The 230,686-nt window shown below is 63.3% G+C and carries 190 protein-coding genes and 1 tRNA gene (1 of these 191 running past the window's edge); 108 read left to right on the forward strand and 83 right to left on the reverse strand.

All coding sequences use genetic code 11. The features are described 5' to 3' along the window. Positions 1 to 252 precede the first annotated feature (252 nt). On the reverse strand, positions 253 to 933 hold the full coding sequence (locus tag GA615_RS09040) for an FHA domain-containing protein (protein ID WP_152050968.1): 681 nt from the start codon (positions 931 to 933) through the stop codon (positions 253 to 255). Positions 934 to 1,221: 288 nt separating this feature from the next. Here GA615_RS09040 and GA615_RS09045 point away from each other — a divergent pair. From GA615_RS09045 to GA615_RS09060, 4 genes are all read left to right on the forward strand, one after another. Further along, positions 1,222 to 1,293: transfer RNA gene (locus tag GA615_RS09045), tRNA-Gly, on the forward strand. A gap of 131 nt (positions 1,294 to 1,424) precedes the next feature. After that, a complete protein-coding gene (tig, locus tag GA615_RS09050) occupies positions 1,425 to 2,942 on the forward strand; it encodes a trigger factor (RefSeq protein ID WP_152050969.1) in 1,518 nt (505 codons plus the stop codon). Positions 2,943 to 3,160: 218 nt separating this feature from the next. After that, entirely contained in the window at positions 3,161 to 3,811 is a 651-nt protein-coding gene (locus GA615_RS09055) for a ClpP family protease (protein ID WP_235905260.1), read from the forward strand. A gap of 139 nt (positions 3,812 to 3,950) precedes the next feature. Beyond that, a complete protein-coding gene (locus GA615_RS09060) occupies positions 3,951 to 4,565 on the forward strand; it encodes an ATP-dependent Clp protease proteolytic subunit (protein WP_152050970.1) in 615 nt (204 codons plus the stop codon). Positions 4,566 to 4,656: 91 nt separating this feature from the next. Here GA615_RS09060 and GA615_RS09065 read toward each other — a convergent pair whose 3' ends face one another. From GA615_RS09065 to GA615_RS09080, 4 genes are all read right to left on the reverse strand, one after another. Then, on the reverse strand, positions 4,657 to 5,076 hold the full coding sequence (locus tag GA615_RS09065; protein ID WP_152050971.1) for a (deoxy)nucleoside triphosphate pyrophosphohydrolase: 420 nt from the start codon (positions 5,074 to 5,076) through the stop codon (positions 4,657 to 4,659). A gap of 17 nt (positions 5,077 to 5,093) precedes the next feature. Continuing rightward, positions 5,094 to 5,909 carry an enoyl-ACP reductase FabI gene (locus GA615_RS09070; RefSeq protein WP_152050972.1) on the reverse strand — a complete coding sequence of 272 codons (816 nt, stop codon included), beginning with the start codon at positions 5,907 to 5,909 and terminating at the stop codon, positions 5,094 to 5,096. Positions 5,910 to 6,098: 189 nt separating this feature from the next. Further along, complete coding sequence (locus GA615_RS09075; RefSeq protein ID WP_152050973.1) at positions 6,099 to 7,301, reverse strand: hypothetical protein; 1,203 nt, start codon at positions 7,299 to 7,301, stop codon at positions 6,099 to 6,101. Between the two features lie 41 nt (positions 7,302 to 7,342). Beyond that, positions 7,343 to 8,302 (reverse strand): nucleoside hydrolase, encoded by a 960-nt coding sequence (locus tag GA615_RS09080; protein WP_161602246.1) that lies wholly within the window; start codon positions 8,300 to 8,302, stop codon positions 7,343 to 7,345. Positions 8,303 to 8,537: 235 nt separating this feature from the next. Here GA615_RS09080 and GA615_RS09085 point away from each other — a divergent pair, with 235 nt between their 5' ends. The 6 genes from GA615_RS09085 to GA615_RS09110 all read left to right on the forward strand — a co-directional run bounded on the left by GA615_RS09085 (position 8,538) and on the right by GA615_RS09110 (position 13,104). Further along, positions 8,538 to 8,792: a carboxymuconolactone decarboxylase family protein gene (locus GA615_RS09085; RefSeq protein WP_161602247.1), complete on the forward strand. Its 255-nt coding sequence runs from the start codon at positions 8,538 to 8,540 to the stop codon at positions 8,790 to 8,792. Positions 8,793 to 8,819: 27 nt separating this feature from the next. Beyond that, entirely contained in the window at positions 8,820 to 9,149 is a 330-nt protein-coding gene (locus GA615_RS09090; protein WP_152050976.1) for a carboxymuconolactone decarboxylase family protein, read from the forward strand. A 1-nt stretch (position 9,150) separates the two neighbouring features. Beyond that, positions 9,151 to 9,822, forward strand: a complete 672-nt coding sequence (locus GA615_RS09095; protein ID WP_235905263.1) for a 5-oxoprolinase subunit B family protein — start codon at positions 9,151 to 9,153, stop codon at positions 9,820 to 9,822. Between the two features lie 106 nt (positions 9,823 to 9,928). Next, entirely contained in the window at positions 9,929 to 10,657 is a 729-nt protein-coding gene (locus GA615_RS09100) for a 5-oxoprolinase subunit PxpA (protein WP_152051157.1), read from the forward strand. Next, the gene (locus GA615_RS09105) at positions 10,654 to 11,610 is read left to right on the forward strand and encodes a 5-oxoprolinase subunit C family protein (RefSeq protein WP_152050977.1); all 957 of its coding nucleotides are present in this window, start codon (positions 10,654 to 10,656) and stop codon (positions 11,608 to 11,610) included. Before GA615_RS09100 ends, GA615_RS09105 begins: the two co-directional genes overlap by 4 nt. 204 nt (positions 11,611 to 11,814) lie before the next feature. Beyond that, entirely contained in the window at positions 11,815 to 13,104 is a 1,290-nt protein-coding gene (locus GA615_RS09110) for a hypothetical protein (RefSeq protein ID WP_152050978.1), read from the forward strand. A 13-nt stretch (positions 13,105 to 13,117) separates the two neighbouring features. Here GA615_RS09110 and GA615_RS09115 read toward each other — a convergent pair whose 3' ends face one another. The 6 genes from GA615_RS09115 to GA615_RS09140 all read right to left on the reverse strand — a co-directional run bounded on the left by GA615_RS09115 (position 13,118) and on the right by GA615_RS09140 (position 26,280). Continuing rightward, entirely contained in the window at positions 13,118 to 13,882 is a 765-nt protein-coding gene (locus GA615_RS09115; protein ID WP_152050979.1) for an amidohydrolase family protein, read from the reverse strand. After that, complete coding sequence (locus GA615_RS09120; RefSeq protein ID WP_152050980.1) at positions 13,879 to 14,718, reverse strand: amidohydrolase family protein; 840 nt, start codon at positions 14,716 to 14,718, stop codon at positions 13,879 to 13,881. The genes GA615_RS09115 and GA615_RS09120 overlap by 4 nt, the downstream gene beginning before the upstream one ends. Positions 14,719 to 14,742: 24 nt before the next feature. Then, positions 14,743 to 17,790, reverse strand: coding sequence for a PVC-type heme-binding CxxCH protein (locus GA615_RS09125; protein ID WP_152050981.1), 3,048 nt, complete (start codon positions 17,788 to 17,790; stop codon positions 14,743 to 14,745). 95 nt (positions 17,791 to 17,885) lie between these two features. Further along, entirely contained in the window at positions 17,886 to 21,461 is a 3,576-nt protein-coding gene (locus tag GA615_RS09130) for a PVC-type heme-binding CxxCH protein (protein WP_152050982.1), read from the reverse strand. Between the two features lie 262 nt (positions 21,462 to 21,723). After that, on the reverse strand, positions 21,724 to 22,437 hold the full coding sequence (locus tag GA615_RS09135) for a hypothetical protein (protein ID WP_152050983.1): 714 nt from the start codon (positions 22,435 to 22,437) through the stop codon (positions 21,724 to 21,726). Between the two features lie 273 nt (positions 22,438 to 22,710). Beyond that, positions 22,711 to 26,280, reverse strand: a complete 3,570-nt coding sequence (locus GA615_RS09140) for an FG-GAP repeat domain-containing protein (RefSeq protein ID WP_152050984.1) — start codon at positions 26,278 to 26,280, stop codon at positions 22,711 to 22,713. 148 nt (positions 26,281 to 26,428) lie between these two features. On the opposite strand from GA615_RS09140, the gene GA615_RS09145 reads away from it, so the two are divergent. The 3 genes from GA615_RS09145 (at position 26,429) to GA615_RS09155 (ending at position 31,424) form a co-directional block, all read left to right on the forward strand. Continuing rightward, a complete protein-coding gene (locus tag GA615_RS09145) occupies positions 26,429 to 27,010 on the forward strand; it encodes an ECF-type sigma factor (protein WP_152050985.1) in 582 nt (193 codons plus the stop codon). Continuing rightward, complete coding sequence (locus tag GA615_RS09150) at positions 27,007 to 29,784, forward strand: serine/threonine-protein kinase (protein WP_152050986.1); 2,778 nt, start codon at positions 27,007 to 27,009, stop codon at positions 29,782 to 29,784. The genes GA615_RS09145 and GA615_RS09150 overlap by 4 nt, the downstream gene beginning before the upstream one ends. Positions 29,785 to 29,951: 167 nt before the next feature. Beyond that, complete coding sequence (locus GA615_RS09155) at positions 29,952 to 31,424, forward strand: NAD-dependent succinate-semialdehyde dehydrogenase (protein ID WP_235905265.1); 1,473 nt, start codon at positions 29,952 to 29,954, stop codon at positions 31,422 to 31,424. A gap of 131 nt (positions 31,425 to 31,555) precedes the next feature. On the opposite strand, the gene GA615_RS09160 is transcribed toward GA615_RS09155, so the two are convergent. Genes GA615_RS09160 through GA615_RS09170 form a run of 3 tightly spaced genes read right to left on the reverse strand, consistent with a single transcriptional unit; the run spans position 31,556 to position 35,575 of the window. Then, positions 31,556 to 32,356 carry a TrmH family RNA methyltransferase gene (locus GA615_RS09160; RefSeq protein WP_152050987.1) on the reverse strand — a complete coding sequence of 267 codons (801 nt, stop codon included), beginning with the start codon at positions 32,354 to 32,356 and terminating at the stop codon, positions 31,556 to 31,558. Positions 32,357 to 32,396: 40 nt separating this feature from the next. Further along, complete coding sequence (locus GA615_RS09165; protein WP_152050988.1) at positions 32,397 to 33,788, reverse strand: sulfatase; 1,392 nt, start codon at positions 33,786 to 33,788, stop codon at positions 32,397 to 32,399. Positions 33,789 to 33,796: 8 nt separating this feature from the next. After that, entirely contained in the window at positions 33,797 to 35,575 is a 1,779-nt protein-coding gene (locus tag GA615_RS09170) for an arylsulfatase (protein ID WP_201750147.1), read from the reverse strand. Positions 35,576 to 35,761: 186 nt separating this feature from the next. Here GA615_RS09170 and GA615_RS09175 point away from each other — a divergent pair, with 186 nt between their 5' ends. The 5 genes from GA615_RS09175 to GA615_RS09195 all read left to right on the forward strand — a co-directional run bounded on the left by GA615_RS09175 (position 35,762) and on the right by GA615_RS09195 (position 42,376). Then, entirely contained in the window at positions 35,762 to 38,413 is a 2,652-nt protein-coding gene (locus GA615_RS09175) for a PVC-type heme-binding CxxCH protein (RefSeq protein WP_152050989.1), read from the forward strand. A gap of 257 nt (positions 38,414 to 38,670) precedes the next feature. Beyond that, positions 38,671 to 40,497, forward strand: a complete 1,827-nt coding sequence (locus GA615_RS09180; protein WP_152050990.1) for a c-type cytochrome — start codon at positions 38,671 to 38,673, stop codon at positions 40,495 to 40,497. 183 nt (positions 40,498 to 40,680) lie between these two features. Further along, entirely contained in the window at positions 40,681 to 41,358 is a 678-nt protein-coding gene (locus tag GA615_RS09185; RefSeq protein ID WP_152050991.1) for a fused DSP-PTPase phosphatase/NAD kinase-like protein, read from the forward strand. Further along, entirely contained in the window at positions 41,246 to 41,944 is a 699-nt protein-coding gene (locus GA615_RS09190) for a fused DSP-PTPase phosphatase/NAD kinase-like protein (RefSeq protein ID WP_152050992.1), read from the forward strand. The genes GA615_RS09185 and GA615_RS09190 overlap by 113 nt, the downstream gene beginning before the upstream one ends. 27 nt (positions 41,945 to 41,971) lie before the next feature. Continuing rightward, complete coding sequence (locus GA615_RS09195) at positions 41,972 to 42,376, forward strand: acyl-CoA thioesterase (RefSeq protein ID WP_152050993.1); 405 nt, start codon at positions 41,972 to 41,974, stop codon at positions 42,374 to 42,376. Between the two features lie 39 nt (positions 42,377 to 42,415). On the opposite strand, the gene GA615_RS09200 is transcribed toward GA615_RS09195, so the two are convergent. Next, complete coding sequence (locus tag GA615_RS09200) at positions 42,416 to 42,892, reverse strand: hypothetical protein (protein WP_152050994.1); 477 nt, start codon at positions 42,890 to 42,892, stop codon at positions 42,416 to 42,418. A gap of 439 nt (positions 42,893 to 43,331) precedes the next feature. Between GA615_RS09200 and GA615_RS09205 the strand changes: the two genes are divergently transcribed. Both GA615_RS09205 and GA615_RS09210 read left to right on the forward strand, forming a co-directional pair. Next, positions 43,332 to 46,073 (forward strand): DUF1592 domain-containing protein, encoded by a 2,742-nt coding sequence (locus GA615_RS09205; protein ID WP_152050995.1) that lies wholly within the window; start codon positions 43,332 to 43,334, stop codon positions 46,071 to 46,073. Between the two features lie 5 nt (positions 46,074 to 46,078). Continuing rightward, a complete protein-coding gene (locus GA615_RS09210) occupies positions 46,079 to 47,422 on the forward strand; it encodes a DUF1552 domain-containing protein (RefSeq protein ID WP_152050996.1) in 1,344 nt (447 codons plus the stop codon). A gap of 130 nt (positions 47,423 to 47,552) precedes the next feature. Here GA615_RS09210 and GA615_RS09215 read toward each other — a convergent pair whose 3' ends face one another. The 3 genes from GA615_RS09215 to larB form a co-directional block, all read right to left on the reverse strand. After that, entirely contained in the window at positions 47,553 to 48,008 is a 456-nt protein-coding gene (locus tag GA615_RS09215; RefSeq protein ID WP_152050997.1) for a hypothetical protein, read from the reverse strand. A gap of 247 nt (positions 48,009 to 48,255) precedes the next feature. Then, the gene (locus tag GA615_RS09220; protein ID WP_152050998.1) at positions 48,256 to 49,140 is read right to left on the reverse strand and encodes an NAD(P)H-hydrate dehydratase; all 885 of its coding nucleotides are present in this window, start codon (positions 49,138 to 49,140) and stop codon (positions 48,256 to 48,258) included. Beyond that, a complete protein-coding gene (gene larB / locus GA615_RS09225) occupies positions 49,137 to 49,994 on the reverse strand; it encodes a nickel pincer cofactor biosynthesis protein LarB (protein WP_152050999.1) in 858 nt (285 codons plus the stop codon). The genes GA615_RS09220 and larB overlap by 4 nt, the downstream gene beginning before the upstream one ends. 264 nt (positions 49,995 to 50,258) lie before the next feature. On the opposite strand from larB, the gene GA615_RS09230 reads away from it, so the two are divergent. The 5 genes from GA615_RS09230 to GA615_RS09250 all read left to right on the forward strand — a co-directional run bounded on the left by GA615_RS09230 (position 50,259) and on the right by GA615_RS09250 (position 57,295). Continuing rightward, positions 50,259 to 51,293: a YfaP family protein gene (locus GA615_RS09230; RefSeq protein ID WP_152051000.1), complete on the forward strand. Its 1,035-nt coding sequence runs from the start codon at positions 50,259 to 50,261 to the stop codon at positions 51,291 to 51,293. Between the two features lie 44 nt (positions 51,294 to 51,337). Then, positions 51,338 to 52,723 (forward strand): twin-arginine translocation signal domain-containing protein, encoded by a 1,386-nt coding sequence (locus tag GA615_RS09235; RefSeq protein WP_201750148.1) that lies wholly within the window; start codon positions 51,338 to 51,340, stop codon positions 52,721 to 52,723. Between the two features lie 153 nt (positions 52,724 to 52,876). Continuing rightward, on the forward strand, positions 52,877 to 53,470 hold the full coding sequence (locus GA615_RS09240; RefSeq protein WP_152051001.1) for a sigma-70 family RNA polymerase sigma factor: 594 nt from the start codon (positions 52,877 to 52,879) through the stop codon (positions 53,468 to 53,470). 3 nt (positions 53,471 to 53,473) lie between these two features. Continuing rightward, positions 53,474 to 55,630 (forward strand): serine/threonine protein kinase, encoded by a 2,157-nt coding sequence (locus GA615_RS09245; protein WP_152051002.1) that lies wholly within the window; start codon positions 53,474 to 53,476, stop codon positions 55,628 to 55,630. Positions 55,631 to 55,726: 96 nt separating this feature from the next. Further along, complete coding sequence (locus tag GA615_RS09250; protein WP_152051003.1) at positions 55,727 to 57,295, forward strand: TIGR04222 domain-containing membrane protein; 1,569 nt, start codon at positions 55,727 to 55,729, stop codon at positions 57,293 to 57,295. A 218-nt stretch (positions 57,296 to 57,513) separates the two neighbouring features. On the opposite strand, the gene GA615_RS09255 is transcribed toward GA615_RS09250, so the two are convergent. Continuing rightward, positions 57,514 to 59,817, reverse strand: coding sequence for a hypothetical protein (locus GA615_RS09255; protein ID WP_152051004.1), 2,304 nt, complete (start codon positions 59,815 to 59,817; stop codon positions 57,514 to 57,516). A gap of 289 nt (positions 59,818 to 60,106) precedes the next feature. On the opposite strand from GA615_RS09255, the gene GA615_RS09260 reads away from it, so the two are divergent. The 5 genes from GA615_RS09260 (at position 60,107) to GA615_RS09280 (ending at position 66,192) form a co-directional block, all read left to right on the forward strand. Continuing rightward, entirely contained in the window at positions 60,107 to 62,020 is a 1,914-nt protein-coding gene (locus tag GA615_RS09260; RefSeq protein WP_152051005.1) for a CRTAC1 family protein, read from the forward strand. A gap of 271 nt (positions 62,021 to 62,291) precedes the next feature. Beyond that, entirely contained in the window at positions 62,292 to 63,269 is a 978-nt protein-coding gene (locus GA615_RS09265) for a nitrilase family protein (protein WP_152051006.1), read from the forward strand. A gap of 59 nt (positions 63,270 to 63,328) precedes the next feature. Continuing rightward, positions 63,329 to 64,093 (forward strand): SDR family NAD(P)-dependent oxidoreductase, encoded by a 765-nt coding sequence (locus GA615_RS09270; protein ID WP_152051007.1) that lies wholly within the window; start codon positions 63,329 to 63,331, stop codon positions 64,091 to 64,093. A gap of 22 nt (positions 64,094 to 64,115) precedes the next feature. Further along, entirely contained in the window at positions 64,116 to 64,718 is a 603-nt protein-coding gene (locus tag GA615_RS09275) for a hypothetical protein (protein WP_152051008.1), read from the forward strand. Between the two features lie 46 nt (positions 64,719 to 64,764). Next, the gene (locus GA615_RS09280; protein WP_152051009.1) at positions 64,765 to 66,192 is read left to right on the forward strand and encodes a pectate lyase; all 1,428 of its coding nucleotides are present in this window, start codon (positions 64,765 to 64,767) and stop codon (positions 66,190 to 66,192) included. A 244-nt stretch (positions 66,193 to 66,436) separates the two neighbouring features. Here GA615_RS09280 and GA615_RS09285 read toward each other — a convergent pair whose 3' ends face one another. The 3 genes from GA615_RS09285 to GA615_RS09295 form a co-directional block, all read right to left on the reverse strand. Next, positions 66,437 to 66,802 carry a SpoIIAA family protein gene (locus GA615_RS09285; RefSeq protein ID WP_152051010.1) on the reverse strand — a complete coding sequence of 122 codons (366 nt, stop codon included), beginning with the start codon at positions 66,800 to 66,802 and terminating at the stop codon, positions 66,437 to 66,439. A gap of 264 nt (positions 66,803 to 67,066) precedes the next feature. After that, on the reverse strand, positions 67,067 to 67,570 hold the full coding sequence (locus GA615_RS09290; RefSeq protein ID WP_152051011.1) for a hypothetical protein: 504 nt from the start codon (positions 67,568 to 67,570) through the stop codon (positions 67,067 to 67,069). Further along, positions 67,530 to 68,084 (reverse strand): hypothetical protein, encoded by a 555-nt coding sequence (locus GA615_RS09295; protein ID WP_152051012.1) that lies wholly within the window; start codon positions 68,082 to 68,084, stop codon positions 67,530 to 67,532. Before GA615_RS09295 ends, GA615_RS09290 begins: the two co-directional genes overlap by 41 nt. A 292-nt stretch (positions 68,085 to 68,376) precedes the next feature. Here GA615_RS09295 and GA615_RS09300 point away from each other — a divergent pair, with 292 nt between their 5' ends. From GA615_RS09300 to GA615_RS09335, 8 genes are all read left to right on the forward strand, one after another. Further along, positions 68,377 to 69,807, forward strand: a complete 1,431-nt coding sequence (locus GA615_RS09300) for a DUF6513 domain-containing protein (RefSeq protein ID WP_152051013.1) — start codon at positions 68,377 to 68,379, stop codon at positions 69,805 to 69,807. Further along, the gene (locus tag GA615_RS27415; protein ID WP_161602249.1) at positions 69,804 to 71,423 is read left to right on the forward strand and encodes a beta-ribofuranosylaminobenzene 5'-phosphate synthase family protein; all 1,620 of its coding nucleotides are present in this window, start codon (positions 69,804 to 69,806) and stop codon (positions 71,421 to 71,423) included. Before GA615_RS09300 ends, GA615_RS27415 begins: the two co-directional genes overlap by 4 nt. 66 nt (positions 71,424 to 71,489) lie before the next feature. Further along, positions 71,490 to 71,825 carry a hypothetical protein gene (locus GA615_RS09310; protein WP_152051014.1) on the forward strand — a complete coding sequence of 112 codons (336 nt, stop codon included), beginning with the start codon at positions 71,490 to 71,492 and terminating at the stop codon, positions 71,823 to 71,825. A 125-nt stretch (positions 71,826 to 71,950) separates the two neighbouring features. Then, positions 71,951 to 72,775 (forward strand): formylmethanofuran dehydrogenase subunit C, encoded by an 825-nt coding sequence (locus tag GA615_RS09315; RefSeq protein WP_152051015.1) that lies wholly within the window; start codon positions 71,951 to 71,953, stop codon positions 72,773 to 72,775. A gap of 8 nt (positions 72,776 to 72,783) precedes the next feature. Further along, positions 72,784 to 73,770: a methenyltetrahydromethanopterin cyclohydrolase gene (gene mch / locus GA615_RS09320; RefSeq protein ID WP_235905267.1), complete on the forward strand. Its 987-nt coding sequence runs from the start codon at positions 72,784 to 72,786 to the stop codon at positions 73,768 to 73,770. Between the two features lie 7 nt (positions 73,771 to 73,777). Beyond that, on the forward strand, positions 73,778 to 74,668 hold the full coding sequence (locus GA615_RS09325; RefSeq protein WP_152051016.1) for an ATP-grasp domain-containing protein: 891 nt from the start codon (positions 73,778 to 73,780) through the stop codon (positions 74,666 to 74,668). Next, on the forward strand, positions 74,665 to 75,567 hold the full coding sequence (locus GA615_RS09330) for a triphosphoribosyl-dephospho-CoA synthase (protein WP_152051162.1): 903 nt from the start codon (positions 74,665 to 74,667) through the stop codon (positions 75,565 to 75,567). Before GA615_RS09325 ends, GA615_RS09330 begins: the two co-directional genes overlap by 4 nt. Before the next feature lie 32 nt (positions 75,568 to 75,599). Continuing rightward, positions 75,600 to 76,112 (forward strand): 6-pyruvoyl trahydropterin synthase family protein, encoded by a 513-nt coding sequence (locus GA615_RS09335; protein ID WP_152051017.1) that lies wholly within the window; start codon positions 75,600 to 75,602, stop codon positions 76,110 to 76,112. Positions 76,113 to 76,156: 44 nt separating this feature from the next. Here GA615_RS09335 and GA615_RS09340 read toward each other — a convergent pair whose 3' ends face one another. The 3 genes from GA615_RS09340 to GA615_RS09350 all read right to left on the reverse strand — a co-directional run bounded on the left by GA615_RS09340 (position 76,157) and on the right by GA615_RS09350 (position 80,758). Continuing rightward, on the reverse strand, positions 76,157 to 78,055 hold the full coding sequence (locus GA615_RS09340) for an ABC transporter permease (RefSeq protein WP_161602250.1): 1,899 nt from the start codon (positions 78,053 to 78,055) through the stop codon (positions 76,157 to 76,159). A gap of 250 nt (positions 78,056 to 78,305) precedes the next feature. Further along, a complete protein-coding gene (locus GA615_RS28420) occupies positions 78,306 to 79,937 on the reverse strand; it encodes an ABC transporter permease (protein WP_152051019.1) in 1,632 nt (543 codons plus the stop codon). Continuing rightward, positions 79,934 to 80,758, reverse strand: coding sequence for a sugar phosphate isomerase/epimerase family protein (locus GA615_RS09350; RefSeq protein WP_152051020.1), 825 nt, complete (start codon positions 80,756 to 80,758; stop codon positions 79,934 to 79,936). Before GA615_RS09350 ends, GA615_RS28420 begins: the two co-directional genes overlap by 4 nt. A 371-nt stretch (positions 80,759 to 81,129) precedes the next feature. Here GA615_RS09350 and GA615_RS09355 point away from each other — a divergent pair, with 371 nt between their 5' ends. Continuing rightward, positions 81,130 to 81,795, forward strand: coding sequence for a tetratricopeptide repeat protein (locus GA615_RS09355; RefSeq protein WP_152051021.1), 666 nt, complete (start codon positions 81,130 to 81,132; stop codon positions 81,793 to 81,795). A gap of 48 nt (positions 81,796 to 81,843) precedes the next feature. Here GA615_RS09355 and GA615_RS09360 read toward each other — a convergent pair whose 3' ends face one another. Continuing rightward, positions 81,844 to 82,665 (reverse strand): hypothetical protein, encoded by an 822-nt coding sequence (locus tag GA615_RS09360; RefSeq protein WP_152051022.1) that lies wholly within the window; start codon positions 82,663 to 82,665, stop codon positions 81,844 to 81,846. 210 nt (positions 82,666 to 82,875) lie between these two features. On the opposite strand from GA615_RS09360, the gene GA615_RS09365 reads away from it, so the two are divergent. Next, on the forward strand, positions 82,876 to 83,643 hold the full coding sequence (locus tag GA615_RS09365; RefSeq protein WP_152051023.1) for an SDR family NAD(P)-dependent oxidoreductase: 768 nt from the start codon (positions 82,876 to 82,878) through the stop codon (positions 83,641 to 83,643). Positions 83,644 to 83,740: 97 nt separating this feature from the next. Here GA615_RS09365 and GA615_RS09370 read toward each other — a convergent pair whose 3' ends face one another. After that, positions 83,741 to 84,073, reverse strand: coding sequence for a hypothetical protein (locus GA615_RS09370; protein ID WP_152051024.1), 333 nt, complete (start codon positions 84,071 to 84,073; stop codon positions 83,741 to 83,743). Positions 84,074 to 84,256: 183 nt separating this feature from the next. Then, the gene (locus GA615_RS09375; RefSeq protein ID WP_152051025.1) at positions 84,257 to 85,207 is read right to left on the reverse strand and encodes a CAP domain-containing protein; all 951 of its coding nucleotides are present in this window, start codon (positions 85,205 to 85,207) and stop codon (positions 84,257 to 84,259) included. Positions 85,208 to 85,444: 237 nt separating this feature from the next. On the opposite strand from GA615_RS09375, the gene GA615_RS09380 reads away from it, so the two are divergent. From GA615_RS09380 to GA615_RS28110, 3 genes are all read left to right on the forward strand, one after another. Continuing rightward, on the forward strand, positions 85,445 to 86,260 hold the full coding sequence (locus GA615_RS09380; protein WP_152051026.1) for an exonuclease domain-containing protein: 816 nt from the start codon (positions 85,445 to 85,447) through the stop codon (positions 86,258 to 86,260). Positions 86,261 to 86,462: 202 nt separating this feature from the next. Further along, positions 86,463 to 87,011, forward strand: a complete 549-nt coding sequence (locus GA615_RS28105) for a DUF6580 family putative transport protein (protein ID WP_235905269.1) — start codon at positions 86,463 to 86,465, stop codon at positions 87,009 to 87,011. Next, a complete protein-coding gene (locus GA615_RS28110) occupies positions 87,008 to 87,754 on the forward strand; it encodes a (5-formylfuran-3-yl)methyl phosphate synthase (RefSeq protein WP_235905271.1) in 747 nt (248 codons plus the stop codon). The genes GA615_RS28105 and GA615_RS28110 overlap by 4 nt, the downstream gene beginning before the upstream one ends. Before the next feature lie 92 nt (positions 87,755 to 87,846). Here the strand turns inward: GA615_RS28110 and GA615_RS09390 are convergent, their stop codons facing one another. Further along, on the reverse strand, positions 87,847 to 88,647 hold the full coding sequence (locus GA615_RS09390) for a DUF433 domain-containing protein (RefSeq protein ID WP_152051028.1): 801 nt from the start codon (positions 88,645 to 88,647) through the stop codon (positions 87,847 to 87,849). 479 nt (positions 88,648 to 89,126) lie between these two features. On the opposite strand from GA615_RS09390, the gene GA615_RS09395 reads away from it, so the two are divergent. The 4 genes from GA615_RS09395 to GA615_RS09410 all read left to right on the forward strand — a co-directional run bounded on the left by GA615_RS09395 (position 89,127) and on the right by GA615_RS09410 (position 93,370). Continuing rightward, a complete protein-coding gene (locus tag GA615_RS09395; RefSeq protein ID WP_161602251.1) occupies positions 89,127 to 89,915 on the forward strand; it encodes a metalloprotease in 789 nt (262 codons plus the stop codon). Then, entirely contained in the window at positions 89,912 to 90,247 is a 336-nt protein-coding gene (locus tag GA615_RS09400; RefSeq protein WP_152051030.1) for a hypothetical protein, read from the forward strand. Before GA615_RS09395 ends, GA615_RS09400 begins: the two co-directional genes overlap by 4 nt. Positions 90,248 to 90,435: 188 nt before the next feature. Then, positions 90,436 to 92,862 (forward strand): endopeptidase La, encoded by a 2,427-nt coding sequence (lon, locus tag GA615_RS09405; RefSeq protein ID WP_390622224.1) that lies wholly within the window; start codon positions 90,436 to 90,438, stop codon positions 92,860 to 92,862. Positions 92,863 to 92,899: 37 nt separating this feature from the next. Continuing rightward, positions 92,900 to 93,370 (forward strand): hypothetical protein, encoded by a 471-nt coding sequence (locus tag GA615_RS09410; RefSeq protein WP_152051032.1) that lies wholly within the window; start codon positions 92,900 to 92,902, stop codon positions 93,368 to 93,370. A gap of 121 nt (positions 93,371 to 93,491) precedes the next feature. Here GA615_RS09410 and GA615_RS09415 read toward each other — a convergent pair whose 3' ends face one another. Beyond that, entirely contained in the window at positions 93,492 to 93,827 is a 336-nt protein-coding gene (locus tag GA615_RS09415; protein WP_152051033.1) for a hypothetical protein, read from the reverse strand. A gap of 1,706 nt (positions 93,828 to 95,533) precedes the next feature. Here GA615_RS09415 and GA615_RS09420 point away from each other — a divergent pair. The 8 genes from GA615_RS09420 (at position 95,534) to GA615_RS09455 (ending at position 107,867) form a co-directional block, all read left to right on the forward strand. Then, entirely contained in the window at positions 95,534 to 96,529 is a 996-nt protein-coding gene (locus GA615_RS09420) for a DUF1559 domain-containing protein (RefSeq protein ID WP_152051163.1), read from the forward strand. 40 nt (positions 96,530 to 96,569) lie between these two features. Then, a complete protein-coding gene (locus GA615_RS09425) occupies positions 96,570 to 96,977 on the forward strand; it encodes a hypothetical protein (protein ID WP_152051034.1) in 408 nt (135 codons plus the stop codon). A gap of 83 nt (positions 96,978 to 97,060) precedes the next feature. After that, the gene (locus GA615_RS09430; RefSeq protein WP_152051035.1) at positions 97,061 to 98,128 is read left to right on the forward strand and encodes a carboxymuconolactone decarboxylase family protein; all 1,068 of its coding nucleotides are present in this window, start codon (positions 97,061 to 97,063) and stop codon (positions 98,126 to 98,128) included. 15 nt (positions 98,129 to 98,143) lie between these two features. Further along, the gene (locus GA615_RS09435) at positions 98,144 to 98,467 is read left to right on the forward strand and encodes a hypothetical protein (protein WP_152051036.1); all 324 of its coding nucleotides are present in this window, start codon (positions 98,144 to 98,146) and stop codon (positions 98,465 to 98,467) included. Between the two features lie 552 nt (positions 98,468 to 99,019). Then, entirely contained in the window at positions 99,020 to 104,158 is a 5,139-nt protein-coding gene (locus GA615_RS09440) for a DUF1549 domain-containing protein (protein WP_152051037.1), read from the forward strand. Positions 104,159 to 104,292: 134 nt separating this feature from the next. Continuing rightward, on the forward strand, positions 104,293 to 105,768 hold the full coding sequence (locus GA615_RS09445) for a DUF1501 domain-containing protein (protein ID WP_152051038.1): 1,476 nt from the start codon (positions 104,293 to 104,295) through the stop codon (positions 105,766 to 105,768). A gap of 185 nt (positions 105,769 to 105,953) precedes the next feature. Further along, on the forward strand, positions 105,954 to 107,144 hold the full coding sequence (gene truD / locus GA615_RS09450) for a tRNA pseudouridine(13) synthase TruD (RefSeq protein ID WP_152051039.1): 1,191 nt from the start codon (positions 105,954 to 105,956) through the stop codon (positions 107,142 to 107,144). Positions 107,145 to 107,198: 54 nt separating this feature from the next. Continuing rightward, positions 107,199 to 107,867, forward strand: coding sequence for an RluA family pseudouridine synthase (locus GA615_RS09455; RefSeq protein ID WP_152051040.1), 669 nt, complete (start codon positions 107,199 to 107,201; stop codon positions 107,865 to 107,867). Here GA615_RS09455 and GA615_RS09460 read toward each other — a convergent pair. After that, complete coding sequence (locus GA615_RS09460) at positions 107,791 to 109,815, reverse strand: hypothetical protein (RefSeq protein WP_152051041.1); 2,025 nt, start codon at positions 109,813 to 109,815, stop codon at positions 107,791 to 107,793. The two genes, GA615_RS09455 and GA615_RS09460, sit on opposite strands and share 77 nt — an antisense overlap. A 485-nt stretch (positions 109,816 to 110,300) precedes the next feature. Here GA615_RS09460 and GA615_RS09465 point away from each other — a divergent pair, with 485 nt between their 5' ends. From GA615_RS09465 to GA615_RS09475, 3 genes are all read left to right on the forward strand, one after another. Next, positions 110,301 to 111,677, forward strand: coding sequence for an ArnT family glycosyltransferase (locus GA615_RS09465; protein WP_152051042.1), 1,377 nt, complete (start codon positions 110,301 to 110,303; stop codon positions 111,675 to 111,677). Continuing rightward, positions 111,670 to 113,163, forward strand: a complete 1,494-nt coding sequence (locus GA615_RS09470) for a hypothetical protein (protein ID WP_152051043.1) — start codon at positions 111,670 to 111,672, stop codon at positions 113,161 to 113,163. Before GA615_RS09465 ends, GA615_RS09470 begins: the two co-directional genes overlap by 8 nt. Positions 113,164 to 113,227: 64 nt before the next feature. Next, positions 113,228 to 114,946, forward strand: a complete 1,719-nt coding sequence (locus tag GA615_RS09475) for an HAD family hydrolase (RefSeq protein ID WP_152051044.1) — start codon at positions 113,228 to 113,230, stop codon at positions 114,944 to 114,946. On the opposite strand, the gene GA615_RS09480 is transcribed toward GA615_RS09475, so the two are convergent. After that, on the reverse strand, positions 114,928 to 115,374 hold the full coding sequence (locus tag GA615_RS09480; protein WP_152051045.1) for a hypothetical protein: 447 nt from the start codon (positions 115,372 to 115,374) through the stop codon (positions 114,928 to 114,930). The genes GA615_RS09475 and GA615_RS09480 overlap by 19 nt on opposite strands. Positions 115,375 to 115,592: 218 nt before the next feature. Then, positions 115,593 to 116,567: a WD40 repeat domain-containing protein gene (locus tag GA615_RS09485; RefSeq protein WP_152051046.1), complete on the reverse strand. Its 975-nt coding sequence runs from the start codon at positions 116,565 to 116,567 to the stop codon at positions 115,593 to 115,595. Between the two features lie 380 nt (positions 116,568 to 116,947). Here GA615_RS09485 and GA615_RS09490 point away from each other — a divergent pair, with 380 nt between their 5' ends. Continuing rightward, the gene (locus GA615_RS09490) at positions 116,948 to 117,520 is read left to right on the forward strand and encodes a hypothetical protein (protein WP_152051047.1); all 573 of its coding nucleotides are present in this window, start codon (positions 116,948 to 116,950) and stop codon (positions 117,518 to 117,520) included. Between the two features lie 50 nt (positions 117,521 to 117,570). Here GA615_RS09490 and GA615_RS09495 read toward each other — a convergent pair whose 3' ends face one another. Continuing rightward, a complete protein-coding gene (locus tag GA615_RS09495; RefSeq protein ID WP_152051048.1) occupies positions 117,571 to 117,960 on the reverse strand; it encodes an ATP-dependent Clp protease adaptor ClpS in 390 nt (129 codons plus the stop codon). Positions 117,961 to 118,105: 145 nt separating this feature from the next. Between GA615_RS09495 and GA615_RS09500 the strand changes: the two genes are divergently transcribed. From GA615_RS09500 to GA615_RS09515, 4 genes are all read left to right on the forward strand, one after another. After that, positions 118,106 to 118,438, forward strand: coding sequence for a hypothetical protein (locus tag GA615_RS09500; protein ID WP_152051049.1), 333 nt, complete (start codon positions 118,106 to 118,108; stop codon positions 118,436 to 118,438). 90 nt (positions 118,439 to 118,528) lie between these two features. Next, positions 118,529 to 119,806, forward strand: a complete 1,278-nt coding sequence (locus GA615_RS09505; protein WP_152051050.1) for a class I SAM-dependent rRNA methyltransferase — start codon at positions 118,529 to 118,531, stop codon at positions 119,804 to 119,806. Positions 119,807 to 119,963: 157 nt separating this feature from the next. Then, positions 119,964 to 120,629, forward strand: a complete 666-nt coding sequence (locus GA615_RS09510) for a metal-dependent transcriptional regulator (RefSeq protein ID WP_152051051.1) — start codon at positions 119,964 to 119,966, stop codon at positions 120,627 to 120,629. Positions 120,630 to 120,708: 79 nt separating this feature from the next. Next, positions 120,709 to 121,191 (forward strand): RDD family protein, encoded by a 483-nt coding sequence (locus GA615_RS09515; RefSeq protein ID WP_152051052.1) that lies wholly within the window; start codon positions 120,709 to 120,711, stop codon positions 121,189 to 121,191. A 24-nt stretch (positions 121,192 to 121,215) separates the two neighbouring features. On the opposite strand, the gene GA615_RS09520 is transcribed toward GA615_RS09515, so the two are convergent. Beyond that, entirely contained in the window at positions 121,216 to 121,440 is a 225-nt protein-coding gene (locus tag GA615_RS09520) for a hypothetical protein (protein ID WP_152051053.1), read from the reverse strand. 205 nt (positions 121,441 to 121,645) lie between these two features. On the opposite strand from GA615_RS09520, the gene pdxH reads away from it, so the two are divergent. Both pdxH and GA615_RS09530 read left to right on the forward strand, forming a co-directional pair. After that, positions 121,646 to 122,278, forward strand: coding sequence for a pyridoxamine 5'-phosphate oxidase (gene pdxH, locus GA615_RS09525; protein ID WP_152051054.1), 633 nt, complete (start codon positions 121,646 to 121,648; stop codon positions 122,276 to 122,278). Between the two features lie 114 nt (positions 122,279 to 122,392). After that, on the forward strand, positions 122,393 to 122,584 hold the full coding sequence (locus GA615_RS09530; protein WP_152051055.1) for a hypothetical protein: 192 nt from the start codon (positions 122,393 to 122,395) through the stop codon (positions 122,582 to 122,584). Positions 122,585 to 122,685: 101 nt separating this feature from the next. Here the strand turns inward: GA615_RS09530 and GA615_RS09535 are convergent, their stop codons facing one another. Then, positions 122,686 to 124,380, reverse strand: coding sequence for a DUF11 domain-containing protein (locus GA615_RS09535; protein ID WP_161602252.1), 1,695 nt, complete (start codon positions 124,378 to 124,380; stop codon positions 122,686 to 122,688). Between the two features lie 274 nt (positions 124,381 to 124,654). Beyond that, a complete protein-coding gene (locus GA615_RS09540; RefSeq protein ID WP_152051057.1) occupies positions 124,655 to 125,632 on the reverse strand; it encodes a hypothetical protein in 978 nt (325 codons plus the stop codon). Positions 125,633 to 126,055: 423 nt separating this feature from the next. Between GA615_RS09540 and GA615_RS09545 the strand changes: the two genes are divergently transcribed. After that, the gene (locus tag GA615_RS09545) at positions 126,056 to 127,144 is read left to right on the forward strand and encodes a hypothetical protein (protein ID WP_152051058.1); all 1,089 of its coding nucleotides are present in this window, start codon (positions 126,056 to 126,058) and stop codon (positions 127,142 to 127,144) included. Between the two features lie 54 nt (positions 127,145 to 127,198). On the opposite strand, the gene GA615_RS09550 is transcribed toward GA615_RS09545, so the two are convergent. From GA615_RS09550 to GA615_RS09560, 3 genes are all read right to left on the reverse strand, one after another. Continuing rightward, positions 127,199 to 127,879 (reverse strand): hypothetical protein, encoded by a 681-nt coding sequence (locus tag GA615_RS09550; RefSeq protein ID WP_152051059.1) that lies wholly within the window; start codon positions 127,877 to 127,879, stop codon positions 127,199 to 127,201. Positions 127,880 to 127,989: 110 nt separating this feature from the next. Then, on the reverse strand, positions 127,990 to 128,268 hold the full coding sequence (gene rpsT, locus GA615_RS09555) for a 30S ribosomal protein S20 (protein ID WP_152051060.1): 279 nt from the start codon (positions 128,266 to 128,268) through the stop codon (positions 127,990 to 127,992). Positions 128,269 to 128,375: 107 nt separating this feature from the next. Further along, positions 128,376 to 129,782 carry a tetratricopeptide repeat protein gene (locus GA615_RS09560; protein WP_152051061.1) on the reverse strand — a complete coding sequence of 469 codons (1,407 nt, stop codon included), beginning with the start codon at positions 129,780 to 129,782 and terminating at the stop codon, positions 128,376 to 128,378. Between the two features lie 265 nt (positions 129,783 to 130,047). On the opposite strand from GA615_RS09560, the gene GA615_RS09565 reads away from it, so the two are divergent. Together GA615_RS09565 and infA are read left to right on the forward strand one after the other, a co-directional pair. Next, positions 130,048 to 130,944 (forward strand): SMP-30/gluconolactonase/LRE family protein, encoded by an 897-nt coding sequence (locus tag GA615_RS09565; protein WP_152051062.1) that lies wholly within the window; start codon positions 130,048 to 130,050, stop codon positions 130,942 to 130,944. Positions 130,945 to 131,191: 247 nt separating this feature from the next. Then, positions 131,192 to 131,410, forward strand: coding sequence for a translation initiation factor IF-1 (infA, locus tag GA615_RS09570; RefSeq protein WP_126723684.1), 219 nt, complete (start codon positions 131,192 to 131,194; stop codon positions 131,408 to 131,410). A gap of 258 nt (positions 131,411 to 131,668) precedes the next feature. On the opposite strand, the gene GA615_RS09575 is transcribed toward infA, so the two are convergent. The 7 genes from GA615_RS09575 to GA615_RS09605 form a co-directional block, all read right to left on the reverse strand. Next, positions 131,669 to 132,160 (reverse strand): DinB family protein, encoded by a 492-nt coding sequence (locus tag GA615_RS09575; RefSeq protein WP_201750150.1) that lies wholly within the window; start codon positions 132,158 to 132,160, stop codon positions 131,669 to 131,671. Positions 132,161 to 132,191: 31 nt separating this feature from the next. Next, positions 132,192 to 132,770 (reverse strand): NADPH-dependent FMN reductase, encoded by a 579-nt coding sequence (locus GA615_RS09580; RefSeq protein WP_152051064.1) that lies wholly within the window; start codon positions 132,768 to 132,770, stop codon positions 132,192 to 132,194. A 22-nt stretch (positions 132,771 to 132,792) separates the two neighbouring features. After that, positions 132,793 to 134,445, reverse strand: a complete 1,653-nt coding sequence (gene pgi / locus GA615_RS09585) for a glucose-6-phosphate isomerase (RefSeq protein ID WP_152051065.1) — start codon at positions 134,443 to 134,445, stop codon at positions 132,793 to 132,795. A 135-nt stretch (positions 134,446 to 134,580) separates the two neighbouring features. Beyond that, a complete protein-coding gene (locus GA615_RS09590) occupies positions 134,581 to 135,384 on the reverse strand; it encodes a DUF4058 family protein (RefSeq protein WP_152051066.1) in 804 nt (267 codons plus the stop codon). A gap of 48 nt (positions 135,385 to 135,432) precedes the next feature. Beyond that, a complete protein-coding gene (locus GA615_RS09595; RefSeq protein ID WP_161602253.1) occupies positions 135,433 to 136,512 on the reverse strand; it encodes a PH domain-containing protein in 1,080 nt (359 codons plus the stop codon). Between the two features lie 159 nt (positions 136,513 to 136,671). Continuing rightward, positions 136,672 to 137,466: a hypothetical protein gene (locus GA615_RS09600; protein WP_152051068.1), complete on the reverse strand. Its 795-nt coding sequence runs from the start codon at positions 137,464 to 137,466 to the stop codon at positions 136,672 to 136,674. Between the two features lie 267 nt (positions 137,467 to 137,733). Further along, the gene (locus GA615_RS09605) at positions 137,734 to 140,220 is read right to left on the reverse strand and encodes a DUF1549 domain-containing protein (RefSeq protein WP_152051069.1); all 2,487 of its coding nucleotides are present in this window, start codon (positions 140,218 to 140,220) and stop codon (positions 137,734 to 137,736) included. 536 nt (positions 140,221 to 140,756) lie between these two features. On the opposite strand from GA615_RS09605, the gene GA615_RS09610 reads away from it, so the two are divergent. The 8 genes from GA615_RS09610 (at position 140,757) to GA615_RS09645 (ending at position 150,685) form a co-directional block, all read left to right on the forward strand. Then, entirely contained in the window at positions 140,757 to 141,164 is a 408-nt protein-coding gene (locus GA615_RS09610) for a hypothetical protein (RefSeq protein WP_152051070.1), read from the forward strand. Positions 141,165 to 141,291: 127 nt separating this feature from the next. Further along, entirely contained in the window at positions 141,292 to 142,956 is a 1,665-nt protein-coding gene (locus GA615_RS09615; protein ID WP_152051071.1) for a DNA-binding protein, read from the forward strand. A 146-nt stretch (positions 142,957 to 143,102) separates the two neighbouring features. Beyond that, the gene (locus GA615_RS09620) at positions 143,103 to 143,858 is read left to right on the forward strand and encodes a DUF1326 domain-containing protein (RefSeq protein WP_235905274.1); all 756 of its coding nucleotides are present in this window, start codon (positions 143,103 to 143,105) and stop codon (positions 143,856 to 143,858) included. A 245-nt stretch (positions 143,859 to 144,103) separates the two neighbouring features. Beyond that, positions 144,104 to 144,793 carry a hypothetical protein gene (locus GA615_RS09625; RefSeq protein ID WP_152051073.1) on the forward strand — a complete coding sequence of 230 codons (690 nt, stop codon included), beginning with the start codon at positions 144,104 to 144,106 and terminating at the stop codon, positions 144,791 to 144,793. 257 nt (positions 144,794 to 145,050) lie between these two features. Further along, the gene (locus GA615_RS09630; RefSeq protein WP_152051074.1) at positions 145,051 to 146,541 is read left to right on the forward strand and encodes a M48 family metallopeptidase; all 1,491 of its coding nucleotides are present in this window, start codon (positions 145,051 to 145,053) and stop codon (positions 146,539 to 146,541) included. A 174-nt stretch (positions 146,542 to 146,715) separates the two neighbouring features. Beyond that, positions 146,716 to 148,629, forward strand: coding sequence for a sensor histidine kinase (locus GA615_RS09635; protein ID WP_235905276.1), 1,914 nt, complete (start codon positions 146,716 to 146,718; stop codon positions 148,627 to 148,629). Positions 148,630 to 148,635: 6 nt separating this feature from the next. Then, positions 148,636 to 149,166, forward strand: a complete 531-nt coding sequence (locus tag GA615_RS09640) for a hypothetical protein (RefSeq protein ID WP_152051075.1) — start codon at positions 148,636 to 148,638, stop codon at positions 149,164 to 149,166. Positions 149,167 to 149,275: 109 nt separating this feature from the next. Then, positions 149,276 to 150,685: a sigma-54-dependent transcriptional regulator gene (locus tag GA615_RS09645; protein WP_152051076.1), complete on the forward strand. Its 1,410-nt coding sequence runs from the start codon at positions 149,276 to 149,278 to the stop codon at positions 150,683 to 150,685. A gap of 81 nt (positions 150,686 to 150,766) precedes the next feature. Here the strand turns inward: GA615_RS09645 and GA615_RS09650 are convergent, their stop codons facing one another. Beyond that, positions 150,767 to 151,033, reverse strand: coding sequence for a putative signal transducing protein (locus GA615_RS09650; RefSeq protein WP_152051077.1), 267 nt, complete (start codon positions 151,031 to 151,033; stop codon positions 150,767 to 150,769). Positions 151,034 to 151,281: 248 nt separating this feature from the next. Continuing rightward, complete coding sequence (gene hemQ / locus GA615_RS09655) at positions 151,282 to 152,181, reverse strand: hydrogen peroxide-dependent heme synthase (protein ID WP_152051078.1); 900 nt, start codon at positions 152,179 to 152,181, stop codon at positions 151,282 to 151,284. 291 nt (positions 152,182 to 152,472) lie between these two features. On the opposite strand from hemQ, the gene GA615_RS09660 reads away from it, so the two are divergent. From GA615_RS09660 to GA615_RS09710, 11 genes are all read left to right on the forward strand, one after another. Then, positions 152,473 to 153,705, forward strand: coding sequence for a hypothetical protein (locus GA615_RS09660; protein ID WP_152051079.1), 1,233 nt, complete (start codon positions 152,473 to 152,475; stop codon positions 153,703 to 153,705). Then, on the forward strand, positions 153,702 to 155,093 hold the full coding sequence (locus GA615_RS09665; RefSeq protein ID WP_152051080.1) for a hypothetical protein: 1,392 nt from the start codon (positions 153,702 to 153,704) through the stop codon (positions 155,091 to 155,093). The genes GA615_RS09660 and GA615_RS09665 overlap by 4 nt, the downstream gene beginning before the upstream one ends. Positions 155,094 to 155,410: 317 nt before the next feature. After that, on the forward strand, positions 155,411 to 156,466 hold the full coding sequence (locus GA615_RS09670; RefSeq protein ID WP_161602254.1) for a hypothetical protein: 1,056 nt from the start codon (positions 155,411 to 155,413) through the stop codon (positions 156,464 to 156,466). 274 nt (positions 156,467 to 156,740) lie between these two features. Beyond that, complete coding sequence (locus tag GA615_RS27785) at positions 156,741 to 158,123, forward strand: hypothetical protein (RefSeq protein WP_201750151.1); 1,383 nt, start codon at positions 156,741 to 156,743, stop codon at positions 158,121 to 158,123. 112 nt (positions 158,124 to 158,235) lie between these two features. Further along, positions 158,236 to 158,784, forward strand: a complete 549-nt coding sequence (locus GA615_RS09680; RefSeq protein ID WP_152051082.1) for a hypothetical protein — start codon at positions 158,236 to 158,238, stop codon at positions 158,782 to 158,784. 279 nt (positions 158,785 to 159,063) lie between these two features. Further along, positions 159,064 to 160,071, forward strand: coding sequence for a type I glyceraldehyde-3-phosphate dehydrogenase (gap, locus tag GA615_RS09685; RefSeq protein WP_152051083.1), 1,008 nt, complete (start codon positions 159,064 to 159,066; stop codon positions 160,069 to 160,071). Between the two features lie 200 nt (positions 160,072 to 160,271). Continuing rightward, positions 160,272 to 161,468 (forward strand): phosphoglycerate kinase, encoded by a 1,197-nt coding sequence (locus GA615_RS09690; protein ID WP_152051084.1) that lies wholly within the window; start codon positions 160,272 to 160,274, stop codon positions 161,466 to 161,468. A 580-nt stretch (positions 161,469 to 162,048) separates the two neighbouring features. Beyond that, on the forward strand, positions 162,049 to 162,798 hold the full coding sequence (gene rpe / locus GA615_RS09695) for a ribulose-phosphate 3-epimerase (protein ID WP_152051085.1): 750 nt from the start codon (positions 162,049 to 162,051) through the stop codon (positions 162,796 to 162,798). Continuing rightward, positions 162,795 to 163,385, forward strand: coding sequence for a histidine phosphatase family protein (locus GA615_RS09700; RefSeq protein ID WP_152051086.1), 591 nt, complete (start codon positions 162,795 to 162,797; stop codon positions 163,383 to 163,385). Before rpe ends, GA615_RS09700 begins: the two co-directional genes overlap by 4 nt. Positions 163,386 to 163,457: 72 nt before the next feature. Beyond that, the gene (gene accD, locus GA615_RS09705; RefSeq protein WP_315851657.1) at positions 163,458 to 164,384 is read left to right on the forward strand and encodes an acetyl-CoA carboxylase, carboxyltransferase subunit beta; all 927 of its coding nucleotides are present in this window, start codon (positions 163,458 to 163,460) and stop codon (positions 164,382 to 164,384) included. A gap of 121 nt (positions 164,385 to 164,505) precedes the next feature. After that, positions 164,506 to 165,168 carry an HAD family hydrolase gene (locus GA615_RS09710; RefSeq protein ID WP_152051087.1) on the forward strand — a complete coding sequence of 221 codons (663 nt, stop codon included), beginning with the start codon at positions 164,506 to 164,508 and terminating at the stop codon, positions 165,166 to 165,168. 20 nt (positions 165,169 to 165,188) lie between these two features. Here the strand turns inward: GA615_RS09710 and GA615_RS09715 are convergent, their stop codons facing one another. From GA615_RS09715 to GA615_RS09730, 4 genes are all read right to left on the reverse strand, one after another. Next, positions 165,189 to 166,139, reverse strand: a complete 951-nt coding sequence (locus tag GA615_RS09715) for a GDP-mannose 4,6-dehydratase (protein ID WP_152051088.1) — start codon at positions 166,137 to 166,139, stop codon at positions 165,189 to 165,191. A 51-nt stretch (positions 166,140 to 166,190) separates the two neighbouring features. Then, entirely contained in the window at positions 166,191 to 169,067 is a 2,877-nt protein-coding gene (locus GA615_RS09720; RefSeq protein ID WP_152051089.1) for a hypothetical protein, read from the reverse strand. 8 nt (positions 169,068 to 169,075) lie between these two features. Further along, a complete protein-coding gene (locus GA615_RS09725) occupies positions 169,076 to 169,873 on the reverse strand; it encodes a protein-L-isoaspartate(D-aspartate) O-methyltransferase (protein ID WP_152051090.1) in 798 nt (265 codons plus the stop codon). Between the two features lie 86 nt (positions 169,874 to 169,959). Continuing rightward, on the reverse strand, positions 169,960 to 171,444 hold the full coding sequence (locus GA615_RS09730; RefSeq protein WP_152051091.1) for a DUF1501 domain-containing protein: 1,485 nt from the start codon (positions 171,442 to 171,444) through the stop codon (positions 169,960 to 169,962). Between the two features lie 264 nt (positions 171,445 to 171,708). On the opposite strand from GA615_RS09730, the gene GA615_RS09735 reads away from it, so the two are divergent. After that, positions 171,709 to 172,503, forward strand: coding sequence for a DUF2231 domain-containing protein (locus tag GA615_RS09735; protein WP_161602255.1), 795 nt, complete (start codon positions 171,709 to 171,711; stop codon positions 172,501 to 172,503). A gap of 35 nt (positions 172,504 to 172,538) precedes the next feature. Here GA615_RS09735 and GA615_RS09740 read toward each other — a convergent pair whose 3' ends face one another. From GA615_RS09740 to lexA, 6 genes are all read right to left on the reverse strand, one after another. After that, positions 172,539 to 173,321: an amidohydrolase family protein gene (locus GA615_RS09740; protein ID WP_152051093.1), complete on the reverse strand. Its 783-nt coding sequence runs from the start codon at positions 173,319 to 173,321 to the stop codon at positions 172,539 to 172,541. Next, a complete protein-coding gene (locus GA615_RS09745; protein WP_235905278.1) occupies positions 173,318 to 174,079 on the reverse strand; it encodes an amidohydrolase family protein in 762 nt (253 codons plus the stop codon). The genes GA615_RS09740 and GA615_RS09745 overlap by 4 nt, the downstream gene beginning before the upstream one ends. 205 nt (positions 174,080 to 174,284) lie before the next feature. Further along, positions 174,285 to 177,161, reverse strand: coding sequence for a DUF1553 domain-containing protein (locus GA615_RS09750; RefSeq protein WP_152051095.1), 2,877 nt, complete (start codon positions 177,159 to 177,161; stop codon positions 174,285 to 174,287). A gap of 43 nt (positions 177,162 to 177,204) precedes the next feature. Beyond that, a complete protein-coding gene (locus tag GA615_RS09755; RefSeq protein WP_161602256.1) occupies positions 177,205 to 178,035 on the reverse strand; it encodes an endonuclease/exonuclease/phosphatase family protein in 831 nt (276 codons plus the stop codon). A gap of 108 nt (positions 178,036 to 178,143) precedes the next feature. Next, positions 178,144 to 178,689 carry a ribonuclease HI gene (gene rnhA, locus GA615_RS09760; RefSeq protein ID WP_152051097.1) on the reverse strand — a complete coding sequence of 182 codons (546 nt, stop codon included), beginning with the start codon at positions 178,687 to 178,689 and terminating at the stop codon, positions 178,144 to 178,146. A gap of 160 nt (positions 178,690 to 178,849) precedes the next feature. After that, the gene (gene lexA, locus GA615_RS09765) at positions 178,850 to 179,467 is read right to left on the reverse strand and encodes a transcriptional repressor LexA (protein WP_152051098.1); all 618 of its coding nucleotides are present in this window, start codon (positions 179,465 to 179,467) and stop codon (positions 178,850 to 178,852) included. A 314-nt stretch (positions 179,468 to 179,781) separates the two neighbouring features. On the opposite strand from lexA, the gene GA615_RS09770 reads away from it, so the two are divergent. Beyond that, a complete protein-coding gene (locus GA615_RS09770) occupies positions 179,782 to 180,582 on the forward strand; it encodes a PIG-L deacetylase family protein (RefSeq protein WP_152051099.1) in 801 nt (266 codons plus the stop codon). A gap of 97 nt (positions 180,583 to 180,679) precedes the next feature. Then, positions 180,680 to 181,630 (forward strand): hypothetical protein, encoded by a 951-nt coding sequence (locus tag GA615_RS09775; protein WP_152051100.1) that lies wholly within the window; start codon positions 180,680 to 180,682, stop codon positions 181,628 to 181,630. Between the two features lie 7 nt (positions 181,631 to 181,637). Here the strand turns inward: GA615_RS09775 and hrpB are convergent, their stop codons facing one another. From hrpB to GA615_RS09805, 6 genes are all read right to left on the reverse strand, one after another. After that, the gene (gene hrpB / locus GA615_RS09780) at positions 181,638 to 184,214 is read right to left on the reverse strand and encodes an ATP-dependent helicase HrpB (RefSeq protein WP_152051101.1); all 2,577 of its coding nucleotides are present in this window, start codon (positions 184,212 to 184,214) and stop codon (positions 181,638 to 181,640) included. A 43-nt stretch (positions 184,215 to 184,257) separates the two neighbouring features. Next, complete coding sequence (locus GA615_RS09785) at positions 184,258 to 185,049, reverse strand: HEAT repeat domain-containing protein (RefSeq protein WP_235905280.1); 792 nt, start codon at positions 185,047 to 185,049, stop codon at positions 184,258 to 184,260. Between the two features lie 292 nt (positions 185,050 to 185,341). After that, on the reverse strand, positions 185,342 to 186,259 hold the full coding sequence (nadC, locus tag GA615_RS09790) for a carboxylating nicotinate-nucleotide diphosphorylase (protein WP_152051102.1): 918 nt from the start codon (positions 186,257 to 186,259) through the stop codon (positions 185,342 to 185,344). A 56-nt stretch (positions 186,260 to 186,315) separates the two neighbouring features. Beyond that, on the reverse strand, positions 186,316 to 186,816 hold the full coding sequence (locus GA615_RS09795; protein WP_152051103.1) for a DUF4174 domain-containing protein: 501 nt from the start codon (positions 186,814 to 186,816) through the stop codon (positions 186,316 to 186,318). 141 nt (positions 186,817 to 186,957) lie between these two features. After that, on the reverse strand, positions 186,958 to 189,021 hold the full coding sequence (gene uvrB, locus GA615_RS09800; RefSeq protein ID WP_152051104.1) for an excinuclease ABC subunit UvrB: 2,064 nt from the start codon (positions 189,019 to 189,021) through the stop codon (positions 186,958 to 186,960). A 69-nt stretch (positions 189,022 to 189,090) separates the two neighbouring features. Continuing rightward, positions 189,091 to 189,465, reverse strand: a complete 375-nt coding sequence (locus GA615_RS09805) for a ComEA family DNA-binding protein (RefSeq protein WP_152051105.1) — start codon at positions 189,463 to 189,465, stop codon at positions 189,091 to 189,093. A 533-nt stretch (positions 189,466 to 189,998) separates the two neighbouring features. Here GA615_RS09805 and GA615_RS09810 point away from each other — a divergent pair. Then, the gene (locus tag GA615_RS09810) at positions 189,999 to 190,496 is read left to right on the forward strand and encodes a hypothetical protein (protein ID WP_235905282.1); all 498 of its coding nucleotides are present in this window, start codon (positions 189,999 to 190,001) and stop codon (positions 190,494 to 190,496) included. 153 nt (positions 190,497 to 190,649) lie between these two features. On the opposite strand, the gene GA615_RS09815 is transcribed toward GA615_RS09810, so the two are convergent. Continuing rightward, positions 190,650 to 191,573: a PIG-L deacetylase family protein gene (locus GA615_RS09815; RefSeq protein WP_235905284.1), complete on the reverse strand. Its 924-nt coding sequence runs from the start codon at positions 191,571 to 191,573 to the stop codon at positions 190,650 to 190,652. Positions 191,574 to 191,918: 345 nt separating this feature from the next. Between GA615_RS09815 and GA615_RS09820 the strand changes: the two genes are divergently transcribed. Beyond that, positions 191,919 to 193,727, forward strand: a complete 1,809-nt coding sequence (locus GA615_RS09820) for a hypothetical protein (protein ID WP_152051107.1) — start codon at positions 191,919 to 191,921, stop codon at positions 193,725 to 193,727. Positions 193,728 to 193,757: 30 nt separating this feature from the next. Here GA615_RS09820 and GA615_RS09825 read toward each other — a convergent pair whose 3' ends face one another. From GA615_RS09825 to GA615_RS09860, 8 genes are all read right to left on the reverse strand, one after another. Continuing rightward, the gene (locus GA615_RS09825) at positions 193,758 to 195,398 is read right to left on the reverse strand and encodes a hypothetical protein (protein ID WP_152051108.1); all 1,641 of its coding nucleotides are present in this window, start codon (positions 195,396 to 195,398) and stop codon (positions 193,758 to 193,760) included. 537 nt (positions 195,399 to 195,935) lie between these two features. Next, positions 195,936 to 196,292, reverse strand: coding sequence for a metal-sulfur cluster assembly factor (locus tag GA615_RS09830; protein ID WP_152051109.1), 357 nt, complete (start codon positions 196,290 to 196,292; stop codon positions 195,936 to 195,938). A 53-nt stretch (positions 196,293 to 196,345) separates the two neighbouring features. After that, a complete protein-coding gene (locus GA615_RS09835) occupies positions 196,346 to 196,792 on the reverse strand; it encodes a SufE family protein (RefSeq protein WP_152051110.1) in 447 nt (148 codons plus the stop codon). Between the two features lie 61 nt (positions 196,793 to 196,853). Next, a complete protein-coding gene (locus GA615_RS09840) occupies positions 196,854 to 197,708 on the reverse strand; it encodes a sulfurtransferase (protein WP_152051111.1) in 855 nt (284 codons plus the stop codon). 117 nt (positions 197,709 to 197,825) lie between these two features. Beyond that, complete coding sequence (gene sufD / locus GA615_RS09845; RefSeq protein WP_152051112.1) at positions 197,826 to 199,196, reverse strand: Fe-S cluster assembly protein SufD; 1,371 nt, start codon at positions 199,194 to 199,196, stop codon at positions 197,826 to 197,828. 212 nt (positions 199,197 to 199,408) lie between these two features. Continuing rightward, the gene (gene sufB / locus GA615_RS09850; RefSeq protein WP_152051113.1) at positions 199,409 to 200,824 is read right to left on the reverse strand and encodes a Fe-S cluster assembly protein SufB; all 1,416 of its coding nucleotides are present in this window, start codon (positions 200,822 to 200,824) and stop codon (positions 199,409 to 199,411) included. Between the two features lie 99 nt (positions 200,825 to 200,923). Further along, positions 200,924 to 201,757, reverse strand: a complete 834-nt coding sequence (gene sufC, locus GA615_RS09855) for a Fe-S cluster assembly ATPase SufC (RefSeq protein WP_152051114.1) — start codon at positions 201,755 to 201,757, stop codon at positions 200,924 to 200,926. Positions 201,758 to 201,875: 118 nt separating this feature from the next. Then, entirely contained in the window at positions 201,876 to 202,559 is a 684-nt protein-coding gene (locus GA615_RS09860; RefSeq protein WP_152051115.1) for a helix-turn-helix transcriptional regulator, read from the reverse strand. A gap of 526 nt (positions 202,560 to 203,085) precedes the next feature. Here GA615_RS09860 and GA615_RS09865 point away from each other — a divergent pair. The 3 genes from GA615_RS09865 to lpxB all read left to right on the forward strand — a co-directional run bounded on the left by GA615_RS09865 (position 203,086) and on the right by lpxB (position 206,806). Beyond that, entirely contained in the window at positions 203,086 to 203,880 is a 795-nt protein-coding gene (locus GA615_RS09865) for a helix-turn-helix domain-containing protein (RefSeq protein ID WP_152051116.1), read from the forward strand. 164 nt (positions 203,881 to 204,044) lie between these two features. Next, positions 204,045 to 205,463: a sigma 54-interacting transcriptional regulator gene (locus tag GA615_RS09870; protein ID WP_261343932.1), complete on the forward strand. Its 1,419-nt coding sequence runs from the start codon at positions 204,045 to 204,047 to the stop codon at positions 205,461 to 205,463. A 122-nt stretch (positions 205,464 to 205,585) separates the two neighbouring features. Continuing rightward, positions 205,586 to 206,806 carry a lipid-A-disaccharide synthase gene (gene lpxB, locus GA615_RS09875; protein WP_152051118.1) on the forward strand — a complete coding sequence of 407 codons (1,221 nt, stop codon included), beginning with the start codon at positions 205,586 to 205,588 and terminating at the stop codon, positions 206,804 to 206,806. 23 nt (positions 206,807 to 206,829) lie between these two features. On the opposite strand, the gene GA615_RS09880 is transcribed toward lpxB, so the two are convergent. Next, a complete protein-coding gene (locus tag GA615_RS09880; protein WP_152051119.1) occupies positions 206,830 to 208,638 on the reverse strand; it encodes a sigma-54-dependent transcriptional regulator in 1,809 nt (602 codons plus the stop codon). 211 nt (positions 208,639 to 208,849) lie between these two features. Between GA615_RS09880 and GA615_RS09885 the strand changes: the two genes are divergently transcribed. Further along, entirely contained in the window at positions 208,850 to 210,382 is a 1,533-nt protein-coding gene (locus GA615_RS09885; RefSeq protein WP_152051120.1) for a YifB family Mg chelatase-like AAA ATPase, read from the forward strand. A gap of 47 nt (positions 210,383 to 210,429) precedes the next feature. Further along, a complete protein-coding gene (locus tag GA615_RS09890; protein WP_152051121.1) occupies positions 210,430 to 211,323 on the forward strand; it encodes an alpha/beta hydrolase in 894 nt (297 codons plus the stop codon). 65 nt (positions 211,324 to 211,388) lie between these two features. Here GA615_RS09890 and GA615_RS09895 read toward each other — a convergent pair whose 3' ends face one another. After that, positions 211,389 to 212,552, reverse strand: coding sequence for an aldose 1-epimerase family protein (locus GA615_RS09895; protein WP_161602258.1), 1,164 nt, complete (start codon positions 212,550 to 212,552; stop codon positions 211,389 to 211,391). A gap of 669 nt (positions 212,553 to 213,221) precedes the next feature. On the opposite strand from GA615_RS09895, the gene GA615_RS09900 reads away from it, so the two are divergent. The 4 genes from GA615_RS09900 (at position 213,222) to trpD (ending at position 218,214) form a co-directional block, all read left to right on the forward strand. Then, complete coding sequence (locus tag GA615_RS09900) at positions 213,222 to 214,583, forward strand: hypothetical protein (protein ID WP_152051123.1); 1,362 nt, start codon at positions 213,222 to 213,224, stop codon at positions 214,581 to 214,583. Positions 214,584 to 215,057: 474 nt separating this feature from the next. Further along, on the forward strand, positions 215,058 to 215,537 hold the full coding sequence (locus tag GA615_RS09905; RefSeq protein ID WP_152051124.1) for a TraR/DksA family transcriptional regulator: 480 nt from the start codon (positions 215,058 to 215,060) through the stop codon (positions 215,535 to 215,537). Positions 215,538 to 215,810: 273 nt separating this feature from the next. Continuing rightward, positions 215,811 to 217,058 (forward strand): S1C family serine protease, encoded by a 1,248-nt coding sequence (locus GA615_RS09910; RefSeq protein ID WP_152051125.1) that lies wholly within the window; start codon positions 215,811 to 215,813, stop codon positions 217,056 to 217,058. Positions 217,059 to 217,170: 112 nt separating this feature from the next. Continuing rightward, entirely contained in the window at positions 217,171 to 218,214 is a 1,044-nt protein-coding gene (gene trpD / locus GA615_RS09915) for an anthranilate phosphoribosyltransferase (RefSeq protein WP_235905288.1), read from the forward strand. Positions 218,215 to 218,277: 63 nt separating this feature from the next. Here trpD and GA615_RS09920 read toward each other — a convergent pair whose 3' ends face one another. From GA615_RS09920 to GA615_RS09935, 4 genes are all read right to left on the reverse strand, one after another. Then, on the reverse strand, positions 218,278 to 218,763 hold the full coding sequence (locus GA615_RS09920; RefSeq protein ID WP_152051126.1) for a GNAT family N-acetyltransferase: 486 nt from the start codon (positions 218,761 to 218,763) through the stop codon (positions 218,278 to 218,280). Then, positions 218,760 to 219,779 carry a rhomboid family intramembrane serine protease gene (locus GA615_RS09925; RefSeq protein WP_152051127.1) on the reverse strand — a complete coding sequence of 340 codons (1,020 nt, stop codon included), beginning with the start codon at positions 219,777 to 219,779 and terminating at the stop codon, positions 218,760 to 218,762. Before GA615_RS09925 ends, GA615_RS09920 begins: the two co-directional genes overlap by 4 nt. Positions 219,780 to 219,831: 52 nt before the next feature. Next, complete coding sequence (locus tag GA615_RS09930) at positions 219,832 to 220,206, reverse strand: STAS domain-containing protein (RefSeq protein WP_152051128.1); 375 nt, start codon at positions 220,204 to 220,206, stop codon at positions 219,832 to 219,834. A 174-nt stretch (positions 220,207 to 220,380) separates the two neighbouring features. Further along, positions 220,381 to 220,608, reverse strand: a complete 228-nt coding sequence (locus tag GA615_RS09935) for a hypothetical protein (protein WP_152051129.1) — start codon at positions 220,606 to 220,608, stop codon at positions 220,381 to 220,383. Between the two features lie 500 nt (positions 220,609 to 221,108). On the opposite strand from GA615_RS09935, the gene GA615_RS09940 reads away from it, so the two are divergent. The 4 genes from GA615_RS09940 (at position 221,109) to GA615_RS09955 (ending at position 224,546) form a co-directional block, all read left to right on the forward strand. Beyond that, entirely contained in the window at positions 221,109 to 222,032 is a 924-nt protein-coding gene (locus GA615_RS09940; RefSeq protein ID WP_152051130.1) for a dihydrodipicolinate synthase family protein, read from the forward strand. A 261-nt stretch (positions 222,033 to 222,293) separates the two neighbouring features. Further along, the gene (locus GA615_RS09945) at positions 222,294 to 223,121 is read left to right on the forward strand and encodes a hypothetical protein (RefSeq protein WP_152051131.1); all 828 of its coding nucleotides are present in this window, start codon (positions 222,294 to 222,296) and stop codon (positions 223,119 to 223,121) included. A 76-nt stretch (positions 223,122 to 223,197) separates the two neighbouring features. Next, a complete protein-coding gene (locus GA615_RS09950; protein ID WP_152051169.1) occupies positions 223,198 to 224,175 on the forward strand; it encodes a PLP-dependent cysteine synthase family protein in 978 nt (325 codons plus the stop codon). Next, entirely contained in the window at positions 224,175 to 224,546 is a 372-nt protein-coding gene (locus GA615_RS09955) for a hypothetical protein (RefSeq protein WP_152051132.1), read from the forward strand. The genes GA615_RS09950 and GA615_RS09955 overlap by 1 nt, the downstream gene beginning before the upstream one ends. Here GA615_RS09955 and mobA read toward each other — a convergent pair. Beyond that, complete coding sequence (gene mobA, locus GA615_RS09960; protein ID WP_152051133.1) at positions 224,527 to 225,192, reverse strand: molybdenum cofactor guanylyltransferase; 666 nt, start codon at positions 225,190 to 225,192, stop codon at positions 224,527 to 224,529. The genes GA615_RS09955 and mobA overlap by 20 nt on opposite strands. Positions 225,193 to 225,651: 459 nt before the next feature. Between mobA and GA615_RS09965 the strand changes: the two genes are divergently transcribed. From GA615_RS09965 to GA615_RS09975, 3 genes are all read left to right on the forward strand, one after another. Next, entirely contained in the window at positions 225,652 to 226,137 is a 486-nt protein-coding gene (locus GA615_RS09965) for a hypothetical protein (RefSeq protein WP_152051134.1), read from the forward strand. A gap of 217 nt (positions 226,138 to 226,354) precedes the next feature. Further along, the gene (locus GA615_RS09970) at positions 226,355 to 227,716 is read left to right on the forward strand and encodes a DUF1501 domain-containing protein (RefSeq protein ID WP_152051135.1); all 1,362 of its coding nucleotides are present in this window, start codon (positions 226,355 to 226,357) and stop codon (positions 227,714 to 227,716) included. Positions 227,717 to 227,844: 128 nt separating this feature from the next. Then, positions 227,845 to 229,041, forward strand: a complete 1,197-nt coding sequence (locus GA615_RS09975; RefSeq protein ID WP_235905292.1) for an acyltransferase family protein — start codon at positions 227,845 to 227,847, stop codon at positions 229,039 to 229,041. Between the two features lie 124 nt (positions 229,042 to 229,165). Here GA615_RS09975 and GA615_RS09980 read toward each other — a convergent pair whose 3' ends face one another. Together GA615_RS09980 and GA615_RS09985 are read right to left on the reverse strand one after the other, a co-directional pair. Further along, complete coding sequence (locus tag GA615_RS09980; protein ID WP_161602260.1) at positions 229,166 to 230,233, reverse strand: peptidyl-alpha-hydroxyglycine alpha-amidating lyase family protein; 1,068 nt, start codon at positions 230,231 to 230,233, stop codon at positions 229,166 to 229,168. Positions 230,234 to 230,281: 48 nt separating this feature from the next. Further along, positions 230,282 to 230,686: the 3' portion of a DUF1501 domain-containing protein gene (locus GA615_RS09985; protein WP_152051137.1), read on the reverse strand. The gene runs 1,059 nt beyond the window's last position; 405 of the gene's 1,464 nt are visible here — the last part of the coding sequence; its start codon lies beyond the right edge, outside the window — the gene reads right to left on this strand; its stop codon occupies positions 230,282 to 230,284.

Raw genomic sequence — 230,686 nt, forward strand, 5'->3', positions numbered from 1 at the left:
TTTCGAAGGAGGATTCGACCCCGACGAGGCTGGAGAGTCGACTCGGTCTCTCTCGTGCATTGAAGACGCGGCCCACGTCTCCAAACGCATCATCCGATCTGCGAGAGAAGAGTTCTTGCCGATGATGTTTCGAGTTGTTGATTGGTGTCAGGGCAAGTCAGTTCGAATCCCAATGGCTGCAACGCGTACTGATCGGGGCAGCAACCTCGCCGAGCGGAGCGGGGAAGGTCGCGCCCTTCACATTCGGCCGTGTCACCGGCGATCGTCGTCATCGACCTCGATTCCCATCAGAAATTCCGCAATCGCCTCATTGGCTCCTTCGTCTTCGGCCGCCGGCTCTTGTTTGGGTTCCTCTTTTGGCTTGGCTTGTTTGGGAGCCGGGGCCTTCGCGGCCGGACTTGCCTGAGGTTTCGGGGCTGGTTTGGATGCCGGCGAAGCGGGTTCAGGTTGGACAGGGGCGGGCTTGGCCGCTGGCTGAGGTTGGTCCTCGTCGCCACCAATGACAAATTCGAGAACGTCATCGTCATCGAGGGCGATCGGTGCTCCCACGGGTTCGGGGATTGCCGTGTCGGACGCCTTGGTTCCCGCTCCAGATCCTGAGGCAACCTCTTGAGCGGCCGCACCGGAGCCGGCGGCAGCCGTGAGGGATTCGACCCGGAATTCGATGGGGCCGACCATCAGCAGATCGCCCGGTTCCAGCACCCGCTGCTCCTCGATGCGCTTGCCGTTGACGAACGTGCCGTTGGCGCTCCCGAGATCCTTGACCAGGAGAAGACCCTTCTTCTCGAACAGCTGACAATGCTTGCGGCTCACCTGGGAGGACCGCAGGGTCAACTCGCATCCCTCCTGACGACCGATCGTCGTGACGCCATCGGCCAGACGGAGAGTCTTCGCGGCGCTTCGACCTTTGAGGACGACGAGCTGGTAATCCATGTGACAAAACCTCAGCGTCGAGAGCACAGGGGTCTGGAGCCCCCGAGCCAACAGGATGCGAGCCCCGAAGAATTGGAATTTTTCGGTAAGGGTTTCCCCTATCAAAGGATAACACCCGATTGGATCAGGGGGCAATCCCGCCTGGGAAACCGGGGCGTTACGCCGATCGAAAGTTTCGGGGGCTGCCCTCTTGCTTTCCCCTCGGGCAGTTGGATATAGTGCTGGTGTCTTGCTCATGCAGGACACACAATTCGAGTCCAATCGGCCTCACCTGCCGATTGGCGACGGGCGGGAGTAGCTCAGGGGTAGAGCACCACGTTGCCAACGTGGTTGTCGTGGGTTCAAATCCCATCTCCCGCTCCTTTTTTTATTGGTAGCACCATCACCGACCCCCGGGCTGGCGGCCGACGCTCGAGCAGATCGGGTTGGACGGGGTATCCCGAAAGTTGCCCCCAGCCCACTCGAATGCCTCAGCGGAAGGACCGTCCTCGATGAGCACCGGGGAGAATGAGCGCGACGAACTCCAGGCCGATACCCTTGCCACCGATGAGGGTGAGGGTGTTCAAGAGCTTGACGCACCCAAGCGACGGCTCAATCTGGATGTTCACATTACCGACGCCGGGCCGTGCAAGAAGCACCTCAAAATTGCGGTCCCGCGGTCGGATATCGATCAGCAGTTCGAGGAGTCGCTGGGGACCTTTCGCCGCGAGGCGCTCGTTCCCGGCTTCCGTCCGGGGAAGGCCCCGACGCAACTCGTTCAGCGTCGCTATCGCAAGGAAGTTGCCGGTCAGGTCAAATCGGCCCTGCTGATGGCCTGCATGGAGCAACTTGACGAGGAACACAAGCTCAATCCCATCACGCAGCCGGACTTCGATTTCGAGGCGCTCGAAATTCCCGAAGACGGTCCGATGGAGTTCGAGCTTGAGGTTGAGGTTCAACCCGAGTTTGAAGTGCCGGAATACAAGAACCTGGTCGTCAAGCGGCCGGTTCGGAAGATTGCCGAGGCGGATGTTGACCGCCAGTATCAGGCCTTCCTCGAACGATATGCTCAGGTTGTGCCCAAGCTGGAAGGTGGGGCCGACCCTGGCGATTTCGTCGTGGCGGACCTGACCTTCCTCAATGACGGGCAGACCCTGAACGAGGTCAAGGAGGTCCAGTTCCGCCTCCAGCCTCAACTTCGATTTCAGGATGGCGTCATTCCCGAACTTGCCAAGGCCTTGACGGGTGTCAAGCCGGGTGAGTCGCGCTCTGCTAAGGCCGAGATCGGTACGTCATCTCCCGATGAGGCGCTGCGTGGCAAGTCGGTCGATGTGACGATTCAGGTCCACGACCTGAAGACCATCCGATTGCCCGAGACGGACCAGGCGTTCTTTCAGGGGATCGGCTTCGAGAACGAGGCGGATCTGAAAGATGCCTTGAGGTCGGTTCTGGAACGTCGCGTCGAATTCCAGGCGCGGCAGGCGGTTCGTCGGCAGATTGTCGAGCAGTTGATCGAGCGCTGCCCGTTTGATCTGCCGGCCGATCTGGTCAAGCGTCAGGAAATCTCCACGCTGCGTCGGCTCGTCAATGAGATGCGTGAGGCCGGTTACAGCGACTCCGAACTGCGGGCTCGCGAGGCCGAGATTCGGGCCAATGCTCACGACGTCACCTTGCGGAATCTGAAAGAGTTCTTCTTGCTCTCCAAGATCGCCGACGCTGAGGAAATCAAGGTTGAGGATGACGACCTGGCTGAGGAAATCGAGCTGATCGCCATGCGATCGGACGAAACACCTCGCCGTGTCCGGTCCCGACTTGAGAAGGAAGGCCAACTGGAGAATCTGGCCACGCAGATCCTCGAACGCAAGGCGATCGATCGGATTCTGGAATACATTACGGTGGAGCTGGAGGAAGTTTCGACTCCTGAGGAGGAGCCGGACGCCGACACCCTCGATGAAACGGCCCTGCCCGCGTCGTCTGAGGAGGCCGAAGCGGCCTCGGAGGCGGCGGAAGGATCGTCCGAGCAACAATGAGGGGATGCTTCTCGGGCGGCGCGTTGTCATGACTCGCCGCCCGAGGATCAGACCGTTTCTCAGCGGATCACCTTCGCTTGTTCGGAGGGTCTGCGGTCCGTCTGGTTGCTGCCCCTGGTTGAACCGTCGTCGGGCAGAGGCCCCGGTGGCCGGCTTCGCCCTCGGCCCCGATCGGACCTCCCTACGATCCGTCCGAACCGACCCGAGGACCACGTCCCATGAGCTTCAATCGCGTGCCCTTCGACGCCGACCCCATGTCGCCCGTCTTGCAACGCAACCGGAATTACGCCAGTCAGCGCCAGATGACGCTGAGCGATCTGCTGCTGGAAAATCGGATCGTCTTCCTCGAAGGACCGATTAACGACGGGATCGCCAACATCACGGTCATGAAGTTCTTGTACCTTCAGTACGAGAACCGATCGCAGGGGATCAGCTTCTACATCAACAGCCCCGGCGGCTCCGTAACGGCGACGATGGCCATCTATGACACCATGCAGTTCATCGACTGCCCGGTGGCGACCTACTGCATCGGCATGGCCGCCTCCGGCGCCGCGGTCCTGCTGGCTGGTGGGACCAAGGGGAAGCGCTACGCCCTGCCGCACTCGAAAGTGATGATCCACCAGCCTTACGGCCAGGTCGGCGGCCAGATTTCGGACATTGAGATTCAGGCCCGCGAGATCATCGACACGAAGCGAGAGATCAACGAGATTCTCGCCAAGCATACCGGCCAGCCGTTCGAGGTCGTTGCGCGAGATACCGAACGAGACCGTTACCTCAAGGCCCTGGAGGCCCGGGAGTACGGCATCGTCGATCATGTTGTGGGACACATTCCCAAAGATGAGTCGAAGAAGGGCGAGCCCTCGAAGTGACAGGGGAGAGGCAGTCGGCGGTCGGCAGGAGGCAGCTTCAAGGTCAAACCGTCGTCCTGTCCGTCCCGATTCGCGTGTTCAATCCGTCTCTAACTGCCTCTCGCCTCCTGCCGATCGAATCGCCCAAGGAGCCCGACCGATGCCCCTGATCCCGATCGTGATCGAGCGTTCCGGCCGCGAAGAGCGGGCGATGGACATTTACTCCCGCCTGCTCCAGGACCGGATCATCATCCTCGGCACGGCGATCGACGACACCGTGGCTAACCTCGTTGTCGCTCAGATGCTTGTGCTCGCCCATCAGGATGACAAGGCCGACATCCACCTGTACATCAACAGCCCTGGTGGTAGTGTCACGGCCGGCATGGCCATTTACGATACGATGCAGTATGTCCCTTGCGACGTGGCGACCTATTGCATGGGTCAGGCCGCGAGCATGGGGTCGCTGCTCCTCGCCTCCGGTGCCGCCGGCAAGCGAAATGCCCTGCCTCACGGGCGGATCATGATTCACCAGCCGTTGGCCGGTATGGAAGGCACGGCCACCGACATCGAGATCCACGCCCAGGAATTTTTCCGCATGAAGCGGCAACTCAACGAGATTTACCAGAAGCACACCGGTCAGACGCTCGAAAAACTCGAAGCGGACACGGACCGCGACCGTTTCATGTCTCCTCAGGAAGCCAAGGATTACGGTCTGGTCGACAATGTCCTCGACCGAGAGATGCCTATTCCTCCTCGGAATCCCGAATCGATCTGACCGGCAACTTCGATGTGCCGTATCGGTTCGATCTTCAGGTTCAATGCAGATCCATGCCCCGGGCGATCATAGCGTCCGGGGCATTTTCGTGTCATTCGAACACCTGCCTGGCCAACTCTTCGAGGATCGGCCCATTGGCCTCGGGAAAGGTCAACCCGGGCAATTCCGCGAGCGGCACCCAGCGAAAGCCGGATTCCGCCGCAGGTTCGGCGAGGGGATCGGCTGGGGATGCGTCGAAGTAATGCAACTCGACGAAGGCATGCGGATACCGGTGCGCCACGACTCGACGGCATGCGCCGAGGATGACGGGCAGGCCGGTTTCCTCCTCGCATTCGCGAGCCGCGGCCTGCTCGGGAGATTCTCCCGGCTCACACTTTCCGCCGGGGAACTCCCAGACGCCGGGCATCGGAGAACCGGGCAGGGGGGGGCGACGTCGGATCAAGTAGTCGCCGCCCCGTCGAATCAGGCCGATCCCCACCCGAATGGGCTCGGCATCGTGGGAGGATGTCATCAGTGGGTCTCGCGGGATCAGTCCGCAGCCTGTTGTTCCAGCGCCTTCTCGAAGGCATGGCCGGGCGATCCCATCGCATGATAACCGCAGTCCACGTGCAGGATTTCTCCCGAGATGCCTCGGGCCAGATCCGACAGCAGGAACATGCCCGAGGAACCGACCTCCTCTCGCGTCACGTTCCGCTGCATCGGAGCAATCGCCTCGTAGAGGCCGGAGAGCTTGTCGAAGTCGCCGACCGCCGAGGCTGCCAGCGTTTTCACCGGTCCCGCTGAGACGGCGTTGACCCGGATCTTCTTCGGGCCGAGATCGTACGCAAGGTATTTCACCGAGGCATCGAGGGCTGCCTTGCACACACCCATCAGGTTGTAGCCAGGGACAACCTTCTCGCCTCCGTAGTAGGTCATCGTGACGATCGAGCCGCCATCGGGCATCAGCTCGGCGGCATGGCGAGCGACGCTGACCAGTGAGTACACGCTAATGTCCATGGCCAGCTTGAACCCGTCTCGACTGGCCTGGACAAAGGGAGATTTCAGGTCCTCGATCGGTGCAAACGCGATCGAGTGCAACACGAAGTCAAGGGTTCCGAATGTCTCCTTCGCCTTGGCGAAAGCGGCGGCGATGTCCTCATCCTTCTGCACGTCGCAAGGGACCAGCAGCTTCGGGCCGATCGGGTCGATTGCCCGGCGGACCCGTCGCTCCATCTTCTCGCCAGGGAGGTGGGTGAAGCCCAGTTCCGCCCCCTCGGCAGCAAGCTTCTCCGTAATCGACCAGGCGATACTGTAGTCGTTGGCGACACCCAGGATCATGCCCTTTTTGCCCGAGAACAACCCCATCGCCAGATCCCCTGCTTCGGTGTTCGATTCTTGTTCCGAACTTCGACAAGACATCGGTTCGACCGGCCGCCGGACGAACTCCGATTCCTGACGAACGGTCGGTTCGTGAAGGTTGCGGCCGCATTCGCCGCGAACGGAGTGATGCCCGCAAAGCATAACGCCTGAAGGCGATTCGCTCAACGCGCAGCGTCATTGGACGGGACCGATCGGGCCTCGATCCATCCTCAGGGCAACCGAGCGCAGGTCCGCCTCCAGGGCCGAACGCGCCTGTTCCAGGGCTCGTTGGGTGGCCGCTCCCACTGCCAGACTGAGTTGTTGCGCCTGAGGATCGACTCGACCTAGCCCAAGCCCTTGCAACATCTGAACGGCGGCCCGAACCTGGGGATCGTTGGCAAGCTGCTGACCGGCGTGGGCCGGCAAGTCGGCGGGGCGATTTTCGACCCGCCTCCGGGTGCCTGTCTCCCACCGACCGGGAGCGGTCCTGATCAAGAGGATCGCCTCGACGGCCACCCGGTCGAAGTCGGGTGACGTTTCCAGCACGGTGACGACGACTCCGATCCGCCCTGATTCCGCAATCCGATCGAGGTGTGGCTTCATCGGATCGATGCGGGGGCCGTTGCCGAGAAGATTTCCGAGCAGGCTCCCGACAGTGCCCGCCATCTGGGTCGGATCGAGGGCCCCGTCCGAGCTGGGATCGGGCAAGACGAGGTCGCCGAACCGGATGAAGCGCAGGTCGGGATCGGTCAGGGCCTCGGTCGAGGCGCGACGGGCGAGCCAGCGACGTTCCCCTTCGACCGGGACGGGCAAGAGATCGTCGATCGGTGCCGTGTCGATCGGCCCCAGGGCGAAGCCACGGTCCTGCAAACCGGCCCGGAGCTGTCCCTCTGGCATGGTCTCGACCTGATCAAATCCGGCTCGCCATCCTTGCCGGAGCATTCGACGGCGGTGCTCGGGTTGCAGGTCGATCCGCAAGACCTCACTCCGAGGGATTGAGACGACCATAAGGGGAAGCCGATCCTGAGCCTCAGGGTGATTCAAGCGTGACAGTTCGGCGTCGATCCAAGCGGCGATCGGGTCTGCCGGTGCCGCAGGTTGTTGACGCTCCTGACGCCACTCTCGGAGTCTGCGAACTCGATCCGCCTGTGCCCGTTGGCGGGTTGCGCGATCCTGATCGTCCCACGACGAGGCACGATCGGGGAGGTGTTCCTCGACCCAGGCCCGGCGGACGATCAGAGAGACACGCGCTGCGCGGTCGGGTAAAACCTGGCCGAGGACCCGCGAGCCGTCTCGAAAGACGACCTGATCGGCAACTCGGTCCTCGTGGAGTTCTTGAGCTGTTATGGTCCCGGCGAAATTTGAGGCAACAAGGATGAGCACAAGTGTTCGCATCATGGGGCCTCGGTTGGAATCGATGTCAGAGGCACATCGTTCGATCAGCGTGAAGGGATGCCTGCTTCGGCCATTGCGGCGTCAATCGCCTTCCAGAAGTCGCGCCGCATGCCCTCAGCGTCAATCGCCTGGAACACCGTGACGCGACGAGGATTGTTGGGAAGCTGCTCAACCGTCTCGGCATCGTGGATGATTGGCGCGCCAACCACGACCGGAGTGGCAAGCTCCGGGCGCAAGACCGCCTCGATCAGGGCGAGATCCCACATCGTCTTGGTGGCTCGGTTCGCGGTTCGGGGAAAGGTTTCCCATCGCTCGACGAGGAGATCCCAGACACCTCCTCGTCCCTTGAGGTGTTCATCGACCTCGCGTTTGGCCAGTTCCATCTCCACGCTGACCGATCGGGCAGGCATGTGAATGTATTCGACGTTCGACTCAAAAATTGCTTTGACCGCATGAATATCATTCTTCCAGTTGAAGATTCCCGGCCCCCACTGGCCATCCTTGTAGTCACCGTCAATGAAGGCGAAGATCACCTTGGATTCGATCGACGGGTCGAGCAAGAGCGCCGAGGCCAGATTGGTACAGGCACCGAGCGCGAAGACGATCAGCGTGTCGTCAGGACCTCCGGCATGGGCTCGTTCGATGATATGTCTCGCAGCCGGAGAATCGACCGGAGTGGACGGATCGGGCATTGAGCGATCGGCCCCGATGGGATGGGGAATCCGCTCTCGAAGACCCATGCGATCGAGGAGTTGCTCATTGAGCATCTGACTCTGATGCACGGTGGTGTTGGGTTTCGTGGATCGGGTCCAGTGAGCCGAGGTCACACCCTCGACCCGAAATTCGGGGGCGACCAGGGCTCGGACAATGGCATAGAGGTCGTCAATCTCATTCGCCGTATCGGCGTCAACAATGACCCGCACGACCTCATTGGAACGGACGGTCGAGACAGGGATGCCAATCACGATAACCAGGAAAGCGAAATGGAAACGAATGAGAGACACGCGATCATCTCCTGAGTCGATTGTCCCGACCGGGCCTGCCCAGGCGTCCGGATTGCGACCGATCGGCCACTGGGTCAACACCTGGAACCGACGGTGCTCTGGCTCGTGAAACGGTCCGAACCGCGGTGGTGTCGCCGTGGAGTTCGGATAAGCTATGATACAACGTGCCGTGGGAAAAATGGGTTTCGGTGCGGTTGCGATTCACGAAACCTCATCTTCAGGATCGGAGACGCCGATGGCTCGTATTCGATGGATTGCCGAGGACTCGGCCACCGGCCCCATTGCCGATGCCTACCGTGAATGGCAAGACGCAAACCCCGGACGGCCTGTCATCCCGGCGATCCTGAAGTGTTTCAGTCTTCGCCCCGACTTCTTTCGAGACGTAGTGGCGTTCTCCGACCGTCTGCACTTCTCCGAGGGGCATTTGACGCGTCGGATCAAAGAAATGATCGCCACGTATGTTTCGGCGTTGAATCAGTGCCCTTACTGAACGGGATCGCACGCCTTTTTCCTGCAGTTGCAGGAATCCGACCCCAATGTTTACGAGTCTCTGGCGAGGGGAGACCTTGACGGAGCGCCGCTTCCCCGTGTCGAGCATGCACTTCTCCAGTTCGTCGAAACCATTACCAAACACGCCTACCGCGTGACTGACGAGCAGGTCGAACGGCTCCGAGAGATGGGATGGACCGACGAGCAACTGGCGGAATGCGTGTACATTGCTGCGCTTTTTGCGTTTTTCAATCGGGTGGCCGACGCGTTCGGGATTGAATTTCCGACCAACTTTGGAACACTCGCTTCCCGAGACGGAGACCCGCAACAGTCTGATCCCACTGAGGGGACCCCTTAACGTGATCGACCATGGCCTCGACCTGACACCACTCGGCGATCGGGCCTGGCTGGCTCGATTCCCATCGAATGGGCACGCGGCGTCGTGGGCCGAAGCGGTACGCGGTCGCTCCTGGTCAGGAGTGGTGGATGTGGTTGCTGCCTATCATTCCGTTGCGATCTACGTTGATCCGACAGTGATCGATCCCGAAGACGTCGAACCGTTGCTCCGGAGTCTTTCCACGGACGAGATGTCCCAGAGGATCGGCCGGATGTTCCGTGTGCCGGTGCATTACAAGGGTGACGATCTGGTCGAGATCTCAAACCGGATCGGTCTTTCCATCGATGAAATTATCGATGTTCATGCCGGCAACGAGTATTCGGTTCAGGCCATTGGTTTTCTGCCCGGATTTCCGTACCTGGGAGAGCTTGCGGAACCACTGGCCGGATTGCCGAGGCGAGAAACTCCGCGCACGAGCGTTCCGGCCGGGTCGGTGGCGATCGCCGGTCGACAGACGTGCATTTATCCCGAGGCATCACCGGGAGGCTGGCATCTGATCGGACAAACTCCCTTGATCCTGGCCGACCTGGCAGGCGGTTATCTCCCGATGGCAACGGGTGATCGCGTCCGATTCGAACCGATTGATTGTCGTCGGTTTGAGGAGTTACGGGGATGTCGGATCGGCGAGTTCTGATTCATGAACGATCATTGTTCCGCAAGCTTGCTTGTGTTCGTTGAAGTGGCTTTTTGTGCGGTGCAATCTTCCCCACCATTCTCTCGGAGCCCCGCCGGTGAGTGTGATGGTTTCTGAATCGCGTCGACTCATTGATCTGAACGCGGACCTCGGCGAAGGATTTCCAGACGATGAGGCGCTCCTCGATCGCATCAGTTCGGCCGGAATCGCCTGTGGAGGTCATGCCGGTGACCGGGCGGTTTGCCTTCAAACGATCGAGATTGCCAGGCGCAAGGGGGTGATCATCGGAGCCCATCCGGGTTACCCCGATCGAGAAGAATTTGGACGTCGTGAACGGGTTGCGACAGCTGATGAGGTGGCCCGAATCATTGATGAGCAACTCTCTCAGTTTGCCTCATGGGCCGCGGAAGTCGGGGCGATCGTGCGGTTCGTCAAACCGCATGGAGCGCTTTACAATCAAGCCCAGCGCGATCTGGAAATCGCGGTCGGGGTCGTGACGGCGGTCCTCGATTGGGGGTTGCCGGTCCTGGGGCTGCCTGGCAGCGTGCTCGAACGCGAGGTCCTTCGGGCCGGCCTTTCCTTTGTTCCTGAAGGCTTCGCCGATCGACGATACCGCCCCGATGGCACACTTGTGCCCCGTTCCGAACCAGAAGCGTTGATTGACGATCCAGGCGAATCCGAGCGGCAGGCGCTCATCCTCATTGATCGGGGGCTTCGAACGCTCTGTCTGCACGGTGATGACCCGACCGCGCTCGCCAAGGCCGATCGTTTGCGCGCGGCCTTCGGTCGTGCTGGAGTCGTTGTGCAGAGCTTTGTCGGGGACGGTGATGCGTGAGTGAAGTTGAACGCGTTGACCCGTGCGCATTGACGGTTCTCCGAGCCGGAGCAAGTTCGACCATCCAGGATCTCGGGCGATCCGCCTACCGATCGCAGGGAGTTCCTCAGGGAGGAGCGTTCGATCGTTCGTCGCACGAGCTAGCTAACGCACTTCTGGGAAACAAATCGGATGCGGCGACGGTCGAACTGACCCTCCTGGGCGGCGTCTTTCGTGCGGAAGTCCCGCTGGCAGTGGCCCTCGCTGGTGCGCCGATGGCCGTTCTCAAGCAACGGCCCGATGGCACCCAGGATCGGTTCGAGGTTCCCATCGCTCTTGGGCTTCAGCCGGGAGACCTCCTCGAACTCGGTGGAACGGCGATCGGGGTTCGTACCTACCTGGCCGTCCGGGGCGGCTGGCAGACCCCTCAGATTCTCGGTTCCCGATCGACCGAGCAGGCCCTCCGGGCCGGTGATTGCTTGCCGGCGATCCCAAGCTGGTCACCCGTGCGTCGGATCGATCCTGCCTTGTCCGATCGGATCGACTCCACACGACCAATTCGGATCATGGCTGGTCCTGATACCGCAATCATTCGCGACTCCTGCTGGCATCATCACGCCTTTACGGTGGCGGAAGCGAGCAATCGAATGGGCCTCCGACTCGACGGCCCGGGGCTGGAGGTCCTGGTGCCGGCTGATCGCCTCTCGGTGCCGGTGGCTCCCGGCGCGGTGCAGGTTTCGGGCGGGAAGTTGATTCTCCTGGGAGTGGCGTGCGGCACGATGGGAGGGTATCCGATGGTGGCCCATGCTGCCTCCTGCGACCTCGATCGCCTGGCTCAGGTCAGGCCCGGTGAGGATCTTCGTTTCGAGTGGATTGACGTGAACGAGGCCAGACGGCTCGATCGAGCCGAACGGCTGCGGCGAGAACAGCGACGCCTCCGGATCGTCACCCTTGTCCGTGGCGGAAAGGTCTGATGGCGTTGCGGATGCGGCTCGATCGGGGGTGTGACCTTCCGCGTGGTGGGCCACGACACGAAGGAGAAACCGATCTTGCCCAAACCGCCGGAATCGGTAAGCTCTCGGGTCGATCCAGTCTCCGGATGTCGGTCCACGGAGGCCCCGGTCAGAGGCTCCCGGACCGATCCTTCGGTCGTCTTGTTGCTCGGCAAGGACGCCACGATGCATACGGTGGCCCCGATCTGGCGCGTCGCGGCGCTCATGATTCCGCTGGCCTCGCTGGCCGGTTGCGACTGGCTCCCGGTTCGTCGCCGGATTGATCCAGCACTTTATCCAGTGCCCGCTCGGCCTGACCCGGCCTTGATTCGAGGTCATCGGAAGCTGTCGCCTGCCAGCACCGAAACGACCCCGCATCCGACCTCACTGGCCGGAGGACCCATCGATCGGCCATTGCCCCTCTTGCCGGATCTGGTCCCCGTGTCACCGGACGAGTTGTTCGGTCCTCCAGCGGCAACTCCCATGCTCGATGCCGCGCTTGTTCGGGCTCAGGCCATCGAGACCGCTGTCTTTGACGACGGAACGAGCAGTTCGACCGGGGTTGAACCGACCTCGTCTGCGCGAGACGAGACTCTCCCAGAGGAGTTCCTCCAGGAATCAACGGAGATCGATCCCTCCCAGAGTATCGAACCCGGAGACACCCTCCCGAGTGCGATGCCCGCGTCCGTCGAAGTTCCACCGATCCCCAACGAGGTTCCTGACCCCCTCGATGCGACTGAGACGACCGATCCTGGTTTGGATCGTGATTCCTTGCATGACTCGATCGGCATCGAGCCGACCTCGGCCGTGGAGACTCCCGAAATCCGATCTGAGGAGCAGGAGGGATCTTCTCTGGAGCGTTTGTTGGAAGAAACACAAGCGCAACTGACCCGAGAGGAGCAAAACGCCGAGTCACCCACCTCTGATGAACAACTCCTCAAACAGATTGCAATGGGAGAGTTTCAGGGGAAAATCAACGACTCGAACCTCTGGCAGACAGTGATGCAATTGCTGGCCGATTCGGAGCCCGAGACCGACACGATGACCGGTACGTTTCCCGAAGCGTCTGTCTCATTGCTCAGAGTTGGTCGGATTGCCTTTTGTCGAGAGGTTCTCGGATTCGACCGAATCAAACCGTTTGATTCCGAAACACTCCAAGCAGGTCAAAAGATTCTCGTTTATGCGGAAGTGGAAGGTGTTCATTATCTTCCCGAAGACGGCGGCCAGGTTTCTCGCCTTTCGACAACACTCGAAATTCTTGACGATGGAGAATCCCCGCTCCGCTGGAGTAATGTCGTGCCGGTCGAGGATCGCTGCAGCCGGCCTCGCCACGATTATTTCGTGGCTTATCGCCTGGCCCTCCCTGAATCCCTCGCTCCTGGTCGGTATCGACTCCGCGTTTCTCAGCACGATTTGCTGTCGGGACAGGAAGACGCTGCGGAGACATCATTCGTGATCGTCTCGGACGGTGGCTAAGGAGTCAGGTGCCTTACCCCTGGATGAGTCGAAGGGCATTGCCTTGAGTCAGTGCCTGACGTGAATCGGCATCGAGGACCGACTCACGGAGCTTCAAAACAGCCGATTCGGGCACGAACAACGGAGCATGCGTTCCGAAGTGGATGCGATCGGAGCCAAGGTTCTCAATCAGGCGATCGATCGCGCCCACCCCTTCCATGGATGCGATCTCGATCGAGATGCTTCCGGAACCAAGTACCCGCTTCGGATTCAGGCCGAGTATCCGACCCGCATTGAGCAACATGAGTCGAAGCTGGGGCAGCTTCGCCGCGAGGTCGATTACAGGGTCGAGGTCGACCAGGGTCAACTCCAGGCGGGGATGTTTGGTCCGCGGGTCCTCCATTTGAACGGCGATCTGGACAACCAACGATCGTGTCGCCGCCGCCGCGAGCAATTCGGCGACGACGGGATCGGAGAGCGCATATCCGTGAAGGTCGGGGTGGAGTCGGATTCCCGGCATCCGGTGGACCTCTTGGCAACGCCGGAGGTCCTCGGACCAGTCGGGAAGCGTGGGATTGATTGCGCCGAACGGAAGATAGAGGCCGTCGCCGAATCGCTCGCACATCTCCGAGAGCCGCACGTTGACCGCGGCGATGTCTCGGTGGAGCAGGGCATCGAGATGACCGACCCAGGCCCTTTCGATGCCGAGCGATCGGAGCCGTCGGGCCAGGGACCGCGGGTCATCGAGCGGAAGGCGTCGGAACGGCCAGTGGCCGAGGGAAGCGTTGGTGTCGATCACGGGTTCAGCCCCTTGGCCGAAAGGATCGGCGTTAGCAAACGCCGGAGATTTCCGCCGAAGATGGCGCGGCGGTCTTCCTCGGTCAACTCAGCACCGAGCACCTTGGCCAATTGCGAGGCAAAACTCCGCCCCCCGGCATCGCTTCCATACAGGACGCGAGCGGCGCCCAGCTCCCGCACGGCCATCTCGACGAAACCTGCGGTGGGATCGGACCCGGCAAGATCGATCGAGATGTCTGGATAAGGACGAACGATCCGAATGCCTCGCTCCCAGTCTCCTCCCGTGTGCCCACAGATCAAGGGTGTCCCGGGGAACCGCTTCGAAAGCATGACCAGATCCTCGGGCGATGATTCCCCCGGCAGGTTCCCCTCGGCCTTGAGCCAGGTGTGCTGGAAGATCAAGCCGTTCAAGTCATGAGTAAGCTGGATGATGGGGTCGATCGCCGGATCGGAACAACGGCGAGCCACCCAGAGCTTGATCCCGACCATTGGACCGTCGCGCACACACCGTTTGATCTCGTCGAGGCTTGTCTCAACGTGCGCCGGGCTGACATAGGCGAGTCCCAGAGCGCGATCATTCCAATGAGTGAGTGCCTCAAGCACCTGATCATTTTGGCGTCGGAGGTCGTCGACGGTTGGATCGGTGGCCCAGGGGAAGCCCATGAAGACAAGAAGACGCTCAATTCCCATCCGGTCGGCGAAGGCGATCAACTGGGCCATTCGCTCGCTCGGCGTCCGACCATCAACACCAGAGAGGTGGCAATGCAGATCCCAGACGCGGTACGAGGACGGATCCAGTACGGTCGTTGCCTGATCCGTCGCAAGGCGAGGTCGCATGAGCGCGGCTCCGTTCGTCTGGGGTCAGAGGGTCTGAAGCCGGAGCAAGAAGGCAATCAGGTCGGCCATTTCGTTCGGACTGATTTCTTTCTCCAGACCTTCGGGCATGAGTGATCGTCCGGTCGAGGAAAGTTCCTCGATGTCGACTCGCAGCAGGGTTTCCTGCTCGCCCTCGGCTCGAAGAAGTGTCAGCGACGCGGCGGATTCCGACGCGATCATTCCGGAGGTGACGCGGCCATCTCGCAACGCGACAAGGTAATCGACCGCATCGGGGGCCACTTCCCGGTTCGGATCGAGAATATGCGTGAGCAGCTCGTCCGGAGTTCTGCGTGAGACCGAGACGAGGTTTGGCCCGACCGCATGCCCGGCGTCTCCCAGACGATGACAGGAGACACATGTTCGATCAAAAACAGCTTGGCCCCGTTCCGCATCACCGGGGGTCTCCAGCGCGGCAAGGTAGCGGGCCAGAACCTCGGGAGCCGGACCTCCTTGCGAACGGTCGAAAAACTGAGAGGCCCGGTCCCGGACCGATGCGTTTCGGCTCCTGAGCAGGGCAGAGCGGCTCGACTGAGGGATCTGCCCGGCGGGAATCTGCTCCGACTCGATCGCATCCACGAGCGCTTCGGCCCAGATCGGACGCGCGGTCAGTGCAGAGAGAATCGCGGCTCTGACGCTCGGAGTCGCAGTGCTCCAGCCGGAGAGGAGCAGGGGGGCCACCTCGGGTTCATTTCCGAATCGGGACAGAGTGGTAATGGCGGCGAGGCGAACTTCGACCGGCTCGTCTGGGCCGACCAGGCGAGGGAGTTGCTCGGCCGCCTCCTCGAATGGTCGATGCGCAAGCAGCTCAACGGCCAGGGCCCGATCGGCGGGAGCCATCTCACGATCGGTCAGCGCTCGACGGGACCTGGCAAGCCATTGATCACGCATGTTGGAGGCTTCGCCAGCCACATCCACCGCGAACAAACTCGATCCGCGTCGGAGCAGCCCATCACCGAGCCTCATGGCGATCTGGGATTGTGCCTGAGACTGAAGACCATGCGATTGAGCCAGCGTGTCCAGCGCGATCGCGGCCTCCTGATCCGTCAGACCTGCTCCGATGGCAAAGGCGAGGGGATCAAGGATCGCTCGGAGCGTTGAGGTGTCTCCCGGCCAGGGTTCACGCAGCAAGGCCTGGAAGACTTCAGTGGGTTGAGCACCGGCGGACGCGAGGACGGCGGATCGCATCCACGGGTCATCATGGTCGTGTCGCGCAATGCGAGCCAGGATGTTCGGAACGCTTGGGTCATCAATGCCACCCAGCGCCAGCGCGATTCGGAATCGGACACGAGCGTCGGGTTGATCGTCAAGGTGAAGCAGGAAGGATCGGAGTGGTTCCGAATCGTCCAGGCGGGTTGTGGCAATGGCCACGAGATGTTCACGGACCCGGTCTGCGTCCTTGTGCTCGCGATCGAATCCGTCAATCAATGCGTCATCGTCGAGAGCTCCCAGCCCTTCGAGCGACCAGAGGGCGTGAACCCGGCCAATCGCGGAATTGCTGTGCAGCAAGATTTGCTTCAGAGGTTCAATTGCAGCCGTGTCTTGACGTTCGAAAATCAGGCGGTGGGCCGTTTCTCGATGCCAGGCGTTCGGGTGTTCGAGAAGTTGAACGAGTTCAGTCGTGGGCGCTGTGCTCAGGTTCGGGGTCGGGCGGGGCTGGAAGTCGGCAGGAACGAGCCGGTAGATTCGGCCTCGGTCATCGCCGCTGCGCAGGTTGAGCCGACTTCGGATGTCGTCGGGAATCGACCAGGGATGTTCAATGGTTTCCCGATACATGTCGAGCACGACCAACGATCCGTCGGGAGCATTCACGAAGTTGACGGGGCGGAACCAGGTATCGGTCGAGGCAACCGACTCGACCCCTTTCTCGGCACGGCTCGCGGTGAAGGTCACGCCCTGTGGTTGAACCGTCATGCGATGGATGAGGTTATTGGCAACCTCACCCAGGATGAGGTTCCCCCGATACGATTCTGGAAACGCGTCTCCGCGGAGCGAGGTAATCCCGCTGGAGGAGGTCAGGTAACCTGCGCCGACCAGTTCGCTCTGAGGCAGCACTTTCCCCACCTCGACCCATCGCCTCGCCCGTAATTCCCGCCACGGCTCGGCTGGGCTGATTCGGTGCATGATGATCGTATCGCCGGCCTCAGCCACGTCGTGTAGGGGGGTGGGTAAGGGAAGCAACGGGTTGCGGGACAGATCGCGGTCGGGCAAGACGACATGTTGCGCCGGGTTTCGAATGTTGCAAAGGAAGCGATTGCCCCAGTCGTCGAACGTGTTTCCGAACCGTGCCCCGCCACTGATGGGTTCGAAGGTGAGCGAGCGTGGATCGAATCGAAAATCGCTTCGGAGCAAGGGGATCGTCTCGGCTTCGCCCTCGGGACGTTCCGCGCGGCGAATTTGACCACCGTTGCTGGAACCGGCGCCGTAGATCCGGTGGTCGAGCCCCCAGATCAGGTTATTCATCACTGCTTGAATATTGTATTTTCGGAATCCCGTGAAAATGCGTTCACGAACATCGGCCCGGTGATCGCCGTCGGTGTCCTTCAAGTACCAGAGGTCGGGCGTGGCCGCGACGAAGATTCCACCACGCCACGGCGCAATGCCTGTGGGCCACGAGAGCCCCTCGGCGAACAGGTGTGACTCGTCAAAGATGCCGTCGCCGTTTTGATCGATCAGAAGTCGTACCCGACCGATCGGCGGATCGCCGGTGTTCTCCTGAAACGGTTGATCGTTCGCTTGTTCCACGTGGGGATAATCGGCCATCTCGGCGACGAAGAGTCGTCCCTGGGCATCGAATGCACCGGCCACGGGATCGAGAACCAAGGGCTCGGCAGCAAGCAACTCCATGCGGAGCCCGTTGCTCGTCTGAAAGGACGTCATGGTCTCCTCGGGTTCCAGGGGTTCGAATCGAGGGAGGGCACTCTCCTCTTGGGGAGATTCAATCGCCCTCCCCTGAACGATCGGAACCACGAGACCGACGAGGATCAGGCAAAGCCAGGTACGAATCACCGCGAAGCCTCTGTCGAAACGATTCATGGTGAAATGCAAATTCAATCACGAACAAGGGGCCATGCTTCGAAGGCGTTGTCCCTTGCGTCTTCGAAGCAAGCTCGCCAAAGGAGTCCCTGTGACTAATTGGCGAGTGGCTGAGTGCTGCGCAGGTAGGCGAACAGGTCGCGAACTTGCTGATCGGAGAGGGGATCGAGCAGACCTGTCGGCATCACCGATTGCGGGACACCCTTGAACTCCTCGATTTCGTCTCGAAGCAGGATTTCGTTTCGCCCGTCGGCCCCTCGAAGGACGACGACGCGATCATCTTCGGCCACCAGGAAACCGGTCGCGATTCGGCCGTCGAGCAAGAGCGCGAGATACGTTTCGTAACCCTCTCGGATTTCTGAGCTCGGGTCGGCCACGGCTACCAGCATCGATCGGAGATCGTCGCGTTGATAACTCGTGAGGTTCGGGCCGACATCGCCCCCTTCGTCGAACAGCGTGTGACACTTGCCGCAATGCTCGAGGTACAGTTCCTTGCCCGTGTAAGGGTTTCCGGTCCCCGAGGCAAGCAGCCCCTCAAGCCGTTCGAATTCGCCTCGGAATTGCTCGGCCGAGGCGGTTTCGATGTCTCCCCAGACCTCTCGGACGGACGCGGCCAGCTCGGGGTCGTCCAGCAGGAGGATGGATCGGACCGTCGATTCAGGGACGAGGTTTCGATCCATCGTGCCCGACGCAAGCGCGTCAAGAAATGCGGATGCGAAGCTGCGTCGGGCAGCAAGCACGGCCTGAGCGGCCTCGCGGGCCTCTGGTGGGAACTGGTCGTGCAATCGAATCAGGGTCTGAGCGATTTCTGGGGAGTCGAACGGTCTCAACGCCGAGATCGCGGCGGCTCGAATCGCATCGGGGCCTTCGGTCGAGGCGATGTCCAGAAGGGTTGGCAGTCCTCGGCGCTCACGGATCTCTCCGATTGTTCGGATCAACTCCAGGCGAATCGCCTGGTCGGTGTCGGGATTCGCGATGAGCCGAAGAGCCTCGGCCACTGCTTGATCGTCTCCCTGGCGAACGCGGAGGGGGAGTGAGCCTCCTCCCGAGGCCGCAATTGCCTGGACGAGTCGATCCGGCAATACGGACAGAGATCGCCCCTCGAACGCCGCCTCGAATCCGTTCATCAGCAGTTTGGCATGGCCCTTCGTTGGGGCTTGTTCCAGCAAGCTGGCGCAGGCGACGAGATCAGCCCGCGATCCTGCCTGGGCAAAGCGTCGCATCAGACGTTCCGTGATCGTTTGAGCAACGATCGTCTCGTCCCAGAGTCCGGGTTCCTTGAACAGGGCAAGAATCGCGTCAGGGTCCTCGCCGATCTTCGTTTCGATGGCCCACCAGAGCAAGAGTGGGAGGTGGGGGTCCGTGGCGTCCTCGGCCCGTGTCAGGAGGGCTCGAACGATCGGCAGCGCCTGATTCGCCGGAAGGCGTCGGGCAGAACAGGCAAGTTGGCTGCGGACCTCAACATAAGGCTCCCGGCTGGCCAGATCCGCCAGGGCATTGGCCAGGTCATCCCCGACCTCGAAATCGTCGCACATCAGGCGAACGGTCCAGGCCCGAACGTAGGGGTCCGGGTGGTCGATCAAGGCGATCCCCGTGGACTCGTCGAGGCCCCCGCACAGATTCAAAGCCCAAAGCAATTCCAGCGAACGGTCCTCCGCCCCACCCTCACGCAACTGAGATCGAAGACCGGGGATCAAGGATTCATCCCTTCGATCGCCGAGGAGGCGTAACGCCTCGCGACGGAACCAACGGTTGGGGTGGTCGAGCACACCGATCAGTTCCTCCCCTGACAGTTCTGCGAGGTTGAACGGAACGCGCGGCTCGATCTCGCCGGGAAACCGGCCGGGAGGTGCGTCGGCGGCCCGAAGGCGGTAGACCCGTCCGTTCGTCTTGTCGACCCGGCCGGCGTAGTGGCTGCTGTGGTCGATCCGCTGTTCATACATGTCGGAGATGTAGAGCGCGCCATCCGGACCAAGCGTGATTGCGACGGGGCGGAACCAGGGGTCTTCGGTCGTCAGGGGACGGTCAAGGTCCTTCGATTGGAAGGTCGAGCCGTTGGGCGTGACGTCGCTCATCACGATTTGCCCCTGGAGCGGCTCGACACCGAACAGCTTGCCCCGATAGGGCTCCGGCAAGGCCCCCCCTTCGGCGAACACGAAGTTGTGGGTGAAGCGCGGGACGCTGTGGTGCGCCATCGGCAGGAAGTAACCGAACGTGTAAGGGTTCGAGAGGGCCCCGTGCTTGGTGAACCCTTTCTGGTAGTACCCCCCCTGGACGTAATGGAAGCCTCTCGTGTCGCCGCCGTTGTGACCGGAGTAAACCCGACCGTGGGCGTCGAGCTCGACCCCGTGGGTGTTGCCGCCGCCCTCGGCGAAGATCTCATAGCGTCTGGTTTCGGGATGATAGCGCCAGATGAGCTGGCCCATCGAGTGAACGATCGCCTCGTCCGGATCTCCGGGTCGTCGAATGCGACCGGTGACGGTGCTCCCCTGCGCTCCGTAGAGCCAGCCGTCGGGACCCCAGCAAAGGTTACTGGCGATGGAGTGGCTATCTTCCAGACCGAAGCCCTCCAGGTGGACTTCTGGGTCGCCGTCGGGCACGTCGTCGCCGTCTCGGTCAGGGTAGAACAGCAAGTAAGGGGGATTGAGCACCCAGACCCCTCCGCGTCCCCGGGCGATCGACGTGGCAAGGTTCAGGTTGTCGAGGAAGACGGAGTGCTGGTCGTACTGGCCGTCGCCGTCCGTGTCTTCGTGGATCGAGATGCGGTCGATGCCCGGCGTGCCGTGCGGAGGAGGCAACGGGGTCCGGTCGTAAACCGTTCGCAGGAACTTATCGCGGCTCACCATCGTCAGGCCGGCCGGCTCGGGATACTGGCGATACTCGACCACCCACATCCGGCCTCGCTCGTCGAACGACACCTGAAGCGGCTGCGCGATGATCGGATCAGCCACCGCCAGATCGACCGCAAGCCCCTCGGCCACCTCGAAGGCCTCTCGCGCGACCTCGGGAGCAAGCGGCGCCGTATCCCCTTTGCGAAGGCGGAGATAGGAGTCAAGATCGTCGAATTGATCGACGCGGTTGTACGAGGCGTCACTGCTCAGGACGGGCCCAAGCGCCCAGGAGGGATCATCACCGGCCCGGTACTCCCAGGGGCCTTCCATCTTGATCGCCTCGCCCCCTTCGGCGTCAAAAAGCGTGGGGGCGGCCACCGCGAAGTTACTTCGGCCATCGGAGTAGTAGACTCGGACGGCGATCACGTTCACCTGGCCGGGCTGAACCACTCCTTCGGGAATCCGGTAACGGCCCGATTCCCCAAGGCCGCTCCGATAATTCGGCGGAAAGGTTCCCGCCGCCCCGACCTGCACGCCATTGATGAAGGCCGCGCGGGCGTCGTCGACCGGCTCGACGTGCAGTTCGAGCGATCGCCCCTTCCAGTCGTTCGGAACCAGGACCGAGGCACGATACCAGGCGAAGCCGTCCCGGCCCGAGCTGGTTCCCTCGGCAGGGCGCACGCGAGGCGGTTCCTTCCAGGTGTCGGGGATGGGAACGTTTCGCCAGGCGTCGGGCGCATCGGCTTGAGGAATCGGTCCTGCCTGGACCAGGGCGATTGCGGCCAGGACCGCCATCGCAGGGCCCGCAACCCACCCGAGCACTCCAGATCGTCTCTGCATCGCTGATCCATCCCCGCTCGTTGACGTCTCGGGACGCTGCCCAACGGGCAGGGCGTGTCCTGGACACGCCCTCCTGTTGAACAATTGAGGGTAGGGGATGGATCGCTCGTTGAAAAGAGGCAGGCAGTCAGGAGGTCGCCCCCGCAGCCGATCGACGGCCTCTCCTCAACCCGATTCGAGCATCACAAACGCCGGCCGTGCCCGATCGCCACAACGGGCAATCGAACACGGCCGGAATGTTGAAGAACGCTTTGCTCACGGTTTAGCGAGACGTTTGCCGTCGACGCTTCCAGGCGAACGAGCAGCCTCCCAGTCCCAGCACGGCCCAGAGGGCGATCGAGGCCGGCTCGGGAATTGGTACCTGAGGACTCGGGCGGCCTCCCCCGAGGATCGGCCCTGGAACTTCAGGAGTTGTGGGAGGGATAATCGGAACCTCGGGATTGGTGGGAACCGTGACCGGCGGCATCGGCAGCGGGCTCTGATTCCGGACCAGGCGGTCCCGTTCGAGCGCAGGGCCGATGAACGGGTGATTCCGATCGAACCGGGTTGGATTCAGGTTCCGCCGCCATCTCAGGTAATCGAGGGTACTCGACTCCGCCAGCAATCCCGAGACATCGGGCACCAGCAGCACGTCGAGGAATTGAGGACGGGGAACGCGGGCCAATCCCTGTTCCAGGGCTCGGGCAAAAAAGGCCTCCTGCCTCTGGAAGGCCTGGGAGTTCAGGATCGAGGCACTCCGAAGCTGCACGGATTGAGCTCGAGCAGCAAGCGCGTCTGCCCGCAGCGTTCCCGCGTTCGGCGAGAGAAGAGCCTGTTGGGCTGCGGTCTGAGCCGCGACGACCTGGGCTCGATCCGAGATCGGACCGGCCTGGGAGAGCGTCGGGGCCAGGGCCAGGGTCAGCGCGGCGAGGATCGCCAGCCGACCGAGGCAAGGCGGCCGTTTCAACCGCCCAAGATTTCTGCGAGTCGTATCCATGACGAACCCACCAGTCTGGCTCCGGTCCAGTACGAATGCCGGTCGAGCACTATGCCAGATTTCCTTCCTGGCACAATGGGAATATCGGAGGGCGGGACGCCGGGCTTGAAATGATCAGCCGGGTTGGTGCGATTCATCGGGAGTTTTTCCTTATTCCGTCAACCCCATTTTTGCGCGTCTGAGAACCGAGGTGGAAACAGGCCCGCGCCGTCCTGAATTCAGGGACGACACGGGCCTCGGTTCCGCAAGGGGGACCTCATCTGAGAACCCGACTCAGCCCTCAAGGTCCATCCGTTCGTTCCACCATCCGAAGCGACCGAGCAATCGAGAGCCCAGGCGGTCTCGATCTTGCTCGTTCGGTTCCTCCTCGCTCCAAAGGGAGAGCAACCCGGAATCGACGTGCTGAGCAATCCTCGCCCTGCCCGAAAGGGGGACGGAGTGGCTGGATGCCGCCGTTGTCGCGGAATTCACCGGCGAGGCCATGCCGCGAGCCGCCGGAATGATCGGCTCGACCGCAATCACGGGAGTCGCCAGCCTCCGCGACCGGCCGGATGTGGAGAAGACCGGAGCAGGATCGCTCGCAGCCGTTGATCGTGCGCTCGCCTGGCCGAAGGTTCCGTGTGACCGGGCTGAGAGAAAGGCCGATGAGGAGGGCGGCAACGGGACCATTCCCGGCGCGCCGAAGGGTTGCTTGATACTCGACGATCGGTCGGAGGGCAACACGGCGAACCGGCTGTAGCCATCGGCCGGACTGAAGCCGTGAACGGCGAAGTCGGTTTTTCCATCTCCGGAGAAGTCCGCCGCGATCGGCAGATCATTAAACCCGCCAAACCCCTGAGTGATGGCTGGTGCACCGCTTGAGGGCAAGACTGCGAATCGACTGAAGCCGTTGTTGGGGCTGAAGCCATAGACTGCCAGGTCCGTCTTGCCGTCGCCATCGAAGTCCCCGGCGACCGGCACATCGAGCCGGCCCCCGAACCCTCGGTTGATCACGCCACCGTCGGAGAGGAGGACGGCGAACCGGCTGAACCCCTCGTTGGGGCTGAAGCCGTAGACGCCAATGTCGGTGGTGCCGTCGCCGTCGAAGTCACCGATGACGGGCAAATCCTCGCGCCCGCCGAACGGCTGGTTGATCACGCCGCCTCCCGACAGCAGGATAGCCACACGGCTATATCCGTCGTTGGGACTGAAGCCGTAGACGCCGAAGTCGAGAACGCCATCGCCGTCGAAGTCGCCGATGATGGGCAAATCGTCCGGCCCTCCGAAGGGGAGCGTGAACGAGCCACTGCCTGACAGTGCGACGCTGAATTGCGGCACCCCCTGGGGGTTCAATCCGTAGACGCCGAAATCGGCCAGGCCATCGCCGTCGAAATCGCCCGGCTTCGCGTTCCTGACAGGCAATGGGAGAGGAGCAGGCAGAGGAGGGGGGATGTTGGGGATTCCGGCGGGGCTCCGCTGGCCTCTGGGGAAGGCAATCCGGATCGTCTTCGGGATCTCAGGATTCGGGAACCCGAAGAATTCGACGATCCCGCCGACAAGGTCGCTGATCACGTCCTGGCCCGGCAGGGCGATCTCGATCCCGAATTCATTGCCGTTGTCATAGATGCGAAGTCCTGCGGAGATGGTGAACGGGCCAAGCAAAAGATCGGCTTGCACCGAGCCGTCGAAGGTGAGCTGGCCCCCCCGGAGTCCGATCGAGAGCAGGGTCGTGAGTCGCCCGCCAAACGGCTGCCCGGCGATGGTCGTCGACGCCTCCGCGCGGAGATACGCCAGGAATGTGGTCTTCCCCGCGATGTTTGAGAATTCGACCGCCGCATTGCCGGTGAGAATCCCGGCGAGGTTGACGTCGACCCTTCCCGTGAACTTGAAGTCCCCGCTCGACGCAACCTGCCCAGTGAGGCTGGCCGTGCCCCCGAGGATGCTCGCCCGGGCCGTCGCCCGGACCCCCGAGGATGATGACGTGTTATAGATTGTGACCCGGGCGTTCGAGAGGTTGTAGCCCAGGACCCGGAGATTCGTGTCGAACGCCAGGCGGAACGTCCCGTCCCGCAAGATGTAGCCGTCGGCGACGACCCGGGAGATCGGCAGGAAGGGCTCGATGAAGGTTCCCTTGAACGGGTTGGACGATCCCGCCCGGATGAAGAGGCCGTTCTCGCTCGGGTCATAAATCAACGAGCCTTCACCAATCGGCATGCTCAGATCGACCAGATCGGATCCCGACCCGGACCCGCCTCCTCCCTGGTTTCCCGACGACGAGTTGCCGAACTTCAGGCCGACCCGGATCTCGGCGTTCGCCCCAATCGCCAGGTCGCCCAGCGCCGAGGTGGCCGAGGATCCGAACGCGGCGGGATCGAACCCGGCGGAAACGAACGACGAGGGCTGGTCGAAGGCCCCGCCGAGGAGTTGGCCGTCGTCGTCAGCATCGAAGTCGATCACCAACTCGCCGTTAACGCTGACCGGCTGGCCGACGAGCTTGGTGAGGTCGACGTCCGCCTGGATATAGATGTGGCCAAAGATCCTGCCGTTGTACGCCGTCGGCCTCGCAAACGGCGAGTACGGGATGTTCCCGTTGACCGAGCCGGCCAGCGCCAGTTCGCCGAGAGGCGTCGGAATTCCGCGGACTCCGGCGTAGATGAAGACGTCGGAAGGATCGGTGACAATCGACCAACTGTAGCCGAGGCTCCCCTTCGCCTCGAACCCGCCGAAATTCATCGACAGCCCCCGGTTCTCATGGAAGAAGATGTAGGGGATGTTCGCATTGACCGGAGCCCTGGTTTCCTTGACCAGGGGATCCCGTCCAAGCTTCAGTCCATAGCTATTGCGGTTGCCGGTGACCGATCCGAAGGCCGAGTCGAGCCGGAAGCCGAGCGCCTCAGTCAAGGGTTTCGCCAGCGCGATCGGGCCAAGTTGTGCGGTCCAGTCGATCTCGTCGATCTCGCCGAAATGGTCGCCCCAGGGGTGTGGGACTGTGGTCACCGAGAACCCGAGGCCCGGAGGAATCGGGATCGGAATTTCCCCGGCGGCCGACTGAAGGTACACGAGCCCTTCAGACTCATAGCGGGATGACACACCCTCGTCGCTGGTCTCGATCGTCTGCGTCCAGTCGCCCCGGAGGCCGAACCCAATACCGATCGGCCCTGCGAACTGCAAGACGTCATCTTGCAGGAACGCGAAGACATGATTCGTGGCCGGTGTGTTCAGATACCCCTTCTCAGAGGCCCCGCCATTCAGGCCGATTGCCCGGAGGCCAAGCGAATACTCGTGCCCGTTGCGGCCAAGGCCCGAGACATCGGCCAGTTCGACGTAATAGGCTCCCGACTGCTCGACCGCATGCACGATCGACATGCCCGAGTTCTGAAACGCAACATTGGCGCTCCCCGGACCTGATGTCTTCACCACCGTAGTGCGATATGGGTTATGCTTGACCCGGAACGACTCGCTCGCAAGCTCCGAGCCCGACGCATTCAGCAATCGAAGGCGATAGGTGCCGATATCTCTGTCATTCGTATTAAAATCGTTGAGCGAGGCAATCAAGATCTCCCCGGCCTTCAACTCGACACGAACGACGTCCACATCGTTGACCCGACTGAGCGAGCCGTCCACGTCGGTCACCATCATCCGAGACAGGGGGATGGTTGGCGCCCCCTGACGCATTTTTGGCCAGTCGACATTCGCCGGTTCTTCAATGATGTCGAATCGGACAAGCCCCGAATTGGCGTCGAGCAGGACCCGCGGTTCCAGGCCCTCGACGTGGAAGTCGCCCCGTCGCTTGAGCGATGACTTTGGAGACCTTGCCGAAGCCTGCGTTCGGCGGCGTGGGAGGATTCGATGGAGAAGACTCATGCGCCTGGTCCCTCGGTTCGAGAGGAAGATTCGAGATTGCGTTCGATCTCCCTGGCGAGGAATCCCGAAAATTCCCTTACACCTTTCTTGAAATTTCCCCTAAGGTTGAACACTCGCCCCCCATTCACCACGTCAGGTTCACGACAGCATGGAAATCACGTCGGAGACCATCACCACGTTGCTTGCCCGCATCGAATCGGGTGACAACGAGGCGCGCGATGCCCTCCTGACGGTCGCCTATGACGAGTTGAAGCTTCTCGCCGCCGATCTGATGCGGGGCGAACGGGCCGGGCACACGCTCCAGCCGACCGCCTTGCTGCACGAAGCAATGCTCCGGGTGCAGCACCATCGCCAGATCGGCCAGGGCAGGGGGCGGTCGTACTTCTTCGCCGTGATGGTCGGGGCGATGCGCCGGGTGCTCGTCGATCACGCCCGAGCCCGGCAGGCCGCTCGACGAGGTGGGACCAATGCTCAGCGGGTCCCCCTCGATGCCATCGTCGATGCCGTCGAGCAGGATCAGCACCTCGACCTCATCGACCTGGACGATGCCCTCCAGCGGCTCGCTTCCTGGAACCCTCGACAGGCCGAGGTCGTCACCCTTCGCTACTTCGGTGGCTGGACCATCGCGGAAATTGCGAATCACTTGCTCTGTTCGGTTTCCCTGATCGAGAAAGACTGGCGGCTCGCTCGCGCCTGGCTTGCTCGACAACTGGGCGATGGTGAGTCATGAATCCCTCAGCGTGGAAGCGGGTCGATGAGCTCTTCGCGGCGGCCCTCGAACGGCCCGCCTCGGAACGATCGTCGTTCCTTCAAGAAGCTTGCGGAGCCGATACCGCCCTGCTTCGCGAGGTCGAAGCACTGCTTGAGGCCGATGCCTGTGCCAACGATCGAGCGTTCCTCGGGAAACCGCTCGGCGCGGAGTTTCAGGCATCGCGACTCGACCCCGAGCCGGACGATTCCCTCATCGGGCACCAGATCGGACCTTATGAGATCGAGGCGTTGATCGGCCGCGGAGGGATGGGGAGCGTTTACCGGGCGGTTCGCCGCGAGGAGTTCACGCAGGTCGTCGCCATCAAGCTCATCAAGCGCGGGATGGATACCGACGAAATCCTCCGCCGCTTTCGCAATGAGATGCACGTGCAGGCCGCGCTCGGTCAGCACCCGAATATCGCCGCCATCCTCGATGCCGGAACCACCGCCGACCACCGTCCGTACCTCGTCATGGAATGGATCGATGGGCTTCCGGTCGAGACCTATTGCGAGCGTCAGGGTCTCGGGATTCCTGAACGATTGCGTCTCTTTCGATCGATTTGCGAGGCGGTGCAATTCGCGCACTCGGTGGCCGTGATTCACCGCGATCTGAAACCGAGCAATATCCTGGTCACTCCCGCCGGCGTTCCCAAACTGATCGACTTTGGAATTGCCAAGTGGTTGAACACGGAGGAATCGGGGCGTGCCGATGATCCCTCAACCATGCCCGAACATCGGATCCTGACGCCACAGTACGCCAGCCCCGAGCAGATCGAAGGCCGACCCCTCTCGACAGCGACCGATGTCTATTCCCTCGGTGTCGTCCTGTTCGAACTCCTGACCGGAGAGCGTCCGTATCGGCTCACGACGGGACGAATGGACGAGTTGATCCAGGCCGTCTGCGAGCAGCCTCCTCCCCGTCCCAGTACCGTCGTGACTCAACTGGAGCATCGACAGACGCCCGCGGCCCCGGCAGACGGATTGCCGAGGACCGACCCGGTTCCGTTTGAGTCATTCGGTTCGAAGCGAAAGCTCGCTCGGCAACTCTCGGGCGATCTCGACAATATCGTCTTGATGGCGCTCCGCAAGGAACCGGAACGACGGTATGCCTCCGTCGAGCGGTTTTCGAGAGACATCGAACGACATCTCAAGGGAATCCCGGTCGAGGCAAGGCCCTCGACCCTGGGCTATCGACTGAGTCGATTTGTCCGGAGGAATCGAGTTGCGGTCGGACTGGCGGTGGTGATGCTCGTCCTGCTCATCGGGGGCATCGTGGGCACGACGGTGGGGATGCTCCGCGCCCGAGCCTCCGAAGCGATGGCGCTCCGCAACGAGGACCGGGCCCGCCGAGCCGTCGAGGAATTGCTGGTCCGGGTGACCGAAAACCAACTCCTGAATGCTCCCGGCCTTCAGGACCTCCGCCGCGAATTGCTCGAATCAGCGCTGGAGTATTATGAAGAATTCCTGGAAGACTCCAGCGACCAGCCCGCACTCCGGGTCAACCTGGCATCCACCTACAATCGGATCGCGAAGATCAACGAAATGATCGGCCGCAATGAGGAGGCCCTCAACGCCGATCGCCAGGCGCTCACGATTCTCGAAGAACTGATCCGATCCGAAACCGCGGATACCCCGGAATCGGTCGATCGCCGACTCGATTACCTTCATGACCACGCAACCGTCCTGAACAGCCTCGGCCTGATCGAACGGCGGATCGGGAGGACCGAGGACGCCCTCTCCTCCTTCGAACGATCTCGCGACAGCGCCCAAACCGTGGTGACAGCTCGACCAGACAGCGCCTTCTATCTGGAGGCCCTGGCCAATGTCGTGAATAACCTTGCCCTGGTGCTTGTCGAGGTTGGTCGGCTTGATGAGGCGATCGATTGTCACGATGAAGCGATTCGCTTGCAGCGATCACTCGTCGAGGGGCAATCTGACAATCTGGATTATCAGGCACAGCTTGCCGATATGCTTATGATTTCGAGCCGTCCTGCATTCATGATCGGAAACGATGACGGTGCCTTGGATGTGTTAGAGCAAAGTCTCTCCCTCTACGAATCCATTCGCGAGCAAGATTCGCGCAACATGCTGGATGCGAACCGCTATTCCCAGGCCCTTTCCCAGTACGCGGTCATTCAGATGTATCAGGGCAAGATCCTTGAGGCGAGGAACGCAACCGGCCGGGCGATTGACTTGCTGGAACCACTCGTGGAATCGAATCCGATGGTGCCCGACTATCAGTCAGACCTGCTCTATCTTTCCAATCTGGCCTGCGAGCTTGACCGGCGCGAAGGGCGCATTGATGAGGCGTTCGATTCGGCCTACGTCGCTGAGAACATTGGAGAGACGCTGATAAAATCACATCCTGACGTGACCGAGTACGTTTCTTATGCGTCAAAGAGTATGAATAATCTGGGTCGGCTGTTCGAAGCGCAAGGTGATCGCGGTAAGGCGCTGGAATATTATGATCGGGCGACAACGCTGCTCGAACAGATTGCCCAGGCCGATCCGATTCATAACTATAACCTTGCCTGCAATGCCGCCCTTGCCGCCCAGGTGGTTGGCGACGACCCCGAACAGCCCACCGAGGAAGACACTCAGGCACGACGGAACCGGAACGATCGAGCCATGAACGCGCTTCGCCGGGCCGTCGATGCAGGGTATGTCCGGATGGAGAACTTGGAGCACGATTCCGACCTGGATGGCCTTCGGAATCGACCCGACTTTCAGGAACTGATCGAGAGCCTCGATTGACGCAAGGACATCCCGTTCCAGGCCCCCCCGATGGGCCGGTTCGATTGCAAGGGGCCGAGGCCGGCGGGTATCGTGAGGATCGAAAGAGGGAACGGGCGACCTGTCCACGGCAGAACGACCCGCTCCCTGGTCCTTTTGAATCGCTCTGAGCCTTCCGAGGGAACATGATGTCCACGGCCACCGCTCCCGAGTTGACCTGTCCGACCCGCACCCAGATGTACGTTGACGGCAAATGGTGCGATGCCGTCGAGGGCGGCCGCCTGGCCGTGATCAACCCGGCCGACGAATCGACGATCGCCGAGGTCGCCTTCGGAGGTCGGGCCGACGCCGAGCGTGCCATCGACGCCGCCGCCAAGGCCCTGCCCGCCTGGCGTGCGAAGACCGCTTACGAGCGTGCCGAGTTCCTCAACAAGACGGCTGACCTCCTCCGTCAGCGGGCTGACGCCATCGCCCGAGCCCTAACCCTCGAACAGGGGAAGCCCGTTCCCGAGGCCCGCGCCGAGGTTCTCCATACCGCGGCCACCTTCGACTGGTTCGCCGAGGAAGGCAAGCGGGCCTACGGACGGATTATCCCCCCGACGATGGGCAACAAGCGGCACTTCGCCATCTCTCACCCGGTTGGCGTCGTCGGCACGATTACCCCCTGGAACTTTCCGCTGACTCTGCCGAGCCGAAAGCTTGCCCCGGCACTCGCCGCAGGCTGCACGGTTGTGACCCGACCGGCGGATCAGACCCCGCTCTGCGTAATTGCCCTGTTCGAGATCCTGGAAGAAGTCGGCTTGCCCCCCGGCGTAGCCAACCTGGTGATGGGCGATGCGCCGACGATTGCCGATGCCTACTTCGCCCGCCCCGAGATCGGCAAGGTCAGCTTCACCGGATCGACCCGAGTCGGGAAGGAGCTGATCCGTAAGTCGGCCGATGGGGTCAAGCGGCTCAGCCTCGAACTGGGCGGGCATGCACCGCTCATCGTCTTCGAGGACGCCGACGTCGAGCAGGTCGCCAAGGCCGCCGTACTCGGTAAGTTCCGCAACAATGGTCAGGTCTGCATCGCCCCTTCACGGTTCTATATCCACGAGAAACTGGCGAAGCAGTTTACCGAGGTGGCCGTTGAAGAAACGAAGCGGCTGAAGCTCGGCCCCGGCTGGGAAGAAGGGGTCACCGTCGGCCCAATGTTCGCCGAACAGGGGCTCGCGAAGGCGGTTGAACTCATCGACGACGCCAAGGCTCGGGGCGCCTCCGTCCTGGCTGGGGGCGGCAAGTCGAGCCGCTTCGACAAGGGATACTTTTGCGAGCCGACGATTCTCCACAACGTCGACGGCTCGATGCGTCTCATGACCGAGGAGCCCTTCTCCCCTGTCATGCCTTTGGTCGACTTCTCGAAGGTTGACGAGGTGATCAAGGCCGCCAACGACACGCCCTATGGTTTGGCCGCCTACGTCTTCACCAACGACCTGACCATTGCCACCCGGATGGCTGAAGGTCTCGAAGCCGGGATCATCGGCATCAACGACCCCGTTCCCGCCACTCCTCAGGCTCCTTTCGGTGGCATGAAGCAATCCGGTCTCGGCCGAGAATTGGGAATCGAAGGGCTCGAATCGTACCTCGAAACCAAGTCCGTCTCGATCGGCCTGCGGGGCTGATCCGAACCAATCGGGGCCGGTCACGCGCCGGTCCCGATTCGACGGCTCTCCTTCGAACTTTGGGGGCTCCCGATGCAGAATTGCCGGGCGTTCGCGTGGCCGTGGCGAGCGTCTTCGAGTGAATCGACTCGTTACCCGCCGGGCCTGCTCAACTGATAGAGCACGATCCCGGCGGCGACGGCGACATTGAGCGATTCGGCCCCCGCTCGCATGGGAATGGTGACCCGCCGATCGCATCGGGCAATCCATTCAGGAGCAAGCCCGTGGGCCTCGGAACCCATCACCATCGCCAGACGATCGGGGCGAGCGAACGAGGAAAGCGGTTCCGCGTCGGGGTCGGTTACGGTCGCGGCGAGTTGAAGTCCGAACGTGCGTTGCCAGTCGACAAGCCGATCGGCCAGGTCGTCGAGGACGATCACCGGCAGGGCGAGCGCCGTCCCCATCGACACCCGAAGCACGCGTCGGGAAAGGGGATCAGGACAGGTCGGACCCACCAGGACGGCATCCACCCCGAACACATCGGCCGTTCGGACGATCGTTCCCAGGTTCTCCGGATTCTGGACGACCGGGCAAACGACGAGGTTCAACGACGTCGCCGACGGGTTGACGATGGATGCGGGATCGATCTGCGGAAGACGGACCCCGACGGCCATCGCTCCTTGATGAAAGTTGAACCCGACAAGGGTGCTGATTTTCTGATGATCGACCACGAAGGCCGGCACCTTCTCCGGGATCTTTGGCCCGATCCGATCTGCGTGGCGATCGGACAGCAGGGCCGACTCCATCGGATACCGGCTCTCGCGGAGCTGGTCCACGAGCTTTTCCCCCTCGACCACGAACCGAGGGAGATACCTCGTTTCGTTCGTTGCCTTCAGGTGGCGATAGGAAATCAGGCGCGGATCGTCCAGGTCATCGAGGGGGATCAGGGGCATCGGTCGTGGGCCGCTCGTCGGTGGAGAGAATTATCCATGATTAGAAACTTTTTTCAGACTTCCACCAGTCCGGCCCGTCTCCCAGGATCGAAGCGTTCAACTCCAGCAACTGCTCGGTCATTTGCTTGAACCGCTCCGGTTCCTGAGCGGAGAGGTCGGTCGTTTCCCGTGGATCTTCCTCGACGTTGAACAGGAGGAACCTGGTGAGATCAACGTTCCCCACAATCTTCCAGTCACCGACCCGCATGGCGATCCGGCTGTCGGGGCTGGAGATGTGTGTCCTCCAGTAGAGCGGAACCGGGCGCTCGACCGGCTTGCCTGCAAAGGCTGGGATCATGCTCACGCCGTCGATCACCCGATCATCGGGTAAGGGGATGCCGACAATCTCGCAGATGGTGCTGAAGATGTCGGAGCCGATGACCGGCACATTGCTCACCGATCCCGGCTCGATCTGACCGGGCCAGCGAACAATGCCGGGAACTCGAATGCCCCCTTCGAAGTCGTCGCGCTTGCGACCGCGCAAGCCGCCGGTCGACCCCTGGTTTCGGTTGCGTTGCGAGTTCGGATTGGCCGGATCACCAAGTCCGTCACCCTCGGGGCCGTTGTCGGAGGTGAAAAAGACGATTGTTGAGTCGGTCAAACCCTGGCGGTCCAGTTCCGCCATCAGCATCCCAAACGCATGATCAAGCTGGGTGACGTTGCCGTGATGTTGGAGAACGCCGGGGTTGTCGGTCTGATCTTCGTAACGCGCCATGAACCTCGGGTCCGACTCGATCGGTAGGTGCGGCTCATGCGTCCAGACCTGGAGATAGAAGGGCGCATCGGGATTCCGATGCTCTCGGAGCCACTCGATTCCTTCCTCCGCCACCAGAACGGCCGAGAACCCCTCCATCGGCCCGACCGGTTCGCCGTTGCGGACAAAGTTTTCGGGATTCTTGTGCGTTGGCGCGGCGTTGTTCTGGGTGGCGAACCAGTAGTCGAAGCCGTGATCGCTCGGCTGTGGCTGTTCCGGTGAGTTGAACATCCCGTTCAGGTGCCACTTCCCCACATGGGCGGTCTCATACCCCTGATCCTTGAGCAATCGAGCAATCGTGATTTCCGAAGGACGCAGATGCACTGGATGCCCCTCCGGAATCCATCGAAATACGCCGTTGCGATACGGCGTCCGTCCCGTCAGGATCGCCGACCGAGAGGGAGAGCAGACCCCGCAGGCCGAGTAGCACTGCGTGAACCGGACTCCTTGTTCGGCGAACTGGTCGAGGTTCGGCGTCTCGATCATCGGGTGCCCGTAGCAGCCAAGGTCCCCCCAGCCGAGGTCGTCGGCCAGAAAGACCACGATGTTCGGTGGGCGTTCGGCCTCATCCGCGGCCTGAGCCGCCGAAACCAAGACGCCGAGCAGGAGGGCCATCGAGAGGGATCTGGATGTCATCATAACTCTCCTCACGGGGTGTCGCGACGGACGCTGACGAAGTAGGCCCCTCGCGATCCTTCGGGGCCTTCAAACCACGTTTGCAACGATGTCGGGCCGGCCTCCAGTTCCACGCGGAAGGTGATGGCGACATCTTCCGGCCCGACCGGCTTCGAGGCCTCAAGCTCCCCGATCACCACTCGCGCATCATGAGCGATCGGGCCGGGGCCGTCGTTGATTGGCCTCGGCTCCTGCGTCGGCCATCGTCGCAGTTCGATCGTATAAACGCCGTCCCGATCGACCTCGATGTTCCAGATGCCGTTCCGGACAAGTCCTTCGCGGATCATCGTCTGGTTCCACGGCGGATTTTCCTCCGCCCCGGTCCAGTCGTGGCAGGTCAGCCGAGTCGGGTTTTCCGCGTCGGAGCCGACAACGATCCGCGCCACTCGATCGTGAGTCCGGGAAACATCGTCCCACCAACGATCGTAAATGGCGCGTAGGGCTGTGACCGTTTCGGGAAGATCGGCCGCTCGATCCTTGCTCTGGCCGGGATCCTCTCCGATCTCATACAGTTCCGTCCCGTTGACGAGCCGCCATTCTTCGGTCATGACCGCGCATTGGCGATACTTTTGCGGCTCGTCGATCCGTTGCGATTCCACCACGATCGCCCGCTCGGGCCAGTCGATGGCGTTTCCGCGGAGCAGGGGGGCGAGGCTCCGGCCATCGAACGCGACCCCCTCCGGCCGGTCGAGGTCGCACAGTTCGATCAAGGTCGGGAACAGGTCGAGATGAGCCGATAGGTGCTCGACATCTCGACCTCCGCCGATTCCACCCTGGGGCCACCGAACGAAACACGGGACACGATGGCCTCCATCGTACGGGCTGCCTTTCTGTCCTCGCATCCCCGCGTTGTAACCGAGCTCCCCCCGCACTCCGGAGGCGGTACCGTTGTCGGTCATGAAGATGACAATCGTGTTGTCGGCCAGTCCCCGATCCTCCAGCGCCGCGAGCAATCGACCGACATTCTCATCAATGTTCGTGATCATCCCGTAAAACGCGGCGTTCGGCACGTTCGGGTTCTCAGCGTACATCGCTTCGTACGCCTCAGGAACCAGGTACGGGGAATGGGGGGCATTGGTGGCGAGGTAGCAAAAGAAGGGCTTCTGCGCTTCACTCTGCTCGGTGAGAAACTGGAGCGCCGCATCGAACCAGACATCGGTGCAATATCCGAAGGTCGGACGCGGCGTGCCATTCTCCATGAACAGATCATCAAAGTAATCATTTCCCCAGGAATCCGGGGTCTGGCCAACCCCTCCTCCGCCATGAATCAAGGAGTGTTCGAATCCGAAGTCCTGAGGCCGAGAGGGAAAGTTGTCTCCCAGATGCCACTTGCCAAAGATCCCCGTCGCGTAGCCGGAGCGGGCGAACACCTCGGCCATCGTGGTTTCGTCTCGATGGAGGATCGAACGCCCCCGAATCGTGTGCCAGACCCCGACCCGGCCTGAGTACCGGCCGGTCATCAAGGCCGATCGCGTGGGCGAACAGGTCGGATCGACATGAAAATCGGTCAGGCGAACGCTCTCGGCATGCAAGGCGTCGAGATTCGGCGTTCGGATAATCGGATTGCCGTGACAGGCCAGGTCGCCGTAGCCCTGATCATCGGTCATGATAAGCAAGACATTCGGCCGTCGAGCGACCTCTGCGTCCTGCCCCTGGCTTGTCGACTCGAACGCAAGCAAGGTCGTCAGCACGACCCCGAGCGCCCTCCACCCAATCCCTCGCCAACGATTGCGTCCGATTCGATCCATCATGCTTGCTCCGGTTCGATTGCGTCCGGACCCTTTGACGTGAAGATGGACGACCTCGTGGAGTCCCGCTCCGGCCGGAGTATAATAGGCGATCACTAAGGCCGTCCACCGGCCAACGTTCAGACGTGAGTCAATCCGACCAAACGTCTCTTCTCCTCTCCGAGTTCAACACCCCGCGAGACGAGCACCATGAGAGCGACCGCCGTGATCTGGTCCGTGATGGCCCTGGCGACGCTGGCGTCGCCGCAGGTTTCCATCCCTCAGGCTATCGCCCAAGCCGAAGCCCCAGAACGGCTCATCCTCGAAAAGGGGGACCGGATTGTTCTGATCGGGAACACCCTGGCCGAGCGCATGCAATATTTTGGCCACTGGGAAACCCTGCTCCATAGCCGCTTCCCCGAGCTGGAACTGGTGGTTCGGAATCTTGGCTGGTCCGCCGACGAGTTGACTCTGCGGCCCCGGTCGCAGGACTTCCAGGACCACGGCCATACTCTGCAGGACCACAAGCCCGACGTCGTGATCGCCGCCTTCGGCTACAACGAGTCGTTCGCCGGTCCTGAAGGTCTGGACAGCTTTCGACGCGACCTGGATGCGTTTATCGATGAAACCACCTCCACCGCCTACAACGGCGAATCGCCGCCAACCCTCGTGCTGCTCTCTCCCATCGCCCACGAGGACCTCGGCAAGCGGACCCTCCCGGACGGAGCCACCAACAACGAGAACCTTGCCCTCTACACCGAGGCGATGGCCGAGATCGCCCAGGACAAAGGGGTCCTGTTCATTGACCTCTTTCACCCGACCCGAGAGCAATTCGAAGCGGATGACGAGCCCTGGACCTTCAACGGCGTCCACCTGACTGACGACGGCTACCGCAAGCTCGCCCCGATCCTCGACGAGAGTCTGTTCGGTCCCAGGCCCGGCCCCGATTCCATTGCCGCCGATCTTGACGCACTCCGCGCAGAGGTCCAGGAAAAGAACAAACAGTTCTTTTATGACCATCGCGCCGTTAACGGCTTCTATATTTACGGTGGCCGCAAAGAGCCCTTTGGCGTGGTCAATTTTCCGGCCGAATTCGCCAAGCTTCGCAAGATGATCGAGGTCCGCGACGGCCGCATCTGGGAAGTCGCCCGGGGCAACGAGGTGCCCGACGAGATTGACGACTCCGGGACCGGCGAGTTTGTCACCATCGAAAGTAATGTTCAAGGACCGATCAAAATCACCTCTCCCGAAGAAGCCCTTGAGAGCTTCACCCTGCCCGAAGGCTTCGAGATCAACCTCTTCGCCTCCGAGCAGGACTTCCCCGACCTGAAAAACCCCTGTCAGTTCGCCTTCGACACCAAGGGACGCCTCTGGGTCACGACCATGGCGTCGTACCCGATGTACCTGCCCGGTACCCCCGTCGATGACAAGGTCCTCATCCTCGAAGACACCGACGGCGACGGCAAGGCCGACAAGCAGACCATCTTCGCCAGAGGCTTGCATATTCCGACCGGGATCGAGATCGGCGACGGCGGCGCTTATGTGGCTCAGCAGCCGAACCTGGCGTTCATCAAGGATACCGACGGCGACGACATTGCCGACGAGTACTCCTACCGCCTCCACGGCTTCGACTCGGCCGACTCGCACCACTCGATCAGCGCCTTCACCTGGGGCCCTGACGGCGCGCTTTACTTCCAGGAAGGCACGTTCCACCACTCGCAGATCGAGACCCCTCACGGCCCGACCCGCGTCAAGAACGCCGGGGTCTTCCGCTACGAGCCGTTGACCGAGAAGCTCGACATCTTCGTCTCCTATCCCTTCGCCAACCCCTGGGGGCACTACTTCGACCGCTGGGGCCAGAACTTCGTGGCCGACGCCTCCGGCGGCGCGAACTATTACGGCACCGCCTTCTCGGGCGATGTCGATTACCCGCGCAAGCATCCGAGGCTCAACGAGTTCCTCGTCAAGCAGTGGCGGCCGACCTCCGGTTGCGAACTCGTCTCCAGCCGCAACTTCCCCGACGATTGGCAGGGGAACTATCTGATCAACAACTGCATCGGCTTCCACGGCGTCCTCAACTACTCGATGCGTGAGGAAGACTCCGGCTTTGCCGCCGACCCGGCCGAACCGCTCGTGCGGTCGAGTGACACCAACTTCCGGCCGGTCGATCTCGAATTCGGTCCCGATGGCGCGCTTTACCTTGTCGATTGGTTCAACCCCCTGATCGGCCACATGCAGCACTCGATTCGCGACCCGAACCGAGACGCCGTCCACGGCCGGATCTGGCGGATTCACTACACCGGCAAGCCTCTCGTCGAACCGGCCAAGATCGCCGGCGAGCCCATTCCCGCCCTGCTCGATCTGCTCAAGGAATACGAGGACCGGACTCGCTACCGTGCCCGGATCGAGCTGCGGACCCGAGACACGGACGAGGTCATGTCTGCCCTCGACGACTGGGTCGCCAACCTCGACCAGGACGATCCCGAGTACTGGCGGCACATGCTCGAAGCCCTCTGGGTGCACCAGCAGCACGACGTTGTCGATCAGGACTTCCTGCAAACCCTCCTGACCTGCCCCGAGCCCAAGGCCCGCGCTGCCGCCTCCCGCGTGCTCGGCTACTGGCGAGACCGGCTCGACAACCCGCTTGGGTTGCTCCAGCAGCAGGTCAACGACGATCACCCCCGCGTCCGGCTCGAAGCCGTTCGAGCCCTGAGCTTCTTCGAAGGGGACGACGCCCTCCTCGCTCAAGAAATCGCGCTCGAATCGCTCCTGCATCCCCAGGATTACTACCTGGAGTACACCCTGAACGAGACGAATGCGACGCTCAGCGAACGCATCCTGAACCTCTCCGCCGGGGAGTGATCCTTCGTCACTGGAACGTTCCTCTCTTAACCCTCTTCCCCGCTCCGCTCGCGGGGGAGAGGGTGGCCGAAGGCCGGGTGAGGGGGGCTGTAACTCGAACGTTACGGCTCGTGATCCGGCCAGAAACCCCTCACTCGGCCTGTTCCCCGCGATCGGGGGGCGGGTGACACGCGACGAGGATTGTCCCCAGTCTCCGACCAACAGCCCGCCCGGCTGCCCCACCTGAACCGCTCTCGAAGCCCGACCGAGGTTTCCCGATGATCCCGACCGTTTCGGCGCTCCCAAGGGGAGCAAACTGCCAGCGTCTCTTGATGCTCATGGCCCTGATGCTTCTGGCCGGTCTTCCCGGAGCCGTCCGAGCCCAGGACCAGGAAAGCGCGATGGTCCGGATGCTCCGGAGCGGCCGAGTTCCCGACGATCGCCAGGGGACGCTGATCACCCTGATCGGCCGCCAGGGGTCCCCCAACGACCTCGGGTTCCTGCTCGAACTGGCCACCGATCCGGAACTTGCGTCCGACGCCAACCGTCGCCTCGCCCTCGATGCGCTCACTCAGGCCGCCCGCAACCGCAGCGTGTTCCCCGAGGGTGACCGCTCCCGGATCGCCGCCCTGTTCCAGGGTGACACCACTCCGGATGATGACGAGGCCCGCCTCTCGGCCATCCGTCTTGCTGGGGCGTGGAAGGTCGAGGAAGCCAGTAATCCCCTTGCCGTCATCGCTGCCAAGCCCGACGAACCGCGAGCCTTGCGCGAGGCCTCGCTCATTGCCCTCGCTGACATCGGGGGCCCTGCCAGCCGGAAGGCAATCGAATCACTGGCCAGCCCCGAACAGCCGAAGTCCGTTCGCGTCCCGGCGATCGCAGCACTGGTCAGTCTCGATGTCGATGCCGCCGCCGATCGGGCCGTCGCGGCCCTGGCCGAAGGCATTGGCGATCTTGACGACATCGCTCCCTTGATGACCGCCTTCCTCGACCGTCAGGTCGGCCCGGAACGGCTTGCCGCCGAGATCCGCGAGCAAGGGCTTGCCGCCGACCCGGCCAAGCTCGCCCTGCGCTATCTCTACTCCGTGGGCAGGACCGACGCCCCGCTCGTCTCCGCCCTGAGCGATGCCGCCGGCATCCTCACCGACCCCGAGCCGATGTCCGACGCCGAGATGCAGCAATTCATCGCCGACGTTCGTGACCACGGCAACCCCGAGCGCGGTGAACGCATCTTCCGTCGCGAGGACGTCAACTGCACCAAGTGCCACGCCATCAGTGGGGCCGGTGGCAACGTCGGTCCCGACCTCAGCGCCATCGGCGCGAGTTCCCCCCCCGACTATCTCACCCGTTCGATCATCACTCCCGAGGAAGCCGTCAAGGAGGAGTACGGAGTCAAGACGGTCCTGACGATCGATGGTCAGATTTTTCAGGGGGTCGTCAAGGAGTCGAGCGCCGAACGCCTCGTGCTTCGCGAAGCCACCGGGGTCGACCGCGTCATCCCCGTCGATGACATCGAGGACGAGAAATCGGGCGGCTCACTGATGCCCGCCGGTCTGGTCAACTTCCTGACCCGCGATGAGTTCGTCGATCTCGTTGCGTTCCTCGACCAGCTCGGGAAACCTGGCCCGTACGCCATCCGAGCCACCCCGTCAATCCAGCGCTGGGGAGTGCTTCCCTGGCCCGACTCGGGCTCCGAACTCGATCCCGACACCACCGCCTCGACCGGGGTGGCCAAGCTTCCCCCGTCGATCGCCGAGGCGAATCCCAGCGACTGGCGACCTGTTTACGGCATGACCGGTGGCACCTTGCCGCTTGACGAGGTGACCCAAATGACCGAGACCCCGGTCGTCGCCCTTCGCGGCGAGGTCGGTGTCATCCGGCCGGGGTTCGTGACCTTTTCGATCGACTCGGCCGAGGGACTCTCTCTCTGGCTCGACGGTCAGCCAATCGCCGCCGCGGAATCCGTCTCGGCGGAACTCGCTCCCGGTCGCCATGACCTCGTCATCCGTGTCGACACCGAGGAACGCGCTGCCGAGGGCATCATGGTTGAGGTCACTCGTTCCCCGGGTTCGCGCGCCGATTTCACCGTCGTCGGTGGCCCCTGAGCAACCTCGCTCCCTTCCGATTGAGTGGTCTCAGTCCGGCAAACGGGCGGGTGGAAGTTTGTGGAGTCAGGTCGGTGCTGACCGGCCCCGCAAGACAGACTTCCGCTTGCCCGATGCCTCGACTCGGCTACAATCCGGGCCGTCAAGGAGATCAGACGGCGCGAACTCAGGGAGGATTCGCCGATGAGCAGGCGCAAACGCCGGATCCTGGCCCTGCTCGTGGCCTCGCTCGTGTGCGGGGTGGCGATCGACCGTCGGCACGAGGTTCTTGAGAAGCGCGTCGCGGTCATCGCTCCCGGCCACCTGGTTCGCGGAGCCTGGCAGCGCTCCTGGCCCTTGCGGCGGTTGATCGACCGCGAAGGGGTGCGCACGATCGTCACCCTCACGGCGATCAACACCCACGACCCGAAGTACGTCATGCAGCGCAAGGTCGTCGACCAGGCCGGCATCGATTGGGTCATCGTCCCCATGCGAGGTTCAACCGCCACGATCGAGCAGTTGGCCGAGACTGCAGACCTGCTGGCCGACCCCGCGAGGCAGCCAGTCTTCTTTCACTGCGTTGCCGGTCATCATCGAACGAACCTCGCCCTGGCGGCCTACCGAATTCGTCACGAGGGCTGGTCGGCGGATCAGGCCTGGGCCGAGCTCTTGCAGTTTCCCTGGACGAGAGCCGAGGCCGACGCCGACGATCTCCGCCTGATCGAAGCCTTTGCCGCGATCCACCGCGGCCGCGGCAAGGAGTTGCAGAATGACCCGGAAGCAGATCTTACGGACGATCGCCCGAAGCCTGGCGGTCCTGGCGGTGTTGCTCGTGATCTTCATCGGCTGGCGATGGACGACGGGCAACGTCGGCACCGTTGAACCCGGCTCGATCTACCGATCGGCCCAGCTCGACGGCGACTCCCTCTCCCGGCTCATCCAATCCAGGGGGATCCGGACGGTGCTCAACCTCCGGGGGCCGAATCCCCAGTCGTCCTGGTACCCCCCCGAGCGCGAGGCGACTCTGAAGGCCGGCGCCACCCTGATCGACGTGCCGATGTCGTCCGATTACTGGCTCACCCCCGAGCAGGCCGACGAACTGATCGCGCTGCTCGACTCGGCCGAGCGTCCCCTTCTGATCCACTGCCAGTTCGGTTCCGAGCGAACGGGCCTCGTCTCGTCCATGGCGACGTTGCTCCGGCCCGGCAGCTCGCTCGCCGAGGCCAGGGCCCAGTTCTCCCTCTACTATCTGTTTCTCCCTCTGGAGGATGGCTTGGTCATGCAGGGGCACCTGCGGCAATATGAGCAATGGCTCGAAGCCGAAGGCCGCTCGCACGATTCCGAAACCTTCCGCGAATGGATCGCCCGGTCTTACCGACCGGGAACACCGAACCGCTCGCTCTGGCCTTACAACCCGTACCCGCTCCGCGTCGTCACCCGGCCCGAAGACGCGGCGGTTCGCCACTGACGCGATCGATTCTGGGAGCGCCGAACGATGCCGGAAAGTCACGAGATTGAGATCCGGGTCCGCTATGCCGAGACCGACCGGATGGGCCTGCTCCACCACGCCAACTATCTCGTCTACTTCGAGATGGGCCGGACCGAACTGCTCCGAAGCCGAGGGGTTTCCTACCGAGACGTGGAAGACTCCGGTTTTCTGCTGGTGCTCGTTGATCTTGGCTGCAAGTACAAGCGCCCGGCCCGCTACGACGACGTCTTGACCCTTCGCACCTCCGTCGAGCGGGTCACGCACGTCAAGATTGTCCACCGCTACGAATTACGGCGCGACGACGAACTTCTGGCCGAGGGACACTCGACCCTCGCCTGTATCGATCGAACCGGGCGTCCGCAGCCCCTGCCGGCCTTGCTTCGGGGGGGAGAGCAGGGCGATCCAGCCTGATCGCTCTGCCCCGCACGACCTCGGCCAGAAAGCCAAGGCTCAGGCCCCCTCAACCTCCTCGCCGAAGAAGGTTTCGGCTTCCTTGACCACCGAGGCATAAATAGCCTCGGCCTCCGCCTCGTTCAACCCGACCAGAGTGCGGGCCAGGTCAAGCTTGCGCCGTTCCCGCTCGGAGAAGACCCGATCGGCCACCGCGCGGCGGACGAGCAACGCAAACTCCTCCCGAATCAGATGCCGCATCCAGGTTTCGTCAAATTCCTTCGCCTTCCCCTCCCGAACAAGCTGTTCCCAGCGTGACTCGGAATCAGGGAGTTCGTCCAGAATGTGCTTGAGCTTGCGAAGCCACTGGGCCCGGTCGTAATCCAGCGCGGTTCCTTCCGCAGAGTATCGAGGTGCCCGATCGGCCGCCACGTCGTCCTCGGCCAGTCCCCAGGCTTCGAGCAATTTCGCCCGGGAGCGATCATCGAGGGTCGAGGCCCGGTCTCGGGCACCGTGGAGAAGGTCAAAAAGTCCCATGAATCCAGCCCCCAGGTCTGGTCAGGTCGCTCTGCGTGCCGCGCGGGGCCCCGACCGTGGACTCCTACCGATCATCTCAGTCCGCAATCTCCGACGATCAGCGATCAGGTCAACAGGAATGCCTCAAGGATTGACCGGAATGAGTTGCAACGACAAATTGGCATTGTGTTTGCGTCTTTAGGTCCGTCGAGCGGCCACGAGCGTGACTGGCCCGCCTCGAAGCTCCTGCCCGAGCGCCACGGTTCAACCTTGCCTCAACCTGCGATTCGCACACCCATTCTGGAAAATTCTGGGGAAAACGCGTTGAATAAGCGTTCAACATCACCGATAATGCCATGCACGAGAAAGTCTGACCATCCCTCCCCCTCCCCCGCTCCTGGAAAATTCTTCTTCCCCGCCCGTTTGGCCCTCCCCCAGGTTCTTGAGGTCTGCCAGTCTCATGAGTTATCGGCATCGACCGCCTTTTCTCGTCACCACCTTGCTGTTCACCCTGCTGATCGCCTTGCCAACGGTCCGAGCCGACGACGAACTGGCTGCCGTTTCCGACACTTACAAAGACCGCATTGTCCCTCTGCTCAAGACCTATTGCTATTCCTGCCATAGCAACGACAAGCAGGAAGCCGGGCTGAACCTCGAAGCCTATCCCGACGTGGACTCGATCGTGAAAGATCGCGCCCAGTGGGAGAATATCCAGTATTTCATCGAAGACGGCGATATGCCGCCGGTCGATGTCGAGCCCAGGCCCCTGGAGGAAGAGGCTCGCGAACTGACCGAGTGGATCGAGGCCACGCTGTCTCAGATCGATTGCAATCTCGTTGAGCCCGGCAGCGTCACCCTCCGTCGCCTCAACCGCGCCGAATACAACTTCACGATCCAGGACTTGCTGGGCCTCGATTTTCAGCCCGCCGACGACTTTCCGGCCGATGACGTCGGTTACGGCTTCGACAATATCGGCGATGTGCTGACCCTCGACCCGCTCTTGCTGGAGAAATACCTGGCCGCCGCCGAGGAGATCAGTCGACGAGCCATCGACGTTGCCGGCCCTGGCCCCGGCAAGACCATCATGTATTACAACCGATTGCTCCGCGACAAGGGGGGCAATCCGCTCGGCGACGATCAAATCCTCACCTCCAACGGTGAGCTGACAATCGAACACACCTTCCCCAGTGACGGGCGCTACTTTCTGAAGGTTCGCGCCTACGGTCATCAGGCCGGACCCGAGCCGGTGAAAATGGCCATCCGGCTCGATGGCGAAACCGTCAAGGAGTTCGACGTCGAGGCGAAGGACAAGCACCGAACCTACGACGTCCCCGTGCCCGTTCAGGCCGGGACGAGACGCTTTTCCGTTGCCTTTCTCAACGACTACTACAAGCCCGACGCGGAAGACCCGAACGAGCGAGGCGATCGGAATCTGATCATCAATCGCCTCGAAGTCCAGGGGCCGACCGATCCGGTCGCCTCGGTCGACCTCGCCAAGCTCAAGGACGAGGCCGGTGGCAAGGACTATCGCGGGCTCGGTCGCATCCTCGCCACGCACGGCGAAGTTGCCTTCGACCATTCCTTCGATCACGACGGCGAATACCGCATCCGCGTCCGAGCCTTTGGCCAGCAGGCCGGACCCGACCCCGCCCGCATGGGCATCAAGATCGACGGCGCAACCGTCGATGTGGCCGATGTGACCGCAACCGAGGATGACCCTGGCACGTACGAGGCTCGCCTTCTCGTCTCCAAGGGAAATCGCTCGGTGGCCCTGGCGTTTCTCAACGACTATTACAACACCGATCACTCCGACGAGAGCCTTCGAGGCGACCGCAACCTGATCCTCGACCACGTCCAGATCGTCGGGCCGGTCGAGTCGTACTATGCCGCGCTTCCGGACGCTCACCGGCGGATCATCGCCGAACCGGCCCTGAGCGGCTCGTATGAACAGGTCGCCCGCAAAAGCATCCACCGTTTCGCCAATCGCGCCTTTCGCCGCCCAGCCTCCCAGCATGAGGTCGAGCGCCTGATGGACCTGTTCCGCCTGGTGCGTCGGGATGGCGGCTCCTTCGAGGAAGCCATGCAACTGGCCGTACAGGCGGTTCTTGTCTCGCCTCACTTCCTCTTTCGCGTCGAGTATGGATCGGCTCCCGACCCCAACGCCCCCGAAGGTGTCGCGCCGCTGAGCGATTGGGAACTGGCTTCCCGACTCTCCTACTTCCTTTGGTCGAGCATGCCCGACGAGCCCCTGTTTCGGGCCGCCTTCGAGGGGAAGCTCCGCGACCCGAGCGAGCTGGAACGACAGACCCTCCGCATGCTTGCCGACCCGAAGGCCTCTCGCTTCATCGAACGCTTCGCCGGCCAGTGGCTCCAGATTCAAAACCTGGCAACGGTCAATCCTGACCCTGCCCGGTTCCCCGACTTCGACAACTCGCTCCGCGAGGCCATGCGGCGCGAAACGGAACTGTTCTTCGAGGCGGTCGTCCGCGAAGACCGCAGTATTCTCGACCTGCTCGACGCGAACGAGACCTTCCTCAACGAACGCCTCGCCCGGCACTACGGCATTCCGGACGTGACCGGCGACGAGTTCCGCCGCGTCTCCCTGCCCGCCGACTCACCGAGGGGTGGCGTTCTGACCCACGCGAGCATCCTGACGATCACCTCGAACCCGACCCGGACCTCCCCCGTCAAGCGCGGGAAGTACATCCTCGATCAGATCCTCGGCACGCCTCCTCCTCCGCCTCCTCCCGACGTTCCCGAGCTGGAGGAAGGCCCCGAGCTGACCGGAACGCTCCGCGAACGGATGCAGCAGCACAGCGAGAACCCCTCCTGTGCCTCGTGCCACAAGCGCATGGACCCGCTCGGCTTCGGCTTCGAGAACTTCGACGCCATCGGCCGCTGGCGCGGTCAGGACGGCGGGGCCACGATCGACGCCTCCGGAACCTTGCCGGGTGGCGAGTCCTTCCAGGGGCCGGCCGACCTGAAGTCTCTGCTCAAGGCCCGAAGCGACGAGTTCGCCCGGACCCTGACCGAAAATCTCATGACTTACGCACTCGGGCGCGGGCTCGAGTACTTCGATCGATGCGCCGTTGACCGCATCCTGGCCGATCTCGACCGGCACGATTCCCGGTTTGGTCGCCTGGTCGTGGACATCGTCACGAGCGACGCCTTCCGCATGCGGAAGACCGAAGGAGGCGAATAAAAGCCATGTTCTCCCTCTCTCGACGAACCGCCCTGAAGGGCCTGGGAACCGCGATGGCCTTGCCCTGGCTCGAAGCCATGGCCCCGGCCGCCGGTCTTGCCTCACGACCCGGCGGCAAGGTCGCCCCGACCCGGATGGCGTTCCTCTACGTCCCCAACGGCGCGCACATGCAAGAGTGGACCCCCGAGCAACTCGGGGCCGACTTCACCTTGCCTCGCATCCTCGAACCGTTAAACCCGTACAAGCAGGATCTGCTCGTTCTGAGCGGTCTGGCCCAGGATATGGCTCGCGCCCACGGCAACGGCGGCGGCGACCATGCCCGGTCGATGGCCTGCTTCCTCACCGGCGTCCATCCGGTCAAGACCAACGGAGCCGACATCCGCGCCGGGGTCTCGGTCGATCAGGTGGCCGCTGCGGCAATGGGCTACCACACTCGTTTGCCGTCCCTCGAACTCGGCATCGACCCCAGCGCCCAGTCCGGCAACTGCGACTCGGGCTATAGCTGCGCCTACTCCTCGAACATCTCGTGGCGGACCCCCACCCAGCCGGTCCCGAAGGAAATCAACCCTCGCCTGGTCTTCGAGCGCCTCTTCGGCAACGACGACGCCGAGCAGCTCAGCGAACGTCGCCGCCGCTACAACAAGAGCGTCCTCGACCTCGTCGCCGACGATGCGAAGCAGCTCCACAACCGCCTCGGCGTCAATGACCGCCGCAAGGTCGACGAGTACCTCGGCTCCGTCCGGGAAATCGAGCGCCGGCTCGTCGCCGCCGAGCAGAAGCGGATCGAGGAGGTCGAGCGCCCCGACGACATCGTCAAGCCCGAAGGGGTGCCGAAGGACAATCAGGATCACATCCGATTGATCCTCGATATGCTTGTCCTCGCCTTCCAGACCGACTCGACCCGCATCGCCACGATGGTCTTCGCCAACGAGGGCAGCAACAAGTCGTACAACTGGATCAACGTCCCCGACGGCCACCACTACCTCTCGCACCACCAGGGTGACGCCGAGAAACAGGACAAGATCGCCCGGATCAACCTCTTCCACGTCGAGCAACTGGCCTACTTCCTCGGTCGGCTCAAGGAGATTCCGGAAGGGGATGGCACCCTGCTCGATCACTCGATGATCCTCTACGGCTCCGGCATCGGCGACGGCAACCGCCACAATCACAACGAGCTTCCCCTCGTGTTGGCCGGCGGCGGCTGCGGCACCATCACCACCGGTCGTCACGTCCGCTACGAAGAGAACACCCCGCTCAACAACCTCTATCTCTCGATGCTCGACCGCATGGACACCCCCATCGACGAGTTGGGCGACAGCACCGGACGCCTCGATCAGCTTGACGGCTGATCGATTGCTCCGCTCGCGGAACCTGAAACCAGAAACAGCCGGCCCCGGAGCAATTCCGGAGCCGGCTGTTCGTGTGTCTGCGTTCCAATCAAGGACGAAGCCGCAGCTGCCGCCCCCCGACGAATCGTGCTCAGGTGGTCGGCTTCTTCTGCGCGGCGGCCAGGGGGCGAAGAACCGCGAGCATCGTGTTCAGATGGGCCAACCGCGGGCCGAAGCGATCGACAAAGTCCGAGAGGGCGAAGTCGCCGTCCACGAGGTTTTCGTGATACTCGGCGACGTAGTCGGTCAGGTCGCGGATCAAGGTCGAATGGACCTGTTCGAGCATCCCGAGCGAGGTTTTGCAGGTATCGAGCACATCGCCGTGGCTCGACTGCCAGCGCTCCAGGTCGGCCATCTGGCGAGCCCGCTGTTCCCGGGCAACCTGGGTCGTTTCGCGGATCATTTCAAGCTGCTGACGCTGGTTTTCGAGCATCTGCCGCTGAAGCTCGATGGTCTGTGATTGCAGATTGACCATCAGGTTCAGCAAGGCCACCGGGTCGTTACTGGCCGAAAGGCCAGGGGCCTGGCCGGTCGGGGTGATATCCATCCGATACGTCCAAGGTGGCGAATTCTGGTTATTGCTCGAAGACACCCCAACCTCCTTCATCAGTGCTTGAATCGCGATTGATTTCGTCCACGAGATGATCTGTCATCGGCGTTCCGGCCGTCGGTCGTTCATCTGGAGTCGTTGCTCCGAGAAGTATACGAGTGGGGGCCAACTCGGGACAGGTCAACCCTCAGAATCAACACAACGGTCACGACCGGGCCGAACCACGTACCGCCCCTGGCTTTGCTCAGCCAAGGGCCCCGAGCGCTTCGAACGAATCCGCCAGCGCATCGACGATGTCTCCGGCGATCAGGCCGACCTCTCCGCTGTGCGACCGTGCGATGTCGCCCGCCAGGCCGTGAGCGTGAACCCCAAGCACCGCGGCCTCGAACGGAGCAAGTCCCTGGCCGATCAACGCGGCGATCACGCCGGTCAAGACGTCCCCCGCGCCTCCCGTGGCCATGCCGGGGTTGCCCGTCTGGTTGACGAAGACCCGGCGGCCATCGGTCACGATCGTCGCGTGCCCTTTCAATACCACCACCAGGTGTTCGACTCCCGCGGCAAAGGCCACGGCCTTCCGCTCGCGATCGGCCTGGACCTCGGCGACGGTCGAGCCGATCATCCGGGCAAACTCGCCGGGATGGGGCGTCACGACGATCGGTCGAGACACGGATCGGAGCAGTTCCGGCGTCTCAACCAGAGCGTTCAGGGCGTCGGCGTCGATGACCGCCGGAGTCGTTCCTTCCTCGGCGATCCAGCGGACCATCGAGTCCAGCCCTCGCGATCGTCCCAGGCCGGGGCCGATCGCCAGCACATCGGCTGGGTCGATCAGGCGGCCCAGAGTCGGGGCGGCGGCGGGGAAGTCGATCAACCCCTCGCTGTCCTGCGGCAAGGGATAGGTCATGTAGCTCGGCTCGAAGGTGGCGACGACCGGCTGCACCTCCGACGGCGAGGCCACCCGCACCAGGCCCGCTCCCGACCGCAGGGCCGCAGCCCCCACCAATCCGGCCGCACCGGCCATGCCTCGCCCGCCCGCAACCACCAGCACATGACCGAATTGCCCCTTGTGGGCGTCGCTCGATCGCTTGGGAAGGCTGGGGATGGCGGTGATTCGTTCCACGTCAACGCTCATGCGTGAGCTCTCCGATCCTCGTTCGGCAAGTCCGCGGCCGGTGTTCCGCCGTTCGGGTCGATCCCTTCGTTCGGGGATCGGCCGAGCCGGGCCAGGGCCGCTCGCCGGGCGATCAAGGCGGCCACGTGGCCTCCGTTGAAGCCGGCGTCAATGTTCACGGTCACCACGTTCGACGAGCAACTGTTGAGCATCCCCAGCAACGACGCCAGGCCGCCGAAGTGGGCGCCGTAGCCGACGCTCGTCGGGACGCCGATAATGGGACAGTCGGTCAACCCCCCCAGCACGCTCGGCAAGGCCGCTTCCATGCCGGCGACGGCCACCAGCACATCGGCCCCTTGCAACTCGTCGAGCCGGCCGAGCAGGCGGTGGATGCCGGCCACGCCGACATCGGAAATCAGGGCCACGTCGCAGTTCCAGGCTTCGGCCGTTACCTTCGCTTCCTCGGCCACGGGCAGATCGCTCGTTCCCCCGGTCACGATCCGGACGACCCCCAGCCGTTCCGGTTCGGAACCCTTCTGGCGGACGCGGAAGGTGCGACCGATGGCGTTGTGTTCCCCCTCGGGGAAGGCCTGTTTCAGATGCTCGGCTGCGTCGGGAGCCACCCGGGTGACCAGGCAGCCTTCCCCCTGTCGAATCATGACCCGGAGAATCCCTTCGATGTGCTCGGCCGTCTTGTTCTGGCCGAAGACCACTTCGGGAAACCCGCATCGCAGGCGGCGGTGGTGGTCAATGGTGGCGTATTCGCCCACCTTCTCAAACGGAGAAGGCCAACGAATCTTGCGCTCGGCCTCTTCGGGAGAGACGGTCCCCGATCGGACCGCGTCGAGCAGGGTTTTCAGGTCGTGCGCGTCCATCAGTCTCGTCGCCTTTGGCCCGGGACGGTCATCCGGCCCGCGCTGCAAGGAGCCGGGGGGCGGGACCGCTCGTGTCTTCGGTTCCGTTGTATCCGGACGGTCGGTCGGCTGGCAACCGGCCGTCGGCCGGTGGGGGGTGGTCGCGTCGGCGGTTGTCCGGACATGATAAGATACACAATCACGGACAAGGTTCGACGATCTTTCTCGTCTTCATTGCAAGCATTGTTCGCCAATCCGTCGTCCCGGCCCGAACGGAGGCACCGGATGACCCCGGAGCACCGCGAAGACGCCCAGCGAGTCGATCCCCTCGGCTCGTCCCCGGCAACCGACTCGATCGCCGCAACCGGCCCCGGAAACGCTCCGTCCTCGGCGCGATCCGGAACGGCCACCGCGGTGGCCTCGCGCGCCGCCCGATTGCGGCGATCGATCACCCCCCTGGTGCGCCTCAAGGGGCGTCGGACGATCCTCGACACCCCCGAGGAGGAGGCCGAACGCAAGCCCTTGCTGGAAACCTTGCTCGTCGGCTGGACCGGGTCGGTGATCGTCCATGCAGCGCTGGTCGCCTTGCTTGTCTTGCTGGTTATTCTGTTGCCCCAGGAAAAACCAAGAGTCGCCTTTGAAACCGAGGTCGGCTCTTCGTTCGGTGACGAGGACGGCCTCGACCGGATCGGCGGCTTCGACGACGAGCTGACCCTCGAACTCGACCCGACCGAGATCACCCCCGAGCCCCTCATGCCCGAACTCATCACCGGGCTCGACGTGAACCGCGAACTCGTTCAGACCGATCCCAGCCGATCGGAGGTGGGCGGATCGACCGGCATCGGCGGCGGAGAGTTCGGCACCGCCCGGTTCGGTGAAGGACTGGAGACGATCCAGGGGGTCGAGGTCAAGGTTGGCGACCCGCAGTTTACCTTGATCTGGGAATCGGCCGCCGACCTCGACCTGCACGTCATCGAGCCCGGCGGCTCGCACATCTACTGGGCCCAACGTCAGGGGAAGAACGCCGGCGAGCTCGACGTGGACGACACCGACGGTTTCGGCCCGGAAAATATCTACTGGCTTGACCCAGACGCCGACGGCGGCGAGAAAATCAAAGGGCAGGGGCCTTCCGGTGTCTATCACTGGTACGTCCACTATTACGGTCCCCCCGGCGGCTTCGGCGGCAAGGTCGTCCCGACCCGATGGAAGGTCCGCGTCAAGCACGCGGGCGAGGTCTCGGTCTTCGAGGGAACCCTTCGCCGGATCAACCAGCGCAGCGATGTTCGCAGCCTTCGCGTGGGATCGACCGACGATTCTTGAGGTTCTCGATCAACGACCGCTCCAACCTCAATAAAGGGACGACCATGGTGACGACCTCTCGCCGCCAGTTTCTCCAGGCCGGTCTCGGCCTGGCCGCAACCTCGGGCCTTGCCTTGCCAACGCTCGCTGCCCAGGAAGCGGGCGATCGACCGAAGCAGGCCGACTCGGTGCGCGTCCTGAACCCGAAGACGCGAGTTCCCCTGAGCTTCATCATCGACGACTCGACCTGCCTGGTGAACCTCGCCCACTTCTGCATCCCTCAGTTCGCCGAGGTCTTCCCCGATCAGTACAAGCAGCCCTGGCAAGAGCTTCCCCGAGAGATTCCCGACTCCTTCGTCCGATCGTTCGGCGAGTGGTGCCACGAGCACGGCGTGAAAGGCAAGTACAGCATCGTTCCCTATCCGGCCTGTGTCGGCTGGATCGACCGCGAGATGCCCGGCTGGTCGCGCAAGCAACTCGAAGACAGCCTGGAACTCGTTCGCACCCTGATGATGCCCGACTGGGACATCCACCCCGAGATGATCACCCACACCTGGGCCATCAACACCAGAACCGGCCGCCCGTACGAGGAGCGTTCCGAACGCTTCATGGAGAACTGGGGGTTCAGCGTTGGAAAATCGGTCGATGAACTGACCGATTATTTCTCCTACGCTCTCCGATTGCTCAAGAACGCTGGTCTGCCGTGCGAAGGGGTCACGACCCCGGGGGGATTCGGTACGCGAGTCCTCCCCGAGATCTCGCAGGCCACCTTCGAATCGGTCCGAGACGTCTTCGGGGCCGAGATCCCGCACTACTTCCGCCACCTCTACACCGACGACCGCAGCGTCGCCCCTCGGATTGAGTACGCCTCGGGCCTCGATGGCGACGACCCGCGTTGCGTTGTCTCGATCATCGGCTGCACCGGCGACTGGTTCGGCGGTTGGGATGGCCTGACCCCCGGCTCGGTCGATCAGTTCATCACCGAGGATTTGAAGGGCGGACGCCTTCCCGAAGTCATCGACCGCGGCGAACCGGCCATCCTCGTCTGTCACTGGCCGGGTATCTACTACAACGGCGATGAGCTTGGTTTCACCATCTTCAAGGAAATCGTCGCCCGCCTGAACGCTGCCTACGACAACCTGATCTGGATGAAGAACAGCGAGATCGCCCGCTACTGGGCCGCCCGAGAGTTGACCACCCTCGTTGCCGACGCCGATCACGTCTCCTTCCGCGCTCCGTATGCCTGCCCAGGGTTCACCGTCGAAGTCGATGGCCCCCGCTCGGGACGTCCGACGCTCCAGTACGCCGACGGCACTTCCATTCCCCTTCGAGAAGTCCGCGGGCCGCTCCAACTCGACTCCGGAACCTGGTGCCGCTCCGACTCGGGTGTGATTCTCTGTTTCGACCTGACGAAAGGTGCATCCTCCCTTTCCTGGAAGGCCGACGCCTGATCCCCGGCCGGTCCCCTTCGCTCTCGGGCTGATCCGGAGCGAAGGGACTGGCCCCTCGGCGGGCGGATCACCTCCTCTGCCACCCTCCGGCATCGGTCGGTTCATGACGAGCAGAATCCGGAGGGCCGGGGGCGCGTCTTGAGGGACACCGTCATGACCGAGATCCAGGACCCGGAGGAGTTCCGCGCGGGCCGCGCCGATCCGAACGTCCGAGATTCAAGGGCGTTCGGCGAATACCGCGACTACCTGCTGACGCTGGCCCGCGTGCAGGTTTCGGTCGATCTCCGGGCCCGAATTGACCTCTCTGACCTGGTCCAGGAGACCCTCTGCGAGGCCCTCCGTGACCTTCCTCGGCATCGGGGCCGAAGCCGAGCCGAGATGATGGGCTGGCTCCGCAGCCTGCTCCGGTTCAACCTGATCGATCGTCTTCGCAGGCTCCGACTGGAACGGCGGGTTGTGTCCTTCGATGGTGATCTGGACCGGACCTCCCACGGGATGATGGGCGTGATGCGGGCCAGCCGGTCGACGCCGGAGGCACGGGCCGCCCGAGAGGAGGACGCCCTCGTCCTGGCCGGATTCCTCGCCCAGCTTTCCCCACCGCAGGCCGAGGCGATTGTCTTGAAGCATTGCCAGGGAATGTCGGTCGCGGAGATCAGTCGGCACATGAACCGGACCCCCGACGCGGTTGGAGGGTTGCTCCGGCATGGGATGCGGCGGCTCCGTGAGCTGATGCCCCAGGAGGGTTGAGCGATGGGCCATCCTGCGACCCGAGAGGCAGACAACCACGAGGCTGTCGTCAACCTCGCCATCTACGACTTCCACGAGGCGATTGACCAGGGCGAGTCACCCGACCCCGCCGAGTGGGCGGCCCGCTACCCCGAGATCACTGCCGAACTCCGGGCTTACTTCGATGACCTCGCGCGACTTGGGCTGCTTGGCCTGCCGAGGCTCGAATCCTCCCCGGACGAGACGATCGTCCTGGGCGGGTCGGTCTCTGCGGAGCCCGACTCCCGCCCGAGGGCCATCGACCTCCGGACCGGCGATGTGCTGGGCGATTACGTCCTGCTTGAAATCCTCGGTGAAGGGGGGCAAGGGGTTGTCTGGAAGGCCAGGGCCCAGAACGCTCATGAGATCGTCGTGGCCTTGAAGACCCTCCGGGGGCCAACCTCGGGCGAGTTGGCCTCGGCCGACCGCCTCCGGGCCGATGCCCGCGCGATCGCCCGGATGAGGCACGAGAATATCATCCGAACGTTCTATTTCGGCGAGGACCGCGGGCGTTGGTTCTTCGTCATGGAACTGATGGAAGGTGGAACGGTCGCCGATCGACTCGCCTCCTTCGCATCCGATCCGCGATCGGCGGCAGTGCTCGTCGAGAAGGTGGCGCGGGCAATCCACCATGCCCACACCCGCAACCCTGGCGTGCTGCATCTCGACCTGAAACCCGGCAATCTCCTGCTGACCGCTGAGGGCGAACCCAAGGTCACCGATTTCGGGCTCTCGATGCGGCTCGAAGCGATGGAACCCCCGATCCAGGAACCAGGAACCGAGGAGGCGGGCGAGCCGGACGGCCCGGATGATCGCTCGGCTACCTTCGAGCGTGCCGGGATCGTGGGAACACTCCCGTACCTGTCTCCCGAGATGGCGGGTGGCCGCTGGTCGGACGTTTCGACGGCCTCCGATATCTACGGCCTCGGCGCGATCCTCTACGCCATGCTCACTGGCCGGGAGCCCTTCCACGGGCAAGACGCGAGGCAGACGCTGGCCCTCGTCCTCCGGGGCGATCTCACACCCCCTTCCGAGCTCAACCCGGCCGTCGATCGCGAGCTGGAGAGCGTCTGCCTGAAGTGTCTCGACCGCGACCCCGGTCGACGCTACGGGTCGGCCGATGCCCTGGCGAACGAACTGTCCCGATGGCTCGACCGCCGTCCGACCCTGGCCGGCGGCAGGCCCTCAGCCATCCGGGAGGCACGCTTCTGGGTCCGTCGGCATCCGCTTGGGCTAGCGTCGGCCGGCCTGATCATCCTGTTGCTCTGGGGCGCCGGCCTGGCGATCCGCACCGCTGAGTTGCGGGCCGAAAACGCTCGGGAAGCGATCCAGCTCGCCCGAATCGTTGACCGGGAACTCCGCCTGATCCGCCGCGCAACGCTGCTCCTGGCGAGTGATCCGAGGCTCCGGGAGGCCTTTGAGGCGTTTCCATCGCTGGACCAGAACGCGCAGCTCCGGCAGGAGATCGAGGCGTTCCTCCGGACGGCAATCGAGGAGGAGAACCTGTTCGGGATCGCGGGGGAGAATCCGTTCGTCAACGTCTTCGTACTCGATCCCGACGGCGTCCTCAGGGCCGACACGCTGGTCGACAGCAGCTCCGTCGGCAAACGCTTCCACGTTCGCGATTACTACCGGACCTTCTTCGATGCCGGTTCTCCCCGGATGGAAAACGACGCCTATGTGGCCCGATCCTTCGACTCGGTGAAGGACCGCCAGTACAAGATTGCGGTCTCGACCCCCATCCGGGGGGAGGCTGACGCCTTGCTCGGCCTGCTGGTGGCCAATTTCACCATCGGCCCGCGCCTGGTCGACGTGGACATGCGGGCGGAGGCTGGCGAGGCCGTCGTCCTCTGTCCGATTGACCGTTCTGACCCGCTTCGAGGGCTCGTCGATCCGCTCCCGCCCTGGCCCTATCTCCCTGTGCTCGATCGGCGCTACGAACCCGGCTCCCGGAATCCCTTGCCCCCGGTCGAACCGTCCCAGCTCCCCGATTTTCAGGGTAACCCCGATCTCGACCACGCGGTAACAGGTCCCTGGGGCGGCCGACTCGTCGATTACCACCGCGTCGGCCAGACCCACATGATCGTCAAACGCTCGCGGGGCTGCCCCTGGCCGCTCTCGTGGTTGCCGAAAATATTCTGACCTGGCGCGCCCGGAAATCGACGCTCGATCGGCTCATTCTCCAGAGAGGGCTCAAAAGACGAGCCCCGACCGTTTCGGTCCCTGGAGGTATTCACGATGACCGAGGACCAAACACAGCTTTGGGAACGCATCGCGGCCTTCCCGCTCGATGATCCGGATTCCGACTTCACCTTCACGCAACGTCTGGCACGGGAGAACCGCTGGAGTCTCTCCTTCGCCCGTCGCGTTGTCCTCGAATACCGGCGGTTCCTCTTTCTGGCGATGGCGGCCGGGCACCCGGTCACGCCCTCCGATCAGGTCGATCAGCCCTGGCACCTCCACCTGACCTACACCCGAAGCTACTGGGACGACCTCTGCCGCAAGGTCCTCGGCCGCCCTTTGCACCACGGGCCAACCCGAGGCGGCCCGCAGGAGTCGGCGAAGTTCCACGACTGGTACGCCCGCACCCTCGACTCGTACCGCCGCCTGTTCGGCTCGGAGCCTCCGAGCGACATCTGGCCGCCGGTCGCCGATCGGTTCGGCCGCGATTTGCACTTCGCCCGAGTCAACACCGCCACCCACTGGGTCCTCCCTCGCCCGGCGACGATCTTCCGCGGCCTGATCGGGCGGCTTCGTTCTCCAGGCGAGGGGACTGGTCCCGCAATCCTTCCGTGCATTCGCTCGTTCCAACGTTTTGCCTCGCTGCGGGGCCTGGCGACCCTGACCGGAATCTCGATCGTCCTGGCCGGTTGCGGAAGGGATTGGGCGCCTGCCCCCCCTCGCGTGATCGACCTGTCGGGCATGTCCGGCTGGGAGTTCCTCAACCTGTTCGTTCCTCTGACGTTCGGGGCGGTCGTTGGCTCGGTCCTGCTGAGGCAATGGATCAAATTCCGTCCAGCATCGCTCGCGATTCCGGAGATCGACGAGCCTTCCCCGCTGGCCAGCGACCCCGAGAAGCTCGACCCGTATGCCCTGATATTGCTGGCTCGGGGACCCGACCGGACCGGGCCGGTGCAGGCTGCAATCGCCCGGCTGGTCGACGACGGACACCTGACCTTCGATGAAGATACGAAACGCTTCTCGGTCTGCCCGTCGGAGGTTGATCGTCCGCATCATCCGGTCGAGCAATCGGTGATGGACGTGGTCCAGGCACACTCTTCCTCCACGAACTGGAAGCTCGTGAAGGCCGCGGCCCGATCGCGGGTGGTGCGAGACGTCGAGGATTCGCTCCGCGCGCTCGGCTGGCTCCAGTCGTCCGAGAATGCCGTGACCATGCGTCTTGCCCCCCTGCTGCCGCTAGGAGCTGTCTTCCTGCTGGGCTTTTGGCGAATCGACCTGGGACTCCAGCGGGAGCAACCGGTGGGGTTCCTGGTGCTCCTCTGCATCGCGCTGTTCGTCGCCGCAGTGATTCACCTTTTCGTCAAGCCCTGGCGGACGTCGAGTGGCAATGCGCTGGTCAACGCTCTGGACCAACAGAGGGGGCAGATCGTGAACGACCCGCCGAGGGCGTCTGATCCACGGTTCCCCGTAGCCTTCGCCCTGCTGGGTCTGAATGCCTTGCCGGGAGAAGGGGTGTTGGCAGCGCTCCGCCCTGAAATCGTTCCGCCACCTTCAGACGGAAATGGCGGTTGCGGTGGTGACGGCGGGTGTGGCGGGTGCGGGGGATGCGGCGGGTGCGGTGGCTGATCGTTTCGGATGGAGCCGGCGTCGCTTCGTGATCGACGGAGTCATCTCGACGATGGGACTCGCCTCGTCTGTGGCTGCTCACGGTGTGGGGTTTGTGCGACCGAGACCCCGCAAGCGCAAACGGCCCCCGGAAGCCGAGACTTCCGAGGGCCGTCGCTGCGATTCGGTCTGCTCCGGTGGGACGGTTGAGGCAACCGACCCACCAGGCAGTGAGAACATTACTGCGCGACGTATCCAGTCGGAACAAGCGTCGGCTGCGGCGCGGCCGGGGTCGGCTGCGTGGCAACCTGCGGAACGGCGGGAGCCTCGGGAGCGGGGCTCGATGCGGTCAAGGCCGCCGGGGTGGGAACCGGTTCGGTCGGATCGCGCTGCACGACCACCCGCATCCAGCCGGTCGGGTGCAGGTCCGAGACGTCCGCGATCTGGAACCCTTGAAGCGCGTCGAGGGGCACCGGAGCGTCGACGTTCTGTCCCTGAAGCCGGCCGGCAAGGACGCCGAGCGCCCCCGATCGGTTCAGGAGGTTCAGGGTCTGCGTCTGGTCTTCCTCGTCGCCCACGGTCACGACCGTGGTGCCGGTTCCGCCGTAGGTGACGCTGGCGATCTCCCCCTGAACCCGAACGGCCTTGCCGCCGTTCTCGGGAGTGATGTCGGCGTCAACCGTCAGCTCGACCTCCTCCAGGATGAACCGGAGGACCCTCGGATTGCCTCCGAAGCCGAACAGGCCCCCTTGCTGGCCGAAATTCTCGGGAGCGGGAACTTCGATCGTCACCCCTCGCACGAACGTCACGAGCCTTCCCTGAGCATCGACCGCGAAGGCCGGGGGCTCCTCCGGCTTGGTGATGCGCAGGGCGATGGCGTTCGGATCGTCGGTTTGCTCACGGATGTCGGCCACGGCATCAAGCAAGTCCTGATACGAGCCGTTCGGGATCATCTCGATTCCCTCGTCGATCGGTGCGTCTCCCTCGGGGGGAATCACCTTGATCAACAGGGTCTCCACGTCCTTCACCTGATCGGTCTGATAGAACCCGGCGGCCAGGTTCGTCAGGGTCGAGTTCAGGTGCATATCGACCGTCAGGCCGCTCTCCGGCTGGACAAACTCGGGAGGCTTGGGGAAATCGGCGCCAATCTGCGGCCCGGCCTCGGCCGCCCACTGCAGGACTCCCGACACATACGCCGCCCACGGCGCGGACGAGAGGTTTAGCTGCGTGACCGCGAAATCCTCGAACCGCAAGGTCCGATTCCCGACGAGATACTGTCGAATCATTTGATTCTGCTGGCCAACTTCCTGGGCCGACTTGATCGCCGCCAGCTCCCTCGTTCCGTCGATCGTTTCGGCCTGGATCTGCGGCATCGCCTGCTGCTGAAGTTCCGAGAGAATCCGGCCCTGGTTAAAGCCGATCATCGACGCCACGAACCGCATGAATCCCGGTCCCAGCCCCGGCTGGGGCGTCAGCCCGAACGCTGCCGACACATTGGGCGCGTTTTCCGGATACACGACCAGCCCCTCGGGCGTCAGGATCGCGGTGGCCGTCGCGTGGTTGCTGTTGTAGATCGTCGCGCCGAACTGGTACATGTTGGTCGCCTGCCGCCCTTGCGGATTCGACGCGACCTGCTGCTGAAAGTCGGTGACCGGAGTCGTGCTGTAGCTCCACTGGCTATTGTAAAAGGCGATCCCGTCGTTGCTGTGCATCAGTCCGAATCCGGTCCGCGGACCCGGCTGCACATAAGATGTCTGCCCCCGAAAGTAAATGACTTCTGGGAACACGATCTGTTGGTTGAGAAACGGTGAGAGAATGTTCGGATCCGCGACAATTTGCACGTTCGGCTTGTCGAGCATCGCCTGCAAGGCGCCGGCCAGTTCGCTCGCCGGGGCCCACGGCGAATTCGCCTGTGTTCCACGGAGCGAGTCCAGACCGCCGCGCAGCTTCCTGGCGGCATTGAGCCGCTCGGAAACCGACTCGGCCGTCTCATAAGCGCGGATCGCCGCGTTAAGCCGGGTGACGTAAGTCGACCAGTTCGTTTTCAGAACTGATTCGGGGTCCTGAGTTTGCGGTTCCTCGGCACCGTTCTCGGTCTCGGCGTTCTCCTGCCCGTCTGGATTGTCCAGAACCGATCCCGGAAGTTCGGACACGGCCTGTTCGAGCGATTCGAGCGATCGAGCGACCGAAAGCCTCGGGTCGAGCCATTCGTTCAGGCTCTCGGCGATCCGGTTCGATGGCCCCCAGTTCTTGGCCGTCAGGGCGTCTCGCATCCGGCCAAGCCGCTCCAGATGCTCCCGGCGCTCGGTGGCCGATTCGGCTCCGGCCTGGGCGTTCAAGACTTCCACGACAGCACTGAAAAAGGTGTTCCAGTTTTCAATCTTCTCGGGGGATTGTTGCTCGTCCGAGAGTTGTTCCTTGGCCTGATCGATCCTGCTCAGAACCTGCTGGTAGGACGGCGTGGCCGGAGCCGCGCCAAGCATCACGAGCAACCCCAGACCGAAAAGTCCGGCCGTTCCGATCCGCGTTCGAGCCCATCGCATCGCGTCGTGTTCCTCCCTCGATTGCGGGTCTGCGGTGATCCCAGGTGGTGCCGCGTTCCGCGAAACTGGACCGCCTGGGGGATTCTTGATGATCGTGCAGCAAATCGCGAGCCCAGACTAGAGGGCGTCGGGTGATTTGGGACAATTGAAGGGGTTGGACGCTCCCCTTGGTCGTCGTGTTACAATAGGTTCGTGCAACGTCCCTGCCGGGAATCGGAGCCGATCCGCGCTCAATGGATTGCCCGGTCCGCCCCATCTCGATCGCCGTGATTCTCTCCAAGGGCCTGCGATGCTCGACCTCGAACGCCGACCTGTGGCGGACTCGCACAGGGCCACTCGATGGCCAATTCCTTACCACCTGATCGTTCTTCCGGTGCTGGCGGTGTCGCTTGCCGGTTGTGGGGCCAAGGATTCGTCCTCCGTCCCCGATGCTGGTCTGGAGGCATCGTCCGAGGCGGCCGACCCGGCTCCGTTTGCCTCGCCCGACACGCCCGATCGGCAGCCTCAGGCCGCCAATCCGATGATCCCCCAGGAGTCGAGCCCGTTCCGATTTTCCGAGATTGCCTCGTCGGCTGGAATCGACTTCGTCCACGTTTCGGGCATGACCGACGATCGCCACTACCCGTCGGCCAATGCCTCGGGGGTCGCCATCTTCGACGCCGACAACGACGGCCTGATGGATCTCTATTTCGCCTCCTGCACCTATCTGCCGCTCGGTTCGTCCGAAGACGGGCAAAACCGTCTGTATCGGAACAATGGCGACGGGACGTTCTCGGACATTACTGAGGCATCGGGACTCGGATTCCACGGCTTCTGTCACGGGATCGTCGTGGCCGACTTCACCAACAATGGCCTGCCCGATGTCTTCCTTGCCTGCTACGGTCCCAACCGAATGTACCGGAACAATGGCGACGGCACCTTCTCCGACGTCAGCGCCGAGGCAGGCATCGAGAACATGAGCCGCACCGTCATCGACCGTGAAACCGACGCCTCCGGCAAGACGGTTGAGCGCGAACGCCCCCTCATCAACTGGGCTTCGGGTGGAGCCGTGCTCGATTACGACAACGACGGCGATCTTGACCTCTACGTGGCGATTCACGGCGACTGGCGATTGCCCGAGGACGACAAGTGGTGCGGATTCGAGGAACGAGGCATCCGCCTCTATTGTTCTCCTCGCCAGATCCGCACCGTCAAGGATGTTTTCTACCGAAACAACGGCGACGGCACCTTCACCGACGTGACCGATGAGGTTGGCGTCGGTCGCTCCGATGGCCACGGCTTTGGGGTTGTCGCGGCCGACCTGAACAACGACACCCTGATCGACCTGTACGTCGCCAACGACCAGAACCCGAACTTCCTGTTCCTCAACAACGGCGACGGCACCTTCACCGACGCCACCGAGACCTCCGGCGCCGCCTTCGACATTGACGGCATGGCCCAGTCGGGCATGGGGGTCGATGCCGAGGACATCGACGGCGACGGCCTTCCCGAACTGTTCGTGACCAACTTTCAGAACGAGTACAACACCCTCTACCGCAACACCGGCGACGGCTTTTTCACCGACATGACGCCGTTCTACGGCCTCTCGCAGGACAGCCGCCCCTGGGTCGGCTGGGGATGCGCCCTGGCCGATTTCGACTCCGATGGCTGGCCCGATTGCTTCGTCACGAATGGTCACGTTGATGCCAATCATCCTGATTTCGAGTATCCCGAGCCGCCGCTCCTGCTCCGCAATGTCGCCCTCGGCGACGATCCGACCAGCCGCCGCTTCCGCCTGGCGACCCGCGATGTCGGCCCCTATTTCGACGCCAAGCACGTCGGCCGAGGCGCCGCGTTCGGCGACCTCGACAACGACGGCGACCTCGATATCGTGATCGTCCACAAGGATGATCGGCCCGCGATCCTCCGCAACGATACGCCCCGCGACGGTCATCACTGGATTCGACTCCTTCTGACCGGCACCCAGAGCAACCCTGATGCGATCGGCGCCATCATTACGGTCGAAGCCGGCGACCAGACCATCCACCGTCAGCGCAAGTCGGGCACCAGCATGCTTTCGTCCAATGATCCTCGCGTTTTGATCGGTCTCGGCGAGTCCGACCGCATCTACCGCCTCACGATCCGCTGGCCCTCCGGCGCCGAAACGGTCCTCGAAGATGTCGAGGTTGACCGCGACCTGCCGATCACCGAGCCCGAATCATAACCCGCTCGGCGAACCCGATCAGAAGCACTTGACTATGAAGAATTGAGCCACGGATGAAACACAGGTGAAACACGGACCTTAATGACTAATACACAAATGATTAAGACAAAGAGTTTCAGACCAGATCGATTCCAGGTGGACAGATTGAACTCATCTGTTCATCTCTCCTTCCTTTTCGTCTCTTTCTTTTCATCCGTGTTTCATCTGTGATTCATCCGTGGCTCAATTTCCCCTCCTTCCCCAACGACCGACCGCCCCGGAACTGCCTCTCATGCGCGACATCCGCATCGCCACCGCCCAGTTCGAGCACCTCGACGGCGACAAGGCCGCCAATCTCGCCCGTATCCGCGACCTGACCCGCCGCGCCGCGAGCGAAGGGGCCGAGGTGGTCTGTTTCCACGAATGCGCGATCAGTGGCTACACCTTCCTGCAATCGCTCGACCGCGACGGCCTCGCCTCCCTGGCGGAGCCGGTCCCAAAGGGGCCCTCGGTCGCCGCGCTCATCGAGATTGCCCGCGAGTTCCGTGTCGTCGTCATGGCCGGTCTGGTCGAGATCGACGCCGAGGGCCGTTTGTTCAACAGCTACGCCGTGGTCAGCCCTGACGGCTTCATCGCCTGCCACCGGAAGCTGCATGTGTTCATCAGCCCGTTCCTCTCGCCGGGGCCGGGCTACACCGTCTTCGACCACGACGGCGTCCGGTTCGGCATCCTCACCTGCTACGACAACAACCTCCCTGAGAACGCCCGAGCCACCACCCTGCTCGGTGCCGAGGTCATCATCGCCCCGCATGTCACCGGCTGCCTCCCCTCCACCATGCCCGGCCGCGGCTCGGTCGATCGCTCCCTCTGGGACAACCGCCACCGCGACCCTTCCCGCCTCCGCCTCGAATTCCAAGGGCCGAAGGCCCGCGGCTGGCTTATGCGATGGCTCCCTGCCCGCGCCTGGGAGAACGGCGTTTACTACGTCTTCTCCAACCCGATCGGCGTCGACGGCGACACCGTCAAGCCCGGCCTCTCGATGATCCTCGACCCTCATGGCGAAATCCTCGCCGAATGCCACGCCCTCGGCGACGACCTCGCCATCGCCCTCCTCACGGCCGAAACCTTCGACGCCGCCTCCGGCCGCCGCTACCTCAACGCCCGCCGTCCTGAACTCTACGAGGCGATCACCCGCCCCCACCCCAAAGGTCACCAACCCATCACCAAGCCTGGCTGGTCCCTCGCTTACGACTCCTCCCCCCCCTCTTGATTGTTCCCTGCCTCCCCCCGTCTCTGCGCGCGATCGTCTCTCCTCTCTCCGAGGCCCATATGCCCCCTCCCGATCTTTCCGGCCTCCGCTGCCTCGTCCTCGGCTCGACCTCCGGCATCGGTCGCGCCACGGCACTTTCCCTGGCTGCCTCTGGCGCTGATGTTATCGTCCACGGCCGCCGGTCGCGCGAGGCCGCCAAGGCCGTTTCGGCCGAATGCCTTCGCCTCGGCTCGGCCCGCTCCGCGGTCCTCATGGCCGACCTCGCCGACCGCGACGCCGGCGATCGCCTCATCGACGAGGCCTGGACGCTCTGGGACGGTCTCGATGCCTGGCTCCACCTCGCCGGCGCCGACACCCTCACCGGCCCCGGCGCCGACCTCCACTTCGACGCGAAGCTCGACCTCCTCTGGTCCGTCGATGTCGTCTCCACCCTCCGTCTCTGTCGCCGGGTCGGTGCCTTGATGAAGCAGCAAGGCCGCGGCACCATCCTCACGATGGGCTGGGATCAGGCCGAAACCGGCATGGAAGGTGACTCGGGCGAGCTGTTCGCCGCCACCAAGGGGGCGATCATGTGCCTCACCCGCTCCCTCTCCCTCAGCCTCGCCCCCGAGGTTCGCGTCAACTGCCTCGCCCCCGGCTGGATCAAAACCTCCTGGGGTGAACAGGCCTCGGACGACTGGCAACGCCGCGCCGTCTCCGAGGCCCCCCTCGCTCGCTGGGGCACCCCCGACGACGTCGCCGAGGTCGCCCGCTTCCTCGTGGGCCCTTCCGCCGATTTCTTGACCGGCCAGATCGTTCGCATCAATGGAGGGGCGATCCGATAACCATCGGCGCCGGGCGCGCACCATGAACACGACCGCGCTGTTCGTCGAACTCCTTGTCATCGGAGCGGGTGCCGTCATCGCGGTGGTGCTCGCGATCGTTGGCCTCTGCGGTCACGAGTGGGTTCCCCTCGTGAAGTCGGTCGAGTGGCTCCTTCTGGGCCCACTTCTGGCGATCTCCTACGTGCTTGGGATCGTTGTCGATCGCCTGGCGGACGACGCCTTCGAGGTCTGGATCGACAAGAGGCGGACAAACACGTTTGGAACAAAGGACGCCTATCATCAGACCCGATATGCCGTGCTCTCGCGGCACGAGGCGCTTCGCTTCATCCTTGAATACGGCCGAAGCCGTTTGAGAATCGCTCGGGGATGGACCCTGAACTGCATCATGATTTTCGTCGCGATGCAGGCCTATGCCTTCAGTCGTCTTGAAGGCTCGACCCGCTGGCAGGTGGCCCTTATCGGAGGTTCAGCGATTCTCCTGCTCGGTCTCGCGACGCTGTACACCACGACCCAACTTGCCACAACCGAACTGAAAAAACTGAAGGAGTTCCAGAAATTGCTTGGAATTCCCATCACGGTCGGAGAGAACGGAGCCCACCCCGCAGACGGCCCCACCCCCTCCTGAGCGTCATCAGCAGATCGGCGTTCCGAAGATTCAAGGAGATTGAGGCATGAATCTCTCCCTCTGGGTTGCCCTGACGCTCGGCCAGGTCGTCTCGGTCTCCGACCGCTCCGATCCCACTCCCCCCGAGGCCGAGGCCGCCCTCCATGCCGCCGTCTCCTTCTTTACGGAAAAGGTCGCATCGCACGGGGCCTACGTCTGGCGGGTCAGTTCCGACCTGACCGACCGCCGCGGCGAGGGAATCGCCACCCCGACGATGGCCTGGGTCCAGCCCCCCGGTACCCCGAGCGTCGGCGAGGCCCTGCTCGACGCTTACCTCGACACGATCGATCCCCTCCTGCTCGACGCCGCCCGGGACGCCGCCCACGCCCTCTGCCTCGGCCAGATGCACTCTGGCGGCTGGTATTACTCCATCGAGTTCGACCCCGCCAGGCGCCCGGCCTTCGACTATCGCGACAACCCGCAAAGGCCCTCCAAGGCACCCCGCAACCACCGGATGACCACCCTCGACGACGACACGACCCAGGCCTCCCTCCGCTTCCTCATCCGGATGGATGAGACCCTCGACTTCGCCGACCCCCGCATCCACGACGCCGCCCGCTACGGCCTCGATGCCCTGATTTCCGCCCAGCACCCCAACGGCGGCTGGTACGTCTGGTGGGACTCCTTCCCCAAGCCTCTCTCGGAAGACGACTACCCCGTCCTCCCCGCCTCCTACCCCGAGACCTGGCTCCGCGAATGGCCCAACACCTGGCTCGGGCGTTACGTCACCAACGACAACCTCATGCCCGACGTGATCGACACCCTGCTGCTCGCCCACCGCACCTACGACGACCCCCGCTACCTCACCGCCGCCCGCCGCGCCGGCGACTTCCTCATCCTCGCCCAGATGCCCGACCCCCAACCCGCCTGGGCCCAGCAATACAACGTGGCGATGCACCCCGAGTGGTCCCGCAAGTTCGAGCCCCCCGCCATCAGCGGCGGCGAGTCCCAGGGCATCCTCCAGGTCCTCATGCGGCTTTACCGCGCCTCGGGCGACCCCAAGTACCTCGAACCCATCCCGAAGGCCCTCGACTACCTCCGCCGCTCCCAGCTCCCCGACGGCCGCCTCGCCCGCTTCTACGAACTCCGCACCAACCGCCCGCTCTTTTTCACCAAGGATTATCAACTCACCTATTCCAGTGACGACATGCCCACCCACTACGGCTTCATCGTCCCCTCCCGCCTCGACCGCATCGCCTCCGAATACGACCGCCTCCGCGAGCAACCCGCTCCGCGTCGATCGTCCCCCGAATCCATTTCTCCGAAGCTCACCCCCACCCTCTCCCGATCCGCCCGCGCGGTCATCGACGCTCTCGACGACCGCGGCGCATGGCTCGACCTTACCGAGAAGGGAACCCCAATCATTCAGTCGGCCACCTTTTCGGAGAACATCCGCGTCCTCTCCCGCTATCTCGCCGCCTCGAAGGCCGATTGACAATCGGTGTGTGGCACGGATGGCCTCACCATTGTTCCTTCGACCGGTGTGACCAAGGACGGTGCGATCGACCACGTGCGCGAGAGCCACTCGCTCCGGATCAGGGCCACGTCACGCTTGGAGACGTCTGTCATGGCCCTGTACGGGTGACTTCACCGATGCCAGTCGTCCGACCACCCCGCCCGAGCGGCCCTCGATTACCCCAGCAAGTGCTGCGGCGGGCCGAATCACCTGCAGCGCGAGCTTAATCGCTTTCACCCAACCAGGCCCAGGCAGCTTCGACTTCGGACGCATCGAAGTATTTCACGTTCGCCCGGGTAAATGGCTTGCAGAAGCGAGTCATCCATTCTTGCCATTTCTTGTCGCCGACGAGGGCGATGCGCTCGAAGTCCGAGTAATGCTTGACGCCTAGCGAGAGATCGTCCCAGGCGGCGTGCAAGTCCCACCCATGGAAGTCCTCGAACTGCGCCAGCAGCGAGACCTTACCCCCGGCCGCCGCGAGAGCCGTTTCTATGGTGGGGACAAAGCTCCGATAGTCTTCGTCATGGAGTTTCCCGCTGAGTCGGAATGCGAGAAGCTTTGGAGAATCGGTTTGGATTTGCTCGATCATCGCACCGCCTCCGATAGAGTCAGACGTCCCTTGCGCCCACGCTCCGCGGAATGGCCCGCCAAGGGAAGCCTTGATGCTCTCGGAAACCATTGTAGCGGGCCGAGACCTCTGTCAGGCCAGGTGAGGTAAACGTTGCGACATAACCGCTGGGTGGCCCGGGCAACGTGTTGCTTAGGTTTCCCACATCTTCAGCCTAATCTTCGTAGACGCAATCTCATGATGATTCAAGAGTTTGCGAGGAAAGTTCGTTGGCCCTCCTCCCGATCACCAGGCCAGGAGGTTCAACGTCACGCACACGAGCAACGGCAGGCCGATCGCCACCGCACACAAGACTGCCCCGGTGACCGAGAGCATGACGCCCCGTCGCCGAGGCTTTCGCTGCTCCAGGACGACCCCCGCCGCCCCGAGGCCGATCCCGACCAGGACCATCACCGCGCAGGTTTTCGAGGGGACCTCGATCGTCCTCCCCTCGACCTTCACCGGCGTAGCAACCATCCGGTTCGTCCACGGGCTCCGCGAATACTCAACATCGTCGACCACCATGATCGAATACGGCTCGGTCCAACCTGGTACCGGCCTGTCGAGTAACCCCGACACCGCCACGAACAGGACGAACGAACCGATCGCAATCGACAGAACGCCGAACATCAGCGACCCCATCCCCTCCTGAACCCGGCCCTCCTTCTTCCTTTTCCGCTCGTCACGCTCCCGGATCGCCCGGATCAGGTCAACGGACGGCGCCGATCCCCCTCGACGGTCCTCGCTCATGCGTTGCTCCTTGATCATTCCGCCCGTCCGACGACCGAGAGAGTTCGTTGAGTTTCGGACCCCGTTTGACCTGCTCGACGGCGATGTACGCGATCCGGTCTGCGGCGATTATCCGAGGGTCGAGCGAGAAGACGGACGAGCGCACGTTGGTGTTCCTGTTGCTCAACCCGCCGGCTTCGTCCCTCTCGGGGAGATACCGCTTCCCTGCGGCGTCGAAGACCACGACGCGGAATTCCGGGGCGTTGGGATCCGGCAGCCCTTGCCCAGCAACAATGCAGTGGATACGCAGCACCTCACCGTTGGTGTCGACGACGGAGAATCCACTGATGACCTGATCCTCTCGGGCCACACCCCAGTCATGGCCGACCCGGAACTTCTGAGGGAAAATCAACTCCCAGCCAGGTTCCTTGGCGAACTTCGGGCGCTCATGAGCGGGTATTTCCCTCAGCACCTCCTCGACCTGAACTTGTTGCACGAGTGTGGACGCCAGGAACGCGAGCGCGATCGTTGTCATCGATTCCTCCTGCATGTTCGAGGGAAGGGAAGCCCATCGCCGGCGTTGCGAATCACTGAATGGATGTCGCCAAAGCACGTCGATTGACCGGCCCTCCCTGTCCTTCAATCCTCAACCGTACGTCGCCAGAAAACCAGACGGCGTTGGACCCGAGACGCTTGTTGCCATCAAGGACAAACACTATCTGGCATGATCGGATGATTGGTGATCTTTACCCAGGCGCTACCCGACCGTCAAGCGATTTTCGAAGGGCCGTTGACGATCGGCCGGGGGCAAGTGCGACAATCAGAGGATGCCCCACCGCGACGGCCCCCGCATCCTGTTCGTCACCGGCCGCCTGGCGGAGTTCGCGCTCCGGCAGGTGCTCGATGACCTTGCGCCAAAAGCAAAGATCAGGGCCGAGGTCGCCGTCTTGCCGATCACCGTCGCGGCCCTGATGCCGCCGAAGTGGATCGCCAGGCACCTGCAAGTTCCCGAGGGAGTCGATCGCGTCATCCTTCCCGGCATGTGCAAGGGGGACCTGGCCCCGGTGGTCGAGAAGGTGGCACCCGTGCCCGTCGAGCGCGGCCCGGACGACCTGCGCGACCTGCCGCGCGCCTTTGGTCTCGACAGCCCGAAGGCCGACGGCTACGGTGCCTTCGACATCGAGATCCTCGCCGAGATCAACCACGCGCCGACCCTCCCGATCGACGCGTTACTTGCCCAGGCCGACCGCTTCCGCGCCGAGGGGGCCGACCGGATCGACCTCGGTTGCGACCCCGGAGGCCCCTGGCTCGGCGTCGGCGAGGCGGTGGCCGCGCTCCGGGAGCAGGGGCACCGCGTCTCAGTCGATAGCTTCGACCCCGTCGAGGTCGAGCGCGCCGTCGCCGCCGGGGCTGACCTGGTGCTGAGCGTCAACGGCTCGAACCGCGATCGGGCCCGCGACTGGGGGGTCGAGGTCGTCGTTATCCCCGATCAGGTCGGCACGCTCGACGGCCTGGACGAATCGGTTGAGTTCTTGACGAAGCACGAGATCCCGCATCGCCTCGATCCGATCATCGAGCCGATCGGCTTCGGCTTCGCTGCCTCGCTCGGCCGATACCTGGAAACGCGACGCCGCTACCCCGACGCCGCCATGATGATGGGCATCGGCAACCTCACCGAACTGACGGACGTCGATTCGAGCGGTATGAACGTCGCCCTCATCGGCTTCTGCCAGGAGCTTCGGATCGGCTCCGTCCTGACCACCGCCGTCATCAACTGGGCGCGATCGTCCGTCCGGGAGATCGACCTGGCCCGCCGACTCGCCTATCATGCGGTGACGAACAAGACGTTGCCGAAACACCTGGAGCCCGGCCTGGTGATGCTCCGCGACCCGAAGGTCCCCGCCTTCGGCCCCGAGAATCTCCGGGAACTCCGGCGCCGCATCAAGGACCCGAACTGGCGCATCTTCGCCGAGGACGGCATGATCTACGCCCTCAATCATCAGCACTTCCTCTCCGATTCCGACCCCTTCGCCCTCTTCGACCGCATGGGGGTGGATGAGCCCTCGCACGCCTTCTACCTCGGCTATGAGCTGGCCAAGGCGAAGACCGCCCTGACCCTCGGCAAGCACTACCGCCAGGACCAGGCTCTCGACTGGGGATTCCTCACCGAGCCCGAGGTCAGCGCCGTCGAGCGCCGCAAGTGGGAACGCGACCAGCACCTCCGCCACGAGGGCGGGGCAGGGGGGCTCGGCTCGTGATCCTCGAAGGCATCGTCACCACCCTCGGCCCCGACGGCTCCCTCAACATCGCCCCGATGGGGCCGGTCGTCGAGTCCCCCGCGCTCGACCGCTTCACCCTCCGCCCCTACACCTCCTCGACCACCTACCGCAACCTCAAGGCCCTCGGCGAAGGGGTCCTCCACGTCACCGACGACGTCCTCATGATCGCCCGAGGCGCGATCGGCCGCCTCGACGACGCCCCCACCCGCCCGGCCGACGTGGTCAAGGGTCGGATTCTCACGAACAGTTGCCGATACGTCGAGTTCCGCGTCTCCGCACTCGACGACCGCGAGGAACGCACCACCATCCATTGCGAAGCCGTCGCCTCCGGCACCCTCCGCGACTTCTTCGGCCTCAACCGCGCCAAGCATGCCGTCGTCGAGGCCGCCATCCTCGCCACCCGGACCGACTTCCTCCCCTTGCCTGAGATCCTGGAGCAGTACGACCGCCTTTCCGTCCTCATCGACAAGACCGCCGGGCCCGACGAGCAGGAAGCCTTCGCCCTCTTGCGAGCTCATGTCCACGAGATTGCCCGGCGTCGAGGCGTACCGATCCCCGGCTCCTCCGAAGTGGTCGTCCCCCGAGCCGTCCGCATTCGCACCCCCGGCCGCCTGCATTTCGGCCCGCTGACCTGGGGTCCGGACGCGGGTCGGCGATTCGGCGGCATTGGCCTGATGATCGAGCAACCCGGTGTTGAGCTTCGTGCCCAGCGGAGCGACGAATGGGCGATCACCGGCATGATGGGCCAGCGCCCCCGCGTCTCCGACTTCTCCTCGCGCGTCCTCTTCCAGATCGCCCGCAAGTTCGACCGCGCCCGGGGCATGGCCACGCATCTCCACCTCGACCGGGCCATCCCCGAGCACATCGGCCTCGGCTCCGGCACCCAGCTTGGCCTGGCCGTCGCCCGGGCCATCACCCTGCTCAACGGCAAAGGGGTGCTGCCCGCCTCCCAGTTGGCCCGGCTCTCCGGCAGGGGGGCCCGATCGGGCATCGGCATCCTCGGGTTCGATCGCGGCGGCCTCCTCGTCGACGGCGGCCACCGCGCCCCCGGTGCGGTCCCGCCGCTGGTCACCCACGCCCAGCTCCCCGGCGACTGGGCCGTCCTCGTCCTCATCCCCAACGCCCCCGCCGGCCTGCACGGCGAGCCCGAACGCCTCGCCTTCCAGAACCTCCCCCCGATGCCCGATTCCCTCACCGATCGCCTCTGCCGCCTCGTCCTGCTCGGCCTGCTCCCGAGCCTCGCCGAGCGCGACCTCCCCACCTTCGGCGCGGCCCTGGTCGAGCTGCAATCCCTCGTCGGCGACTGGTTCTCCCCCGCCCAGGGAGGCCGCTTCGCCTCTCCCGAGGTCGAGCAGGCCGCCCGCCATCTCCTCGACCTCGGCCTCCACGGCGTCGGCCAGAGCTCCTGGGGCCCCACCCTCTACGCCTTCGACAACGGCCCCCCCGACCGCCGCGACGCCCTGCTGAGCGAACTGCGCCACCACTTTTCCCTCCGCCCCTCCCGATGCTTCTGGACCCGCGCTTCCGCCTCCGGCTCCTCCTGGGAAACCATCGAGCCGATGCCCCCCGACCTCCTCGCCGCCGATCATCCCTGATCCGAAGGGCATTGCTCACGCCGATCCCTGCAGCTAGAGTGGTCGAAAGCTTCGGAGGGCCTCCTGATGGCAGAGCCAAACCACCTCGATCAGATTCCCGATGCTGAATGGGAGACGTTCCGCCGCTGCTGCTTCGTGCCCCGAACCTTCCGATCCTATCCTTGCCTCCTCATGATTGAACCCATGAACGAGGACGGCGATCGCTTCTGGGCCCCCTTTCGCGGCCAGCCGTTCGACCCCCAGATCTTCGAACTCGTCGAGGAGGCTTGGGATCACGAACACTGCGACGTCTGCAATCGCCGAATCGAGGACGGTGACGACTACTGGACCAACGACGGGCCGGAGCACGTGGACCTGTGCCCCCTGTGTCACCCCCGAGTCGTTCAGAGGCTGGAGTCATGATCAGCCTCCGCAGACCCCCCTTGGCATGATGCTCACCCAACGATGAGGCCGCAGAGGACTGGCCCCCAGCCCGCGGTCCTCTCTTTCGTCTCCCGCCGCTCACGACCCTGGAGCGTCTCGAACCCATGCCGCTGACCCTCCGCTGGCTTGACGCCACCACCCTCCCCGTCGCCTCGGACGCCCTCCGTGCCGATGGCCTCGCCGGCATTTCTCCTGTTGAGGCCGCCTCACTTCCCGCACGCATCGGCAACCAACCCTCCACGCTCGGCGACCTGTTCCGCATTGAGGGAGACGCCAGTGACGGTCCCCACCGTCTCGAAGGGGATCTCCGCCACGTCCGCGGCATCGGCTCGGGGATGTCCTCGGGCTCGTTGATCATTGAAGGGGATGTCGGCCCCTCCCTCGGCGCGGCGATGACCGGCGGCTCGATCACCCTCATCGGCTCCGCTTCCACCTGGGCCGGGGCCGAGATGCGAGGCGGATACTTGCACATTCGTGGATCAACCGGCGACTCTCTCGGAGCAGCTGAACCCGGCAGCCGTCGCGGCATGCGAGACGGCATGATCCTCGTTGAAGGCTCCGTCGGTTCCGAGGTCGGCCTGGCGATGCGCCGCGGCCTGATCGCCGTCACCGGCCAGAGCGGCCCCGGCCTCGGCCGTGGCATGATCGCCGGAACGATCCTCTCCCTCGGCCCCGTCGGCCGCCTCGCCGGTTCGGGGATGAAGCGGGGGACGCTCGCCCTGATCGATCCCGGCCCCGACTTCGAACCGCTCGCCACCTTTGCCGCCTCGGGCCAATACCGCTTCCCCTTCCTGGCCGTGTACCTGCGGACCTTGCGCGATCAGGGATTCCCGATCCCTCCCGGCCTGGAATCTCGCGCATTCGATCGCTACAACGGGGATCTGCTCGAAGGCGGCCAGGGGGAAATCCTCACCCTCGCCGCCGGCTGATCCGCCCGATGAACCGAACTCGCCCAGCCCCCGGACGCCCGATGAACCTCAACGCCCGAGCTGCCCGACGGACCGACTTCCTCATCGCGCACGCCCTGGAACGTCGGGTCCGCGTGGTCGACGTGCCGGGAGGCGGCCGGGTCGTCGATTGCGGCGTCGAGACTCCGGGCGGCCTCCTGGCCGGGCTCGACCTCGCCCGCATCTGCATGGCCGACCTCGCCGAGATCACCCTCGCCCCCGGCGAAGTCGGTGGCGTCGCCTGCCCGATCGTCCAGGTCGCCACCGATCACCCCGTCGCCTCCTGCCTCGCCAGCCAGTACGCCGGCTGGCAACTCGCCCTCGGCAAGTTCTTCGCCATGGGCTCCGGGCCGATGCGGGCCGCCTGGGCACATGAAGACGTCTTCAACGCCATCGGATTCCGTGAGGAGGCCGATGCCGTCGTCGGCGTCCTCGAAGGCCGGGCGCTGCCGACCGCCGACGTCATCGCCCACGTTGCCCAGTCGTGCCGCGTGGATCCCTCGGCCGTGACCTTGCTGATCGCCCCGACCGCCGGCCTCGCCGGCGGCGTCCAGGTCGTCGCGCGATCGGTCGAGACATGCTTGCATAAGCTCCACGAACTGGGATTCGACCTCTCCCGGATCGTCTCCGGCTTCGGAAGCGCCCCGCTGCCTCCCGTCGCCTCCGACGACCTGAAGGCGATCGGGCGGACCAACGACGCCATCCTCTACGGCGCCCGCGTCGTGCTCGATGTCACGGGCGACGACGACTCGCTCCGCGCCCTCGGCCCGAAGGTCCCGTCCTCCTCCTCCCGCGACCACGGCGAGCCTTTTGCCGACATCTTCGCCCGCTACAACCACGACTTCTACGCCGTCGATCCCCACCTGTTCAGCCCCGCCGAGGTCGCCTTCCGCAACCTCCAGACGGGTCATTCCTTCGCCTTCGGCCGCCTCGAACCCGCCGTGCTCGCCCGATCCTTCGGCACCGAGGGCGCATGACCGGCCCATGCCCCCGCACCTCGTCGCCCTCGTCTCCGGGACCGGCTGGCATGTCCAGGATCTCATCCGAGCATCCCAGGTCGTCGGCTGCCGCCTCGACCCGCTCCCGTTCCCCTCGCTCGCGGCCCGAATCGGCGGAGGGCCTGCCCGCATCGAGGCCCGCCAGGTCAACCTGCTCGGCGTCGATGGCGTGCTCGTCCGCATGATGCCCCCCGGCTCTTTGGAGCAGGTCGTCTACCGGATGGACGCCCTGCATCGCCTGGAAGCCCGCGGCATCCCGGTGTTGAACCCCCCCCGGGCCGTCGAGGCCGCCGTGGACAAGTATCTCTCGCTCGCCAGGCTCGACGCCGCCGGCCTCCCCGTCCCGCCCACCTGGGTCGGCGAGTCGGCCCGAGACGCGATGGACGCCTTCCACGCCCTCGGCGGCGATGTCGTCCTCAAGCCCCTGTTCGGCGCCGAGGGCCGCGGCCTTGTCCGGCTCTCCGACCCCGATCTCGCTCAGCGAGCCTTCCGCGCAATGGAACGGATCGATGCCGTTCTGTATGTGCAACAACATATTCCGAACGATGGACGCGACCTCCGCGCGTTCGTCCTGAATGGCCGGGTCCTTGGCGCAATCCGCCGCACCGCCCTCAAAGGCCAGTGGCGCACCAATGTCTCCCTCGGCGGCCGTGCCGAGGCCCTTCTCCTCGACCCCGAGGCCGAGCATCTCGCCCTCCGTGCTGCCCAATCCGTCGGCGCCCGCATGGCCGGGGTCGACCTGCTTCCCGACTCCCGCACCGGCCGTCTTGTCGTCCTCGAAGTCAACGCGGTCCCCGGCTGGCGGGCCCTCTCCGCGGCAACCGGCATCGACGTGGCCGCCGCCCTCCTCGACGATCTCATTCGGTGGCATCGATGATTAAGGATCTCTCCCGTTTTGAATTTGATCCCGCTTTTCTCGCCTGCCTGCTCGAAGCCACGGCTCGCAAGCCTGGCAACGTCCATCCGGCTCGAGCGTTCGATGACTCCCACTACCTCGATTTCGTCCTCTCTGCCGCGACCCTCTCCGGGTGGCTCGATCCGGATCGCATTCAGGAGTTCGGCGTCGGCGCTGTCGTCCGGGTCGCCGTGCAAGAGTCTCGTGCCCTCGTTGGCCATAACACCAACCTCGGCATGATTCTCCTTCTCACCCCGATGGCCGGCGTGCGTCACCAGGCCGAGGGGCTGCGCAAGGGGGTCGAGCGCATCCTCGACACCTTGACCATCGACGATGCCCGAGCCGTTTATGAGGCCATTCGCATCGCCCGTCCCGGAGGTCTCGGCTCGGTCCCCGATCACGACGTCGCCAACGAGCCCACCATCACCCTCCGCGAGGCGATGACCCTTGCGGCCTCTCACGACGCCATCGCTCGGCAGTATGCGACCGGATATGCAGACATCTTCGATCTCGCACTTCCCACGCTGCGAGACGCCCTCCGAGCCGGTCGTCCCCTCGAAACCGCCATTGTCCTCACCCACCTCACCCTCATGGCCGAGCGCCCCGACACCCTCATCGCCCGCAAGTGCGGCCCCGACGTCGCGCTCGAATCGTCCCGCCAAGCGATTGCCGTCCTTGCCACCGACTGGCCCGATTCGGCGGATTCGATCACGCAGATCCGAGCGTTCGATGCCTGGCTCCGTGCCGAAGGTCACTCCCGCAACCCTGGCGCGACCGCCGACCTGATCGCGGCCACCTTGTACGCTGCCCTCTGCGACGGGACAATCAAATTTCCCCGCCACCTTTCCCGCCCCGGATGGGACGCGGGCGACGTGCTCTGAATCCTCAGACTCCCACGGTCGAAATCATCCCCATGTCAGCGAATTTCTACACGGTCCGCGTCACCAAGGACGACCTTGTCTTCAGCGCCGGGCACTTCATCACCTTCAACGGCGATGTCTGCGAACGCATCCACGGCCACAACTGGCGCGTGGCGGTCGAGGTTGATGGACCGCTCGACGACAACCATTACGTCTTCGACTTCATCGCGCTCCGCGATCTGACGAAGGCCCTCGTCCTCGAACTCGATCACCGCATGCTCCTGCCCGACCGCAGCCCCTTCATTACCGTCTCCGACGACGGGCCGAACCTTGTCTGCCGTTACCGAGATCGGTACTGGAGCTTCCCCCGCGACGAGTGCGTCTTGCTGCCCGTCCCCAACACCACCACCGAACTGATTGCCGATTATCTCGGCCGACGCCTCCGCGACGCCCTGACCAACCGAGGTCTCACCCTTCCGCTTGCCATGCGCGTCTCGGTCGAGGAAAACTTCGGCCAGTGGGCCACCGCTCGATGGAGTCGTCCTGACGCATCAGCGATCTTCTGAGGAAATTTGACTCGATGCATTCAGCGAATCAGGTTTTTTGACGTTCACGTTCCAGAGGTCAAAGAGTCCTTGTTTGAAGAAACGCTCGCCGGAGAACCCGAAACGACATTCAACCGCGGATTCCCCGAGGCGTTGCGTTCCTCCTCCTCCCAGTGATCACCGAGTCCTTCGGTGGCGTCGTCCATGCGACCCAGGCAACGGTTGAACGACTGCATGGTGGCCAGCAGCAAGACCACGGTCAGGCCAAGGTACGCAACGGTCCAGAACAGAACCCAGAAGGTTTGACTGGCGAACGCTCGTGGGGGACCTTCGTCCGCGATCAGGGCATTGTACACACCGACGCCAAAGAAAGGACTTGCCGCCGCGATCCCGAGCGTCACATTTTGTGCCCAGTCTGCAAACAGCAACATGGCGAAAAATGGCCAACCAATCGAAACGGAAACATAAATTCCGGTGGTCAGGCCCACCGCCTTCCCCATTCGAGACGTCCAGGTGGCCAGCGCCAGGCCCAGGCTGGTGATGGCCGCCCCGTAGGCCAGAATCAACGCGGCCAGCAATGCTACCGCCCCGAACCGCCCGGAGGAGGTCGATTGGGCCAGGGCGACACCGATTGGCAAAATCAATAGCGGTGGGACCGATCGGAATGCTCCTCGCCACTTTCCCCAGACAATCGAACGGGTTGACATGGGGGTCGCCATCAAGACATCTAGGCTCCCTCGCTGCCGCTCCTCCGAAAGGCTCGTTGCCGCCGAGACGCTCAGCAATAACAATCCCAGCGGCACCTGCACCACATTCACGAAGACCCCCAGCCCCATGCCCCAGGTCTGTCCCGATAAGGCCAGTTGAATCGCATAAATGCTGAACCCACCACAAAAGAGAATGTAAATTCCCCACGAGATGAGGTCCATTCGAGTCGGTTGTTTTCGCTGACACTCGCGCCAGTACACCGGATTCTGATCGAGCGATGGGGAGGGCCAAAGACTCCGAAGCTTCCTCGAAACTCCCGCCGTTCCCGGCGCCACCCGCGCAAACCGATCCGACTCGATTGCCCCGGCCAGGCGTGCTCGAAGCGACCGTCGCCGTTCGCGCCCTCGTTCCACCTTGCCGAGCTGCCCGACCACCACCGATCGAATTCGCCAGATCGACACGCCGATCAAGCTTGCAGACACCGTCAGCCCCAGGCACAGGAACGCCAGGTTCGTTTGAAATGTCACTGGACGCATCATCGGCATCGGTTCAACTGCGGAGAGCACCAGAAACACCGGGTTGAATCGGAGCAATTCGTGAAACAGGGTGAGTTGCGACCCTCTCCAGTTCCTCGGGAGCAGTTCAAACAGGCCCAGGCTGATCGGCGCGGCCAGGAGATACAGAATTCCGAACACATACGCCATCATCAAAACTTCATGCGTTTTTTTTCCCCAGATCGACAGCGTCAGCGCGAGCGAGCAGCCGAAGATCGCCACCGCCAAGATCACCAGCAACGAACCAATCAGGCCCACCGGGTCGATCCCGCCGAACAGGGTTCCGATCGCCAGCACCGGAGCCGCGCAAAGGATCAATCCCAGCACCGGGACGAGTCGCGCCCCGAGCTTCCCCAGCACAATCTCCGTGTTCGACAGATCGGTCGCAAACAAGAGCGTCAGGTTGCCTCGCGCCTTGTCCAGACAGATCGACCCGGCGGTCGCGGCCGGTGCCGACAGTCCCACCAGGCCCAGCAACAGCATCGAGGTCGTTCCGAAAAACGCCTGCCCCACCTGGGCCTGATGCCGGATCGACATCTGCCCCGACGCCCTCCAGCTCGGGTTCGACTCGAACCAGACCAGCGTCATCGCCGCCAGTAAGAACAGGACCGTCAGGGACCGCATCGCATACGCCTGCCAGCGCCGCGAGGTCATCAACCACTCAAACGCGAAGACCGGCCCCAATCCGACACGACCCGCCATGATCCGGCCTCCCTCCCGATCCCAGGTGCCGAGCATCCCCTCGTCAACTCATTCGAACGCGCTGCCTGAATCTTAACTGGGTTCCGACGAGTGTCCTAGATTGCTTCCCGCGGAATCATCGCGCCACGAACCGCCGGCCTGCTCCTGCAACACCTTCTCCGCTTCAAGGGTGGGTTTCGATTGGGGTCTTGTCCGATTCTCGTTAAGTCCGGCGGATCGACCCGCTTCCGCAGTTTATCAGAACGATTACTCACATGGATTTCCATGATTGCCGAAGTGTGGCCACGGCCAGTCCTCCAATTCCTGCATAAAGCCCCAGCAAAACCAGGCCGACACTGCTGATTCGGCTGTCGACGCCAAAGTGCATCTGGCCCCAGAGGAAGACGGTCAGCGATTCCATGCCCGCGGGTGTCACCAGGTTGGTAATCGGCAGCTCTCCCATGCCCAGCACGAAGGCCACAAGCCAGGCTCCCGCGATGCCCCGTCGCGTCATCGGAACGGCCACCCGCCAGACCCGGCCCCACGGTCGCAACCCATCCACCTCGGCCGATTCCAGGAAGGCCGCTGGCACCCCTCGAACGGCCGGCCAGAGCACCAGAACCGCGAACGGGACCGTCCGCATCAAGGAGCCAAGAATCACAATCAAGGGTGTATCATAGATGATCGGAACTTCCAGGTAAGCAAGCTTCAACGCCATTCCTGCGACCGGCCCCGGGAGCGCGAGCAGCAGGGCCAGAAGGGTCACGATCGCCACGCGCCAGGCCCCTCGGCTCCGCAATTGCCACGCCAGGGCCCAGGCCAGCATCACACTCAGCGTTGCCCCCAATGCGGCGACGACTCCGGTCTGGACGACCGGTTCATGCACCTCGGCCATGGCGTAGGCAAGCGATTCGGTGAGTCCGTCCACCGACCATCCGGGAGCGATCCCTCGGGCGGCGTCTCCCCCAATCCGTCCCGCTCGCCAGACCATCGCCGTCAGTGGGGGGCCGAATAATGCGACCGTGACTCCCCAGACAAGGCCCCCCAACGGCCACCGCCAACGCCCCAGTGACCAGACCGTTCCGGTCCGCTTCCTTGTCGGCAGGCGCAAGGATTCAAACCGTTCCGTCAATCTTGATGCCACAAGCAGGGCAGCCATCAAGACGAGCGTCGGTGGAACCGCCACCAGCGCAACCGCCCAGGGGGGACGACCGAGCCCGTACTGCACGTAGGCTTCCTCGGCATAGGTCCGCACCAGCATCAGGTCGGTGACCGTCATGTCGCCGCTCGTCACGACCGCGACCAGAAGCCCGGCCCCGGCAATCGCCGCGGCAGAGCGCCTGAGCGTTACTCCCAGCGCCACTCGAACGAGCGACATGTCGAGCCGGGCCGATTCTTCAAGTTCCGGCTCAACCTCCTTCACCCCGATCCCGGTCAGCAAGACCACCCACGGCACCCCCGCGGCCGCATGAACAAAGGCGGCGCCAGTCCAACCTTCCAGCAAGGGATCCGTTCCAAACGCCTGTTGATATCCCGCATTTCCAAATCCGCCGATCCATCCTGCCGCGTACAAAGGCATCGGCACGAAAACGGCCAGGGCCATCATCCCAAGCACCGCAGCGCGGCCCGGAAGGTCCGTTCGGCACAGGAGCAGGGCCATCGGGACACCCAACACGAGCGATCCCAGCACCGCCCCCCCCACCACCCGCGCCGTCTCAACCGCGGGGCCGGCCACCAGCCCCGCCTCTCGACCAAATGCCGAGGCATCAATCAACCCTGATGAGGTGGAGGTTCCCGCGTTTCCTTCGAGGGTGTACAGGATCGTGGCCACCATCGGCCAGACCACCACCAACCCCAGGGCCGCCCCGGCTGCGATTCGACCTGTCCCGGCGGCACCGATCACGCCCGGAGCCCCGCCTCGCGCATCAACAGACTCGTCGAGTCGTACGCCTCCCGAACCCATTCAAGAATCTTATCGGGCTCGGGCGAGTACTCCAGCTCGATCGAGATGGTCGCATCAGGAATGTTCAACTGCTTGATGGCATTCAGGTAGCCCGCGAACTCGACCACCCCCCGACCGGGCGGCAGGTCTCCGTGGACCTTGCCGTCACAATCCGAGATGTGGACGTGGGCAACCCGTCCGGCCAGTTCGACGATCTTCTCCGGGGGCTCTCCCGAGAGGACCAGGTGGGAGATATCCAGATTTGCCTTCACGGCCGGGTGATCCACCTCATCCAGGAAACGGACCATGCCGGTGATGTCTCGCACCAGTGAAAGCTCGAACGGTTCCAGCTCCAGCGCGATCTCCAGGTCGAGGTCCTCGGCATACTCTCCCAGGGCCCTCACATTCTGCACCCCGGTGGCCCACTGTTCCTCGGGGGGAATAACCTGTTTCTGCCAGATGTACTCCCCAAGCACGAGCAACAGATTTCGTGCCTCAAACTCATAAGCCATATCCAGATATTTTCGACATCGATCGATGTGAAAGCGTTGCACGCTTGGGTTGAAGTCGATCAGGCCGACCGCCACGCACGGCACGCTGACAATCGGCAGGTTGAGCTTGTCGCAGGCGTCCTTGATCAGTTTGCGTTCTCGCACGTCGATATCGAGGGGATCGGCGAAGATGTCGATGCAATCGAACCCGATCTCCTTGGTCTTCTGGATGCCGAAGGCCGTTTCCCGACCGGCCTGGGCCCAGGCGGAGTTGATCAACCCAAGGTTCATGACCGTCCTCCCCGTCTCTAACGCTGCGGTTCCAACCAGTGCAAACGGATCACGAACACGAATCGGCGAGCGACGATCCCTCGTGACGGCCTGCGACACCATTCCATCGTGCCTGGCTTCGAGCGTCTGGTCTAGCCCTCGCTCCGGCCGAGATCGTACCCAACCTGACGAGACCGTTGCGTTCCGTCCGGCCGTGCGGAATACTCACTCCGAGAGACACCAACGAGCCGCCTCGAGTCGGTCGTTCTTCGTCGTTCTCCCACGCGATTGCCGGAGGTTCCCTCACGATGAGACGAGGTCCGCGACTTCGACGACTGACACTGCTGGCGCTCGTTCTCTTCCTCACGCTTTCGTGTCGAAAGCCAGCACCAGTGCCTGCGATACCACCGAATCCTCCGGATGTTCCTCAGGACGAGATCGAGCCTCAACCCCCTGACGACGCAGAGGATCTCGGCCCACCCGACGATCCGGATGAGCCTGAACCTGATCAAGAGAACCCCGAGCCGCTCACGCTTGATCAGATCGATCTGGAAAATCGCTCAGTCGACGAACTGTTCGAGCTGGTGCCCCGCCTCGACGCTCTCGAAGACCAGCGGGTCGTTCTCGAAACCGTGGTCCGCCGTCAGCCCGATCATCGCCCGGCGCTGGTCAGGCTCATGGAGGTTCTGCAAACAATGGGGGTCGACCTCGCGATTCAGGAGGGACGACGCGAGGAGAGTTTTTCGTTTCTGAACCGATCCGCCGCGGTTGCTCGCATGCTGCTGGAACATGATACGCCGCCAAATGAAAAAGAGAAAAATTACATCGGCATTACATTGTACAATGAGGCGTGCAATCTTTCGCTTGTAGGGAGCGAGGATCAGGCAATCGATTCGCTTCGCCAGGCGCTCGAACTGGGATTCAGTGATCCGATCATCTGGGATGATCCGGAACTGGATGCTCTCCGTGATCGAGAAGATTTCGCGCAACTTCTCGAACAGTACCGAGATCAGCTCACCCCTTCAGACACCGATGGCAGTGACGAGTCGTCCCCTTGAGCTTCCGCCCGCGGGAGGAAGACAGCTCGAAGCGGAGTGCCCTGAGCCTTAGCGAACCTCAACGGTCGAATGAAATCCGGCCGGCATCGGCAGGCGTTCCAGTCCTCGACGCAGGGCCAGACGTTGCCAGGGACGAGCCGCCTCGGCTCGGATGTGGACCCGAGGACCGACAATCAGCAATTCGACCGAATTGAGTCGATCGGCTTCGCGTTCAATGATCATGTGTTCGAGCTTTTGTTTCAAAAATTCCGGTGCGGTCGGGTCGCTCGGGTCGAGATTCAACGGCGGGGCGGCCGGTTCCGGGGGGCTTGGGGATGGTGAGGCCGAGCGACCGACCAGGCGGTCCAACAACCCCGTGAGCAGTCCCGGACGTTCCTGATCGATTGAGGGCGATCGTTGAGCCCCCCGATCCCGACCGAATCGCTCATTCCCCCGGAATCGTTCCCGACCGGTGGAGCCTTGGTCCGGTCCCGGCGGCAGGAACGGATTGCGGCTCGTGAATTCCTTTGGCTCGGTGTCGATCGGCGGCGCGATTGTGGTCGCAAGCGGTGCCAGGGCTTCCGTGTTAAGACGGTCCGTAGCGGAGACACTCAGGGGGGGCTGGACCCGGATTTCCTCAGGAGAAACCACGGACGTCCTCATCTCCGGTCGATCGAGGTTCCCCTGGAAACCCGATCCGGGCCCTGCTGGGTCAGGGGAAGCCGGGTGAGGCATCGGTGGAAACGGGATCGGCGGAGCCGGATGATACTCGCCGGCGATCACCTCGGACGGAGGTTGCACGACCAGTCCCGCGACCTCCTGGGCGGTCGCGGTGGTCCGAAACCCAAGCAGGAGCATCGAGATGCTTGTGACCATTGACCATCGGCGCATGACCGTCACCTTGCGACAATTCGATCCGATCAACGGGGCCTTCCGATCACCCTCTGTTCTCTGGTCGGCTGGCGGGATGGGTTCCGGAGAGGGTGGTTGAAGGGGGCTGTCCTCTTGAGAATCGGTTGCATGGGTTGTGAGGGTCGCATTCGTTGATCCGAGAGATCGGTCAAGCATCTTGGGAAACGCAATCGTCGGAGTCGACCCCTCGTGAAACGGAATCGTGCCCGATCGGCCATTGTTACCGGAGCGTCCAGCGGGATCGGTGCCGCGATGGCGCGGCAACTGGCGAACCAGGGGGTCCGCGTGGGACTGACCGCCCGGCGGGTGGACCTCCTGGAGGAACTCGCGGCGTCGATCCGAAGCGCCGGGGGAGTGGCGGCCGTTGCTCCGGCCGACGCGGCCGATCGGCAGGCCACGTCCGAGGCCATCGCCCAGCTTGAGCAGGAACTCGGCCCGATTGATCTGTTGATCGCCAACGCGGGAATCGGTCGCAGCTCGCCGAGCGTCGGCTTCTCGGCCGAGGTGGTCGAGGAGATCTTCCGCGTCAATCTGCTCGGGGCAGCAGTGGCCATTGAAGCCGTCTTGCCGGGGATGCTCGATCGAAGGCGAGGTCAGATTGTCGGCATCAGCAGCCTGGCGGGATTCCGGGGGTTGCCCGGATCGAGTGCCTATTGCGCCAGCAAGGCGGCCCTTTCGACCCTCCTCGAAGGGCTTCGACCCGATCTCACGCGGCAAGGGGTCCTGGTGACGATCGTGCATCCCGGCTTTGTGCGGACACCCATGACCGAGCAATCGCGTCATGTGCAACCGTGGATGATGGACGCCGATCGCGCCGCCGCGATCATCCTCAACGGCATTGCCAGGGGCCGGCGCCGGGTTGATTTTCCCGCGCCGACCCTGGCCTTGATGCGGTTGGTCCGACTCTTGCCCGCGCCGATCTTCGATCGGCTTGCCGCTCACATTCTCTCGCCATAAGGTCGCGGTGGTCGGTTCAGGAACCGAGTCGACGAGTTCCATCTCGCCACGATCGGATCGAGCCGACGACCCCCGACAAGGCGAGTCGACCCCGGGCTCAGAACCCGGGTGGACAGCCGACGATGATCTGACGGATCTCGCCGAAGATTCCGACCGGAACCCCGATGAACGCGGCAGACGCCAAGCGGTGAGCCGGATTCGGCTTGGCCGTTTGGTAGTATTCGACGGGTTTGCGTAGCAAGGGGTGTCGATCGACAAAGGTCGCTCGACTGGGTTGGCCTAGCATGGGGTCGCTCAATGCCGGGTCGATTGACACGAGGGAAGGGTCCATCGCTACCGATTGGTTGCGGATGAATTCCTTGCGATGACATCCCGTGGTCAAGGTCGCCAGCAGGGCAAAGAGCACGACCCATCTCGCTCGTGTCGACATGGGATCCTTCCTCCTTCGGGCGCAAGCTTGTGGGGCAATCGCTCGATTGCCAGACACGCCGCCCGACGAAGTCTGACACCCGAAGGAGGAGAAATCCAATCGGCGAGGCCCCCTGAGACGGGCGGACCTGCGGCTCACCATGATCGTAAGGGTTGGTCGGGCGGAACCCGAAGACACGTTGGTTTATAACGATCCACCGTTCCCTTCGACCAGAAGGATCGTCCAGAACGGGCGGCCGTCCTCGGCGTTTGCATAGCCGATCCCCACGCGATCGAAGGGGCCGAGCAGGTTCCGCCGCTGCTGAGCTGACTCGGTCATCGCGTCGAGGACCTCCTTCGGGCCGGGATTGCCCGAGGCAACACTCTGGGCGAGGCGGCGATACGAGACCCCTGCCTCCCGGACCCGATCGGCAATCGAGGGGCCGGGAGGCTTCAGGGAACCGGCCTTCGCCATCGCCTGGGAATACGCCCGGGCGATCCGTTGAAGCTTCGGGTTCGGAGCAAGCGGAGGGAGCTGTTCGTTCAATCGGAGGGTGTTGATTTGCTTCAGGAGTGCGTCGGCGGCCTCGTCGGGATTGCGCTGAGGGATGGGGGTGGCGAAGACGACGCACCAGTAGGGTCGGCCGTTGGGGTCTTCCTCGCGGGCGGCGCCCAGTTCCTCGAACTCGCCGAGGATGTTCCGCCGATGTCCGGAACTGTCCATCCAGCCGGTCATCACCTCCTCGGCCGTTTCCTGACCGGCGGCGACATTCTCACCGACCGACTGATACGGGTATCCGACCTGCTTGACGCGATCGGCCGGGGTCGAGCCATCGACGCCTCGATGGCGGACCTTGCCCAGTTCGATCATGCCGGCGACCTGATCCCGAGCGGCCTGGCTCAGCGTTGGAGAGAAGGAGAGGGGAGGCAGGTCGCGCTCGCTTCGGATCGCGTTGTGACGTGACAGGAGGTCGCGGATCACGCGGTCGGGCGGGTCCGGATCATCGAGGGCGATCGGAACCACCGGGGGATGATCCGGGATCGGTCGGAGCGGTTTCGATCCCTGGCAACCGGGCAGCGCAAGGACCCACGGCAGGGCCAGCAGGGCCAGTTGGGCCTTGAATCGCGGAATCACCGACTGACGCGAAGGGGGCATTGGGATCGGTCCTCCGGATCGATTCGGCCGGGAGAGGGGTCGGACCGGGCATGAAGGATCATGATGAGGGGCCAGGGGGATCGATCTTCTGAAGGGGTTGAAATCGGTCAAGCCCGATCGGTCTCCCTCGGTGGGGTGATCGGACCAAACTGGTCGGCCGATCGGCCCGTGACGTACGATGAATCGGCGTGTTCCGGGTCGGGTGGCCCGCCATCGGAGTCTTGAAGCGAGGCAGCCATGCCGGGCAGTCGGATCGGACCGTTTGTGGCGATCGACCTGGAAACGACCGGCCTCATTCCGGGCGTTGACCGGATCGTCGAGGTCGGCGCGGTGCGGTTCGACGCCGAGGGCCAGGTGCAGGATCGGTTCGCCCGGCTCGTTCATCCGGGGCGGCCGATGAGCCCGGCGGCCGAGCGCATCCACGGCATCTCCGATGCGATGCTGGCCGACGCCGAGCCGAGGGAGGTGATCTTGCCCGCCTTCTTCGACTGGCTGCTGGGGGATCGGCCGCATCGGGTGCTGGCTCACCATGCACGGTTCGATGCCGGATTCCTCGGCAATGAGCTGGCGGCGATCGGTCGCTCGATGCCGGGAGTCGAGATCACCGATACGCTGGCCCTGGCTCGCCATCGCTTGCCGAAGGCCGGAAGCCACCGGCTCGACGCGGTCGCCGAGCTGCTGGGAGTCTCTGCCGGCCCCGCGCACCGGGCATTGGCCGATTGCGAGCGGGTCAGGGGGCTCTGGGTGGCTCTCGACGGCGAGAAAGGGCCTCACGTTCGCTACCCGATTGCCGACCCGGTTCAGGAGCAACTGATCCCCTGCGGCTGGGAAGGGCTCTCGGCGGCGATCGCGGCCGGGGATCGGCTGTTGATCCGCTACGAAGGGGGATCGCGAGGCAGCGGGCCGAGAGAAATCACCCCCCGACGCGTGATCCACAAAGGGGGGGCGGCCTATCTGGTGGCCTTCTGCCATCTGGAACGGTTTGAGAAAGCGTTCCGCCTGGATCGGGTGGTGTCGTTCGATCGGATGGATTCGGCAAGGCCGGTCGCCTGACGCCCGGACAGGCTCGATGGAGGAGCCGCCGAGGGAGGGCGGTCTCAAGCCCGCTTGATGATCCGACTTCCGGCGGCTAAGGTAGTGAGCTTGGGGCTGCTCCGGCCGATTCCATCGGGAAGGGTCGAGGGGACGGCCCAATCCGGATCGACGGTCGGTCGGCCGACGATCGGTGACGTACCGAACTGCTGTCGAGGCTCGCATGACCACCGCCTTTCTCTTGATCTTGCTGGGTGTGTTTGCCCGGCTCAATCCCGAGCATCTCCACAACCTGGTGCCGCTGGGGGCCATTGCGCTGTATGCCGGGGCCAGGCTTTCGAAACGCTATGCGTTGGCCGTTCCGCTGGTGATCATGGTGGCGACCGACCTGGTGATCGACCTGGTCTATTACCCGCAGTTTCGCCGGGGGCCGTTCGATCCGACTCGGCTGGCCGTCTACGGCTCGTACCTGGCAATCGTCTTGCTCGGGCGGTGGACCAGCCGGGATGCGAAGTTCGCCATGCCGGTCGGGATGGCGGTGGTTGGATCGCTCCTTTTCTTCGTGGTGACGAACTTCGCCGTCTGGGCCTCGGGCGTTTCGCTTCAGCCGGGCTCGATTGCCGGCCTGATCGCCTGCTACGGCGACGCGGTGCCGTTCTACCGGGCGACCCTCGTGGCCGACCTGTTCGGCGCGGTCGTGCTGTTCGGGCTCGATGCCGTTCTGCGGCCCGTGATCGAGGCCCGACAGCTTGCCGCCGCCGAGGCCAGGTGAGCCGAGCCTTGACGACCGGATCGAGGCCGGGGCCGGGGTTACTCGTCAGCGTGAGGTCGGCGGCCGAGGCGATCGAGGCGGTGCAGGGTGGTGCTTCGGTCGTGGATGTCAAAGAGCCGGGCCGAGGTCCGCTCGGCTGCGCCGAGGTGAGCGTCTGGCGAGCCGTCCGCGAGGCGGTGTCGCCGGATGTTCCGGTCAGCGTGGCGCTGGGAGAGCTGCGCGAGTGGGCCGATCGCCCCGTTCCTTCCGTTGGGGCCTTCGAGGGGATTGCCTTTCGAAAGCTTGGGCTCTCGGGGATGGTCGGGCGCGACTGGGAACGGATCTGGAACCAGTTTCGGGAGGCGATCGGACCGGGGCCTCCCTGGATCGCCGTGGCCTATCTGGACGCCGATCGGGCGGGAGCGCCGGAGCGGTTTGCGATTCGAGACGCTGCGGTGACGATACCGGAGTGCGCCGGGATCTTGCTCGACACCTGGGACAAATCTCGACCGGCCGATCTGGCGTCGATCGACCCCCACTGGTTCGAACCGATCCGGCAATCCGGGCGGCTGATTGCACTGGCGGGGGGACTCGACGCGGTGGCGATCCGCCGGTTGGGGGCACTTCGTCCCGATTTGTTCGGGGTCCGGGGGGCGGCCTGTTCCGGAGGGGATCGCGGCGGTTGCATCGAACGGGACCGGGTGCGCAGGCTCGTTGAGGCGAGCAGGAGCTCGGCTGCCGCTCGTCGGAACACCGTGTCCTGACGTCGATGGAACGGGGCGTTGTGCGAAGGGGGGAGGGCGGTTTCTCGGGTAGGAAGTCGGCCCCCTCACCCGGCCTGACGGCCACCGGCGCCCTACGAGGGGGGAGGGGGGTGGATTTCGCCGGACGGATTGTCGGGAAGATCGTCGAGGACGGGCAAGCCGGGCGGATAGGGGCCGTCGGCAAGGTCGAAGGGGCCGCAGAGGCCTTCGGCGTCGCAGGCGCGGCAGGCGGCGAGGTCGGCGCGGGTGAGGCCGGGATACCAGGTCATCAGTTCCTCCTCGGTCTTACCGTCGGCGAGCCAGGCAGCGACGTCTTCGACCTCGCGGCGGAGGCGGAGGATCACGGGCCATTGCTCGCTCATGCTGCGAACCAGGGCGATGTGATTCCGCCAGTTGGCGAAGGCGTCGGCAATTTCCTCGGGAGTTGATTCAGGAGGTGGAGGGAGAGGCGCGGGGGCCGGATCGGCGGGCGGGGTCGAGGATCGGCGCTGGGAAGCCTTCGTCGATCCTGGCGAGGCGGCGGCCTGCTGCTCCAGGTGGCGTCGAAGATCCTTGCAGGCGTTGCGGTAGTTCCGTTCGGCGAGGCTCTGGAACCGGCACCAGTCGAGGCCGGGCAGGGTGTCGCTGGGTTCCAATCGGGCTGCTCGGCGGAGCCGCTCGACGGCGATGACGACCATCTCGGCTTGAAGCCGGGCGGGGACGTCGCTCGGGTCGAACTGGGCAAGCCACGATTGGATCAGGGCGTTGAACTGCTGCTCGTCGACCCCCCGAAGCAGCACGAGCCCCATCGGGACCGGAGCCGGGGGAGCGTCGGCGGAAGTCGGGGGCGAGGTCGGGGTCGGCGAAGGCTCGGGAGACGGGTCGGAGGGAGGCACGAAGTGAGGCGTATTCATCGGGGAGCACTCAGGCCGCCTGGGCCGGTCGGACGTCGCGAGGTCGGGCGAGGAATCAAAGAGTGCTCGTCGAGCCCGAGGCGTGCCGCTTCCGGTCGGCCGGTGGTCCTTCTCTCTCTCGATCCGGTCCACAACGCCGGATCGAGGGAGCGCTCCGCGAGGAAGTGGGCGGGAGATTCGCCCCACAACCTTCTCTATTACTCTCGTGAGATTGACGCGGTGTAGTCACTTTTTTCGGAAGAATTTCCAAGATCGGCTTTGATGGGTGTGCGAGCAGGAGGCCTGGCGCGTCGCTCGTGTCGGCGGGGCGTCGTCTTGTCGAGGACACACTCGGCCCAGGGGGTTCCTTCGGAACGTTGCCATCGTGGGGGGGCAAGGGCCGACTTGTCCGGGGGGACACCCGGGGCGTAGGCTGGGAAGGGCCGCGGGCCGGTGATTGCCGATCTCGGCTCTAACACACGCAGGGGAGAATGTCCGCGATGCTGATGGGCCGTCCCGATTCGACGCCGTATGACCTGAGATTCCGATTGCTCGGCGTCCCGATCCGGATTCACCCGGCGTTCTGGATCGTCGGCTTGATGCTTGGGTTCGATCAGGCCGACCCGAAGCGGACCCTGGTCTGGGTGGCGGTCCTGTTCGTGTCGATCCTCTGGCACGAGATGGGGCACGCGATGGCGGCCGTCTGGAACGGCTTGCGGCCGAGTGTGGTGCTTTACTGGATGGGGGGGCTCTGCTTCAGCGAACGCGACCGGCTGGGAATCGGGGGGAACATCGCGGTGATCCTCGGCGGGCCAGGGGCGGGGTTCGTGCTGGGAATCCTGACGGTCTTGGTCGGCGCGGGGGTCGGAGGGCTGACCCTGGAAGACAACCTGGCGCTGTTCGGCCTGGGGTCGGGCAGTATCAGGGAAGCGATCTCCAAGTTCAATGATCCCTACGTGTTCAGTTTTTATTACAGTATGTTGTTTTTCAACTTCGGCTGGACGTTGGTGAACCTGTTGCCGGTCTGGAGTCTGGACGGGGGGCAGTTTCTGGCGCAGGTGTTGACGAGTCGGCACCCGTATCGAGGAATGCAGCAAACCTACACGGTGGGCATGATCACGGCCGGAGCGGTGGCGCTTTGGGCGTTTTCGGCCGAGCAGACGTTTCTGGCGATCTTCTTCGCCCTGTTCGCGTTCTCGAATTACCAGGGGCGGCGCGCCTTGCAGCACCAGGGGGGATATGGTTCGTTTGACATGGATCGAGGCGACTGGTGGACCCGGGGGCGGTGACGGTTGTCATGGGATGGTGGTTGATCGGAGGCTTGGGTGCCGTCGGAATGCTGGCGGCCGTCGTCTGGCTGGCGAGGACCGGGAGGCTCGGCGGGGGGGATTTTGTCATCCGGTTGGGGCCGGGGAGCCGGGTTCAGGTGACGGGAAAAATTCCTCGGTCGAAGGTGCCGGGGATTGCCGGGTTTTTCCAAGACCAGCCGGGAGAGATGCCACGGGGGAGGATTGTGGGGACGTTTGGGCCAGGCGGGACGCCTCGGCTCTGGTTCTCGGCGACGATCGCCCCGGCGCTGCGGCAACGAGCCCGGAATTTCCTGATTGAACACCTGCGCTGAACCGTCGCGCCCTTCCAATCGCGGGCCGATTATTCGAGAATCGACCGTCTTGAGCCTGCGCCTTTGATCTCGGCGCGCCGAATGTTGAAAGTATTGCGACGATGAGCAAACGCAAGTCGAAGTCGACCGCCAAAGCCGAAGCGAGCCCAACTCCCGAGGAATCTCCGACTCAGGGGCGCGATCTGGTCCTGTCGGAACTGGAGGAGCAGGGGCCGCCGTTGCCGAACCGGCTACCGATCTTGCCGCTGCGCGCGGATGTGGTGTTTCCGCAAACCGTGGTGCCTCTGGTCGTCAACCGTCCGGCCGGGATGAAACTGATTGACGAGGTGCATGGTTCGACCGGCGATCGCCTGATCGGGCTGGCGACCCAGCGCTCTCCGGACGTTGAGGAACCGACGCTCGACGACCTGTACGACACGATTTGCGTCGGGTCGATCCTGAAGATGCTGAAGTTCCCGGACGGTTCGACCCGGATCGTCTGCCAGGGACTCGGCCGCGCCCGATTGACCCAGATCGACCGCTCCGAGCCGTTTCTGGTGGGGCAGGTCGAGCCGCTGGAGGAGGCGGTTGAGGAAGGGGAAGAACTGGATGCCCTGGTTCATCTGGTCAACGGCCTGTTCAACCGCCTGAGCGACAACGTTCCCGAGGAACTTCAGGTCGCGGCCATGAACACCCGAGACCCGGCGCGGCTGGCCGACCTGCTGGGGTCGAGCCTGCCGTTCTCGGTCGAGGAAAAGCTGGAGATGCTGGCCGAGCTGGACGTGAAGTCCCGCCTGATGCTGCTGGGCCAGTACCTGACGCGGCACCTGAACGTGATGGAACTGTCGACCAAGATCCAGGCTCAGGTCGGCTCGGAAATCACCAGGGCGCAGCGCGAGCATTTCCTCCGTCAGCAACTGAAGGCGATTCAGGAAGAACTGGGGGAGATGGAACCCGAGGCCGCCGAGGCCCGCGAGCTGGAACGGAAGATCCGCCGCGCGAAGCTGCCGCCCGAGGCCCGCGCCGAGGCCCGACGCGAGATCGACCGCCTGGCCGGAATGCACCCCAGCTCGGCCGAATACTCGATCGTGCGCACCTATGTTGATTGGCTCGCAAGCCTTCCCTGGGCGAAGGCGAGCAAGGACCACCTCGACCTGAAGCACGCCCGAACCGTGCTCGACGAGGATCACTTCGACCTGGAAAAGATCAAGGAACGGATTCTCGAATACCTCGCCGTGCGGAAGCTGAAGAAGGACATGAAGGGGCCGATCCTCTGCTTCGTCGGTCCTCCGGGGACGGGGAAGACGAGCCTCGGCCGTTCGATCGCTCGGGCGATGGGGCGGGAGTTCGTGCGGATCAGCCTCGGCGGCGTGCACGACGAGGCGGAGATCCGGGGGCACCGGCGCACCTACGTTGCCGCCATGCCGGGGCGGATCATCCAGGGGTTGCGCAAGGCGGGTACGAATAATCCGGTGTTCATGCTGGATGAGGTTGATAAGCTCGGCGCCGATTTCCGAGGGGACCCGTCGGCCGCCTTGCTCGAAGTGCTCGACCCGGAACAGAACGCGACCTTCCGAGACAACTACCTCGACATCGACTTCGATCTGTCGCGGATCATGTTCATCGCCACGGCGAACATGCTGGAGACGATTCCCGGCCCGTTGCTTGATCGCATGGAAGTGCTGGAACTGCCCGGCTACGCCGAGGAGGAGAAGATCCTCATCGCCCAGCGCTTTCTGATCCCGAAGCAACTGGAAAGCCACGGGCTGACGGCGAAGCAACTGGTGATCGGTGACGACGCCGTCCGCCGCGTGATTGCCGATTACACCCGAGAGGCGGGCCTGCGGAACCTGGAACGGGAGCTGGCCGCGATCTGCCGGAAGGTGGCCCGAAAACGCGCTGAAGGGTTGAAGACGAGTACGAGCGTCGGGGCCGACGATGTGCCGACCTACCTCGGCCCGCCGAAGCACTTCCGCGAGGTGGCCGCGCGCACCGGAGTGCCCGGTGTTGCCACCGGCCTGGCCTGGACCCCGACCGGCGGTGAGATTCTGTTCATCGAGGCCAGCGGCATGCCCGGCAAAGGGTCGTTTACCCTGACCGGCTTGCTGGGTGAGTCGATGAAAGAAAGTGCTCATGCGGCGATGAGCTACTTGAAGTCGCACACGAAGGCGCTCGGGATTGATCCGGCTCGTTTCGCAAAGACGGATATTCATATCCACGTGCCTGCTGGGGCCGTGCCCAAGGATGGCCCCTCGGCCGGCGTGGCGATTGCCGCGGCGTTGATCAGCCTCTTCCGCGACGAGCCGATTCGGCGCGATCTGGCAATGACCGGCGAGCTGACTCTGACTGGCCGGGTCTTGCCGGTGGGTGGTGTGAAGGAAAAGGTGCTCGGCGCTCGGCGAGCAGGAATTAAAACGGTCTTGATTCCTCGATACAACGAGAAGGACCTGATTGATCTGTCCGAGGAGGTTCGCAGCGACCTGACCTTCCGGAGCGTTGAATCGCTGGATGACGTGGTGACCGCCTTGTTTGCCGAGGCAGAGCCGAACGCGACCGGGAAGAAGTCCGGTCCCTCCAAATCGTCGGCCAAGCCCCGATCGAAAGGCTCTGGCCCGTCGCGCCGAGCGAGTCGCTGAGGAGAGGAGTCTCACCACCAGGCGAGGACGGCGGGCGATGGAGAACGAGCCTTCGATCGGTGTGGCCAGCACGGTCCTGGCGGTTGTGGTGATCGGCATCGCCTTTTTGCTCACCTGGCGTCAGCGGTTGGAATCGCGTCGGCCTCGGAATCTCAGTGACGAGGCCGACGCCCGCTACTTTGCGCGGCAAGACCGCCGACGATACCGAGGGGCCGTGTTGCTGGCGCTCCTCGGTTTGGGGATCGGGGTGGGAGGCAACATCGACATTCGGGCGGGGCAGTCGGAGCGGATCGCCTTCGTCGTGGTGTGGATCGTCGTGTTGCTGCTCGTCTTGCAGACGCTCTTGCTGGCGTTTCTCGACTTATGGTCCACGCGACGCTATGCCGATCGGCAGCGTCGCAAACTCGCCGAGGAACGCCGGCAGACCCTCGAACGAGAGATCGAGGTGGTCAAACAAACGTTTCGCCGTTCCCGGACGCAAGAGAACGGGAAGCACGAACGACCGTGAGGAGAGGGAGGTGGGCGTGTGGGGGGAGCTTTGGTTCCCTCGCGCCGGGACCGGCATCGGTTGCGTGCTTCGACCACCGGTCCGACGGAGGCAGGTTTCTCGATGCGAGCTGACGGCGTGGTCAGTACGTCAGGGCGATGAGGGCCAGAATCAGGGCGATGAAGTTCAGCACGGCTCCCACCGGCACCGCAACCGGGCAGATCAGGCTTCGAAGATAGGCCGCGAGCCAGCCCACCAACGCGATGCCAAGGCCGATCAAGGCCGGGCTCATGGGGGGAACCCAGCCCGCGGCGGCCTGGCCAATCTCGCCGAGATTCTGGGCATAAATTCGACTGGCCTGGAGCAGGACCAGATCGAACCCGTAGATCACCACCAGGATGATCCCCAGAATCGAGGACGTCTGGCCCAGAATCCAGGAAATGTAACTGATTCGCGTTGCAGGATCGGGTTCATTCATGATTGGCTCCATCCCCGGCGTCGTTTCGGGTGTTGTGTTCCAGTGATCGTTTCGTGGTGTGGTTCGGAGCGGTCTACCGAGCGGCCGGCCGGTCGAGCGAGAACGATTCTCTCCGCGATGCTGTTCGTCTGTCGGGCTCGATTGTGGTGGAAAATCGCGTTGAAAACGCAGGAGCCATCAATGGAGCTGCGCGTGGGTCTTAGAACTCGTCCGTGGTTGCGATCGAGCCAAGGCGCTGGCTGGTCGAAGCAGACGCGGCTGGTCGGCCGGATCATTCGAAAGCCTGCGTCACCGATGTCAGAAGGCAAGTGCGTTCAGGAGCCGTCGCGTCCCTGGCCTGTCAGGTCAGGATGACCGCATTTCGATTGTCGCATTGGAAGCCCAACCGGTGCCAGTGGGCCTTGAGGCAATCCGGTGATCGGTCGGCCTCATCGGAGACCCGGCGTTCGCCGGAACCGATTGAGGAGCGATCTGCGGACATCACCTCCCGTCGGACGACGTCCTTATCTGAAACTGAGATTTGCAGGGATGAGAATAAAGTTCGACACTCGGAAGAGCGAATCATCCTTCTTTATTGGATTGGAAAAAAGGTGCTTGCGATCGCATCGATCACAGGGTAAAACCCTTAATGCTGAACTCCTCTGCAATTCTCAAGTGATTCACTTCTCGCCTTGACGCTTCTGTTCGGGGCGATTTGAGCGACGTAATCGGCATGATGATTCGGGGACTCCGTACACTCCGTGACGGATCGATCGGGACCCTGGCAGGGCCAGTGGTCGTGTTGATCGTCTTGTTCGCGGTCAGCCCCGTCACGGTTCGGGCCGAGCAATCGCACTGCGGATTCTATGTGATCCGCCCGGGAGATGTCGTTCTCCAGGAAGCCCTCGGGCTGTCCGATCTGTCTGAAAAGGTCTCAGGCATCGAGGCGGACGAGCGAACGGGATGGCCCGGTTCGGAAGATCGGCCCTGCAGCGGGCCGAGCTGTTCCCGTGGGTCGGACCCGCGCCCGGACGCGTCGACGGCCATCAGCCCCCCTCCACTCGAACACTGGGCTTGCCTCGGACCGGATTCTTCCGGCAGCGAGCCGCCTCTCGACGTTCTGCCCGTTCCCAACCGGCCCGCCCGTCTGGATCGCATCCCATCCCCGATCTTCCACCCGCCCCGGGTTGTCTGAGCCCGTCGACCACACCTCCATGCCTTGGGCTCCACGGTGCCTCGTGAGGCCGGACTCGTCCGTGATGCGGCTCTGATCGCTTATCCCACTGGACGGGCCTCCGCGTCCTGACGGAGACACGACGGCCCTGATCGGCCTGCGAGTCACCTTCGGTCGTTCTGCCGGCGTCGCGCAGATCCCAGAGCGTTCTGCTTCTGCCTCCGAACGCCTTGCGTGCGGTCTTCCGCGCGAGATGCCTGGCAGCCGATCGCCTGGAGACTCGACGGCCCTGTTCGAGGCCGGGGCACGCCGAGGCAGGGGTGGTTTGCGCCACAGAACAACCAGGTTCGGCCCCGAAAACCCGCCGATGGCGGGCTCCGCGGCGGCGCGGACATTTCCCCACAACCCGAGAGGCCGGAGTCCCGGGCGGTCGACCGACCGCACCGGCCCGAATGCGTACCGAGTGCCTCGCCGGCGATCGGAGCGATTGCCCGCGAACGTGGCGACCGGCCCTTATCTTACCTCATCACCTGAATGAATTGGAGAGAGACACATGATGAATCGACGCACCCAAGGGTTCACGTTGATTGAGCTGCTCGTCGTCATCGCCATCATCGGCGTGCTGATTGCCTTGCTCCTGCCCGCTGTCCAGTCGGCCCGCGAGGCGGCTCGGCGGGCGCAGTGTACCAATTACCTGAAGCAGATCGGCCTGGCCGTTCACAACTATGTTGACGTCCACGGGGTCCTGCCGGTCGGGCGCGGGACCCGGCCGCCGCGGCCTTACGACATCACCTCGCGGTACAACTACTCCGGATTCGCGAGCCTACTGCCGTTTCTGGAGCAGGCTCCCGTGTCCTCGGCGATCAACTTCGACCTGACGATGACTGTCCAGGAGGGGAACTCGACGGTGATGGCCACGGTCATCGCCAGCCTGCTTTGCCCGTCCGACGGCCAGCAGACCCCTACGGACTGGGCGGGCAACAACTACCGCTTCAGTGAAGGATCGAACATCCTTTACTCTCATGGCGCGACGGATACCGGCGGAGTCAACACCACCATGCCCGAGCCCAACGGCCCGTTCTTCCCGGAGCGGTCGTTCCCCCTGGCGAAGATCCGAGACGGCACGAGCAACACGATTCTGGCCTCCGAGAAGCTCCTCGGCGACTACAACCAGGGCATTCCGACGATCCGGCGCGACATCTACGTCTCGGCGACCTGGCCGACGACGCTCGATGAGGCCTTCCGGAACTGCGAATCCGTCGAGAATTCGAGCACCCCTTCCAACGGCGAGTCGAACGTCGGCGCCCCCTGGCTCGACGGGTTTTTGCACACCTCGATTTTCAAGGTCGTCTCCACGCCCAACAAAAAGTCCTGCTACATGTTCCCCGCTCGGCTGGTGATGTCGGCCAGCAGTGAACATCCCGGTGGTGTGAACATCGCCTTGTGCGACGGTTCGGTGCGCTTCGTCAAGGACACCGTCGACCGCTCCGCCTGGTGGGCGATCGGCTCGATGAACGGTGGCGAGGTCGTCTCGTCGGATTCCTACTGATCACCACGGGGATCGGAACTGATCCGCTGGAGGACCAAGCATGCGCGTCAAATCCTGGCGATTGGCCCCCGACCGCGCGGCGATAGCCGTCGGAATCGGGCTGCTGCTGACCTGCTGGTCGGGATGCGGGAGCGGGCCGCCCGTTGCCGCGAGCGAGGACCAAGCGAGAGAAGTCCTGAACGCGGCCCTCGAAGGCTGGCAGGGGGGGGCCTCGATCGAGGACCTCAAGGAGTCGTCCCCTTCGATCGTCGTCTCCGACCCGAAGTGGTCGGGCGGTACCCGTCTGTCGCGATTCGAGGTCGAGGGGGAGGGGAAGCCGGCGGGTGCCGAACGGCTTTTCACGGTCACCCTCTGGCTGGAGGGGAACGGGGGCGAGGAGGTTGCCGAGACGGTCGAGTACAAGGTCGGGACCGATCCGATCCGCACCGTCTTCCGAGCGATCTTCTAGCGAGAACGTCGGGGCCGATGGGCTCCACATCGGGGCGGATGTCCGCCTCTGATCACATCCATTTCCATCGGGAGAACGAAGACATGGGACTCCTTCGGAAGGTGCCCTCGATCGGGGCCGTCGCCACGCTGTTCGCGGCGACGGTGATCGCGTCCTCGGGCTGGGCCGCAGCGCCCGAGCCCCCGGGGCCTGCGAGTCACGGGGATGGTGACCGGCTCGCCCGCGTACCTGTGCTCGATAACGCCGAAGCATGGGCGTGCCTGCCCGTCGAGCACGGCGAAGGGCAGGCCCCGGCGTTGCCAACCTGGGCTCGCGTGCTGGCTCGCGCCCTGCCGGCGACCACGGCTCGGATGCTCGTGCTGGACCACGTCCAGCGCACGGGAAGCTCGCTCGATCCCGCCCTTCGTGCCGCCATGCGATGGGCCGCCGCCGATGCGCTCGAGAGTTCGTATGGTCGAGACACCGCCGAGGCCGACCTGCGCCGCCTCGGGTTCGAGGACGACGCGATTCGCCGGTGGACTGAGGCCCCGCACGAAGGGCTCTCCGGGCCGGAGCACGATGCCCTCGCCTTTGCTCGCGCGCTGACGCTGGAGGCGGACAAGGTCACCGATGCCGAGGTTGCCAGGCTGATCGAGGCCTTTGGCGAGTCCTCGTTCGTCGCAATGGTCCACTTGCTGGCCTATGCCAACTTTCAGGACCGTCTTCTGCTTGCGCTCGATGTCCAGGTCGAGCCGGGCGGCCCGCTGCCGCCCCTGGAGGTGCAGATCGACCTCGACGCCATGCCGGAGGTCCCGGAGCGGAGGCCCCCCGACGGCCCCGCCCCAACGGTACCGACCCACGTCGGCGACCCGACCTGGGCGGCGACCGATTTCGACGAACTGCAGGACCGGCTTGAGGCCCAGCGTGGCCGCGCCAGCCGGATCCGGGTTCCGAGCTGGGAGGAGATGCTCGCTGCGCTCCCAGAGAGCGTCCCGCAACCGGAGCGCCGCCACAGTGTGAAGTGGACCCTCGTCGGCATGGGTTACCAGCCCACACTGACCTCTGCGTGGCTGACCACAATGCGCACGTTCAGTCCCGAGTCGGGGACCGATCGGGTCTTTCGGGAGAGCATCTTCTGGGTCGTCACGCGGACAATCCACTGCTTCTACTGAATGGGTCACACAGAGATGCTGCTCGCGGTCGCGGGCCTGGACGCAGATGCACTGACCGATCGGACGCGCCGCCTCGCCAGCGGTGACTGGTCCTCCTTTTCACCCTCAGAGCGGGCGGCCTTCTTCTTCGCTCGCGAGCTGTCGCTCGACCCGGCGTTGATTGACGATGCGGACGTCGAGGAACTGATTGCCCACTTCGGCACCGAGCGGGCTCTGGACGTGGTCTGGTGGTCGGCCCGTTGCCACTACATGACCCGTGTGGCCGACGCCTTCCAGATCCCCCTGGAGCGTGAGAACGTCTTTCAACCTCCGCCGGATGAGCCGGAGGATCCGAAGTGACCCGGACGTCGGGCCCGGACGCTCTGGGCCCGACGCGAAGGGACTGGGAACCTGGGCACTCTCGGCCCTGATTCCTCGCTGATCGGCTCGCCCGACCTCGACCCGAGGGATGCGGGCGAGCCGGTTGCGTGCCAGGACCGACTCTGTGATTCAGGGGTGGGTTTCCTCCTCCTGCTGAGCCTGCGCACCGCCGCTCTGCCCTCGTGTTCTTCTCTGTGGGGTACTGCTGAGGCGATTTCTCCCGCGCGGACCCTATGGAAAGTCATTGGTCTGCGGGATCATCCATCTCGAATCGAGGCGCTGACGCCTTTTGTGGTCTTGTGATCAGACAGAGAAATTTGTTTTGGCTCCACGTGGTTGATCATTGTATAACCAACGGTGAACCATCGTCCGGTCAGGCAACTCTGGCCAAGCTTCGAACGCGATGGTCACCACGCGCGCCCCCCCCCAACGAATCTCCTGGGATTGGTTTGCGAGGTCCCAGGACGCGCCTCTGGTTCTGATCCCTCCGGGCTTCGACTGCCGAATCGAGCGATGCAGGAGACCGCCGTGATGAGACCTTGGTACGGGTACCCGACGACGACCGCGGTCCTGATGGCCCTGCTCTGGGCTGGTCCCGCACAGGCCGACGACGCCGAGGCCCCGGCCGATTCGGCCGATGCGAAGGTCAGCTATTACGAGCAGATCCGGCCGATCTTCGAGGCGAACTGCCAGGGATGCCACCAGCCGGCAAAGGCCGGCGGCAAGTTCGTGATGACCGAGTTCGAGCGGTTGCTCGGCGGAGGCGAATCGACCCTGCCGGCCATCGTGCCCGGCGATCCGGTCGAAAGCTACCTGATGGATCAGATCACGCCGACCAACGGCGAGGCGCTGATGCCCCAGGATGCGCCGCCGTTGCTCGACGCCGAAATCGCCCTCATTCGCCAGTGGATCGCCGAAGGGGCCGTCGACGACACGCCCGCCAACGTCCGAACGACCTTCAGCGCCGAGAACCCGCCGGTTTACGTCCGTCCGCCCGTTATTGCGTCGATGGACGTTTCGCCCGACGGCAGCCTGATCGCCGTCGCCGGGTTTCACGAGGTCTTGCTCCTGTCAGCCGAAACCCTGGAACGCACGGGCCGGCTGATCGGCCTTTCCGAGCGGATCGAGTCAGTCGCCTTCTCACCTGACGGCTCGAAACTGGCCGTCACCGGCGGGAATCCGGGGCGGTTGGGCGAGGTCCAGATCTGGGATGTGGCCTCGGCTCGCCTGATTCGCTCGGTCCCGGTCACGTACGACACGGTTTACGGCGCGAGCTGGTCGCCCGATGGATCGAAGATCGCCTTTGGTTGCGCGGATAACTCGGTTCGGGCGATTGACGTGAAAACGGGCGAGCAGGTTCTCTTTCTGCTGGCTCATGAGGACTGGGCGCTCGACACCGTGTTCTCGGCCCAGGGGTCGCATCTGATCTCGGTCGGTCGGGACATGGCGGTGAAGCTGACCGAGATCGAGACGCAGCGATTCGTGGACAACATCACCTCGATCACTCCCGGAGCCTTGAAAGGGGGCGTCAATGCCGTGGCCCGGCACCCGAATCGGGATGAGATCGTGGTCGGCGGCTCGGACGGCGTGCCCAAGCTCTACCGCGTTGAGCGCCTGACGAAGCGGGTGATCGGCGACGACGGCAACCTGATCCGCGAGTTCCCGGCGATGAAGGGCCGGATTTTCTCCGTGGCGGTCAGCCCCGACGGCTCGATGATCGCCGCGGCCAGCGCGCTCGACGGTCAAGGCGAGGTCGCCGTTTTCTCTTACGACTTCGACACGAGCCTGCCGGACGAGATCAAGGCGATCAATGAGAAGGTCGTCACCACCCGGTCGGCCGAGGAAGCCCAGAAGCTCGACGCCTACCACAAGGAAGGGGTCCGCGAGATCGCTCGCCTGAGCGTGCCCGAAACCGGCCTCTACTCGATCGCCTTCGGGGCCGATGGCCAGTTGCTGGCGGCCGGGGGGGACGGGATCATCCGGGTGATCGACGCGACGACGGGAACGGTCGTCGATCAGGTGTCTCCCGCTCCGCTCGAAGAAGGTTCGGCCGAAATGGCCGAGGCCGGCAAGCCGGTTCGGCCGAAGCGAGTGGCCGTGGATGACTCGACCGAGGTGGCCGAGGCTGACCGCCTGCCCGAAGGGGCCGAGCTGGTGGAGCTGACCGTCACTCCGAGCGAGATTCGACTGGTCAACCTCTTTGATTCCGTTCAGATCGTCGTCAGCGGCACCCTGAACAGTGGCGCGGTGGTCGACCTGACCCGGACGGCCGATCTGAGCCTGTCGAGCCCGGTGGCCGAGGTCGCTCGATCCGGCTTCGTCACGCCGATCGTTGACGGCAACGGCACGCTGGAGGTTTCGCTTGCGGGGAAATCGGCGAAGGTTCCGGTGATCGTTGAGGGCTTGTCGCAGCCGTTTGAGGTTGATTTCGTGAGGGACGTGAACCCGGTTCTCTCTCGGCTCGGCTGCAACCAGGGGACCTGTCACGGGGCTCAGGACGGGAAGAACGGCTTCAAGCTCTCACTTCGAGGCTACGACCCGATCTTCGACATCCGATCGTTGACCGACGACCACGCGGCCAGACGGGTCAACCTCGCCTCGCCCGACGATAGCCTGATGCTGCTCAAGCCGACCGGCGGCGTGGCTCATGTCGGTGGCGTCTTAATGGACACCGAGGAATCGAACTACCGGATTCTCCGCGACTGGATCGCCTCGGGAGCGTCGCTGAACCTGGAAACGCCCCGGGTTGCGAGCATCGAGGTTCAGCCGTCGAACCCGATCATCGATCGGATCGGCGCCCGGCAGCAGTTGCGCGTGGTGGCGACCTATGACGATGGTACCCGACGCGACGTGACGCAACACACCTTCCTCGAAAGTGGCAACACCGAGGTGGCCACTGCCGGGGATCGGGGCCTGATTTCCGCCATCCGGCGCGGCGAGGCTCCCATCCTTGCCCGCTTCGAAGGGGCCTATGCCGCCACGACCCTGACCGTCATGGGAGATCGGAGCGGCTTCGTCTGGACCGAGCCGGAATCGTACAACGCGATTGACGAACTGGTCGCCCGCAAGTGGGAACGGATGAAGATTCTCCCCTCGGACCTTTGCACCGATACGGAGTTCCTCCGCCGGGCCCACCTCGACCTGACCGGCCTGCCGCCCTCGCCCGAGCAGGTTACCGCCTTCCTCGACGATTCCAGACCGAGCCGGGAGAAGCGTGAGGCCCTGGTGGATGACCTCATCGGCTCCGAGGCGTTCGTCGAGTACTGGACGAACAAGTGGGCCGACCTGTTGCAGGTGAACGCGAAGTTCCTCGCCCCCGAGGGAGCGCGGGCCTTCCGGAACTGGATTCGGGAGGAGGTCGCGGCCAACACGCCCTACGACGAGTTCGTCCGCAAAATCGTCACCGCCAGCGGCTCGAACCGGGAGAATCCGGCGGCGTCGTACTACAAGATCCTCCGTACTCCGGAGGAGACGATGGAGAACACGACCCACCTGTTCCTCGGCATCCGCTTCAACTGCAACAAGTGCCACGACCATCCCTTCGAACGCTGGACGCAGGACCAGTATTACGAGACCTCCGCGTTCTTCGCCCAGGTCGCGCTGGCGACCGATCCGGAGAGCGGCGATCGCCGCATTGGGGGCTCGGCCGTCGAGGGGGCCAAGCCGCTGTACGAGATCGTCAGTGACACCTCGCAGTCCGAGGTGATTCACGAACGCACCGGAGCCCCAACGCCGCCGGCGTTCCCCTACGAAAGTGACTACGAGGCGCCGGAGGATGCCCCCCGTCGCGTCGCCCTGGCCTCCTGGATGACCTCGCCCGACAACCAGTACTTCGCCAGGAGCTACGCCAACCGGATCTGGGGGTACTTGATGGGGGTCGGCCTGATCGAGCCGCTCGACGACATCCGCGCCGGCAACCCGCCGACGAACCCCGAGTTGCTCGATTACCTGACCGACGAGTTCGTTTCCAGCGGGTTCGACGTGCAGCACCTGATGCGGCTGATCGCCACCTCGCGGACCTATCAACTGTCGGTCGAGACGAACGAGTGGAACGCCGACGACGCCATCAACTACGCCAGCGCCCAGCCGAAGCGGTTGCCGGCCGAGGTGCTTTACGACGCGATCTACAAGGTCGCCGGCGCGACGCCGAAGATTCCCGGCGTGCCGGAAGGAACCCGAGCCGCTGCCTTGCCCGACTCTGGCATCGACCTGCCAAGCGGGTTCCTGACGACCTTCGGCCGACCGGTTCGCGAGTCGGCCTGCGAGTGCGAACGCTCGGATGATCTGCAACTCGGGCCGATCATGGCCCTGGTCAGCGGCCCAACGGTGGCCGAGGCGATCGGCGACGCGAACAACGCCATTGCCTCGTTGACCAAGGAAGAAGACGGGAATGCCTCGCTGATTAACGAGTTGTTCCTCCGCATCCTCAACCGGCCGGCGACGGTCAGCGAGATCGACGCCTGCCTCGCCGTCTTCGACGAGATCGGCGCAGACCATCAGGAACTCGCCGCCGCCCTCGTGGCCCGAGAGGCGGAAGTGGCCGCCCTGATGCCCCAGTGGGAACGGGAGCGTGAGGAGGCGATCGCCGCCGCCCGCGAGGCACTCTCGGCCTACGAGGAAGAGATCGCCCCCCGGGTTGCCGAGCAAGAGCAAGCGCGGCAGGAGAAGATCGCTGCCGCCAGGGCCGATCTGGAGGGGTACGCCTCCAACGACCTGCCCGCCAAGATTTCCCAGTGGGCCGCCGAGCAGTCGAAGAACCTCGTGGCCTGGGAGTCGCTGGAGGCCCGCCGCATGACGGCCTCGAACGGCTCGACGCTGGAACAGCGCGAGGACCGCTCGATCGTGGCATCGGGCGACAAGAACGGTCAGGGAGTCTACACGATCGTCGCTGAGACGGAACTGACGGGCCTGACCGCGCTGCGGCTCGAAGTTTTGACCGATGAGTCGTTGCCCCGCAACGGGCCGGGCCGGGCAAAGGACGGCAACTTCGTGCTCAACGAGATCGAGGTCCATGCCGCTCCGCTGACCGATCCGACCCAGATCCGCAAGCTCTCGCTGGTCAACCCGCTGGCCGATTTCAGCCAGGACAACCTTCCGATCACTGCTGCGGTTGATGGCAACGACAAGGACCCGGCACAGGGCTGGGCCGTCTCGCCGGCCTCGGGGGTGACCCACTGGGCCACCTTCCAGCTGGCCGAGCCGCTCAATCACCCCGGAGGCACCCTGTTGACCATCAAGATGGTGCAGAACTTCCAGAGTCGAGAGCATTCGATCGGCCGGTTCCGCCTCGCGCTCAGCGCTCAAACGGAGTCGGTGGGCGTGAGCCTTCCGGACGACTTTGCGTCCCTGGTCGCCGCGGGTGAGACCGACTGGACCGACGAACAACGGGCCTCGGTCCTGGCCTACTTCAAGGCGATCGACCAGCCGTACCGACAGAAACAGCAGGCCCTGGCCCAGGCCGAGCAGCCCCTGCCCGAAGATCCGAAGCTCGTGCAGCTTCGCCAGCGCTTGGCCGAGGCCGAACAACCTTTGCCCGAAGACCCGACCCTGGCCCGGCTTCGGACCGACCTGGCCATGAGTGCCAACCAGCTCGAAACCCGCCGGCTCACGGCGGCCCAGGATATCGCCTGGGCCCTGATCAACAGCCCGGCGTTCCTGTTCAATCACTGATTTGGAATGCGATCGAGGGCGGAAGACAGGTTATACCGGATTGAGACGTGCTCGAATCCGAACCTGCCTTCGCACCCCTCCTGACGGCTCGTAGGACCGATCCCCCGAACCGCCCATCGAAAGGCAGGACCGCGATGCTGTTCGTTCCCGGACCCAGCGGCAAGGACCTCTGCGACGATCATCTCGGCGCCACCCGGCGCGATATTCTCCGCGTCGGAGCCTCGGGCCTGTTCGGCCTGTCGCTCGGCTCGATGCTTCAGTTGCAGGCCGCCTCGGCCAACGACGCCGGCCGGCTCGCGGGTGGTCCCGGCTGGGGCAAGGCCAAGAGCGTCATCCTCGTCTACCTGCAGGGCGGCCCGAGCCACCTCGACCTCTGGGACCCCAAGGACGACGCCCCGGAGAAGGTCCGAAGCGCCTTCAAATCGATTCCGACGAACGTGCCGGGCGTCAACGTCACCGAAATTCTGCCGCAGATGGCCCAGATTGCGGATAAATACACCTTTATCCGCTCGATGAGCTACACCCCCAACGGTCTGTTTAACCACACCGCCGCCATCTACCAGATGATGACCGGCTACACGACCGACAAGGTCAGCCCATCCGGTCAGCTCGAACCGCCGAGCCCGAAAGACTTCCCGAACTTCGGCTCGAACATCATCCGCATCCAGCCGCCGACGGTGCCGATGCTGCCGTTTGTCATGCTCCCTCGCCCGTTGCAAGAGTCGAACGTGGTCGGCAAAGGGGGAACCGCCGGGTTCCTCGGCAAGTCGTTCGACCCGTACACCCTCTACCCCGAGGGTGACGACATGGACATGGAGAAGATGAGCCGGATCAAGGTCGATGACCTCCAGCTCCGCCCCGAAGTCTTCGCCCTTCGCCTCCAGCGCCGGGCCAAGCTTCGCGAGGCCCTGAACGACGCAATGCCTGTCCTGGATGAATCCGTCTCAAACTACAACCTGAACGAGTACTACGACCGGGCGCTGAGCCTTGTCGTCTCGGGCAAGGCTCGCGAGGCGTTCGACCTGGCACAGGAAAAGACCCCGCTGCGTGACCGCTACGGCCGCAACACCTTTGGCCAGAGCTGCCTGCTGGCTCGGCGGTTGGTTGAGGCGGGAACCCGGGTGGTCGAGGTCATCTGGCCGAAGGTCGCAAACAGCGACAACCACTCGTGGGACCACCACGTCGGCCTGACCGAGCGGATGAAGAACCAGTCGGGCCCGATGCTCGACCAGGGGCTTTCGGCCCTCATTACCGACCTGGACGAGCGGGGGATGCTGGACGATACGCTCGTCGTGGCCGTCGGCGAGTTCGGCCGCAGCCCGCAGAAGGGGGTCAGCACCTCCGGTAACGGCAACAGCGCCGACGGCCGAGACCACTGGCCGTACTGCTACACCGCCGTCATGGCCGGTGCCGGTATCCGTCGCGGCAACGTCCACGGCAAGTCGGACAAGACCGGCTCGTCTCCGGTCGATGATCCGGTTCACCCGAATGAGCTGCTGGCGACGATCTACCACTCGTTCGGTATCGCCCCGGATACGATTGTGTACAACCACCTGAACCAGCCCCGAGAACTGGTGAAGGGTGAGGCGGTGACGTCGCTCTTCGGCTGATTGGGCCGGATTCGGAAGAAGGATTGCGCGCAGAGACGCGGAGTCGCGGAGAAGAAGGGAGAGAAGAGAGTTCTCCTGTTCGCTTCGCTGCGGCTCCGCGTCTTTGCGCGCGAATTGATCCGGGACGTTACAATGGGAATTGACCCCAACGACCCACCCGCTACGCCCGTTGAGACGCGATTGCCGTGAAGATCAAGTGCCGACCCGAGGATTTTCGGGTCGAGGAATTGCCGACCGTTGAACCTGGTGACCGGGGCCGATTCGTCCTCTACCGGTTGACCAAGCGAGGGATCGGCACTCCGGAGGCGATCGAGTCGATTCGCCGCCGCTGGAACCTGCCGCCCGATGTGGTGCGTCACGGGGGATTGAAGGATCGGCACGCGCTGACCATTCAATATCTTTCGATCTTCAAGGGGCCGGAGCGGTCGCTTCATCAGGAACAGATTGATTTGGAGCCGATCGGGCGGATCGACGAGCCTTATGGGCCGTCGTCGTTTCGCGGGAACCACTTCGGGATCGTCCTGCGCGATCTGTCGGACGACGAGGCGGCCCGGGCACTTCGGGCGGCGACGGAGATTCCGCGCGACGGCATTCCCAACTACTTCGACGATCAGCGGTTTGGCTCGGTCGGTCCGAGCGGAGACTTCATCGGCCGGGCCTGGATTGCGGGAGATCACGAGCGGGCGTTGTGGCTCGCCCTGGCCGAGGAGAACGATTCGGACCGTCCCGGAGACGCCCGGCAGAAAGCGATCCTCCGCGAGTTCTGGGGCCGATGGCCGGAGGCGAAAGAGGCGCTCGACCGTTCGCACATTCGGAGTATCGTCACGTACCTGGTTGATCATCCGACCGACTTTCGAGGCGCCTTCGCTCGGGTCAGGCGCGACCTGAGGTCGATCTACTTTTCGGCCTATCAGAGTCACCTTTGGAACCTGATTCTGGCCCGGTTCATCGAACGGATCACCCGGCCGGAGCAGCGGGTGGTGCATCCCTTTCGGACGGCGGAGCTGCCGGTTCCGGTCGGCCTGGAGCCCGATCAGGTCGATCGGCTCGCCAGAACCCGATTGCCCTTGCCTGCGTCTCGAACGGTGATCGGTTCGGATGAGGTGGCGGAGATCGCCCGGTCGGTGGTCGCGGAGCAGGGGATGGCCTGGGAGGATCTCCGCGTCCGGCACTTGAAGGATGTCTTCCTCTCCAAAGGGGACCGCGCGGCGATGTTTCGGGCCGGGAATTGGTCGCAGTCGCACCTGAACGACGATGATCTGTACCGAGGTCGCAAGACCCTGGAGCTGGAATTCGAGCTGCCGCGAGGTGCCTATGCGACCCTGATCGTCAAGCGGCTCACCGATGCCGCGGGCGGGCAATCGGCTGAATCGTGAGTGATCGCAATCTCGATTCGGAAAGCCCTGGACGCAACAAAACAGGATGTCTCGATGAGCCCTGTTGTGCTTTATGAAGACAATCACTGCCTCGCGCTGAACAAGCCGGCGGGGATGCCCACGCAGGGGGACGAGTCGGGATCGGAGTCGCTGGTGGACTGGGCGAGGGAGGATTTGCGCGTCCGGTATCAGAAGCCGGGGAACGTGTTCGTCGGCCTGGTGCATCGGCTCGATCGGCCGGTGTCGGGGGTGGTCCTGCTCGGCAAGACGAGCAAGGGGGCGAGTCGGCTGTCGGCCCAGTTCCGCGAGGGGACGGTCGAGAAGGTCTACTGGGCGATCGTCGAAGGGGGGCCGAAGGAGGAGGCCGGGACGTGGACCGATCGGCTCGTCAAGGACGAGTCGAGGAATGTGGTGCGGGTGGGAGCGGCCGGTAAGGACGCCGTGTTAGCCTATAGAGTCCTGGAGCGCTGGCGGGGTCGATCGTGGTTGGAAGTCAGGCCGGTCAGTGGCAGGAGCCATCAGATCCGGGTGCAACTGGCATCTCGAAGGTTGCCGATCGTGGGGGACTTGAAATACGGGGCTTCGGGGCGTCTTCCGGCGAACGACGGCGGGCACCGGATTGCCCTGCATGCGCGGTCACTGCGATTCAGGCATCCGACGTCTGCGGCAGAGACGCAGGTTGTCGCGCCGGTCCCGTCAGACTGGCCCGGACCCTTGTCCTGAAGCCGGTCGGAAGGTTGGAGGAGCCCCAGTAGGCAAGCGGGATGGCAAGGATTGTCAGAAAGAATGCGGCGTACGGTCCCCAGCTTTTGGGATCGACCGGGGCTGACTTGGCGAATGGATCGTCGAAGACCTCGGCGATGGACGCCTCGGCAACAGGAGACGTGGTGGCCGGTTCGGGCTCGATCGGCGGCTGGGAATCGGTGTCGGCGGGCGCAGCAGACCCCTCCACGACCACCGTGGTGGGATCGTGGACGGCAGACGGTTCGGCACTCTCGGGAGAGGGTTCGGTTGGGGAGAGTTCGGTTTCGACCACGTATTCGGTTTCGAGGACCAGGGCGGGAATCTCGGGCTCGGGCTGGGCGGCGAGGGGCTGGCCGTTCAGGAAGGCCTGTGCGGCCAGCATCAAGGAAGGGGAAATCGGCGCGATGCGTTCGGCATCGCGTCGGGCCCGTTCGGGGGCAGAGCGATCGACCTTGATCCGGTGGATGTACCAGAGGACCGCGGCAGCCGAGCCGTCGGTGTCACAGAAATAGAGTGGACGGGCCGATTCGAGGGCGATTTCTTCCTCGAAGCGGTTGACGAGGGTGGCGTCGATCGTGCCGGGCGTCATGGGCAAGAGCACATGACGCAGGCCGAGTCGGTTGCTGGAGGCGAAGTCGGTCGGTCGGATCTGATCGACCGGCCGCAGGTCAAGCACGGTTCGATAGCCGTGATCGGCCAGCCAGGTCCATCCCGATTCTTCCGGAATGGCCCCGCCGGCGAGCAGCGGGGCAACACTATAAAATGCTCCGATCCCCGAGGTCCCGCCGATGTCCGGCGGCGACTCGGGGATCACCTGGGTCGTCGGTTCGGAAACCGCCGGAGGATCGGGAGGCGGCTCGATGGGCTCCGTCGGAGTCGGTAGCTCAGGCTCCGCAACCGCAGGAGGAGCGGGGTCGGGTAAGGGCTGAAGCCCAGCCCCGTCTACCGGGGCGGGAGTCGGCTCGGCAAACGGGGGAGGCATGGGTTCGACGACCGCCGGAGGAGACAGATCGTGGTCGGCCGCAGGCACCGGTTCCGGCTCGATCGCCTGACCGACCGCAGGGGGAGTCTCGGGCTCAGGAGTCGGCTCAACAACGGGCGCGGCTGGAGCCGGCTCGGGAGTCGGCTCAACCACAGGCGCGGCCGGAGCCGGTTGCGGGGTCGGCTCGGCAGAAGGGGTTTCGGGCTTCGGCTCGACCGGAGGAGGAGGGGCGAGATCATCGGACTCATCGGGGCCGATGCTCTCGGGAGCCGGAAGGCGATCGATCACCCGAAGGCTCTCGCGGGAGTCGGTGCGAGCTACGGAACTGGGAGCGGGAAGGGGGACGCCCCGACCCGGCTCAGGAGCCGGGTCGAAGCCGAAGCGAGGCCGAGCCTCATCACTACTTCGTCTTGCCATGCGATCGGCGAAGGAATCGCCGGTCGAGGTCGGAGTGGTGGAGGCCCGATCGATCGGTCGACTCCCCAGCGTACGATCTGCACTGGCCCGCGGAGTCCCGGAGCCCTGCGGCGCCCGACCCGAAGGTTCAGGTAAGGGTTCCAGCTCCAGCGTGTTGTCGTCCGGGGGACGAATCGAAGTGGGGGGAGTCGTCAGGGCCGGATCGGCCGGCACGAGGGTCGAACCCACGGGTGGGGTCGATTGGATGATGGCGGGTTCGCCAGGCAAGACCTCGACACCAGGAGCCGAATCAAGAATGATCGGCGGCTCCTCGTAGACGATCCGCCCGCGGTTGCGGTTGAACAGGCCACCGCCGCTGCCGATCCTACTGAGAGGACCGCAGCCGACACAGTTTCGGAAGGGGTTGATCGACTGAAGAGACTGGCATCCCTCCAGGCTGATCGCCGCCAGGGCCATGAGAATCAGGGCGAGGCGAGGCGACGCCCGGCGGGCGGGCGGGCCCGTCGATGCGCTTCGCTCGGTCTTCATCGGGGATTCCTCCAGGGAGTTCGAGACCCGGCCCGTCGCGTGCCCGAACGAACCCCCCAGGCCGGGATGGCCGGGCGGATCGGGGAACGTTGCGGATGCCGGACGACCGAAGTCGTCGGGGTCGAGACGCCAACAACGAGAGGGGGGACCACCAGGCCCGAGGGCCTTGGAATGCCGTTGAGCCGCGAATCGAACGCTCGGGTGGAGGAATGCTCAAGGGAAGGCATGAATTCGCTCGCGGCAGTCGGAGCACGACGGTCACGGCAATCGTTCCGCCGATCGTCGAGGCGCGACGCCCCTGTCATCACACACCGATGTTCGGCGATTCGGTCGCCGGGCACGGTGGCAAATCGAGCGTCAGGGAACCATATCCGATGGCCGCATGGTTGCCAGTCATCTGTACCGATTTCTAAAATAACCCCATCACTACCCCGGGCGCGATCGCTCCGACCGGCGCAACCCCACTTTTCCGATCCCCCGACATCATGCCTGCCGACGGAACCGATTCCGAGACACTCCCCCGTCGATCCTTCTGGACCCGGCTCGGATTCGTGGCCGTTGGGCTGTTTGCCCTGGCGAGCTTCGGCTTCCGCCTGGCTGACGAACCGAGTTTCATCGACGAGTGGGCCTACCTTTCCCAGGCGTATTTCGGCCCGCTCTGGTGGGAAGGAGACTGGAACGACCCTGCCTGGCTCGAATATCCGGCGATCGACCTCCCTCCGTTGCCGAAGTACTTGATCGGCGCGATGATCCAACTGGGAGGCCGGCCGATGCCCGATCGGGCCGATGCCTTTGCCTGGTACAACAACACGGCGACGACCTTCGGCGGCATGGATCGGCTCGTCTGGACCCGATGGCCGACCGTGGTCCTTGGGGCGCTGGGCTGCCTGGCCCTGGCGGCGATCGGCGCGATGAGCTTCGGGACTCGGGCCGGATTGCTGGCGGGGGTGTTGCTGGCGATCAACCCGCTTTACCGGATGCATGCCCGGCGGGCGATGTCGGACGTGCCGACCGAGGCATTCATACTGCTGGCGCTGGCGGTGGCGCTCTGGGCCTGGCGAGAACTGATGGTCGGTGATCGTCGGGGACGTGCTGTGCTGGCCATGACGCTCGGAGCCGGATCGCTGGCGGGCCTGGCGGCGCTGGCGAAGCTGAGCGGCGGCCTGGCGACAATGACCCTGGTGGCCTGGGCCGCTCTGGCGGTCGTGGTGCCGGGGGTGAGCGTGGGTCGGAAGGGCCTGGTGGTGGGAGCGGTGATTCTGGCGGGGCTGGTGGCCTATGCAACCTTCATCGTCGGGAACCCGGTGTTGACGGCCGACCCGAAGCTGCCCCAGGGAGCGCCGGAGGGGGTCGTGAGCCTGGCCGAGCAAGGGGTGATTGGCCGGACCCTGGCGGTCATGGAGCATCGCTCGGACGTGTCCCGAGGGGCTCAGGAGCATCCGGTCTTCAAGGCCCAGGGGTATCCGGTGGACGGGCTGGGAGCGAAGCTTGCCGTGGTCGGCGTGCAGGGGTTCGGCCGGTTCGGGCCGCTCGGGCCAAGGACGACGGACTCGATCGTTCGGTACGACTGGAACCAGGACTGGGGAGCCTTGGTCTGGGGGCCGATCGTCCTGGCGGGAGGAATCTGGTCGATCCGCATGGGGGGTCGGCAGCTGCGAGCGGGGCAAGCCCCGACGACCTGGGCCGTTCTGGTCCAGTTTCTCGTGGCGATGGCGACGGTGACGGCGTTCATCCCGATGGCCTGGGATCGCTACATGCTGCCGATTCAGTCGGGAGCGGCCGTGCTCGGCGCGGCGGCGGTGTCGGGAGTGATCGGGTTGATCTGGCGAAGCAACGGCCCGGGGGATGGAACGCGTGGCTGATCGCGAGGAATTTCCCGGCTGGTCGGCTCGGGATCGGGTGCTGGCGCCGGTCGGAGTGGCCCTGATTCTGCTGGCGAGCTTCGCCTTTTTCTGGCACGCCCGAGACTGGAACAGCGCGAGCCGATTGATGCTGGCCTATGCGCTGGTCGATCAGGGGACGATTCGGCTCGACGACTACCGGGTGCAGACGAACGACATCGCCCGGATCGACGATCGCTACTATACCGATAAGCAGCCGGGTTACTCGCTGGTGGCGACGATTCCGTATGCGATTGCCAAGGTCGCGGTGGGTTTGCCCGATCACCCGATCGGTGAGCCGGCCTTGCGGCACTGGCCGGGAGACTACTGGACGACCCTCGGCACGGCCGGTCTGGCCACGGCGATCGGCGCGGCGGTCCTGGTGGTGCTGGCTGGTCGGGTCGGCTGTGGTCCGAGAGGGGCGGTGCTGGTGGGCCTTGCCTACGGCCTGGCGACTCCGGCTTATGCGTATGCGACGATGAGTTACGGTCACCAACTGGCGGCGGCCTGCTTGCTGGGATCGTTGGCGTTGATCGATCGTCCGGGAGCCCGACGTCCGTTGTGGGGAATGGCCCTGGCGGGTTGGCTGGCGAGTTACGCGTCGGTGGTCGAGCTGTCGGTCGGGCCGATCTCGGCGATTCTCGCGGGCGTCGTGCTGGCGAAGGTGCTGGGCAAGGCCATGCCGATCAAGGGGCTCGGGATGTTTGCGGTCGGGGCGCTGGGACCGACGTTGATCTTGATGGGATACAACCTGCTGGCGTTCGGCTCCCCCCTCGATATTGGTTACGCACACCACGCAACCGAACAGTTCGCTCAGGTGCATTCGGAGGACAACCCGTTGGGCCTGCGATCGCCGGACTGGAGCCTTACGGCCCCCTTGCTGTGGGGGAGGTATCGGGGCCTGTTCTTCTATGCCCCGATTCTGATGCTAGCGGTGCCGGGGTGGATCGCCTTGATGGCTCGCAGGCGGTGGGGCCTGGGACTGGTGGCGATGCTGGCAAGTGTCGCGGTGTTCCTGATCAATGTGAGCTATCCGGAATGGACGGGCGGGTGGTCGACCGGGCCTCGGTTGCTGGTGCCGTTGCTGCCCTTTGGGATGATCGGCGTGGCGGGGGTGCTGGCAGTCGGGGGGCGTTGGGCGCTCATTCCCGCCATCTTGCTGGCTCTGGGGGGAGGGGTTTTGATCCTCTTGTTTCAAGGGGTTGGGGCGCAGTTGCCGCAGGACCTGACCGATCCGACCACGCAGATCGTCTTGCCGCACTGGCTTGGCGAGCCAGTTGCACCGTGGTGGATTGGTGGGCGATTCACCCGTACGATCGTTTCGGAAGGATGGCCGGCATGGGTCAGCCGTCTCGACGCGGAGCGCCAGTGGCTCCAGTTCGTGCCGCTGGTCGCTGGTCAGGTGGTCGCAATCCTTGGTTTGATGGCGGTTCTGAGCCGAGGCGATCGTCTCGGGTCAACGCCCTGACACCTGCCCCGATCTTGCCGCTTGAGCGGTCGGGGCGATCGCATCCGGCGCTCCGGTGAACTTCATGCGCTACATTGCACTTGCCGCCGATTATGACGGAACTCTGGCCGCTCACGGCGCGATCGACGAGCAGACGGAGTTGGCCCTGCTGCGGCTGAAGTCCTCGGGCCGGCAATTGATCATGGTTACGGGCCGGGAACTGGATGAACTGCTTCAGGTCTGTCCTCAGATTGAGCTGTTCGACTGTGTCGTGGCCGAGAACGGGGGCTTGATCTACGATCCGAAGCTCCGAGAGATTTCGCTGCTCGATGAGCCGCCACCCAGGGAATTCATTGACCGGCTCAAGGAGCGAGGGGTATTGCCGCTGGGCGTGGGTCGGGTGATCGTGGCAACCTGGGAGCCGCATCAGCAGGCGGTAATCGAGACGATTCACGAGATGGGTCTGGAGTTGCAGGTTATCTTCAACAAGCAGGCCGTGATGATCCTGCCGAGCGGCGTGAACAAGGCCAGCGGCTTGCGAGAGGCGCTCCGGAGGCTCGGCCTCTCGCCGCGCAACGTGGTTTCGGTCGGGGATGCGGAGAATGACCACGCGATGCTCCGCCTGACCGAGTGCGGGGTCGCGGTTGAGAATGCGATCGCCTCGCTCATGGACCATGCCGACTGGACCGCCGATTACCCCCGAGGCCAGGGAGTTTGCCAGCTCGTCGATCGGCTGCTCGATGATGACCTAGCCAGTTTGGAGCCAAGGCTGACGCGGCATCACATCCCGCTTGGGTACGATCGTGACGACGAGGAGGTGATGGTTCAGTTCCCGCCCTTCGGATTGAACGTCCTGATCGCGGGGACCTCGGGCAGCGGCAAATCAACCCTGGTGACCGGGGTGCTGGAACGACTTGCGGAGCGGGGGTATCAGGCCTGCATTGTCGATCCGGAAGGGGATTACACCACCTTTCCGCAGGCCATCGTGCTGGGAAGCGCGGAGTCGCCGCCACCGCTGGAGGAAGTGGGCGATGTGCTCGAACACCCCGACGAAACGGTGGTGGTCAACCTGATCGGTCTCTCGATGCCCCATCGGCCGGAATTTTTTGATGCGTTGATGCCAAGGCTTCAGGAGCTTCGGGCACGAACATGCCGACCGCAATGGATTGTGATTGACGAGGCGCATCATCTGTTGCCCCGAGGCCGGCATCCCACGACCTTGCCGCTCGATCTGCGCGGGGCGTTGTTCATCACCGTGCATCCGGAGAGCATGGCGCCGGAGGTCCTTGCGACGGTCGAGGAGGTCTGGGCGGTTGGCGAGGCGCCGGGAAAAACCCTCGCTCGATTCGCGGAGGCAATTGGTCAGCAACCCCCGGCCGTGGAGGACGATCGGACCCTCGCCCCGGGAGAATGCGTGGTCTGGTCGCGACGCCCCGGCGCGGGGCCTCCCCGAGTGGTCCGGAGCCTGCCGGCTCGAACCGAGCGTCGTCGTCATTCACGAAAGTATGCGATCGGGGAACTCGAACCCCACCTGAGCTTTTACTACAGAGGGTCTGATGATCGGCTCAACCTTCGAGCGCAGAACCTCTGGATGTTTCTTCAGATCGGCGAAGGGGTCGACGAAGAGACGTGGCTCCACCATCTCCACAACGGAGATTACTCCTCCTGGTTTACCACAGCGTTAAAGGATCACGAACTGGCCGAGGAGGCGCGGACGATCGCCGATCGCTATGGCTCGGACGCGGCCGGGGGCCGATCGGCCATGCGAGAGGCTATCGCCCGTCGTTACCTGCTCCCGACCTGACTCAGGGCCTCAGCGTGCGAGGCTTCGCTCCAATCGTTCGACAGCAAGCCGAGCGCGACGAGATAGAGATCTTCGGGGCACGTCGGTTGGAATTCAAGGCGGAGCCGGATCTGGTCGGGCTTGTCCGGAATCGGCTCTCGGGCGACGACCCGAGCCCGAGCACCTCCGGAGAGACTCGGGCCGACGATGCAGAACCAGGCATCCATCGCCTCGGTCGGCCCATCCGGGCAGATGACGGCCGCTCCGGTGCGGCTGATGTCGAGCAGCAGCGCGCCGAGCGTCTGGAAGACCTCGCCATCCCACCACCCCAGCCAGATGCGATCTTCCACGGCCTCGAACCGAGTGGCCCTGCGTCGGTCCATTCCGTTGTAAGGAATCTCGGGAGTCGATCGGCGGGTGTTTTCACTCGTCAGCAGGCGAATCCCCATCGTTCCCACCCTTTTCTCTGAGGTTGTTCCTGGGGCACAGCATGGTGCCGTGCCAATGGGGACGCGTGTGGTGGTGTCAACCACCTGTCCCTCGTGCACTCATCCCAACACTAGGTCGAAGGGAGGAGGACTGCCAGGAAACAACACGGGTTGCGCTCGACCGGGGCAACAGCGCGACACGAACGCATGGGTGGGAGCGTAGGGAGCCTTCGCTCTGGTCAGGGCATGGTCAGGAGATAGACCAGGCCATCCGAGGCGGCCACGGCCAGTCGGCGGCCATCGGGGCTGAAGGCCACGCTGGAGGCTCGGGTGTCGGGAGCGACACGCTGCTGGGACAGCGGTTCCTCGGACTGGGGGTCCCAGATGAGAATCTGGCCACTGTAGCCGACCGACACCAACCGTGAGCCATCGGGCGACCAGGCCAGGGCGTAGACGTCGTCGGTATGGCCTCGAAGCACGCGTTGCTGCGAGCCGTCCTCGACGTTCCAGAGGCGGAGGGTTTTGTCCACCGAGCCGCTGGCCAGGGTCGAGCCGTCGGGACTGAAGGCGATGCAGTAGACGGCCGCCTCGTGTCCTTCGGCCTTCACAGGTTCGGCCGCTTCGTCGGACGTCCAGAACTTGATCAGGTTGTCGTCGCCGGCCGAGGCGATCAGATCGGCCGAAGGATGGAAGGCGACGGCGTAGACAATCGCCGCGTGCGCTTCGGCGATGGTTCGGCCCGCTTCTCCGGTTTCGACATTCCAGAGGCGGAGCGATTTGTCGGCTCCGGCGGTGGCGATCCGCTGGCCGTCGGGAGCGAATGCGACGGCATAGACCTGCCCCTCGTGCCCGGTCAGAGTGACCAACGGCTCGGTGGGAGCTTCGGTCTCCGGGGCGGGCATCGGCCAGATCTTGGCAAGCTTGTCCTGGCCTCCGGTGGCGATCTTGGTGCCGTCCGGGCTCACGGCGACGCACAGCGCAAGATCGTCGTGCGCCTTGATCACCGCGCGCTGTTCGAGCGTTTCGGCGTTCCAGATGCGCAGAGTCTTGTCGAAGCCGACGGAGAGAATGGCCGTTCCGTCCGGACTCCAACAAACGGCGTAGGGTTGCTCCTCGTGCCCTTCGAGCGTTCCGGCCGGTTCAGCCTGACTGAAGGCTGGAGTGGCCAGCACCATCAGGGCGAGAGGGGAGAGGAGGCAAGGAAGGTGTCTCATGGCGAGGTTCCGGGATCGGGTCAGGGAGGGCCGATCGGGGAGCCTCCGGGCTCCCGGGTCGGATCAAAAGGAGGGCTGTACGGGCCGCTCGAACTGCTCGGGGCAGAGTCCCGAGCATATTCTCCCGTCCGTTCCGGCCGAACATAGACGGGCCAGAGCATCGGTGCAACGGAGCGCTCCGTGAGGAGCAAGGATTCCTGGCGCGCTACGATTCCCGGCACCTCTGCCGCAAATCGAGGACGTGGCAAGGCAACTCGCCGTCGTGAACCCGGCTGACGAGGGAGCCATCCGATGCTAAACTCAGAATGACAAAAGGGTCAGCCTGACAGTTCCCCACTCCGGGGTTGCCTCCTGGAATCCATCGAACGGGTTCGCCGCTCATGCTCGAACGCGACTGGCTCGACGTGCCGCACGGAACCCGCAACGTGCTCGATTCGATTCGAGAAGACCTGGATCGACAGGCCGATCGAACCTGCTCGGCCGAAGGACGGGACCGGGTGGGAGATCGGGCCGATACGGCGCGTCCTCCCGAGGGGACGAAGGTGGCCCGAGCCCCCGGAGTCACTGCCTCGCGCTATGAACCCCCGTTGTCGGCGATTGGCCCATTGTTCCTGCGTCGTCTGGAGCGAATTCATCCGCCTCGGGTTGATTTCGTCCTGGATATTAACCCCCGAGCCACGGCCAGGGTTCTTGGTGGCTATTATCGTCGCCGACGGTTGATCCGGATCTACACGCACGATCGAGAGTCGGGACGGCGATCGCTGGAGGAACTTTTCGATACGTTCCTGCACGAGGTTGCCCACCATCTCGAATACACCGAGCCCCAGCGCTTTCATGCCCGAGCCTGCGAACGGGTACCCGGCACCATGCACAGCGACCTGTTCTGGCGGATCCTGGGCGAGCTGAAGTCGCGCTGGGCCGAGCTTCAGGAGCGTTCGGGCGGAGCGATCTGAGGACGACCCGGAACGCGAGTGGCAACGCTCCGCTCGACGGACACCTGGGATCATCCTCCCGGCGCGGGCTCGATGAAGCAGTCGAGCGGCCCCTTGGAGACACTCATCCGAGGGTCGGGACCGTAGGCGAGGACCTGATCGCGCTTGAGCTCGGCCAGTTCCTTGTGCGTGGTCAAGACGACGGCCCGCCCGGTCAGGTGAATCCGCCAGGTCAGTTCCTGAGCCGTGGCGAGCGAATGGCGGAAGACCTTGCAGAGCAGTTCGATCACGTAGTCGAACGTATGCTCCTCGTCGTTCAGGATGATGACGTTGTAGGGCGGTTGGCGCCGGGTCTCGGTTTCGTTTTCGGCGTGCTTTTGCGGCTTGGGAGCGGTCTTGGTCGTGACGATGGGATCGGCCACGGACGTATCGCCCGAGTGTTCGTGGTCGAATTCACTCATCCCTGACGGCTCCAGGAGCAGTTGGACAAGAAGGGCGTTTGGACGGATCAGACGTGACCTGATTAGAATAGTCTTCGGCGACCATCTCTGTGTAGCGCAAATTCGCCAACCCCATCCAATCCAACCCGATCCGACCGAGCAACTGATGGCCCAGAAGATGACCTCCGGCCTTGCCCTCCGACAGCTCCAGCAGGCGCAACAGGCCATGAAGAAGGTCCGCAAAGGACTGGTTCAGGTCCGCGAGGCCGACCCGGCCGACCGCCCGGAACTGGCCCAGACCCTGCTGAACGCCGGCTGGGAGAGTCTCAACCGCACCTATCGTGACCTGGCCGCGATTCCGCTCGACGCCGCGACCGAGGAGGTCATGCTTCGTCAGATCGCCGTGCAACGCTACGCCACGGCCTTGCTCGTGCGGCTGCGTCGCCTGGTCCGTAACGATCTGGAAGGCCTGGAAGGGCCGGACGACGACGAGGAGTAAGGCCCTCGGCCTCGAAGATTTCCGAACGACGATCGGTGGGCAAGCGGGCCAAGGTTCGAGACGAGTTGACACGCAGGGGTACGCGCAACGATGGCGGACGATCGGGTGGGCGAGGTGGACAATCGAAAACGGATTCCGGCACCGTCCCGAGCGCTGGAACCGGAAGGAACCGTGCCGACGGTTCGGGTTCGTTCTCCGGGGCTTCATACGTTCATCTTCAAGAAGATGGTCATCGGCCCCGAACCCGGCCCGAGGCCCAATGACGGCGACCTGGTTCGGGTGATCGACCGCGACGGTGTTCCCCTGGGCTTCGGGCTCTGGAACGCCAAGTCGCAGATCCCGGTTCGGTTGATCGCCCGGGGGACGACTCCCCCCGACGCCGCCTTCTGGGAGGCCAGAATCCAGGACGCCGTCGCGCTTCGTCGCGACATTCTTGGGATCGAGGCAATCAGCGATGCCTACCGGGTGGTCCATGCCGAGGGAGACGGCCTCTCCGGCTTGATCGTCGATCGGTTCGCCGAGGTCCTCTCGGCCGAGGTGTTCAGTCTGGGCATTTATCAGCGGATCGGCCCCTTGATGGACCGGCTTCTGTCGGCGACGGGAACAGCGCATTACCGGGTCCACGTCGATCAGCGAATTGCTCAGGCCGAGGCGTTCGGCGGGCGCCCGGTCGTCAGCGAGGACGCTCCGGAGAAGGTTGAGATCCGAGAAAACGGCATCCGCTATCGGGTCAAGTTCGAAGGGGGGCACAAGACCGGCTTCTTCTGCGACCAGCGCGACAACCGCCGCGAGCTGACCCGTTACTGCCGGGATCGCGAGGTGCTGGACGTCTGCTGTTACTCGGGCGGGTTTGGCCTTTCGGCCTTGATCCAAGGGGGGGCGAAGGAGGTCACGGGGGTCGATCTCGACGAGAAGGCCGTGGCGATGGCTCGCGAGAATGCGAACCTCAATCAGGTGCGCATGGGACTGGTCCATGCCGACGCCTTCGGATACATGCGGCAGATGGGACTCAACGGCAGGAGCTTCGGCGTCGTCGTACTCGATCCGCCGAAGTTGATCGGCTCTCGACTGGAGATGGACGAGGGGCGGAAGAAGTACCTCGACCTGAACACCCTGGCCCTCGGCCTGGTCGAGCCGGGCGGCTTGCTGTTGACCTGTTCCTGCTCGGGCTTGCTTCCGGCTGAGGAATTTCTGGGCATCCTGCGATCAGCCGGTCGTCGGGCGGGTCGATCGGCTCGGATTCTCAGCGTCACCGGAGCCTCGGCCGATCATCCGGTCGGACTCGAAGCTCCGGAAGGGGCGTACCTGAAGGCCGCCTGGCTGCTCGTCGGTGATCGGCCCGAGGCTCCACCCGCGACCGAGGGATGACCCTTCTGGAACCGAGGCGGGCTTCTCCTGGATTCCGGAACTCATGACCCCTCGGATCTCGGGGGGGACAGGGTCGAGTTCGGCCCTCGACTTGTGTACGCTGGGGGGGCGTTCATCCAATCGAGGCAACAAAGGCCGTCGGAAAGGGACCGGTCGCGTGGCGAGTCTGACTGTTGAGAACTACGTCAAGACGATCTATCTGATTGCCTCTCGGGAGGTTCCCGATCGGATCGTGGCCACGGGAGAGCTGGCGCAGGCGCTCAACGTCTCGCCGGGCACCGTGACCGGAATGCTCAAGACCCTCTCCGAAGCGGGCCTGGCTTCTTATACACCGTATGAAGGGGTCCGACTCTCTCCGCAAGGCGAGCGGCTGGCCCTGAAGGTCTTGCGACGTCATCGGTTGCTCGAACTGTTCCTCGTCCAGACGCTGCAAATGCACTGGGACGAGGTGCACGAAGAAGCCGAGCACATGGAACACGCCGTTTCCGAGTCGTTGATCGACCGCATCGACGCCTTCCTCAACCATCCCTCCGTGGACCCGCACGGCGACCCGATTCCGAAGGCCGACGGCTCGCTCGACCTGCCCTCGGGCCGACCGTTGAACGACCTCGACGCCTCGGAGCGGTTTCGGATCGCCCGGGTGGTGGATCAGGACCCGAGCTTCCTGCGATACCTGACCGATTGCGGTCTCGACCTCGGAGCCGAAGGGATCGTGGCCGAGAACCGGAGCGAGTCGGGAGCAATGGTCGTCCAGGTGGGTGATCATCCCATCGCCTTGGGACGCGAAGCCGCGGGAAAGGTGATCGTGACGAGCATTTCGTGAACCTGAACAATCCCGTCGATGGATGTTCTGAGTGATCGCCGACCAGGCCTTCCCCGCTAAGAAACGGAGTGCGCGTGCAATGACGATGACCGATTGGAGCGGAGCCGAGTCTCGTCAATTCCGTCGAGCGCGAGACGAGGAGGCGGTCAGGTCGTCCGCGACCCCGGCAGGAATTTTGCCAAGGGCCATTGCGCTGGGAATCGATTACCTGATCTTGCTCGCCGCCTGCGCCGGTCTGAATGGGCTGCTCGACGTGACCAGCCTTGCCCCCGAGACGGCCAGGCCGCTGGGTGCCTTGCTCTCGTTCGCGCTGATCGTCCTGTACTTTGCGACCCTGGAAAGCGGCAGCCGTCAGGCCACGCTCGGCAAGCTCGCGCTGGGCATGAAGGTCACGACCGATCAGGACCAACGCCTCTCGTTCTCCCGAGCCCTGGGACGATTCTTCGCGAAATTGCTCTCGTTGATTCCCTTCGGCCTGGGGTTCGTCATGGCCGCATTCACCGAGCAGCACCGCGCCCTCCACGACCTGATCGCCGGGACGCTCGTGGTGCGCTCGCGCTGATCTCCGTGCCCCTCGACCTTGGACTCAGAAGCAGGCGGCCAGCCGACGTTCCGAGCGAAAGCTCATGCCGTACTGACCCCGTCGAGCGGCTCCCACGATTTCCTGAGCCCCGACCCAGGACGCGGTATCCTGCGGCCGAGGGCCGGGAACGACCAGCATGGGCAACCCGATCGCGGTGCGGTGAATCTGAGAGCCTCGGGGAACGTTGACCTCGTACAGAGTCTTGCCGTGACGGAGCTGGAGGATCATCGTCGACTCCACGCCGAAAAGGGTTGAGCGCCGTCCTAGGAGCAGACTGACGGCAGGGCTACAATGGATCCTGTCGGGCCGAGCGAACGAACGGAGTTCCTTTCGACCCGAGACAACCCATCGCGGGCTGGCGGCTTCCGCACCGTTTGGCCCTGATTCATTGCATCCATGACAGCTACGTCGGATGCCGCTGGAGCGTGACACCGTGGAGTCGATCACTGCTCGTCGGGAGTACCGGCTCGGGTCCTTGACCGAGGCCGAGGTCGATCCCGACCCGATTCGTCAGTTCGCCCTGTGGTTTGCCGATGCCGAGCGAGCGGGGCTGGATGAGCCCTACGCGATGGCCCTGGCCACGGTTTCGGCGGAGGGAAGACCCTCGGCCCGGATCGTGCTGTTACGAGGGGTTGATGCCAGGGGGTTCCGCTTCTTCACCAATTACCAGAGCCGCAAAGGCCGCGACCTGGAGGTCAATCCGTTCGCCTCGTTGCTCTTTGATTGGCACGAGATCGAGCGGCAGGTCCGCATCGAAGGACGCGTGGAACGGCTTTCGCCGGAGGAGTCTGACGCCTACTTCCAGCAGCGGCCGACCGAGACGAAGCTCGGAGCCTGGGCCTCGGATCAGAGTACGGTGGTCAGCGACCGCCGCAGTTTGGAAGCGAGGTTCCAGGAGGCGACCGAACGCTTTGGTGACACCATTCCCCGGCCTCCTCACTGGGGAGGTTACCTGCTCGTCCCCGACGGCTTCGAGTTCTGGCAAGGGCGACCCGGCCGCCTGCACGACCGCATCCGCTATGTTCCCGGATCGAGCGGTTGGAGGACCGAGCGTCTCGCTCCCTGAGCGGTGATCTCCTGGAAACGAATCGGGATAACCCTGTCTGTTCGGGGTGTCATGAGCGGTGGTGTTCGATCCACTCAAGGCCTCCCGAACCGAACATTCGAGGGAGACTGAATCATGAGCCGCCAAGATTCTCCCATGTCTGATGGTGGCGGTCCGGCTCAGGCGGACGACCTGAAGGTCGAACTGGCCGAGCTGGGTGTGAAAGTCAAGGAAATCCACGAGGAGCTGCGCGAGCTGGTCCTGTCCTTCGAGAAGTTCCGGCATCGGGTGGAAGCCGTCGAGCATCAGATCGCCAATCCTGAATAAACCGACGGCGCTCCTGATACACAATAGCCCTTCACGCCCATCCTTTGGGATCGGCGTGAAGGGCCATGCTGATTCCTGACCAGCCGTTGCGAGAAGGCCGCTTAGCGGACGCGAGCCTTGAAGGAGACCGACCCCTCGGCACCGGGCAGGACGGGCTCGGGAAGGTCCCAGCGAAGCTCGACCGAGCCGGTCTGATTTTCCGCGGCCGTGAAGATCGCACCGACGGGCCCTCGGGCGCTGTCCGGTTCGTACTCGAATCGAGGCAGCAAGCTATCGACAATCGAGACTGAGTGGATGGGCACGTTGCCCATGTTGCGCCATCGGATCGTGAAGGTCACCACTTGGCCGGGCTCGGCCACGTCGGTGTTGGTTTCCTTGTTGACCGCCAGGCCAGGCAGATCGGGCGGGGTCTCGACTCCGGCCAGCTCACCAGCGCTTCGGGAGACGATGGTCTGGCTGGCCCCCTGGATGATCCCGGTGATGACCGGCCCTTCGGCCGTCTTGATGCCGAGGGGAGGGGTCGCGCGGCGGTTGATCTTCGGGCCGACCTCGTTGACCGAGACCTGCGGCCCCTGGACCAGTTCTTGATGGTCGATGGTCACCACGTCGGTCAGGCCGTTGAGGACCCGGACCTCAATGTGCGTGATCGGTGGGGTTCGACCCTCCATGGCCGAGGCGCGTCGACGATCTCGTACGGCGTTGGCTGCGAGATTCTGGGTCATTCGCAGCGGAGGCCGGACGGTCGCTTCCTGCATTTGACGGGTCAGAGCTTCGGCGCCTCGGGGCACGGTAATCAGTCGATTCTCGTTCACGCCAAGACTGGTTCTGACCGCGGCAAAACGAGGGGCGTAGATGCAGACCGTGTTCGTTGGCAGGACTCGGGGTTTCGAGCCGGCGTTGAATCGGATCATCGCGTCTCTCGGCTCAACGCCGACGACCTGGCCATCGGGTCCGATGCCGGCCTTGTTCTGGTGATCGCCACCGTCGCAGAGATATTCGTCGCCCGGAAACAGCGGTTTGGGCGCGAGGCCGAACGACACGGGAGGGCAAATCGGAACGCCGCAGCGAACCCCCTCGGTCGTCTCGAACGGGCAAGGACCAACGCCCAGGCTCGTCGCTCCGAAGCCGCCGAGCGGTTCGCCCGGCACCGGGGTCCGACCTCCGAGGCGAACAATGGCCATGACCCGACCGAGAGCGCCGGCCACCCGAAGCGGTTCCTCGCCGGGGCTGAGGGTCGTGACGGGAATCTGGTTTTTGGGGATCGACAGGGGCAAGGCCTGGTCGGGAGCTTCGAGGTAGACGACCTGCGTGACCAGTCGGCCCGATTCGGCGACGTCGATCAGGTCTTCCTGGCTGAAGATCACCTGGATCGGGAAGCGGGTCGGGTCGATGTCAGCAGGTCGGTGCAGGTGCCCGACAACCTCGACGACCGGGAAGACCTCGGCCTCGGGCTGATTGGGCAGGTTCGACAGCCGAAGCCGATAGCCGACCCCGACCTGGAGGCCGACGGTCAGGCCGTGGATGGCCGGATCATCGTTCGGGTCGGAGAGGATCATGGGGGCCGGTTCGAGCACCTCAATCCCCATACCCAGCGGACCCGAGAGGCGGACGACCTGGATCTGAGGGGGCAACATCGGCCCAGCGGGGGCCGGAGCCTCTCCCACGACAGCAACACCGGCGGTCGGGTCGTCAAATGCGACCTGCCGGGCCTGGGCCGCTCCGCCGGCCATTCCTACCGAGATGGACAGCAGCAGGGCCGCCGTCAACGCCCAGCCGGTCCGTCGTACTCGCGTCATGGGTCGGTCCCTCCCTCTTCCTGGGTTCTTGAAGCGGCGGTCGCGCACCGGAAACGGAACGGAGCCTGGAAATTCAACTGGACAGGCTCGACGCTCCCGGACGTCTCCGGCGGGTTGGATTGTGAGCGGGCCGGGGCCGGGTGAAGTCCCGATCGGTGAGAGGCCCCCGGAACGCGCCATCACCCCGGCGGGGCCGAAACTCGGCACCCGCGGGGCATGGCCTCTGCGAAAGACCCGGAAGGAGACTGACCGGGTCAATCGGAACCATCACCGATCACGGAAGCTCAGGCAGGCTTCCGGTGAACGGAGACGGAGATCCCGTCTGCGGCAAGGGAGGAACCGGCATCGAGACCGGAGCCACCGAGGGCTCGGCCACCGGCGGGATGAATGTCGACGGCGAGGAGCCTTCGACCGGAACCTCCTCCACCGGCGGGGCGATTGTGTTCAATTCCGGAGACGGGGGAGGAGTCATCGTGCCGGGCTCTCCGTAGATGACCTCTCCCGGGGCGTAACCGTCAGCGGCCGGGGCCGCAACACTGCCGGAACCACCAGGAGGCATTTCGAGGTCGATCGCTCCGACGCGGATGACCATGAGGATGGTCCCACGCTTGTCGGCTTCAAGAATTGGATCAACCCCAGGCTCCAGGCGAGTCGAGACCAGGGTCTCGGCACCGTAAAGGCCGGCAACGGCCAGCTCCTGGAATTTCGGATCAGGCAGGTAAACCACCTTGGTCACGAAGTTCCCGGCCCGGACCTGGTCGAAGTCCTCCTGGGTGAACTGGACCGGAATCGGGTTGTGGGTCAGATAGGCGTCGGTCTGCGGCGACGAGGGGGCGACCTCGATCGTCGGATAGAGCGACAGGCCAGGGTTGTTGGCGATGTTGGTGAGCTTCAACCGATAAATGAAGCCCTGCCGGAAATTGTAACGCGCCGGCACGGTCAGTTGCGGCGGCAGATAGACCGGCGAGCCATCCGGCCCGGCGGTTTGCCAGCTGATCTCCATGTTCGCCGGATCGACGAAGAAGACCTGGCTGGTCGTGTTGGCAAACATGCGATTGGCCCCGAACCCAGCACCCGACAGGGCCGGATCGGTCGGTGGAGCCATGATCGGTCCAGAAGCCGGCGGCGGACCATAACGGACCACGTGGGGCCGGAACAGGCTTGTCAAGGCATGCGGTTTCCCGGGCCCGTCGAACATCCCGCCGGTCCCGGTCGCTGCCGCCGCCAACATCAGCACTCCGAGCGTCTTCATCCTGAATTGACCTCCCGCCCCCTCGACGCGATGATACCCTCGACAGACCGTCGCCCTACCCGAACCAATGGGTAGGACGAGTGATCCGGGTCATCGGACGATGGGAGTGAATGCCTTCCTCCTCGGGCTGACCGCAGACCGACTCGGCCTTAAAGGCCAGGTCGCTCGCCGGTCGCGGCGCGGCCGATGGCCAGGGGACCGCAAGCCAACCGGCCTCGGGCATCCCTGCCTTCGACCGATCGGCCGATACCCGAGCGTCGAGCGATTTGATCGCCCGACCCTCAAAGTCCCGCGCACGGCCGTCTCCTTCCCTGGAAACGAACCGAGTCGGGGCGATCCCGCCGGACTTGCCGCGTCCGGCGCCTGGCGATAAGATCGGACAGTCCTTTCCTGCCCTTGAGTAAAGAACGGCACGACCCGGCCATGTCCAACATTCGTCTGCTTCTCCCTCTGCTCGTGGCTGGCCTTTTGCCGCTGCTGAGCCTCGCGCAGGACCCGACGTTTGCCCCGCCTCCGGTGCCGCCGGAACCGCCGACCGAGGCGGAACTGACGCTCGATGAGGCCCTGGTCAAGATCCACGCGCTTGAGCAGGTGCGAGCCTCCGTTCGTCAGGAGGTCGACATGCTCGGACAGGTGTTCACGATCGAAGGGGAATACGCCCGATCGGGCCCCTATACCTTCAGCCTCGACCTGCAAGTCCAAGGGCTTCCTCAGGCCCAGGGACGCATGCGGCAGGTCAGCGACGGCAACGTCCTCTGGGATGTCTCCCAGATCCTCGACCAGACCTATTACTACCGGCTCGCGCTGCCCACGATCCTGGAACGAATCAACCAGGAGCCTTACGAGGAGCTTCACCGGAACCACTTTATTCAGCAGCGGTTAGGGCTCTCTGGGCCTCACTGGCTGCTGGACGGGTTGCGGCAGTCGGTGCGGTTCGACCGCCGTCTGGAAGGCGAATGGAAGGGGCGGCCGGTCTGGATTCTTCGCGGAAACTGGAAAGACCTGAACGCGATGGGACTGGCGCCGATGGCGTCCGTGCCGGCCTATATCCCAAGTGTCGTGGAACTCCAGATCGACAAGGAAACCGGCTGGCCGTATCAGGTCTTGATGCTGGGCAAGAAGCGGGCGATCGTTCGAGGAGCGAACACGCCGAAGGTCGATCCCGCAACCGGTCGGCCACTCGGCAACGTCGCGACGGAGGAGGAACCGCCGAGCCGTTTCTTGCTCACCTATACCGAGGTCGATTTCGAACCCGAGTTCAGCGATCGGGAGTTTAGCTTCAGCGTGCCCGATATCGACCGGGAGCGCGTGAGTGACCGCACGGAATCCTTGATCGCCGAGGCTGAGCAATTTGCCCGCTTGATCGAGGCCGCGAATTTGCAGGCCGGTGGCGAGGGGGCGAGCGATCCCGGAGCGGTTCTGAAGGATGTCCTGCAAATCCCGCCGATCGGTAGCGAATTGCCGCCCAGTCCTCCGGGGCAGCTCAACCGATCCACCCCTCCAGGCAACTAAGGTGAGACGCTTCGGGTTCCACTCGAACGGTTCGGAGTGTGCTCGGCCCGGAAGTTATTCCGGGTCGAGTGGCCCGCCTTCCGGCAAGAACGGCTGAAGCGGGCAGCGATCGCACCGAGGGGCCGTTGCCTTGCAGAAGCGGGCAAGCGACTCGAACCAGAACGCAAGGCGGAGCATCGCGTCCGGATCGTCGGCAACGGTTCCCTCGACGACCTCCCTGGCCTCGGTTTCCTCGGCTCCGGGGTCGATCCAGCCGTGTCGAATGAGGATGCGGTAATCGGATCGGCTGATCGGAAACGTTGGTCGCCGAAGCACTTCGAGCAAGATTCTGTTCGCTGTGGTGGAGCCGATTCCCCGGATCGATCGCAGCTCGTCTCGAAGGGTTTCCGTGTCGATCGCGCCGAGGGCGTCCATCCCTCCGTGATCCCTCACCCACGAGGCGATTCGAAGCAAGAGGGGGACAACGCCGGCCGGCACCTTCCCCCGAGGATCACGCAGCAGGTCGGACAGCTCCTGAGGATCGACCGCACTCAGCGCCTCGGGATCATCGGACCATCCCGCACGGTCGAGGGCCTCAATCGCCTGATCGACGCGTAGACCTCGTTGCGCATCCAGGACAAGCCGCAGCAGATTGCGGAAGGGATCGATCGCAACGGGGGAACTTGGTGGCTCGTTGCCGAAGGCGCGGGCCAGGGCTTCGGAAATGGCGTCGAACTCCGAGCCGAGCGAGCCCATTGCACGAGCCTCTTGGTTGGGAATCGACCGAGGCAACGCAAAACGACCCGATCCGGGGCCGGATCAGGTCGTTCACCGTTGGAGAAACACCGACGGAAATCCTGTGAGATTCAGGATTTCGGGGCGTTTTTCAGCGCATTGAATTCCCGGGTCAATCGGCTCTTGCGGCGGGCCGCGGTGTTCGGGTGCAGGACCCGGCGCACACCCGCTCGGTCGAGCTTGGCGATGGTGAAGCGGAAATCAGCCTCGGCAGCCTCAAGATTCCCTTCGGAGGCGGCCGTGAGGGTCCGCTTCGTGTAGGTCTTGATGATCTTCTTGGCGATCCGGTTGCGCATCCGGCGTTTTTCGTTCTGGCGAAGACGCTTCTTGGCGGATTCGGTATTGGGCATTGCTCGATCGGGTCCCGTCAGGCGGGGGGAGGAAATCGTTCGAACGTCCGGGAGCGGTGGTCGCGAGACCGCGAACCATCACGCCGACCGGCAAAGCGTCGATTGTATCACGAAGACATCCGCTGGTTCAAGCTCCGGAGCCGCTGCGCCACGTCGAGATAACCAAAGTTGTTGGCGGCGACCTCGTTGTAGTGAGTTTCGGCGTCGTCGAGGTTCCCCATTTGCTCGGCCACCCGGCCGAGGCGGTAATGAAGATCGTTCAGGACCTCGTGGTCTTCCGGGTCCGCGGCCTTCAAGGCTTCGGCGTAGCTGCGTTCGGCGAGTTTGGGGACGCCGCTGGCCTCGAACGAGGCTCCTGCGCCGATGAGGGCCTTGACCTTCAGGGCGGGAGAGGACCGAGCGGCCTGGAACTCGGCGATGGCCGCGTCGTGCTGCCCGGCCGCAGCGAGTCGGCGGCCGAGCTCGAAGCGAAGTTGCAGATCGTCGGGGCGGGATTCGGCGCGACGACGGTACTCGGCGAGTTCGTAATCGGAGAGCTTGGCGTGAAATTTCTCAAGCTTGCTCTGCGCTTCGGTGTCGTCGGGATGGTCACGCAGGCGAGCCTTGATGACTTCGATGGCTTTGCGGAGCCGGGCGATCTGAATTTCGGCGTAGGTGTCTCGGAGCAAGGCGTCGTCGGGAAGGGCTTTCAGGCCGCGAGCCAGCACGTCCCTCGCTTCGTCCAGTCGTTGCTGGAGTCGGTACTGTGAGGCCAGTTCGAGGTAAGGGCCGGGACGGGAGGGGGTCTCCTTGATGTCCCGCTCCATGCGTTCCTCGGGACTCATGGCTTGCTTGCCGCGCAGGGCCTCGGCGTCCTCGTCTGCCTCGGGCAAAGTCGTGGAGGCGGGCGACTCCTGGCGTTTGACCTGGTTGTTCAGGCCGCTGCCGTGAATTGTCTGACTGGCCGACAGGGCGTTGATCTGCCGGGCGGCTTCTTCGTCTCCCGGAGAGAGTTTCTTGATTCGCTCCCAGCAGAGAATGGCTCGGGGGAAGTCTTCGGCAAAGGCATAAACGTGGGCCATGTGTTTCCAGAAGCTCACATCCTCGGCCGCCTGGTTCTGGACCGACTCCAGGGCCCAGCGAGCCAGGGCAGGAGCTCCGAGCTGCTCGGCTGCCTCGGCCAGATCTCGGCTGACGCCGACATCCCAGGGGTTGTGCGCGAACGCTTCTTCGCAATGCTCGATCGCTTCGAGCCAGTGGCTGCGTCCCTTGGAAGCCTTGATCCGGAGCCGGATCGGCTGCATCTTGGCCCCCGCAAACATCCCGACCTTCGAGGGATCGTTGTTGAACTTCTTCCGCATGGCGTTCCGAAGGCCCTGACGGAATTTGAGGTCCAGCGGGGCAATCTTCAGCGCATTTTTGTACATGTCCATCGCGTACGGGAGGTTGCCACGCGCGGTGGCTTCATTCCCGTAGTTGAAGAACGCCTCGGCTCGTTGGAGGTCCTTCGGATCGGGTTGCGGTGCGGAGTCCATGAAACGCGACCCCCTGACAGAATGGGGCAGTCACTGCAGACACCGGACGCCACTCCGCGCCCGGATCGGTCTCGCCGATCATAACACGCTATCACAACGCCTTCGATGGTCAACCTTCGGCCTTCGGCATCAGAGGTGCGTCCGAGAGTGACGAGCCCTTGTCAGGGACTCGACGCCTGGCAACCATGCCGAGCACCGGCTTCACTCGATCCCGAGGGTACGCCCGGATTCGCTTCCCGACGATTGACGATGGAGATCCTCGACCATGACCACCGCCTCGATCCTGCGAGACGAGGGGTTGATCGACCTGATCGCCGGTCCCCTTGAGACGCTCGCCCAGGGCTTTGAGTTTACCGAAGGGCCCCTCTGGCTTCCCGATGATTCCTTGATCTGGCAGGACATCAAGGCGGAACGAACCTATCGGCTTCCTCCAGGAGGCGGACCCGCCGCAGTGCTTCGCGAGCGAACCGGAGCCGCCAACGGTCAGACCTTCGGACCTGACGGCCGCATTGTCTTCTGCGAGCAGAACGGCCGGCGCGTCTCTCGGATGAATTCCGACGGGTCGGGCGTCGAGACGGTCGCCGAGCGGTTCGAGGGGAAACGCCTCAACAGCCCGAACGATGTGGTCTGCCGAAGTGATGGCCTGATGGTCTTCACCGACCCTCCTTATGGCGTCCCGAGCCCCGAGCAGAAGGAGTTGCCCTATCAGGCTGTCTTCTCCCTGACGACCGACGGAGTCTTGCGCCCGATTATCCATGAAGGGTTCGAGAAGCCGAACGGCCTGGCCTTCTCGCCGGATGAGCGGACGCTTTACGTCTGCGATACCGCCAAGTACCACATCCGGGCGTTCCAGATCGACGCGTCCGGCCGGGTCGATCCGGCAAGCGACCGGGTCTTCGCCACGATGGACCCCGAGCAACCGGGAGGCCCGGACGGCCTGAAGGTTGACCGGGAAGGTCGCCTTTATGTGGCCGTCGCTCAAGGGATCTGGGTCTATCGGCCCGACGGTACCTTGCTGGGAATCATCGCCACGCCGAAGCGGCCGTCGAATCTGAACTGGTGGGGGCGCGACGGTCGCTCATTGGCCATCACGGCGGTCGATTCCGTGTACCGCGTTCGGTTGAAGGTGGAGGGCGTGACACCTCCGTTTCTGCCGGCCTGATCGTGGGGAATTCCCCGAAGAACCAGGGCGATTCGCCCCTGGTGGAGCGACCCGGGGCAAGACTCCAGAAAAAAACCGGCTGGTTTGACGGCCGGCTTCGGATAAAATGATCATTGACTCGGGAACGGTTCGCCGCGCAACCGCCAGGCGACCTCCCGGTCGATCGGATCGACCCGGCGATCCGACTCCCCCACGACCCCCGGTTTTGCACCGCCGGCGCCGGGATCGGCTGACCCTGGAGGGCCTTGTGGCCAAAGAGGAACCGTTACGGACCGAAGGGCGCATCGTCGAGGCGCTGCCCAACACACAGTTCATGGTCGAGCTGGAAAATGGCCACCGTGTGCTGGCTCATATCGCCGGAAAGATGCGCAAGAATTTTATCCGCATCGTCCCCGGTGACCGGGTGACCGTCGAGATCACCCCGTACGATATCACCAAGGGCCGCATTGTCTATCGAGAGCGCTGATTCCGACCCCGCCTCGCAACGCAGTGCAACGGACCCGCTCCGAACTTGCCGGATCGATTCCCACCGTTTGCCCCCGCTCCAACCCGCGAACCCGACGCAACGGGCGGTCTCCCCCGACGCCCGCCGGGGACGCATTGCCGCTCGATCTCATCCTCGACCCCGCGCTCAGGATCGCCGAGCAACCCAGCGACAGCTCACGTTGAGGCTTCGATTCGATGGGGATGACGTCTCGACGTGTGAGTGCGTCTGCATGCGCCGTCATGCGTCGCCCCAGGCTCCTAGGAGGCGACGCACACAGACGAGCTGACCGAGGTGGTAGGCGTTATGGTCGGCCAGCAGCATGGCCTCTCGGGCAATGGACTGGCCGGTTCCCCAGGGAAGGGGCTTGAGCAGGTCGGTTTGAGGGTCGGCGATCAGGTCGCGCATCGCCTGAGCGTCGGATCGGAAGGAAGCGATCGCGCGGTCCCAGGCGAGGTCGTTCGGGACCGTCTCCTGGTCGGGCCAGTAGTCGTCGGGCCACTGAAGCGGGGCGAAGTCGGCCGATCGGCAGAAGTCGAGAATGTCTCGCTGGCAAATCCGGAGATGTTCCAGGAGTTCCCAGGGAGAGTGGGGAAGGCCCTCGGGGCGAACCCCCCATAAAGCCGGATCGAGTCCGCTGACCGCCGATTCGAAATCGAGGTGCGCCGCCCCGGCATCGAGCAATTCGAGCAGGTGGGCGCGGAGCAGGGCATCTCGGTCGGTCGTCTCCAAGAGGAAGGCTCCTTGAGGGGGAGGGGTTGGTTCAGTAAGGGACTCCCGATCCCCGAGCGGCCTTGAGGGCTTGCGCATACCATTCCAGCTCGTCCAGGAATTTCGAGGCCCTGCGCGGCCAGGCGTCGTTCAGGGGAGAACCGTCCTCCGTAAACACATCCTGGACCTTCGGAATGGGGAGGAGCGAGGGAATGCTTGGCGTGCCCAGTTCGCAGAGCATCGCCCGGAGCTGCATGGCCGCCCGGACCCCGCCGAAGGCTCCTGCGGAGTAGCAGACGATCGCCGACGGACGCCAGAACCACTCTTCCAGAAAGTGGCTCAGCAGGTTCGAGAGCGCCGGCGGAATCGAGTGGTTGTATTCTCCAGAGACGACGATGAACGCGTCGGCCGCCTTGATCTGCGAGGCGAGGCGTTCGAGCGGTTCGGGAGCCTGGCCAGCCGGATATTCCTTGTACATCCGATCGAGCAGGGGGAGATCGACCTCTTTCGGATCGATCAAGGTGGCCCGATGGCCCCGAACCTGGCACATCGCTTCGAGGAATCGAGCGGCCTTGATCCCCTGGCGATCGGAACGGACAGAGCCGTACAGGACGAGCAGGTCGAGGCTCATCAGGGAGGGTCCTTTCCTCGGATCAAACGCCGAGAAATTTTCGAAGGAGTGCTGTCGTCGAGGGATTGAATCCCTCGATCGGGGCGGATTCCTTGCGGGTGGCTGAGAGTTGTGCGCGGACCTGTTTCGCCAGGACCTTCCCTAGCTCAACCCCCCACTGATCGAACGAGTTGATTCCCCAGAGGAAGCCCTGGACCGCGGTTCGGTGCTCGTAAAGCGCGAGCAGCTTGCCGCAGGCTTCGGGATTGAGCCAGCCGTCGAGAAGCAAGACGTTCGACGGTCGATTGCCGGGAAAGACCTTGTGCGGGACGAGCGCGGCGGGAACCCCTTCGGCCTCGACCTCCTCGCTCGTCTTGCCGACGGCCAGCGCATCGGGCTGGGCGAAGAAGTTTGCCATCAACTCATCATGATTCGAAACAGGTTCGCCCTCGACGCTGACTGGCGTTTGGCTTTTGGTGAAGCCGATGAAGTCGGCCGGCACCACGCGGCCTTGATGCAAGAGCTGATAGAAGCTGTGCTGACCGTTTGTGCCCGGTTCACCGAAGTCGATCTCGCCCGTCGGGTAAGGTAAGGTTTGGCCGTCGAGCCCAACGCGCTTGCCGTTCGATTCCATGTCCACTTGCTGAATATGAGGAGCCAGCTTCAAGAGTGCCTGGCAGTAGGGAAGCAAGGCCCGGTCCGGGCGTTGCAGAAACGTCGAGTTCCAGATGCCGAACAGCCCGAGCAGGACCGGCAGGTTGCTCTCGAAGGGGGTTTCGAGGAAATGACGGTCGATCGCATGAGCGCCCTTTAAAAAGGGCTCGACATGATCCATGCCGTACTGGAGGGCCAGCGGCACGACACCGACGGCGCTGCAGACGCTGTAGCGGCCGCCGACCCAGTCCCAAAAGCCGAAGGCGTTCTCCGGGTCGATGCCAAACTCCTTCACGCCATCGAGATTGGTGCTGACGGCGACCATATGCTTCGCCACGCTCTCGGAGCCGAGCGAGCCGACCAGCCACTGGCGAACCGTCTTGGCGTTCAGCATCGTCTCGGCCGTTGTGAAGGTCTTAGAGACGATCACCACGAGGGTCGTTTCGGGGTTCAGGCCTTCCAGGTTGCGGGCCACGTCGATCGGATCGACATTGGCCAGGAATCGGAGGCGTCGGCCCTGGGCGGCCCGGGCGCAATCGGGATCGGTGCGAAGGGCTTCGTGGACGAATTCGGGGCCGAGGTAACTGCCACCGATGCCGATCGAGACGACGTCGGTCAGGGGTTTACCCGTCGCCCCTTTCCACTCGCCCGATCGGACGCGATCGCTGAACCCCCGGATCTTCTCCAGGACGGAGTGGACCTGATCGACGACGTTTGCGCCGTCCACGGTGATCGAGGTTCCCTTCGGCGCTCGCAGGGCAACGTGAAGGACCGCGCGGTCCTCGGTCGTGTTGATCCGATCCCCCCGAAACATGGCCTGGATCGAGTCTTGGAGCTTCGCCTCCTCGGCCAGATCGAGCAGGAGTTTGAGCGTCTCGGGCGTGGCGTTCTGGCGGGAGAAATCGAGGGTGATTCCCTCAGCCTCGGCGACCATTGCCCGGCAGCGCACGGGATCGTTGAGGAGGTCGCGGAGGTGGTGCGAGGCGATCGTTTCGGCGTGGGTGGAGAGGGTTTTCCAGGCGGTCGAGGTGGCGATGGACATGGTTGCATGGCTCCCGAGAGCCGATCGCTTGGCGAGGCGATGGCGTTGCGGTGTCGTTTGTGTCGGGTTGCCTGCAAGGCTACGTGATCGACCACCTGATTGCGATGGTCCAGCGGTTGTGGACGTGATCGCGGATCAGGAGGGGCGAGGCGGAGCAACGATCGCGTTCGCCCAGACCATGTCCGGTTCCGAGAGGGGAGGGAAGGGGGGCTTCTCGTAGTCGAGCCTGCGGAAGAACCGGGCGCGGTCGATCAGGTCGTGCAGGGTGGCGTTGAGGGGGAGGATTGGCTCGGCGTCGCCGGGGAGCAGGGGGATGGGAATGTCCGGCAGTGGAGTCCGAAGATTCCAGGCAAAGACCTGAGCCCGGGGGCGTCCGACGCTCCGACTGACGAGGACGCGGTAATGGCTGCGGATCGGGGGTGTCGTGGGGGTCACCTCGCCGTCCCGGAGCAGGTCGATCTCGACGAGGTTCGTTTGCGTTTCCAGCACCTCCTCCCGCTTGGCGAGGTATGCTTCCCGCCCCCGGCCGCTTGATTTGTTGCTCGGGGAGAGGATTTCAAGGATCGTGACCAGCAGATGCGATCTCGTGTCCCGGATTTCCAGGTAGGTTTCCTCGATCGCCTCCTCCCGAACGGGCAGATCGACCTCGACGACCTCCACTTCCGCCTCAACCTGCTGCGCGACCGCGACCCCTCCCCCTCTGGGCGGAGGCATGGGAGCGTCGATCTGCCCCCTTGTGATGGCCAGGTCGGGCCGTGCCCCCCTTGGGTCGTCTGGCGAAGGATACAGGACCATCCGGCTCTCGACCCCGACGAAATATCGGGGGTCGACCATCGGCACGAGCACATCGGCGATCGCGGCGATCAGGCGATTATGCACGTCCGGCCAGATGGTCGGGTGTTCGAGCCAGGGGTCCATGCCGGGAAAGGGTGGTCTCATGGAGTTGAGTCTACCAGGGAGGATAAGCCGATCGCCACGCAGGATAGGTCAGGTCGAGGGGGATGAGTCGCCTTCGGACATCATGCGATGATGTTCGGCGAGTCGTTGCTCACGATCGCGTTTCCTCCGCCGCTCAAGGGGAATCAGAATCAGGATTGTCAGGAGTAAAAGGGTTGATGCCCCGATCAGTTTCGCCGTTTCCGGGTCCGCGAATTGAGGGGCGAAGCGATGCAACGCAAGCAAGGCCCCGAGGCTCGAAGCGACGACCAGGATGGGGATGAGCAGGATCAAACCCACTCCGACAAGCACCATCTTCGCCAGCATCGCAAGGCAGTCGATCGCCTCGCGGCGGTGCTCCTCGGGCATAGTCCGTAGCCATTGAAGGCTTCCCGAGGGTGGGAACGACGTCGGGGCAGGCCAAAGGGCCACGAGGGCGACCGGCACGAAGGCCAGGATCATCCACGACGACGACGGGGGGAGGACATCAACGGCGATCACCTGGAATGAGGCCCCGGTTGCCGCGACATACGGGAAGAGGTGATCCCATCGGGCTTGATTGTCAGTCGCATCAGGAGCGGGGATCGGGTCGGGTTCGGCATTTGGTTGAGGGAGCGGGAGTCCCTGGTCGTCCAACCCAGCGAGCAGGGCAAAGCGGTCCCACGCGCGCTGGATCGACGGGTCGAGATTGCGTCGAAAGGCCGCGACGATGCGATCAGCACACGAGTAGGAATATGGGCTCAGGTCGATCGAGAGCGTTGCCCGATCGGACCGAAGGAGCACGCTTGGATATTTCTGGGCACGCCAGACGGCCTCCCGAAGATCGTTCCAGGGGAGATACCGGGTGCGGAAGATACCCCGAACGGTGAGCCCGTCGGGATCGAACACCAGGGCATGCCTCCGGAAGTGGGCGAGCAGGCCCACGCCCATCAGGCTGAACCCCACGAGGAAGGCGATCAGGAAGGTGATCACCCAGAAGCCATCGGCCCGCGCGGCCTGGACCGCGAACCCCTCGTTGGGATCGGTCAGAAGCCCAAGGGTCAGAACGAGCATCATGAGGATCATGGCCGACCCGAGGTTCCGAGACACACGGTTCGCGTGGAAGGTCTGGGAGGGCGTCTCGGGTGGCATGGGGCGGCTCTCGATCGGCTCCGGGTATCCCATCCTCAATGATCACGGGATAGGTTGACGGGGACAAGGTCCGGTCGGGCTCCGCGAACGGGCGAGGGTCCCGAGTGGGAACGCTCGCGGATGCCACGACCGGGCCGGGCACAGCCGATCGGTCACCGGTCAGGAGAACCGTCTGAGTGGCAGCGATCCAGGAAAGGCCGGGGGAGCGGGGCGAGGAAACGCGTTCTGGCGAGCCTCGGCGGCGCGTTGGAGTTGCTTCTGCTGCTGGTGTTGAAACTGCTGACGGGCCTGGGCGAGATTCGCCGAGAGGTCACGGTTCGGCCGGTGGGCCTGGATCGGGGCCGGTCGATGCGCCTGAAGGGGAGTTGGGCGGTTGAACGCAATGGGAGAAGGACGTCGGGCTGGGGGCGTCGGACGGGCCTGCGAGGCGGCGACACCAATTTGGATGGTCCGCGGCGGCGATTCGACCCGGTCGATCACGGCACGGACCTCGATGGGGCCGGTCACGGGCCTTCCGTCTCGCCCTCGACCGTTCCAGGTGGTCGTAACCTGGCGAGACTCGCCCGGTTGCATGGTGACGAGGACGTGAGAGGCGACGACCGGGCCGCGTTGATCGCTCAGGCGCCAGAGTTCCCGTCCGCGCTGGGAGACGATCACGTCGAAGTTGCCCATCGGACCGGTATTGACTGGAGTGGTGCCGGCGACGGACTGGGTCAGGGTGAAGGTAATTGGTTCGCCCGGAGCGTAGCTGGGCCGATCGGTCGCAAGGGAAACTCGGGTCGTGAGCGGGCTGGGAGATTGAGGGGCGGGCCGGGCATTGTGGAACGACTGGTGGACGATCTCGGCCGCCTTGCCCTGCGCCAAGGGGTTCGCCACGCTGAGCAACTGGCGCGATTCCAACGATTCTACAGCCGGGGCCTTTGTCCGTCGTCTTCGGGAGAGGGGGCGATTCATGACCGGCGTGACTCCTCGATGGGGGGATGGCGGAGTCGAGCCGTCGGCCCGAGCCCAACCGAGCGAAACAGAGGAGATCGAACGGCCGATTGTCTGGATTGGATCGGTCGTTCCTGTTGTTTGGAATCGACCGGAGGCAGAGGCGACTTGAACGGTCCTTTCTGAAATGGCAACGGGGGCCACGACACCATTTGCATCGCGGCCCCCGAGCAGGAATCAGCAACGGAGCATGGCCACCCGATCCTCAAGCGATCGGGTGGGTTCCGATCAGTGACGGAAGAGGAATTCCTTGGAGTTGATCAGGACCCAGCCGAGGTCCTCGATCGCCTGACGACGATTCTCGGCCCCCTCGATGTGGGCAATGGCCGCGGCCTGCTCCGTCTCCGTCGGGGATCGAGAGAGGGAAACGGCGTAGAGTTCGTCGATGATCTCCTTGGCCGACTTGCCCGACTCGGCCAGCAGGTGCATCCGGCCTCCGTCGGCGCGGAGCTTGTCGTGGACGGTGGAGCCGCCGATTAATTGCAAGGCCTGAGAGAGGTTCGAATCGCTCTCGCGTTCGCACTCGCAGGCGAGTTCGCGGGCCGGGCGCCCGAAGGTCTTGAGGAACGGGTGATCCATCTGACCATCCGGGATCGAGATGGCCCGGGAGTTGGCCGGCAGGCCGTTGAACGCGGTCGGCACATCAGCCACGGTCGAGATGGCGTCGAGCAAGACCTCGGCCGAGAGGAGCTTGGTGACGGCGTGCGAGAAATAGACCTCGTCGTCGGCGTTCAGCTCGTTGCTTCGGGCGCTCAGGCGGTAGGTCCGGCTGTTGAGAATGGTGCGGGCGAGGTGCCGCAGGTCGAACCCGCTGTCGGCGAATTCGGCGGCAAGGCCGTCGAGCAGTTCGACATTGGATGCAGGATTCGAGTCACGGAAGTCATCGACCGGATCCACGATCCCCTTGCCCATCAGGTGATACCAGATGCGGTTGGTCATGCTGCGGGCGAAGAAGTCGTTTTCCTCGCTCGTGAGCCACTCGGCCAGACGCAGCTGGCGGTCGGCGGAGGTCTGCGCTTCCTCGTAAACGGGGCCGCCGAGGGCCTTAGGAGGCATGACCTGATTGGTCCGGGGCTGGCGAACGTCGCCACCGTCGGCCGCGAAGATGATTTCCTCGTCGGGCTTCATGCCGGGCTTCTGCTTGACCCGGGCAAAGAAGGCGGCGAAGCCGTAGTAATCGTCCTGGGTCCAGCGTTCGAACGGGTGATTGTGGCACTTGGCGCAGGAAATCCGGACACCGAGGAAGAGCTGGGCGGTGGTCTCGACGGCCTCTTCCGGAGAGCGACTGATTCGGTAGTAGTTCGCCGGCGGGTTGTCGAAGGTCGAGCCGTCGGCCGTCAGCAGATCACGGACGAACTGGTCGATCGGGGCATTCTGCTCCAGTTGCGAGCGGATCCAGCGATGGAAGGCATAGGCTCCCTTCGACTTGATCAGGCGGGAGTTCGACCGAAGGATGTCGGCGAACTTCAAGGCCCAGAACTCGTTGAACTCAGGGCGTTCGAGCAGATCGTCGATCAGCGTTTCGTAACGCGTGGGCGAGGGATCTTCGAGGAACGCGCGGGCTTCCTCGGAAGTCGGCATGACGCCGATGGTGTCGAGGTAAACGCGGCGGACGAATTCCTCGTCGCTGCAGGGTTCCGAGGGAGCGATCCGCATGCGGTTGAGCTTGGCGAAGACCGCGGCGTCAACCAGATTATCCTGAGGAACCTCCACCTCGGCGAAGCCGGGGACCTCGATCAGGTGGGTCAGGCGGACGACGGCGACGAGGTCGAGATAGTGGGCGATGACCGCCACCTCGCCACGCTTCTTGAAGCTGACGAAGCCGGAGGGGTCGACCTCGGCGATGTCGGTGTTCGATGAGTCGTAGTAGCAGATCGGGGTCACGTCTCGGACCGTGCCGTCGTCGTAACGAACCCGGGCGACGATTTGTTGCGAGCGGGCGGGCTCGTTCAGGACGCGGTCGCCGGGGACAATTTCCAGGGCCACGGCTTTGGCGCTCTCGGGGTCGTCCTTGACACCTTCGGCGATCCAATCTCGCAGGAACTCGAAGGTCTTGGTGTCTCGGAACAGGCGGACGCCACCCTCGTGGGCCAACTCACCGAGTGGCTTGCGGAGGAGCATGCTGTTGTCAGGGTCGAACGGATCGACGCGGCGGCCGGCGATCTCTCGGCTGAGGGTCTGGTAATCCTCGTCAGGCAGATACCCGCGAAGGCTGAGGCGGAATCCTCCCTTGCCCGTCGGGGTGCCGTGGCAGGCTCCCATATTGCAACTGGCCTGGCTGAGGGCCGGCATGACATCCTGACGGAAGCTGACCGGGTGCGGCTCCGCCATCCGCTCGACGCGGACGGTTGTTTGTGCCTCGACGCTTCCACCGGAGGCGACGATCCGGGCCTCACCATCGCCGACCGGAGTCACGCGGCCCCGAGCATCAATCAGCGCGATCTCAGGGTCGAGGCTGGTCCACTGAACCAGTCGCGTCAGGTCACGCAGTGCGCCGTTGGGGTCGGTCGCCGTGGCGATCAACTGAGCCGAGGCCCGGCGACCGGACAGCAAGACATCGCCAGGGGCGATGGTCAGGCTTGCGGGTGAGCCGATCTCATCGGCCGGCGGAGCCTCCTCGGCCCGAGCGACCTGAGGGCCGATCAGGGCCAGGGCGGCGACTATGGCAGGCGAAAGCCCCAGCAGAATCCGTCCCGGGTGGTGTCGTCGCAGCATATATGGCTCCCGAATCTGCTATCGAACGTCGAGGCGGGACCACCCGGCGGGTCGGCGGGGGAATCGGGCCAAACGGATTGGCCTCGATCACGCTCGGGCGGCGAGACGCGCGTGGTCTCGGGAAAAGAGCGAGTTCAACGTACCTCAATCACAACCGGGGATTCAAGCAAAGTTCCAACAATTTTTTCGAATTCAGGGGAACGGGCCTTCTGTGGGGGTCGTCGAAGGAAGGGGAATCAGGGGCGGACTTGCAGTCTCGAACAAGATCCTTACAATCGGAACATGGAGCATTACCGACACACGTCGCTCTGATTGGCCGGTTCTGGCCGCCGCGCTTCTTGTGGCGCATCCTCTGGATCGTCTCGCGGTGTGATAGACTGGTCTCGCAAGCGTCGTTGTGACACGCCGTCACCGAACGGTCGGCTCTCGGCCATGCCCGGGTCTGGACCTCCTGGAACGCTCGTTTTAACAGGGGCGAGCAGAGGGTTCGGATCAGAACCAGGAGATCGGGTCGGATCGAGACAAGGAGGTGTGCGATGGGACCGATCGGGACGACGCCGAAGCGGAGAATCGGGCGAATCTTGGGCTACGGCCTTCCCGGGGCGATCCTGGGCCTGGCAGTGGCCTGGGTCCTGGGAGTTTCGTCGGCTCGGGGTGTTCACGCAGAAACGGGATCGGCCTCTTCGGCCAATGGACTGATCAGCCTGACCATTCCCGCCCCTGCAGACCAGGGAAGCACCCGCCTGATTCTGATTGATCCGCGAAGTCAAGCGATGGCCGTGTACAAGATTGATGGCTTCAAAGGGGGTTCGATCAAGCTGGAGGCCGCTCGTCAGTTCGGGTCCGATTTGAAGCTTTCGGAGTACAACAACCTTCCCCCGGAGGTTGCGGCGGTCGAGGCCATGGTCGCCGGCCCTCGTCCTCGGGGAAATTCCGGGCAATAATTCCAGGGGCTCGCGGCCGGAATCCGCCGACGCGACGCTCCTCCCCTCGGATCTCGGCACCGCCGACCACTACCGAATCGATTCGAAACGGCCGACCGGCCGAATGCGAAGCGAGGAGCACGTCCCAATGGCTCAGTTTTACACCCTGGAAGAGGCCGCAAACGTTCTCGGCATGAACGCCGAGGAGTTGAAGCAGAAGGCCCAGCATCGCGAAGTGCGGGCCTTTCTCGACAGCGGCTCTTGGCGTTTTCGAGTCTCTGATATTGACGAACTGGCACGACGACGAGGGATGGGGAGCGATCCGGAACTCTCGCTCTCGGATCTCGAACTCCCCACCGATCAGGCCGATCAGACCAACGAGTCGGATGTGACCGACGACTCGGTCTTCCAACTCGGCGTCGCTCGATCGGACCTCGGTCCGGCGTCGATGGAGTCCTTCCCGTCTCAGGAGTCGGGATCGGACGCGGATATCCTGCTGGATGACACCTCGCTGCCGTTGGGAGGTGGTTCCAGCTCCCATATCCTGGGCATGGACACTCCCGGCAAGCAGCCGAGCGATTCCGATGTTCGCCTGGTTCCGGAAGGACCCAAGGGAGCGAGCGATTCGGATGTCCAACTCTCGGGCGAAATCAATGTTGTTCCTCCGCTGACCCCCGGCGATTCCGACGTGACGCTCGTTCACGAGAACACGCAGGAAGCGTTCGAGCCGTTCGGCGCGGCGGACTTCGCCGACGATGACTCCGGTGGGTTTGGCGCTGCGGCAGAGGGTGGCTCCAGTGATGAAACCACGCTTCGCCCGAGCCCGGTCGGTTCATCCGGTGAGGTCCGAGCTGAGGGGGATCGAGTGGCCGACGAAGAGGATAGCGATTTCGAGCTGACCCCTTCGAGCGTGATCGACGCCCTGGAGCCCGAATCGGGTAGTGATTTCGAGCTGACGGCCCTCGACGCCAGCGATGAGTTCGAGTCGGCTGCTCCTCGGCCGAGTGATTCGGACGTCACCGGAGCCGAGCCGTCTTCCTCCGGCGTCAATCTCGGACGTCCGAGCGATTCGGGCATTAACCTGCAACAGGTGGGTGGCCTGTCCGGAGACGCCGAATCGATCGAGCTGGCACCTCTGGAGGAGGAGAAGGCGCAGAATCGGCCCGCCGCCTCGAAACCGGCTTCTCGCCCTGCCGCCGAGCGTCCTGATCCCGGTGCAACGGCCATGCCCGGTCTAGGAGCCGCTGGCGATCCCTCGGCCACCGCGTTGCCGATCCGCGATCAAGGGCAGAAAGACATCTTCGAGGATACCGACTTCGAGGTTGATGCGCTCGATAGCGGCGAGGATGCGACCATTCAGATCGACGCCAATAGCGACTTCGATCTCGACGAGAGTGATTCGGCCTCCGAGGTCTTCGCGCTCGATGAGGAGGATGTCGACCAGAGTGCCGCCACCGCCCTCGGGCCGGCGCTTGCCGCCGAGGACGCCCTGAGCGGCTCAATGGATGCTGAGGTCTCCGACTCCGAGGAGATGGAAGGTGTCGGCTGGGACGAGGAGCTTGAGCCTTCGGGCGCTGCTGCGGCCGCGACCGCCGCTCCCGCGACCGGTCGAAAGGCAGGGGGAAGCGCACTGCTCACCGACGCCGGCGGCCCCCCCTGGGGAGGTCTTTGGGTCGGCGTTCTCGGCGTGACGACCGTTTTGATGATGCTTCTGGCCTTCATCACGATGGATGTCGTCCGGAACCTGAACAGCTATCAAAGTGATACACCGGTCGCTTCCGGCCTGGTGAATGTCATCGTAGGCGAGAACTGATCGCCGCGATGAGTTGGCTTCCGGAGCAGCATCATGACGCCCTTCGGCCCGATTCCGGGCCGGAGGGCTTGTTGCTGAAACCCAAGACCTTTGCTTGACGCAACCTCCGGATACGCTTCATAATCGACCGCTCGGAGAGCGGTTCGATGTATCTTTGCCCGTTCGACTCGATCCGAGCCAAGGAGTTTCACCCGATGCGCACGATCTTCTCCGCACTCTGTGGCGCCCTGATCTGTTCTGCCGCCGTCGCCTCCGAGTCGGTTCAGGTGCACGGCGATTATCTCGAAGCCCGGACTGCCGACGTCTTTACCGGCCCTTGCTTCTCAAACGCCGAAGTCTTCATCGTCGGTGATCGAGCCGTCATGGCCTGGAAGGTCAGGGAAGGTTCGTGGGAAGGGGTCGATCTTTCCGGCTTGAGCGTCGCCGCCGCCGTCCGAGGTACCACGACCTTCTCTGAAGATCGGCCGGAACAGGCTCTTGCCGTCCTGATCGTCGATGAGCGGGCCGACAACCAGCAGCGCGCCGCTCTGGTCAAGATGGCCCAGCGACTGGGAGGCACGCGACTCGGCCAGGTGGTCGACGTGAAGGTTTCGGCGATCGACCTCGACATTGATGAGCATTGCCATATGGAAGCCGCGGGACCTGCCCACAAGCATCACCTGATGCCGATGGCACCCCCGGCGCGGTTTGCGGCCGAGGGCCTGGCCGAAATCTCGACCCGACCGCTCGATGCCAACGATTGCATTTGCGGCAACGAGGTGATTGCCTATCAGCCTCTGTCCGAAGGGGTCGAGGTGCAGCCGGCGTATACCGTCGCTCACACTTTCCGCGGCACCGGCCTGGGAAGCACCTGGGCGGCTCCGAACGCCCGGAGCAGTTTCGTCGGGCAGTTCGCGTACTGATCGAATCACAACCCTCACGATGAATCCTCCACGAGCAGCGATCCGGCAAGGGGAGTTCGATCTCTCGGTCGGCTTCCCCTCGGATCGCAACTCAAGGAATCCCTCAACACGGCCCGATTACGGGTGAATTCCCTCGATCGACCTGCACGTCATGCCGGGTCTTCGACCGGGAATTTGCCTCGGACCAACCTGATTGTCCTCACCCGCCCATCCGGACTTGTCTGAATCGAAGGGATCGAAGGCCCATGCGTACGATGTCGATCATCGTCGCCTCGGCGATTGGAGCGGCTCTGATCGGGCCGTCCGCCTCGGCGCAGGACTCCTACTCCACCGAGGTCCTTTCCGAGGCACCTCCCGAAGACCTGGCTGCCCCTGTTCGTGAATCGCTCTCCGACGAAGGAATTCGGGTCCTCGATGCCAAGGGGAAACCGTACCTCGACCTCTGGTTGCGCAAATCGTTGCCGACCCAGGGAGAAATCACGGAACCGACCGGATCGGTCATCTTTCCGTATCTACAGGTCGGTGAACTCGTGGGGGCTGTCCGCCTGGCCGAAGACACGGGCGACTACAAGGATCAGGTCATCTTGCCCGGTGTCTACACCATGCGATACGGATTGCAGCCGGTCGATGGGAACCACCTGGGGGTGAGTAAGTTTCGAGATTATGTCCTCCTTTCGCTCCCCGATGAGGACATCGAGCTTGAGCCGATTCCTCAGGACGATCTGAATGCGGTCAGCACCGGCCCCTCCGCGACGAATCACCCTTCGGTCTTCTTGCTGTCGCCGGCCGAAGCGGATGCAACGGTTCCTTCGATCGTCTCAGAGGAAAGCGAAAAGCGCACCTCGGTCGTTCTGAGGATTCCCCTGGAAACCGATCAGGGTGAAGAGAAAACGCTGACCACTCAACTGGTCATTGTGGGGGCCGGGCCGCACTGATCGGATTGGGTTCAAGCGGCTTGCCTTCTTCAGCACTCAGATGGAGCCCTCCTTGGCCGTCTCGGTTCAATAGGGCTCCTTGTTGTGGGGCGGAATCGTTCGAGGATGTTGCTGGAGCGTCGAGGAATGGGTGAAGCCTCGCGCATGATTCCTGTTCGAACGCTCCATTGAGTCTTGGCACAGGCAGACACGATGTCCGCAGCGCGATCGATTTGCGACTGTTCCTTCGGTCCCCTCGGTGTTGAGAGTCCCGAAGGATGCCCCTTCTCGTCCTGATTGCTTTGTTCGTGGCCTTCTGGTCGCCGATCGTCCCTGAGAACATGGCTGGGCCGACTCGTCCCGACCCGAGTCTTGCGATGAGCCTCGGGATGATCTTGGCCTCGGTTTTGATGCTGGGGTTTGTCTCGGCAGTGATCGGAAGACGGTTGGCGCGGAAGGCGTCTCAGGTGGGTCAGACCTTCCGGAACCGTCACCAGTTGGCGCGATCAGCCCAGATTCTGGAAGTGCTCGCGCTGCTGGCCTATGCCGGTTTGATTTATGTCCCGGAATGGCCGAGGGTTGTTGCGGATCGGTTGAGGCTCCGAGACTGGCTGTTGGTCGAGGAGGCCCTCATCCTGCTGCCGTTTCCCATCATGATCCTGACGGTCTGGTGGGGCCTGTTTCCGGCGGAACGATCGTTGAAGGCGGCCCGCGTGAGAATCGGGCAACCGATCCGGCTCGGTGGTCATCTGCTCATGAAGGCCCGCCAGGCGTTTGGCCTGGTCTTGCCGGTGGCCGTCCTCTTTGCCCTGATGCTTGAGGTGGATCGGCGGCTTGAATCGATGGTTCAGGTCGGGGCCTGGGTCCACCTCGGGCTATATGCGGCGCTGGGAGGTCTGATTCTGATCCTCTCGCCGGCCTTCGTGCGGTTGAGCTGGCCGTCTCGACCGTTGCCGCCCGGTCCCCTCCGTGATCGGCTGGAACACCTCGCGCAACGCTTTGGGTTCGGTTATACCGACATCCTCGTCTGGGATACCGGCGGAACCCTGGTGAATGCCGGGGTGACGGGGGCGTTACCCTGGTTTCGCTATGTCTTGCTCACAGACGCGATGCTTGAGAATCTTGCTCCTCGGCAGATTGAAGCGGTCTTCGGGCATGAGGTGGGGCACATTGCTCACCGCCATCTGACCTACTTCGGCGTCTTTTTTCTCGGCACGATGGGCGTGATGGCCTTGCTCAGCGCCGGGATTGATCAGGTCCTGACCCTCGACTCTCCCCTCTGGATCTGGGGGCGGAGCCGGTGGGTCGAGTTGCTCTTGCAAGCGGCGGTGGCCCTTGGGTTTGCTCTGGCGTATTTCTTCGTGATTTTTGGGTTCCTGTCGCGATGGTTCGAACGGCAGGCGGATGTGTTCGGGTGTCGGGTTGTCTCGTGCGGTCTCGCCGATTGCCCCCCTCATCGAGACGTCAACGCCGACCCCTCGATGGCGTCGGGCCGAGTTCCCGAGGCGCTTTGCCCGGTCGGAATCGGGATTTTCATCGAGGCGCTGAGCAGCGTGGCGACGCTCAACGGGCTGGAACCGCGGGCCGCCTCGTGGCGACACGGAAGCATTGCGCGTCGGATCGATTTCTTAAGGCAGTTGGAGGGACGCCCCGAAGTCGAGCAGCGGTTCCAGACGCAACTGCAACGGCTTCGCCTGGGGCTGGGATTGGTCCTGGCGACGGCAATGCTTCTTGCGATCACGACGGGGGCGATCGACTCCTTCCGTTAATCCGATCCCGTGTCGACCGGTCCGGCGGTCTTCTTGAGAAAAAACGGCTCGCTCCGCCTTCTCAGTCGGGAGGCTTTGTGGTAGGGTTCCGCACCCCTGGCTCATGGAATTGCCAGACACTCAGTGGTGCTCGGGTCACCGAGCATCCGACAGGCTCGACACGGAGGTCGCCCCATGCCCCGCTGGCCGATTCGGCTCAAGCTGATCGTCGGCCTGAGTCTGGTTGTTGCCATGATGATGACACTGTTGACCGGTGCCGTCGTCGGCCTTCGAGCCTTTCATCGCAGCAATCTGACGCTCACCGATCAGCTTCGAGAGTTGGGGGCGTCGAAGGACTTGCTTCAGGCGGTCATGCAGCTCGATCTTGACGATCGGGAACTGGAGCATTTCCTCTCGGACCAGGGCACGATCCCCAGCCTGTCCGAATCGGCGACCGAGGACCCTCCCGAGCCGGGGGCATTGCGATGGTCGGGGCTGTTGCTTGTCGGCCTGAGCCGCGGGGAGTCGCATCGTTCGGGAGCTTCCCTCATCGACGATCGGGTTGAGCGAACGTCGGGCCCCTTTGTCACCATCCTCGACCGCGAAGCCAGACGTCGAGAGTTACTCGATCGGTTGCTCAACCGCCTTCAGACCGCTCGGCAAGCCTTGCTTCGGTATTACTCCGAACTGGAGCGGAACAGCTTGCGAGGCAATCGTTCCGACGGTCGTGACGAGTTTACCCTGGCCTTTTTGATTGATGACGATCTGACGGGAGTCCTCCGGCAACTGCAGCCGGACGTGCCCATCGACCACCTGATCGACCGCACCTCGATCTACCTGACCCGGCATCCCGAAGCGAACTTGCTCAATGCAGGCCCCTGGGAGCCCTTTGCGTTGACGCGGGCCCGGCTCGATCGGCTGACCGCCTCGGCCGTTGCGTTGCCCGACAAATTGCACAGCGACTTCTTCCTGGTGCTCGAAGCCTCGAAGCGTCATTACCAGTCGAGCCGGGTGATGATCTGGACGGTGGCGCTCGCGGTGCTGGCAATGCTTTGCGGTCTCACAAAGCTCGTTCATCGCTGGCTGTTCACGCCGATCCGGCTCCTGCATCGAGGGGTCCGCCATGTGGCCCGAGGGTCGTTCGACTATCAGATCGAGCTTCAGACCGGGGATGAGATGCAAGCCCTGGCCGAGGCCTTCAACGACATGACCACCCGGCTCGGCGCGACGTATGCCGACCTTGAACAACAGGTCTCCGAGCGGAGCCGACAACTAGTCCGCTCCGAGCGGTTGGCAGGGGTCGGGTTCCTCGCCGCCGGTGTCGCTCATGAGATTAACAACCCGCTGGCCTCGATTGCCTTCTGTGCCGAAGCGCTCGAAGGACGCCTCGAACCCGTGCTCCGGACCACCGATCCCGAGGGAACCGGAGACTCTCGGGTCGTGCGTGACTACCTGCGGATGATCCAGGAAGAAGCCTTCCGCTGTAAGCGGATCACCGAGAAACTGCTCGACTTCTCCCGCTGCGGCGAGATTCAAAGCCAGCGAACGAATCTCGTCGAGCTGATCGATGGCGTCGTCGAGATGATGCGTCACATGGGGAAATACCGCGACAAGACCATCATCTTCCAGCCCCGAGAAGCCGTGGTCGCGTTCGTTGATCCCCAAGAAATCAAGCAGGTGATCCTCAATCTCGTCGTCAACGCGCTCGACAGCATGGACGCGGGAGGAACCCTGCGGATTGATGCCCGGGTCAGCGGAGGCCGGGCCGAGCTCACCTTCCGAGACGAGGGGTGTGGCATGGCTCCGGAGGTCCTCGAAAACATCTTCGAGCCGTTCTTCACCCGGCGCAAAGCCGGAAAGGGAACGGGCCTTGGCCTGTCGATTTCTCATCGCATTATCAATCAACACCACGGCGAGATCATGGCCATGAGTCCGGGAGAGGGATGCGGATCGACCTTCCTCGTCCGGCTTCCGACTCAGGTTCAGGCCCCACGGCGAGATCGGGGCGTGACCGAGCCCTCTCGCGGTCGGCACCCGCTTTGCAAGACTGGCATGGCGACAGGGGACGACACTGCGCAAGCGTCCCCCGATCTTCCGATTCAAGGATAAACAGCCATGCGAATGCTTTCGAGCCTCGGGACTGTCCTGTTCCTGGCCCTTTCCCCGGCCCTGTCTTGGGCCGACGATGATCGGACGCTGGAAGCCAAGTCGGTCCAGGACCCGTCGTTACCCAAAACGTATGTCGGGTTTTACAAGATTCTTTCAGGAGAGAACGACGGGAAACCGCTTCCTCAGGAGCGTCTCGAATCTCATGTGGTTCGCATCACGCAGGAGATGATCGTGGTGCTCGATGCCGATGAGAACGAGCTTTATTCCTGCTCGTACACCCTCGACCTTGATGCCAAGCCGCACCGGATCGACATGGAATCGACCGGTGGACCCTCCGTCTCGGTGGGGCAAACCGCCAAGGGGATTATGACTCAGGGAACGAACGAGCGGGATGAGCCGTTTGTGATGCTCTGTTACCGATTAGTCGGAGATGAGTATCCCGAAGCATTCCGCACTCGGGCTCAGTCTGAAATGAACCTGTTCGTGCTTCAACCGATTCCTGACCCGTCTGAGAGGAAGCACGACCCGAGCAACTAGACCAGGAGACCTCGGTCGGACCGGTCGGATTCGTCCCTCCGGTCCGATCGACCCCGATCGACACGCGTCGGCGACGGCGCCGGAGACCGCTCAAGGAGGAGACTCGATCATGGAGAAAACGCAACATGGCGGCCTGCGAATCCTCTTCGCCGATGATGAGGACTATCTGCGCGACTTGATGGAGCGAGAACTGCCGCGGCTCGGTCATGACGTGACGACTTGCCCCGATGGTCAGGCGGCGATTCGAGCCCTGGAACGAGGCCGGTTCGATGCGGCCTTGCTCGATATCCAGATGCCGGGCCTGACCGGGATCGAGGTTCTCGAAAAATTTCGCCAGCTCAGCCCTGAGACGCAGGTCATCCTGATGACCGGTCACGCCACGGTCGATACGGCCGTTCAGGCCCTTCGACTAGGGGCGTTCGACTACCTGACCAAGCCCTGCAAATGGGCCGAACTGGAGGTGGTCCTCAACCGGATTGCCGAACGGCGATCCTTGACCAACAAGGCCGCCGCCTTGGAGACGCGCCTGAAGGCCGCCGAAGGGGGCACGCCGATGCTCGTCGGCGAGACGCCGGTGATGCAGGACGTGATGCACTTGATTGACACCGTGGCGCCGACCGAGGCCACGGTCTTGATCCTGGGAGAGACCGGGACCGGCAAGGACCTGATTGCCCGGACCATGCACGAGCGGAGCCTCCGGGCCGATCAGGCCTTCGTGCCGGTCAATTGCGGGGCCTTGCCCGAGAACTTGATCGAGAGCGAGCTGTTCGGCCACCGCAAAGGGGCCTTCACCGGAGCCGAGACGAACCGCAAGGGGCTCTTCGAGGTCGCCAACGGAGGGACTCTGTTCCTCGACGAAGTGGGAGAGTTGAGCAAGGGACTTCAGGTCAAACTGCTTCGCTTCCTCGAATCGGGTGAGATCCGACGAGTGGGCGAGAATGAGCCGTTCCGCGCCGATGTGCGGGTCCTCTGCGCCACGAACCGGGATCTGCGCGAGATGGTCGCCGAAGATCAATTTCGTGAAGACCTTTTCTTCCGCATCAACACCTTTGAGATCTACTCCCCTCCCTTACGCGAACGCAAGGAAGACATCCCGCTGCTGGCCCAGCACATGCTCAAACGGTACGCTGGGCGTCGTCATGGCCCGATTCCGGAACTGGCCGACGATGCGATCGAGGCGTTGCTTGCCCACGACTGGCCGGGGAACGTTCGAGAACTGGCCAACGCGATCGAACGCGCCACGATCCTCGCCAGAGGGGGGACGATTCACGCCGAACACCTGCCAACGCAGGGAATGAGCCGGCGATCCCCCTCGCCTTCACTTGTGGCAACTCCCGCGTCCAGCGGAGGCCCGCACATTGCCATTCCGGAAGGGACTCCGACCCTTCGGGATCTGGAGCTTCACTACATCCAGGTCGTCTTGGAAAAGCATAAGGGGAACAAGCCCGCCGCCAGCAAAGAACTGGGGGTGAGCCTGAAGACGCTCTACAACAAGATCAATCAGCTTCAACGGTCTTGAAGAATTGAACCAGGTTCGATCGAGCCATCGAAGCCTCGCAAGCGATCCGCGGCGACACGTTCGATGGCTCGATCGCTCCGGTCAGGCGGAGCCTTGCTGGCGCTTCAGTTCTTCGTCGGCATGGCGCTTCCGGTGCTCCTCGTACTCGACGAGCCACTTTTCCGCCCGAGGCAGGTCCACCTTGCGGACATAGACCCGGGGATTGCCTTCCCAGGCGCCGAGAAAGTCTTGCATGTCTTGACCGTCAGACACCGCCTTGATGCCTTCGGCATTGAGCTGGTCGGCGATGAATTTGGCTTCCATTAAGCTCAGGGCCTGGTAGCACGGGGTCAGTTCGTCTTGATCCATGATGAGCCTCGCGCGTTGCGAACCGGGTAGCGGGTGACTCGCAAAAAGGAATCACCACGGAGCCATCCGGCCAGGATGGGAACGAATCAATGAGGGTTTGCGTCCTCGCCTGATCGGACGACCGATCGGGACAGCGACGCCATCGAGCCAAATGCCTCCCGAGTCTGCATTTCGGTGAGCCCGACGTGTGATGGCGACCAGAAAAAAAGGCCTGGACCGGGGCACGACATGGTGCGATGCCGGGAGCGTCAGAGGCAGACGGCCTCAAGCAGCTCCGCTGGTGGAGCAATGAAGCCGAAGTAGAAAGCACCGAACAGGGCGTATCGCGCCGAGCTCTCGTCGAACCGCATGGTGTAAACGATGTCTTTGAGGTACGCCGGATTGCGAGCCCAAAGCGTCACCCCCCATTCCCAGTCATCAAGACCGGTTGAGGCGGTGATGACCTGGGTGACTTTTCCCGCGAACTTCATGCCGCTTCGGCCGTGTTCGGCCATCATCTGTGAGCGCGGCTCGAACGGAAGCAGGTACCAGTTCTGCTCACCCTGGCGCATTTTGCTCATGGGGTAGAAGCAGAAGCAGGGCCAGTCGGGGAACTCCGGGTAGAGCCGCTGGCGGTTCATCGGTTCGAGCCGGTTGGTGTAGGCATTGACCTTGGCCTTGTATGCCGGGCTTTCGGGGTCCATGCCTTCGCGATCCCGGAGAATCGCGCCGTATTGCTCCGCGTCGGGAACGTACTCGGAGACTTCCGTGATCGAATAAAACGAATAGCTCGGAACCAGGGCCGGCCCGATGGCCGAAGCCTGAAGGGCGGTCTGCACACCGTGGATGGCCCGGAGGTCGGGGCCGGCCATCATGACGCCAAAATCGCTCTTGTGACCAGGAGTCACGAAGCACTGGCACTGCTCGATTCCCGGAGCGGAGTCGGTCGAGAGCGCCGCCAGGACCTGAGCTCGGCCCTGTTCCCTGGCTTCGGGGCTCAGGCGAGCCAGAGCCTCGCGGTCGATCCGGTAGAACAGATGCAGGAAATGCCACCCGGCTTCCGGAACCAGGGTCGCCGGCACCTGTTCCGCCGCGGCGGGTCGATGGCCGTGCTGCATCGGTTGCGTCCGGAGGCCGATGCCCGATGGTCGTTGCGTCCCCTCGTCCATCGACGATGTCCTTCCTGAAACTGACGTCAAAACCGAATGGATTGTCCTGTGTTGAGTTGTCTCCATTCTAAGGGGCATCTCATCCCCCCGACAAGCAAACGACCCCCTCGCGCCGCGGAATGCCTCGGCCATCGGGTCCAGTTCGATCGGTCGCTCGGAAGATTCCCTTCAGACGAATTTCTCTCGGAACAACGATGCTGCTCAAGTTAGCAGTCCGGTTCGTCGATTCGAACTTAAAAGTGATTGTTCCGCCGGCAGAATCGGCACTCTTAGGCGATGGGAGAGGGGCCAATGAGACGACCAATCGGGGCGTGTCCGGTCCTTGGCCTGCTGGTGCTTGTTCTTTGCCTGGCCGATTCGGGATCGGGCCGAGCGGGGACCGCAAGCGATTCGATCGGAGATGAGCAGGTTCCTGCGTCGCTGCCTGCCGAGGTGATCGATCCAATTCGGGAGGATGCGGCTTCTCCCGGCGTGACGGCGCGGGCCGAGGTGGAAGGAGTGGTCGCTCCAGGACTTCGGATCCGGCTTCGAGGAGACGGTTCCTCGGGGCATGGACTGCAATTCCGATGGCTGCAGACCTGGGGACCGACCGCCGAGCTGGATGATCCGACCTCAAGTACACCGTCCTTGATCGTGCCGAGAGCCACGGGATCAATGGCTTTCGTGCTGGTTGTGCGCAACGCGGAAGCCGTGGATCTGGTCACCCTCCACGTGCCGATTCAATGGGAAGGCAGAGACGCTGTTCCTCAGGACCTTGTCGCCGATGCCGGCGACGATCAACTGGCCCTGGTCGGTCGGCAAGTGACCCTCAATGGCATTCGAAGCACGCCGAGGGGAGAGATCGGCTATCGATGGCTCCAGGTCGAGGGGCCTCCCGTCGCCCTGGAAATCGAGGATGGGTATGTCTACACCTTCGTTCCTGAGTCGCCGGGGCGGTATCGCTTTGCCCTGGTGGTCGCCTCGGGCACTGCCATCTCTCGCCCGTCGTTCGTGGCCGTCGACGTGCAATCGGCCGCGCCGATGCGGTCGGAAGCGACGGCAGTGGCACCTTCCGAGGCGTCGGGCTCGACAATCGCCACCATCGCCTCGGCGGCGCTTCGAGAGGTCTCGGAGGGGCCTGAGCGGGCCGATCGCGTGGCCGGAGTCTTCGATGGGGTGGCCGGTCGAATGGAACTCTACGCCTCGGCGGCTGAGGCGTTCCGAGAAATCGCCCTCCGGCTCGATGCCGTCTTGCCGGAGGACCTGGAAACCAGACAGCGCTGGAATTCCCAGGTCTTCGAGCCGATCAGCGCCGCTGTGCTGGCCGAGTTCGGCCGCCGGGGAATCGATCTCGCTCGGGCCGAAACAATGGCCGCAACACTCGCTCCACCGGCCCGCTCGGCGCTGGCCGAACAGTTTCGAACGATTGCCGAAGGCTTCCGATCCGTTGCTTCGTCGGATCGCCAGAGTGCGATTTCGAGGGGTGACACACCTCACATCGACCAGATCTCCGCGACACCGGAGCAGGGCAGGGGGATTCGATGATCACGTCGACCAGGCACTCGATGGTTCTCGGGGCGATCGGCCTGATGATCGTCTCGCTGTTGATCCCGGCCTCGCCGGTTATCGCTCAAGGTTCGGGAGCCTCCGCGGCCGGGTTCGTGGACTGCGCCCAGGCGCTGAACGAGACGATCCGTTCCGGACGGCCGACCGTGGTGGTCATCACCTCCCGAGCCGTTCCCGCCTCGGTTGGCCTGCGTGACGGCATGGCCAGAGACCTGCTCCACAGTTCGATCGGTCAGAGTGCCATGTTCGCCGAGATGCCCGTCGAACTGTTCGCCGACCGGGTCGCACGACTCGGAGTCGAGCAATATCCGACCTTGCTTGCCTACGGGAGTCGGGATGGGGCCCTGGTGCGGCTTGGATCGCTCGCCGGTCCAACCGACTCGGCCCAGGTGGCTGCCTGGATCGGGTCTCTTGGCCTGACGGGAGGGGGGTATGCGACCCCCAGGACCGATCCGTCGGTGAGTCAATCGGGCTTGCTTCACCGGGATCGGGGGTCGTACGTGGCCGTCCCGGTGGCATCTCCCCAGCAGCCGGTTCAGGCCCCCCCGCCTCCGACCAAGCCGCAACCGCCCACCTCGGGAATGATCCCGGTGGGGCATGCGGCTCCTCCGGCCATGTCTCCGGTGGTCATGCAGGAATCCGGGCCTCCGGTGATCGTGCAGCAGCAATCGCCGTCAATCTACATCCAGCCGCAGGCCCCTCGAATCATGCTCGGGCAGATGCCTCCTCCCGAGATCACGATTGTGCAGGGACCTCAGGCGGCCCCGACGATCAACTATGCGGTGGTGGGGGGGCAACCTCAGGCGGCTCCGAATCTGTTCGCGGTGCCTCAACCTTCGGTTCCGAATCAGGGTGTTCCCTCTCCGCAAGGACCTGCCGCGGCGCCTCCTGAGATTTCGTATAGTTACTCGACACCCAACCCTGGGGCGACTCTCATGACCGCCGCTCCGATGTCGGGGTTGGCCGTTGCTCCGCAGCAATCGGTCGTTGGAACGACGGCGGTGGCGCTCTTGCTTCAGAATCCCGATCTGGTCAATTCCATGATCGGCACACTCGGTAAAGGTTTCTCACGGCTCGGCGAAGCCCTGGAACGGCATGGTCACCCTCGGGTCCGGTTGCCTCGTTCCGAACCACCGCAGCAATCTGCCGGAACAATGACCCTGGTTCCCGCCATGTCGCTTCCCGCGTCCTCGACGGTTCCCATGATGACCGTGCCGGTTCAAACTGAGGCCCCGCCCAGCATGATTCCCGCGTCCCCTGCCTACCCGACGGCGATTCCCTCGCCTCAGTCGGAATCGGGTCACGGACATCCCCCGCATTCCACACCCGGACCTCACGCGCCCAAACGCCCCTGGTGGAAGCGTTGATCCAGGAAAAGGTGCCCGCGACAACGGAGCGATGCGTGCCGAGATTCGGCCATCGCTCCGGCAAGAGAAGGCATTTCGTTCGTGCCGTCCGTTCCCCTCGGGTTTCAATCGGAATCGATGCATGGGAGGTCAAGATTTTTGGATTTTGTGACTAAGGCCGGCCATTTCTCAGATGATTTCTAAAGAACGAGGTCTCTACGTCCTCGACTGCCTTTGGTTTGCTCCGTTGGTCTCCCCATTTGGAATCAAGCACCATGGTCGACCTCCTCAATGGCATGCTCCCGGTGCCTTGCACCGCGGAGCATCCGCTCGAACAAATGAGCGCACACGGACAACTCCGCGCCGGAGCCCTCACCAGCACCCTCTGGGATCGCCCCAAGCGGGGGCCTTTGCAATTGAACGTCGTGTTCCTCGACGGTCACCCGACGATCCACTCGCTGGTCAAAACGCACGTTCGGGATTGGGAAGCCGCGGCGAATCTGAAGTTCAACTTCCTCAGTCCGGATCGGTTCGTCGATGCTCACATCCGGATCACGATGCCGGCGACCCGGATCTTTCAGTCATACATCGGGACCGGAGCGTTGTTGATTGATCGGCGCTTGCCGTCGATGACGCTCGGCTTCACCGACGACGTCCTGGCGAACCCAAACGAGGTCAAACGGCTCGTCCTGCACGAGTTCGGCCATGCCCTTGGCCTGATCCACGAGCATCAGAACCCCCGGGGGGGGCTGACCTTCAAGGTTCCCGAGGTCTACGACTATTTCTGGCAGCATCATCGCTGGGACCAGCGCACCGTCCGTGAACAGGTCATTGAACCGACCCGGATCGAGCTGCTGCACAACGCCACGCAGTTCGATCCGAAATCGATCATGCTCTACGCTTTCCCGGCCTCGATTATCGCCGGAGGCCCTGTCACCGCGACGCAGCTCAACTACGAACTGTCTGAGTGCGACCGGCGCTACATCGCCTCGCTGTACCCGAAAGACTCAACGCAACCTCCCCCCTCGGTTCCTGTCGAACCGACCGGCTATTTGCCGCTGCAACTGGGCAAACCCCTGACCGGAACCCTACCGATCCGAGGGGCGGAAATTCCCTACGGCTTCAAGATCGCAACGCCGGGCCGTTACGTCATGGAAACCTTCACGCCGGCGGGAAGTCGGGAGGAATACTGGGTTCTCACCCTGCGAGATGCCCGGCAGCAGGTCGTGGCGGACGACCACCACGGCAGCAGTCCAAGCGGCCTCAACGCCCTGATCGAATGCGATCTGGCCCCAGGGGCGTATCGCCTTCATCTACGGCACCGCCTTCGCTCAGGACTCGGAACGTACGGAATTGTCGTGCGCAACGCGCAATCGAGGGATTTGCGCGGGTGATCGACCGCTCAGGCACTGGGGGACCGGCTCCGAGTCGTCTCGGTGCCTGTCTCCGGTTCCGCCGGAGGCGGTCCTGTTCCACCAGGACCGCTCGGATCGGCCAAACGATCTCACGCGGCTTGAATTCGCATCGGCTCAATTTGGCTGCTATACTTGCGTGGTTTGGCTCACAAGAGCCGCTCCTTGAGCCCGATTCCCTGAGCCAGTGGAGCGGCTAGCTAACCTCACCTGGTGAGGTGAGGGGCATTGCATTTCGAACGGGAGGGGGAACCCCGTGAATCGACTCGGCCCGACCTCCTTCTGGATCGTCCTGGTATGTCTGGTTGCGCCGGCCTCGATGGGGCAAGTTGCGGCTCAGGGGCAAGAGCGCGCGGTCGATCCGGAGGAGGTTTCGCTTGCTCCGGAGCAGTTCGATCTGATCCACCGCACGCTCCAGGGAGTTCACGACGAACTGAAGGCAGCGGACCCCGACATTGCCGCCGACACCTTGCGGGGACGGTTGTTGATCGAAGCGTATCAACTCATCAACAACGTGATGAACACCGGTCTGTCTGACGACCAACTTCTGCTCCTTCCCGACTCGTTGAAAGAGGATGCCGGGCGGCTTGTCTCGATCGTTGTGGAAGATGAGCATTCTGATGCTCCAGGAACGGACCAGGGGCCGTTGCTGATCGACGATTCGTCCATCCCCGTTCGTCTGCGTCCGTTTCAGCCAATCCTCGCGGAGGTGCTTGCGGATCGCTTCGCGCAACTCAAGGCATCAAATCTCGATCCAGCAACACTGCGGAAGACGTTTGAGCAAGAGGCGATTGAGATGGCCGCCAGAGCAATCTCTCCCTCAGACGATCCGCGTGATCTGGTTGAGGCGGAACGGGACTATGTCGTCGCGCTCGCGTCGGGGATCGCCGGAGGGAACCTGAACCCAACGAATGATGCCGACCCTGCCGATGACCTCTTGCTTCAAGACGAGCTTGATGGAATTGCCGAGCTTCTCAGACGAAAAAACGCCGAGTGGAAGATCTCGGGAGAATGGCCTGCGATCAAGGATCGGATCGACCGGCTCGAACAGTTTGGAATGGCCCTGCTCGAGGAGAGTCTTCAGCGTCGTGATGCCGAGGCGTCCATCCCCATTTCGGCCCAGAAGCAAATCCGGGCCATGGCGGAAGTGATCGCTCGGGGCATTCCGCTGGCGCTTCGTCCAGAGACGACGACCCCCATCACTCCCGACGAGCCTTCCGAGCCCGACGAGCCTTCCGAACCCGAGGAACCGCCGAGCGTCGAGCCGTTTGAACTGGCCCCGGAACAGTTTCAGCGACTGGCGAGACTGGCCAGAGCCGTCGATCAGGGGCTTATCGTCGCCGGGATCGACCTGCCCACGCGACGTACCACACTCCGCAAATTTTTCCGAGAGCATGCGGCACACCGTATCGGTCGAACCGTGGAATCCCTTCCCCCGGAGTTTCTTGAGGCGGTCGATCACGAGGTTGAGCGGATCTTGGCCGAACACTCCGGTGTGATCGATCCTGGGTACCCTCCCGTCATCGTTCAACCTCCGGTGGTCACGGTTCCTCCGATCATCGCGGTTCCGACGACGGATCGGCCGATCCGGGTGGGTGTTCCCGACCGTCACTCCCGGTGGTGCTTCCCCTGGAACTGACACAGTCTCCCCATCGAGTCCCCGAAGCTCGAATCGGTTGGCTCGACGCGCTCGAAACGCCTTCCGACCTGAACACGGATTGGGTCATTCTTTGTCAACGGAGCGAACGACCATGAGGTTGTCCTCGATCAGTGTCCGGTGCCTGACCTTGCTCGGGGTCGTCCTCCTGACACCCGGGCTCATTGAGCAATCTGCCAACGCCGGTGATCTCTTTCGAAAAAAAGGGCAGTTGATCGCGGTTCCCGTTGCGCAGCCCGCGGCCTCCCCCTCGATCCTGTACGCCTTGCCGACGCAACCGGCTCAGGTCAGCGTGCTCCACGTCCCAACGCAACAAGCACTGGTTGCGGTACCGAGCTACGGGAGTGTGGCGAAATCGATGGTCCAGGTTCAGCAGCACGCCCCCCCCGAGCGAGGCGATTCCCCCTCGATTCAGATCACGGTGATCGAAGGTGATTCGTCCCGGTCGACTCCCTCGCCTCAGGCGTCGGGGCAGTTGCAGGGGAAATCTCAGACTCAGGTTCAGTATTTCTCTGTGCAACCGCAGTCGGTGACCTACGTTGCCCCGATCGTCTCGCAAGCCGTCGCGGTGCCGCAGGCGACCCCGGTGCAGATCTACTACGTGCCCCCGGCTCCCAAGCGGTCCTGGTTCAAGTCGCACTGACTTGAGTGCGTCTCACGCTTCCGTTGAGAGATCAAGCGATCGGAGCGAGGCCCGGCGACTGGGCGTCGCTCCGATCAGTCGTTTTACTGGGTTGCGTGTTGCGAGGCTCGGGAGGAAGGACGGCCCGGTGTCGCGGCTTGGATTGACAGGCCGAAACCCGAATTTCTATAATCCGCGCCATACCGTCGAAGTCGCTTACGAAATGACCACTTGCGATCTTCGCCCCCACGATTTGCACTCTTATTTGACAGTTTCCTTAACGACTCGGGGATTTTCTCCATGGCTGTTCGTGTTGGTATTAACGGTTTCGGTCGGATCGGCCGTCTGGTCTTCCGCGTCATGGCGGAGCGGCCCAACGACTTCGAGATCGTCGCGATCAATGACCTGTCCGACGCCAAGAAGCTGGCGAGCCTGCTGAAGTACGATAGCGTCCACGGCCGGTTCAACGGCACGGTCGAGGCCGCGGAGAAGGCCATCATCGTCAATGGCAAGGAAATCCCGATCCTGGCGGAAAAGGATCCGGCCAACCTGCCCTGGAAATCGCTCAACTGCCAGATCGCCCTGGAGTCGACCGGTTTCTTCACCAACCGGGCCGGCTTGCAGAAGCACATCGACGCCGGAGCCGATCGGGTCGTCCTCAGCGCCCCGGCGAAGGACCCCCTCGACCTGACCGTCGTGCTCGGCGTCAATGACGAACAGCTCAAGGCCGACCACCGGATTATCTCGAACGCATCCTGCACGACCAACTGCCTCGCCCCGCTCGCCAAGGTGCTCAACGACACCTTCGGCATCGAAAAGGGCCTGATGACGACCGTCCACGCCTACACCAACGACCAGCGGGTGGCCGACCAGATCCACAGCGATCCCTACCGCGCCCGAGCCGCCGCGATCAACACGATCCCGACGACCACCGGTGCCGCCAAGGCCGTGGGCGAAGTGATCCCCGAACTCAAGGGGAAGCTGACCGGCATCTCCCTCCGCGTTCCGGTGCCGACCGGCAGCATCGTTGACCTGACCACGGTCATGAAGCGCGATGTGACCGCCGATGAGGTGAACAATGCCCTGAAGGAGGCCGCATCGAAGGCCCCGTTCAAGGGAATCATCTCCTACGTCACCGATCCGATCGTCTCCAGCGACGTGATCACCGACCCTCACTCCTGCATCTTCGTGCCCGACTGGACCCAGGTCATGCAGGGGAACCTGCTCAAGACCTGCGCCTGGTACGATAACGAGTGGGGCTATTCCTGCCGGACCGCCGAGCTGATCTCGAAGATGGCCGCTCTCTGAGCCGAGCCGATCGAGTTCTTCTCGCCACCACGTTTCCTCGCGACGACGCCCGGCCGATCCCTGGTAAAGGGGGGCCGGGCGTTGTCTCATGTCGATTCCGAACACGATCTCGACGCGCCGAGGTCCCGACCCGATTCGAACGGGATCGATCGGCCCGACAACCTTGATCCCACACCGAGAGTCATTAAAGGACACCCACCTTGGCCAAGCAAACGATCAAGGACCTGGATTTCAAGGGCAAGAAGGCGCTGGTCCGGGTCGATTTCAATGTCCCCCAGACGAAGGACGGCGAGGTCTCCGACGATCGCCGGATCCGATCGGCCCTGCCGACCCTCACGCACATTCTCGACCAGGGAGGCTCGCTGATTCTCGTCAGCCACCTGGGCCGTCCCAAGGGGGACCCGGAGGCCGACGCCGCCTTCCGGATGGACAAGGTCGCCGCCCGGCTTCAGGAGTTGATCGGCCGCCCCGTGCAGAAGGCCGACGATACGGTCGGCCCCGACGCCCAGGCCAAGTGCGCCGCCCTGAAGCCCGGCGAGATCGTGGTCCTGGAGAACGTCCGCTTTAACAAAGGGGAGAAGAAAGGGGACCCCGAGTTCGCCAAGCAACTTGCCGGCCTGGCCGATTGCTACGTGAACGACGCCTTCGGCACCTGCCACCGCGACGAGGCGTCGATGCTCGCCGTCCCCGAGCAATTCCCGAGCGACCAGCGGGCCATCGGCCTCCTGGTGGAGAAGGAACTGCAGATCCTCGACCAGCTTCTCGGCCAGCCGAAGCCCCCGATGATCGCCGTGATGGGAGGGGCCAAGGTTTCCGATAAGATCGGCGTGATCGAGAGCCTGCTCAAGAAGGTCGACAAGCTGCTCATCGGCGGCGCGATGACTTACACGTTCCTCAAGGCCCAGGGGCACTCCATCGGCATGAGCCGTTGCGAGGAGGATCGTCTCGACGTTGCCCAGCACCTCTTGAAACTCGGCGGCGACAAGATTGTCCTGCCGCAGGACCACCTGGTGACGACCTCGCTCGATCCCAACGAAGCCAAAACGACCGTCATCGAGGGCTCGGATCTTCCCGAAGGTCAGATCGGGATCGACATCGGACCCAAGACCGCCGAAGCCTACGCCGAGATCATTCGAAACGCCGGAACGGTCGTCTGGAACGGCCCGATGGGCAAGTTCGAGGACGAGCCGTTCCGCAAAGGGACCATCGCCGTTGCCGAGGCCATGGCCGCGTCACCCGCGGTCACCGCCGTCGGAGGAGGCGAAACGGCCGAGGCCGTGGAACAGTTTGGCCTCGCCGACAAGGTCTCGCACGTTTCCACCGGCGGCGGTGCGTTCCTCGAAGCGCTCGAAGGGAAATCCTTCAACTCCCTGCGAGTCATTCCGGATCGCGACTGAATCGGCCCTGGACGCAACGGTGTTCGGAAAGCGTCACCCAGGTCAGCTTCCCGAGCACCGAGCCCTGGCTCCCGTTCTCGTTCCGGGCTCATGAGGAGACCGCCAGCTGCTGCGATCCATCACGGCTGCGGTGCTCGATCCGAAGGCAGCCCTTGGGTGGCGCAAGACTTCTGGTCTCCACGTGGGTTTCTCACGCTTCGAATCCGCTCGGAAATGAAACGCGTTGGGGTTTTCGAGCGATTCGAATGCCGTGGATGTCCGATGGAACGTGAATGCTACGGACAGAGTCGTCGGTTGGCATCCTCCGCGATCTGATCGATGGCACAAGGAATGCAAGACAAGAAGGCTGGGCAAGTTGGGTTCGTCTGCCTTTGCGTTCGAACGTTCCTCGATTTTCGGGAGATCGAGAAGAACACGAATGGGGAAACCGGACGGATTCTCTGGACCTTCGCGAGAGGCAGTGGTATAGAGAAACGATCGATCCCCGGCTCTCGGACGGGAGCAAGCGGGATCGGTCATCGGACTGGGGCGGAGCGATGAGGCCATTGCTCCGAGGCCCGAGGTCACCCGAGGTGATCCGATGCCGAGCGATCGAACTGAGCGACTGCAAGTCTGGGATCGCGCGTCCGCGCCCGTGATCACGCCGTCGCTTCTGGATTGCGATTTTGCCAGGGTGGGCCAGGAGATCGCCGCCCTTGAGGCTGCCGGGGTGGTCGCGCTGCACCTTGACGTGATGGACGGGCATTTCGTGCCAAACCTCAGCTACGGGCCTCCCGTCGTGGCCGACTGGCGTAAGGTGACCTCGCTTCCGTTCGATGTCCACCTGATGATGAGCAATCCGGCCGATTTTCTCGACGCCTTTGTTGCGGCCGGGGCCGATAGCCTCCTGATTCATGCCGAGGCGGTGCCATCTCCCGCCGACTTGCTCCGGCAGATCCAGCAGCAAGGGTGCCGGGCCGGACTGGTGATCAACCCGCCGACCCCCTGGACGGCGGTTGAGCCGTATCTCGATGCGATCGACTCGGTGCTGGTCATGAGTGTCATGCCCGGCTTCGGGGGCCAATCGTTTCAGGATCATGTCCTGGAAAAAGTTCGGGCGATCCGCCAGGCTCGGCCGAGCCTGCGGATCGCCATCGACGGCGGGATCAATGCCTCGACGGCCGACCGGGCGACAGCCGCCGGCGCAACTCAGCTGGTCGTCGGTTCAGCCACCTATCGACCCGATGGCAATTACGCGGCGTCGCTGGGCGAGGTGGCCGAGGCGGCTCGTCGTGGACTCGAACGAGGCGGGGGCGTCCCGGGCGGGGCGGCTCACCCGTCACTCGAATGACACAGGTGCTTCTGATTCGACCGGGTGCCACGGTCTACGACGAGCAAAACCGGGTCCAGGGCATCCTCGACGTCCCGCTGAGCGACCGAGGCCGTGCCGAGGTCGCCGAACTGGCCGATCGGCTCGCGGGAAACGGCGTGGCCATCTCTGCGCTGTATTGCGGCCCCGGAGAAAGCGTGGTGCGAACCGCCGAGACCGTCGGACGAGCCCTGGGCCTGCGGGTCCGTCGGCTCGACGAGCTTCGGAACCTCGACCAGGGACTCTGGCAAGGCTTGCAGATCGACGAGATCCGCCGACGCAATCTCAAACTGTTCCGCCAGTGGCAGGAAGACCCTCGAACGGTCTGCCCTCCTCAGGGAGAGCCCGTGGAAACCGCCCTGGCCCGAATCACCACGGCCCTTCGCCCGATCCTTCGCAAACACCGAGACGAGGCCATCGGTCTCGTTGTGGCCGAGCCGATCGCCCGGCTTGTCTCCTGCTTCCTCAGACGCGATGAGAATGTCCTCTTGCTCGAACCGGTCCCGACGGGCGATTTTGAACGCATTGAAGTCGTCGCAGAGGGCCGACAGGATCGATCACCCCCCTAAGTCGAGGCGACCCTTAAGATTCCGACAGGGTCCCGACTTCTTTCGTTTCCCTTCCCCGCGAGCTCGAGATTGATGGAACAACTCACCACCCCTCATGCCGATGTCCGGAGCCCCAGCCCGGCCGTCGCCCCCACCGGAGCGACTCCGCCCATGGCCTCCAACCGCAGTTCTTCGACCGACGCCGTCCCCTTGCCCGCCGTCAGCAAGAAGGTCCCCGAAGGGGTCTGGATGCGCTGCGACGGCTGTTCGGCAACCCTCTTCCGGAAGGAAGTCGAGCGCAACCGCCACGTCTGCCCCCAGTGCAATCACCACTTCACCCGATCGGCCCGCGATCGGATCGCCGACCTGCTCGACACAGACACCTTCGAGGAATGGTTCCCCAACCTTCGCCCTGGTGACCCCCTGGGCTTCAACGACCGTCGGCCCTACCCGACCCGAGTCGAGGCCGAACAGCGCCGAACGGGTCTGACCGAGGCCGCCGTGGTGGGTCAAGGATTCATCAAGGGGATCCGGACCGTCTTCGGGATCACGGATTCCGGGTTCATCATGGGCAGCATGGGCTCGGTCGTCGGGGAGAAGATCACCCGGGCGATCGAGGAAGCCACCCGTCTGAAGCTCCCGCTGGTCATCGTCTCCGGCTCCGGTGGCGGGGCTCGGATGCACGAGGGAATTTTCTCCCTGATGCAGATGGCCAAGACCTCTGCCGCCCTGGCACGTTATCATGCCGCCGGGGGCTTTTTCATCAGCGTACTGACCCACCCGACGATGGGGGGCGTAGCCGCCAGCTTCGCCAGCCTGGGGGACGTGATCCTCGCCGAGCCAAAGGCCCTGATCGGCTTTGCCGGCCCGAAGGTCATTCAGCAGACGGTCCGGGTGAAGCTTCCCGAAGGATTCCAGCGGAGCGAGTTTCTGCTCGAGCACGGGTTCATCGACCGAATCGTTCACCGTCATGACCTGCGGAGCACACTTGCTCAACTGCTCAACTACGTGACCCCCTGACGACGATCACCGGGCTCAAGGCGTGAGGATGACGATCAAACCGCCCTGGCCGCGACCGTTCGGGGAATCTCCGCGCAGACGTTTCCCGCTCCGCCCGATTCATTGACCGCAGGCGAGTCTGATGCCAAGGCCCCGCGCTGTCCTCTTCGATTTCGATGGTGTTCTCGCCGACACTGAGAATGTTCATGTGGCATCCTGGGAGCGGATCTTCGCCGTGATGGGGCTGGAGGTCACTCCCGAGCAATGCTCCCGCGCCGCCGAGATCGACGACCGCGCCTTCTTGACCGAGATTCTCACGGCCAAGAAGATCGAAGACGCCGCGATCGAGGGTTGGGTGGGTCGCAAGCAGGAGCTGGCCGCGGCGATGCTGGGGGATGAACCCCGCCTCTATCCCGGAGTCGCCGAACTGGTGCGACGGCTCGAACATCAGGTGGTGCTGGCGGTCGTCACCTCGGCAAGGCGTGAGGATGTCGACAGCGTGCTCCGATCAGGTGGGATTGCCGGTGCATTCAGCACGGTGGTGTCGAAGGAAGACGTGACACGGACCAAGCCGGACCCCGAGCCTTACCGCACGGCTCTGGAACGGTTGGGAGTGGCCCGTCAGGAGGCCGTGGTGCTCGAAGATTCGGCGGCAGGGCTGGCCTCGGCCCGAGCGGCGGGACTTCGAAGCATTGCGATCGGCCACCGTCACACCAAAGGGGTGTGGGTGGGTGAATCGACCTTCCTGGAAGACCTCGCAGACGTGGACGGAGTCCTGTTCGCCCTGGGATGTGCCGACGAGTAAATCACAGGAAGCACCCGGTTTCAAACAGACCGAAACCAGGAAACGAATTGGGCGAGCCCGACCTCGAAAGGGGTCGAGGGATCGTAACCCAGTTCGGTTCGAGCGCGGGAAATGTCGGCGAAGGTTTGTCGCACATCGCCCGGTTGCTCGGGTTGTCGGTCGATGATCGGTTCCTTACCGAGCGCGCGGCCAAGCGCCGCAATCATCTCACGCAGCTCAATCGGCTCGGAGTGACCAAGATTGTAGATGTGGTGTTTTTTGCATTTGTCGGCGGCTCGAATGACTCCATCCACAATGTCGCCAACGAAGGTATAGTCCCGTCGGGTCGTGCCGTCGCCGAACATGGGGATGGGGCGATCTTGCTCGATGAGGTGGGCAAACTTGGAGATCGCCAGGTCGGGGCGGTTCCTGGGGCCGTAGGCGGTGAAGAATCGGAGCCCGGTCACGGGCAAGTCGTAGAGGTGGTGGAAGGTGTGGGCGATCAGTTCACAGGCTTTCTTGGTCGCCGCGTAGGGGCTGATGGGCGTGTCCACGCGGTCGTCTTCATGGAAGGGCGCATCGGGTCGATCTCCGTAGACGCTGGAGCTGGACGCGAAGACGAACCGGGGCATGGGGTCGAGCTGTCGGGCGGCTTCCAGCAGTGTGGTCGTGGCGGAGACGTTGACTTCCGTATAGAGCAGGGGTTGCTCGATGCTCGGCCGGACCCCCGCCCGGGCGGCGAGGTGGAAGATCACCTCGGGGTGCGTCTCCCGGACGAGCCGGGAGGCGGCCTCGGCATCGCGCAGGTCCAGTTCGACCAGCCGAAAGCCAGGGTGGCTCTGGGCCTGGTCGAGATTGCGACGCTTCAGACGGGGATCGTAGAACGAATCGAAGTTGTCGACCCCGATCACCTCGACCCCGTCGTCGAGCAAGCGGTCGACCAGATGCGAGCCGATGAAACCGGCCGCGCCGGTGACGAGCATCCGAGACATCAGCATCACTTTCGAACACACATTCCATGAAGCCCGACTGCCTCGCCCCACTCAGGGCGAACCGACGGCGAGCTCCCAGTGAAGGTAACCCTCCCGGCGATCGAGCACAAATCGAAGGCCGTTGCTGGTGGCGGCTCCCTTGACTTCTCCGATGCGACGCCCGGCGCTGTCTAGGGCGAAGAGGGTCACCGGATCGTCTCGATTCCAGGTGATTGAGGCCCGAATCGGCTCGACTCGGAGCGGGGGACGCCCGGGATCAGCCACCTCGCGTTTCCAGTGATCGACCCAGGTCAGTCCGGTCGGTTGCACGCGAGCCACCGCGGTGATGAGGAACCGATCGGCCTCGGCGATCGGCTTGCCCAAGACGGTCGAGACGACGACGGCTCCCAGGGCATCCTCGGATCGAATCGAGAGGCCGTCGCGAGAGGCGGCGGCTCCCTGAAGCAGCCCGGCCACGCCGATGGTGTGAGGAGCATCGATGGTGAAGCGACCTATGCGATGGTCCCAGGTTCCGGGCATCCCTGAGGTGTCGGCCCTGGCGGTGTTTCGGAGCAGCAGCGCCGAGGCGTGGGGAAGCAGGCCAAAGACTTGCGGGTTTCCGTTGACAACGCCGGGCAGGACGAAGACATCCTGACCACCCCCGGTGCCCGAAGCCGCCGCTCCCCAGGGGTCCGGCAGGCGACTGACTGCCCGGCGGACCAGGGCATCCCACCCTTCGGCCCTGGCCAGAGCGCTGACCAGGAGGAGATCCGGACCCTCAAACGGTAGGGCCCAGGCCCCTTCGGTATACGAGGCATACTGGCCGACCACGTACGGTCGATCGGGAGCACTCTTGGCATTGGCCAGGGACGTGAGTTCATCGGTCGGGCGTCGGATCAACGAACGGAGCTCGGGTGCGGCGAACCGAGGGGGTTGCCAGAACAATCGATCGTCGATGAGTGTGAGGCCTTCGGCCCGCTGAGCCGCGGCAAACTCAGGCTCTCGGCGGAAGTGAGAGGAGCCGGCAATGGGCACTCGAAGGCCGATCGCTCGGAGGTCGTCGGCCAGGCCCGACCACTGCGCCGCCTCGGTCACCTGCCAGAACGGCCGCCCTGCGCGACGATCGGTCCGAGCCCGTTCGCGGAGGGCCTCGGCCTGGGCGGGGGGAAGGGCGTCGGGATCGTCAATGAGGTTGAACAGCGAAAGTTCCCCGGCGAGCGTGACCCAGGCAAGGACCGGATCGTCTCGCAGCGCCAGCCCGGTCTCGGGATTGACCCGGGTCAGCAGTGCCTCGGCCAGTTGTCGTGTTCGTTCCCGGAGCGTCGGGTCGAACGCGGCAGCGGGGCCGCCTCCCGGAGGAAGGGCACGACCTTCGACAATGGGATCGTCGGCTCGGAAGCGAGCCTGACTTTGCAGGGTGAGGGCCACATAAATCCCGCGCTCCTTGAACGCCGCGATGAACCGATCGAAGTCGGCCAGGGCGAGCGGGTCGAGCGATCGGGTGTTGTTGGCGGCATCATCAATCAGGCTGCCCCCGGGACCAAACGGGGCATCCAGGTCGCAGAGATTGACGAGGTTGACACCGGATCGCGCCAGCCGATCGGCGAGTGCCTCGATCTGATCGGGTGAGGTGAAGGGCAAGGGGGGCATCAGGGAGACGCCGAAGAACCGAGCCGGAGTGCCGTCCTCAAATTGGAGCTGTCCTCCCTTTGCCGAGACAAAACCATGAGTGCCCGCGGGAGTGTCGAGCAGGCTGGAGAAGTCGAGTGCCGAGCCGGGCTCGATCGTCTCGGCCACGGGGTAGGGGGGCCAGGCATCTCCTCCGCCATCGACATGGAACGGGGTCCAGGTTCGAGCAACCAGCAAGCCACCTTCCCCAACGACCTCAACCTCATCGACCTGCAGGGTTCCTCGACGGTCGAGTTTTTCCAGTTGAAGGACCGCGCGCGAGGCGGCTGCCGGGACCCGGATCACCGACCGATCGACCCGCCAGGGGAACGACCCTGCCCACCGAACCGCCCGAGCACTTGAGGCCGCTCCCGGAAGGGGGCGTCCGTCGTCTCCGAGGAAGAAGACCACGGCCTGTGCGCCTCCTGCCCCTCGCAAACCATTGCCGCGTGCCTTCATCGAGATGGCAAGACCATCAAGTCCTCGAACGGGAAGCCCGATCGGCGCCAGGGCCAGGTCGCCCGTGTTCGAGAGTTCGATGGCCGCATCGGGACCATGACCCGGATGGAGTCTGCGAGCGTTTCCTTCGACGATCCAGTGATCGGGCGTCAGGCCACCGAGTTCGAAGCCACTGTTGACGATCAGGTTGGTGGTCGCCTGTCCCCCCACGGGTTCCTGCTCGATGGTCAGGCCGTCGATCTCAAGCGTGCCGGTCCCGCCCAGGAGGCCGACGGTCATGATGGCGTCTCGCGTGGCGGTCGGGACCGGAACGCGAGTGACCCAGCGGACCCAACGACCTTCGGGCAGGGTATCCCAGGGACCGAGAAGCCCCCGAGAGGTCGATCGGAGGTTCTCGTCGAGCAGGTCGATCAGGAGGGCCGGTTCCTCGCCGATCCGTTCGCCCGGCAAGAGGCGATCGCCGATCCGTCGCACCCAGAGGCCAAGGATCAGGGCGTCGGTCTGGCGACCATCGACCCCGAACCCTCGGCTGATCCGGGCCGGTTGGGAGGGTTGATCGGCCTCAAATCGCAGCAAGGTCGGGCCAACGATGCCGCCTTCAGGAACGAGGGTCGCATCCCGCAGGTTGTACCACCCATCGGGGGTGCCGTCGCCGTCGGTGTCCGTCTCGAAGTCATCCAGGGCAGGGGGACCAGGACGGACAATCAGCGTCTCGGCATCCTGGGCGAGCAACGCTCCAGGCATGCCGATCACCATCGTGGCCAGGAACCTGACGATCCCCTGGAATCGTCGACCCGAGACGTTCTCAAGCAAAGAAATCATGAACTGGCTCACGGGACGTTCGGCTCCGGGGCTTCGCCTCGTGCGCGACGTTCGGCAGCCTCTCGCTGGGCGCGGCCGGTCATCGGTACAAAGAGGGTCGGTCGGACCGCATCGCCCACGAGCTTGCCGTCGATCTTGTCAAAGACGTAAACCTTTTGATCAAACCGCGAGCCGATCGGGATCACAATGCGTCCCCCTTCCTTGAGTTGCTCCACCAAAGGGGGTGGGATCGACTCTGGAGCACAGGTGACGATGATCTTGTCGAACGGGGCTGCTTCGGGCCATCCGAGGTATCCATCGCCGTGGCGAGTATGGATGTTGTCGTACCCGAGTTCCTTGATGACCTTGGCCGCCTGCGTCGCCAAGGGCTCGTGGATCTCGACCGAGTAGACCTCGGCGACGAGCTGGCCGAGGATCGCCGCCTGGTAGCCCGATCCGGTGCCGACCTCGTAGACGATGTCCGTCGGTACCGGCTTCAATACGTCGGTCATGAAGGCCACGTCGAAGGAGGCGGTGATGGTTTGCCCCTCACCGATCGGGATCGACTCATCTTCATACGCGAGCCGCTGGTATGCCTCGGGCACGAACTTGTGCCGGGGGACGGTGCGGAAGGCGTCGAGCACGCGATCGTCCTTGATCCCACGTCCATCAAGATGCCGCTCGACCATGCGGGCCCGAGCTGGGGCGAACGGATCGGTCGTGTCGGCGGGTTCGTCCGACCGGGCGCCACCTGCGAAGGCGAAGGTCAGGCAAATCAGCAGGACGCTGCGGGTTCGATGGATGTGGCGATTCCTTGATCTGGGCATGATGCGGCTCCCCTCCCTGTGGTTCAGGATGACTCAGCATTGTACGGGGCGATCCTCCGTGGGTGAAGCGACTCGCCCGCCACGACTCAGGCGAGGATCGACTGGAGTACCTGGCCGTGAACGTCGGTCAGCCGACGGTCGAGCCCGTTGTGGTAATAGGTGAGTTTCGTGTGATCGAAGCCGAGCAGGTGGAGGACGGTGGCGTAATAATCCCAGACGGTGACCGGATCAACCTCGGCGCGGCGGCCGAAGGGGTCGGTGGCGCCGTGCGAAGCGCCGCCGCGGACGCCGGGGCCCATCATCCAGCAGGTGAAGCCGTCGGGGTTGTGGTCGCGGCCGGTCGTACCCTGTTGATGGGTGGGCATGCGGCCGAACTCGGTCGTCCAGAGGACGAGGGTTTCATCGAGCAGGCCGCGGGCCTTCAGGTCGGAGAGCAGGGCGGCGGTCGGCTGGTCGAAGATGGGAACGTGGCGTTCGTAGTCAGGTTTGAGGGTGCGGTGAGCGTCCCAGTTCAGGAGGCCGTCGACGCCTGAGGCACGGCTGGCGCAGTAGAGGTTGACGCATCGGACGCCGCGTTCGAGCATCCGGCGGGCGAGCAGGCAGTTGCGGGCGTAAGCGGCCTTGAGCGGGTTCGGGTCATCGGTGCCATAGAGGCGATGGATCGAGGAGGGCTCGGAGCCGAGGTCGGTGACTTCGGGGGCCGAAACCTGCATCCGGCCGGCCAGCTCGTAGGCGGCGATCCGGGCGCGGAGTTCCTCATCGCCGGGGCGAGCGTCGGCATGTCGGGTGTTGAGCGTGTTGAGGAAATCGAGCGTGTCGGCCTCGGTTTCGAGGGAGATGTCGTCGGGACGTTCGAGGTTTCGGATCGGCTGGTGATCGGCCAGGACGATCGCCTGATGTCGCGCCGGGAGAAAGCCGTTCGACCAGTTCGCCTTGCCGTTGGGGGGCTCGCCGCGCACGTCGGGCAGGGCGACATAGGCGGGCAGGTCCTCGTTCTCTCGACCGAGTGCATAGCTGAGCCAGGCCCCGGTGGCGGGGAAGCCCTCGGTGTCGTGTCCGGTGTTCATGAAGACGCAGCCGGGGCCGTGGGTGTTCGTCTTCGAGGTCATCGAGTGGACGAATGCGATATCGTCGACGTGTTTCGCCAGGTGCGGCAGCATGGATGAGATCATCTTGCCGCTCTCGCCCCGAGGGACGAACGGCCAGGGGCTGCGCATCAGGTTGCCGTTCTTGCCCTGGAACGAGAGGAAATCTTCCTCGCCGGGTAAGGGATTGCCGTGGCGGCGTTCGAGCTCGGGCTTGTGTTCCCAGAGGTCGAGGTGGGAGACGCCCCCCGGACAGAAGACCTGAAGGATGCGTTTTGCCTTCGCCGGGAAGTGGGTCATGCCCTGACCCGGAATCCAACGAGCAGAACGATCGGCATCATTCGATCGCGCCGAGAGATCCTCCGCGAGCAGACCCGCAAGGCCGATGCCCGCCAGCCCGCTGAACGCGTTGCCGAGAAACCCGCGCCGGGACACGACTCGACCGAGCAGCAATCGGGCTCTCTCGTCGTCGCTGGGGAAGGACATGGCGGCGACTCCTGCACCTCAGGAAGTGATCTCGGTGGATTGCCTCAATCGTGGAAGACCTGATGATAACCGCTCTCAGGACAGATCGCACGAGGGATGGTTCGGCGTTCACGCTTGGCAAGTGAGTTGCTGTCTCATCTCGGACGAGTCTCGGTGTCGGCGATCGGCACGGAGCCGATCGGACGCAAGATGACTCGAATTTCGAACGGGAGGAACCTTGACTGCACGAGGTGTTCTCCCTCCACACGATCCGAGGAACACCCGATGCGCAGTCGAGCCCATTTCAAGACACACCCGATTCATCCCATGCTCATCCCGTTTCCGATCGCATTCATTATGGGAGCGTTCGTCTTTGATCTTGTTGGTCGGCTCGGGGGTGGAGCAGCCTGGTGGACGACGGGAGGATTCCTGAACCTCGGGGCGCTAATCACAGGTCCGCTGGCCGGAGTGTTTGGATTCATCGACTACCTGTACGCGGTGCCTCCACGCAGCTCGGGGAAGAAACGGGCAACGAATCACATGATGATCAATGTGGGGACGTTGGCGGTTGTGGCGGCATCGTGGTTCTTCCGTGATCTGAACGACTGGCAGCCAGGTTGGCTGGTCGTGGGCCTGGAGGGGATTGCCGTCGGGCTGGTGATGTGGGGAGGTTGGCTGGGCGGAACGCTCTCATTCCAGAACCAGATTGGAGTCGACCACCGGTATGCAAACGCGGGTCGATGGTCCGAGATCGCCGTGGACGCGAAACCCGGCGAGCCGGTCACGGTGGCGAAGTCCGACGAGCTTGAGGTCGATCAGATGAAGCTGATCCGCCTTCCCGATGGCAAGCGCCTGGTGCTGGGAAGAACCGAGGCGGGCTATGCTGTCTTCGACGACCGATGCCCTCACAAAGGAGGTTCGCTCGCCGGGGGGCTGATGACCTGCGGTGTGGTGACATGCCCCTGGCACGGCTCGCAGTTTTCGGTCAGGGACGGATCGGTCAAGGTGGGGCCCGCTCACTCTCCGATTGAGACCTATCGCGTGGAGCAGTCCGCCGGCGAGATTCGGTTGACCCTCTGACGGGACGGGGCAGGAGCCTGAGAAGATCGACCGGCTCAAGAGATGGGAGGATCGAGCCACTCGGCGGCGTTTTGATAAAGGAGCTGGGCTTTCAGAACGTCGTCGGGGGCAAGGACCTCGATCTTGGCCAGGGCGGGATCGGGGTACTGGAAGGGCATGCCGGTCCCGAAGAGGAGGCGATCGGGGCCGAGGTTGGCGATGAGGGTTTCGACCTCGTCGTTCAGGTGGACGTTGAGCAGCGAAATTTCGATCCGATAGTTCGCGGGCAGGCCGTTCTCTGGCTGCCCGAGAACCGAGCCGGTAAAGCCTCGGCCGTTGACGAAGTGGAACCGGGCCTTCGGCCGGGCGGCCACGAGGTCAGCCAGTTCGGTCAGAGGCACGTTGGGAACGTCGACGAGCCAGCTCCGTTGGCGAGGGTCTTCGACACGCATCGGGATGGAAATGATCATGCCACGATCGGTAGCCCGATCGATGAGGTCGAGACAAAGACCTGACATGAGTTCATAATTGTGCCACTTGGGATAGAGGCGAAGGCCGCGGAAGCCCAGGTCGATGCAGGAGGCGAGGTCGTCGGCCCAGCCGGCATAGGCGGGGTTGATCACCGCGAACGGGATGAAACGATCGGGGTGGTGGGCGACCTCGGCGGCGAGGTCGGTGTTGGCCGGGTGGGGGTTCCGGTAGGTGATGGCGGCGGCACTGGAGACGATGGCGCGGTCGATCCCTCGGGAGTCCATGAGCGTGAGCAGTTGGTCGGCCGCCTGATACCGGAGGTGTCGGAACGCAAAGGGGCCGAGATAGGCGTTGACATCGATGATCATGAGGCTCGCCGTTGCAGAAGTGATCGCATGTTCGTTCCAAGGATTCGAGTCTTGGCCTCGTCGTCGAGATGGGCTGCCCGGATGCGGCCGACCCCGGCGGTCATCGACATGTCGCAGCCAAAGAGCAGCCGATCGACACCGAGGACCTCCGCCGCCATCTCGACAACGCCGTCGTCAATCACGCTCCCACTGAGGTCGAGCATGACGTTCGGGGCGTGTCGCAGGGACTTGATGGTCCATTCCCAGTCGCCACCACCACAGACATGAGCGCAAATGAGCATGGCTTCAGGATAGCGTCGGGCGAGCTCGGCCAGGTGGCCGCCATCGGAGATGAGGGGTTGCTCCGGAGGGACGTAGTGCATGTGTCCGGCGTGGTGAAGGATCGGGACACGAAGCTCGATGGCCAGCTCAATGATCGGGACCACGACAGGATCGGTGCAGCGATGTTCGTTGTACAGTTTCACACCGATAAAGCCGCGGTCCTCGACGCATCGGCGGATCTCATCGATCGCCTCGGCCTGATGGCCAGGATTGACGTAGGAGTATCCCAGCACACGATCGGGAAAGCGGTTGATGGCCTCGGCTACCCAGGCATTGCACTGTCGGAAACCTTCGGGAGTCGCCGGGCGCCGGGGAGTGAGCATCGAGCAACAAAGCTGATCAATTCCGAGCCGGTCGGCAACCTCGATCAGATTGCGATCCCGCCGTTCCCAGTCGTCCTGGCTGTGATGGTGGAGGTGAGCATGGCAGTCGATCACGATGTCTGTACGTTTTGGAGGTTCGTGCGCTGAGGTAAGGCGAGGGGTGTGCTTTGATGCGCCGACGACTGCGAGGACGGAGCCCTGGAGGAGCGACCTTCGGGAAATGCGTGGAGCGGAGTGATCGTCGGGTGGCATCGGCTCGTCCTGTGAGTTCGCGTGCCAGGGTGGCGTGTCGTGTTCGTCGGTCCCTTGGTTTGCAAGCTCAGTCGATGTAAATAAACTCGTTCGTGTTCAGCAAGGCTCGGCAGAACGCATCAAGACCGTGACGATCAATTAATACGAGAGAAGACGATCGCTCGGCTTCCTCTGGCACTCGCGAGAACGCAAGCGCGAAGGCCAGGTCGACCTGAGCGGCCGGGTCGTCGCCGCCTTCTCGGCGGAGGCGATCTGCGAGCGCCGAGGCCATGTCGAGGGTAAAGCGGTGATTGAGCAGGGTCAGGGCCTGGAGCGGGGTGGTGGTGGCGTCGCGGCGGGGGGCGGCGGAGGCGGGGTCGGGGCAGTCGAAATCGGTCAAAACATCGACCCGCATGGCCCGGGCGTTCTGGTGATAGACTGCTCGGCGATAGGTCTCGGGGCCGGGATCATCGAGCGGAACGTAGGTGGCGACATTGTCCTGGATGTATCGGTAGAGACGGAAGCCGGGTCCTCCCATCGTTGGATCGAGGGCACCGGCGATCTGAAGCGTGGCATCGCGAACCTCCTCTCCGGAAAGCCGGCGGGCGGGGTACCGCCAGAGTAGGCGAGAGTCGCCATCGAGGGAGGCGGCCTCGGGACGATAGGCTGAGGATTGCTGATAGGCCTGTGAGGTCATGATAAGGCGATGCAGTGGTTTCAGCCGCCAGCCTTCGTCCAGAAGCCGGAGAGCCAGCCAGTCGAGAAGCTCGGGGTGAGTCGGACGGCCCCCCATCACCCCGAAGTCGCTGGGAGTGTCGACGATCCCCGTGCCGAAGTGGTAGTGCCAGAGGCGATTGGCCAGAACTCGGGGGGTGAGGGGGTTGTCCTCGGCCACGATCCAGCGGGCGAGGGCCAGCCGGCGATCGGCCTCGGGGGCATCGAGCGGAAGGGAAAAGCTGGATTCGAGCCCCGAAAGGGCGGAGAGACTGCTGGCGGAGACCGGATCGCCCCGGCGCTGGGGATCACCGCCGATCAAGAGATACGCAGGCTCATCTGGCTGTCGGAACGATCCGACCCACCAGTTCGGCAGGGGCTCGATGGCGGCCAGCGCCGCATTCGCCTCGTCTCGTTGACGGGCGAGGCTGGCGAGCTGGGCGAGGTCGTCGGTGGTGGCTTCACGATCAAAGAGCCGCTTCTGGCGGTGGGCCTCGTTGACGGGGAGGCGGTCGCGCGAATTGGCGACCTCAACCCACGAATCGCCGTCAGAAGAAATCTCGATGCGATACTCGCTCACGAACGTCGCTTCGCCCAGCCCTGCCGCGGCACCGGCCTTGTCGCTGCTGAACCAGACGCGGTCGATGGTTCGGGTGTCTGCCAGGCGGATCGTTAAGGTCGTGCCGCCTGAGATCCATCGGGAACCGAAGCGGCCATCGATGGTCAGGTCGGCGCTGTAGGCATCGGCAAAGTCTTCGGCAACGCGACTCGGTCCATCGGCCTGGCCACCATTGGCGGCGAGGGCGACGTTGCGGGGTGCTTCTCCGGCGGTCCAGACCTCGAATTCTTCCAGGCGGCAGCCGACCGGCTGATCCGGGTTCGTGTCGAGCCCCTCGATGATGAGACGAACAAAGCGGGCCTCGACCGGCTCGAAACGTTCCTCGGTTCCAGTTCGGGAGACGGTGGGGCGGGTCCAGGAGGCCTCGATCTCGGCGGCACTGGCCTCGGCCCGCGATCGGATCGCCTCGCGGAGTGAAGCGATTTCGGCATTCAGGTGGTCACGCTCGGCGATCAAGGGGGCCCGACGTTCGGCGTCGAGGCGGCGCTGTTCCTCGGTGGCGACGACTCGACCGCCGTGGTGGACGCCGGCGACCGCAGACGAGAAGGCGTAGTAATCGCGCTGGAGGATGGGGTCGAACTTGTGGTCGTGACAGCGGGCGCAGCCGATCGTCAGGCCGAGGAACGATTCGCTGGTCGCGCGGATCATATCGTCGAGGGCATTGGCCCGGATTTGAGCGGCCTGGACCGGGTCCTGATTCCCGACATCGTCGTAAGGGCCGCAGACCAGGAACGCGGTGCCGATCTCGCGGTTCGGATCGCCTGGACCGATCACGTCGCCGGCAAGATGTTCGAGCACCAGGCGGTTGAAGGGGACGTCGTCATTGAAGGATCGGATGACGGCGTCGCGGAAGGGCCAGACATTATTGATCAAGACGTTGCGCTCGTATCCGTTACTCTCTCCAAAGCGGACGACATCGAGCCAGTGACGGCCCCAGCGTTCGCCGTAATGGGGAGAGGCGAGCAATCGGTCGATCAGGCGTTCGAAGGCATCGGGGGCATCATCATCGAGAAAGGCTTGAACCTCCTCGGGGGTCGGCGGCAGGCCAAGCAGATCGAAGGTTGCCCGACGGATCAAGGTTCGTCGATCGGCAGGAGGTGATGGAGTAAGCCCTTCCTCGGCAAGCCTGGCGAAGAGAAAGCGGTCGATCGGATGAGTTCGCCAGGCTTCAGGGATTGCCGGAGGGTTTGGGGGGGCAACCGGAGCGATCGGGCGGAAGGACCACCAGATCGAATCGTCATCGGGTGACAGGACGAGCCCTTTGGGCCAATCGGCCCCTTCGGTGATCCAGCGACGGAGCGTGTCGACCTGATCAGGGGTGAGCGGGTCACCCTTGATCGGCATGCGGGGGCGTTCCCCCTCGGCCTCGGGAGTGACCAGAGTGAGCAGATCGCTTGCGTCGGGATCATCTCGATCGAGGTATGCGAGATCAATGAGATCTTCGCTTGTTGTGAGATTGATTCCACCCTTGCGATTGTCTGGCGAGTGGCAGGAGAGGCAATGCCGTTCGAAGATCGGGGCGACATCTCGCACAAAGTCGATCGACGGCCGATCGTCACCAGGATCAGGAACCGAGGTCAGAAGGAGTGTGGCCCAGGTCCAGCAGGCGATCGAGGTGGCGACCGTCGTCATGAGAAAGTTCCTCTGCGGTCAAAGGGCGATCCGAGGAGGGCCGTCACGGAGTCGTCGGCGATCCGGCTGTTTGCGGGAGCCAATCGAGGATGAGCAGGATGGGACGATGGTCCGAGGCCTCAGGAGCGTCGAGAACGCGAACCTCAACGATCGACCAGCGATCGGCGGGAGTGACGAAGACCTGATCAAACGCGGCCCGAGGGGCGTTGGCCGGGACGGTTGCCTGAGCCTCAGGGCTGGCCGGAGTCCATCGGTTGCCGAGCTTGCGGACGGCCGAACTGGTGGGGCTCGTATTCAAATCACCGGCGAGAACTGCAGGAGGGGAGTCGAGGCTGTCGGGCATCGTGGCGAGCCAATCGGCCGCAGCGAGGCGGTTGCGATCGTCTTGACGATGATCGAACTGGGTACTGATGAGTTGGATCGTTGGCCCATCGTCCGACACCGAAATCGTTGCGTGCAGCGCTCCACGCGGCTCACCGCCCGCGGGAGCGGGAAGCAGGTGATTCTGATGCTCGGTGATTGGGTAGCGAGACAGGACGGCGTTGCCGAACGATCCACCGAGAAACTCGAAGTTCTCACCAAAGGCGTGTTCCATTCCAAGCCGACCGGCAAGCAACTTCGCCTGATCGAGTCGTCCGGTCCTGGCCATGCCGCGATCCACTTCCTGAAGCGCGACAAGATCGGGCTCCGCGTTCCGAATCACCGAGGTGATGCGGTTCAGGTCGATCCGAGCGTCGATTCCCTCACCATGATTGATGTTATAGCTGAGAATCCGAAGCCGGATCGGCTCCTCGGCCTTGCCTGGAAGGGCAGAAAGAAGGAAACCAAGGAAGACGATCGGCGCAAACCAGAACCGGGGAATCTGATCGAACACAATGGGCCTCCGAAGAATCGACGGGATTTCTCGATGATCCCGGACTCCCGAGGCGTCGTCAAGAATGGAGGACCGATTGGAGCGGGAGACACCCGAAGGAAAATCCTGTCAGTCGAGTCGGCCGGCGGCGGTCAGCGACTTGATGGCCGCGACGGCGAGGCGATCGACGGCCTCATTCTCGGGATGGCCGCGATGACCCAGGACGTGCTCGACCCGAACCTCGTGAGCCGCCACGAGTTCATCGATCCGACGCCAGAGATCTTCGTTGCTAACAGGTTTGAACTGACCCCGTTCCTTACGTCGCCAACCGTTGCGTTTCCAGTTGGGCATCCACTCGGTAATTCCCTTGGCGACGTACTGGCTATCGGTGACGAGGGCGACGGAGCAGCGGCCTTGAAGGCTTTCCAATCCTCGGATCGCCCCCATCAACTCCATGCGATTGTTGGTGGTCCGGGGCTCGGCGCCCGAATCGCAACGAACGGTTCCGCTCGCGGGGTGTCGAAGCAAAAACCCCCAGCCGCCAGGGCCGGGATTCCCACTACACGCCCCATCGGTAAACAGTTCGACAAATTCCTCCGGAGCCTGAGGATTCACCGCGTTCGGATCGGTCGAGATGGTGACCAGGTCATCCGAGGAGAGTGCGAAGGGGACCATCCGTTTCCTCAACGCCAGACGAAAAACAAGACGAGCGAACTCGGAACACGATCACAATTCGATCGCCAGGGACCGAGGATAACCTGCGGACCTCGGCGCGGACAGGCGAATCCGGTCGATCCGCTCCGAGGTCGGGATCAGTGGGGCGGGTGGGAATCAATCAGTACTTGCGAACAACACCGACCAGGACGCCGAGGATGTTCACCTTGGTTCGGTAGATCGGCTTCATGGCGCTGTTGGCAGGTTCCAGGCGAACGCGGTTCTTCTCCTTGAAGAGGCGTTTGAGGGTCGCTTCGCCGTCGTCGTCCCGGACGGCGACGATCTGGCCGTCTCGGGCGGTCTCGGCTTTCTTGATGATCACATAATCGCCGTCGGCGATATGTTCCTCGATCATCGATTCGCCGGTGACCCGAAGGGCGAACTTGTCGTCGGTCCCTTCCCAGTCTTCGAAGTCGACGACCTCATCGGCCTGTTCAATGGCCTCGATGGGGGCACCGGCGGCGATCCGACCGAGCAAGGGAACGCCTCCACCGCCGGATCGAGGGGCGGTTGCCGACTCTTGAAGCAACTGAATGGCCCGAGACATGTTCGGTTCTCGGGAGATCAGCCCCTTCTTTTGAAGAGCCTTGAGGTGGCACATGACCCCGTTGGGACTTTTAATCTCGAAGGCTTCGCCGATTTCCCGGACGGTTGGGCCGTAGCCTCGGCCGTGGATCTTGCTGCGAATAAAATCGTAAATCTCGCGCTGGCGAGGAGTCAGGGAGTCGAGATCGGCCATCGCTAATGCCTCCACTCGCGAAAAGGGGCGCGTCCTGCCAGGATCGTTGAGGCCGGTCGGACCGTCCTTGCGCCCGCGAGGGGGTGGCGGCGATCACGACAAAGCGTGTGGCAGCGACCACGACACGGACGATCACCAACTGAGCCTTTGAATGGCAAGTGTACAATGGTCGTCTAGCGCACGCGAGAACATTTTCCCGATTTTTTTACGGGGCCTTACAGGAATCTCTGGCGTCCCTGTCGAACATCAGTCAGGATCATGGGAACACGACGGCTTATGCCGTCTCTCACGCCTTTCGGAGTTGGACCTCAATCATGGCCGAAGCACCGGTTCGCGTCCTGGCAATCCATGCCCATCCGGACGACATCGAATTTCAGTGCGCTGGCACGCTTGCCCTTCTCGGGAAAGCGGGTTGTCATCTGACCCTCGCGACGATGACGCCTGGGGATTGTGGTTCGGTCGAGCACGATGCCGAAGCGATTGCCGCGATCCGGCGCCGAGAAGCGAAGGAAGCCGCGGATCTGCTGGGGGCCGGCTATCATTGCCTGGAGTTCCGCGATCTCTCGATCTTCAACGACGATCTGTCGCGCCGACGAGTCGTCGAATTTCTGCGGAAAGTTCGTCCCGACCTGATTCTGACGGCTCCCCCGGCCGATTACCTGGCCGATCACGAAGCCACGCACTTGCTGGTTCGCGATGCGTGTTTCATCGCTCCGATCCCCAACTATGCGACTCGGCAATGGGAACCGGCCCCGGCACTTGATCGAATTCCGCATCTCTATCTGGTCGATCCGATCGACGGCCGTGATCGTGACGGCAACCCGGTGACCCCGCACTTCTCAGTAGATATTACCGAGTTCTGGAGCCTGAAGCAGCAGATGCTCGAATGCCACGCGAGCCAGCGGAACTGGCTGATGCGTCAGCACGGCATCGACGAGTATATGAGTATCCAAGAGAAGTGGTCCACGCACCGAGGCAAGGAAATCGGTGTTGCCTATGCCGAGGGGTTCCGTCAGTACACCGTGCATCCCTATCCCCACGAGAATCTGCTGCTGGAGTTGATTGGCCAGGATGGGCGGGGGAAGGCGACGGCTCCGAGAGATACGCTCGGATGATTGTCTCGCACGAAGATTGAAGGTAGCGAAACTCAAAGCGAGATGCCCGGGAATCGAGGGCTGACGGATGATCGGGGCGTGGGTCTTTGGGAGTGTGATGAGCGTTCTGCTCATTCAGGAGCCGGAGCCCGCGTCCGCTCGGATCGAGTTCGAGGAGATTGTTCGACGATCGCCGGTGGTCCTCTCGGTCGACCCTGAGATTTCGAGGGTCGAGCTTCGGGTGAGCCTCACGGTGGCGGGCGTGGCGATTTCGACGCGGGGACTGTTCCGGACGTCCGGTGACGTCGTTCTGATGGTCGTCGATGACTTCGATACCACTCCCATCGCCTGGTCCGATGGCAAGACCGTGACGGTTTACGACCCGATCGGTCAGCGCCTTCTGCGGGGAGCGACCGCGGGTGTGGCGGTTCGGATGCTCCAACTCGGTGATCAAGGGACGCTCGACATCATCGTCTCGGCGACTCCCGAAACTCATGATGAGCGGATGGCCGAGCAGGGAGGACCTTTCCTGTTCGATCTGCGATCGATCGTTGAGGCGGATCGCAGGGAGCGAAAGGATGCCGAACGCGCCCCGGACGGATCGATCCGGACGCAGATTCTTGCCCCGTCTGGCCAGCGACTCGATGTCACGATCGACGAGGTGGCCGGCTCAACGCGATGGACCGCCCGATCGGTTCCCAGGGCCGACGGCTCGGCCGTGACTCTTTCGGTCCTGGTCAACGGTCCCCCCGAGGATCGGCTGTTTGAGCGTTCTCGGACGCGTCCCGTGATCGCAGGGCTTCCCCTGGTCGAACGTGTCAATGCGATTCGACCCGGGGGTCGAACGCCGGGGGAGAGACTCTTGCCGTTCGAGGACCTGGATCAAGTTGTGCGTCAGGTTGTTGAGGCTCGGGCCGCGATTCGACAAGAGAGAAACCGCGATCCGCTCACCCCGATCATCGGTGACCTGGGAACGCAAGGAGGACGGCTCTTACTGCAGGATCAACGGGCCGCGGCACAGCTTCGAGCTTTCTGGGGGATCACCTCGGGCGGTGACGCGATTCCATAAGCTCGACTTAGGAGCGGCGGCGCCCCCCCTTGGCTTCAGGGGCGGCGGTCCACGGGTCGTCGGGCCAGGAATGGCGGGGGTATCGGTTCCGCAGATCCTTGCGAACCTGGTGGTAGGTGGTCGTCCAGAAGCTGTGGAGGTCGTCGGTTACCTGGACCGGGCGGAAGTTCGGCCCGAGCAGGTGGAGCAGGACGGGCACCCGGCCTCGGGCGAGTCGGGGAGTCTCCGCGAGCCCGAACATCTCCTGAAGGCGGACGGCAAGAACCGGGGGGCCTTCGGCGTCGTAACTGAGCCGGAGCCGGTTGCCGCTTGGTACGAGAAGGGTGTCGGGAGCCTCGGTGTCGAGCAGGCGAAGCTGATCCGGCGTGAGACGCCCCTGGAGCAAGGGGACAAACGCCGATCGGCGCACCTCGTCCTCGGTGCGCTTGCCGAGGCAAGCGAAGCGGAGGACCTCGGCGTACGCTTCGGGCTCGAACTTCGGGAGATCCAGGTCTGGAAGGGATCGACGGAGAAACGCCAGGCGGTCGAGCCATCGGGCGGCGGATTCGTCCGCGCGGAGCATCGCCTCGGCGCGGGGTGAGAGGGCGTCGGCAAGGGCGTCGGCCGCGCGCTCGGGGTCGATCGAACCGGTCGGGGCTTCGCGGAGGGAGAGGTCGTGATAGGTCCTGGTCGTCAGGCCGACGACGCGACCGGAAGCGGGGTCAAACCGAACCACCTCGGATCGTTGGAGGGCGTCGGGAAAGGACTCCTGAAGCCAATCGGGCTCGATGGCGCTGGCGATCCGAACCCGGAGTTCCCGAGGTCCGGATCCTCGCCGGTCGTCTCGGGCATCGAGTGCCACGAACAGCTCGGCCTCCTGAACGGCCGATTCCGGGTCGAGTCGGAGCCCTCCGCCGCCGACCATTCGGGCCGTGGGATCGCCGGGGCTTCGGCGTCGGGCGACGCGATCGGGATAGGCGAGCAACACGGAGCGCAGCAAGGCGGATTCGGGGTCACTCGTGGTTTGAGGAGATTCCGGATTGATCACCCGGCGGGTGACTCGAATCAGGTCGTCTCGAACACGGACGACCGTTCGGGCGACCCTGGGATCAACTCGAGGATCGATTCGACCACGGGCGAAGCCATTGCGCTCGGCCTCAGCGAGGAGGTCGATCCGGACGAGGAGATCGGAGCGGGAGTGGACCTCAGGCGATCGGTCGCGGCGATCGGAGCTGCGAGGAGACGCAAGAAGGTCCTTTTCCGAAAGCAAGGCTGCCGCGGTGGCTCCCAGTTCCAGGGCTCCACCATCCGCGGCGGCGAGGATCAGGCGAGCCAGTCGAGGATGAACTGGAAGCGCGAGCATGGCCTCGCCAAGGGGAGTGATCCGGCCGGACGATGGATCGATCGCCCCGAGTTGCTTGAGCAACGCCTCGGCCGCCGCGAGGCTGTCGGGGTCGGGGGCTTCAAACCAGGAGAAGGCAGGGAGGTCGCCGGCCCCCCAGGCATGGAGGGTCAGCACTGTTGAGGAGAGGTCCACCCGATGAATTTCGGGAGGATCGAACGGGGCCATCCCGCGCGTCTCTCGCTCGGCCCAGAGTCGCACGCAACGGCCGGGGGCGGTGCGCCCGGCCCGGCCAGTGCGTTGGTCGGCCGAGGCTCGGCTGATCCGTCTCAGCTCCAGGCGATCGAGGCCGCGAGCCGGATCGGACGAGGCCTGGCGTGCAAAGCCGCTGTCGATCACCGTGCGAATGCCGTCGATGGTCAGAGAGGTCTCGGCGAGATTCGTTGCCAGGACGATCTTGCGGCGGGGGCATGGCGCCAGAGCCCGATCTTGCTCGATGCTCGACAGGGAACCGTGGAGCGGGAGCACCTCAATTCCGAGACGATCCGCCGTTGGAGCGAGGGCCTGAGCGGTTCGGCGTATCTCCTCGGCTCCGGGAAGGAAGACGAGCAGGTCGCCGGGGTCTTCGGGATCATCGAGCATGTCCCGGACGGAACTTGCGACACGATCGGGCAGGGGAGTGCCGTCGGACGGGCGATATGAGAGGGCAACGGGGAACCTGCGCCCTTCGACCGAGACGATCGGGGCATCGAGAAACCGGGCAACGGGTTCGGCGTCGAGCGTGGCCGACATCACAACCAGGATCAAGTCGTTTCGGAGCGCGTCCCGGACCTCTCGGAGCAGGGCCAAGGCCAGGTCGGTATGGATGCTCCGTTCATGGAACTCGTCGAGCACGACCGCGCCGATCCCGTCGAGGCTCGGGTCGTTCAGCAGGTGACGGGTCAACACCCCTTCAGTTACCACGCGAAGACGGGTCCGTGGGCCAATCCGACGCTCGAAGCGGACGAGGTAGCCGACTTCCTCGCCGAGGCTCCCGCCGCGTTCCTGGGCGATTCGAGCAGCCGAGGCCCGCGCGGCCACCCGTCGCGGTTGAAGCACCATCAGGTTGGGATGGTCCGGATCAAGCAAGCCCGCGTCGAGCAGGGCGGGTGGTACGCGGGTGGTCTTGCCCGCGCCGGGCTCGGCGACGAGCACAAGCGATCGATGCTGTCGAATCGCGTTGAGGATCTCGGGCAAGCGCGAGTCGATCGGCAGGGGGAGCATGGGGGCGGGTGTTCGGAAAGAGGTGGGGGAACAGGGCTCGCGCTCACGATCGATCGGCTTCGAGCGCCTCGATCAGGCGTTTCAAACCTTCGTCGTGAGGCTGGATTGTGAGGGACCGTCGATAAGTTTCCAGCGCCAGATCGGGCCGACCGAGTTTCAGATAGCACTGCCCGAGGCCACCGAAGGCACCAAAATGATAGGGGTTCAGTTCCAGCACTCGCTTGCAGTCGGCGGCGCTTTCGACGAACTCTCCGAGGACGAACGACGCGATGGCCCGCTGGTTGTATGCCTCGGCGAAGTTGGGGGCCTCGGCAATCAATCGGGTGGCCTGACGCTGGGCTTCTCGGGTAAGACCCCGGTTATTCAACTCGACGACCAGGCGGAGCGTCTCGTTCTGCTCATCGGTTCCGGCTCGGAACCAGATGGACCAGAGCGACTGGGAGGCGAGTTGGCGGACGGTCGGGTCCTCGTCGGCAAGGGCCGGGCCGAGCGCGTCGTTGCAGCCGAAATCGCCGATCAGGCCGAGGGCGGTGACGGCTCCCCGGCGCGCTTGAACATCGGCGGACGACACCAGACGACGGAGGGTGGTCTCGGAATATCGAGCGTCCACGCGATTCTGAAAGGAGTCGAGATCACCGTCACGGTTCAGCTGTTCGTAGTAAAAGGCCAGCAAGGGTTGCCGACCAGGCTCATTCATCGAAGGATCGCCTCGATCGGGACCAGGAGCGAAGCCGGACGCAATCGGGGAGACGATCAGGGTGATCATCATCGCCACGACCCGGGCCGGGACGATCGGGCAACCGATCAGACAGGGGGGAGATGCGGGGGAGATCACGAGGGGCTCCGTCACGAGTTCGGGGCCGGGCCCGTCACCGTCGTGATCGAGTCTATCAAGCGGGCTCGTCCGGTCCAAGTCCCAGGACAAGACGAAGGGGGCGGGGGCCCCTCGGCACACTCCGTGCGCCTCCCCCACCCCCTCACAAGTGCGACGACACCCCTCCCCAAAGGTGCCGTCACCGATGCGTCTCGCCGGCAGGAGCCGACGATACCCGGAGCGGCGAACCGCTTCAGGGTCGGGGGCAACCAATGTCCCCGGCGACAGAACCCTAGGCCGTCGCTCTCATCTGTCAACACGACCGATGAGAATCTCGGACAATTTCTTCGTCCAGTCCAATGTCGAGCGACGGAGCCGAGTGGGTGATCGCCCCGACGCTGATCCGATCGACCCCGGTTCGCGCGACTTCGGCGACCGAAGCGAGATCGATTCCTCCCGAAGCTTCGAGCAAAACGGTCGAGGACGAAGCGTCACGACGGCGAACGGCTTCGGCCAAATCGTGATGTGTAAAATTATCAAGCAAGACAATGTCAGGCCGACAGGACAGAGCTCGATCGAACTGGTCGAGGGTGTCCACTTCGACCTCGACAGTGGTTCCCGGGGGGGCAAGCTGACGCGCCGCGGTGATCGCCCGACCGATCGGATCTCCCGAGGAAGCAAGCCAGGCGAGATGGTTGTCCTTGATGAGAACCGCGTCAAAGAGGCCGATCCGGTGGTTCGCTCCGCCGCCGCATCGCACCGCGTACTTTTCCAGCCAACGCCAGCCGGGGGTTGTTTTTCGGGTGTCGAGGATGGCCGCGTGGGTGCCTTCAACCGCCAGGACGAACCGATGAGTCTGCGTGGCAATCCCAGACAGCCGCTGAAGGAAATTCAACGCCGTTCGTTCCATCGATAGAATGGCTCGCATTGGTCCGGAAACCCGAGCGATGAGCGTTCCCGGTTCGAGCGGGTCACCATCGGATCGCTCTGGGACAAAACCTTGAGCCAGTCCAAACCGTTGGGCGATCAGGGCCACGACGGGCAATCCGGCAAGGATCCCCGATTGCCGAGCAACGAAGCGAGCTGCGCCGGTCGCTTCGGAGGGAATGGTCGCTTCGGCGGTGAGATCACCGCGCTGACCCAGGTCCTCGGAGAGGGCCAGCGCGATCAGGGCCTCTGCATTGTTATGTTCAGCGGAACCAAATTCGTACGGCGGATGCTGCAAGGTCATGGGAGATCGACTCGGAAGGGAGGCGCGTCGGAACTCGACGGGGGCTCCCTGAGAGCTTACTCCGGATGGGCGTCCTGCTGCGATCGGATTTCCCGCTGACGCATGGGCATAGTGTCGATCAGGTCATAGATGTCTTGCAAGGGAGGCAGTTGATTCCATCGACCCTTTTCGGAACCATCCTTGCCCACCAGAAGAATGGTCAAGTCCCCGTCTTCGACCTGGAATCGCTCGCGGAGGTGAGTCGCGGACTCCTGCGGGATTTCCCGACCGTCGGCGCGACTCACTCCGTCCTCGAAGACCTCAAGCAGCACGAGGTCGTACTCGTCGAGTTTCGGTCCGTTGCGATTCCAGATAATCATGGTTTCGCAATAGGCCTGGTCGTCTCTCGAAGGCGCGAAGACGAGGAGCGGTCGCTCGTTCCACTGATATCGCTTCATGGAGAAGTTGTACATGGGCCCAGTGTCTTGCGCTCGGGGTTCCTCGGGAAGTCTGACGGCTCGACCCAGAATCACGGCAAGCACAAAGGGACTGAGCAGGATCAAGGTGCGCAATGACACGACTGAGACTCCTCTCGGAACGATTCAAAGACGCCCACGCGTCTGGATTTGAATGCGTGCTTCATTGAAAAAGATAGGTTATGACCGTGGTCAAGAGCAGGAGTTTTGCCAGGGGAACGGCGGGCTCAACCGAGGGCCGGTTCAACCAGGTTTCGGACGGCTTCGCCCTTTTTTTCCGCCCCCGCGACGACGAGCCCCCACGGCCTGAGGAGTTGCCAGAGGGCGTTCCGGTCCCCCGTCAATTTGGGATCGCAATTGCACGATCCGATCGCGCAGGGCCGCGGCTCGTTCGAATTCGAGTGATTCCGCGGCCTGAAGCATTTCACCTTCCAACTCGTTGAGGTATTCCTCGGTAATCGCGGCTTCTTCGTTCTTGCCGACGGCCTTGCGGGCGATCGACCGGGCCTGAATTTCCTCTTCAATCCCGCGTCGGATTGCTTTGCGAATGGTTTCCGGGGTAATACCGTGTTCTGAATTGTAGGCCAGTTGCTTGGCTCGTCTACGGCTCGTTTCATCGATTGCGTTTTGCATGGAGCGGGTGACGGTATCGGCGTAGAGAACGACCTCGGCGTTGACGTTGCGGGCGGCTCGACCGATGGTCTGAATCAGGCTTGTTTCGCTGCGGAGGAAGCCTTCTTTGTCGGCGTCGAGGATGCAGACCATCGACACCTCGGGAAGGTCGAGCCCTTCCCGCAGGAGGTTCACGCCGACAAGGGCATCGAAGGCCCCTTCACGAAGCTCTCGAAGGATCTGAACCCGTTCGAAGGCATCGAGCTCGGAGTGGAGCCACTTGGTCCGGGTGCCTTGTTCCTTGAGGTATCGAGAGAGTTCCTCGGCAAGTCGCTTGGTCAGGGTGGTGATGAGGATGCGCTCACCTCGCTCGGCCCGTCGGCGTACCTCTTCGAGTAGGGCCGGGACCTGTCCTCTCGCGGGTTCGACGCGAACGACTGGGTCAACCAGCCCGGTCGGTCGGATGACCTGTTCAACCACTTCGCCACCGGACATGGTGATTTCATAGTCGCTTGGTGTGGCGGAAACATAGATCCGAGCGCCGAGCTTCGTTTCCCATTCGTCGAATCGCAACGGACGGTTATCGAGCGCACTTGGCAGGCGGAACCCGTGCTCGACGAGGGTGCTTTTGCGACTGAAGTCTCCAGCAAACATACCCCGGACTTGTGGGATTGTGACGTGAGACTCGTCAATGAACATCAAGGCATCGTCCGGGAAAAAGTCGAGCAAGGTGTTCGGTGTTTCCCCGGCCTTGCGACCGGAAAGATGGCGGCTGTAGTTCTCGATTCCCTGGCAGTAGCCGACTTCGAGCAGCATTTCCATGTCGTAACGGGTTCGGGCGGAGAGGCGCTGGGCTTCGAGCAGCTTGCCGTGTTCCTTGAGCTGGGTCAGACGCTGATCGAGTTCTTCCTTGATGGCATCGACGGCCCCCTTGATCCGTTCTTCGGGAAGGACGAAGTGCTTGGCCGGATAGATGTAAAGATCCGGACGTTTTTCGATGACGGCTCCCGAGATGGGGTCGATCTCGGCCAGGGTCTCGACCTCGTCGCCGAACAGCTCAATGCGGACGGCGGTTTCTTCGTAGGCGGGCCAGACCTCGACCACGTCGCCTCGAACGCGGAACTTGCCGCGCTCGAAGGAGATGTCGTTGCGGTCGTACTGAATGTCAACGAGTTTCAGGAGCATCTCGTCGCGGTCGATGATGTCGCCGAGGCGGAGGTGAACCATCATCTTCCGGTAGTCATCCGGAGAACCGAGGCCGTAGATCGAGGAGACGGAGGAGACGACGATCGTATCGCGGCGGCTCACAAGGGCACTGGTGGCGGCCAGGCGGAGGCGTTCAATCTCCTCGTTGATCGACGCATCCTTTTCAATGTAGATGTCGCGCTGGGGGATATAAGCTTCGGGCTGGTAGTAATCGTAGTAACTGACGAAATAGCGAACGGCGTTGTGGGGGAAGAAGTCGCGAAACTCAGCGTAGAGCTGAGCGGCAAGGGTCTTGTTATGGGAAAGAATCAACGCTGGCCGGCCTAACTGGGCAATCACGTTGGCCATCGTGTAGGTTTTGCCGGAGCCGGTCACGCCGAGCAAGGTCTGGTGTCCCTTGCCCTCGGTCACTCCCGAAACGAGAGCCTCGATCGCCGCCGGTTGATCGCCGGCTGGGGGAAATGGACGTTCGATCCGAAACTCGGACATGGCGGCCTCGATGGATTGACGCGATCAATAGGGCAGGGCAGCGCGAGAGGAGTCGACAGTTGCCGGAGATCAAGGTGACGCCGGTATCGCTCGGTCGTCACGCGAGGGGATGCCGACTCGAACGAAGGGGCGGATTCCTTCGATGGTTGCCGGGCCGATCCCCTTGACCCGATGGGCGAGGTCGTCGAGCGACTTGATCGGCACTTCCTCGCGAGCCGAGAGAATTCGATCGACGCGAGTCGGCCCGAGGCCCGGCAAGGCGAGCAAGGCCATCGGCGGGGCGGAATTGAGTTCGACAACCATCGACGACGGAGGCAACTGGTCGGGGGTTGGCTCAGTCTTCGGGGAAAGGAGCCCGAGCAGGCTCGCCGGCAATCCGACCAGGGCGGCGAGGACGCCTCGATGCCACACCCCCCATCCCCAGAGCGGCCGAGTTGGTGGCATGAAATCCCCTCCCTGAGGGCTTCGGACGTTTCGACGACGAACAGGGTGATAATCGACAGAATTACAGTTTAGGACCGAGGGGATGGCAGACTCAAGCCGAGTCTTTCCGCAGAGAGGTCCGGCAGGGCTCAAGATCAAATGCCGGTTGGACCGATCCTTCCGTTGGAAACGCTCGATCGATCCTAAAATCGGGATTGACCGGGGAACCGCGGCCTCCACCGGCGTCGCGGAATTTCTCACAGCCGGAGCGATCTTGGTTCGATAATCGTTACGAGCCAGGAACCTGGGCCGGCCTCTCGCCGGAACCGACGGGGATCGTCGGAGTCCATCAGGCGAGAGTGGTCCCGGCGCCGGAGTCGGAGGGGTGGAGGGCCCCCCGAACGGATGGCGATTGATCCCAAGGAGGGGAAGACACAATGACCCGTTCCGCGCGGCACCGGGGCCCGCACACCCCGAAATGGGTTCGCGGCCTGTTGACGGGTGCCCTATTTTTGACAATGTCCGCCGGCATTGGCGGATGTGGCATCCCGTACGTGTTCCGAAATATTTCGCCGCTTCACCCGACCGGCTGGTCGTTTGCCTGGCCGATCTTGCCTTCCCAGTCTCAGCGACTGGAAGAAGATATCGCCAAGGAAGAACTGGACCGCGTGCCGATTCTCGACCCGGTCCCCGGCGAATTCGCACCGCCCCCATGCCTGGATCCGCCGAGCGAGGCGGAAATCTGGGCCAAAGTTCCCAAGTTCCGGGCTGGAATGGACCCGTTCTACACGGTTCAGCGGAACAACGCTCGCTTCGTGATCGAGAAGATCGGCGAGTCGGTCGATCCGTGCAAGGTCTATCCTCTGGCCGGACCTTGCCAGCTGATCCACTGTCACTACAAGTGCACCGTCTACTTCGACGAGTTGTACTGGTCTGACTATCCGATTCCGTTCAATCACCGCGACGCTCGCGTCGAAGTGATTTACATCGACAAGGATTACCTCCGCCGTTGCGGTGGTCCCGACGTCGGAACGGTTCCCGGAGGCGGTTGATCGTCGGGAGGGCCGGACCCCCTGCACCGGCCCTCTCTCCGCGAGCATCCTTCCTTCCCTCAATCCCCGAACATCGGCGCCGACGTGGTGGCGGCTCGATGTTCGGGGATTTTTCATTAGATGACCACTCGCGACGACTCGACGAGCGCTTTGTTACTTCTGCTCACCGAAGAAGGGGAAGAGCTTGGCCAGTTCCTCTTTTGAGGGTTGAGAGCCGTACTCACAGATCTCAAAGGCTTCGGCCACCTTCACCTTTTCGGCGGCATCGGCACCGACCCAATCGGCCAGTTCCTCGCGGAACCGATCGGCCACGCCTCCCCAGCGCCGGAGCGCTCGTTCGCGAGTCCATTCGAGCCGACCTTCGGGCGACTCAGGCACCTCGTCCAGGTAGCCGAACAGCCAGGGGTTCCACTCGTAAAATTGCGAGCCGAGGGCGTCGATGGCGGCGACCTTCTGGTCGAGCACCTCATCGATGGGCACGACGACATCGGGTGTAAACGGGTTCGGCTTCTGGAAACCGTCTTCGGAGTACATGAAGACTGGATTCTTCCGAAGGGCCGGCACATCGGGGCAGAAGTAAGGAACGATGACCATGAAGGCCGCGTCCTGCACGAGGATGCCGGTATAGCGGTGGTCGGGGTGGTAATCGTTGGGTCGGTGAGAGATGACGAGGTCGGCCTCCCATTCTCGGATCAATCGGGTGATGGTCCGGCGGTTTTCGAGCGTCGGCATCAGCTCGCCATCATGGATGTCGAGCACTTCGGTTTCGATTCCGAGGATTTCGGCACATCGTTCGACCTCGGCGGTGCGGCGCTGGGCGAGCGCACCACCGGCCATTTCATGATGGCCAATGTCGCCGTTGGTGGTACTGACGAACTTGACCTTATGGCCGAGCTTGGCCCATCGGGCGGCGGTGCCTCCCGCCTTCAGTTCGCAATCGTCCGGGTGCGCGCCGAAGACGATAATCCGGAGCGGTCGATCGGCGTCGGTGGCCTCGTCCTGGGCAAAGACCACATGGGACCATGGCAGCACGAGGATCATCGAAAGCAGAGCAAGGCGACGAGCAATTGAAGTCATCGGGGGCGGTCTCCTGGTGAGAACAGATCGTGATTCCTGAAGGATTGGTTCTATCGCGGTTCACGTTCCGGGTCGAGGACTCGCTGCCGGGCGCCGACAGAAGCGAGCGATCCCGGTACACTAAACGCCTCAGGGAAGGGGGGAGCCTGCACGGGCCTCTCGTCCCTTCGCTTGGAGCCGATCGCCACAGGGAATCGGCCGCGCGATCGCTTGAAGTGCCGCCCGTCGCACTCCGCTCCGAAACGGATCGCGGCACGAACCGGCGCGGTGCGGCGCGAGAGACCGATCGGTTGGCCGCTCGACGAACCCCAACGGCCCGGAGGTCGCACCGTGATTGCCCGGAGAATGCCTTCGTACAGACTGGCGCTCTGCTTCTGCGGCCTCGGCCTGCTCTCACTGGTTCCAATGGGACTTCAGGGCAGCCAGCGATCGGTGATGATGCGGCAGGTCGCCGAACTGCGGGACGGACAGCGCGTCGTCGGGCATTTGGCCGGCTCGCCCGACGGCTCGATCACGTTCGAAACCGACTCGGGATCACCGCCGAGGATTCCCCTGGACCAGATCGCACGACTTCTACGCCTCGACGGGGACAATGAGGACGCGCCGCGAGCCGAAGCTCAGCCGTTTCTGCTCGCGTTTGGATTCGATCAGCGGCTTTCCGGACGACTGGTTTCCGTCGACGACGAGACGATCCGGATGAGGCTGGGCTCCGACGCCCAGCCCGTGACCATCGACCGTCTCGCCGTTGCTTCACTCATTCAGCGGCCGGGAGAGGCCCAGGTTTTTACGGATCGGTTTGACTCGCCCGATCCTCAGGAGCTTTGGAGCCTTCAGCCAGGGGCAGACATCGTTCCCCGGCAGGACGATGAAGGTGCCCTTCTGAGACTCCAGCCCGGAGCGTCGCAGGCACGACTCGAATTTCCGGAACCGGTTGATGCCGGTCGGGTTGAGTGTTCGTTTTCCTGGGAAGGGCGACGCTTCGCCGGTCAGCGCTGGTTTGTCGATCTGATCTTCGACGGCCCGAACGGTGAGGAGATCACGCGAGTTGTCCTTGGCTGGAAGGACGAGTTCCCCTCGGTCGAGTCTCGGGGGGGGCCGGAGATCGTGGTGCAGCCATTGATTCTGGAGCCGGGTTGGCACCGTTTGGTGGTCCGGTTCGGCCCCGGACGGACCTTGTTGACCATCGACGGCAACGATCTGGGCCGAGGAGGGGGGCCGAGGGGAGCTCTCCTCGCCCTTCGCTTCCAGGCCGAGGCTGCCCGAGACGCGGACGATCCGGAAGACGTTGCGGCTCAAGTCGACGATCTCCAGGTGATTCGATCGTTCGAGCCGACGAATGATCCGGAAATTGATCCGACTCAGGATGAGCTGCGGATGGTTTCCGGGAATCAGCTCTGGGGTTCCGTGGAGTCGGCCGATGAGAACGGCGTTCGCATTCGGCTTCTTGGGGACGTTCGAGAGGCGTTGTGGTCTCAGGTGGCGGGGATTTTTTTTCAGCGTAAGCCGATTCCGTCTGAACCGCTGTCGGGAACCTGGGTACGGGTCGAGTGGGAGGTGGGCGATCCGGAGTCACGACCAGATCGAGTGGAAGGAGTGCTCAAGGGAGTCGATGCCGAAGGCTTCGAGATTGAGGTGCCCTTTGCCGGGACGTTCACCGTTCCCGGCACTCAGCTCCGCCAGATGGAACTTCTCGGGGAAAAACGCAGGCAGATCCTCGACCCTCACGCCCGACACCTCGGCGATCAGATCATGCCCGAACTCGACCCACCCATGCCCGATGCCGACGAGTATGAGGTCTCCTTCACGATCGATGCCCTTCCGGAGGCGCCGATCACCCTCGTCCTGGATGCCGTTCATGTGGAAGGAGAGTTTGACGGCGGACGCTTCGCCGAGGAATTGCGAGCAGGATTCCAGCGCACGAACCTCCTGATCAATGGCGAGGTGTTCGACGCGCTGAATCGTTACGTCCGCGATGCGAACCGAATCCCGACCCGGATCCGAATTCCGATCCCAACCGATCAGCTTCGGATCGGTGAGAATCACCTTCGCTTCGAGCAGCTTGGTCGCGAACAGGACGAGAACTATCGAGACGATCTCGGCTTGCTCCAGATTGCCCTGGAATGGAGCAATGCAGCGCAAGCCGCGTCGGATTGACCCGGCCTGAACAGATGGCTCCCAAGCGGATCAGTCGTTCTGATCGCGGAAGGAGTTGATGTAGCTTTGCACGTGTTGTTCGATGTGCCGAGGAACTTTCTGATTGGAAAGCGCCTCGGCCTGGGCGGCGGTGTTGGCCTCGGTGACCGCTTGAGCCTCAATGATGCTCTCGCCGATCGTCTGGGCATTCGGGGGACCGAAGCCTTCCTGAACCGCCTTCCCCTGGCCGAGTTGCTGCTTCACCTGGGTATTGAAGGTGCTGGTGTTGTCGGCGGCGATCGGGCGATCTCCCTGACCGCGACCCCGGCCAAGTCCGTCTCCCGGGTTGTTGCCCATTCCTTGACCGAAGGCGTTCATTCCACTGAGGCGGTCGCCCATCTGGTTCAGACCGTCGCCGCCGGTCATTCCGTCCTTGGCCATCTCGAGATCGGCCATGGCGGAGTCGAGCATTTCCAGTTCCGCCAGGTCGCTGGCCATTTGCTGAAGCTGTTCCTGGCTCATCCCGAGGGCATTGGCGGCCTGCTGCAGGTCTCCTTCGGCAAGTTGCTGCTGGGCCTGACCGAGTTGCTGGGCGAGTTGCTGAAGCTTTTGCAGATCTTCGGCCTGATCGTTGAGCTTGGCCATCTGCTGATCGAACTGCTCCTGGCTGATCGCGCCCCGGTCTCGGGCCTCTTCGAGCTGTTTCTTGCGTTCGTCGAGGTTGGCGAGTTGTTCGAGCTGTTCTTTCATCTCGGAAAGCTGCTCGCGGAGTTCCTCTTTCTCTCGATCAGACATTGAGCCGGAGAGGAGCTTGTCGCGGAGTTCCTGAACTTTTTCGGCCGCTTGCTGAAAATCTCCCTTGGCCAGTTCTCGGGCAAACTCGTCGGCCGGGCCGTCAGAGGTCATCTGATCGAGCTGTTGCAGTTTCTTGCTGACTTGCTCAGAATCCCCGATCTGCTTCTGCCGCTCTTCCAGGGCGTTCGTCAGGGAGTTGAGCTTGACCAGAGCCTCGTCTTTCTCGCTGGGAGGGGCCTTGGACAACGCTTCGGCGGCTTTTTCGATTTCGACGAGCAGCTTATCGGTCTCGGCGAAGGCGTTTTGGTCAAGCTTTTGCCGGGTTTCTGCAATCCGTTTGTTCAAGGCATCGGCCTGCTTGGCAATTGCGTCGAGCTGTTCCGGATCGAGGGATTCACCCGCCACGGTCGTGGCTCGGGACAGTTCCGGAACGAACAGAAGCCCCACGGCAAGCAACCCGGTGACCAACGGCAACCAGGCCGCCCTGGGAAGTTTGGGGCGGAACGGACCGGCGACATCGAGCGAGTCCAGATGCCGTTTGGTGTCTTCGATCAAGGCTCGTCCGGCCGGTGTTTCGAGCAAGTCCGCCGGAAGGCTCAAGGCCGTGCCCAGGCGTTCGTTGAGGTGGAAGGCCCGGTCGATGGCGACGGCTGCGTCGAGCCTGCTCGGGCCTCCCAGCATGGCGATCAGAATCGCCAGCGCAATCCCGACCCCGCCTGCAACCACGAACAGCAGCTCGTGGCTGATCGGCAGGGGTTCCGCAAGGATCTTCTCAGCACCGATGGCAATCGCTGCGAGAAACAGGGCTGCTCCCAGGCTCCAGACCAAAGCCGAGAGGAACCGTTGAAACCGCAACCGCCGCCAGACCCTGCCGATCTGTGAGTCGAAGTCGCTCACTGCCTTGCTCCCTCGTTCGGACCTGCCGGGCTCCGGATGATTCATGAACCTGTTACGAGTGTACGAAGCACCTGCCGCCCCTTCAAGTCTCGGCGCCGAAGTGATTCGGACACCGAGGACGGAATTCCGAGTCAGGACACCTTGAACCCAGGGTGGGAATCACGTCATAATCATGGTTTCTCGCCCCTTCGAACCGGGTGGCGGTCCAGATCGACAAGGGAAGCCGTGTTATGAAGAAGAAGACGAAGCATCGCAAAAGCTATGCATGGCGGAAACGAGCCGATAGCTCCCCGGTGGCCAAGGGTCGTCGTCGGAAGCGTCTCGGGGTTCGCAATCCGAGCAAACTGCGATTTGCGGGCGGCAAGAAGAAGTCCTGACGCCGTACCCAAGCTAGACGAAGCCTGATGAAACGGAAACAGGGCCAGTCCCCGACCCATTCCAAAGCGAACGGGTCGGGGACTGGCCCCGTGTGTATCTCGGGAGACGCGATATCCCTCTCCGTTCCGGATCGTCGGACAGGAGGGAGGAGTTCTGAGTTCAAAACATCCCGAGTTCGTCTCGGGCATCCTCAGACATCCGATCGGGGGACCAGGGGGGATTCATCACCAGTTTGACATTGGCTTTCGAGACCCCTTGGAGCGACTCGATCACCTCGGTGGATTCTCGGATGATTTGAGGTCCGGCCGGGCAGGCTGGCGAGGTCAGTGTCATTTCCACATCGATCTCACCCTCTCGGGTCGCCACAGTGTAGACGAGGCCGAGGTCGACGATGTTGACGCCGAGTTCCGGGTCCTTCACGGCCTTCAACGCGGTCAGGACGATCTCCTGATCGGGCCCCTGGCCTGCGTCGGTGGAAGGGGTCGAATCGGGCTGGGGCGTGGGTGCGTCGGTCATGGCAAGAATTCCGAAGTCGGGAACAAGGATTCGGGACGAGGGAGGAGCCGGCCTTAGTTCTGCTGGGCCTGGTTGGTCGAGGCCGCTTCGGTTCGGGCCACCATGGCTTTGAGGCGGTGGAGAACTCCGGACAGACCGCTCGTGCGTTGCATGCCCAGAATTTCCGCCATTCCCGTGCGCTGAATCAGGTCGTTGGGGACATTGAGGACGTCCTCAACCGTCGCACCGTCGAGCCCTCGAACCAAGAGGCAGACGAAGCCCCGGACGGTCGGGGCTTCCGGGGGGACGTCCGCGAAGAGGTGGATGCGAGCCCCCTCGCGTTCCAGAAAGAGGAAGACCGGCGATTGGCATTCGGGGACCCGATGCGCCTCATCCTTGTATTGAGAAAGCCGGTCGGGGAGCGGTGGAAGCTCGTTGGCCAGATCAATCAACAGTTCGATGCGTTCCTGGCGGTCCGCCTCGCGCAGTTCCTCAACAAGTTCATCGAGCGCAGGGGGCAACGGTCACTCTCCATCGGGGTCGGGGACTCGCAAACGGGGAGATTCCTCGGATCAACGCCGATCACTCAGCGCCGCGAGCAATCGGGACACCAACGAGATTCCCCCATTCGGTCCAGGAACCGTCGTAATTGCGAACCTTGGGATAACCCAGCAAGTAGGTCAGCACGAACCAGGTCAGGCTCGATCGTTCGCCGATCCGGCAGTAGGCGACGACCTCATCGGCCGAGTTGAGGCCGCACTCCTGTTCGAAGATCCCCTTCAGTTCGTCGGCTGACTTGAAGGTGCCATCCTCGTTCACCGCCCGAGACCAGGGAACGCTCTTGGCAGTAGGAATATGGCCGGCCCGGAGCGATCCTTCCTGAGGATAGTCGGGCATGTGCAAGAGTTCTCCGGTGTATTCCCCCGGGCTTCGCACGTCGATCAGCTTCTTGCCGGCCTTGAGATGGGCCAGCACCTCGTCTCGGAAGATCCGAATCGTCGAGGGGTCGCTCCCCTTGACCGAGTAGTTGGTTCGGGGGTAACTGGGGGTCTCCTTGCTGAGGGGACGCTTCTGGTCGATCCAGAGTTTCCGGCCGCCGTTCATGATCCGGCAATCATCGTGTCCAAATAGCTTGAAAGCCCAGAAGGCGTAGCAGGCCCACCAGTTCGATTTGTCGCCGTAGAAGACAACCGTGGTGTCGTTAGCGATGCCGCTCCGGGCGCAGATGTCCGCGAATTTCTCGGCGGTGATGTAGTCTCGGATCAACTGATCCTGGAGATCCCCTTGCCAGTCGATCTTGACCGCACCGGGCACATGGCCCATGTCGTACAGCAAGACGTCTTCATCACTCTCGACAATCCGGACCTTGGGATTGTCGCGGTTTTGCTCGACCCAGTCGGCGGAAACGAGGACTTCGGGGTGGGCGTAATCGGCCATGGTTGGGGGGTTCCTGAATGCACTCACAAGGGATTCGAACTCCGCTGACGGCGCGACCGCCCGCGGATCGCAGGATGAAGGGGAGCGACGGGTGATGACGAGCGGAGCCTCTCTCGCTCAGGAGCTTGCCGTTTCGGTCAGGCTCAGCGAGGACGTGCTGCCGTGTCCGAGCTTCTGAGCCACCGCATTGGCCAGGGTGTCTCGGACGGGTTCCACGCTGATCCGGTCGTAGACGTTGGCGAAGAAGCCCTCGACGATCAATCGAGTGGCCGTGGCGCGGTCGATCCCTCGGGCCTGAGCGTAAAAGACCATGTCAGGATCGACGGGACCGGCGGTCGCCCCGTGGGTGCAGCGGACCTCGTTGGCCTCGATTTCCAGGCCGGGAATCGAGTCGGCGCGGGCGTCTTCGTCGAGGACGAGGTTGTCGTTCTTCTGGTAGGCGTCGGTATGTTGCGCGTCGGGTTCAACCTTGATCATTCCTCGCCAGACGAGGCGTGATTTGTCCTTCAGGCCACCCTTGTAGAGCAGGTCGCTGGTGGTGTTCGGGGCGATGTGATCCTGGCGGGTGATGTACGTCAGGTTCTGCCGTCCCGAGGTGAACATGACGCCGTTGACCTGGGCCCTGGCCTTTTCACCCACCAGGGCCACATCCTGATTGACTTTCGCCACCCGGCCGCCAAGGCCGCCGACGGTCCATTGCAGGGCGGCATCGGCACCGACGAGGGCCCGCTCTCGGCTCAAATGCCAGGTTGCGTCGTCCCAGTTCTGAAGGTTCACGAATCGGAGCCTCGAACCGCGCCGGAGGATCAGTTCGACGCCGCCGACATGCAGGCCGGGTTCCTTCCCTCGGTTTGCTCCGGCCGTCTCCTGAACGAGGGTTGCCTCGGCCCCTTCATCGAGCAGGACCAAGGTATGATTCAGGTCCGTGGTCCCCTCGGGAGACAGGCCGATGAGGTGGAACAACGGCACCTCGACCTTGATCCCCTTCGGCACATACAGCAAGACGCCGCCGGTCCAGAAGGCCGCATGCAGCGCGGCGAAGGCGTCGGCGTCGGCCTGATACGCCTCGGTCATGAGGTGGTCACGGAGCAAGTCGGGATGCTCCTTGATCGCGGTCGCAAGATCAAGGAAGACCGCTCCACCGAGTTTTGTGGGGTCGGCCTGCCGAGTGGGAGACCCATCGACCTGCGCGATTCCAGTTCCATAGAGGGAATCGAGGCCGGAAGCGATCGGCTCAAGCGCCTTCCGGGCCGCCTCGGAGGGCTCACGATGGGACGGGGGAGCAAACCGATCGAGCTTGAGCGGGCGGATGTCGGTTCGCCGCCATTCCTCATCGCGAAGCGTCGGGAGCGGCGTGACCTTGAACCGGTCGAACGCCGATCGGCGGCGATCGAGTAACCAGCTCGGCTCGTCGCGGGAGTCGAGGAAGGAGGTGAAGGTTGCGTCGGTGAAGCCGCCGGCGGCTGGGGTCGTGGTGGCGCTGCTCATCGCATTTGGTCTTGATGTCTTGGGTCGCAGACGGACAGGTTCGATCGGCACGCCGGGTGGGGTTTGATCGGCGCAGAAAGGCCAGAAGTTCCGCAAACAACGATCCGATCGGAAGCACGATTCCGACCGGGGGCGAGGAGATCATCGCAGAAGACGCCCATCGAGTCCCGGCTCGGGTTCGAGCCGAGACCGATGGGCGGGTGAAGCTCCGATCAGCCGACCGAGCCTTCCATCTGAAGCTGGATCAGCTTGTTCATCTCGACGGCGTATTCCATCGGCAGCTCCTTGACCAGGGGCTCGATGAAGCCGGAGACAATCAAGGTGCTGGCCTCGGCCTCCGAGAGACCTCGGCTCATCAGGTAAAACAGCTGTTCCTCGCCGATCTTCGAAACACTGGCCTCGTGGCCGAGCTTGACGTCATCTTCCTCGATCTCGATGTACGGGTAGGTGTCCGATCGGCTGATCGGGTCGAGGATCAGGGCATCGCAAACGACGTTCGACTTCGAGCCCTTGGCCCCGTCCATCACCTTCAGGAGGCCTCGGTAGCTCGACCGGCCACCGTTCTTCGAGATCGACTTGGAGATGATTCGGCTGGAGGTGTAAGGGGCCTCGTGAACGACCTTGCCGCCGGCATCCTGGTGTTGCCCCTTGCCGGCGAAGGCGATCGAGAGGATCTCGCCGCGGGCCCCCTTGCCGCGCATGTGGACGGCGGGGTACTTCATGGTCAGGCGGCTGCCGAGGTTGCCGTCGACCCACTCCATCAGGGCGTCCTCATGGGCGACCGCACGCTTGGTCACGAGGTTGTAGATGTTGTTTGCCCAGTTCTGGATGGTCGTGTAGCGGCAGCGGCCACCCTTCTTGACGATGATCTCGACGACGGCCGAGTGCAGGCTTTCGGTCGTGTACATCGGGGCGGTACAGCCTTCGACATAATGGACCTGAGCCCCCTCCTCAACGATGATCAAGGTCCGCTCGAACTGGCCCATGTTCTCGGCGTTGATCCGGAAGTAGGCCTGGAGCGGGATATCTACCTTCACCCCGGCGGGGATGTACACGAATGAGCCGCCCGACCAGACGGCGGTGTTCAGGGCGGCGAACTTGTTGTCGTCGTGCGGGATGATCGTGCCGAAGTACTCGCGCACCAGGTCCGGATACTCGCGGACGGCCGAGTCGGTATCGGTGAAGATCACGCCGAGCTTCTGAAGGTCCTCGCGGAGGCTGTGGTAGACGACCTCTGATTCATACTGAGCGCCGACGCCCGCGAGAAACTTCTTCTCGGCTTCGGGAATGCCGAGCTTGTCGAAGGTTCGCTTGATGTCGGCCGGCACGTCGTCCCACGACTTGCCTTGCCGGTCGGCGGCCCTCATGTAGTAGTAAATGTCGTTGTAGTCGAGTTCCGAAAGGACGCCGCCCCAGTTCGGGGTCGGCTTCTGCCAGAAGACCTCAAGCGCCTTCAGGCGGATCTGCCGCATCCAGTCAGGCTCTCCCTTCATCTCGGAGATCTGGTTGACGACCTCCGCGGACAGGCCTTTCTGGCTCTTGAAGTTGTAGTTGGCGTCCGAGTCTCGGAAACCATACTTGTACTCTTCGTTGATGCCCTTGACCTGGGCGTTGAGGTCGGTTGCCATGCGGAATTCTCCACCTTCGGGCGGTGAGCGGGGACGAAGCGAGAGACCGAGATCAGAGGAATCGCGATGTTTGAGAGGAGAGCGTCGGACCGGTAATTCTCAGAAGGCCGAGGAGGACGTCAGGCCGGCACGCTCTTCCAACTCGTCCTCGTCCTTGGCGGCCTCGGGATACTTGGCTCGGACCCAGTCGTATCCTTCCCGTTCCAGTTGATCGACCAGTTCAGGTCCACCGTTCTCGACGATTCGCCCTCCGAACAAAATATGCACAAATTGCGGTTTGATGTAGGTGAGGATGCGCTGATAGTGGGTGATCACCAGGACACCGGTTCCCTGGCGTTCGGCCACGCGGTTCACGCCTTCCGAGACGATGCGGACGGCGTCGATATCGAGTCCGCTGTCCGTCTCGTCGAGAATGGCGAAGGAGGGCTGAAGCATGGCGAGCTGAAGGACTTCGGCTCGCTTCTTTTCCCCGCCAGAGAACCCTTCGTTGAGGTAGCGACGAGCAAACTCGGGGTCCATGCCGAGTTCGTTCATCACGCTGCGAAGGTCCTTGCGGAACTCCCGCATCGGGATCAGTTCCTCCCCTTCCTTGCGGTCGGGGTTGCGAACGTTGGACACGGCGTGCCGGAGGAAGTTGGCAACGGTGACACCGGGGATGGAGGTCGGGTACTGAAAGGCGAGGAACAGCCCTGCTTTGGCCCGTTCATCGGCCTCCATCTCCAGCAGATCGACACCGTTGATCGTGGCCGATCCTTCGAGGATCTCGTAGTTCGGGTGCCCCATCAGGGCGTAGCTCAGGGTGCTCTTGCCCGAACCGTTGGGACCCATCAAGGCGTGGACTTCTCCTTGTCGGAGGGTCAAATCGACCCCCTTGAGGATTTCCTTGCCTTCGACGGCGACACGAAGGTTCTTGATCTCCAGGACTTTGCTCATCGTTCGGTGGCCTCGGTGGCTCTCGTCGCGGGTGCCGCCGGTCGGCGCGTGGTCCGACCGGCATTCAGGTCCATTGGTTTCGGGCAATCGGGCCAGACATGAGTGACCGGCGGTAAGGTCAGCTTGCCTGGGCCCGGGAGGGGTCGGAGGTTGGGGAGGGCTTGGCTTCGAAATCGCACGACCGGTGCCCATCGAGGCGGCACTGGCTCAGGCGAAGCCCCTGACCAAGCACCTTTTCAAACATCTTGCGTTCCAGGGCGCAGATGTCGCGGTCGGCCTCGGCCAACTCGAAGTAAGGGCAAGAGTGAAGCTCGAGGACCGGCATTGCATCGCCTCGCTGGGCGACCTCGGTTTCGACCCCCCGGCCGTGCAAGACGGTTCCGAGTTGTTCGAGCCGCTCTTGCCAGCCGCGGCCACGGACCTCGTTCCGATACAGATCGGCCAGGCGATCGGTGATCCGGGCGAATAGGATACGCCTGAGTTTCCGATCCTCGACATTGCGCATCAGCTCTTCCCAGAGCGCGACGGCAAGATCCGCATAGTTCTGACCAAGCCGACGGTGCGCCTCGACACTTGCCTGATACACGTGCCGGGGCCGCCCCCTGCCAACATGCTCTGCCCGACGCTCGACCAGCCCGGCGCCGCAGAGCCGAATCAGCCGATTGCGGACGGCGGTCGCCGTGACTCCCAGCTCCGTGGCCATCTCGGCGACCGTCAGCGGACCCCGTCGCCGGATCAAATCCAGCAACGGACGGTCGGAACTGTCCGGGTCAAATCCGTGGCGGTCGAACTGGGTGGTCATGGTCAAAGCCCTCCCCCTTCAATCATCATGCGGCTCATTCTAAACCGACCCCGGCGAGTCGTCCACGGATTATTCGATTTTTCCACAAAAAATAGTGTGAAAAATCCCCGGGCGGTCGGTCAGGAAATTGGGCGTTGCATGGATTGAGCGTAGTGTCACGAGAATCGCCGACCGGCGTTTAATCAGGAAAGCGGAGGGGTATGGCGTGCTTCCACGAGAGGGGGTACGATCGATTCGGGAAACATCCATGACGAAAATGGGAAACCAGGATATGGATGGAACGCCCGTATCTTTATAGAACTCAATGACTGATTCATCCCTGACGCGATCCTGATCCAGAGCCGGACGTCATCGACGGGCGATGGCGTGGGTGAAGCGAGGTGGCTTGCACCGGAGACGGTGACGCTCCTGGCCTCTTGACAACCATCGACGGTTTTCTAATTTAAACCAACTTAGGCCGCGGTTCGGCTGCCGTGCCGGCCCCGAGCGGCGATGCTTCGGGAGGTCCCCCGCCGGGGTTCTGATTGTGGCACGAAAGAAGACCTCGCATACCCGCCTGAAACTCAAGACGGTGATCTCTCACCGATTGAAAGAGGTTCGCCAGGAGCTCTTCGGAGAACATGGCGGGCCTGAACTTGCGAGGCGGCTGAACCTGCCGGCCCGCACCTGGTACAACTACGAAACCGGTGTCACGGTTCCGGCCGAGGTCCTGCTTGCCTTTATTGATCAGACGGGAGTCAACCCGGTCTGGCTCCTCTCGGGCGAAGGGCCTCGCTATCGTCGAGGCTTGGAAGATCAGGTCCTTTCCGACCTGACCCCACAGGAGTTGATTCGTCGGGGCCTGGAGAAGCTCGAAGAGCGCGATCCGGACGCGCTCGCCGTCGACCACGACAATGCCGAGCAGACCGAGGAGTTTGTGACCGTCGGCGTGGTCAATTCCGAAGACCTCGCCGGTGATGTGAGCCCGCTGCGGGCGATTGATTCGATTCTTGTGTATCACGGCTGGTTGAAGCATCCGAAATCCACCGTCGCGCTTCGGGTCGAGGACGACGCGATGCACCCGATCCTCCCGATCGGCTCGATGGTTGCGGTCGACTGCGCGATCCGAAGTGCCGAGGAGCTTCAGGGCCGCATCGTTGCGGCTCGGGTAGAAGGTCGGGCCGTGATTCGATGGCTCGAACTCAGTGGCCGGCACCTGATCCTTCGGCCGAACCGATCGAGTCCTGATACGCCCACCGTGGCCATTGAACCCGCGGCGGTGGGGCAGGGTTCGGGGCCCATCCTTGGTCAGGTGGTCTGGTCCTGGAGTCGGTTTAGCTGAGCTTCCTCGGTCGATTTCTGAAATCGAGCGCGGTTGGTGCTTGCATCGGATGCGTCCGCGCACGATCCTGATCGCAGCTTGCGATCTCGCCGGCAGGCGTGGGCCTCGGGCGGCGACGCCCCTCTATGTCGGCGGTGCACATCCTCTCGTTCGTGCCGGCCATCATGGCAGCAGTCCGATCCTCGGGCCCAAGACGCCCGGAGACATTGTTGCAGCTTTCCGGAGAGCCGGTCTTTTTCCTCGGGCCGACCGGGCGCTTTCTCTACGTCAATCCTGCGTGGGAAGAGTTGACCGGAATTCCTGCCTCAGCGGTCCTCGGCCGTCCCGACGAATCGGCGGGCCAGGACCAGCCTCATTCCGAGTCGCTTGACTGTTTTCATCCCCCCGTTGAGGCGATTGATGGAGTCGCCGTTTCGACGCTCGGGCGGATTCAGCGACTTGGTGGTCCTCGGGAATGGCGGCGGCTCGAATTCTGGCCGCATCACGACCGAGACGGACGAGTGCTGTTCATCCTCGGCCTGGTCCGGTCGATGGACGAGGCATCGCTCGCTCCCGAATCTCCCGGGGCTCGACTGCGTGCGGAACTCTGGAAGATCCGCGAGGCGTTCGAGCAGCGACTGGGAACGGATGCCCTGATTGGTTTCGGCCCGGCCCATCGTCGCCTGACGGTCCAGATCGAGGCGGCCGCCGTGGCGAAAGTGCCGGTCCTCATTGTCGGCCCCCCCGGTTCGGGCAAGCGTCAGGTGGCCTGGACGATCCACTGTCGGGCCGGGCGATCGGATGCGCCGTTTGTGGTGATCGACTGTGCGGCCCTTCCCGCCGAGGTGCTCGATCGGGAGCTTTTTGGTCCTCCCGGGACCCGATCGGAAGGTCCACCTCGTCTCAAGCTCGAGCATGGAAGCCTGGTCTTGAGGGACATCCTGGAACTCCCGAGAGATCTTCAGGCCCGCCTCGGCGAGGCCCTGACCCATCCCGACGCGCTCCAGGTACGGGTTCTTGCCCTGACACACGGTGATCCGGAGGCTGCACTGCAGGATGACCGGCTCCGGTCTGACCTCTACTTTGCGCTTTCGACCCTGGTAATCCGGCTTCTGCCCCTTCAAGAACGGCTGGAGGAGATCCCGGTTCTGGCTCAGCACTTTCTCGACCGCGCGAACCGCCGAACCGGCCTTCGGCGGCTCGGCTTCCGACCCGAGGCGATCGAGACGCTGGTTCGGTACGATTGGCCCGGCAATCTCAGCGAGTTGGCTCGGGTCGTCGACTTCGCCCACCAACGGGCGGACACCGAGACAATTGGCCTCGAACATTTACCTCCGGAGATTCAGGGGCATCTCGGGAGCGCTTACCTGCCTCCCGCGATCGCCCAGGAGCAATTTCCGCTCGACGCGATGCTCGAACGGCTTGAACGCCGTCTGATCGAGCAGGCCCTGCGATCGGCTCGGGGAAACAAGTCGCTGGCAGCCAAGATGTTGCACATTTCCCGGACACGATTGCATCGCCGTGTCCAGGAACTCGGCTTGGCAGGGGAGTCGGAGGACGAAGGGAGCCCTCCCGTCTCTCGGAACGATTCCGACCGCGACTAATCGGCGGATCGGGCTGGAGAAGTGCCTCGCCTGGGGTTCACCCCTCGGCGGTCCTCTGCTAGCCTGCGGCGAGGGCCAAAGGGATTGGCCCGCGACCGATGCATGGAGGCGAGCGTCGCGCAATGCGGATCTTCATCTCTTGCGGCGAGCCGAGTGGCGACCTGCATGCCGCGAACCTGATCCGGGCGCTCCGTCGCCGGTTGCCCGGTGCCAAGTTTGTTGGCTTCGGCGGCCCCCGGATGTCCGAGGCCGGGGCCTCATTGCTTTACCCTCTGGTCAACCTGGCCGTCATGTGGATCGCCCAGGTGATCCTGAATCTTCACGTCTTCATCGGCCTGCTGCGCCAGGCGGGGCGTTCCTTCCGAGAGGATCGGCCCGACGCGGTGGTCCTGATCGACAACCCCGGCTTCAACTGGGGAGTGGCCCGCAGGGCCAAGGCCCTGGGCATTCCGGTCATCTACTTCGTCCCGCCGCAGCTCTGGGCCTGGGCCGGCTGGCGCGTGGTCAAGGTCAAGAAGTACGTCGATCACGTCCTCTGCACCTTGCCTTTCGAGCCCTCCTGGTACCGTGACCGAGGTTTTCAGGGGGCTGAATACGTCGGCCACCCTTACTTCGACGAACTGGCCGATCGCGTGCTTGACGATGCGTTCCTGGTCGAGCAACGGACCCGATCCGGCCGGGTTGTTGCCCTGCTTCCAGGGTCAAGGACGCAGGAAGTCGAACGAAACTTCCCGATGATGCTCCGCGCCGCGGCCATCGTGGCTCGGTCGCGACCGGATGTCCGGTTTGCGGTGGCCTGCCTGAACGATCGGCACCGGGAGCGGTGTGCAGAGATGATCGCCGCCGAGCCGCTGGTCGCGGGTCTCCCGATCGAACTCTACGCTGGCCGGACCCCGGAATTGATCCGGCTGGCGGATCTCTGCTGGGCGGTTTCCGGATCCGTCAGCCTGGAGCTGATGACCGAGGCGTTACCGACCGTCGTTGTCTACAAGCTCGGGGCCGCGCATCTGTGGCTGGCCAACAAAATTGTCCAGGTTCGCTACATGACCCTGGTCAATCTGCTGGCCGACGCCGAGTTGATGCCCGAATATCCCACCTCGAGCGATGTTTCCCACGAGATGGCCGACCACGCCCTCACTTGGCTGAATGATGAGGCCGAGCGGCTTCGCGTTTCGGAATCGCTCGCCGCGCTACGCGATCGGGTTGTCGTGCCCGGAGCGACCGAACGGGCGGCCGAACACATCGCCGCGATTCTGACGGCGGATCGTCCGGCCCCTCGTGGTCCTCACCGGCCCTTACGGGTGCCGAGCGGTCAGGACGAGCGCATCGAACAGGCGGGTTGATCGTTCAAAGGACCGATCGGGAGTCAACGCGACTCCCGGTCATTGATCCACTGGCGAAGGGTGTTGGCCGGGATTCCCAGGTCCTTCTCTGCCGGTGAAGGGCCCCCGAGCCAGCTCACGGCGAAGCATCGCCAGAGGTCCTCCCAGAGTGGCAAGGGAAGGGGGGGCTGATCTGATTGCCAGTGTCTGCTGCTCTGGACAGCGTCCCAGGCCGCGGGAAACCGTTCGTCGAAAAGCGTGTCGGTGACCGTCCGGGCCTCCTCAGGATCGAGGTCCGTACCCTTGGCGAGGATCTTGGCGGCCAGGGTGCGAAGACGGCGCTGCCAGTCGTTCTGAGACGCGGACGACGGGGGACGAGATGGGGAGGCCGACGCCACGGAGGCCGCGAGGGGCCTGGCGGTTCGTTCCCCATCGGACGCAAACGGCTCGACCTGTGCCCATTCCAGCTGGTCTGCTTCGCGATAGTGGCGATAGATTGCCCGCTCCAGCACATTCCGCAACTCTCGGCTGTTGCTTTCCTGAAACGTGAGCGTTTGCAAGCGAGCGACGGCTTCGTCGGACAGTTCGAGATCAACCCCCAGCTCGGCTGACAGAGTGCGCGTGAGCCATCGGGCCTGAGCCTCGATGTCTTCCGGACGGTCACGCAGGGGAGGAACGGCGACGAGCAAGCGCTCCACTCGAGCCAGAAAGGCGACGGGGAGTTCGCCCGATTGCCGACGCTCACGCCAGGGGCCGGTTTCGACGGTCAACACAACGGCACACTCGGCGCGTCGGCGGATTTCTTCCTCACCGAGCCGTCCGTATTCGCCATCCTCAAGAAACGAGTGCAGAATCGCGGAGCAAGCCGGCGGCAACCGATGCACGTCGTCGAGCAGGAGAACGCCCTTGCCGGTGGCCGACACCAGGCCGGGGCGATCTTCCCTGGCATCGGTAAAGGCCCCTCGCTTGTGGCCGAAGAGGATGCTTCGGAGCAAGGTTTCGTTGGTCAGTTCACTGCAGGATGCGACGACCAGCGGGGCGGATCGCCGATCCGATGCCGCGTGGAAGAGTTCGGCCAACCCTCGCTTACCGGTGCCGCTCTCACCGTCGATTAGCAGGCAGGGGAGTGGTCGCCTCATCCGACTGCCGGAAGGCACGTCCGCCGATCCGATCAACTGCGCCAGATCGAAGAGCTGCGCGACCACGGCGCCGAAGCTCTCTGACTGATAGATCAGGCCGCGGTCGCCGATCTCCTGAGCAAAGGCCCGGGCTGCCGGCTGGGCCAGGTGACGCTCGACGGCTCGAACGACCTGTTCGGCCAGATCGTCGGCTCCCCCCGAGCCTCCTGCCCCCTTTCGGATGAACCGATCGCTTGGGAAGTCGTCGGGCCGAGGATAGGCCGAGTAGAGCAGACCCTGGACTTCAGGATGGACCCTCGCCGCCTCTGCCACGAAGTACTGGCCGGCTCGCTGCCCTCCCGCATCGTCCGAGAACCGCTGGTCGGAGACGACCGCGGCAAAGGTCTGCTGGTTCAGGAGTCGTCGTGCCAGCTCAAACGATCCTCCCCGTTCCCGGACGAGATGGAGATGAACTTCGAACGGAGCACGGTAGCGGTAGGACTCGACCCGGCTACTCTCAAACCCATGTGCCGAAACCTTGACGCGTACCGGCCCCCTCGCATCGTCGGGAGCGGCACCGCGACGAAGCAACCCGGCGATCTCTCGGCTCTGCGACAGACCGCGTCCCAGTTCCTGCACGAACCCGGGGACGAGCGATTCGAGGACCCTCGGATCGTCGTCGAGGATCATGACATGAGGAATCCAGGGCATCAGCGAAACCTTGGCCAGGGTCATCAGTCGTGATTCTTCAATGTACCAGACGAGTTCGACCCTCCGCGACGGGTGGCACCACACGAGGGAGGGAATTCACCGGGAGACTGTGTCGGCTGACCCTTCCCGGATCGCTTGGCCTGGTGGACACTTGCAACCTGCGCGTCGGGTGGTACCATCCGATCATGTCCAGGGCCAGAGGCGATGGAGCCGGCCTGTTCCGGCGGGGTTTGTCATGCTCGCCAAGCTCGCGTCGTACACGCTGATCGGAATCGAAGCCGAACCGGTCGAGGTTGAGGTTGACGTCTCGGCGACTCCTGTGCCGAAAACCGTACTGGTGGGTCTGGCCGAGGCCGCCGTCCGGGAAAGTACCCACCGGGTCGAACGAGCGCTGGTCAATTCCGGCTACCGGCGCCCTTCCGATCGTGTTGTGATCAATCTTGCCCCCGCCGATCTGAAGAAGGATGCCGGTGGCTTCGACCTGCCGATCGCTCTGGGACTGTTGCTGGCCAGTGGTCAAATCAGCCTGGAACGACTGGGAACCTTCGCGGTGGTCGGGGAACTGGCCCTGACCGGCGAGACGCGGCCGATCAAGGGGGCCCTGGCCATGGCCCTCCGTGCTCGTCAGGAAGGTCGAACCGGGCTGCTCGTGCCCGCCGCCAATGCCTCGGAGGCCGCCGTGGTGGAGGGGCTCGACGTCTTCCCGATCGGCAGTCTGGCCGAGGCCGTTGGCTTCCTCTCCGGACAACTTGATACGGAACCAACCGCCGTTGACGTCGACGATGTCTTCCATCGCGCCGCCCATTACGAAGAAGACTTCTCCGACGTGAAGGGCCAGGACGGTGCCAAGCGGGCCCTCCTGATCGCGGCCGCCGGTTCTCACAATTTGCTCATGATCGGCCCTCCCGGGACGGGGAAGACGCTCCTGGCGCGCCGCCTGCCGACGATCATGCCCCCCTTGACGCCATCGGAAAGCCTGGAAACGACTCGTATCTACAGCGCGATGGGCTTGCTGGGTTCGCAACCCTTACTCGGTGTTCGCCCGTTTCGATCCCCGCACCACTCGGTCAGCGATGCCGGCCTCGTCGGAGGCGGAAGCACGCCCCAGCCCGGCGAGATTTCGCTCGCCCATAAAGGGGTTTTGTTCCTCGATGAGCTTCCCGAATTCAATCGGAAAACTCTGGAAGTCCTGCGCCAGCCTCTGGAAGAAGGGTGCGTCACCATCAGCCGGGCCTTGCGAAGTGTGACCTTTCCGGCCGATTTCGTACTCGTCGCGGCGATGAACCCGTGTCCCTGCGGGTATCGCGGTGATCCGCGCAAGGCGTGCAGTTGTTCGCCCCCTCAGGTCGAGCGCTACCTGGGAAAGATCAGCGGACCGTTGCTCGACCGGATCGACCTGCACATTCACGTCCCGGCGGTTCCCTTTACCCAGCTTGCCGAAGCGCCTCCCGGACCGAATTCGGCCGAATTCCTCGACAAGGTTCTCGATGCCCGAGCGCGACAACTCGACCGATTTGGTCCGAGCGGCCCCGGCGTCAATGGTCGAATGACTCCTCGGCAGGTTCGGAAGATCTGCACCTTGAAACCCGAGTCGGCCGCCTTGCTCAAAGGAGCAATGGAGGAGCTTGGCCTCTCGGCCCGAGCCCACGACAAGGTCCTTCGCGTCTCGCGGACCCTGGCCGATCTGGAAGGAACCGACGCCATCGAACCGCAGCACGTGGCCGAGGCCGTCGGCTACCGATCGCTCGACCGCAGCGTCTGGGCCTGAGACGCAATTCCACGCTCCTTCCCCTCCGCGTCAAGGAATCGAGAATCATGAGATCGCCGATCCTGTTTGCTGCTGCGTTCTTCTGCCTGGCATCACTCGCGCAGGCAAGCCAGGAGCGAACCGCCGAAGTGACCGCCGACATTGTGTACACGACGGTGGAGGGCCGGGAGTTGAAGCTCGACCTTGCCCAGCCGGCCGACCGATCCGCCCCTCGGCCCGCGATCGTCGCCATTCATGGGGGGGCCTGGAGGGCCGGAGACAAGGGTGATCTCCGGAACCTTCTCGTCGAATTCGCCGAAGCCGGGTACGTGGCGATCTCCCCCGAGTACCGCTTCTGTCCCGAGTACACCTTTCCCGCCCAGATCTACGACGTGAAGGCCGCGGTCCGATGGCTCCGAGCGAACGCTGACACGTATGGCGTTGACCCCGACCGGATCGGCGCGGTCGGTTTCTCGGCCGGAGGACATCTGGCCTTGCTCCTTGGACTGACCGATGTCGGTGACGACTTGGAGGGGGCAGTTGCCGAGGATGCTCCGGCCTCAAACGTTCAGGCCGTGGTCAATTTCTTTGGACCGACCGACCTGCTGGCCGACGATCTCCCGATGATCTCCATTCCCTTGCGAAACGATTTCATCGGCGGCACTCCCGAGGAAAAACCCGGGGCAACCGCCGCGGCGTCGCCGATCTCCCACGTTTCGAAGGGAGATGCGCCGATCCTCGTCTTCCAGGGCACGGCCGACCCCCTCATCCCGACCTCACAGGCCATCACTTTGGCCTCGGCGATGGCCGAGGCGGGTGTCCCCGGCCGTGTCGAGCTCATTATTGGAGCAGGGCACGGGGTGAGCGGTCCGGAACTCCCCCGCACCAAGGAAGCAACCTTTGAGTTCTTCGATCTCCATCTGAAGTCCGAGGGAGCGGTTCCCGAATTCCTCAAACCGTGAGCCAAGGGCGAACAGACCGCCTTGGTGGGGTAAGCGAGCCGAGGCGGTCAATCGGTCATCCACGATCAGGCGGGGGCAAAGGGTTCACAAGGATTCGGATGGACCTCGGGACCGTTCCCGGACTGGAGACCTTGGATTTCCTCCTCGACGGCGGCGACGGCGTCGGCCGATCCGAGCAATTCCAGGGTGAGTTCCGCGACGTGAGACGCTCCGGGGGCCAGTTCCACAAACCGGCCTTGCCGTCGCTCGAAATCTTTGGGGTTCGGGTAGTTGGTGGCCGGTTCGAGGCCGGTCACATACCCTTCGTTGGGCCCCATCGTGTTTTTCCAGAGGGTGAAACACGGCAACTGCGACGTGGCAAACCAGAGCACAAACGCCTTGTCTCCTGAGGCGTTCCGGAGCATCACGGCCGTTCTTCCCTCGGGGCCGGCTCCTTTTAATGTGTAAAGATACACCTGCTCGGCAAAGCCGGGTTCGGGCGAGCCGAAGGTGTCGTAGTGACCAATCCCCTCGGCGGCTCTCGTGGTCTGAGGCACGACGGTTTCGGCAGCGGCCACGACCCGGGCACCTGCTTCGAGATACGGCGGCCCGAGATTCCAGTGGTAGAGAATCACCAACGGGGTCGGCCGATCCCCGAGGTTGACAAACTCATCACGAACCACCAGGCGGTTTGACCCCGGAGTGGTGGAATATCGGGTCATCATGCGGAGCCTCGGCCCAAACAAGCGGGCCTCATCCACCTGTCCAGTCACAACGAGTTCATGGGGAGGTGCTTCGGAAACCTCGATCGAAACCTGGTGAGCAGGGATGTTCTGGATCCGACCATGCAGGCCATGAGCAAACGGCCCGTCCTGACCCGGTGGCCCGTTGTGCTCCAGGCCACAGCGCGCGAGCAGTTCGTCGAATCCATCGAGCCAGCCAAACCCTCCCAGTCCAGCAAGGTTGACGTGCGCAGGGTGAACGGGGCCATCGCCGACCGGTGAGGTCCAACCGACGGGGGCTCCCTGGAACTGACCTCGCCAGAGCCCCATGCCTCGCGTTGCCACGATGTCGAAGGCCAGGGCACCGTTGTCGACTCGAATCAACTCGACCCCGTCGCGTCGGCCTCCCCGAAGCGTTCGCGCGTTGATCGACCACGATGGAGTCGAGGGAAGACCGAGCGACGCGGGAGTGATTGTTGTTCCGTCGCTCTGCCGTTCGATCCGCAGATCATCACGTTCAATCCGCACCAGGAAGACTCCGTTGTGGGAACGCGCCGAAGACGATGAGCCCCAGGGCACGTTCCAGGCAACCATGACCATCGACAAGGACCCCGATTGGCACCAAAGGCTAACGCACCCCATTCCTTCAGAAAAGGGGACAAGTCTCGCGACATCGTGTTACGTTATCTTCACCGAACATGCAGCGAACGACACGATCCAACGGATTCAGCGATGCGTCTTGCATACAATGAACTTATCAATCTCAGGAACGTCATCTCTTCGACGATTGTTCGTGGTTCCTCAGACCTGACAACAATCTGCGTCTCTGGAGATGGAAATGACCGGCTCCCATCCTGAAGGACCAGAACTAGGGGGTGGATGGGTTTGCTGGCAGGGGGCAGTCTGCTTGTGTTGAGGCGTCGGAGTACCACGCGACTTCGCCGAACATCCCAATCTGGGCGATGCTCTCTCGATGCCGGGAACGGGAAACAGAGGAGGGATGAGTTGGACCTGTTCGGCCGCGCAAAACAATGGGTCAAAGGGATGGCTCCGGCCGATCCCCCAGAGGTGCAAACCTTTCGAGTCAGCTGTCCAGAGGGTCATGTCATCCGGGGACGCAGACTGGAAGGGTATCAGGCACTTCGGTGTCCGGAATGTGGCCTTGGGGTCTTCGTGCTCCCGAGCAGCCCTCTCCCCATGCCGCCTACCCCCGCCACCCGTGTTGATCCGAATCAACAGGCAGGGGCAGGGTTCGACGAGGCCCCGATCCCTCTCTCCGAGCATGTGCCCGACCCGCTCCACGAGGCTTCGGAGATCGACTGGCTCGAGCCGGTTGACCCGGCCGGGGAGCTGCTGCCAGGGGAGTCCTCCGGCTTCGATCCGGTCGAGGCGGCCGTTTCGGACTTGCCGTCCTCCGAGAAACGGCGTCCGACACCTGGACGTGCTTCCCCCCTTGCAGATCGGCCTTCGGGCAGCACACTTCGTCCCTCGGTCCGGGGCCAGACAAAGGCCGATGAGCGTTTGCGCCCCGTCCAGCCCTCCTCATACGCGGGCCGACAGATCCTGGTCCCGACTCGATCAGGTCTGGGAGCGCGTATCCGGCGGAATCGGCCCTTGCTGGTCGCGTTGGGGGTTGTCATGGTCCTGGGGGGAACCGTCGCCTGGACGATGGTGCAAAATCAGCGGAGAAACGCGCCGATTCTGGTGGAGCAAGGCCGAGAGGAAGGGATCCCGGCCCTGAACCAGGGGGATTTTGACCGCGCTCATCGCATCCTCTCTCGTGCTGCAGAGGCGGTCGAGGCGCTCAAGGGTCAGATTCGAGGGGCCGATGAGGTCCGTCAGGCTGCTCGTGAGGCGTCCATTTTCGTCGACCTGATCCCCGATCGTCTGGAGGCGATCCTCGATCAACGGGCGCGATCGAGTGATGAATCCGAGTGGCAACAGCTCTTTGATCGTTCTTACAAAGGGCGAGCCATCCTCATCTCGGCACAGGTGACGGCCACGCCGGCCGACGCTGCCGGGCGCTACGAGCTGAACTACCGGATCCTGTCGGAGGGGCCGCTTGCTCCTCGAGAGGCTCGGATCGACTTTGAGGGGTTCCGACTGTTCGAGGTCAGCGAGCCTCAGGTGGGTTGGCAGATTCAGTTTGGGGCTCGGCTGGCGGCGGTCGAGTCGGAACCGAACGGCTGGCGTTTTCGGCTTCAGCCGAACAGCGGGGTGACGATCACTCACCAGGAGGCGATCCAATCGCTCGGGTGGACTCCCGTGGAAACCGCCTCGTTCGCTCCCGAACCGGCCGAGGGGCTTCAGCGATCGCCTCTTTTGTTGACAGTGCTGCTCACCCCTTTAGTTCCTCAGGCACTGAGGGGGGAGACTCCCGATCGAATCTTGCAGCAACTCGGCGCCCCTCAATCCTTCGCCAGGTCCGCCTCACAGGGGGAGTACGTCGAACAGTGGATCTACAATGCCCCCTCAGGCGCTCGTCAGTATCTCAATTTTGTCCGATCGACCGGTCGCAGCGGTCCCGCCGTTGTTGACCAGGACTTCTATCTCCGATAAATTCCTCCGTCACACCAGCCTCAACGAAGTTGGCACTGGAGTTGCTGTTTGTCTTGTGAGGTTGCTGGTCTTGGTCATGAGGCCCTGAGTCGGTGGATCGTCCGTCAGGCCTGTCAAGAACGAAGGGAAGGAGTGTCCGGGTTCTGATCGAATTTTTTCGGGGAATCCATCAAACCTTTCGCCTGGCTGGGCGTACTATTCTACACAGGTGACATCGAAGGCTCTGGTATCTTGCCCTTGGCGCATAATGTGCTAGGCTTCGCCACCCGGACGACGATCCTCACCTGAAGGTTTTTTCAGATCAGATTGGACTGGAGTCCGTCTGGATTCGAAGCGTCAGTTGCTTTAGAGCAACCTTGCACGAATCATTGCACCGCATCCGGTCCTTCACGTGGGTTCGGTCATCTTGTCCGGTTGCGGTCAGGATGTTGCCCATCGTCCCGCCCGCTCGCGACGAACATCTGGAGGTGTGTCATGGCTCGTAAAGACGCGCTGTTTCGTTTGCACTCGCGATTGGTCGCCCGTCGCGACGCCTTGCGGAAAGCATTGGCTGGTGATCTTGAATCGCTCAACGATCTTCGGGCGATGAATGACGTGGGCGATAGCGTCGACGCGGCCGTGGATTCGGCCAACGATGAAATCAGTTCCCAGATTGCCCAGATTGAGAGTCGGGAACTCAGCCAGATCGAGCATGCGCTGGACCGCATGGCCGAGGGAACCTATGGTCAGTGCGAACACTGCGGTGGAAAGATCGCCGTGGCTCGTCTGAATGCCCTGCCATATACCTGCACTTGCATTGATTGCCAGCGCGAGCAGGAACGGATGGGCCACACCGGGATGAGCCAGGCGATTGATTACCGCTGGTCCGAAATTTCCGATCGTCAATTCGACGAGAACGATCGGCAAATTAACCTGAGCGACTATGAGATGGACATGAGCGAGTCGGGTCGCTGACCCTTTCCTGAAGTTCTGGCCACGACTCCTTCGGAACATTCCACGAGGCGGGACGATGTCACCATGTCGTCCCGCCTCGTTCTGTTTCGAGAGACGTGAGGGCGATCGCATTCTCTCCCAGCTTCGCTGCTTTGACTCTGGCGAACGGCGAGGCATATACTCTACGGACGATCATGAATTGTGGGCGAGGGAACGTCGCCACACCTGCCAGGTCATCTCGGCTCTTGCCGGGAACCTTTTTCAGGTCTCATTCGACGAGTGGAGCGCATCTTGATGGCACCGCGACCCTCCACCGCCATGATGCTTGCCGCGTTCGGCTGCATCGGCCTTGGTTTTGGTCTGGGCTCGATCCTTGATCGGGATGTCCGGCTCAATGCGGAGCCCTCTCCGACTCGTTCTAGTGATCCGGACCGGATCGTTGAGCCCGTCGGACTCGAACATTCTGACGAGGCGATTTATCAGAGTCTCGCCAGGCAGTACGAACAGTTCTATCAGGTCAACCGAACGTTCGAACTGGTTTCCAAGGTTGTGTCCCGCACTGTGGTTCACATTGTCGCTGTGAAGCGTGCCGAGGAACAGGAAGGGCGGACCCGTCGCACATTCGAGGAGAGTGGATCGGGGGTGATCGTCCAGTCGTCGATTCGTCCCGGCCTCTTCGTGCTGACGAACAATCACGTCATCAGCGGGGCCGATCCCGACAATATCCACATCAATCTCCACGACGGCCGGCTCCTCCGCCCCAAAGCCATCTTCCGAGATGAAGATTCCGACGTGGCGGTGCTGGAACTCCCCGTCAACGATCTCCCTTCCGCGCGACTCGGAGACAGTGACGAAGCGGTTCCGGGCACGTGGGTGCTGGCGGTCGGAAGTCCGTTCGGGCTGACGCACTCGGTGAGCCAGGGAATCATTAGTGCCCGTGGCCGTCAGGAACGCGACCTCTACGAAAATGGCGTACACAACCAGGACTTTCTCCAGACCGATGCCGCCATCAATCCCGGTAATTCGGGAGGTCCGCTCGTCAATTTGCGAGGAGAGGTGATCGGAATCAATACCGCCATCGCGTCGCATGGCGGCGGCAACGAAGGGGTCGGCTACAGCATCCCGATCAACCTTGCTCGATGGGCGATGGACCAGCTGATCACCACCGGCAGGGTTCGACGAGGCGCCATTGGCATCTCGCTGCAGGACATCTTCCCCGAGGACTACGAGCGCTATGGTCTCGATCGGCCCCGAGGAACGCGCATTTCAGATGTCGCCCCTGATTCTCCCGCCAAGTCGAGCGGCATTCAGAAGGGAGACGTGATCGTTCGCTTCAACGGAATCCAGGTGAATAACACCTGGCATTTGATCAACATGGTGTCGACGACTCCGATCGGTCAGGCCGTGGAACTGGTGGTGAAGCGAAACGGGAGTGAAGTCGCCTTCAAGGTGGAAGTGGCCGATTTTGAAGAATTGACGGCCAAGCTCCCTCAGGTTCCCTCGCGAAACCTCAGCCCGGAAGGTTATCTCGTTCGACCTTGAGTCTCATGAGGTTTCCGTCTGTCAAGGGACGCACAGGCCGCTTACCGAGTGCCAATCCGATCGTCTCGGGTTGCCTTCCTCAATTTGCCCAACGTTTCAATGAGTCGTAATCTTGCCTCCCTCGTCTGATGATTGCAGATCGCTGGTACTCGCTCTCCGGGAACTCGGTCAGTCTCGGTCGATCAGTCGAGCGGCCACCAGTGATGCCGTGGCCGAGATTGTCGCCGGTCGAGCGTCCGAAGTCCTCATCACGGCGTTTCTGGTCGGGTTGCGTGTCAAGGGAGAGACGGACGAGGAACTCGCCGGTGCTGTCGATGCGGTTCGGCAGGCCATGACCCCGCTCGACGTTCCCGTTCGGCCCATCCTCGACACCTGTGGAACGGGCGGAGATGGGGCATCGTCCGTCAATGTCTCAACCGCCTCGGCCATCGTCGTCGCGGCCTCGGGCGTTGCGGTAGCCAAGCACGGAAACCGTTCCGCCTCAGGGGTTTCCGGCAGTTCCGAGGTGCTCGAACGTCTGGGAGTCGCGATTGATCCCGGCCACGAGATCCAGAAACGCTCCCTCGCGGAACTCGGTTTGACGTTTCTCTTTGCGCCGAGTTTCCATCCGGCGTTGCGGCATGTGGCGGGGGTTCGGAAACAGTTACCGTTCCGGACCCTGTTCAACCTGATTGGCCCGCTGGCCAATCCGGCGCGTCCCGAGTATCAGCTTGTCGGGGTTCCCGACCTGCGACTTGCTCATTTAATGGCCAATGCCCTGGCCCGACTGGGGGTCTGCCGCGCGGCCGTTGTCTCAGGGCCGGAAGGTCTGGATGAGGTCGGGCTTTCCGGACCAACCCAGGTGCTCTGGATTGAGGGGGATCAGGTCGAGTCTCGCACCTGGTTGCCCGAAGAGTTTGGCTTGCCCGCAACTCATGCCGAAGAACTTCGCGTTTCCGACCCCGCCGAAAGCGCCGATCGAATTGTTCGAATGCTGGAAGGTCAGGCCGGGCCTGTCCGATCGGTCGTGCTGGCGAATGCCGCCGCCGCCTTGATGGTGGCTGGACGAGCCAAGCATCCGGCCGAAGGGGTCGCGCAGGCGGCTGAGGCGATTGATTCCGGCAACGCTCGGCAGTTACTCGAACGCTGGGTCACGCTGACGAATCCCTCGGCGTGAAGGGGAATGCGGGCGTCCGTGTCGCCGGGGACACGATTGGCCTCATCCCGCTCCAAGGTTCGATCAGTCTGACCGGCCATAGCGATCGGGCCAGAGGTCTTCGAAGACGAGATATCCGCCCGGAGTCATGCCCAGGGCATCGTAGGTCTTCTGGGCCCGATGGTTATCCTGCTCGACGTAGAGTCGAAGTCCGATGACCTCACTCGTCTGGCGTGCCGTGTCTCGGATGTGGGTATGCAAGGCTCGAAAGACTCCGAGTCCTCGGGCCTCTTGGGTCACGTAAACACTCTGCAACCACCAGATCCAGCCGCATCTCCAGTCGCTCCACTCGCGGGAGATGGCCGACTGACCGATGAGCTGGCCGTCTCGTTCGGCCACCCAGTAGCGGAGCCGGTCCTCGGTTGCGAGAGCACGTTCGACACCCCGACCGACCACCGACCGGTCGAGCTGTTTATCTTCGGTCTCAAGTGCTAGCGAGCAATTGAACGCAACAATGGCATCCCGATCGGAGAGCCGAGCGTCGCGGACAAGCAGGGAACCGGTCTTCATCGGAGTCGCTCGCCTCGGCGATTGCGGGCGCGTTCGCTGGCCTCTTGGAGGATTCGATGTTCTTCTTCGGTCAAACCGGATCGTCCTTCCCGGGCGATCTTGGCGAGAATCTCATCAAGCTTGGCTTCGAGGTTGTCGTCAGGGAAGGGGTCCGAGGCTCCCGCCAGCCCCTTGCTCCCCGATCGGGCCGGAGTTTTCGCTCCCTGGCGTGAGGGCCGACGGCTTCTCGGTTCGGGAGAGAAGATCTTCAGGCGACTCCGACGGCCCAATCTCCAGTTCCACCCGCTGGTGATCCGCGACCATCGCAGGTCATATTTCTTGTAGAGGAACCCGTAGCCCGCCCCACTCAGGTGCGCGGCGAAGGCGATCGGCGCAGTCGTCGAGCCCTGGAGGTTCTGGAACAATCCGATGAGATCCTGGCCAAAAAAGATGACGGCGAACAGCCACATCGGCACGGGGAGGACAAAGAAGAGCAGAATCTCTCGATGCGGGTAGTACAGGACATAGATGAACAACGCCGCGGCGACGGCCCCGGAGGCACCAACCATCCGAGCCTGTCCCCCCTGGCTCAGATCGAGGATCGACCAGCACAGACCCGCGATAATCGCGGCCGTGAGGTACATGGCCAGAAAGTCGCGCTGACCGTAGATCTCTTCCAGTTCTCGACCGACGAACCAGAGGAAGATCATGTTCCAGAGGATGTGGAACAGGTTCGAGGGATCATGAAGGAAGGCGTAGGTCAGCAGTTGCCAGACCTGGAAGTGACGGAAGATCGACTCGCTTCGGGCCGCGAGATAATCGTCGTAAAAGGCCCGAACGGGCGGTCCTCCGATCCATCCGAACAGGAAGACCGCGACATTGATGAGGATCAGGGTCTTGACGACCGATCCACCGCCCGCAAAGAGGCCGAATCCGCCGGGGCGGTCCTGGATATAGTCGCGATCGTAAATTCCCATGATGGCGCGGCGGTCAGGCCCTCCCTCCTCGAGGCGATCATTCCGGCATCCTTCCATCATCGGTCGGGCTCCGTCGCCCTGTCAACCGAGACTGGATGGGAAGCGTGTTCGCTCAGTCGGATTGCAAGGCCGTAAGCGCTTCGGACCGGTTAGCATAGAGGGGCCAAACGATGTCCAGCGAAGTGATGCGAAGCAGCTCCCGAGCCCGGGGAGAAACGCCGGCCAGGACCATCTGTCCGCCTTTGACCAGAACGGCCTTCCAGCAGCGCAGCAGGAGACTCAAAAAGCTCGAACCGAAGAAGTCGACCCCTTCAAGATCGACGATCAACATCGGCATGGGCAATTCTTGAATCGGGCCGAGCAAGACCGCGCTCAATTCTTCGGCGGTCGAGAGATCAAATTCCTCGAGGTGCGGAGAAGGGACGAAGATCAGTACGTCGCCTCGACGCTCGAGCGTGAATCCGTCGTCGGCGGGGGTCAGGGACATGAGCGTGTGACTACCGTTCCAGGGCTCGGGATACGGGACAATCGAAGCAATGGCAAGAATTCACCGATTGTCCCTGATCTAGCCTAGAGCCGGAAGGCGTCGCACACAAGAGAACACTGTGATTGGAGAGAGAATCTCGGGCGATCCGACGCATCACGTCCCTCGACCGCGGCCTCAGGCCGAAGGTCGGTAATCCGAGAACGCTCGGACGACCTCGAACAGATCATTGCTCACCAGAAGTTCGTCTTCTTCGAAGTCACGAAGCCAAACGAAGTTATCGCGATAAGCCTGGGCAAGTAGTGGATAAAGATCGGCCAGTCGGATTGGGACGGCCGGAGAATCGGTTTCGAGATCAAAGTCGTCCTGGGGACGGGGAAAAATGCGAAGTCGGGGGCTAGGCATCGGATCTCCTCCTCCGAGCAAATCGTCTCCAGGAGTGTCGGCAACCGATGACCTCGCCGGTTCGAAGTGCCCGTAAACCCGTGATCGGTGTCGCACGTGGCCGAAGGCGCTTCGGAGACGATTGTTTTCTCAACGGTGGCCGAGACCGCTTGCCGGAATCCAACCGGTTTGCGACGACTCGCCATAATCGATGACCTGATGACTTATCGGACGCTCAGGGGGACGCCCATCAGCGAATCTTCGGCAAATCCTCCTGAAGGGTCGTGAAACCCCTCGAAATCGGTACCTTCCGGGGCATGTTGCGGTGGAACACCTGATTTCGGGAGTTGCGCACGTCAGAATCGCCCGCTCGTCAAATCGGGCATCACGCTGCAACCGTGGCGAGGAGCTGGCGGACCTGTCATACTTGGTTCCCCTCGGTGGATCAATGAACGGTTGGGTTCGGGAGGCCCCGGATCGACCGTGTCCTGATGCCACTCGAACGGGTTGGAGAACTTTCGATGGATTTGCCTCATTTACATGGGATCGTTCCCCCGCTGGCCACTCCGCTCGGTCCCGACGATGTGATCGACGAGCCCTCGCTCGAACGCTTGACCCGCGCTCTGATTGACGCCGGGGTGCATGGGTTGTGGATCATGGGGACGACCGCCCGCTTTGATCTGGTGACCGATCGCGTCGCTCGTCGAGCGGCCGAGCTGGTCGTCACGATCAACGGAGGGCGCATTCCCCTGGTGCTGAATGTCTCGGACATGAGTACCCGCCGGACCTTGGAACGAGCCTCCCGCTTTGATGACCTGCCCTATGACTATTACGCCGCCTTGCCCCCGTGGTATCTGAACCTCTCGGCCGGCGAGTTGATGGCTTACTTCCACGCCCTGGCCGATCATCTCAGCAAGCCGCTGGTCATTTACAATGCCCCCTGGGTTTGTAATCAGCTCAGCTTCGAACAGATTCAGACCCTGGCTGAGCATCCGCGGATCGTCGGCGTCAAGGATGTGAGCCCCAGTCTCTTCCGAACCCAGAACTGGTCGACCACCACACGACGCGAGCGGAATTTTACGTATCTGCATGGCTCAGATCTGATCGGCACCTCGACCGCGCTCGGGGCCGACGGGTTCGTGCCCGCACTCGGCAACGCCTTCCCCGAGCTTTGCGTGGCCGTCTGGGACGCGGCTCGGGCCAATGACGAAGCTCGCGCGTTCCGGCTTCAGAATCAGCTCACCCGGCTCGCCCGAACGATGGAGTTCGGCTCGATGCACGCCTGCCTCGAAGTGGCGTGTCGTCACCGGGGATTTCTGACGCGGATGCTCCCGGCCCCTCTGGCCTCGCTCGACGACGCCACCGCGCGTCGCGTGGTTCAGGAGATCGAGGCAGTGGGTTTCTTGCCTCAATCGGAGCTGGCTGTTGGTCGCGTGTCGGTCTGACCTTCACGCAGGGAATTCGGAACCGCAATTCGACAGAAGTCGCTCGCCGGAGCGCGCAACTCCCTGTGGTTGAATCGGCCTGTCACACCCCCGACGATCAGCGGGGGATGACAGGCGTCTCGACTTCTGCTAAATTTCGCCGCGGTCGCGGTCGAAGGGGCAAGAAGCCTCGGCTCGACCCGCGGCTCAGGTCGGAATCGAACGGAATCGAACGGCGGGTTCATGACGGACCCGTTTCAGCCGGTCAGGGAGGACTCGGGCATGGGTATCCACCCCCGAACCCGGAGGGTCGGTCTCCGTCTGCGGGTAGTTCTGGGTCTTGCCCTGCTGCCGATGCTGATGGGGGCTTCGGCGCGGTCAACCAATTTCGAGGTCGAGGCCCCGACCCCCGAAATCGCGCAACAGGTTGCTCGCTACGCCGAGCATTATCGAGACGAGATCGCTCGTCGATGGCTTGGCGAACCGCTTCCGGACTGGCCAAGGCCGTGTGCCATCCGGATCAAGATGACCGGCGGAGAAGCTGGGGGCGTGACCTCCTTCGGCTTCGGTCGTGGGAAGATGCTCGACCAGGAGATGAGCCTGGAAGGACGCCTCGATCGGATCCTGGCCTCGGCTTTGCCTCACGAGATCACTCATACCATTTTTGCGTCCTACTTCGGTGGGCCCTTGCCGAGATGGGCCGATGAGGGAGCCTCGCTGCTCAGCGAAGACCGTCGCGAACGCCTTCGCCACGAGCAATTCGCCGCGGATCTCCTGGCTCGGAGTGGTGGCTGGGCACTCGGCGAGTTGTTCACGATCGAAGAATACCCGCAAGACCTAATGGGCTTTTACGGTCAGGGGTATTCCGTGTCCCGATTCCTCGTGGAAATGGGAGGCAGACCTCGGTTCCTTGCCTTCCTCCGAGACGGCATGAAGCATAACTGGGATGCCGCAACCCGCGCTCATTATGGGTTCACCAACACACGAGAACTGGACCGAGCCTGGCGATCGTGGCATCTGGTCGCATCCCGGACCATGCCGACCGAGCCGTCTCCCGGAGATGCGCTGGTGGTCCGCGCCCAGTCGCCACACGACCACGACAGTCGTTAAGATCAAAGGGGGTAAAGGCCGCCGCATCACGAGCGATGCCGGCGGTCGTCACGATCCCTCGGATCTCTCGACAATGATGCGCACGCCTCCTCCGCTTGCAACGTCGATCCTTGAGACGATCGGACACACTCCCCTGGTGGAGCTGGCCCGCCTGGTGAGCCTGCTCAACCTGAGCGGCCGTCTCCTGATGAAGCTGGAGTATTTCAGTCCCGGCGGGAGTAAGAAAGACCGCGTTGCCCTGCAAATCATCCGTCAGGCTCGGCAAGACGGGAAGCTCCGAGAGGGGCAGACCGTCGTCGAATTGACCAGTGGGAATGCCGGAACCGGTCTGGCGATCGTCTGCCGGATGCTCGGCCATCCGTTCGTGGCGGTGATGTCGCGAGGCAACAGCATCGAGCGAGTTCGAATGATGGCGGCGCTGGGAGCCGAGGTCGTGTTGGTGGACCAGGTTCCCGGATCGGTCCCGGGCCAGGTCTCGGGGGCTGATCTTGCTCTAGTGGAGGTTGAGACGGGCCGCATTGTCGCGGAGCGATCGGCCTTCCGAGTGCAGCAGTTTGAACATCCCGGGAATGTCCTCGCTCACGAACAACAGACCGGCCCTGAACTCTGGGAACAGTCCGGAGGGATGATCGACGCTTACGTCGATTGTCCCGGGACCAGCGGTTCCCTGACCGGTGTGGCTCGGGCGCTGAAACGGAAGAATCCATCGGTCAGAATCTACGCGGTCGAGCCGATGTCGGCGGCCGTCCTCTCCGGCAGGACCACTGCACCCCAGGGACATCGGATTCAAGGGGCAGGCTACTCTCGAAGCGACCCGGAGTTACCCCTGTTTGATCGCTCCCTCGTCGATGGATTCCTCCCGGTTACCGATGAGGATGTGATTGCTTCGGCGCGTTTGCTCGCCCGGGAGGAAGGCGTCTTCGCCGGCTTCTCGACCGCCGCCCATTTGACCGCCGCTTTGCGATTGCTGGAAACCACCGAGCGCGGTTCCACGATCGCGATGCTTGCCTGCGACAGCGGAATGAAATACGTGTCTACGGATCTCTATGAGTGATGGCTGTCGAGTCAGTGCACGAGCAGGTCGGACCAGATTATGGCCCGTTGGCCTCCGCCGCGCTTGCCATCGCCCTGGCTGTCGTGAGTGCGATTGGAGCGGCCTCGATGACCGCGATCACCCTGGCCGCCACATTTGAGATGGTAGTGATCCTGCCAAGTCCCTTTGAGCAATATCGACTGATCGATGCTTGCAGTCGCTTTGCGGCTGAAGTCTCAGCCCTGATCGTCCTCATTCTATCGTATCGCAACGGTCGAGGTCGGCCCCTGTGGCCTCGGCGGCTCTCGCTGCTTGGCTTGATGAAGGGGGTCGCCATTCTGGGGCTCATCGCGAGCCGATTTCTCGTTCATTTCAGTGTTTGGATGGCCTGATCGGTGAAGGCTCGGTGAGGGAGTGAAACGACAAGAGTTCATTGTAATCTGAAAGCGAGTTCATGTTGCGGAGTGTCCAGAAGTCCGGGTCCACTGCCGCAAGGATTTCAGCGCCGATCGTTCGAGTGCGAAGGCGATTGCAAATCAGCCCCAGTTTGGTCTGTCCGGATGCGAGCAAGTCGGCCGCTGCGGCAGCGGCGACCTTGGGGCGGTAGAGTGCGGCGAGCGGTTGGTCGCGTTCTTCAAGGTGGGGAAGAATCAGGTCAACATCTTCCGAAGTGAAGTCGAGGAGCCGATCGATCCATTCCGGCCGGAGCAGGGGAGTGTCGGTCGCACAGGCAAAGCCCCAGTGAACTCGGCCCACCAGCGCTTGCATGCCGAGCGCGAGCCCTTGCAACGGGCCTCGATCGGGTTCCAGATCGAAGACATGTTCGACCTCCGGGGGTAATGCCGGGAGGTCCTGCCCCTGGGCCGCCGCGACAATCACCAGGGAAGCTCGGGCAGAAACCTGCCGAACGACGCGCTGAAGGAACACCTCATCGTCGATCGGCAGCCACGCCTTTGGCCGTCCCATCCGGCGACTTTGACCTCCACACAGGACGACAGCCCCGAGTCGTTCCATGATGAGCGTCTCGCGTGGGTTCATTAGGCGACCCAGAGCGTTGGGTGGTCTGGGCCGAGAATCAAACTCCTGAGTTTACGAGGAGCGAAGGTCGAGGGACAGGACATCCCGAATTCCGGCAGGTCCGATGGACCTTCTCGACCATTGGTTTGGGCTGCGGTGGGCCGGGTGATCCGCTTGGGAAATTGGGAAGAGTTCTGCAAAAAAATCTTTGGGCGAACGGTTGGACGAGGTGTCAAAGCCGGTCTAGAATGGAGCCACTGTGACGGAGGCGTCGTTTCATGAATCGGTTTTCCGAAGCATAAACTGATCAAAGCTTCGGAGCGGAATGCTTTCGGTCGGAAAACCATTCCGACGCCGGGCATGGTTAGGTGATTCTTGCTGGGGGGTTCTCCCTGGCGAAGTCGAACGACGGGTGCTGCAGGTCATGTGACCTGTCTCGTCGTACGAGCCATTATCCTGACACGACGGGAGTTCACACCGATGAGTCCTGTGCTCAAATCATGGGCCAGTGGGTTCGGGATCCTGACCGCCTCGCTGTTGACGCTTGGCTGTGCCAGCGAGCAACCGGCAGACGTGACGAATGCCGTGGACGCGACTGGGGAGGCCGCTCCGGAGTCGATTACGGAGCAAGCTGGAGCGATGCTCGATTCGGCCGTGGATTCCGCGGGTGACGCCGTTGATTCTGCTCGTCAGGCAACGGGAGAGGCTGTCGAATCGGTGGGTGAGAAGATCGAGGCCTCCTCCGATGAGGTCGGACAAGCCGCTGAGACGACGACCGAGAAGGTTGGTGAGGCGGCAAAGGCGGTCGGACTTGAAGAAACCGGTCAGAAGATTGAAGACGCAGCCGGTGAAGTTGGCGAGAAGGCCACCGGTGCGACGGATACGACGGGTGAAGCGGTGAAGAACGCCGGGGAAGCGATCAAGGGAGAACCCAAGCCAGACGAGGCTCCCACTCCCGAGCGTTGACCAATCCTCGATCGCCGCAATCCTCGGAACCTCGACGTTTATGCGGAACGTCGGGGTTCCGTTTTGGTATGGTCTCAGGAGAACCCTTGAAACCAAAACGATCGTCTGGTCATCCTCCTTTGTCAGGTGAAGCTGGGTTGCTCCTCAACTCCTCAGAGCGAGCATCCGATCGAGAATGGTTCGTCTGATCAACCCTCGCCGAACGGGAGTCTCCTCGATGCTCAAGATCCTTGGTGCTGGTTCACGAGACTGCGATGGGGTGACCCGTCGGAGCTTTCTTCAGGCAGGGATTCTCGGGCTTGGTGGTCTGACGCTTCCCGATCTCCTGAGACTTCGAGCTGCGGGAATGACCTCCGGTGCCAACACCGATCGAAGTGTCATTCTCCTCTGGCTCAGTGGCGGACCCGGGCATATGGAAACCTGGGACCCGAAGCCCGAAGCCCCCGATGGCTTCCGAGGCCCCTTTGGAGCCATCCCGACTCGCCTGCCGGGTGTCCAGTTTGGTGAGCTGATGCCCGAGAATGCCAGGAGGGCCGATCGTCTCGCGATTGTCCGAACCGTCAATCACGGATCGGGTGACCACACCAAGGGCAATCACTGGATGCTCACCGGCTTCGAAGGCCCCGCCTTCAATGCCGCCGACAACAAGGTGCAACGTCGGCCTGCGATGGGCTCGGCCGTGGCCCGACTGATCGGCGAGCGAAGGCCCGGCATTCCTCCTTACGTCGCCGTTCCTCATCTTCGAGGAGGGACGGACAACTTTTTCCACTATGCAGCCTATCTCGGAGGCGGTGCCAATCCCTTTATCGTCGAGTCGGATCCGAACGATCCGAAGTTCCGGGTCAGGAACCTCCAACGTCCCGGAGAGCTGTCCATGGCTCGCCTTGAGGACCGTCGGACCCTGCTCGAAACGCTCGATGCCCAGCGTCGCTGGGCCGAGCCCGCTCTGGGAGATCTCGACGACCATTTCGGCCGAGCCTTCGACATGCTTGCCGGCAAGGCCGTCGCCCGAGCCTTCGACATCGCCTCGGAACCGGACGCCTTGCGCGATCGTTACGGGCGGCATACCTTTGGCCAAAGTGCCTTGATGGCTCGACGGCTGGTCGAAGCAGGCGTGCCGTTCGTGACCGTCAATTGCGTGCCGTGGGACCATCATGGGACCGGCAACCAATTGAAGACCGAGGAAGGGGCTCGCCAGCTGATCCCGCCGCTCGACATGGCCATCGGGGCACTCGTTGATGATCTGATCGATCGTGGGCTTTATGATTCGACGCTGATCGTCGCCATGGGAGAGTTCGGCCGGACCCCTCGGATGAACAAGGATGCGGGACGCGACCACTGGGGCAAGACCTTTAGCGTCTTGTTCGGTTGTGGGTCAATGCGGATGGGGCAGATCATCGGGCGAAGCAGTGCCCGTGGTGAAACGGTGGTCGATCGCCCCGTGAGTCCTCAGGATGTGTGTGCAACAATTTACCACCATCTCGGCATTGATTCCCGCCACGTCATGTTCGAGGATCGTACGCGACGGCCGGTCCCGCTGATCGAAACCGGAGAGCCGATCCAAGAACTGGTCGGTTAGGCATTCCGGGCAAGCAATCCGATCACGCGGTGACGGTGAAGAACCTGTCCTGCCCGCCTCGGAACAACGCGTTGAGTTGCGATCCGAGGTGGGGCCGACATTCGCACGATCCAGGGTCGAACCGCACCATGAGCACGTCTCCCTCGCCGCAACCCTCCCCGGGCCGCCTGGCGTCCATCGACGCCTATCGGGGCCTCGTGATGTTTCTGATGATGGCCGAGGTCATGCACTTTGCCGGTGTGGCCGCCGCGGTGCCGGGGAGCCCATTCTGGGACTTCCTGGGGTATCATCAATCTCATGTCGAATGGATTGGATGCTCGCTTCATGACCTGATTCAACCATCATTCTCGTTTCTGGTCGGAGTCTCCCTGCCGTTCTCGCTGGCAAGCCGGAGCGCACACGGGCAATCTCGACGTCGGTTGTTTTTCCACGCGATCTGGCGCGCCGCGATTCTCGTCGCGTTGGGAATCTTTCTCAGGTCGCTCGGAAAGCCTGGAACCAACTACACCTTTGAAGATACATTGACGCAAATCGGGTTAGGGTATCCCTTTTTGTTTCTGCTTGGGTTGCGACCCCAACGCGACCGTTGGTTCGCCGTTGCCTTGCTCCTCGTCGGGACGTGGGTTGCCTTCGTTCTCTATCCCCTCCCAGGCCCCACGTTCAATCTTCAGGATGTCGGGGTCCCGCCCGATTGGCCTCATCTGATGGACGGACTGGCTGCCCATTGGAACAAGAACACAAACCTGGCGTGGGCGTTCGATCGCTGGTTTCTCAATCTGTTTCCGCGAAGCGAGCCGTTCCAGTTTAACGGGGGGGGTTACGCGACCCTGAATTTTGTCCCGACGCTGGCGACGATGACGTTGGGCTTGATCGCCGGTGAGGTGCTTCGAGGGACTCGAACGAACCGAGGGAAAGTCAGCTGGTTACTCGCGGCCGGCGCGATCTCAATGGCCGCCGGTTGGGGGCTCGGAGAACTCGAACTCTGCCCAGTGGTCAAGCGGATCTGGACGCCAAGTTGGGTGTTGTTCAGCGGTGGCTGGTGCTTCCTGTTCCTCGGAGCGGCCTACGGGGTGATTGATGGATTCGGGTGGAAACGATGGGTTTTTCCCCTCGTCGTGATTGGGATGAACTCCATCGCCGCATATCTGATGAGCTGGCTCATCGAGGGATTCATCGGCGATGCACTCACCCGTCACCTCGGAGCTGAGACGTTTCGGGCATTCGGCGACCCGTACGAACGTTTGGTACACGGCGCCGCGGTGCTGGGAATCATGTGGCTGTTGCTTTACTGGATGTACCGGCGGAAACTCTTTCTGAAAATTTGATTGCCAGACATGAGTTCGCGGCGATCCATGAATCCTAACGAAAACACGGACGAACTCGACATCGAGTCCGTCCGTGTTCGATCGCTGTTACGGAAGTCATTCGAACCGTTCTGGAACAGACCGATCATTCGTCTCCTGCGTCTGCAACGGGACCGGCAATTGCTCCATTGGTGATCGGAACAAACTTCTGAGCCCGTTCACCGATAATATCGCCGACATAGAGATTCCCCTCCGTGTCGGCGGCGATGCAGTGGACCCAGTTGCAATCGCCCGGATGCTCGTGGCCGTCCTCTCCCTTGGGTACGGACCACTGCATGAGCAATCGGCCCTCGGTCGAGAACTTCATGAAGACCTGATCCTTCGGCGGGCAACCGAGGGTGATGTCCTCGACGCGCCAGGGCATCGGAGACGATCCACAGACCCAGATCTCATCCTCGGGGGTGACCCAGAAGCCCCAGGGCACAATGATGTTGGCCCAGGTGTCGAGCAGAGTTCCTTCCTGGTCGAAAATCTGGATCCGAACGTTGTTGCGATCGGCGACGTAGAGCCGCCCTTTTGAGTCGATCGCAATCGCGTGGGCGATGCTGAACTGGCCGGGCTCGATCCCGAGCTCGCCCCACGACTTGACGAAGTTACCGTCCTTGTCAAAGTGGACGACCCGGCCATTCCCGTAGCCATCGGACACGAAATGATCGCCGGCCTCGGTGACGACAATGTCCGTGGGCATATTGAAGTGAGTCTCGTCGCAACCCTTCTCGTTCGGAGTTCCGAGCGTCTTGAGCAGTTCCCCGGAGGTCGAATACTGCTTCAAAGTATGATCACCGACATCGGCGACCCAGAGGTTTCCTTCGGGGTCGAACTTGAGGTGATGGACCATCGAGTTCTCGCCTTCACCGAAGGCTCGGACAAAGGTGCCATCGGGCTTGAACACGCGAATGGGAGGCTCGGCGCGGACGGCCACGTAAACGTTCCCATCGGGACCAACCGCGATGCCCGGGACGTGACCTCCCGGCATGCCGTCTGGTGTGCCCGGCCACTCGGGATCGACCTGAAACCAGGTGGTGACGCTCACCCGGGGATAAACGGCCGGAGGTCCCTGATTGGGCGGGGGAGGCTTCTGGGCGGAGGAAACGCTCGGGAACAGCATCAGAGCGAGCGAGGCGATCGCGGCAGAGCAGCGGCGGTCAGGCATCAGTGGGTCTCCGTCGTCCATTCAAGGGAGAGGATCTCTCGAATTTGCTCAGGTCAGCAATTCGGTCAGAACTCGGGCATCTTCCACGCCCGTGAGCTTCATGTCGAGCCCCTGGAACTTGTGTGTGAAGCGTTCGTGATCGATCCCAAGCAGATGCAGCATCGTCGCGTGCAGGTCCCGAACATGGGTCGGATTCTCGACAGCGTTGTATCCGAGTTCATCGGTCGCGCCGTAGGTCTGGCCACCTCGGATTCCACCACCGGCAAGGAACATCGAAAATCCTTTGATGTGATGATCGCGGCCGGCGTCCTGTCCCTTGCCCTGGAACATCGGGGTGCGGCCAAACTCGCCTCCCCAGATCACCAGGGTGTCTTCGAGCATCCCTCGCTGCTTCAAATCCGCGATGAGGGCGGCAGAGGGGCCATCGCAGAGGTGACAACAGGTGTCCATGTA

This window comes from Tautonia marina, from assembly GCF_009177065.1.
Lineage (GTDB): Bacteria > Planctomycetota > Planctomycetia > Isosphaerales > Isosphaeraceae > Tautonia > Tautonia marina.

Bases quoted from the DNA above. Each gene is read 5' to 3' on its own strand.
- mch (WP_235905267.1), top strand. From the start codon at position 72,784: ATGAACCGAACTCGCCCAGCCCCCGGACGCCCGATGAACCTCAACGCC.
- GA615_RS09805 (WP_152051105.1), bottom strand. From the start codon at position 189,465: ATGCCACCAACTCGGCCGCTCTGGGGATGGGGGGTGTGGCATCGAGGC.
- GA615_RS09665 (WP_152051080.1), top strand. From the start codon at position 153,702: ATGATCACGTCGACCAGGCACTCGATGGTTCTCGGGGCGATCGGCCTG.
- GA615_RS09550 (WP_152051059.1), bottom strand. From the start codon at position 127,879: ATGGGCTCGCTCGGCTCGGAGTTCGACGCCATTTCCGAAGCCCTGGCC.
- GA615_RS09130 (WP_152050982.1), bottom strand. From the start codon at position 21,461: ATGCAGAGACGATCTGGAGTGCTCGGGTGGGTTGCGGGCCCTGCGATG.
- GA615_RS09150 (WP_152050986.1), top strand. From the start codon at position 27,007: ATGAATCCCTCAGCGTGGAAGCGGGTCGATGAGCTCTTCGCGGCGGCC.
- uvrB (WP_152051104.1), bottom strand. From the start codon at position 189,021: ATGTCCGAGTTTCGGATCGAACGTCCATTTCCCCCAGCCGGCGATCAA.
- rnhA (WP_152051097.1), bottom strand. From the start codon at position 178,689: ATGGTCCCCTTCGCACTCTCCTCGGATGACCTGGTCACCATCTCGACC.
- GA615_RS09480 (WP_152051045.1), bottom strand. From the start codon at position 115,374: ATGGGGATTCGCCTGCTGACGAGTGAAAACACCCGCCGATCGACTCCC.
- GA615_RS09830 (WP_152051109.1), bottom strand. From the start codon at position 196,292: ATGACCGACGCACCCACGCCCCAGCCCGATTCGACCCCTTCCACCGAC.
- GA615_RS09270 (WP_152051007.1), top strand. From the start codon at position 63,329: ATGCCCCCTCCCGATCTTTCCGGCCTCCGCTGCCTCGTCCTCGGCTCG.
- GA615_RS09210 (WP_152050996.1), top strand. From the start codon at position 46,079: ATGTTCTCCCTCTCTCGACGAACCGCCCTGAAGGGCCTGGGAACCGCG.
- GA615_RS09375 (WP_152051025.1), bottom strand. From the start codon at position 85,207: ATGCCCCCTTCGCGTCAGTCGGTGATTCCGCGATTCAAGGCCCAACTG.
- GA615_RS09055 (WP_235905260.1), top strand. From the start codon at position 3,161: ATGAGCTTCAATCGCGTGCCCTTCGACGCCGACCCCATGTCGCCCGTC.
- GA615_RS09940 (WP_152051130.1), top strand. From the start codon at position 221,109: ATGGATTTGCCTCATTTACATGGGATCGTTCCCCCGCTGGCCACTCCG.
- GA615_RS09650 (WP_152051077.1), bottom strand. From the start codon at position 151,033: ATGGATCAAGACGAACTGACCCCGTGCTACCAGGCCCTGAGCTTAATG.
- GA615_RS09970 (WP_152051135.1), top strand. From the start codon at position 226,355: ATGCTCAAGATCCTTGGTGCTGGTTCACGAGACTGCGATGGGGTGACC.
- GA615_RS09625 (WP_152051073.1), top strand. From the start codon at position 144,104: ATGCGTACGATGTCGATCATCGTCGCCTCGGCGATTGGAGCGGCTCTG.
- GA615_RS09190 (WP_152050992.1), top strand. From the start codon at position 41,246: ATGACCCGGAAGCAGATCTTACGGACGATCGCCCGAAGCCTGGCGGTC.
- GA615_RS09040 (WP_152050968.1), bottom strand. From the start codon at position 933: ATGGATTACCAGCTCGTCGTCCTCAAAGGTCGAAGCGCCGCGAAGACT.
- GA615_RS09530 (WP_152051055.1), top strand. From the start codon at position 122,393: ATGAGCCGCCAAGATTCTCCCATGTCTGATGGTGGCGGTCCGGCTCAG.
- GA615_RS09645 (WP_152051076.1), top strand. From the start codon at position 149,276: ATGGAGAAAACGCAACATGGCGGCCTGCGAATCCTCTTCGCCGATGAT.
- GA615_RS09245 (WP_152051002.1), top strand. From the start codon at position 53,474: ATGGGCCATCCTGCGACCCGAGAGGCAGACAACCACGAGGCTGTCGTC.
- GA615_RS09730 (WP_152051091.1), bottom strand. From the start codon at position 171,444: ATGTCCTTCCCCAGCGACGACGAGAGAGCCCGATTGCTGCTCGGTCGA.
- GA615_RS09085 (WP_161602247.1), top strand. From the start codon at position 8,538: ATGGCTCGTATTCGATGGATTGCCGAGGACTCGGCCACCGGCCCCATT.
- GA615_RS09110 (WP_152050978.1), top strand. From the start codon at position 11,815: ATGCATACGGTGGCCCCGATCTGGCGCGTCGCGGCGCTCATGATTCCG.
- GA615_RS09330 (WP_152051162.1), top strand. From the start codon at position 74,665: ATGATTAAGGATCTCTCCCGTTTTGAATTTGATCCCGCTTTTCTCGCC.
- GA615_RS09500 (WP_152051049.1), top strand. From the start codon at position 118,106: ATGGCCCAGAAGATGACCTCCGGCCTTGCCCTCCGACAGCTCCAGCAG.
- GA615_RS09170 (WP_201750147.1), bottom strand. From the start codon at position 35,575: ATGATGGATCGAATCGGACGCAATCGTTGGCGAGGGATTGGGTGGAGG.
- GA615_RS09775 (WP_152051100.1), top strand. From the start codon at position 180,680: ATGAGCGTTCTGCTCATTCAGGAGCCGGAGCCCGCGTCCGCTCGGATC.
- GA615_RS09660 (WP_152051079.1), top strand. From the start codon at position 152,473: ATGAGACGACCAATCGGGGCGTGTCCGGTCCTTGGCCTGCTGGTGCTT.
- GA615_RS09205 (WP_152050995.1), top strand. From the start codon at position 43,332: ATGAGTTATCGGCATCGACCGCCTTTTCTCGTCACCACCTTGCTGTTC.
- GA615_RS09965 (WP_152051134.1), top strand. From the start codon at position 225,652: ATGAGTCCTGTGCTCAAATCATGGGCCAGTGGGTTCGGGATCCTGACC.
- GA615_RS09070 (WP_152050972.1), bottom strand. From the start codon at position 5,909: ATGGGGTTGTTCTCGGGCAAAAAGGGCATGATCCTGGGTGTCGCCAAC.
- GA615_RS09880 (WP_152051119.1), bottom strand. From the start codon at position 208,638: ATGACCCTGGCCAAGGTTTCGCTGATGCCCTGGATTCCTCATGTCATG.
- GA615_RS09885 (WP_152051120.1), top strand. From the start codon at position 208,850: ATGCTCGCCAAGCTCGCGTCGTACACGCTGATCGGAATCGAAGCCGAA.
- GA615_RS09545 (WP_152051058.1), top strand. From the start codon at position 126,056: ATGTCCAACATTCGTCTGCTTCTCCCTCTGCTCGTGGCTGGCCTTTTG.
- GA615_RS28105 (WP_235905269.1), top strand. From the start codon at position 86,463: ATGACCACCGCCTTTCTCTTGATCTTGCTGGGTGTGTTTGCCCGGCTC.
- GA615_RS09275 (WP_152051008.1), top strand. From the start codon at position 64,116: ATGAACACGACCGCGCTGTTCGTCGAACTCCTTGTCATCGGAGCGGGT.
- GA615_RS09945 (WP_152051131.1), top strand. From the start codon at position 222,294: ATGGGTATCCACCCCCGAACCCGGAGGGTCGGTCTCCGTCTGCGGGTA.
- GA615_RS09910 (WP_152051125.1), top strand. From the start codon at position 215,811: ATGGCACCGCGACCCTCCACCGCCATGATGCTTGCCGCGTTCGGCTGC.
- GA615_RS09410 (WP_152051032.1), top strand. From the start codon at position 92,900: ATGGAGAACGAGCCTTCGATCGGTGTGGCCAGCACGGTCCTGGCGGTT.
- GA615_RS09515 (WP_152051052.1), top strand. From the start codon at position 120,709: ATGACGATGACCGATTGGAGCGGAGCCGAGTCTCGTCAATTCCGTCGA.
- GA615_RS09155 (WP_235905265.1), top strand. From the start codon at position 29,952: ATGTCCACGGCCACCGCTCCCGAGTTGACCTGTCCGACCCGCACCCAG.
- sufB (WP_152051113.1), bottom strand. From the start codon at position 200,824: ATGGCAACCGACCTCAACGCCCAGGTCAAGGGCATCAACGAAGAGTAC.
- GA615_RS09905 (WP_152051124.1), top strand. From the start codon at position 215,058: ATGGCTCGTAAAGACGCGCTGTTTCGTTTGCACTCGCGATTGGTCGCC.
- GA615_RS09485 (WP_152051046.1), bottom strand. From the start codon at position 116,567: ATGAGACACCTTCCTTGCCTCCTCTCCCCTCTCGCCCTGATGGTGCTG.
- GA615_RS09520 (WP_152051053.1), bottom strand. From the start codon at position 121,440: ATGATCCTCCAGCTCCGTCACGGCAAGACTCTGTACGAGGTCAACGTT.
- GA615_RS09380 (WP_152051026.1), top strand. From the start codon at position 85,445: ATGCCGGGCAGTCGGATCGGACCGTTTGTGGCGATCGACCTGGAAACG.
- GA615_RS09935 (WP_152051129.1), bottom strand. From the start codon at position 220,608: ATGCCTAGCCCCCGACTTCGCATTTTTCCCCGTCCCCAGGACGACTTT.
- GA615_RS09195 (WP_152050993.1), top strand. From the start codon at position 41,972: ATGCCGGAAAGTCACGAGATTGAGATCCGGGTCCGCTATGCCGAGACC.
- GA615_RS09580 (WP_152051064.1), bottom strand. From the start codon at position 132,770: ATGAGCCTCGACCTGCTCGTCCTGTACGGCTCTGTCCGTTCCGATCGC.
- GA615_RS09610 (WP_152051070.1), top strand. From the start codon at position 140,757: ATGGGACCGATCGGGACGACGCCGAAGCGGAGAATCGGGCGAATCTTG.
- GA615_RS09590 (WP_152051066.1), bottom strand. From the start codon at position 135,384: ATGAGACCACCCTTTCCCGGCATGGACCCCTGGCTCGAACACCCGACC.
- GA615_RS09280 (WP_152051009.1), top strand. From the start codon at position 64,765: ATGAATCTCTCCCTCTGGGTTGCCCTGACGCTCGGCCAGGTCGTCTCG.
- GA615_RS09700 (WP_152051086.1), top strand. From the start codon at position 162,795: ATGACACAGGTGCTTCTGATTCGACCGGGTGCCACGGTCTACGACGAG.
- GA615_RS09145 (WP_152050985.1), top strand. From the start codon at position 26,429: ATGGAAATCACGTCGGAGACCATCACCACGTTGCTTGCCCGCATCGAA.
- GA615_RS09635 (WP_235905276.1), top strand. From the start codon at position 146,716: ATGCCCCGCTGGCCGATTCGGCTCAAGCTGATCGTCGGCCTGAGTCTG.
- GA615_RS09565 (WP_152051062.1), top strand. From the start codon at position 130,048: ATGACCACCGCCTCGATCCTGCGAGACGAGGGGTTGATCGACCTGATC.
- rpsT (WP_152051060.1), bottom strand. From the start codon at position 128,268: ATGCCCAATACCGAATCCGCCAAGAAGCGTCTTCGCCAGAACGAAAAA.
- GA615_RS09435 (WP_152051036.1), top strand. From the start codon at position 98,144: ATGCTGCTCGCGGTCGCGGGCCTGGACGCAGATGCACTGACCGATCGG.
- lexA (WP_152051098.1), bottom strand. From the start codon at position 179,467: ATGGCCGATCTCGACTCCCTGACTCCTCGCCAGCGCGAGATTTACGAT.
- GA615_RS09680 (WP_152051082.1), top strand. From the start codon at position 158,236: ATGAGGTTGTCCTCGATCAGTGTCCGGTGCCTGACCTTGCTCGGGGTC.
- gap (WP_152051083.1), top strand. From the start codon at position 159,064: ATGGCTGTTCGTGTTGGTATTAACGGTTTCGGTCGGATCGGCCGTCTG.
- GA615_RS09955 (WP_152051132.1), top strand. From the start codon at position 224,175: ATGGCTGTCGAGTCAGTGCACGAGCAGGTCGGACCAGATTATGGCCCG.
- GA615_RS09615 (WP_152051071.1), top strand. From the start codon at position 141,292: ATGGCTCAGTTTTACACCCTGGAAGAGGCCGCAAACGTTCTCGGCATG.
- GA615_RS09065 (WP_152050971.1), bottom strand. From the start codon at position 5,076: ATGACATCCTCCCACGATGCCGAGCCCATTCGGGTGGGGATCGGCCTG.
- GA615_RS09370 (WP_152051024.1), bottom strand. From the start codon at position 84,073: ATGTCGACACGAGCGAGATGGGTCGTGCTCTTTGCCCTGCTGGCGACC.
- GA615_RS09180 (WP_152050990.1), top strand. From the start codon at position 38,671: ATGATCCCGACCGTTTCGGCGCTCCCAAGGGGAGCAAACTGCCAGCGT.
- GA615_RS09750 (WP_152051095.1), bottom strand. From the start codon at position 177,161: ATGACGACGGTCGCCACCTCGATCGCCTGCTGGACCTGGGCCACACTC.
- GA615_RS09360 (WP_152051022.1), bottom strand. From the start codon at position 82,665: ATGCGCCGATGGTCAATGGTCACAAGCATCTCGATGCTCCTGCTTGGG.
- GA615_RS09640 (WP_152051075.1), top strand. From the start codon at position 148,636: ATGCGAATGCTTTCGAGCCTCGGGACTGTCCTGTTCCTGGCCCTTTCC.
- tig (WP_152050969.1), top strand. From the start codon at position 1,425: ATGAGCACCGGGGAGAATGAGCGCGACGAACTCCAGGCCGATACCCTT.
- GA615_RS09950 (WP_152051169.1), top strand. From the start codon at position 223,198: ATGCGCACGCCTCCTCCGCTTGCAACGTCGATCCTTGAGACGATCGGA.
- GA615_RS09240 (WP_152051001.1), top strand. From the start codon at position 52,877: ATGACCGAGATCCAGGACCCGGAGGAGTTCCGCGCGGGCCGCGCCGAT.
- GA615_RS09300 (WP_152051013.1), top strand. From the start codon at position 68,377: ATGCCCCACCGCGACGGCCCCCGCATCCTGTTCGTCACCGGCCGCCTG.
- accD (WP_315851657.1), top strand. From the start codon at position 163,458: ATGGAACAACTCACCACCCCTCATGCCGATGTCCGGAGCCCCAGCCCG.
- GA615_RS09595 (WP_161602253.1), bottom strand. From the start codon at position 136,512: ATGCCACCCGAGACGCCCTCCCAGACCTTCCACGCGAACCGTGTGTCT.
- GA615_RS09250 (WP_152051003.1), top strand. From the start codon at position 55,727: ATGACCGAGGACCAAACACAGCTTTGGGAACGCATCGCGGCCTTCCCG.
- GA615_RS09560 (WP_152051061.1), bottom strand. From the start codon at position 129,782: ATGGACTCCGCACCGCAACCCGATCCGAAGGACCTCCAACGAGCCGAG.
- GA615_RS09425 (WP_152051034.1), top strand. From the start codon at position 96,570: ATGCGCGTCAAATCCTGGCGATTGGCCCCCGACCGCGCGGCGATAGCC.
- GA615_RS09930 (WP_152051128.1), bottom strand. From the start codon at position 220,206: ATGTCCCTGACCCCCGCCGACGACGGATTCACGCTCGAGCGTCGAGGC.
- GA615_RS09890 (WP_152051121.1), top strand. From the start codon at position 210,430: ATGAGATCGCCGATCCTGTTTGCTGCTGCGTTCTTCTGCCTGGCATCA.
- GA615_RS09670 (WP_161602254.1), top strand. From the start codon at position 155,411: ATGAGCGCACACGGACAACTCCGCGCCGGAGCCCTCACCAGCACCCTC.
- GA615_RS09255 (WP_152051004.1), bottom strand. From the start codon at position 59,817: ATGCGATGGGCTCGAACGCGGATCGGAACGGCCGGACTTTTCGGTCTG.
- GA615_RS09290 (WP_152051011.1), bottom strand. From the start codon at position 67,570: ATGAGCGAGGACCGTCGAGGGGGATCGGCGCCGTCCGTTGACCTGATC.
- GA615_RS09315 (WP_152051015.1), top strand. From the start codon at position 71,951: ATGCCGCTGACCCTCCGCTGGCTTGACGCCACCACCCTCCCCGTCGCC.
- GA615_RS09265 (WP_152051006.1), top strand. From the start codon at position 62,292: ATGCGCGACATCCGCATCGCCACCGCCCAGTTCGAGCACCTCGACGGC.
- GA615_RS09075 (WP_152050973.1), bottom strand. From the start codon at position 7,301: ATGATGCGAACACTTGTGCTCATCCTTGTTGCCTCAAATTTCGCCGGG.
- GA615_RS09600 (WP_152051068.1), bottom strand. From the start codon at position 137,466: ATGAATCGCCCCCTCTCCCGAAGACGACGGACAAAGGCCCCGGCTGTA.
- GA615_RS09200 (WP_152050994.1), bottom strand. From the start codon at position 42,892: ATGGGACTTTTTGACCTTCTCCACGGTGCCCGAGACCGGGCCTCGACC.
- GA615_RS09605 (WP_152051069.1), bottom strand. From the start codon at position 140,220: ATGCTGCGACGACACCACCCGGGACGGATTCTGCTGGGGCTTTCGCCT.
- GA615_RS09340 (WP_161602250.1), bottom strand. From the start codon at position 78,055: ATGGCGGGTCGTGTCGGATTGGGGCCGGTCTTCGCGTTTGAGTGGTTG.
- GA615_RS09310 (WP_152051014.1), top strand. From the start codon at position 71,490: ATGGCAGAGCCAAACCACCTCGATCAGATTCCCGATGCTGAATGGGAG.
- GA615_RS09215 (WP_152050997.1), bottom strand. From the start codon at position 48,008: ATGGATATCACCCCGACCGGCCAGGCCCCTGGCCTTTCGGCCAGTAAC.
- larB (WP_152050999.1), bottom strand. From the start codon at position 49,994: ATGGACGCGCACGACCTGAAAACCCTGCTCGACGCGGTCCGATCGGGG.
- GA615_RS09815 (WP_235905284.1), bottom strand. From the start codon at position 191,573: ATGACTTCAATTGCTCGTCGCCTTGCTCTGCTTTCGATGATCCTCGTG.
- GA615_RS09740 (WP_152051093.1), bottom strand. From the start codon at position 173,321: ATGATCATCGATGTCAACGCCTATCTCGGCCCCTTTGCGTTCCGACAC.
- GA615_RS09710 (WP_152051087.1), top strand. From the start codon at position 164,506: ATGCCAAGGCCCCGCGCTGTCCTCTTCGATTTCGATGGTGTTCTCGCC.
- GA615_RS09220 (WP_152050998.1), bottom strand. From the start codon at position 49,140: ATGAGCGTTGACGTGGAACGAATCACCGCCATCCCCAGCCTTCCCAAG.
- GA615_RS09445 (WP_152051038.1), top strand. From the start codon at position 104,293: ATGCTGTTCGTTCCCGGACCCAGCGGCAAGGACCTCTGCGACGATCAT.
- GA615_RS09540 (WP_152051057.1), bottom strand. From the start codon at position 125,632: ATGAAGACGCTCGGAGTGCTGATGTTGGCGGCGGCAGCGACCGGGACC.
- GA615_RS09440 (WP_152051037.1), top strand. From the start codon at position 99,020: ATGAGACCTTGGTACGGGTACCCGACGACGACCGCGGTCCTGATGGCC.
- GA615_RS09925 (WP_152051127.1), bottom strand. From the start codon at position 219,779: ATGATGGAAGGATGCCGGAATGATCGCCTCGAGGAGGGAGGGCCTGAC.
- GA615_RS09295 (WP_152051012.1), bottom strand. From the start codon at position 68,084: ATGACAACGATCGCGCTCGCGTTCCTGGCGTCCACACTCGTGCAACAA.
- GA615_RS09725 (WP_152051090.1), bottom strand. From the start codon at position 169,873: ATGCCCAGATCAAGGAATCGCCACATCCATCGAACCCGCAGCGTCCTG.
- GA615_RS09415 (WP_152051033.1), bottom strand. From the start codon at position 93,827: ATGAATGAACCCGATCCTGCAACGCGAATCAGTTACATTTCCTGGATT.
- GA615_RS09160 (WP_152050987.1), bottom strand. From the start codon at position 32,356: ATGCCCCTGATCCCCCTCGATGACCTGGACGATCCGCGCCTGATTTCC.
- GA615_RS09920 (WP_152051126.1), bottom strand. From the start codon at position 218,763: ATGAAGACCGGTTCCCTGCTTGTCCGCGACGCTCGGCTCTCCGATCGG.
- GA615_RS09140 (WP_152050984.1), bottom strand. From the start codon at position 26,280: ATGAGTCTTCTCCATCGAATCCTCCCACGCCGCCGAACGCAGGCTTCG.
- sufC (WP_152051114.1), bottom strand. From the start codon at position 201,757: ATGAGCAAAGTCCTGGAGATCAAGAACCTTCGTGTCGCCGTCGAAGGC.
- GA615_RS09620 (WP_235905274.1), top strand. From the start codon at position 143,103: ATGTATCTTTGCCCGTTCGACTCGATCCGAGCCAAGGAGTTTCACCCG.
- GA615_RS09980 (WP_161602260.1), bottom strand. From the start codon at position 230,233: ATGCCTGACCGCCGCTGCTCTGCCGCGATCGCCTCGCTCGCTCTGATG.
- nadC (WP_152051102.1), bottom strand. From the start codon at position 186,259: ATGACCTTGCAGCATCCGCCGTACGAATTTGGTTCCGCTGAACATAAC.
- GA615_RS09975 (WP_235905292.1), top strand. From the start codon at position 227,845: ATGAGCACGTCTCCCTCGCCGCAACCCTCCCCGGGCCGCCTGGCGTCC.
- GA615_RS09285 (WP_152051010.1), bottom strand. From the start codon at position 66,802: ATGATCGAGCAAATCCAAACCGATTCTCCAAAGCTTCTCGCATTCCGA.
- GA615_RS09175 (WP_152050989.1), top strand. From the start codon at position 35,762: ATGAGAGCGACCGCCGTGATCTGGTCCGTGATGGCCCTGGCGACGCTG.
- sufD (WP_152051112.1), bottom strand. From the start codon at position 199,196: ATGAGCAGCGCCACCACGACCCCAGCCGCCGGCGGCTTCACCGACGCA.
- GA615_RS09475 (WP_152051044.1), top strand. From the start codon at position 113,228: ATGCGCTACATTGCACTTGCCGCCGATTATGACGGAACTCTGGCCGCT.
- GA615_RS09495 (WP_152051048.1), bottom strand. From the start codon at position 117,960: ATGAGTGAATTCGACCACGAACACTCGGGCGATACGTCCGTGGCCGAT.
- pgi (WP_152051065.1), bottom strand. From the start codon at position 134,445: ATGTCCATCGCCACCTCGACCGCCTGGAAAACCCTCTCCACCCACGCC.
- GA615_RS09430 (WP_152051035.1), top strand. From the start codon at position 97,061: ATGGGACTCCTTCGGAAGGTGCCCTCGATCGGGGCCGTCGCCACGCTG.
- GA615_RS09860 (WP_152051115.1), bottom strand. From the start codon at position 202,559: ATGACCACCCAGTTCGACCGCCACGGATTTGACCCGGACAGTTCCGAC.
- mobA (WP_152051133.1), bottom strand. From the start codon at position 225,192: ATGAACCCACGCGAGACGCTCATCATGGAACGACTCGGGGCTGTCGTC.
- GA615_RS09060 (WP_152050970.1), top strand. From the start codon at position 3,951: ATGCCCCTGATCCCGATCGTGATCGAGCGTTCCGGCCGCGAAGAGCGG.
- GA615_RS09125 (WP_152050981.1), bottom strand. From the start codon at position 17,790: ATGAATCGTTTCGACAGAGGCTTCGCGGTGATTCGTACCTGGCTTTGC.
- GA615_RS09490 (WP_152051047.1), top strand. From the start codon at position 116,948: ATGCTCGAACGCGACTGGCTCGACGTGCCGCACGGAACCCGCAACGTG.
- GA615_RS09770 (WP_152051099.1), top strand. From the start codon at position 179,782: ATGGCCGAAGCACCGGTTCGCGTCCTGGCAATCCATGCCCATCCGGAC.
- GA615_RS09350 (WP_152051020.1), bottom strand. From the start codon at position 80,758: ATGAACCTTGGGTTGATCAACTCCGCCTGGGCCCAGGCCGGTCGGGAA.
- GA615_RS09420 (WP_152051163.1), top strand. From the start codon at position 95,534: ATGATGAATCGACGCACCCAAGGGTTCACGTTGATTGAGCTGCTCGTC.
- GA615_RS09335 (WP_152051017.1), top strand. From the start codon at position 75,600: ATGTCAGCGAATTTCTACACGGTCCGCGTCACCAAGGACGACCTTGTC.
- GA615_RS09165 (WP_152050988.1), bottom strand. From the start codon at position 33,788: ATGATGACATCCAGATCCCTCTCGATGGCCCTCCTGCTCGGCGTCTTG.
- GA615_RS09260 (WP_152051005.1), top strand. From the start codon at position 60,107: ATGCTCGACCTCGAACGCCGACCTGTGGCGGACTCGCACAGGGCCACT.
- GA615_RS09715 (WP_152051088.1), bottom strand. From the start codon at position 166,139: ATGTCTCGGATGCTCGTCACCGGCGCGGCCGGTTTCATCGGCTCGCAT.
- GA615_RS09465 (WP_152051042.1), top strand. From the start codon at position 110,301: ATGCCTGCCGACGGAACCGATTCCGAGACACTCCCCCGTCGATCCTTC.
- GA615_RS09135 (WP_152050983.1), bottom strand. From the start codon at position 22,437: ATGGATACGACTCGCAGAAATCTTGGGCGGTTGAAACGGCCGCCTTGC.
- GA615_RS09455 (WP_152051040.1), top strand. From the start codon at position 107,199: ATGAGCCCTGTTGTGCTTTATGAAGACAATCACTGCCTCGCGCTGAAC.
- GA615_RS09325 (WP_152051016.1), top strand. From the start codon at position 73,778: ATGCCCCCGCACCTCGTCGCCCTCGTCTCCGGGACCGGCTGGCATGTC.
- hemQ (WP_152051078.1), bottom strand. From the start codon at position 152,181: ATGGACGAGGGGACGCAACGACCATCGGGCATCGGCCTCCGGACGCAA.
- GA615_RS09100 (WP_152051157.1), top strand. From the start codon at position 9,929: ATGGTTTCTGAATCGCGTCGACTCATTGATCTGAACGCGGACCTCGGC.
- lpxB (WP_152051118.1), top strand. From the start codon at position 205,586: ATGCGGATCTTCATCTCTTGCGGCGAGCCGAGTGGCGACCTGCATGCC.
- GA615_RS09720 (WP_152051089.1), bottom strand. From the start codon at position 169,067: ATGATTTCTTTGCTTGAGAACGTCTCGGGTCGACGATTCCAGGGGATC.
- rpe (WP_152051085.1), top strand. From the start codon at position 162,049: ATGCCGAGCGATCGAACTGAGCGACTGCAAGTCTGGGATCGCGCGTCC.
- GA615_RS09395 (WP_161602251.1), top strand. From the start codon at position 89,127: ATGCTGATGGGCCGTCCCGATTCGACGCCGTATGACCTGAGATTCCGA.
- hrpB (WP_152051101.1), bottom strand. From the start codon at position 184,214: ATGCTCCCCCTGCCGATCGACTCGCGCTTGCCCGAGATCCTCAACGCG.
- GA615_RS09630 (WP_152051074.1), top strand. From the start codon at position 145,051: ATGCCCCTTCTCGTCCTGATTGCTTTGTTCGTGGCCTTCTGGTCGCCG.
- GA615_RS09120 (WP_152050980.1), bottom strand. From the start codon at position 14,718: ATGCGACCTCGCCTTGCGACGGATCAGGCAACGACCGTACTGGATCCG.
- GA615_RS09820 (WP_152051107.1), top strand. From the start codon at position 191,919: ATGCCTTCGTACAGACTGGCGCTCTGCTTCTGCGGCCTCGGCCTGCTC.
- GA615_RS09900 (WP_152051123.1), top strand. From the start codon at position 213,222: ATGCCGCCTACCCCCGCCACCCGTGTTGATCCGAATCAACAGGCAGGG.
- GA615_RS09535 (WP_161602252.1), bottom strand. From the start codon at position 124,380: ATGACGCGAGTACGACGGACCGGCTGGGCGTTGACGGCGGCCCTGCTG.
- GA615_RS09235 (WP_201750148.1), top strand. From the start codon at position 51,338: ATGGTGACGACCTCTCGCCGCCAGTTTCTCCAGGCCGGTCTCGGCCTG.
- GA615_RS09230 (WP_152051000.1), top strand. From the start codon at position 50,259: ATGACCCCGGAGCACCGCGAAGACGCCCAGCGAGTCGATCCCCTCGGC.
- GA615_RS09505 (WP_152051050.1), top strand. From the start codon at position 118,529: ATGGCGGACGATCGGGTGGGCGAGGTGGACAATCGAAAACGGATTCCG.
- GA615_RS09185 (WP_152050991.1), top strand. From the start codon at position 40,681: ATGAGCAGGCGCAAACGCCGGATCCTGGCCCTGCTCGTGGCCTCGCTC.
- GA615_RS09735 (WP_161602255.1), top strand. From the start codon at position 171,709: ATGCGCAGTCGAGCCCATTTCAAGACACACCCGATTCATCCCATGCTC.
- GA615_RS09390 (WP_152051028.1), bottom strand. From the start codon at position 88,647: ATGAATACGCCTCACTTCGTGCCTCCCTCCGACCCGTCTCCCGAGCCT.
- GA615_RS09460 (WP_152051041.1), bottom strand. From the start codon at position 109,815: ATGAAGACCGAGCGAAGCGCATCGACGGGCCCGCCCGCCCGCCGGGCG.
- GA615_RS09870 (WP_261343932.1), top strand. From the start codon at position 204,045: ATGGCAGCAGTCCGATCCTCGGGCCCAAGACGCCCGGAGACATTGTTG.
- GA615_RS09840 (WP_152051111.1), bottom strand. From the start codon at position 197,708: ATGGCCGATTACGCCCACCCCGAAGTCCTCGTTTCCGCCGACTGGGTC.